The sequence below is a fragment of the Sphingomonas sp. UYP23 genome, from assembly GCF_054059235.1.
The window spans coordinates 3,451,213-3,674,872 of record NZ_JBSSBX010000001.1; the positions used below are offsets into that span (position 1 = coordinate 3,451,213).

Annotated in this window: 212 protein-coding genes, 3 tRNA genes and 5 pseudogenes (2 of these 220 running past the window's edge); 117 read left to right on the top strand and 103 right to left on the bottom strand. The window is 66.1% G+C overall.

Features of this window, described 5'->3' with window-relative positions:
• The 7 genes from cysN to ACVWYO_RS17045 all read right to left on the bottom strand — a co-directional run.
• Nucleotides 1–1,355, bottom strand: partial view of a sulfate adenylyltransferase subunit CysN gene (gene cysN / locus ACVWYO_RS17015; protein ID WP_457355029.1) — the 5' portion only. Its footprint begins 529 nt before the window's first position; only the first 1,355 of its 1,884 coding nucleotides appear in the window; the start codon lies at nt 1,353–1,355; its stop codon lies off the left edge, out of view.
• A 173-nt stretch (nt 1,356–1,528) separates the two neighbouring features.
• Entirely contained in the window at nt 1,529–2,428 is a 900-nt protein-coding gene (gene cysD, locus ACVWYO_RS17020; protein WP_457352778.1) for a sulfate adenylyltransferase subunit CysD, read from the bottom strand.
• A gap of 68 nt (nt 2,429–2,496) precedes the next feature.
• Nucleotides 2,497–2,715, bottom strand: a complete 219-nt coding sequence (locus tag ACVWYO_RS17025; RefSeq protein ID WP_457352780.1) for a hypothetical protein — start codon at nt 2,713–2,715, stop codon at nt 2,497–2,499.
• 124 nt (nt 2,716–2,839) lie between these two features.
• Complete coding sequence (locus ACVWYO_RS17030; protein ID WP_457352781.1) at nt 2,840–3,856, bottom strand: arginine N-succinyltransferase; 1,017 nt, start codon at nt 3,854–3,856, stop codon at nt 2,840–2,842.
• Complete coding sequence (locus ACVWYO_RS17035; RefSeq protein WP_457352783.1) at nt 3,853–5,061, bottom strand: hydrolase; 1,209 nt, start codon at nt 5,059–5,061, stop codon at nt 3,853–3,855. The genes ACVWYO_RS17030 and ACVWYO_RS17035 overlap by 4 nt, the downstream gene beginning before the upstream one ends.
• A 49-nt stretch (nt 5,062–5,110) precedes the next feature.
• Complete coding sequence (locus ACVWYO_RS17040) at nt 5,111–5,590, bottom strand: RNA pyrophosphohydrolase (protein WP_457352785.1); 480 nt, start codon at nt 5,588–5,590, stop codon at nt 5,111–5,113.
• Nucleotides 5,591–5,753: 163 nt separating this feature from the next.
• Nucleotides 5,754–6,698, bottom strand: a complete 945-nt coding sequence (locus ACVWYO_RS17045) for an alpha/beta hydrolase (protein WP_457352787.1) — start codon at nt 6,696–6,698, stop codon at nt 5,754–5,756.
• Between the two features lie 47 nt (nt 6,699–6,745).
• Between ACVWYO_RS17045 and ACVWYO_RS17050 the strand changes: the two genes are divergently transcribed.
• The 3 genes from ACVWYO_RS17050 (at nt 6,746) to ACVWYO_RS17060 (ending at nt 10,426) form a co-directional block, all read left to right on the top strand.
• Nucleotides 6,746–7,693, top strand: coding sequence for a histone deacetylase family protein (locus ACVWYO_RS17050; protein WP_457352789.1), 948 nt, complete (start codon nt 6,746–6,748; stop codon nt 7,691–7,693).
• A 64-nt stretch (nt 7,694–7,757) separates the two neighbouring features.
• Entirely contained in the window at nt 7,758–9,131 is a 1,374-nt protein-coding gene (locus tag ACVWYO_RS17055; protein ID WP_457352791.1) for a cryptochrome/photolyase family protein, read from the top strand.
• Nucleotides 9,132–9,175: 44 nt separating this feature from the next.
• Entirely contained in the window at nt 9,176–10,426 is a 1,251-nt protein-coding gene (locus ACVWYO_RS17060) for a class I SAM-dependent methyltransferase (RefSeq protein WP_457352793.1), read from the top strand.
• A gap of 3 nt (nt 10,427–10,429) precedes the next feature.
• Here the strand turns inward: ACVWYO_RS17060 and ACVWYO_RS17065 are convergent, their stop codons facing one another.
• Both ACVWYO_RS17065 and purF read right to left on the bottom strand, forming a co-directional pair.
• Nucleotides 10,430–11,140, bottom strand: a complete 711-nt coding sequence (locus tag ACVWYO_RS17065) for an SDR family NAD(P)-dependent oxidoreductase (RefSeq protein ID WP_457352795.1) — start codon at nt 11,138–11,140, stop codon at nt 10,430–10,432.
• A 131-nt stretch (nt 11,141–11,271) separates the two neighbouring features.
• Nucleotides 11,272–12,741, bottom strand: a complete 1,470-nt coding sequence (gene purF, locus ACVWYO_RS17070) for an amidophosphoribosyltransferase (RefSeq protein WP_457352797.1) — start codon at nt 12,739–12,741, stop codon at nt 11,272–11,274.
• A gap of 167 nt (nt 12,742–12,908) precedes the next feature.
• Between purF and ACVWYO_RS17075 the strand changes: the two are divergent.
• From ACVWYO_RS17075 to ACVWYO_RS17095, 5 genes and pseudogenes are all read left to right on the top strand, one after another.
• Nucleotides 12,909–13,115, top strand: a pseudogene (locus tag ACVWYO_RS17075) (DUF7218 family protein); the annotation flags it as partial.
• 225 nt (nt 13,116–13,340) lie between these two features.
• Nucleotides 13,341–13,703, top strand: coding sequence for a phosphoribosyl-AMP cyclohydrolase (gene hisI / locus ACVWYO_RS17080; RefSeq protein WP_457352799.1), 363 nt, complete (start codon nt 13,341–13,343; stop codon nt 13,701–13,703).
• A gap of 47 nt (nt 13,704–13,750) precedes the next feature.
• Nucleotides 13,751–14,263, top strand: a complete 513-nt coding sequence (locus tag ACVWYO_RS17085; RefSeq protein WP_457352801.1) for a hypothetical protein — start codon at nt 13,751–13,753, stop codon at nt 14,261–14,263.
• A 37-nt stretch (nt 14,264–14,300) separates the two neighbouring features.
• Nucleotides 14,301–14,720: a MerR family transcriptional regulator gene (locus ACVWYO_RS17090; RefSeq protein WP_457352803.1), complete on the top strand. Its 420-nt coding sequence runs from the start codon at nt 14,301–14,303 to the stop codon at nt 14,718–14,720.
• Entirely contained in the window at nt 14,720–16,522 is a 1,803-nt protein-coding gene (locus ACVWYO_RS17095) for an acyl-CoA dehydrogenase C-terminal domain-containing protein (protein ID WP_457352805.1), read from the top strand. The genes ACVWYO_RS17090 and ACVWYO_RS17095 overlap by 1 nt, the downstream gene beginning before the upstream one ends.
• Before the next feature lie 101 nt (nt 16,523–16,623).
• On the opposite strand, the gene ACVWYO_RS17100 is transcribed toward ACVWYO_RS17095, so the two are convergent.
• The 3 genes from ACVWYO_RS17100 to ACVWYO_RS17110 all read right to left on the bottom strand — a co-directional run bounded on the left by ACVWYO_RS17100 (nt 16,624) and on the right by ACVWYO_RS17110 (nt 20,335).
• Nucleotides 16,624–17,982 (bottom strand): cell wall hydrolase, encoded by a 1,359-nt coding sequence (locus tag ACVWYO_RS17100; RefSeq protein WP_457352807.1) that lies wholly within the window; start codon nt 17,980–17,982, stop codon nt 16,624–16,626.
• A 152-nt stretch (nt 17,983–18,134) separates the two neighbouring features.
• Nucleotides 18,135–19,055: a cysteine synthase A gene (cysK, locus tag ACVWYO_RS17105; RefSeq protein WP_457352809.1), complete on the bottom strand. Its 921-nt coding sequence runs from the start codon at nt 19,053–19,055 to the stop codon at nt 18,135–18,137.
• Nucleotides 19,052–20,335: an MFS transporter gene (locus tag ACVWYO_RS17110; protein WP_457352811.1), complete on the bottom strand. Its 1,284-nt coding sequence runs from the start codon at nt 20,333–20,335 to the stop codon at nt 19,052–19,054. Before ACVWYO_RS17110 ends, cysK begins: the two co-directional genes overlap by 4 nt.
• 298 nt (nt 20,336–20,633) lie before the next feature.
• Between ACVWYO_RS17110 and pdhA the strand changes: the two genes are divergently transcribed.
• Entirely contained in the window at nt 20,634–21,680 is a 1,047-nt protein-coding gene (gene pdhA / locus ACVWYO_RS17115) for a pyruvate dehydrogenase (acetyl-transferring) E1 component subunit alpha (RefSeq protein ID WP_140849679.1), read from the top strand.
• The gene (locus ACVWYO_RS17120) at nt 21,680–23,095 is read left to right on the top strand and encodes a pyruvate dehydrogenase complex E1 component subunit beta (RefSeq protein ID WP_457352814.1); all 1,416 of its coding nucleotides are present in this window, start codon (nt 21,680–21,682) and stop codon (nt 23,093–23,095) included. The genes pdhA and ACVWYO_RS17120 overlap by 1 nt, the downstream gene beginning before the upstream one ends.
• Nucleotides 23,096–23,140: 45 nt before the next feature.
• Here ACVWYO_RS17120 and ACVWYO_RS17125 read toward each other — a convergent pair whose 3' ends face one another.
• The 3 genes from ACVWYO_RS17125 to ACVWYO_RS17135 are packed head-to-tail and all read right to left on the bottom strand — an operon-like array spanning nt 23,141 to nt 26,309.
• Nucleotides 23,141–23,809, bottom strand: coding sequence for a TadE/TadG family type IV pilus assembly protein (locus ACVWYO_RS17125; protein ID WP_457352816.1), 669 nt, complete (start codon nt 23,807–23,809; stop codon nt 23,141–23,143).
• On the bottom strand, nt 23,806–24,366 hold the full coding sequence (locus ACVWYO_RS17130) for a TadE/TadG family type IV pilus assembly protein (RefSeq protein ID WP_457352818.1): 561 nt from the start codon (nt 24,364–24,366) through the stop codon (nt 23,806–23,808). The genes ACVWYO_RS17125 and ACVWYO_RS17130 overlap by 4 nt, the downstream gene beginning before the upstream one ends.
• Before the next feature lie 53 nt (nt 24,367–24,419).
• The gene (locus ACVWYO_RS17135; protein WP_457352820.1) at nt 24,420–26,309 is read right to left on the bottom strand and encodes a TadE/TadG family type IV pilus assembly protein; all 1,890 of its coding nucleotides are present in this window, start codon (nt 26,307–26,309) and stop codon (nt 24,420–24,422) included.
• A gap of 90 nt (nt 26,310–26,399) precedes the next feature.
• Here ACVWYO_RS17135 and ACVWYO_RS17140 point away from each other — a divergent pair, with 90 nt between their 5' ends.
• Nucleotides 26,400–27,074, top strand: a complete 675-nt coding sequence (locus tag ACVWYO_RS17140) for a squalene/phytoene synthase family protein (protein ID WP_457352822.1) — start codon at nt 26,400–26,402, stop codon at nt 27,072–27,074.
• Between the two features lie 56 nt (nt 27,075–27,130).
• Nucleotides 27,131–27,613, top strand: a complete 483-nt coding sequence (locus ACVWYO_RS17145) for an EF-hand domain-containing protein (RefSeq protein WP_457352824.1) — start codon at nt 27,131–27,133, stop codon at nt 27,611–27,613.
• Between the two features lie 9 nt (nt 27,614–27,622).
• On the opposite strand, the gene trmFO is transcribed toward ACVWYO_RS17145, so the two are convergent.
• Nucleotides 27,623–28,936, bottom strand: a complete 1,314-nt coding sequence (gene trmFO, locus ACVWYO_RS17150) for a methylenetetrahydrofolate--tRNA-(uracil(54)-C(5))-methyltransferase (FADH(2)-oxidizing) TrmFO (RefSeq protein ID WP_457352826.1) — start codon at nt 28,934–28,936, stop codon at nt 27,623–27,625.
• 224 nt (nt 28,937–29,160) lie between these two features.
• Between trmFO and ACVWYO_RS17155 the strand changes: the two genes are divergently transcribed.
• The 3 genes from ACVWYO_RS17155 to ACVWYO_RS17165 all read left to right on the top strand — a co-directional run bounded on the left by ACVWYO_RS17155 (nt 29,161) and on the right by ACVWYO_RS17165 (nt 31,778).
• A complete protein-coding gene (locus ACVWYO_RS17155) occupies nt 29,161–30,867 on the top strand; it encodes a hypothetical protein (protein ID WP_457352828.1) in 1,707 nt (568 codons plus the stop codon).
• A gap of 42 nt (nt 30,868–30,909) precedes the next feature.
• The gene (locus ACVWYO_RS17160; RefSeq protein WP_457352830.1) at nt 30,910–31,341 is read left to right on the top strand and encodes a DUF488 domain-containing protein; all 432 of its coding nucleotides are present in this window, start codon (nt 30,910–30,912) and stop codon (nt 31,339–31,341) included.
• A gap of 98 nt (nt 31,342–31,439) precedes the next feature.
• On the top strand, nt 31,440–31,778 hold the full coding sequence (locus tag ACVWYO_RS17165; RefSeq protein ID WP_457352832.1) for a PilZ domain-containing protein: 339 nt from the start codon (nt 31,440–31,442) through the stop codon (nt 31,776–31,778).
• 6 nt (nt 31,779–31,784) lie between these two features.
• On the opposite strand, the gene ACVWYO_RS17170 is transcribed toward ACVWYO_RS17165, so the two are convergent.
• The 5 genes from ACVWYO_RS17170 to yaaA form a co-directional block, all read right to left on the bottom strand.
• A complete protein-coding gene (locus ACVWYO_RS17170; protein ID WP_457352834.1) occupies nt 31,785–32,141 on the bottom strand; it encodes a DUF952 domain-containing protein in 357 nt (118 codons plus the stop codon).
• On the bottom strand, nt 32,138–34,909 hold the full coding sequence (gene gyrA / locus ACVWYO_RS17175) for a DNA gyrase subunit A (protein ID WP_457352836.1): 2,772 nt from the start codon (nt 34,907–34,909) through the stop codon (nt 32,138–32,140). Before gyrA ends, ACVWYO_RS17170 begins: the two co-directional genes overlap by 4 nt.
• Before the next feature lie 110 nt (nt 34,910–35,019).
• Nucleotides 35,020–35,337 (bottom strand): hypothetical protein, encoded by a 318-nt coding sequence (locus ACVWYO_RS17180; protein WP_457352838.1) that lies wholly within the window; start codon nt 35,335–35,337, stop codon nt 35,020–35,022.
• Between the two features lie 110 nt (nt 35,338–35,447).
• Nucleotides 35,448–36,146, bottom strand: a complete 699-nt coding sequence (locus tag ACVWYO_RS17185; RefSeq protein WP_457352840.1) for an SDR family NAD(P)-dependent oxidoreductase — start codon at nt 36,144–36,146, stop codon at nt 35,448–35,450.
• Nucleotides 36,143–36,895: a peroxide stress protein YaaA gene (yaaA, locus tag ACVWYO_RS17190; protein WP_457352841.1), complete on the bottom strand. Its 753-nt coding sequence runs from the start codon at nt 36,893–36,895 to the stop codon at nt 36,143–36,145. Before yaaA ends, ACVWYO_RS17185 begins: the two co-directional genes overlap by 4 nt.
• Nucleotides 36,896–37,078: 183 nt before the next feature.
• On the opposite strand from yaaA, the gene ACVWYO_RS17195 reads away from it, so the two are divergent.
• A complete protein-coding gene (locus ACVWYO_RS17195; protein WP_457352842.1) occupies nt 37,079–38,368 on the top strand; it encodes a tetratricopeptide repeat protein in 1,290 nt (429 codons plus the stop codon).
• Nucleotides 38,369–38,481: 113 nt separating this feature from the next.
• On the opposite strand, the gene ACVWYO_RS17200 is transcribed toward ACVWYO_RS17195, so the two are convergent.
• The 5 genes from ACVWYO_RS17200 to ACVWYO_RS17220 all read right to left on the bottom strand — a co-directional run bounded on the left by ACVWYO_RS17200 (nt 38,482) and on the right by ACVWYO_RS17220 (nt 44,248).
• The gene (locus ACVWYO_RS17200) at nt 38,482–40,959 is read right to left on the bottom strand and encodes a TonB-dependent receptor plug domain-containing protein (RefSeq protein ID WP_457352844.1); all 2,478 of its coding nucleotides are present in this window, start codon (nt 40,957–40,959) and stop codon (nt 38,482–38,484) included.
• 201 nt (nt 40,960–41,160) lie between these two features.
• The gene (locus ACVWYO_RS17205) at nt 41,161–41,391 is read right to left on the bottom strand and encodes a hypothetical protein (RefSeq protein ID WP_457352846.1); all 231 of its coding nucleotides are present in this window, start codon (nt 41,389–41,391) and stop codon (nt 41,161–41,163) included.
• Between the two features lie 28 nt (nt 41,392–41,419).
• Nucleotides 41,420–42,196, bottom strand: a complete 777-nt coding sequence (locus tag ACVWYO_RS17210) for a gamma-glutamyl-gamma-aminobutyrate hydrolase family protein (RefSeq protein ID WP_457352848.1) — start codon at nt 42,194–42,196, stop codon at nt 41,420–41,422.
• On the bottom strand, nt 42,193–43,167 hold the full coding sequence (gene epsC / locus ACVWYO_RS17215; protein ID WP_457352849.1) for a serine O-acetyltransferase EpsC: 975 nt from the start codon (nt 43,165–43,167) through the stop codon (nt 42,193–42,195). The genes ACVWYO_RS17210 and epsC (ACVWYO_RS17215) overlap by 4 nt, the downstream gene beginning before the upstream one ends.
• Before the next feature lie 172 nt (nt 43,168–43,339).
• The gene (locus ACVWYO_RS17220; protein WP_457352851.1) at nt 43,340–44,248 is read right to left on the bottom strand and encodes a LysR family transcriptional regulator; all 909 of its coding nucleotides are present in this window, start codon (nt 44,246–44,248) and stop codon (nt 43,340–43,342) included.
• Nucleotides 44,249–44,351: 103 nt separating this feature from the next.
• On the opposite strand from ACVWYO_RS17220, the gene ACVWYO_RS17225 reads away from it, so the two are divergent.
• Nucleotides 44,352–45,557, top strand: a complete 1,206-nt coding sequence (locus tag ACVWYO_RS17225; protein ID WP_457352853.1) for an MFS transporter — start codon at nt 44,352–44,354, stop codon at nt 45,555–45,557.
• 43 nt (nt 45,558–45,600) lie between these two features.
• On the top strand, nt 45,601–46,518 hold the full coding sequence (locus ACVWYO_RS17230; protein WP_457352855.1) for a hypothetical protein: 918 nt from the start codon (nt 45,601–45,603) through the stop codon (nt 46,516–46,518).
• A 39-nt stretch (nt 46,519–46,557) separates the two neighbouring features.
• Here ACVWYO_RS17230 and ACVWYO_RS17235 read toward each other — a convergent pair whose 3' ends face one another.
• On the bottom strand, nt 46,558–47,643 hold the full coding sequence (locus ACVWYO_RS17235) for an alkene reductase (RefSeq protein ID WP_457352856.1): 1,086 nt from the start codon (nt 47,641–47,643) through the stop codon (nt 46,558–46,560).
• 30 nt (nt 47,644–47,673) lie between these two features.
• Nucleotides 47,674–48,318, bottom strand: a complete 645-nt coding sequence (locus tag ACVWYO_RS17240; protein ID WP_457352857.1) for a DsbA family oxidoreductase — start codon at nt 48,316–48,318, stop codon at nt 47,674–47,676.
• A gap of 141 nt (nt 48,319–48,459) precedes the next feature.
• Between ACVWYO_RS17240 and ACVWYO_RS17245 the strand changes: the two genes are divergently transcribed.
• Both ACVWYO_RS17245 and ACVWYO_RS17250 read left to right on the top strand, forming a co-directional pair.
• Nucleotides 48,460–48,885 (top strand): organic hydroperoxide resistance protein, encoded by a 426-nt coding sequence (locus tag ACVWYO_RS17245; protein ID WP_457352859.1) that lies wholly within the window; start codon nt 48,460–48,462, stop codon nt 48,883–48,885.
• 17 nt (nt 48,886–48,902) lie between these two features.
• Nucleotides 48,903–49,358 (top strand): MarR family winged helix-turn-helix transcriptional regulator, encoded by a 456-nt coding sequence (locus ACVWYO_RS17250; protein ID WP_457352861.1) that lies wholly within the window; start codon nt 48,903–48,905, stop codon nt 49,356–49,358.
• A gap of 4 nt (nt 49,359–49,362) precedes the next feature.
• On the opposite strand, the gene ACVWYO_RS17255 is transcribed toward ACVWYO_RS17250, so the two are convergent.
• Complete coding sequence (locus ACVWYO_RS17255; protein WP_457352863.1) at nt 49,363–51,405, bottom strand: putative bifunctional diguanylate cyclase/phosphodiesterase; 2,043 nt, start codon at nt 51,403–51,405, stop codon at nt 49,363–49,365.
• A 188-nt stretch (nt 51,406–51,593) separates the two neighbouring features.
• Between ACVWYO_RS17255 and ACVWYO_RS17260 the strand changes: the two genes are divergently transcribed.
• Together ACVWYO_RS17260 and ACVWYO_RS17265 are read left to right on the top strand one after the other, a co-directional pair.
• Entirely contained in the window at nt 51,594–52,265 is a 672-nt protein-coding gene (locus tag ACVWYO_RS17260; protein WP_457352865.1) for an NADPH-dependent F420 reductase, read from the top strand.
• Nucleotides 52,266–52,271: 6 nt separating this feature from the next.
• Nucleotides 52,272–52,907 carry an SOS response-associated peptidase family protein gene (locus ACVWYO_RS17265; protein WP_457352867.1) on the top strand — a complete coding sequence of 212 codons (636 nt, stop codon included), beginning with the start codon at nt 52,272–52,274 and terminating at the stop codon, nt 52,905–52,907.
• Nucleotides 52,908–53,054: 147 nt separating this feature from the next.
• Here the strand turns inward: ACVWYO_RS17265 and ACVWYO_RS17270 are convergent, their stop codons facing one another.
• From ACVWYO_RS17270 to ACVWYO_RS17280, 3 genes are all read right to left on the bottom strand, one after another.
• Nucleotides 53,055–56,225: an efflux RND transporter permease subunit gene (locus ACVWYO_RS17270; protein ID WP_457352869.1), complete on the bottom strand. Its 3,171-nt coding sequence runs from the start codon at nt 56,223–56,225 to the stop codon at nt 53,055–53,057.
• The gene (locus ACVWYO_RS17275) at nt 56,222–57,280 is read right to left on the bottom strand and encodes a TolC family protein (RefSeq protein ID WP_457352871.1); all 1,059 of its coding nucleotides are present in this window, start codon (nt 57,278–57,280) and stop codon (nt 56,222–56,224) included. The genes ACVWYO_RS17270 and ACVWYO_RS17275 overlap by 4 nt, the downstream gene beginning before the upstream one ends.
• A gap of 265 nt (nt 57,281–57,545) precedes the next feature.
• Nucleotides 57,546–57,719 carry a hypothetical protein gene (locus ACVWYO_RS17280; RefSeq protein WP_457352873.1) on the bottom strand — a complete coding sequence of 58 codons (174 nt, stop codon included), beginning with the start codon at nt 57,717–57,719 and terminating at the stop codon, nt 57,546–57,548.
• Here ACVWYO_RS17280 and ACVWYO_RS17285 point away from each other — a divergent pair.
• A complete protein-coding gene (locus ACVWYO_RS17285; RefSeq protein WP_457352875.1) occupies nt 57,718–58,374 on the top strand; it encodes a Dps family protein in 657 nt (218 codons plus the stop codon). The two genes, ACVWYO_RS17280 and ACVWYO_RS17285, sit on opposite strands and share 2 nt — an antisense overlap.
• 47 nt (nt 58,375–58,421) lie before the next feature.
• Here ACVWYO_RS17285 and ACVWYO_RS17290 read toward each other — a convergent pair whose 3' ends face one another.
• Together ACVWYO_RS17290 and ACVWYO_RS17295 are read right to left on the bottom strand one after the other, a co-directional pair.
• Nucleotides 58,422–59,702, bottom strand: a complete 1,281-nt coding sequence (locus tag ACVWYO_RS17290; protein WP_457352876.1) for a DEAD/DEAH box helicase — start codon at nt 59,700–59,702, stop codon at nt 58,422–58,424.
• A gap of 150 nt (nt 59,703–59,852) precedes the next feature.
• Nucleotides 59,853–59,999, bottom strand: a complete 147-nt coding sequence (locus tag ACVWYO_RS17295; RefSeq protein ID WP_457352878.1) for a hypothetical protein — start codon at nt 59,997–59,999, stop codon at nt 59,853–59,855.
• 343 nt (nt 60,000–60,342) lie between these two features.
• On the opposite strand from ACVWYO_RS17295, the gene ACVWYO_RS17300 reads away from it, so the two are divergent.
• The 4 genes from ACVWYO_RS17300 to ACVWYO_RS17315 are packed head-to-tail and all read left to right on the top strand — an operon-like array spanning nt 60,343 to nt 64,571.
• Complete coding sequence (locus ACVWYO_RS17300) at nt 60,343–61,407, top strand: DUF47 family protein (protein ID WP_457352880.1); 1,065 nt, start codon at nt 60,343–60,345, stop codon at nt 61,405–61,407.
• Nucleotides 61,408–61,415: 8 nt separating this feature from the next.
• Nucleotides 61,416–62,429: an anion permease gene (locus tag ACVWYO_RS17305; RefSeq protein WP_457352882.1), complete on the top strand. Its 1,014-nt coding sequence runs from the start codon at nt 61,416–61,418 to the stop codon at nt 62,427–62,429.
• A gap of 52 nt (nt 62,430–62,481) precedes the next feature.
• Nucleotides 62,482–64,053, top strand: coding sequence for a cryptochrome/photolyase family protein (locus tag ACVWYO_RS17310; protein ID WP_457352884.1), 1,572 nt, complete (start codon nt 62,482–62,484; stop codon nt 64,051–64,053).
• Between the two features lie 14 nt (nt 64,054–64,067).
• The gene (locus tag ACVWYO_RS17315) at nt 64,068–64,571 is read left to right on the top strand and encodes a YdcF family protein (protein ID WP_457352886.1); all 504 of its coding nucleotides are present in this window, start codon (nt 64,068–64,070) and stop codon (nt 64,569–64,571) included.
• A gap of 308 nt (nt 64,572–64,879) precedes the next feature.
• On the opposite strand, the gene ACVWYO_RS17320 is transcribed toward ACVWYO_RS17315, so the two are convergent.
• The gene (locus tag ACVWYO_RS17320; protein ID WP_457352888.1) at nt 64,880–65,818 is read right to left on the bottom strand and encodes an MBL fold metallo-hydrolase; all 939 of its coding nucleotides are present in this window, start codon (nt 65,816–65,818) and stop codon (nt 64,880–64,882) included.
• A gap of 102 nt (nt 65,819–65,920) precedes the next feature.
• On the opposite strand from ACVWYO_RS17320, the gene ACVWYO_RS17325 reads away from it, so the two are divergent.
• The gene (locus tag ACVWYO_RS17325) at nt 65,921–66,829 is read left to right on the top strand and encodes a LysR substrate-binding domain-containing protein (RefSeq protein WP_457352890.1); all 909 of its coding nucleotides are present in this window, start codon (nt 65,921–65,923) and stop codon (nt 66,827–66,829) included.
• A gap of 100 nt (nt 66,830–66,929) precedes the next feature.
• On the opposite strand, the gene ACVWYO_RS17330 is transcribed toward ACVWYO_RS17325, so the two are convergent.
• Together ACVWYO_RS17330 and ACVWYO_RS17335 are read right to left on the bottom strand one after the other, a co-directional pair.
• The gene (locus tag ACVWYO_RS17330) at nt 66,930–67,577 is read right to left on the bottom strand and encodes a glutathione S-transferase family protein (RefSeq protein WP_457352892.1); all 648 of its coding nucleotides are present in this window, start codon (nt 67,575–67,577) and stop codon (nt 66,930–66,932) included.
• A gap of 110 nt (nt 67,578–67,687) precedes the next feature.
• Nucleotides 67,688–68,671, bottom strand: a complete 984-nt coding sequence (locus ACVWYO_RS17335; RefSeq protein ID WP_457352894.1) for a glutathione S-transferase family protein — start codon at nt 68,669–68,671, stop codon at nt 67,688–67,690.
• A gap of 522 nt (nt 68,672–69,193) precedes the next feature.
• On the opposite strand from ACVWYO_RS17335, the gene ACVWYO_RS17340 reads away from it, so the two are divergent.
• The 5 genes from ACVWYO_RS17340 (at nt 69,194) to ACVWYO_RS17360 (ending at nt 71,946) form a co-directional block, all read left to right on the top strand.
• Complete coding sequence (locus tag ACVWYO_RS17340) at nt 69,194–69,463, top strand: TetR/AcrR family transcriptional regulator (protein WP_457355030.1); 270 nt, start codon at nt 69,194–69,196, stop codon at nt 69,461–69,463.
• A gap of 62 nt (nt 69,464–69,525) precedes the next feature.
• Complete coding sequence (locus tag ACVWYO_RS17345) at nt 69,526–70,458, top strand: IS5 family transposase (protein ID WP_457352692.1); 933 nt, start codon at nt 69,526–69,528, stop codon at nt 70,456–70,458.
• Nucleotides 70,459–71,108: 650 nt separating this feature from the next.
• Entirely contained in the window at nt 71,109–71,297 is a 189-nt protein-coding gene (locus ACVWYO_RS17350; protein WP_457352896.1) for a type II toxin-antitoxin system HicA family toxin, read from the top strand.
• A gap of 29 nt (nt 71,298–71,326) precedes the next feature.
• Nucleotides 71,327–71,713: a type II toxin-antitoxin system HicB family antitoxin gene (locus ACVWYO_RS17355; RefSeq protein ID WP_457352898.1), complete on the top strand. Its 387-nt coding sequence runs from the start codon at nt 71,327–71,329 to the stop codon at nt 71,711–71,713.
• Nucleotides 71,710–71,946 (top strand): peptidase S24, encoded by a 237-nt coding sequence (locus tag ACVWYO_RS17360; protein ID WP_457352900.1) that lies wholly within the window; start codon nt 71,710–71,712, stop codon nt 71,944–71,946. The genes ACVWYO_RS17355 and ACVWYO_RS17360 overlap by 4 nt, the downstream gene beginning before the upstream one ends.
• A gap of 78 nt (nt 71,947–72,024) precedes the next feature.
• On the opposite strand, the gene ACVWYO_RS17365 is transcribed toward ACVWYO_RS17360, so the two are convergent.
• The gene (locus ACVWYO_RS17365; protein WP_457352902.1) at nt 72,025–72,297 is read right to left on the bottom strand and encodes an HU family DNA-binding protein; all 273 of its coding nucleotides are present in this window, start codon (nt 72,295–72,297) and stop codon (nt 72,025–72,027) included.
• A gap of 50 nt (nt 72,298–72,347) precedes the next feature.
• Here ACVWYO_RS17365 and ACVWYO_RS17370 point away from each other — a divergent pair, with 50 nt between their 5' ends.
• A complete protein-coding gene (locus tag ACVWYO_RS17370) occupies nt 72,348–73,280 on the top strand; it encodes an IS5 family transposase (RefSeq protein WP_457352904.1) in 933 nt (310 codons plus the stop codon).
• A 477-nt stretch (nt 73,281–73,757) separates the two neighbouring features.
• Here the strand turns inward: ACVWYO_RS17370 and ACVWYO_RS17375 are convergent.
• Nucleotides 73,758–73,848 (bottom strand) — tRNA-Ser (locus ACVWYO_RS17375).
• A gap of 111 nt (nt 73,849–73,959) precedes the next feature.
• On the opposite strand from ACVWYO_RS17375, the pseudogene ACVWYO_RS17380 reads away from it, so the two are divergent.
• Nucleotides 73,960–74,853 (top strand): annotated as a pseudogene (locus ACVWYO_RS17380) (peptidylprolyl isomerase).
• Nucleotides 74,854–75,017: 164 nt separating this feature from the next.
• On the opposite strand, the gene ACVWYO_RS17385 reads toward ACVWYO_RS17380, so the two are convergent.
• Nucleotides 75,018–77,342, bottom strand: a complete 2,325-nt coding sequence (locus ACVWYO_RS17385) for an ATP-dependent helicase (protein WP_457352906.1) — start codon at nt 77,340–77,342, stop codon at nt 75,018–75,020.
• Between the two features lie 45 nt (nt 77,343–77,387).
• On the bottom strand, nt 77,388–78,653 hold the full coding sequence (locus tag ACVWYO_RS17390; protein WP_457352908.1) for a glycosyltransferase: 1,266 nt from the start codon (nt 78,651–78,653) through the stop codon (nt 77,388–77,390).
• 468 nt (nt 78,654–79,121) lie between these two features.
• On the opposite strand from ACVWYO_RS17390, the gene ACVWYO_RS17395 reads away from it, so the two are divergent.
• Complete coding sequence (locus ACVWYO_RS17395; RefSeq protein WP_457352910.1) at nt 79,122–80,777, top strand: inorganic phosphate transporter; 1,656 nt, start codon at nt 79,122–79,124, stop codon at nt 80,775–80,777.
• 57 nt (nt 80,778–80,834) lie between these two features.
• Here the strand turns inward: ACVWYO_RS17395 and rsmD are convergent.
• Nucleotides 80,835–81,384: pseudogene (rsmD, locus tag ACVWYO_RS17400) on the bottom strand (16S rRNA (guanine(966)-N(2))-methyltransferase RsmD).
• 1 nt (nt 81,385) lies between these two features.
• On the bottom strand, nt 81,386–82,651 hold the full coding sequence (locus tag ACVWYO_RS17405) for a pseudouridine synthase (RefSeq protein ID WP_457352912.1): 1,266 nt from the start codon (nt 82,649–82,651) through the stop codon (nt 81,386–81,388).
• Between the two features lie 149 nt (nt 82,652–82,800).
• On the opposite strand from ACVWYO_RS17405, the gene ACVWYO_RS17410 reads away from it, so the two are divergent.
• Nucleotides 82,801–83,232: a response regulator gene (locus ACVWYO_RS17410; RefSeq protein ID WP_457352914.1), complete on the top strand. Its 432-nt coding sequence runs from the start codon at nt 82,801–82,803 to the stop codon at nt 83,230–83,232.
• Between the two features lie 138 nt (nt 83,233–83,370).
• Nucleotides 83,371–84,687 (top strand): AmpG family muropeptide MFS transporter, encoded by a 1,317-nt coding sequence (locus ACVWYO_RS17415; protein WP_457352916.1) that lies wholly within the window; start codon nt 83,371–83,373, stop codon nt 84,685–84,687.
• A gap of 6 nt (nt 84,688–84,693) precedes the next feature.
• Here ACVWYO_RS17415 and ACVWYO_RS17420 read toward each other — a convergent pair whose 3' ends face one another.
• The 10 genes from ACVWYO_RS17420 to ACVWYO_RS17465 all read right to left on the bottom strand — a co-directional run bounded on the left by ACVWYO_RS17420 (nt 84,694) and on the right by ACVWYO_RS17465 (nt 94,506).
• A complete protein-coding gene (locus tag ACVWYO_RS17420) occupies nt 84,694–85,155 on the bottom strand; it encodes a DUF6628 family protein (RefSeq protein ID WP_457352918.1) in 462 nt (153 codons plus the stop codon).
• An 80-nt stretch (nt 85,156–85,235) separates the two neighbouring features.
• On the bottom strand, nt 85,236–86,570 hold the full coding sequence (locus tag ACVWYO_RS17425) for a bifunctional folylpolyglutamate synthase/dihydrofolate synthase (protein WP_457352920.1): 1,335 nt from the start codon (nt 86,568–86,570) through the stop codon (nt 85,236–85,238).
• 143 nt (nt 86,571–86,713) lie between these two features.
• A complete protein-coding gene (accD, locus tag ACVWYO_RS17430) occupies nt 86,714–87,574 on the bottom strand; it encodes an acetyl-CoA carboxylase, carboxyltransferase subunit beta (protein WP_457352922.1) in 861 nt (286 codons plus the stop codon).
• Complete coding sequence (gene trpA / locus ACVWYO_RS17435; RefSeq protein ID WP_457352924.1) at nt 87,571–88,365, bottom strand: tryptophan synthase subunit alpha; 795 nt, start codon at nt 88,363–88,365, stop codon at nt 87,571–87,573. Before trpA ends, accD begins: the two co-directional genes overlap by 4 nt.
• Nucleotides 88,366–88,486: 121 nt before the next feature.
• Nucleotides 88,487–89,716, bottom strand: a complete 1,230-nt coding sequence (gene trpB / locus ACVWYO_RS17440) for a tryptophan synthase subunit beta (protein ID WP_457352926.1) — start codon at nt 89,714–89,716, stop codon at nt 88,487–88,489.
• An 85-nt stretch (nt 89,717–89,801) separates the two neighbouring features.
• On the bottom strand, nt 89,802–90,440 hold the full coding sequence (locus tag ACVWYO_RS17445; protein WP_457352928.1) for a phosphoribosylanthranilate isomerase: 639 nt from the start codon (nt 90,438–90,440) through the stop codon (nt 89,802–89,804).
• Nucleotides 90,441–90,463: 23 nt separating this feature from the next.
• Nucleotides 90,464–91,138: an orotidine-5'-phosphate decarboxylase gene (gene pyrF / locus ACVWYO_RS17450; protein WP_457352930.1), complete on the bottom strand. Its 675-nt coding sequence runs from the start codon at nt 91,136–91,138 to the stop codon at nt 90,464–90,466.
• Nucleotides 91,135–91,461: a hypothetical protein gene (locus ACVWYO_RS17455; RefSeq protein ID WP_457352932.1), complete on the bottom strand. Its 327-nt coding sequence runs from the start codon at nt 91,459–91,461 to the stop codon at nt 91,135–91,137. The genes pyrF and ACVWYO_RS17455 overlap by 4 nt, the downstream gene beginning before the upstream one ends.
• Nucleotides 91,462–91,516: 55 nt before the next feature.
• Nucleotides 91,517–93,814 carry a patatin-like protein gene (locus ACVWYO_RS17460; RefSeq protein WP_457352934.1) on the bottom strand — a complete coding sequence of 766 codons (2,298 nt, stop codon included), beginning with the start codon at nt 93,812–93,814 and terminating at the stop codon, nt 91,517–91,519.
• The gene (locus tag ACVWYO_RS17465; RefSeq protein WP_457352936.1) at nt 93,814–94,506 is read right to left on the bottom strand and encodes an endonuclease/exonuclease/phosphatase family protein; all 693 of its coding nucleotides are present in this window, start codon (nt 94,504–94,506) and stop codon (nt 93,814–93,816) included. Before ACVWYO_RS17465 ends, ACVWYO_RS17460 begins: the two co-directional genes overlap by 1 nt.
• A gap of 292 nt (nt 94,507–94,798) precedes the next feature.
• On the opposite strand from ACVWYO_RS17465, the gene ACVWYO_RS17470 reads away from it, so the two are divergent.
• The 7 genes from ACVWYO_RS17470 (at nt 94,799) to ACVWYO_RS17500 (ending at nt 99,296) form a co-directional block, all read left to right on the top strand.
• Nucleotides 94,799–95,173, top strand: coding sequence for a MucR family transcriptional regulator (locus ACVWYO_RS17470; RefSeq protein ID WP_457352938.1), 375 nt, complete (start codon nt 94,799–94,801; stop codon nt 95,171–95,173).
• Nucleotides 95,174–95,227: 54 nt separating this feature from the next.
• Nucleotides 95,228–95,425 (top strand): hypothetical protein, encoded by a 198-nt coding sequence (locus ACVWYO_RS17475; protein ID WP_457352940.1) that lies wholly within the window; start codon nt 95,228–95,230, stop codon nt 95,423–95,425.
• A 33-nt stretch (nt 95,426–95,458) separates the two neighbouring features.
• Nucleotides 95,459–95,974 carry a cyclic pyranopterin monophosphate synthase MoaC gene (gene moaC, locus ACVWYO_RS17480; protein ID WP_457352942.1) on the top strand — a complete coding sequence of 172 codons (516 nt, stop codon included), beginning with the start codon at nt 95,459–95,461 and terminating at the stop codon, nt 95,972–95,974.
• Nucleotides 95,971–97,155: a molybdopterin molybdotransferase MoeA gene (locus ACVWYO_RS17485; protein WP_457352944.1), complete on the top strand. Its 1,185-nt coding sequence runs from the start codon at nt 95,971–95,973 to the stop codon at nt 97,153–97,155. Before moaC ends, ACVWYO_RS17485 begins: the two co-directional genes overlap by 4 nt.
• A 70-nt stretch (nt 97,156–97,225) precedes the next feature.
• Nucleotides 97,226–97,984: a molybdate ABC transporter substrate-binding protein gene (gene modA, locus ACVWYO_RS17490; protein ID WP_457352946.1), complete on the top strand. Its 759-nt coding sequence runs from the start codon at nt 97,226–97,228 to the stop codon at nt 97,982–97,984.
• 12 nt (nt 97,985–97,996) lie between these two features.
• The gene (gene modB, locus ACVWYO_RS17495) at nt 97,997–98,677 is read left to right on the top strand and encodes a molybdate ABC transporter permease subunit (protein ID WP_457352948.1); all 681 of its coding nucleotides are present in this window, start codon (nt 97,997–97,999) and stop codon (nt 98,675–98,677) included.
• The gene (locus ACVWYO_RS17500; protein WP_457352950.1) at nt 98,667–99,296 is read left to right on the top strand and encodes an ATP-binding cassette domain-containing protein; all 630 of its coding nucleotides are present in this window, start codon (nt 98,667–98,669) and stop codon (nt 99,294–99,296) included. Before modB ends, ACVWYO_RS17500 begins: the two co-directional genes overlap by 11 nt.
• A gap of 116 nt (nt 99,297–99,412) precedes the next feature.
• Here the strand turns inward: ACVWYO_RS17500 and ACVWYO_RS17505 are convergent, their stop codons facing one another.
• From ACVWYO_RS17505 to ACVWYO_RS17520, 4 genes are all read right to left on the bottom strand, one after another.
• Nucleotides 99,413–100,339 carry a molybdopterin dinucleotide binding domain-containing protein gene (locus ACVWYO_RS17505; RefSeq protein WP_457352952.1) on the bottom strand — a complete coding sequence of 309 codons (927 nt, stop codon included), beginning with the start codon at nt 100,337–100,339 and terminating at the stop codon, nt 99,413–99,415.
• Between the two features lie 423 nt (nt 100,340–100,762).
• Nucleotides 100,763–101,956, bottom strand: a complete 1,194-nt coding sequence (locus tag ACVWYO_RS17510; RefSeq protein ID WP_457348794.1) for an IS91 family transposase — start codon at nt 101,954–101,956, stop codon at nt 100,763–100,765.
• 7 nt (nt 101,957–101,963) lie between these two features.
• A complete protein-coding gene (locus tag ACVWYO_RS17515) occupies nt 101,964–102,869 on the bottom strand; it encodes a tyrosine-type recombinase/integrase (protein WP_457348793.1) in 906 nt (301 codons plus the stop codon).
• 61 nt (nt 102,870–102,930) lie between these two features.
• Nucleotides 102,931–104,229 (bottom strand): molybdopterin-dependent oxidoreductase, encoded by a 1,299-nt coding sequence (locus tag ACVWYO_RS17520; protein WP_457352954.1) that lies wholly within the window; start codon nt 104,227–104,229, stop codon nt 102,931–102,933.
• A 166-nt stretch (nt 104,230–104,395) separates the two neighbouring features.
• Between ACVWYO_RS17520 and fdhD the strand changes: the two genes are divergently transcribed.
• From fdhD to ACVWYO_RS17535, 3 genes are read left to right on the top strand one after another with little or no spacing between them, the layout of a single operon-like run.
• On the top strand, nt 104,396–105,193 hold the full coding sequence (gene fdhD, locus ACVWYO_RS17525) for a formate dehydrogenase accessory sulfurtransferase FdhD (RefSeq protein ID WP_457352956.1): 798 nt from the start codon (nt 104,396–104,398) through the stop codon (nt 105,191–105,193).
• Nucleotides 105,190–105,732 carry a molybdenum cofactor guanylyltransferase gene (locus ACVWYO_RS17530; protein WP_457352958.1) on the top strand — a complete coding sequence of 181 codons (543 nt, stop codon included), beginning with the start codon at nt 105,190–105,192 and terminating at the stop codon, nt 105,730–105,732. The genes fdhD and ACVWYO_RS17530 overlap by 4 nt, the downstream gene beginning before the upstream one ends.
• Nucleotides 105,729–106,925 (top strand): molybdopterin molybdotransferase MoeA, encoded by a 1,197-nt coding sequence (locus tag ACVWYO_RS17535; RefSeq protein ID WP_457352960.1) that lies wholly within the window; start codon nt 105,729–105,731, stop codon nt 106,923–106,925. The genes ACVWYO_RS17530 and ACVWYO_RS17535 overlap by 4 nt, the downstream gene beginning before the upstream one ends.
• 5 nt (nt 106,926–106,930) lie before the next feature.
• On the opposite strand, the pseudogene ACVWYO_RS17540 reads toward ACVWYO_RS17535, so the two are convergent.
• Nucleotides 106,931–109,322: pseudogene (locus tag ACVWYO_RS17540) on the bottom strand (TonB-dependent receptor).
• Between the two features lie 193 nt (nt 109,323–109,515).
• On the opposite strand from ACVWYO_RS17540, the gene moaD reads away from it, so the two are divergent.
• The 5 genes from moaD (at nt 109,516) to ACVWYO_RS17565 (ending at nt 114,214) form a co-directional block, all read left to right on the top strand.
• Complete coding sequence (gene moaD, locus ACVWYO_RS17545; protein ID WP_457352962.1) at nt 109,516–109,770, top strand: molybdopterin converting factor subunit 1; 255 nt, start codon at nt 109,516–109,518, stop codon at nt 109,768–109,770.
• Nucleotides 109,767–110,228: a molybdenum cofactor biosynthesis protein MoaE gene (locus ACVWYO_RS17550; RefSeq protein WP_457352964.1), complete on the top strand. Its 462-nt coding sequence runs from the start codon at nt 109,767–109,769 to the stop codon at nt 110,226–110,228. Before moaD ends, ACVWYO_RS17550 begins: the two co-directional genes overlap by 4 nt.
• Before the next feature lie 151 nt (nt 110,229–110,379).
• The gene (locus tag ACVWYO_RS17555; RefSeq protein WP_457352966.1) at nt 110,380–110,904 is read left to right on the top strand and encodes a 2Fe-2S iron-sulfur cluster-binding protein; all 525 of its coding nucleotides are present in this window, start codon (nt 110,380–110,382) and stop codon (nt 110,902–110,904) included.
• Complete coding sequence (locus ACVWYO_RS17560) at nt 110,901–111,887, top strand: FAD binding domain-containing protein (protein WP_457352967.1); 987 nt, start codon at nt 110,901–110,903, stop codon at nt 111,885–111,887. The genes ACVWYO_RS17555 and ACVWYO_RS17560 overlap by 4 nt, the downstream gene beginning before the upstream one ends.
• A complete protein-coding gene (locus tag ACVWYO_RS17565; protein ID WP_457352969.1) occupies nt 111,884–114,214 on the top strand; it encodes a xanthine dehydrogenase family protein molybdopterin-binding subunit in 2,331 nt (776 codons plus the stop codon). The genes ACVWYO_RS17560 and ACVWYO_RS17565 overlap by 4 nt, the downstream gene beginning before the upstream one ends.
• Before the next feature lie 47 nt (nt 114,215–114,261).
• Here ACVWYO_RS17565 and ACVWYO_RS17570 read toward each other — a convergent pair whose 3' ends face one another.
• The 9 genes from ACVWYO_RS17570 to ACVWYO_RS17610 form a co-directional block, all read right to left on the bottom strand.
• Nucleotides 114,262–115,185, bottom strand: a complete 924-nt coding sequence (locus ACVWYO_RS17570; RefSeq protein ID WP_457352972.1) for an XdhC family protein — start codon at nt 115,183–115,185, stop codon at nt 114,262–114,264.
• Between the two features lie 6 nt (nt 115,186–115,191).
• A complete protein-coding gene (moaA, locus tag ACVWYO_RS17575; RefSeq protein WP_457352974.1) occupies nt 115,192–116,235 on the bottom strand; it encodes a GTP 3',8-cyclase MoaA in 1,044 nt (347 codons plus the stop codon).
• Nucleotides 116,236–116,324: 89 nt separating this feature from the next.
• On the bottom strand, nt 116,325–118,529 hold the full coding sequence (gene paoC, locus ACVWYO_RS17580; protein WP_457352976.1) for an aldehyde oxidoreductase molybdenum-binding subunit PaoC: 2,205 nt from the start codon (nt 118,527–118,529) through the stop codon (nt 116,325–116,327).
• A gap of 5 nt (nt 118,530–118,534) precedes the next feature.
• Nucleotides 118,535–119,485, bottom strand: a complete 951-nt coding sequence (locus ACVWYO_RS17585; protein WP_457352978.1) for an FAD binding domain-containing protein — start codon at nt 119,483–119,485, stop codon at nt 118,535–118,537.
• Complete coding sequence (paoA, locus tag ACVWYO_RS17590; protein WP_457352980.1) at nt 119,482–120,117, bottom strand: aldehyde dehydrogenase iron-sulfur subunit PaoA; 636 nt, start codon at nt 120,115–120,117, stop codon at nt 119,482–119,484. The genes ACVWYO_RS17585 and paoA overlap by 4 nt, the downstream gene beginning before the upstream one ends.
• Before the next feature lie 165 nt (nt 120,118–120,282).
• Nucleotides 120,283–123,462 carry a helicase-related protein gene (locus ACVWYO_RS17595; protein ID WP_457352982.1) on the bottom strand — a complete coding sequence of 1,060 codons (3,180 nt, stop codon included), beginning with the start codon at nt 123,460–123,462 and terminating at the stop codon, nt 120,283–120,285.
• Between the two features lie 165 nt (nt 123,463–123,627).
• Nucleotides 123,628–123,954 (bottom strand): hypothetical protein, encoded by a 327-nt coding sequence (locus ACVWYO_RS17600; protein ID WP_457352984.1) that lies wholly within the window; start codon nt 123,952–123,954, stop codon nt 123,628–123,630.
• Between the two features lie 136 nt (nt 123,955–124,090).
• Nucleotides 124,091–125,287, bottom strand: coding sequence for a multidrug effflux MFS transporter (locus ACVWYO_RS17605; RefSeq protein ID WP_457355031.1), 1,197 nt, complete (start codon nt 125,285–125,287; stop codon nt 124,091–124,093).
• 101 nt (nt 125,288–125,388) lie between these two features.
• Nucleotides 125,389–125,856: an Lrp/AsnC family transcriptional regulator gene (locus ACVWYO_RS17610; protein ID WP_457352986.1), complete on the bottom strand. Its 468-nt coding sequence runs from the start codon at nt 125,854–125,856 to the stop codon at nt 125,389–125,391.
• A gap of 223 nt (nt 125,857–126,079) precedes the next feature.
• Here ACVWYO_RS17610 and ACVWYO_RS17615 point away from each other — a divergent pair, with 223 nt between their 5' ends.
• The 3 genes from ACVWYO_RS17615 to ACVWYO_RS17625 all read left to right on the top strand — a co-directional run bounded on the left by ACVWYO_RS17615 (nt 126,080) and on the right by ACVWYO_RS17625 (nt 129,034).
• Nucleotides 126,080–127,906, top strand: coding sequence for a histidine kinase dimerization/phospho-acceptor domain-containing protein (locus ACVWYO_RS17615; protein WP_457355033.1), 1,827 nt, complete (start codon nt 126,080–126,082; stop codon nt 127,904–127,906).
• Between the two features lie 62 nt (nt 127,907–127,968).
• Nucleotides 127,969–128,946 carry a polysaccharide deacetylase family protein gene (locus tag ACVWYO_RS17620; RefSeq protein WP_457352988.1) on the top strand — a complete coding sequence of 326 codons (978 nt, stop codon included), beginning with the start codon at nt 127,969–127,971 and terminating at the stop codon, nt 128,944–128,946.
• An 11-nt stretch (nt 128,947–128,957) separates the two neighbouring features.
• Nucleotides 128,958–129,034, top strand: a tRNA-Ile gene (locus tag ACVWYO_RS17625).
• Between the two features lie 290 nt (nt 129,035–129,324).
• Here the strand turns inward: ACVWYO_RS17625 and ACVWYO_RS17630 are convergent.
• The gene (locus ACVWYO_RS17630; RefSeq protein WP_140849550.1) at nt 129,325–129,600 is read right to left on the bottom strand and encodes an HU family DNA-binding protein; all 276 of its coding nucleotides are present in this window, start codon (nt 129,598–129,600) and stop codon (nt 129,325–129,327) included.
• Between the two features lie 661 nt (nt 129,601–130,261).
• On the opposite strand from ACVWYO_RS17630, the gene ACVWYO_RS17635 reads away from it, so the two are divergent.
• The 3 genes from ACVWYO_RS17635 (at nt 130,262) to ACVWYO_RS17645 (ending at nt 131,520) form a co-directional block, all read left to right on the top strand.
• On the top strand, nt 130,262–130,771 hold the full coding sequence (locus tag ACVWYO_RS17635) for an acyltransferase (RefSeq protein WP_457352991.1): 510 nt from the start codon (nt 130,262–130,264) through the stop codon (nt 130,769–130,771).
• Nucleotides 130,772–130,884: 113 nt separating this feature from the next.
• Nucleotides 130,885–131,268 (top strand): SMU1112c/YaeR family gloxylase I-like metalloprotein, encoded by a 384-nt coding sequence (gene gloA2, locus ACVWYO_RS17640; RefSeq protein WP_457352993.1) that lies wholly within the window; start codon nt 130,885–130,887, stop codon nt 131,266–131,268.
• An 87-nt stretch (nt 131,269–131,355) separates the two neighbouring features.
• A complete protein-coding gene (locus ACVWYO_RS17645; protein WP_170208004.1) occupies nt 131,356–131,520 on the top strand; it encodes a hypothetical protein in 165 nt (54 codons plus the stop codon).
• A 16-nt stretch (nt 131,521–131,536) separates the two neighbouring features.
• On the opposite strand, the gene ACVWYO_RS17650 is transcribed toward ACVWYO_RS17645, so the two are convergent.
• On the bottom strand, nt 131,537–132,826 hold the full coding sequence (locus tag ACVWYO_RS17650) for an MFS transporter (protein WP_457352995.1): 1,290 nt from the start codon (nt 132,824–132,826) through the stop codon (nt 131,537–131,539).
• A 136-nt stretch (nt 132,827–132,962) separates the two neighbouring features.
• On the opposite strand from ACVWYO_RS17650, the gene pgsA reads away from it, so the two are divergent.
• Nucleotides 132,963–133,529 (top strand): CDP-diacylglycerol--glycerol-3-phosphate 3-phosphatidyltransferase, encoded by a 567-nt coding sequence (gene pgsA, locus ACVWYO_RS17655; protein ID WP_457352997.1) that lies wholly within the window; start codon nt 132,963–132,965, stop codon nt 133,527–133,529.
• Nucleotides 133,530–133,575: 46 nt separating this feature from the next.
• On the opposite strand, the gene ACVWYO_RS17660 is transcribed toward pgsA, so the two are convergent.
• Both ACVWYO_RS17660 and ACVWYO_RS17665 read right to left on the bottom strand, forming a co-directional pair.
• Nucleotides 133,576–134,241, bottom strand: coding sequence for a fasciclin domain-containing protein (locus ACVWYO_RS17660; protein ID WP_457352999.1), 666 nt, complete (start codon nt 134,239–134,241; stop codon nt 133,576–133,578).
• Nucleotides 134,242–134,319: 78 nt separating this feature from the next.
• Nucleotides 134,320–135,219: a hydrogen peroxide-inducible genes activator gene (locus ACVWYO_RS17665; RefSeq protein ID WP_457353001.1), complete on the bottom strand. Its 900-nt coding sequence runs from the start codon at nt 135,217–135,219 to the stop codon at nt 134,320–134,322.
• Between the two features lie 144 nt (nt 135,220–135,363).
• On the opposite strand from ACVWYO_RS17665, the gene ACVWYO_RS17670 reads away from it, so the two are divergent.
• Together ACVWYO_RS17670 and ACVWYO_RS17675 are read left to right on the top strand one after the other, a co-directional pair.
• Entirely contained in the window at nt 135,364–135,906 is a 543-nt protein-coding gene (locus tag ACVWYO_RS17670; RefSeq protein WP_457353003.1) for a peroxiredoxin, read from the top strand.
• A 134-nt stretch (nt 135,907–136,040) separates the two neighbouring features.
• Complete coding sequence (locus ACVWYO_RS17675) at nt 136,041–136,562, top strand: carboxymuconolactone decarboxylase family protein (protein WP_457353005.1); 522 nt, start codon at nt 136,041–136,043, stop codon at nt 136,560–136,562.
• 3 nt (nt 136,563–136,565) lie between these two features.
• Here ACVWYO_RS17675 and ACVWYO_RS17680 read toward each other — a convergent pair whose 3' ends face one another.
• Nucleotides 136,566–137,348 (bottom strand): sulfite exporter TauE/SafE family protein, encoded by a 783-nt coding sequence (locus tag ACVWYO_RS17680; RefSeq protein WP_457353007.1) that lies wholly within the window; start codon nt 137,346–137,348, stop codon nt 136,566–136,568.
• A 133-nt stretch (nt 137,349–137,481) separates the two neighbouring features.
• On the opposite strand from ACVWYO_RS17680, the gene epsC (ACVWYO_RS17685) reads away from it, so the two are divergent.
• Nucleotides 137,482–138,162: a serine O-acetyltransferase EpsC gene (epsC, locus tag ACVWYO_RS17685; protein ID WP_457353009.1), complete on the top strand. Its 681-nt coding sequence runs from the start codon at nt 137,482–137,484 to the stop codon at nt 138,160–138,162.
• On the top strand, nt 138,162–138,503 hold the full coding sequence (locus ACVWYO_RS17690) for a DUF2794 domain-containing protein (RefSeq protein WP_457353011.1): 342 nt from the start codon (nt 138,162–138,164) through the stop codon (nt 138,501–138,503). Before epsC (ACVWYO_RS17685) ends, ACVWYO_RS17690 begins: the two co-directional genes overlap by 1 nt.
• 57 nt (nt 138,504–138,560) lie before the next feature.
• On the opposite strand, the gene ACVWYO_RS17695 is transcribed toward ACVWYO_RS17690, so the two are convergent.
• The 9 genes and pseudogenes from ACVWYO_RS17695 to ACVWYO_RS17735 form a co-directional block, all read right to left on the bottom strand.
• Nucleotides 138,561–139,460 (bottom strand): SDR family NAD(P)-dependent oxidoreductase, encoded by a 900-nt coding sequence (locus ACVWYO_RS17695; protein WP_457353013.1) that lies wholly within the window; start codon nt 139,458–139,460, stop codon nt 138,561–138,563.
• 167 nt (nt 139,461–139,627) lie between these two features.
• Nucleotides 139,628–139,990 (bottom strand): hypothetical protein, encoded by a 363-nt coding sequence (locus tag ACVWYO_RS17700; RefSeq protein WP_457353015.1) that lies wholly within the window; start codon nt 139,988–139,990, stop codon nt 139,628–139,630.
• A gap of 82 nt (nt 139,991–140,072) precedes the next feature.
• Nucleotides 140,073–140,765: a phosphate regulon transcriptional regulator PhoB gene (gene phoB / locus ACVWYO_RS17705; RefSeq protein ID WP_010187105.1), complete on the bottom strand. Its 693-nt coding sequence runs from the start codon at nt 140,763–140,765 to the stop codon at nt 140,073–140,075.
• Between the two features lie 5 nt (nt 140,766–140,770).
• A complete protein-coding gene (gene phoU / locus ACVWYO_RS17710) occupies nt 140,771–141,469 on the bottom strand; it encodes a phosphate signaling complex protein PhoU (protein ID WP_457353018.1) in 699 nt (232 codons plus the stop codon).
• Between the two features lie 6 nt (nt 141,470–141,475).
• The gene (pstB, locus tag ACVWYO_RS17715; RefSeq protein WP_457353020.1) at nt 141,476–142,246 is read right to left on the bottom strand and encodes a phosphate ABC transporter ATP-binding protein PstB; all 771 of its coding nucleotides are present in this window, start codon (nt 142,244–142,246) and stop codon (nt 141,476–141,478) included.
• Nucleotides 142,243–143,457 (bottom strand): phosphate ABC transporter permease PstA, encoded by a 1,215-nt coding sequence (pstA, locus tag ACVWYO_RS17720; protein ID WP_457355035.1) that lies wholly within the window; start codon nt 143,455–143,457, stop codon nt 142,243–142,245. Before pstA ends, pstB begins: the two co-directional genes overlap by 4 nt.
• A 91-nt stretch (nt 143,458–143,548) precedes the next feature.
• Nucleotides 143,549–144,925 carry a phosphate ABC transporter permease subunit PstC gene (gene pstC, locus ACVWYO_RS17725; protein ID WP_457353022.1) on the bottom strand — a complete coding sequence of 459 codons (1,377 nt, stop codon included), beginning with the start codon at nt 144,923–144,925 and terminating at the stop codon, nt 143,549–143,551.
• A gap of 42 nt (nt 144,926–144,967) precedes the next feature.
• A pseudogene (locus tag ACVWYO_RS17730) lies at nt 144,968–146,033 on the bottom strand (substrate-binding domain-containing protein).
• 74 nt (nt 146,034–146,107) lie between these two features.
• Entirely contained in the window at nt 146,108–147,343 is a 1,236-nt protein-coding gene (locus tag ACVWYO_RS17735) for an ATP-binding protein (RefSeq protein WP_457353024.1), read from the bottom strand.
• A gap of 79 nt (nt 147,344–147,422) precedes the next feature.
• On the opposite strand from ACVWYO_RS17735, the gene ACVWYO_RS17740 reads away from it, so the two are divergent.
• Genes ACVWYO_RS17740 through ACVWYO_RS17755 form a run of 4 tightly spaced genes read left to right on the top strand, consistent with a single transcriptional unit; the run spans nt 147,423 to nt 150,025 of the window.
• Nucleotides 147,423–147,815 carry a hypothetical protein gene (locus ACVWYO_RS17740; RefSeq protein WP_140849509.1) on the top strand — a complete coding sequence of 131 codons (393 nt, stop codon included), beginning with the start codon at nt 147,423–147,425 and terminating at the stop codon, nt 147,813–147,815.
• Between the two features lie 4 nt (nt 147,816–147,819).
• Nucleotides 147,820–148,107 carry an HPr-rel-A system PqqD family peptide chaperone gene (locus ACVWYO_RS17745; protein WP_457353027.1) on the top strand — a complete coding sequence of 96 codons (288 nt, stop codon included), beginning with the start codon at nt 147,820–147,822 and terminating at the stop codon, nt 148,105–148,107.
• Nucleotides 148,104–148,964 (top strand): HprK-related kinase A, encoded by an 861-nt coding sequence (locus ACVWYO_RS17750; RefSeq protein ID WP_457353029.1) that lies wholly within the window; start codon nt 148,104–148,106, stop codon nt 148,962–148,964. The genes ACVWYO_RS17745 and ACVWYO_RS17750 overlap by 4 nt, the downstream gene beginning before the upstream one ends.
• The gene (locus ACVWYO_RS17755) at nt 148,964–150,025 is read left to right on the top strand and encodes a nucleotidyltransferase domain-containing protein (protein WP_457355037.1); all 1,062 of its coding nucleotides are present in this window, start codon (nt 148,964–148,966) and stop codon (nt 150,023–150,025) included. Before ACVWYO_RS17750 ends, ACVWYO_RS17755 begins: the two co-directional genes overlap by 1 nt.
• Here ACVWYO_RS17755 and ACVWYO_RS17760 read toward each other — a convergent pair.
• Complete coding sequence (locus ACVWYO_RS17760) at nt 150,017–150,703, bottom strand: HAD hydrolase-like protein (protein WP_457353031.1); 687 nt, start codon at nt 150,701–150,703, stop codon at nt 150,017–150,019. The genes ACVWYO_RS17755 and ACVWYO_RS17760 overlap by 9 nt on opposite strands.
• A gap of 61 nt (nt 150,704–150,764) precedes the next feature.
• Between ACVWYO_RS17760 and glmU the strand changes: the two genes are divergently transcribed.
• The 7 genes from glmU to ACVWYO_RS17795 all read left to right on the top strand — a co-directional run bounded on the left by glmU (nt 150,765) and on the right by ACVWYO_RS17795 (nt 159,455).
• Complete coding sequence (gene glmU / locus ACVWYO_RS17765) at nt 150,765–152,126, top strand: bifunctional UDP-N-acetylglucosamine diphosphorylase/glucosamine-1-phosphate N-acetyltransferase GlmU (protein ID WP_457353033.1); 1,362 nt, start codon at nt 150,765–150,767, stop codon at nt 152,124–152,126.
• 30 nt (nt 152,127–152,156) lie between these two features.
• On the top strand, nt 152,157–152,522 hold the full coding sequence (locus ACVWYO_RS17770) for a CopG family transcriptional regulator (RefSeq protein ID WP_457353035.1): 366 nt from the start codon (nt 152,157–152,159) through the stop codon (nt 152,520–152,522).
• Nucleotides 152,519–152,899 carry a PIN domain-containing protein gene (locus ACVWYO_RS17775; RefSeq protein WP_457353037.1) on the top strand — a complete coding sequence of 127 codons (381 nt, stop codon included), beginning with the start codon at nt 152,519–152,521 and terminating at the stop codon, nt 152,897–152,899. The genes ACVWYO_RS17770 and ACVWYO_RS17775 overlap by 4 nt, the downstream gene beginning before the upstream one ends.
• Nucleotides 152,900–152,914: 15 nt before the next feature.
• Complete coding sequence (glmS, locus tag ACVWYO_RS17780) at nt 152,915–154,738, top strand: glutamine--fructose-6-phosphate transaminase (isomerizing) (protein WP_457353039.1); 1,824 nt, start codon at nt 152,915–152,917, stop codon at nt 154,736–154,738.
• On the top strand, nt 154,735–155,625 hold the full coding sequence (locus tag ACVWYO_RS17785) for an ROK family protein (protein WP_457353041.1): 891 nt from the start codon (nt 154,735–154,737) through the stop codon (nt 155,623–155,625). The genes glmS and ACVWYO_RS17785 overlap by 4 nt, the downstream gene beginning before the upstream one ends.
• 90 nt (nt 155,626–155,715) lie before the next feature.
• On the top strand, nt 155,716–157,605 hold the full coding sequence (locus ACVWYO_RS17790) for a putative bifunctional diguanylate cyclase/phosphodiesterase (protein WP_457353043.1): 1,890 nt from the start codon (nt 155,716–155,718) through the stop codon (nt 157,603–157,605).
• Complete coding sequence (locus ACVWYO_RS17795) at nt 157,605–159,455, top strand: ATP-binding protein (RefSeq protein WP_457353046.1); 1,851 nt, start codon at nt 157,605–157,607, stop codon at nt 159,453–159,455. The genes ACVWYO_RS17790 and ACVWYO_RS17795 overlap by 1 nt, the downstream gene beginning before the upstream one ends.
• A gap of 10 nt (nt 159,456–159,465) precedes the next feature.
• On the opposite strand, the gene ACVWYO_RS17800 is transcribed toward ACVWYO_RS17795, so the two are convergent.
• On the bottom strand, nt 159,466–159,906 hold the full coding sequence (locus tag ACVWYO_RS17800; protein ID WP_457353048.1) for a copper chaperone PCu(A)C: 441 nt from the start codon (nt 159,904–159,906) through the stop codon (nt 159,466–159,468).
• A gap of 164 nt (nt 159,907–160,070) precedes the next feature.
• On the opposite strand from ACVWYO_RS17800, the gene dnaK reads away from it, so the two are divergent.
• Together dnaK and dnaJ are read left to right on the top strand one after the other, a co-directional pair.
• A complete protein-coding gene (gene dnaK / locus ACVWYO_RS17805; protein ID WP_457353050.1) occupies nt 160,071–161,969 on the top strand; it encodes a molecular chaperone DnaK in 1,899 nt (632 codons plus the stop codon).
• 139 nt (nt 161,970–162,108) lie between these two features.
• Nucleotides 162,109–163,230, top strand: a complete 1,122-nt coding sequence (gene dnaJ, locus ACVWYO_RS17810; RefSeq protein ID WP_457353052.1) for a molecular chaperone DnaJ — start codon at nt 162,109–162,111, stop codon at nt 163,228–163,230.
• Between the two features lie 86 nt (nt 163,231–163,316).
• On the opposite strand, the gene ACVWYO_RS17815 is transcribed toward dnaJ, so the two are convergent.
• The gene (locus ACVWYO_RS17815) at nt 163,317–164,540 is read right to left on the bottom strand and encodes a cytochrome P450 (RefSeq protein WP_457353054.1); all 1,224 of its coding nucleotides are present in this window, start codon (nt 164,538–164,540) and stop codon (nt 163,317–163,319) included.
• Between the two features lie 391 nt (nt 164,541–164,931).
• Nucleotides 164,932–166,248 carry an adenylosuccinate lyase gene (gene purB, locus ACVWYO_RS17820; RefSeq protein WP_457353056.1) on the bottom strand — a complete coding sequence of 439 codons (1,317 nt, stop codon included), beginning with the start codon at nt 166,246–166,248 and terminating at the stop codon, nt 164,932–164,934.
• Nucleotides 166,249–166,520: 272 nt separating this feature from the next.
• Here purB and ACVWYO_RS17825 point away from each other — a divergent pair, with 272 nt between their 5' ends.
• On the top strand, nt 166,521–166,886 hold the full coding sequence (locus ACVWYO_RS17825; RefSeq protein WP_457353058.1) for an EF-hand domain-containing protein: 366 nt from the start codon (nt 166,521–166,523) through the stop codon (nt 166,884–166,886).
• A 28-nt stretch (nt 166,887–166,914) separates the two neighbouring features.
• On the opposite strand, the gene radC is transcribed toward ACVWYO_RS17825, so the two are convergent.
• A complete protein-coding gene (gene radC / locus ACVWYO_RS17830; protein ID WP_457353060.1) occupies nt 166,915–167,598 on the bottom strand; it encodes a RadC family protein in 684 nt (227 codons plus the stop codon).
• Between the two features lie 189 nt (nt 167,599–167,787).
• Here radC and ACVWYO_RS17835 point away from each other — a divergent pair, with 189 nt between their 5' ends.
• The 6 genes from ACVWYO_RS17835 to ACVWYO_RS17860 all read left to right on the top strand — a co-directional run bounded on the left by ACVWYO_RS17835 (nt 167,788) and on the right by ACVWYO_RS17860 (nt 170,641).
• Nucleotides 167,788–168,072 (top strand): AtpZ/AtpI family protein, encoded by a 285-nt coding sequence (locus ACVWYO_RS17835; protein WP_457353062.1) that lies wholly within the window; start codon nt 167,788–167,790, stop codon nt 168,070–168,072.
• A complete protein-coding gene (locus ACVWYO_RS17840) occupies nt 168,069–168,851 on the top strand; it encodes a F0F1 ATP synthase subunit A (protein WP_457353064.1) in 783 nt (260 codons plus the stop codon). The genes ACVWYO_RS17835 and ACVWYO_RS17840 overlap by 4 nt, the downstream gene beginning before the upstream one ends.
• 59 nt (nt 168,852–168,910) lie before the next feature.
• Nucleotides 168,911–169,126: a F0F1 ATP synthase subunit C gene (locus tag ACVWYO_RS17845; RefSeq protein ID WP_133191986.1), complete on the top strand. Its 216-nt coding sequence runs from the start codon at nt 168,911–168,913 to the stop codon at nt 169,124–169,126.
• Nucleotides 169,127–169,139: 13 nt separating this feature from the next.
• On the top strand, nt 169,140–169,634 hold the full coding sequence (locus tag ACVWYO_RS17850; RefSeq protein ID WP_457353066.1) for a F0F1 ATP synthase subunit B family protein: 495 nt from the start codon (nt 169,140–169,142) through the stop codon (nt 169,632–169,634).
• A complete protein-coding gene (locus ACVWYO_RS17855) occupies nt 169,627–170,181 on the top strand; it encodes a F0F1 ATP synthase subunit B family protein (protein ID WP_457353068.1) in 555 nt (184 codons plus the stop codon). The genes ACVWYO_RS17850 and ACVWYO_RS17855 overlap by 8 nt, the downstream gene beginning before the upstream one ends.
• A gap of 133 nt (nt 170,182–170,314) precedes the next feature.
• A complete protein-coding gene (locus tag ACVWYO_RS17860; RefSeq protein WP_457353070.1) occupies nt 170,315–170,641 on the top strand; it encodes a hypothetical protein in 327 nt (108 codons plus the stop codon).
• A gap of 48 nt (nt 170,642–170,689) precedes the next feature.
• Here ACVWYO_RS17860 and ACVWYO_RS17865 read toward each other — a convergent pair whose 3' ends face one another.
• Nucleotides 170,690–171,019, bottom strand: coding sequence for a hypothetical protein (locus ACVWYO_RS17865; RefSeq protein WP_457353071.1), 330 nt, complete (start codon nt 171,017–171,019; stop codon nt 170,690–170,692).
• A gap of 92 nt (nt 171,020–171,111) precedes the next feature.
• Here ACVWYO_RS17865 and uvrC point away from each other — a divergent pair, with 92 nt between their 5' ends.
• Nucleotides 171,112–173,037 carry an excinuclease ABC subunit UvrC gene (gene uvrC, locus ACVWYO_RS17870; RefSeq protein ID WP_457353073.1) on the top strand — a complete coding sequence of 642 codons (1,926 nt, stop codon included), beginning with the start codon at nt 171,112–171,114 and terminating at the stop codon, nt 173,035–173,037.
• 50 nt (nt 173,038–173,087) lie between these two features.
• On the opposite strand, the gene ACVWYO_RS17875 is transcribed toward uvrC, so the two are convergent.
• Entirely contained in the window at nt 173,088–173,279 is a 192-nt protein-coding gene (locus ACVWYO_RS17875) for a hypothetical protein (RefSeq protein ID WP_457353075.1), read from the bottom strand.
• A gap of 279 nt (nt 173,280–173,558) precedes the next feature.
• Here ACVWYO_RS17875 and ACVWYO_RS17880 point away from each other — a divergent pair, with 279 nt between their 5' ends.
• The 3 genes from ACVWYO_RS17880 to ACVWYO_RS17890 all read left to right on the top strand — a co-directional run bounded on the left by ACVWYO_RS17880 (nt 173,559) and on the right by ACVWYO_RS17890 (nt 175,880).
• Nucleotides 173,559–173,765, top strand: coding sequence for a hypothetical protein (locus ACVWYO_RS17880; protein WP_457353077.1), 207 nt, complete (start codon nt 173,559–173,561; stop codon nt 173,763–173,765).
• A gap of 70 nt (nt 173,766–173,835) precedes the next feature.
• Nucleotides 173,836–174,720: a bestrophin family protein gene (locus tag ACVWYO_RS17885; protein ID WP_457353079.1), complete on the top strand. Its 885-nt coding sequence runs from the start codon at nt 173,836–173,838 to the stop codon at nt 174,718–174,720.
• 80 nt (nt 174,721–174,800) lie between these two features.
• Entirely contained in the window at nt 174,801–175,880 is a 1,080-nt protein-coding gene (locus ACVWYO_RS17890) for an IS630 family transposase (protein ID WP_457353081.1), read from the top strand.
• On the opposite strand, the gene ACVWYO_RS17895 is transcribed toward ACVWYO_RS17890, so the two are convergent.
• Nucleotides 175,877–176,875, bottom strand: a complete 999-nt coding sequence (locus tag ACVWYO_RS17895; protein WP_457353083.1) for a 2-hydroxyacid dehydrogenase — start codon at nt 176,873–176,875, stop codon at nt 175,877–175,879. The two genes, ACVWYO_RS17890 and ACVWYO_RS17895, sit on opposite strands and share 4 nt — an antisense overlap.
• Nucleotides 176,876–176,971: 96 nt before the next feature.
• Here ACVWYO_RS17895 and ACVWYO_RS17900 point away from each other — a divergent pair, with 96 nt between their 5' ends.
• On the top strand, nt 176,972–177,475 hold the full coding sequence (locus tag ACVWYO_RS17900) for an SH3 domain-containing protein (RefSeq protein ID WP_457353085.1): 504 nt from the start codon (nt 176,972–176,974) through the stop codon (nt 177,473–177,475).
• Nucleotides 177,472–177,936: a GNAT family N-acetyltransferase gene (locus tag ACVWYO_RS17905; protein ID WP_457353087.1), complete on the top strand. Its 465-nt coding sequence runs from the start codon at nt 177,472–177,474 to the stop codon at nt 177,934–177,936. The genes ACVWYO_RS17900 and ACVWYO_RS17905 overlap by 4 nt, the downstream gene beginning before the upstream one ends.
• 68 nt (nt 177,937–178,004) lie before the next feature.
• On the opposite strand, the gene ACVWYO_RS17910 is transcribed toward ACVWYO_RS17905, so the two are convergent.
• Genes ACVWYO_RS17910 through ACVWYO_RS17920 form a run of 3 tightly spaced genes read right to left on the bottom strand, consistent with a single transcriptional unit; the run spans nt 178,005 to nt 180,269 of the window.
• Nucleotides 178,005–178,397, bottom strand: coding sequence for an alpha/beta hydrolase fold domain-containing protein (locus ACVWYO_RS17910; protein ID WP_457353089.1), 393 nt, complete (start codon nt 178,395–178,397; stop codon nt 178,005–178,007).
• A complete protein-coding gene (locus ACVWYO_RS17915; RefSeq protein ID WP_457353091.1) occupies nt 178,292–179,032 on the bottom strand; it encodes an alpha/beta hydrolase in 741 nt (246 codons plus the stop codon). The genes ACVWYO_RS17910 and ACVWYO_RS17915 overlap by 106 nt, the downstream gene beginning before the upstream one ends.
• A gap of 49 nt (nt 179,033–179,081) precedes the next feature.
• Nucleotides 179,082–180,269, bottom strand: coding sequence for an acetyl-CoA C-acyltransferase (locus tag ACVWYO_RS17920; protein ID WP_457353093.1), 1,188 nt, complete (start codon nt 180,267–180,269; stop codon nt 179,082–179,084).
• Between the two features lie 116 nt (nt 180,270–180,385).
• Between ACVWYO_RS17920 and ACVWYO_RS17925 the strand changes: the two genes are divergently transcribed.
• From ACVWYO_RS17925 to ACVWYO_RS17935, 3 genes are read left to right on the top strand one after another with little or no spacing between them, the layout of a single operon-like run.
• A complete protein-coding gene (locus ACVWYO_RS17925) occupies nt 180,386–181,141 on the top strand; it encodes a prepilin peptidase (protein ID WP_457353095.1) in 756 nt (251 codons plus the stop codon).
• Nucleotides 181,138–181,599, top strand: coding sequence for a hypothetical protein (locus ACVWYO_RS17930; protein ID WP_457353097.1), 462 nt, complete (start codon nt 181,138–181,140; stop codon nt 181,597–181,599). The genes ACVWYO_RS17925 and ACVWYO_RS17930 overlap by 4 nt, the downstream gene beginning before the upstream one ends.
• A gap of 11 nt (nt 181,600–181,610) precedes the next feature.
• On the top strand, nt 181,611–183,023 hold the full coding sequence (locus ACVWYO_RS17935) for a coniferyl aldehyde dehydrogenase (RefSeq protein WP_457353099.1): 1,413 nt from the start codon (nt 181,611–181,613) through the stop codon (nt 183,021–183,023).
• 3 nt (nt 183,024–183,026) lie between these two features.
• Here the strand turns inward: ACVWYO_RS17935 and ACVWYO_RS17940 are convergent, their stop codons facing one another.
• The 4 genes from ACVWYO_RS17940 to hppD form a co-directional block, all read right to left on the bottom strand.
• Nucleotides 183,027–183,623, bottom strand: a complete 597-nt coding sequence (locus ACVWYO_RS17940) for a DUF1989 domain-containing protein (protein WP_457353101.1) — start codon at nt 183,621–183,623, stop codon at nt 183,027–183,029.
• The gene (gene gntA, locus ACVWYO_RS17945) at nt 183,620–184,327 is read right to left on the bottom strand and encodes a guanitoxin biosynthesis heme-dependent pre-guanitoxin N-hydroxylase GntA (RefSeq protein ID WP_457353103.1); all 708 of its coding nucleotides are present in this window, start codon (nt 184,325–184,327) and stop codon (nt 183,620–183,622) included. Before gntA ends, ACVWYO_RS17940 begins: the two co-directional genes overlap by 4 nt.
• A gap of 51 nt (nt 184,328–184,378) precedes the next feature.
• Nucleotides 184,379–185,674: a homogentisate 1,2-dioxygenase gene (gene hmgA, locus ACVWYO_RS17950; protein ID WP_457353105.1), complete on the bottom strand. Its 1,296-nt coding sequence runs from the start codon at nt 185,672–185,674 to the stop codon at nt 184,379–184,381.
• A gap of 141 nt (nt 185,675–185,815) precedes the next feature.
• A complete protein-coding gene (gene hppD, locus ACVWYO_RS17955) occupies nt 185,816–186,892 on the bottom strand; it encodes a 4-hydroxyphenylpyruvate dioxygenase (protein WP_457353107.1) in 1,077 nt (358 codons plus the stop codon).
• A gap of 76 nt (nt 186,893–186,968) precedes the next feature.
• On the opposite strand from hppD, the gene ACVWYO_RS17960 reads away from it, so the two are divergent.
• The 13 genes from ACVWYO_RS17960 (at nt 186,969) to ACVWYO_RS18020 (ending at nt 208,482) form a co-directional block, all read left to right on the top strand.
• The gene (locus tag ACVWYO_RS17960) at nt 186,969–187,421 is read left to right on the top strand and encodes a MarR family winged helix-turn-helix transcriptional regulator (protein ID WP_457353108.1); all 453 of its coding nucleotides are present in this window, start codon (nt 186,969–186,971) and stop codon (nt 187,419–187,421) included.
• 72 nt (nt 187,422–187,493) lie between these two features.
• A complete protein-coding gene (locus ACVWYO_RS17965; protein ID WP_457353109.1) occupies nt 187,494–189,560 on the top strand; it encodes a malate synthase G in 2,067 nt (688 codons plus the stop codon).
• Between the two features lie 136 nt (nt 189,561–189,696).
• Nucleotides 189,697–191,697 carry an autotransporter assembly complex protein TamA gene (locus ACVWYO_RS17970; protein ID WP_457355039.1) on the top strand — a complete coding sequence of 667 codons (2,001 nt, stop codon included), beginning with the start codon at nt 189,697–189,699 and terminating at the stop codon, nt 191,695–191,697.
• Nucleotides 191,697–195,941, top strand: coding sequence for a translocation/assembly module TamB domain-containing protein (locus ACVWYO_RS17975; RefSeq protein WP_457353111.1), 4,245 nt, complete (start codon nt 191,697–191,699; stop codon nt 195,939–195,941). Before ACVWYO_RS17970 ends, ACVWYO_RS17975 begins: the two co-directional genes overlap by 1 nt.
• Nucleotides 195,942–196,018: 77 nt before the next feature.
• A complete protein-coding gene (locus ACVWYO_RS17980; protein ID WP_457355041.1) occupies nt 196,019–197,500 on the top strand; it encodes a flavin-containing monooxygenase in 1,482 nt (493 codons plus the stop codon).
• A gap of 85 nt (nt 197,501–197,585) precedes the next feature.
• Nucleotides 197,586–198,224, top strand: coding sequence for a CerR family C-terminal domain-containing protein (locus tag ACVWYO_RS17985; RefSeq protein ID WP_457353113.1), 639 nt, complete (start codon nt 197,586–197,588; stop codon nt 198,222–198,224).
• Complete coding sequence (locus tag ACVWYO_RS17990; RefSeq protein ID WP_457353115.1) at nt 198,221–199,417, top strand: HlyD family secretion protein; 1,197 nt, start codon at nt 198,221–198,223, stop codon at nt 199,415–199,417. The genes ACVWYO_RS17985 and ACVWYO_RS17990 overlap by 4 nt, the downstream gene beginning before the upstream one ends.
• A gap of 1 nt (nt 199,418) precedes the next feature.
• Entirely contained in the window at nt 199,419–201,023 is a 1,605-nt protein-coding gene (locus tag ACVWYO_RS17995) for a DHA2 family efflux MFS transporter permease subunit (protein ID WP_140849430.1), read from the top strand.
• Complete coding sequence (locus ACVWYO_RS18000; protein ID WP_457353117.1) at nt 201,020–202,495, top strand: efflux transporter outer membrane subunit; 1,476 nt, start codon at nt 201,020–201,022, stop codon at nt 202,493–202,495. Before ACVWYO_RS17995 ends, ACVWYO_RS18000 begins: the two co-directional genes overlap by 4 nt.
• A 36-nt stretch (nt 202,496–202,531) precedes the next feature.
• Nucleotides 202,532–203,701: an acetylornithine deacetylase gene (argE, locus tag ACVWYO_RS18005; RefSeq protein ID WP_457353119.1), complete on the top strand. Its 1,170-nt coding sequence runs from the start codon at nt 202,532–202,534 to the stop codon at nt 203,699–203,701.
• Nucleotides 203,702–204,294: 593 nt separating this feature from the next.
• Nucleotides 204,295–205,509, top strand: a complete 1,215-nt coding sequence (locus ACVWYO_RS18010) for an EAL domain-containing protein (protein WP_457353121.1) — start codon at nt 204,295–204,297, stop codon at nt 205,507–205,509.
• A gap of 207 nt (nt 205,510–205,716) precedes the next feature.
• Complete coding sequence (locus ACVWYO_RS18015; protein WP_457353123.1) at nt 205,717–208,032, top strand: ATP-binding protein; 2,316 nt, start codon at nt 205,717–205,719, stop codon at nt 208,030–208,032.
• A gap of 60 nt (nt 208,033–208,092) precedes the next feature.
• Complete coding sequence (locus tag ACVWYO_RS18020; RefSeq protein ID WP_457353125.1) at nt 208,093–208,482, top strand: response regulator; 390 nt, start codon at nt 208,093–208,095, stop codon at nt 208,480–208,482.
• Here ACVWYO_RS18020 and ACVWYO_RS18025 read toward each other — a convergent pair.
• On the bottom strand, nt 208,420–209,328 hold the full coding sequence (locus ACVWYO_RS18025; protein ID WP_457353127.1) for a class I SAM-dependent methyltransferase: 909 nt from the start codon (nt 209,326–209,328) through the stop codon (nt 208,420–208,422). The genes ACVWYO_RS18020 and ACVWYO_RS18025 overlap by 63 nt on opposite strands.
• A 44-nt stretch (nt 209,329–209,372) precedes the next feature.
• Between ACVWYO_RS18025 and ACVWYO_RS18030 the strand changes: the two genes are divergently transcribed.
• The 7 genes from ACVWYO_RS18030 to ACVWYO_RS18060 all read left to right on the top strand — a co-directional run bounded on the left by ACVWYO_RS18030 (nt 209,373) and on the right by ACVWYO_RS18060 (nt 214,623).
• The gene (locus ACVWYO_RS18030) at nt 209,373–210,107 is read left to right on the top strand and encodes a ComF family protein (protein WP_457353129.1); all 735 of its coding nucleotides are present in this window, start codon (nt 209,373–209,375) and stop codon (nt 210,105–210,107) included.
• Nucleotides 210,108–210,142: 35 nt separating this feature from the next.
• On the top strand, nt 210,143–210,400 hold the full coding sequence (gene grxC / locus ACVWYO_RS18035) for a glutaredoxin 3 (RefSeq protein WP_457353131.1): 258 nt from the start codon (nt 210,143–210,145) through the stop codon (nt 210,398–210,400).
• On the top strand, nt 210,397–211,218 hold the full coding sequence (locus ACVWYO_RS18040) for a carbon-nitrogen hydrolase family protein (RefSeq protein WP_457353133.1): 822 nt from the start codon (nt 210,397–210,399) through the stop codon (nt 211,216–211,218). The genes grxC and ACVWYO_RS18040 overlap by 4 nt, the downstream gene beginning before the upstream one ends.
• Complete coding sequence (locus ACVWYO_RS18045; protein ID WP_457353135.1) at nt 211,215–211,679, top strand: DUF1178 family protein; 465 nt, start codon at nt 211,215–211,217, stop codon at nt 211,677–211,679. The genes ACVWYO_RS18040 and ACVWYO_RS18045 overlap by 4 nt, the downstream gene beginning before the upstream one ends.
• Before the next feature lie 117 nt (nt 211,680–211,796).
• Nucleotides 211,797–211,873: transfer RNA gene (locus ACVWYO_RS18050), tRNA-Arg, on the top strand.
• A 520-nt stretch (nt 211,874–212,393) separates the two neighbouring features.
• Nucleotides 212,394–213,782 carry a hypothetical protein gene (locus ACVWYO_RS18055; protein WP_457353137.1) on the top strand — a complete coding sequence of 463 codons (1,389 nt, stop codon included), beginning with the start codon at nt 212,394–212,396 and terminating at the stop codon, nt 213,780–213,782.
• A gap of 655 nt (nt 213,783–214,437) precedes the next feature.
• Nucleotides 214,438–214,623, top strand: a complete 186-nt coding sequence (locus tag ACVWYO_RS18060) for a hypothetical protein (protein ID WP_010186188.1) — start codon at nt 214,438–214,440, stop codon at nt 214,621–214,623.
• Between the two features lie 90 nt (nt 214,624–214,713).
• Here ACVWYO_RS18060 and ACVWYO_RS18065 read toward each other — a convergent pair whose 3' ends face one another.
• The 3 genes from ACVWYO_RS18065 to ACVWYO_RS18075 all read right to left on the bottom strand — a co-directional run bounded on the left by ACVWYO_RS18065 (nt 214,714) and on the right by ACVWYO_RS18075 (nt 217,938).
• The gene (locus ACVWYO_RS18065; RefSeq protein ID WP_457355043.1) at nt 214,714–214,995 is read right to left on the bottom strand and encodes an SWIB/MDM2 domain-containing protein; all 282 of its coding nucleotides are present in this window, start codon (nt 214,993–214,995) and stop codon (nt 214,714–214,716) included.
• Between the two features lie 41 nt (nt 214,996–215,036).
• Complete coding sequence (locus tag ACVWYO_RS18070) at nt 215,037–215,240, bottom strand: DUF2945 domain-containing protein (protein WP_457353139.1); 204 nt, start codon at nt 215,238–215,240, stop codon at nt 215,037–215,039.
• 106 nt (nt 215,241–215,346) lie between these two features.
• Nucleotides 215,347–217,938, bottom strand: coding sequence for a TonB-dependent receptor (locus ACVWYO_RS18075; protein WP_457353141.1), 2,592 nt, complete (start codon nt 217,936–217,938; stop codon nt 215,347–215,349).
• A 249-nt stretch (nt 217,939–218,187) separates the two neighbouring features.
• On the opposite strand from ACVWYO_RS18075, the gene folE reads away from it, so the two are divergent.
• The 3 genes from folE to ACVWYO_RS18090 are packed head-to-tail and all read left to right on the top strand — an operon-like array spanning nt 218,188 to nt 219,895.
• Entirely contained in the window at nt 218,188–218,793 is a 606-nt protein-coding gene (gene folE, locus ACVWYO_RS18080; RefSeq protein WP_457355045.1) for a GTP cyclohydrolase I FolE, read from the top strand.
• Complete coding sequence (locus tag ACVWYO_RS18085; protein WP_457353143.1) at nt 218,790–219,542, top strand: SDR family oxidoreductase; 753 nt, start codon at nt 218,790–218,792, stop codon at nt 219,540–219,542. Before folE ends, ACVWYO_RS18085 begins: the two co-directional genes overlap by 4 nt.
• Nucleotides 219,539–219,895 (top strand): dihydroneopterin aldolase, encoded by a 357-nt coding sequence (locus tag ACVWYO_RS18090; RefSeq protein ID WP_457353145.1) that lies wholly within the window; start codon nt 219,539–219,541, stop codon nt 219,893–219,895. The genes ACVWYO_RS18085 and ACVWYO_RS18090 overlap by 4 nt, the downstream gene beginning before the upstream one ends.
• Nucleotides 219,896–219,925: 30 nt before the next feature.
• Here ACVWYO_RS18090 and leuA read toward each other — a convergent pair whose 3' ends face one another.
• On the bottom strand, nt 219,926–221,584 hold the full coding sequence (gene leuA, locus ACVWYO_RS18095; RefSeq protein ID WP_457353147.1) for a 2-isopropylmalate synthase: 1,659 nt from the start codon (nt 221,582–221,584) through the stop codon (nt 219,926–219,928).
• A gap of 281 nt (nt 221,585–221,865) precedes the next feature.
• Between leuA and ACVWYO_RS18100 the strand changes: the two genes are divergently transcribed.
• A complete protein-coding gene (locus ACVWYO_RS18100) occupies nt 221,866–222,258 on the top strand; it encodes a BLUF domain-containing protein (RefSeq protein WP_457353149.1) in 393 nt (130 codons plus the stop codon).
• 44 nt (nt 222,259–222,302) lie between these two features.
• Here ACVWYO_RS18100 and ACVWYO_RS18105 read toward each other — a convergent pair whose 3' ends face one another.
• Together ACVWYO_RS18105 and ilvC are read right to left on the bottom strand one after the other, a co-directional pair.
• Entirely contained in the window at nt 222,303–222,932 is a 630-nt protein-coding gene (locus tag ACVWYO_RS18105; RefSeq protein ID WP_457353151.1) for a YceI family protein, read from the bottom strand.
• A 128-nt stretch (nt 222,933–223,060) separates the two neighbouring features.
• On the bottom strand, nt 223,061–223,660 hold the 3' portion of the coding sequence (ilvC, locus tag ACVWYO_RS18110; RefSeq protein WP_140849396.1) for a ketol-acid reductoisomerase. It continues 420 nt past the right edge of the window; the window shows 600 of its 1,020 coding nt (coding positions 421–1,020); the start codon falls outside the window, past its right edge; it ends in the stop codon at nt 223,061–223,063.

A 223,660-nucleotide genomic window follows, 5' to 3' on the forward strand; every position in this document is an offset into this window, starting at 1 on the left:
TGCCCCTTCTGCTGGGCATGCGCGGCGTTGGTGATGTCGACCGCCTGCCAATGGACGTTCTGCGCGCGGCGCAGCGCGAAATCGAGCATCCCGGCGGCGACGGTCGCGTTGGTCGCGCGGTCGATCAGGATGAAACCGCCGAGATCGGCGCCATCGGAAAAGGGTTCGAACACGATGTCGCGGTCGGTATAGACCTCGGCGACGCCAATATCGTTGAGCCCGAGCGTCTTGACCGAGAGCTCGGCGAGCGTGTTGACGTCGATCGCGTGGCGCGGTTCCTGGACGGTCGCGCCAACGGTCTGCGTGCCGAGCTTGAGCCAATAGCGCCGCCCGGGCAGCAGCGGGGTTTCGGACATCCAGACGAGCGTCGCGCGGAACTGATCGGCGACCTGCGGCGGCGCATCGGCGAGCGCGATCACGTCGCCGCGCGAGCAATCGACCTCGTCGGCGAGCGTGAGCGTGACCGACTGGCCGGCAACCGCTTCGGGCAGGTCACCGTCCATCGTCACGATCCGGGCGACGGTCGTGGTGCGGCCCGAGGGCAGGATGCGCACCGCATCGCCCGGGCGGACGCTGCCGCTCGCGATCAGGCCGGAGAAGCCGCGGAAATCGAGGTCGGGGCGGTTGACCCATTGCACCGGCAGCCGGAACGGGCGCGCCTGCGCGGCGTCGGCCTCGACGTCGATCGTTTCGAGATGCTCGATCAGCGTCGGGCCGTCGTACCACGGCATCGCCGCGGACGGGCTGGCGACATTGTCGCCGGCAAAGCCCGAGATCGGGATCGCGGTGAAGCGCTCGATCCCGATCGCGCTGGCGAAGGCGCGATAGTCGGCGACGATCGTGTCGAACACCGACTGGTCGTAATCGACCAGGTCCATCTTGTTCACCGCGAGTACGACGTGGCGCAGCCGCAGCAACTGAACGAGGAAGCTGTGGCGGCGGGTCTGCGGCAGCACGCCCTTGCGCGCGTCGATCAGGATCACCGCGGCGTCGGCGGTCGAGGCGCCGGTCACCATGTTGCGCGTGTATTGCTCGTGGCCGGGCGTGTCGGCGACGATGAACTTGCGCTTTTCGGTCGCGAAGAAGCGGTACGCGACGTCGATCGTGATGCCCTGCTCGCGTTCGGCGGCGAGGCCGTCAACGAGCAAGGCGAAGTCGATGTTCTGCCCTTGCGTGCCGACGCGCTTGCTGTCGTCCTCGAGCGCGGCGAGCTGATCGGCGAAAATCGCGCGCGAATCGTAGAGCAGGCGGCCGATCAGCGTGGACTTGCCGTCGTCGACCGAGCCGCAGGTGATGAAGCGCAGCAGCGACTTGTGCTGATGCTGCAGGAGGTAGGCGTCGATGTCCGATGCGATGAGCGCGTCGGGGGCATATGAGTCTCCCCTCCCTGGAAGGGAGGGGTTGGGGGTGGGTTGGCCTAGGGAGAGGGCTGACGCCGCCACGGGCCGACCCACCCCCGGCCCCTCCCTTTCAGGGAGGGGAGGAGAATTAGGGAGGGGAGGAATACCTGCGTTCCCAAGCGTGCCCATCAGAAATACCCCTCGGCTTTTTTCTTCTCCATGCTGGCGCTCTGATCGTGATCGATCGCGCGGCCCTGGCGTTCGGAGGTGGTGGTGAGCAGCATTTCCTGGATCACCTCAGGCAGCGTCGTCGCGTCGCTCTCGACCGCGCCGGTCAGCGGATAGCAGCCGAGCGTGCGGAAGCGGATCGAGCGATCGACTGGGACTTCGCCGGGTTCGAGCCGGAAGCGGTCGTCATCGACCATCAGCAGCATACCGTCGCGCTCGACCGTCGGGCGCGGCGCGGCGAGATAGAGCGGGACGATCTCGATCCCTTCGGCGAGGATATATTGCCAGATGTCGAGCTCGGTCCAGTTCGACAGCGGGAAGACGCGGATGCTCTCACCCTTCGCCTTCTTCGCATTGTAGAGGTGCCACAGTTCGGGCCGCTGCGCCTTGGGGTCCCAGCGCTGGCTCGCCGAGCGGAAGCTGAAGATGCGCTCCTTGGCGCGGCTCTTTTCCTCGTCGCGGCGTGCGCCGCCAAAAGCGACATCATAGCCGCCCTGCGTCAGCGCCTGCTTGAGGCCCTCGGTCTTCCACATGTCGGTGTGGCGGCTGCCATGGTCGAACGGGTTGATGCCCTGCGCCACCGCGTCAGGGTTCTTGTGGACGATCAACTCCATCCCCGCCGTGGCCGCGGCGCGCTCGCGCAGGTCGTACATCGCGCGGAATTTCCATGTCGTGTCGACATGCAGCAGCGGGAAGGGCGGCTTGCCGGGGAAGAAGGCCTTGCGCGCCAGATGGAGCATCACCGCCGAATCCTTGCCGACCGAATAGAGCATCACCGGGCGCTCGGCCTCGGCGACGACTTCGCGCAGGATGTGGATGCTTTCGGCTTCAAGCCGTTGGAGGTGGGTCAGGGTCGTCATGCTGCATTGCAGATAGTGGAGAAACGCAGCCGCGCGATCAACTTATCCTGTTGGCGTCTAAAGCGCGCTCACGACGCGGCATTGCGCTCGACCGAGTCGAGGATCCGCGCGCCCGCCATGAACACCGCGATCGGGCAGACCGCAAAGAGCAGCCAGCCGCCGATGCCGGGATATTGCGAAAGATAATGCACCCCGCGTTCGACCGCGCCGAGCGCGAGTGCGTAGATCACCGCAAAGGCTTCGAACTTGGTCTTGATGACGAACAGGCTGGAAAGTTTGGTCCACATGCAACAACCCAAAGCAAGGGTCAGGCCAAGCGCGGTTTGGCTGGGGTCTGCGGTGCCCGATATGGTTACCTGTCAGTTAACCCGACGGTTGCCGGATCCCTTGGCCCCGTTTCGCCCCGTGGCGTCAGGCCCGCGCGACATGGCTGACGATCGCATCCTCCCCGACGCGCAGAGCATCGGCGGTCACCCGGTCGAGCACCACGCCGCCCTCGCAGCCGCGCACCCCGCCATAAGCGCAGCGGAAATCGGCGAGTCGGCCGTGTGCGATCAGCGCTGGCTCGCCGCCATCGTCGTCGAGCGCGACGATCCGCGAGGATTGCGCGTCGCGCACGGTGCGGACCTGGTCGGTCTTGGCGATCATCGTCGGCCCACCGTCAAAAATGTCGACATAGTTCTCGTACGCGAAGCCTTCATTCTCGAGCATCCGCATCGCCGCGCGGCCCGACGGGTGGGGCAGGCCGATCACAGCGCGCGCACTCTCGGGGAGCATCGCGATGTAGACCGGGTGCTTGGGGAACAGGTCGGCGATGAATTGGTGGCCGCGCACCGCGTTGAACTGGTCGGCGTCCTGGAAATTCATCCCGAAGAAGCGCCCCGCCAGACCGTCCCAGAAGGGCGATCCGCCGGCCTCGTCGATGATCCCGCGCAATTCCGCCAGCACGCGATCGGCGAAGCGCGCGCGATGTGCCGCGATGAACAGGTAGCGGCTGCGTGCGAGCAACATGCCGAGTCCGCCGGCGCGCTCGCCCGGATGGAGGAACAGCCCGCCGACTTCGCTGCAGCCCTCGAGATCGGTGGTCAGCCCGAGCATGTCGGCGCGGAAGGTGCGGCCGAGCTCCTTGCTGTGCTGCGTCAGCGTGCCGAGGCGGTAGCTGTAGAAGGGGTAGCTCTGCCCGACATGCGTGAAGATCTGGCAGGTGCCGCGCACCTCGCCCGTCTCGACGTTTTCGAGCACGAGCACGAACAGATCGTCGGCCTTGCCGTCCTCTGTGCGGCCAAAGGCGGCGGCGCTGCGGTCGAGCTTGGCCTTCAACGCCGTGCGATCGGGCGGGAGATTGGTGAAGCCGCCGCCGGTGAGCTTGGCCATCTCGTAGAGCGGCTGGAGATCGCTGTCGCGCGCGGCGCGGATCACGTGAGTCAAAGGGAGCCCTTTTCGGCAAGGCGCAGGATTGTCAGCGCCGACAGCGCGGCGCGTTCGGGGAGCGAATCGACGATGAGGAATTCGTCGGTCGAATGGATCGCGCCGCCGCGCGCCCCCATCGTGTCGACGACGGGGACGCCGCACGCGGCGATGGTGTTGCCGTCGCACACCCCGCCCGTCGCGCGCCACGCGATGTCGAGGCCGAGCGCGGCGCCGCATTCCTTGACGAGTGCGAAGAGCTTGGCGGCGCCGGGATCGATCGGCTTGGGCGGGCGGTTGAAGCTGCCATGCACCGCGATCGTCACGTCGTGCGCGGCGGCGACGTCGGCCACCAGCGTGTCGATGGCCGCCTGCGCGCGCGCGATTTCGGTATGGTCGGCGGGGCGGAAATTGATCCGCAGCACGGCGTGATCGGGGACGACGTTGTTCGGCCCGCCGCCCTCGATCCGCGCCGGATTCACGGCTAGCGCGGGCGAGCGAACCGCGAATAGGCGCACCGCGAGGTCCGACGCTGCAACGATCGCGTTGCGGCCGTCGTCCGGGTTGCGCCCGGCGTGCGCGCTCTTGCCGGTGACGACGATCGAGAAATTGCCCGTGCCACCGCGCCCGCCCGCGAGCGTGCCGTCGGGCAGAGCGGGCTCGTAGGTCAGCGCGGCAAGCTTGCCGCGCGCGGCGCGGGCAATCAGCGCCGATGAGGAGAAGGAGCCGGTTTCCTCGTCGGAGTTGATGACGACTTCATAGCCGATCCGCGCTGCGAGCGGGCTCGCCTCGACGGCCTTCAACGCCGCGAGCATAACCGCGAGCCCGGCCTTCATGTCGGCGACGCCCGGGCCGTTGAGCGTGCCATCGTCGCGGGCGGTCAGCGTCTGGAAGGCGTGATCGATCGGATAGACCGTATCCATGTGCCCGGTCAGCAGGAGCTGCACCGATGCTTCGGGGCGGACGACGAGATGCAGATGCTTGCCGTGGTTGAGCGTGGTGACGGTTCCGTCGGCCGCGACGCTTTCAGCAGTGTCGCCCGAGACGAGCGCAAGCTCCCCCGGCAGCGCGCCGAACGCCGCCGCGAGCTGTTCCGCGACCACCGCCAGCCCCGCGAGGTTACGCGTGCCGCTGTTGATCGCCGACCAGGCCTCGACCTGTGCCAGCATCGGCTGCGTCGCGACATAGGCGACGGCCGCGCGGTCAATGTCTGTCATCCCCACCATAGGCTCGGTCTAGCCGGTCTGCGCGGTACGCTCCACCCCTGGCACCGCGTCAGGACAGATGCGGCGCAAAGGCGGCGAGGACGTCCTCGTACAGCGTCTTCTTGAAGGGGACGATGACGTCGGGGAGCGTCTCGGGGCGGATCCATTGCCAGGATTTGAATTCGGGATGCTCGGTCGCGATGTCGATATCGGCGTCGCTGCCGAGGAAACGGTAGAGGAACCAGCGCTGCCGCTGCCCGCGCCACTTGCCCTTCCACACGCGGCCGACGAGCTCTTCGGGTAGATCGTAAAACAATTCGTGCGGCGCAGCGGCGATCAGTTCGACATGCTCGGGCGCGATGCCGGTTTCCTCGCCGAGTTCGCGCAAAGCGGTGGTCTCGGGGTCCTCACCATCGTCGATCCCGCCTTGCGGCATCTGCCATGCTTCGACCTCGGCATCGATCCGCTGGCCGACGAAGACGAGGCCGTCGGCATTGAGCAGCATGATCCCGGCGCAGGGCCGATAGGGCAGGGTGGTGGGGTCGGTCATTGAGGACTCTTTCTTCTAAATCCTCCCGCGCGAAGCGTGGGAGGGGGCCCCGGAGCATTCAGCGGAGGGTGGGGGGCGGCGCTTCGCGAGCGTGTCGCTTGTCGCGGCTTCCTCCACCACCAGCCTGACGGAGGCTGGTGGCCCCCCCGGTTTCGGGCGAGGATTAAGCGGCTTCCGCGATGAGTGCTTTTGCCGCGGCAAGCGCACCCGCGACATCGGCCGCCGAAGACGGGATCGCCTTGCGGAGCGTGATGAAGCCGTGGATGTTGCCGACGGCCTCGCGGAAGATTACCGGAACGCCCGCTGCGGCGAGTGCCCCTGCATACGCGCGGCCCTGGTCGCGGATCGGGTCGAGGCTTGCCGTCACCACCACCGCGGGTGGCATCCCGGCGAGGTCGCCCTTGAGCGGCGAGGTGCGGATATGCTCGGCCTCGGCCTGATACGCGGCGTTGAACCATTCCATACTGTCGCGCGTGAGCAGATAGCCATCCGCGAATTGGGAATAAGACGGATATTCGCGGCTCGTGTCGGTCGCGGGATAGAAGGGCAGGTGCGCGATTACCGGCACCGCGGCCGGTGCATCGCGCAGCGCCATCGCCGTGACGATCGCGAGATTGCCTCCGGCGCTGTCTCCACAGACGACGAGGCCGGTGACCGTCCGGCCGAGCGCGGCCGGGCTCGCCGCCGCCCAGCGTGCCGCAGCCTCGCAATCGTCGGGTGCAGCGGGCCAGGGGCTCTCGGGCGCGAGGCGATAATCGACCGCGAGCACCGGCAGGTCGAGCGTACGCGACACCTCGGCGCAAAAGCTCGCATGCGTGTCGAGATCGCCGATCACGAAGCCGCCGCCGTGGAAGAATACGACCAGCGGCCCAGCCGCGCGCGTCGCGGCGGTGTCGAACAGCCGCGCGGGAATGTCGCCGGCGGGTCCGGCGATTTTCAGGTCGGTGATCGTCGCCAACTCGCCGACCGGCGGATCGGCGATGTCCTTCATCGCGGCATAGGTTGCGCGTGCGGCCGGCGCCTCGAGCTGGTGCATCTTGGGGCCAGGGATATTGTTGAGGAAAGCGAGGAAGCCCGCGACATCGGGGCGCACATACGGATCGGTCACGCTGCTCTCCATCTGGTCTATGCCGTGTTTGCTCCTACCTAGGGAGGATGATCGCGGTCGTCCATCACCCAGCCTATGTCGCGAACGGCCAGTCGGCCAACCCGAGCCAGCTCAGCAAGAATGCCGCGATCCGTGATCTCCTGCGCACGCATGGGAGCGCGATCGACTGGCACGAACCCGAGCCGATGCCGCTGCACTGGCTCGAGGCGACGCATGATCCCGACTATGTCGCCGAAGTGCTCGAAGCGCGCGTGCCGCGCGAGAAGGAGCGGCGGATCGGCTTTGCGGTGACGCCGAGCGTCGCGGCGCGCGCGCAGGTCGTGCCGGCGGGGACGTGGCTCGCGGCCCGGCTCGCGCTCGTCCGTGGGTTTGCCGCCAATAGCGCGGGTGGGAGCCATCATGCGCTCGCCGAGACCGGGGCGGGCTATTGCGTGTTCAACGATCTCGCGATCGCGGCGGTTCGGCTGGTCGAAGAGCGTGATGTCGCGCGCGTGCTGATCGTCGATTGCGACGTGCATCAGGGTGACGGCACGGCGGCGCTCACCGCCGGTCGGCCGGGGATCGCGACCTATTCGATCCATGCCGAGAAGAACTTCCCGGCGCGGAAAGCCCGTTCGAGCCTCGACGTGCCGCTCGCCGACGGGATCGGCGATGCCGCCTATCTGGAAACGCTCGCGGCGACGCTTGTGCCGCTGATCGACGATTATCGGCCCGAGCTGATCCTCTACCAGGCAGGGATCGACCCGTTGGCGGGCGACCGGCTCGGCAGGCTGGCCCTGACGCCCGAGGGCCTCGTCGCGCGCGACCGCTTCATTGCGGAAGCCGCCGCGACGCGCGGGATCGCGCTCGCGAGCACGGTGGGGGGCGGCTATGGCGATGACGTCCGCGCGCTCGCGGCGACGCATGTCGAGGTGATCCTGACATTGGGGCGGGCATATCACGCGGCGCGTGCGCATCTGCCCGCTCCGGGAACGATGGCGGCCGGTTCAAGTTGAGCATGACGGAAGCGGGCCAGGGTGCCTAAAGGGGCACCGCTCCCGTTCGTTTGTGAGGCCGTGCTTGACCGATCCCGTTCTTCTCTGGCTGCGCCGCGACCTGCGGCTGGCCGACCAGCCCGCCTTGCTCGCCGCGATCGAGGATGGGGCGGTGATCCCGGTCTACATTCTCGATGACGACACGCCGAAACACTATGCGATGGGCGGCGCGTCGCGCTGGTGGCTGCATCACAGCCTCGAAAGCCTCGATGCCGCTTTGCGCGCGAAGGGATCGCGGCTGATCCTGCGGCGCGGGGTGTGCGATGTCGAATTGGCCAAGCTCGCCGCGGAAACCGGTACGAAACGCGTCCATGCGATCCGGCATTTCGAGCCGTGGTGGCGCAATGCCGAGCGCGCGGTGGCCAAGCGGCTCGACCTGGAGTGTCACGACAGCAACTATCTCGCGCCGCCCGGTTCGGTGACGACGGGCTCGGGCGGGCAGTACAAGATCTTCACGCCGTTCTGGCGCGCGCTCAAGGCGACGCTGCCGCCGCCCGAACCGAGCCGCGTGCCCGCGCATATCCCCGCGCCGGCGCACTGGCCGAAGAGCGATTCGCTGGCCGACTGGGATCTGCTGCCGACCAAGCCCGACTGGTCGACCGGGTTCGGCAAGGAATGGACGCCCGGCGAGAAGGGCGCGCACACACGCCTGAAGGCATTCGCGGATCATGCCGACCGCTATGACGAGACGCGCAACCTGCCATCGGTCGAGGGCAGCTCGCGCCTCTCGCCGCACCTCCATTTCGGCGAAGTGTCGGCCGCGCAAGTGTGGCACGCGGTCGCCGATGCGGGAGGCTCGGTCGATGTCTTCCTCAGCGAGATCGGGTGGCGCGATTATGCGCAGACCGTCATCCAGCAATATCCCGATTACGGCACCAAGAACGGTCGCGACGCACTCGATACGCTCGCCTGGCGGACGGGCAAGGCCGCGGATGCGGATCTCAAGGCGTGGCAGCAGGGTCGCACCGGCTATCCGATCGTCGATGCCGGGATGCGCCAGCTGTGGACGACGGGCTGGATGCACAATCGCGTGCGGATGATCACCGCGAGCTTCCTCATCAAGCATCTGCTGATTGACTGGCGCAAGGGTGAGCGCTGGTTCTGGGATTGTCTGGTCGATGCCGATTACGGGTCGAACGCGGTCAATTGGCAATGGACTGCGGGCACCGGGATCGATTCGAACATGTTCGTGCGGATCATGGCGCCGCTCGTCCAGTCGCCCAAGTTCGACGCGGGTGCCTATATCCGCGAGTGGGTGCCCGAACTTGCCGGCGTCAGGGGCGATGCCGTCCACGATCCCGAGGACGCCGGCTGTCGCCCGCGTGGCTACCCCGCAAAAATCATCGGGCATCGCGCGGCGCGCGAGCGTGCGCTTGAGGCGGCACGCCAGACGCGCTGAAAATCCCGTTGCGGTGCGCGGGCATGGATGCGAGGGGGCGCGCAATGCTTGGGGCCTTCTCGAAATTGTTTCACCGCCTGCTGGACCGGATCGACGCAGGTCTGGTCACGGGATCGCTTGCCGCGCACTTGCCCGACGGGCGCGACCGGCTGCTCGGCGGACGCGCGCCGGGTCCGGCGGCGGTGGTCGACCTGCGCAGTTGGCGCGCGCTGCTGCGGCTGGCGACGGGCGGATCGGCGGGCTGGTATGTCGCCTGGTCCAAGGGCGAATGGGCGAGCCCCGATCCGACCGTGCTGTTCGAGCTGTTCATGCGCAACCGCGTGACGCTCGGCGGCACCGCGCGCTCGGGCGGGGTGATTCGCACGCTGCGGCGCGTGGTGAACAGCCGGCGGCGCAACTCGCGCGTCGGGGCACGGCGCAACATCGAGTTTCACTACGATCTCGGCAACGATTTCTACCGCGTCTGGCTCGACCCGAGTCTGACCTATTCGAGCGCCTTGTTCGCCGAGCCCGTCGCAGCGGCAGAAAGCCTCGAGGCGGCGCAGGCGACCAAGATCGACGCGATCCTCGACCGGTTGGCGGTGGCGCCCGGGGACCGCGTGCTCGAGATCGGCTGCGGCTGGGGCGCGTTTGCCGAGGCGGCGGCGCGGCGCGGGCTCAGCGTCGATGCGATCACGCTGTCGGCCGAGCAGGAGCTCGCGGTGCAGCAGCGGATCGCGGCGGCCGGCTTAAGCGACGTCACGGTCTCGCGGACCGATTATCGCGACGTCACCGGCGAATATGACGCGGTCGCCTCGATCGAAATGGTCGAGGCGGTCGGACAGGAATATTGGCCGGCCTATCTCGCTGCGATCGCGCGCGCGCTCAAGCCTGGCGGCCGCGCGGCGCTGCAGTACATCACGATCGATGACGCGATCTTCCCGGCCTATGCCGAGAATGTCGATTTCATCCAGCGCTACATCTTTCCCGGCGGGATGTTGCTGTCGGAGAGCCGCTTTCGTGCGCTGGCGGAGGCGGAGGGGCTCGCGTGGCGGGACAACCACACCTTCGGGCTGCACTATGCCGAGACGCTGCGGCGCTGGCGCGAGATGTTCGATGCGGCGGTGGCGGAAGGACGCTTACCGGCCAAATTCGACCGGTCTTTCATCGACTTGTGGCGCTATTATCTGATGTATTGCGAAGGTGGCTTCCGCGGCGGCGGGATCGACGTCGCGCATGTCTCGCTGGTTAAAAGTCCCCCTCCCGCAAGCGGGAGGGGAGTTTTGACGGATCCCTGCGGGAAGCAAGAGGGATGATCTTTATTCGACGCGCTCGAAATGCCCGGTCGCGAAATCTTCGGTCAGCAGGGCGACGATCCGGTCCGCCACGACCGAGGGATCCTTGACCGACTTGGGATCCTCGCCCGGATAGGCCTTGTGGCGCATCGCGGTGCGCGTGGCGCCGGGGTCGATGATCGCGGTGCGGACCTTGCTGATCAACTCCATTTCGTCGCCATAGGCGGCAAGCAGCGTCTCGAACGCCGCCTTCGACGCGCCGTACATCCCCCAATAGGCACGCGGTTTGCGCCCGACGCTCGAGGTCAGGCCGATCACCCGGCCGTGCGCCGACTTGCGCAGCATCGGGTCGAACGCTGCGATCAAGGCGGCCTGCGCGCTGACGTTGAGCGTGAGGACCTGCGCCATTTCCTTCGGGTCGATCGCGGGGACGGCAGACAGCTGCCCGAGCATCCCGGCGTTGAGCACCATGATGTCGAGCGCCGGCCAGCGTTCGCCGATCGCGGTGCCGAGTCGCGCGATGCTGTCGGTTTCGGTCAGATTGAGCGGCGCGATCGTCGCCGACCCGCCCGCGTCGAAGATCGCGTTCTCGACCGTTTCGAGTCCCGCGGCGGTGCGTGCGGTGATCACGACATGCGCGCCCGCCGCGCCGAGCGCGAGCGCGGTCGCGGCGCCGATCCCGCGGCTTGCGCCGGTGACGAGGGCGATTTGATTAGCGAGGGGCTTGTTGGTCATACGGGGCTCTCTCCCTTTAAGCCCCTCCCCTTCAGGGGAGGGGTTGGGGGTGGGGCCGAGCCTCGCAGAGAGCTAGCGCCCGTTCCTTCCCTCACCCCAACCCCTCCCCTAAAGGGGAGGGGCTATGTTTGTTAGATAACGCGTTCCGCCAGCAGCGCGAACTGGTCGACCGAGGACACGTCGTCCTGGTCGGTCAGGCTGGTCGGATAATCGCCAGTGAAGCAGGCATCGCAATGGCTCGGCCGGATCGCATTGCGCTGCGGCTCGCCGAGCGCCTTGTACAGGCCGTCGATCGAGATGAAGGCGAGGCTGTCGGCCTTGATATATTCCGCCATCTGTTCGAGATTCTTGGTTGCGGCGAGCAGCTTGGCGCGTTCGGGCGTGTCGACGCCGTAGAAGCACGAATGCCGCGTCGGTGGGCTGGCGATGCGCATATGCACTTCGGCGGCGCCGGCTTCGCGCATCATCTCGACGATCTTGAGGCTGGTCGTCCCGCGCACGATCGAATCGTCGATGAGGACGATCTTCTTGCCCGCGATCAGCGCACGATTGGCGTTGTGCTTGAGCTTGACGCCGAGGTGGCGGACCTTGTCGCTCGGCTGGATGAAGGTGCGCCCGACATAATGCGAGCGGATGATGCCGAGCTCGAACGGAATGCCCGACTCCTGCGCATAGCCAAGTGCCGCCGGCGTACCCGAATCGGGGACCGGGATGACGAGATCGGCATCGACCGGGCTCTCGATCGCCAGCTGCGCGCCGATCGCTTTGCGCACGGTGTAGACGCTGCGGTCTTCCGAAATCGAATCGGGGCGCGAGAAATAGACATATTCGAAGATGCACGGCCGCGCCGCGACCTGCGGGAAGGGGCGGTGCGAGGTGATCTCGGTGCCCTTGACCATCACCAGTTCGCCCGGATCGATCGAGCGGACGAAGGTCGCGCCGACCACGTCGAGGGCCACGGTTTCCGAGGCGAAGATGATCGACCCGCCGTCGGGGCCATCGATCTTGCCCATTACCAGCGGGCGGATGCCAAGCGGATCGCGGCAGGCGATCATGCCCTCGGGGGTCATCACGATCAGCGAATAGGCCCCTTCGACGCGCTTCAGCGCATCGATGAACTTGTCGACGGTGGTGCGGTAGTTCGAGGTCGCGACGAGATGGATGATCGTCTCGGTGTCGCTGGTCGACTGGAAGATCGACCCGCGCCGCACCAGATCGCGCCGCAGCCGCATCGCGTTGGAAATATTGCCATTATGCGCGATCGCGAAACCGCCCGAGGCGAGATCGGCATACAGCGGCTGCACGTTGCGCAAAGCCGTCTCGCCCGTGGTCGAATAGCGGACGTGGCCGCAGGCGACCGATCCGCGCAGCGGGACCATGATGTCCTCGCGGTCGAAATTGCCCGCGACATGGCCCATCGCGCGATGGGTGTGGAATTCCACCCCGTCGAAGCTGGTGATACCGGCCGCCTCCTGGCCACGGTGCTGCAGCGCGTGCAGCCCCAGCGCCACCAGCCGCGCCGCGTCGGTCGCGCCGGAAATGCCGAAAATGCCGCACTCTTCGTGCAGCGTGTCGTCTTCATGTGGATTCGTGGTCAGCATATCGCCCTTCGGGGGTAGCGCTCGCGGGGCATATAGGGACCGCTCGGCGGTTTGTCGCGCTTTTGTCACAACAGGCGGAGCGTTTGGTCGCATCGCCCGTTTTCGGCGGATTGCAGGAGATGGCGATGGCAAAGGATCATGGGCCGAGCGTCTAGGACGACGCGCTCTACGAAGACCTGCGGCGCCACGGCGCGTCGAAGAGCAAGGCGGCGCGAATCGCCAACGCCAGGGCGGCGGGAACGATCGACCATCGATCGAGCGAGCTCGACGATCGCACGAAGGACGATCTGATGAAGGAGGTGCGCGCGATCGGGGTCGCCGGGCGGTCGAAGATGACCAAGGCCAAATTGGCGCAGGCGATCCGCAAGGGTTGAGCGAAACCCAGGCGCGCCGCCGCCCACCGTCACCCCATTCCCGTCGCCCCAGCGAAAGCTGGGTCTCTTGGTCAGGCGCGCGCCCGCCTTCACGAGGCCACAGCTTTCGCCGGGGTGACGGTGCGGGGGTAGGGTGTTGAAGGGGCGGGAGTGGTGGTGATGGCGGGCCGGGGCGACCGTGAAGGGCGGGGTGACGGGCGGCAGCGGGGCCGCTAAGCAAGCCGCATGCCCGATCCCCGCGAAACCGGCCTAGCGCTGGACCCGAAATACGACGCCTCTGGCCTGATCACAGCCGTCGCGACCGACCGCACGACAGGCGAAGTGCTGATGCTCGCCCACATGAATGCCGAAGCGCTGCGCCTGACGGTCGAGACCAGAGAAGCGCATTTCTGGTCGCGCAGCCGTGGCGCACTGTGGAAAAAGGGCGAGACGTCGGGGCATGTGCTCCACGTCGCCGACATGCGGATCGATTGCGATCAGGATGCGGTGTGGCTGCTCGTCGATCCCGCCGGACCCGCCTGCCATACCGGCGCGCGCAGCTGCTTCTACCGGCGTATCGCGGGCGATCGGTTGGTCCCCGCGGAATGACGCCGCGCTCTGGCATGCGCGGTCGCGCCGTGCGGGGGCGGGCGAGGGTGGCATGTGCGCTGTTCGCCCTGGTCGCGCTGGCGGCATGCGGTAGCGGAACGTCCGATCCGGCCGCCTCGCCGACGCCGCAGGGCCTCGAAGCCGCAGCGATCCAGGCTGGCGTGATTCCCGATCCGGCGAGCACAGATCTGACGGGCGTGTACGCCACCGAGAATGATCGCCTGTGCATCGTGCCCAGCGCCAATGCTTATCGGATCGGCGTGTTCGTCGACTATGACGAGACGCAGAATTGCGGTGGTTCGGGCGAGGTTTCGCGCAGCGGGGATACGCTCCACGTTACGCTCGGCGCGGGCGGCGATGCGGCGGGGTGCAGCTTCGATGCGCGCTTCGAGGGCGACCGCATCGTTTTTCCGGCGCGCGTGCCTGACGCCTGTCAGAAAGTCTGCCGCGGGCGCGCGTCGATCGCGGCGCTCGACGTCACGCGGCTGAGCGAGTCGGTGGCCGAAGCCGCGACGCTGCGCGATGCGCGCGGTCGGCTGCTCTGTGGCAGCGGCGGATAGGCTTGACGTTCACGTAAGCGGCAACTATTTGTGCGGCATGTCTACCGGTCCCGCCTATGCCCTGATCGAGCGTCATCCCGACCGCGATCATTTCTCGATTTCCGATCTCTCAGCCGAGTTCGACGTCACGGCGCGGGCGTTGCGCTTTTACGAGGATGAGGGGCTGATTGCCCCCGAGCGACGCGGCACCGCGCGGATCTATTCGCAGCGCGATCGTGCGCGGCTCGCCTGGATCCTGCGCGGTAAGCGCGTCGGTTTCTCGTTGTCCGAGATCCGCGAGATGATCGACCTCTACGACATCGGCGACGGACGCCGCGCACAGCGTGCCGTCACGATCGAGCGCTGCCGCAGCCGTGTTGCCCTGCTCGATGCGCAGAAGCGCGACATCGACGCCGCCATCGCCGAATTGACCGAGTTCATCGAGCTCGTCGAACACACCAATCCGAAGGAAGCCTGATGCCCCAATATACGCCCCCCGTTCGCGACGTTCGCTTCGTGCTCGAGCATGTCGTCGGCCTCGAAAACTATGCCAACCATGCCGGCTTCCAGAACGCGACGCCCGACGTGGTCGATGCCGTGCTCGACGAAGGCGGCAAGTTCGTCGCCGAAGTGCTGTTCCCGCTCAATGCTTCGGGCGACCAGGAAGGCTGCACGCGTCACGACGACGGTTCGGTCACCACGCCGAAGGGCTTCAAGGAAGCCTATGACGCCTTCGTCGAATCGGGCTGGGGTACGCTGAGCGCACCCGAGGAATTCGGTGGCCAGGCGATGCCGCATGTCGTCTCGACCGCGTTCCAGGAATTCATGATCTCCTCGAACATGGCGTTCGCGATGTATCCCGGCCTGTCGCACGGCGCGATCGCCGCGCTGCTGGCGAAGGGCTCGGACGAGCAGAAGGCCAAGTACGTCCCCAACATGGTCAGCGGCAAATGGGGCGGCACGATGAACCTGACCGAGCCGCAGTGCGGCACCGATCTGGGGCTCATCCGCACCCGCGCCGAGCCGCAGGCCGATGGCTCCTATGCGATCACCGGCACCAAGATCTTCATCTCGTCGGGCGAGCATGACCTGACCGAGAACATCATCCATCTCGTGCTGGCCAAGACCCCGGGCGCGCCGGAAAGCTCGAAGGGCATTTCGCTGTTCGTCGTGCCGAAATTCCTCGTCAACGACGATGGCAGCCTCGGCGATCGCAACCCCGTCACGTGCGGCTCGATCGAGCACAAGATGGGCATCCACGCCAATTCGACCTGCGTGATGAACTATGACGGCGCGATCGGCTGGCTGGTCGGCGAGGAGATGAAGGGCCTCGCGGCCATGTTCATCATGATGAACGCAGCGCGCTTGGGCGTCGGCCTTCAGGGCTTGGGTGTCGCCGAAGTTGCCTATCAGAACGCGGTCCAGTACGCGCACGACCGCCGCCAGGGCCGCGCGCTGACCGGTCCCAAGGAGCCCAACGAGAAGGCCGACACGCTGTTCGTCCATCCCGACGTCCGCCGCATGCTGATGGAAGCCAAGGCGCTGACCGAAGGCCTTCGGGCATTGTGCTTGTGGGGCGCGCTGCAGGTCGATCTCGAACATGCCGGCGCGACCGAGGAAGAGCGCCAGCTCGCCTCGGACCTGATCGGCCTGCTCACGCCCGTCATCAAGGGCTACGGCACCGACAAGGGCTATGACGTCGCGACCAACGCGCAGCAGGTCTATGGCGGCCACGGCTACATCGCCGAATGGGGCATGGAGCAGTATGTCCGCGATGCCCGCATCGCGATGATCTACGAGGGCACCAACGGCGTCCAGGCGATGGATCTGGTCGGGCGCAAGCTCGCACAGAACGGCGGCCGCGCGGTCCAGGCATTCTTCAAGGTCGTCGCCGACGACGTCGCGGCGGGCAAGGCCGATCCGGCGACCGCTGATTTCGCCAGCCGCCTCGAAAAGGCCAATGGCGAGCTGCAGGCGGCGACGATGTGGTTCATGCAGAACGGCATGCAGAACCCCGACAATGTCGGCGCCGGCGCGCACAGCTACATGCACATCATGGGCATCGTTGGTTTGGGCGTGATGTGGCTGCGGATGGCGACGGCTGCGACCAAGCTCAAGGCAGCGGGCGAGGGCGACCAGGCGTTCCTCGACGCCAAGCTAATGACGGCGCGGTATTTCGCCGAGCGAATCATGCCCGAGGCGGGCGCGCTGCGTCGCAAGATCGAGGCTGGCGCCGAAGCGCTGATGGCGATCCCGCCGGAAATGTTCGTAGCGGCGTGATCGGCCATCGCCGCGGGTCCGGGGAAAACGGATCCGCGGCGTGGCGGCCGACGTCCCGGCGGCGGCCCCGGCCGCGGCGTCGGCGGTTTCGATAGCGCGGTTCAGCGCGGTTCGAACACTGTCGTGGGTTTGGGTGGTGGCGGGACCCGGCCGGTCGCCGCCGCCGCAGATTCGCCCGCCGGATCGGCTTTGCGGCGAACACCCGCCAGGCCTTCGGGCGCGGGGGGCGTCGAAAGCCCCGTCGTCGCGGCCGCATCGCGGGCGTCGAAAATCACCTCGTCGTCGCCGATCGGCTTTGGCGTCGCGAGGTACGTCTGTGCCTTCATACATTGCGTCGGGCTGGGGCGGCGGAACTCGCGACAGTTCCAGAGCGACTTGTCATATCCATGCTGCCGATCGCGGAGATAGCTGAACGACAGTGAAGCAATTTGCGCGGGCTTGAGCGGCAGCGTGGCGGAGACCTTTGCCGGATCGCTCCAGCCCATCACCTTGCAATACGCCCGATCACCGCAGGTGCGCTGTGCCATGACGGCGTAACCGTCGGGCGAGAGCGCATCGTCGAGCGCGATCAAGAAGCTGTTGCCATCACCGGCGAGCGGTGGCGGCAGCGCCGTCTTGGACGCAATCGGATCGAACATGGCGCCCGCGACCTGCCCGACGGCCAATTCGACGCCATCGCGATGCGCATCGGAATAGGCCGCGAGTTGCGCGATCGCGGGCTCGTCGCTCGAAACGTGCCGGTTGAACGCGGCGGGCGTGCCCCACCAGCCGCTCCAGCGGAAGAACAGATGTGTCCCGACGGCGGCGATCTTGTCGAGGCTCGACTGCCAATAGGGCACGACCCAATTGGTGTGGTAATGCGTCGCATAGCCGACCAACGGGAAGACCGCGCCGTTGAGAGCGGCTGTCGCGGTTGCACGCGCGCGCGCCCATTGGGCGTCGAGCCAGTGATTGCGCACCAGCGCGCCATCGCAGGTAAAGGTGAACTGGCAGCCGGTTGACCGTTCGGCCCCTTGGAACACCACGCCGCAGATCGTCTTGGGAAAGGCGGGGTGCCGGACGCGGTTGATGACGACCTGGGCCACTGCACGCTGGCCGGTCGAATCGTCGCCGGCTTCGTACAGCACCGCCGCTGCCATGCAGTCGATCGCGCGCTGGCGTTGAAGCGCGTCGCCATCGAGCGTGAAGGGGCGGGCGGGCGGGTTGGGGCCGTCGACAAAGGGGACGCCAGCATTGAACGTCCGGGCGTCATCGGGATCCACATCCTGGAAGGCGAGCGGATCAACGGCCGGCACCTCGGCAGCGGGGACGATCCGCGGCGGGCTGCTGCGCGCGACATGGTGACGCACCAGCGGCGGAGCAAAGCGGATCAGCATGGCCGGTACGGCGACCGCGAGCAGCGCGATCAGCACGATGATACCGCGAAGCGTCGCACTGGGCGGACGGCGGTCGTTGGTCATCGGCGAGGGAGGCGCGAGAAAGCGGGCACGAAAGTCTCCTGTCGGGAACGGCGGGCGCGTCTACCGCATTCGGCCCGGAAAGCGAAATGCAGTCCGGGCCGAGTCGATATCGTCATGTCGCAACGCAGTCGCCGGCTGGCGAGCGGTCGGGCTCAGCTTTCGGGCAGGAAGTCCGGCACCGAAAGATAGCGCTCGCCCGTGTCGTAGTTGAAGCCGAGCACGCGCACGCCCTCGGGCAGATCGGGCAGCTTCTGCAGGATCGCGGCGAGCGTCGCGCCCGAGCTGATCCCGACGAGCATCCCTTCCTCGGCCGCCGAGCGACGTGCCATGTCCTTGGCGACGCTGGCATCGACCTTGATCGCGCCGTCGATCGCCTGGGTGTGGAGGTTGGCGGGAACGAACCCCGCGCCGATCCCCTGGATCGGGTGCGGGCCGGGCGACCCGCCGGAGATGACCGGCGAGGCGGCGGGTTCGACTGCATAGACCTTGAGGTTCGGCCAATCCTGCTTGAGCCGCTCGGCCACGCCGGTGATGTGCCCGCCGGTGCCGACGCCGGTGATGATGACGTCGATCGGCGAATCGCGGAAGTCGTTGAGGATCTCGAGCGCTGTCGTGTGGACATGGACGTCGATGTTGGCGGGGTTCTCGAACTGCTGCGGCATCCACGCGTTCGGCGTCTGCTCGACCAATTCGAGCGCGCGCTCGATCGCACCCTTCATGCCCTTCTCGCGTGGTGTCAGGTCGAACGTCGCGCCATAGGCCAGCATCAGGCGGCGACGCTCGAGCGACATGCTCTCGGGCATGACGAGCACGAGCTTATAGCCCTTGACCGCGGCGACCATCGCCAGGCCGACGCCAGTATTGCCCGAGGTTGGCTCGATGATCGTGCCGCCGGGCTGAAGATGGCCGTCGCGCTCGGCCGCCTCGATCATCGCGAGCGCGATGCGGTCCTTGATCGATCCGCCGGGGTTCGAGCGTTCGGACTTGATCCAGACTTCGGCGCCGGGGAACAGCTTCTGGACGCGGACGTGCGGCGTGTTGCCGATCGTTTCGAGGATCGTGTTGGCTTTCATGGCGTGGCCTCCAGTTCGAGATCGTGCGAATCTTGTACGCTTTTGGGCGGGTCGAAGGTTTTCGCGTTGCGAATGCTGGGAAAGAGATAGGTCCACAGGAGCGTAACGACAATCGCCCCGCCGCCGCCGACCAGCACCGCGCCGACCGGGCCGAGCGCCGCCGCAAGGAAGCCCGACTCGGCTTCGCCGAGCTCGTTGGACGCAGAGATGGTCAGCTGTGAGACCGCGCCGACGCGCCCGCGCTTGTCGTCGGGCGTGTGGAGGGTGACGAGCGACTGACGGATATAGACCGAGAACATGTCAGCTGCGCCTGCGACCGCGAGCGCGCCAAGGCTCAGCGCCATGATTTGCGACAGGCCGAACACCACCGTTGCGACGCCGTAGACCAACACCGCGCCGAGCATCTTGGGCCCGACATTGGTCTTGATCGGGCGGAACGAGAAGAACAGCGCGACGACTGACGCGCCGACCGCGGGGGCGGCGGCGAGCAGGCTCAGTCCCTGCGGACCGACCTTCAAAATATCGTGCGCGTAGATCGGCAGCAACGCGCTCGTTCCCGCCAGGAACACGGCGAACAGATCGAGCGTGATCGCGCCAAGTACCAGCTTGTTTTGGCCGACATAGGCCAGTCCGTCGCCGATCAGGCGGAGCGGGTTGCCCTTGTTGGCGGCGATCGAGCGCGGCACCGGGGGAATCGTCAGCATCGCCGCGAGCGCGACCGCGAAAAGCACGGTTGCCAGCGCATAGGCGCCCCACGGCGCCGCGGCATAGGCGAAGCCGCCGAGCGCCGGCCCGATGATCGTGCCCACCTGCCACGAGATCGAACTCAGCGCGATCGCGGTCGGCAGCACTTCGCGCGGCACGAGATTGGGCGCGAGCGCGCCGAACGCCGGGCCAGCGAAGGCGCGGCCGAGCCCAAGCAGCACCGCGACCGAAAACAGCACCGGCAGCGTCATTCCACCCGAATAGGTGACGAGTGCGAGGATGAGCGCGCAGAGTACTTGTAATGCGAGGGTGCAGCGCGTGATCAGCCGCCGGTCGAATCGGTCGGCGACCCAGCCGGTGATCGGCGTCGTGACGAACAGCGGCACGAACTGGAGCAGACCGATCAGCCCGAGCTGCGCGGCGGCGCCGGCGGGCGACATGGTGGTGCGGGCGATCGTGTAGGTTTGCCAGCCGATCACGATGATCATCGCATTTTGCGCGATCGTCATCGCGAACCGCGCCGCCCAATAGGAACGGAATTGCGCGATACGGAGCGGGTGGGGGGCGGCGGTCATCGCGGTCAGCCTTAAGCGGTGCGCGGCGGGCGGGGCAATCGAGGATGTGCTTCGCCCGTCGAAACTTGCGCTGTCCCACCATCATCCCCCGCGTGATCCGGGATCGAGGCGGGCCGCTTGCTCTGGATCCGTTGCTCAGGGCGGCCGTTCCCGGGGATGCCGGATCCTCTCCGGCACGACCGGGTGCGAACACGAAACGTCACCCCGGTGCATCGTTTTGACAGCAGCGATTGATATCGGCGCAACATCGCGCCTATAGGCTCGCGTCCCTCTCCCTAGGTCATGAGGTCTTCCAGACGTGGCAAAAGCCCCCGCTGCCGTAAAGGCACTACCCCCGGTGCCCAACCGCGAGCGCCCCGACGAGCCCAAAGCGTACGAGGCATCGAAGGCGGAACTGCTCGAATTCTACAAACAGATGCTGCTGATCCGCCGCTTCGAGGAAAAGGCTGGCCAGCTCTATGGCCTCGGCCTGATCGGCGGCTTCTGCCACCTCTATATCGGCCAGGAAGCCGTTGCGGTCGGCCTGCAGTCGGGCCTTGATGGTGACAAGGACTCGGTCATTACCGGGTATCGCGATCACGGCCACATGCTCGCCTACGGCATCGATCCCAAGGTGATCATGGCCGAGCTGACCGGGCGTGGCGCCGGCATCAGCCGCGGCAAGGGCGGCTCGATGCACATGTTCTCGACCGAGAAGAAGTTCTACGGCGGGCACGGCATCGTCGGCGCGCAGGTGTCGCTCGGCACGGGCCTCGCGTTCGCGCACAAATATAACGAGGATGGCGGCGTCGCCATGGCCTATTTCGGCGACGGTGCGTCGAACCAGGGCCAGGTGTACGAAAGCTTCAACATGGCCGAGCTGTGGAAGCTGCCGATCATCTATGTGATCGAGAACAATGAGTACGCGATGGGCACGAGCGTCAATCGCTCGTCGGCCGAGGACCAGCTGTTCCGCCGCGGCGAATCGTTCCGCATCCCGGGCATCCAGGTCGACGGCATGGACGTGCTGGCGTGCCGCGGTGCCGCCGAGGAAGCGCTCGCCTGGGTCCGCGCCGGCAAGGGGCCGATCATCCTCGAGATGAAGACCTATCGCTATCGCGGCCATTCGATGTCCGATCCGGCTAAGTATCGCTCGCGCGACGAAGTCCAAGCGGTGCGCGACAAGTCGGATCCGATCGATCACGTCAAGAAGCTGCTCGACGCGCAGGGCGTGACCGAGGCCGAGCTCAAGACGGTCGACCAGGAGATCCGCAAGATCGTCAACGAAGCCGCCGACTTTGCCGAGCAGGCGCCCGAACCCGAGGCGGCCGAACTCTACACCGACATTCTGGTGGAAAAATACTGATGTCCGTCGAAATCAAGATGCCCGCGCTTTCCCCGACGATGGAGGAGGGCACGCTCGCCAAATGGCTCGTCAAGGAAGGCGATGTCGTCAAGTCCGGCGACATCATGGCCGAGATCGAGACCGACAAGGCGACGATGGAATTCGAAGCCGTCGACGAAGGGACGATCAGCAAGATCCTCGTCGCCGAGGGCACCGATAACGTGAAGGTCGGCACCGTCATCGCGACGCTGACGATGGAGGGTGAAGAGCCCGCCGCGACCGGCGAAGGCAAGTCCGAAGCCGCAGCGCCCGCGCCTGATCAGCCCGCCGAGCAGAAGGCCGAAGCGACGCCCGAGCCGGAGTCCAAGAAGGTCGACACCGGCACGCACCAGCTCGAGAAGGCCGCCGAGCACAAGGCCGAGGTCAGCGATCCCGCGATCCCCGAGGGGACCGAGATGGTCAAGCTCACGCTGCGCGAGGCTTTGCGCGACGCGATGGCCGAGGAAATGCGCGCCGATAAGCGTATCTTCGTGATGGGCGAGGAAGTCGCGCAGTATCAGGGCGCGTACAAGGTGACTCAGGGGCTGCTCGAGGAATTCGGCGACAAGCGCGTGATCGACACGCCGATCACCGAATATGGCTTTGCCGGCATCGGCACGGGCGCGGCGATGGGCGGGCTCCGTCCGATCGTCGAGTTCATGACCTTCAACTTCGCGATGCAGGCGATCGATCACATCGTGAACTCGGCCGCCAAGACCAACTACATGTCGGGCGGCCAGATGCGCTGCCCGATCGTGTTCCGCGGGCCGAACGCGGCGGCGAGCCGGGTCGGTGCGCAGCATTCGCAGAACTATGCGCCGTGGTACGCCTCGGTTCCTGGCCTGATCGTGATCGCACCGTATGACGCCGCCGATGCCAAGGGTCTGCTGAAAGCAGCGATCCGCACCGAGGATCCCGTCGTGTTCCTCGAGAACGAGCTGCTCTACGGCCGCACCTTCGACGTGCCCAAGCTCGACGATCACGTCCTGCCGATCGGCAAGGCGCGGATCATGCGCGAGGGCAAGGACGTGACCATCGTCAGCTATTCGATCGGCGTCGGGCTCGCGCTTGAGGCTGCCGAGAAGCTTGCCGCGGAAGGCATCGACGCCGAAGTGCTCGACCTGCGCACGCTGCGCCCGCTCGATACCGAGTCGGTGCTCAAGAGCCTGAAAAAGACCAACCGCCTCGTCGTGGCGGAAGAAGGCTGGCCGACCTGCTCGATCGCGTCGGAAATCCAGGCGCTGTGCATGGAGCAGGGCTTCGACGACCTCGACGCACCGGTGCTGCGCGTCACCAACGAGGACGTGCCGATGCCCTATGCGGCGAACCTCGAGAAGCTGATGCTGGTCAACGCCGACAAGATCATCGCTGCCGTGAAGCAGGTGACGTACCGCTGAGACAAACGGGGCCTCTTCCTGGTGGGAGAGGCCCCTTTTGTAAGGTCAGCAGCTCGACGGCGTCACCCCGGTAACCGGATAGACCCCGCTGTTGCCGCCGGTAAGATCGCGCGCATCGCGTACCAGCATCGACGCATATTCGACGATATACGTGCTCGGCGACAGCGACGTCTTCACGAGCGGCGTGTAGAGATAATAGACCTCGACAAACATGGTCGCGTTGTTGTCGGGCGTTATGACTTGCCGACCCGTCGGGCCGAGTCCGGTCAGACCGGTCTTGGTGCTGGTCGTGTAGATCGGCACGTAACTGGTTTGCGCGCCGTAGCATCGCTGCCACCCGATCTTGTAGGTCCCCGCCGTGTTCGGGTTGGCGGTCGGCTCAAGATCGCTGAGGATGACGCGCCCGTTGGTCTGCAGCTTCAATTCGCCCGCTTGCAGGTTCGCGCCAATGAAGACGTCGTTGATGTCGGATTCGCTGATCGTCTTGGCCGAGAGCTGACTGCCCGTTCCCATCCGGGCGGCATCGTCGGCGAGCTGCAGCGCCAATTGGCTGACCCGCATCTTGGTGGTGATGTAGTTCGTCATCTCGGCGCCGGTCAGGCTGAGCAGGATGAATACCGGCAGCAGCAACGCGAATTCGGTCAGCGCAAGACCGCTGCGATTCTGTTCGAGCCGCTCCGCCCGGTCCAGCACGAAAGTGGCGAAACGGGTCATGGGCAGTTTCTCACGGTCGCGGTGGCATAGCTCGCCTGGTCCGAATACGGTTGGTTCTGCAGGATCGTGGTTGCCACCAGGGTGGTGGTGCTGGACGTCCCGAGGAACCGCCACAACGGGAACATGCGCGGATACGTGACCGACACCGTGTAGAGCGTGCGGTCCTTCGCACCGCCTTGGCCGGCATCGCCGCCGTCCGCGTCCCATATCGAATTGTTGTTGGCGTCGACATACGGTTCGCCCGCATCGCAGGTGCCGTTCTTGTTGGTGTCGGTAAACGACTCGGCCTTCGCGGCGGCCGCCAGACTGAAGGTGCGATAGAAGCGCCGCTTGAAAACGATCTGCGGATTCCTGGTCAGCGCGGAGACCTGCGCCGTGACGCGGGCGTCGAGCGCGGCGGAGACCTGCGCGTCGGTTCCCGTTTCCAGACTCGCGTCGCGCGCGACCTTCTGCACGATGCCCTGCAGGATCGCGCGCGTGTACAGCGTATGGGCAATATCGAACCCGCCGATAATCAGCAGGCACATGACCGGCGCAACAATGGCGAACTCGATCAATGCCGCACCACGGGTGTCGCGATACAGGCGAGACGCGCGTAGAGCCCGCGGCGTCATTTGGTAAGCCTCAGCGCGGAAATCTTGTTCGCGATCGCGGCGAACTGCGTCTGCAACGCCGCCGAGTCGGCCGCCTTGAAGTAATAAGACGGCGACGTCGCGCAGTTCTGCAGGCGCGTCTCGGTATCGGTGTTGGTGCCGTTGCCGAACGAGATGACCCACAGCGTGATGTTCTTGTTCTTCACCGCGGTGCACAAGGCGGCCAAGCGCAGGTTGATCTGGTCGATCAACGCTTGCCGATTGCTGCCGCAGTCCGTCGCCGCGCCGACATCAGTGGTCTGCTTCTGGTCGTAGAAGGGGACGCCATAGGCATTGTAGTCGCACGGACTCGACGTGGAATCGCCGTCGGTCATGAAGATCATGTGGCGCTGGATATCGGCGCCGCCGCTATAGCTCCCGTTCGGCAGCGTGACGGCGTTCTCCGACGCGAAGATCCCGGTCGGCGACATGAAGCGGGCACCCCACAACATGCCGATGTCGTGATAGGTGTTGCCCTGCGCGACCAAGCTGTCGACATATTGATCAAACGTCGCGGCGTCGCTCCAGCTTTGAAGTTTTTTTGCAGCCGTCGGGCAGTAATCGTCGCTAGAATTGTAGTAATCGGTCGTCGAATCGCTCTCCGTATTGGTCGCCTGGCTGTAATAGTTCACGATGTTGCGGAGGTAGATCGCGTCGGGCAGCGAGGGGCCCCACAGCGAATTGCTGTTTCCAGCGGATGGGACGAGATCGATGTTGAGATCGTAGGCGTTGCTGGGAATGGGGGTGTAGTTGGTGGTCGCGACCGTCGGGCGTTCCTGGATGCAGCCGCCCCATGCGACCGAGCGGTTGCCGCCGCCCGCGGCGATCGGCAGGTTGAGACTCGTGTTCCACGAGGTCCCGTTTTTCAGGCCGCTGACGTTCTGGGATATCTTGCCGTAATGCCAGGTCGTGACCAGCGATCGGGACGATTGGGTGCAATAATAGCTCGTATTCCCGAACCGGTTCGTCGAGCTCGTCTTGTCGACCTTGTATTGCGTCGTCGCGGTATCGGAATGGGCGACAGTGCAGGTGCCGTTCTGGGTGCTGTTCGACTGGCTGTACGCGCTCCATGCGCTCCATGATGAACTCACGAACTTGCGCGATTGATAGCTCCAGGTGTCGGCGAGATAGGCCGGTGGCAGCGAGTAGCCGACATTGACGTTGCTGGCATAGGGCATGAACCCGAAGCGGATCTGCACTTGGTTCCCCGTACCCCCGGTCGCGTTGGTGGTCGCGCAGGTGGCGTTGGTCTTGAGCCGGGCGACGATCTCGTAGAAACATTTGACCGCCGTCTTGAGACCGTCGATCTTCGATCCCGCTGCCGGGACGCCGTTGTTGTTGGTGCAGGTGGTGGAGGACGCGGTGCAATTCATCGAGCCCGTTACGTCGAGCACGAACATCACATCGGTGTTGGGAAGGCGCATTTCCGAATCGCACGACACCGCGAGCGTCTGCGTCGTGACGCCGAGCACACGCATCAGCGTCATCGGGACCGTTGCGGTGGCGGTGCCGATTACCGTCCCGCCGCTTTCCGCAAACGACCGTGTCGTCGCGGTGCTGCCATAGCCATTCGACGGGAAGTTCCCATCGTAGAATTTCTCAGCGACCGCATTGTCGTCGGTGCCCCAAATCCCGCCGCCCATCTGCTTGCGGCCGGCCAGCGCGCCGGCGTCGCACGCGTGTTGCATGCGGGTCTTGATGATATACATGCGGCTGATGTCGATCGCGCCGCCGACCATGCCCGCCATCGGAATCAGGGCGGCCGCCATGATCGCGAGCGCGTTGCCGGCGACGTCGCGACGCAGACGCGAGAGAAATCCGAGCAAACGCCCGATTTCCGTCGTGCGCGCGCTGCTTGCCTTCGCCATCCACCCGTCTCGCATTGCTCGTTTCCGACCTCACACGTCGCGCATGCCGCGACATCCGGTAATGTCCATTAAAGCTGCTAGGTTAATAACATGGTTACGTATCAAACCGGCCCCGAACGGGCGCTGGCGTTAAGCTACGCACCCGAACCCGCGCGGGCTTCGCTTGCCGCGCTGTTCGCGCTCGACGATACGCTCGGCCAGATCCTGCGCACGACGCGCGAGCCGTTGGTCGGGCAGATGCGGTTGACGTGGTGGCATACCGCGCTGACCGCGCTCGACAGCGCACCGCCGCCCGCGCAGCCGGTGTTGCAGGCGCTCGCGGACGACGTGGTGCGAAACGGTGTCAGCGGGGCGCAGCTCGCCGCGATGATCGATGGCTGGGAGGCGTTGCTCGAGGCCGAGGCGATCGACACGGCCGCGCTGCAGCTGCATGCCGCCGCGCGCGGTCGCGGCCTGTTCGTCGCGGCGCAGGCGCTGCTGCGTGGTTCGCCACGCGATCCGGTCGAAGCTGCGGGGGAGGGATGGGCGCTGGCCGATCTCGCGCGAAACGTGCGCGACCCCGAGAGCGCGCGCCGCGTGGCCACCGCCGCGTCCAGCGCGATCGCGGCGGCGACGGCGGTGCGCTGGAGCCGTGCCGGACGCGCGCTTGGTGCGCTGGCGCAGCTTGCGCGGATGGATCTGGCGGTGCCGCTCGATGCCGCCGTTCCGCATGGCGCGCCGCGGCGGGTTGCGCGGCTCGCGCTGCACCGCATCACCGGACGATAGACTTTCGCCAGAGACCAGAATGGGTTATCCTGCCGTGACAGTCGTGGGGGGACGATATGTGGCGCTATCTGATGGGTGGGCTGGCGACGTTGGCGCTGGTTGCGGCAGGAATCCTGGTGTTCAATCGCAACGCGCGCTCGGTCGCCGCCTTGCCGCTGGCGCCGCCCGCATCGGCGCAGGCAGGGTTTGCGGCGGCGCTCCCGGACAGCGTTCCCGAGGCGAGCGACAAGACGCGCGAGCAGAAGCGCTTCGACCGCTACGACAAGGATCGCGACGGCACGGTAACGCGCGAGGAATATCTCGCGGCCCGGCGCAAGGCGTTCGCCAAGCTCGACGTCAACCATGACGGCACGCTGTCGTTCGACGAATGGGCGGTGAAGGCCGAGGGCAAGTTCTCAGGTGCCGATGCCGACAAATCGGGTGTGATGACGCCGGTCGAATTTGCCAAGACCGCGGTCAAGCGCAAGCCGCCTCGCGTGCGGCGCGATTGTCCGCCGGCGGCCAAGGACGAGGCGCCGGCGAACGGTGAGGACAGTTGACCGCCGGCGTTAGGCGGCCATCCAGGCGGTCAGCGCGTCGCGCGCGCGGTCGGTGTACATCTTCTTGCGATCGGCCTTCTTGGTGCGGCCTGCGATCGGCGGGAACAGGCCGAAATTGACGTTCATCGGCTGATACGTCTCGGCGACGGCTGCGCCGGTGATATGGTGCAGCAACGCGCCGAGCGCGGTCTCGACCGGGGGCGGGGGCATCGCCGCACCGCCAAGCTCGGCGGCGGCGAATCGTCCGGCGAGCAGCCCGATCGCCGCGCTCTCGACATAGCCTTCGCAGCCGGTGATCTGCCCGGCGAAGCGGATGTTCGGCCGCGCCTTCAGCCGCAACGTCGGGTCGAGCAGTTCGGGCGATCGGATGAAGGTGTTGCGGTGCAGCCCGCCGAGGCGCGCGAATTCGGCATTCTGCAAACCCGGGATCGTGCGAAATAGCCGGACCTGCTCGCTATGCTTCAATTTGGTCTGGAAGCCGACGATGTTCCACAGCGTGGCCGAGGCATTGTCCTGGCGCAGCTGGACCACGGCATAGGGCCAGCGGCCGGTGCGCGGATCATCGAGCCCGACGGGCTTCATCGGTCCGTAGCGCAGCGTATCGACACCGCGCGACGCGGCGACCTCGATCGGCATGCAGCCCTCGAAATAGGGGACGTGCTCCCATTCCTTGAACTCGGTCTTCTCGCCGTCGATCAACCCGGTGTGGAAGGCGAGATATTCGTCCTTCGTCATCGGGCAGTTGATGTAATCCTTCGTATCGCCCTTGTCCCACCGCGACGCCATCCAGGCGGTCTCCATGTCGATGCTGTCGAAATGGACGATCGGCGCGATCGCATCGAAAAAGGCGAGCGCATCCTTGCCGGTCGCAGTGCCGATCGTCTCGGCGAGCGCGGGCGCGGTGAGCGGACCGGTCGCGACGATCGTCATGCCGGTCTCGGGCAGGGCATCGACGCGTTCGCGCACCACCGTGATGTTGGGGTGCGCCATCAGCGCGGCGGTGACGCCCTCCGAGAAACGATCGCGATCGACCGCCAGCGCGGAGCCCGCGGGAACCTTGTGGACGTCGGCCTCGCGCAGGATCAGCGAGCCGAGCGTGCGCATTTCCTGGTGGATCAGCCCGACCGCGTTGCTCGTCGCATCGTCCGAGCGGAAGCTGTTCGAGCAGACCAGTTCGGCCAGGCCGTCGGTCTGGTGCGCCGGGGTCATCTCGCCCGATCCACGCATTTCGGAGAGTTTCACCTTGAAGCCAGCCTCGGCGAGCTGCCAGGCGGCTTCGGAGCCCGCTAGGCCTCCGCCGATAATGTGTACGTCGTGTGTCATGCGCTGGCTGATAGCGGCTGCGGCGCGGGGTGGCAAAGGCCGTGCAGTCGGAGCGAGCGCTGGCCCCCCGCCGCCGCGGATGCGTTCACGACATGACATAAAGTTCACACATGAATTTAGTGGCTTAGTGCGCGCGCCCTCTACCGCCCGCGTCGGCCGCGCGATATGGTTGCGCTTGACGAACATTCCTCGCGGTCGAAAGCCGCCACCTACGGAGTCGTGTCATGGCGATCGGTCGGTATCTTGCCGCAGGGGCGATATGGTGGAGTGTCGCGACACCTGGCGCGGCGCAGCAGCCGCCGGTCCAGGCCAAGACCGGGCCCGACATTGTCGTCCAAGGTGCGGTCGATGCACCGAGCGCATGGCGGCGCGCCGAGTCGGCGCATGTCATCGTCACGAGCAAGGGGAGCGAGGCGGAGCTCAAGCGCGTCACCAACACGCTCGAGCGGCTCTACGCCCTGATGGCGCGGCTCTATCACCGCACCGATGCCGCCGACGACACTGTCAAGCTGCAAGTGACGCTCGTCGACACGGCCGATTTCTTTCAGGCGATGAAGCTGCGCAACCTGCGCTCCGAAGAAGGCCCCTATGCGGCGACGTTCGCGGGCGAGCGCTATTACGATCCGCGTGAGGACGGTCCCGTCCTCGCCGTCGCGCGGACCGACCAGGTGATCAAGCTCTCCACCGCGCTCGCCGAGGATCGCGATGTCGAGGACGCTTCAGGTTCGATCGATTCCGAAGGAAGCATGGGCACCGGTATGTCGGTAACCGCCAAACGCCCGCCGATCGCGCGGAAGTGGGAAGCGGTGCTCTATTCGGCGTTCGCGCAACATTTCCTGCTCACCTACATGCCCGCCGCCTATCCGCGCTGGTATCTCGACGGCGTCGGCGCGTTATACTCGACGTTCGATGTCAGGCGCGACGGTAAGGTCGATTACGCGCGCGATCCGCTCGATTATCGACAGGTGTTCTACGCGTATGGCCCGCTTCGGGTGCGGCCGATCCTGACCGGCGCGTATCTCGAGGGGGAGGCGGGCAAGGCGCATTGGACCCCGTATCATGCTTGGCTGCTGACGCATTTCTTCCTGTTCTCGCAGCTCAAGCCCGAGCGCAGCCAGCAATTCGCGCGCTACATGGCCGCGATTGGGCGCGGCGTGCCGCTGGCCGAAGCGGCCAAGGTATTCGGCGACCTCAACCGGCTCCAGCATGATCTCGATGCCTATCAGGAACGCGGCACCGAATACGCGCGCGCCGACGCGGTGCCGCCGCCGGGCGGCGACCCGACGATCAACGTCGTATCGCGCAGCAGCGCGGCGGTGATCGAGGCGCGGCTCGAGCTCGGCACGCGCCTCGCCGCTGGGACGAGCGACGGCGCCTGGGTGGCGCAGCTCCACGATACCGTGGCGCAGCTGCCCTATAGTGCCGAAGCGCTGCTGACCGAGGCCGAGGTCGAATGCCGTGCCGGGCAGAACGACGCCTGTCTCGACTCGGCCGAGCGTGTGCTCGCCAAGACGCCCGACAATATCCGTGCGCTGGCGTGGAAGGGCATCGCGCTGACGCATCAGGCGCTGGCGGGGCCGGCGAGCGATCGCGCGCGCGGGCTCAAGGCGGCGCGCGTGCCGATCGTCCGCGCACTGCGGATCGACAATGACACGCCGCTTCCGCTGCTCGCCTTCTTCAACAGCTATGCCGAGGCGGGCGATCCGGTTCCGGACCAGGCGGTGCTCGGGCTGGTCAAGGTGACGCAAGCCGTGCCCGCCGCGCCGGGGCCGCGGGTCGCGCTCGCGCGCGAATTGCTGCGGCAGGGCCATGCCGACCTCGCGCGGCAGGTGCTGATGCCGGTGCTGTATGGGGGGTACGACTCGCCCGAAAAGACGGTAGCGCAGACGCTGCTGGCGACCGCCGGATCGGCGCAGCACGCCGCGCGTTGATCGCGCGCGGGCTCGTCCCGACATAGGGGGCGAGGAGCTGCCATGAAAATCTATACGATCGGCTATGAAGCGACGACGATGGGGGCGTTCATCGACGCGCTGACCAAAGCGAGCGTTGCCCGCGTGATCGACGTCCGTGCGCTGCCGTTGTCGCGCCGGCCGGGGTTTTCGAAGACGTCGCTTGCCGCATCGCTGGCCGAGGCGGGGATCGACTATGTCCATCTGAAAGCCCTCGGCACGCCCAAGCGCGGGCGCGACGCGGCGAAGAAGGGCGATGTCGCGACGCTCGAGGCGGTCTATGCCGAACAGCTCGTCCTGCCCGAAGCGCAGGCGCAAACCGCCCGGATGCTGGAGCTCGCGGCGGAGAAGCCGAGCGCCTTGCTCTGCTTCGAACGCGACCCGGCGCATTGCCATCGTACGCTGCTGCTCGAGGCCGAAGCCGCCGATGCCGAAGTGATCGACCTGTTCGCTTGATCGCCGCAACGCTTTGTTAGCGAACAATATGAGGAACGATCCTAACCCGGAACTGTTATTTACACAGTGCCGATCGTCGGACACTTAGGATTGTGGGCGTGGGTACTAGCAAGGAACTGCAGACGGTTCGACGCGAACAACGCTATTCGACCCGGTTCGCCGGCACGGTGATCGTCGACCGCCGACCGCATCCGGTCGAGATTGCGGATATCTCTTGCGTCGGCGCCTGTGTACGCGGCGTCGACCTGCCCAAGCGCGGCGAGGAGATCGTGCTGCTGGCGGAGGAGCTCGAGGTGGTCGGGACGGTGGTGTGGAGCGACGGGACGTCGTGCGGCATCAACTTCCACAAGCCGATCGCACCGCTCGCGGTCGTCCAGAACAATCCCTATTTGCCCAATCGCAACACGTTCACAAAAGCCGTCGCGATGCGCGGCTGAGTCTGCTCAGCCGGCGACCGGGAGTTTGACCGTACCGTCGGCATCGCGCTCGAGCGGGCCGTAGGCAATCACCGTCTCGAGCAGCAGCGGACCGCCGTACAGATGTGGGAACAGCTGCCCGCCGCGGGACTCTTCCCATTTCAGCCCTGCGCCGAACGACCCGAGATCGACCGCGGCGACATGCAGGTCGCTCTGCCCGGCGAAATGCTTGTCGACCGTCTCGGTCAGCTGCTCGGCGGTCGAGAGGTGGATATAGCCGTCGGCCACATCGACCGGCGCGCCGGCGAAGGCTTCCTCCGTCTCCAGCGTCGCCATCTGCTCGGCGGTCAGCACCTTGTACGCGGTCAGCGGCAGGTCGCTCATTCGCCATTCTCCGGGCCAGCGGCGAGATCGTCGCTGGTATCGGCGGTGTCGTCGGGCGCGATCTCGACCGCGGTCAAGTCGCGGACGTCGGCCTCGGCATCGCCCTCGGACTCTTCGATCCGCGCGGCCGAGACGATATGCTCGTTCTTGCCGACATCGAACAGCTTCACGCCCGCCGAGTTGCGGCCGATCACGCGCATCGAGCCGAGCGTGGTGCGGATCACCTTCGCCTGATCGGTAACGAGCATCAACTGGTGGCCCTTGGTCGCAGCGAAGCTCGCGACGACAGGTCCATTGCGCGGGATGTTGTCGATATTGGTGATGCCCTGGCCACCGCGGCCGGTGCGGCGATAGTCATAGGCCGAGGACAGCTTGCCATAGCCGTTTTCGCAGACCGTCAGCACGAACTGCTCGCGCTCCATCAACTCCTGATAGCGCGCGACCTCCATCGTCGGCTCGCCGTCGCGCTCGCCCTTCCACGGGGCGAAACGGAGATAATCCTCGCGCTCGTCGGGCGTTGCGCCGACGCGGTGGAGGATCGACAGCGAGATCACCTTGTCTTCGCCCTTGAGCGCCATGCCGCGTACGCCGGTCGAGTTGCGGCTCTGGAATTCGCGCACTTCGTGTGCGGCAAAGCGGATCGCCTTGCCCGCGCGCGTCGCGAGCAGGACGTCGTCTTCCTCGCTGAGCAGCGCCACGCCGATCAGGCGATCGTCTTCGTCGATGCCTTCGAACTTCATCGCGATCTTGCCCGCGGTCGGGATGTTGGCGAAGGCGTCCATCGAGTTGCGGCGCACGCTGCCGTTCGCGGTCGCGAACATCACGTGGAGCTTGGCCCACTCGGCCTCGTCCTCCGGCAGCGCGAGCACGGTCGAGATGACCTCGCCCTCGGCCAGCGGGAGCAGATTGATCATCGGCCGGCCGCGTGTCGCGGCACCACCCTCGGGCAGCTTCCAGACCTTCATGCGGTAGACCTTGCCGAGCGTCGAGAAGAACAGCACCGGCGTGTGGGTCGACGTCACGAACAGGTTGGTGATCGCGTCCTCGTCCTTGGTCGCCATGCCGGCGCGGCCCTTGCCGCCGCGCGCCTGCGCCCGGAACGTGTCGAGCGTGGTGCGCTTGATATAGCCCTGCATCGTCACGGTGACGACCATGTCCTCGCGCTCGATCAGATCCTCGTCGTCGATGCCGTCGGCGGCAGCGGCGATCTCGGTCTTGCGCGGCGTGGCGAATTCGGCGCGGACCGCGACCAGCTCTTCGCGCATCACGGCGTACAGCTTGGCGCGGTTGGCGAGGATATCGAGCAGTTCGGCGATCGAATCGGCAAGGCCCTGAAGCTCGTTGCCGATCTCGTCACGGCCGAGCGCGGTCAGACGATGCAGTCGCAGGTCGAGGATCGCGCGGACCTGCAGCTCGGACAGGCGATAGGTCGCGCCGGTGACCTCGGTATCGACCGCTTCGACCAGCCGGATGTAGGGCGCGATGTCGGCGATCGGCCAGTCGCGCGACAACAAGGCTTCGCGCGCCGCGGCCGGGCTCGACGAACCGCGGATGATCTTGACGACCTCGTCGAGGTTGCTGACCGCGATGACGAGGCCGAGCAACAGATGCGCGCGCTCGCGCGCCTTGGCGAGCTCGAACTTCGAGCGGCGCGTGATGACTTCCTCGCGGAAGCCGACGAACGCTTCGAGGATGTCGCGCAGGTTGAGCAATTCGGGCCGGCCGCCGCGGATCGCGAGCATGTTGGCCGGGAAGCTCGACTGCGCCGGGGTGTGCCGCCACAACTGGTTGAGCACGACGTCGGGGGTCGCATCGCGCTTGAGGTCGATGACGATGCGCACGCCCATGCGGCTCGATTCGTCGCGGATATCGCTGACGCCTTCGATGCGCTTGTCCTTGGCGGCTTCGGCGATCTTCTCGACCAGGCCGTTCTTGCCGGTCTGGTACGGGATCTCGGTCAGCACGATCGAACGACGGTCGCCGCGGCCTTCCTCGACGACGTAGCGCGAGCGGATAATTACCGAGCCGCGGCCGGTCTCATAGGCCGAGCGCGCGCCCGAACGGCCGAGGATGATCGCGCCGGTCGGGAAATCGGGACCGGGGACGATCTCGAGCAGTTCCTCGGTGGTGAGCGGCTCGCGCGCGCCGGTCTTGGCGTCGAGCATCGCGAGCGTCGCGTCGATCACTTCGCCGAGATTGTGCGGCGGGATGTTGGTCGCCATGCCGACCGCGATGCCGCCCGCGCCATTGACGAGCAAATTGGGGAAGCGCGCCGGGAGCACCGAAGGTTCGCGCTCCGAGCCGTCATAGTTCGGCGTGAAATCGACGGTGTCCTTGTCGATATCCTCGAGCAGCGAATTCGTCACCTTGGCGAGACGCGCCTCGGTGTAGCGCATCGCCGCGGCCTTGTCGGGATCCATCGAGCCGAAATTGCCCTGGCCGTCGATCAGCGTGACGCGCATCGACCAGTCCTGCGCCATGCGGACCAAGGCGTCGTAGATCGAGCTGTCGCCGTGCGGGTGATATTTACCCATCGCATCACCGACGATGCGCGCGCATTTGCGATACGGGCGGTTGTAGACGAAGCCGCTTTCGCTCGCCGACCACAGGATGCGGCGGTGGACGGGCTTCAGGCCGTCACGAACGTCGGGCAGCGCGCGCGCGACGATCACGCTCATCGCATAGTCGAGATAGCTCGACTTCATTTCGTCGACGATCGAGATCGGCGCAATATCGGAAGGGTCGGCGAGCACGGTCTCGTCGGTCAATTTTCGGTGCCTTCGGCTGTGTTACGGGATTGCGACAACCCTAGCCCAGCGCGGCGACGAATGCCACCCCCGCGCATGTCCCGGAGCGGGCGCAGGGGCGGGGAAGAGCGTTACTTGCAGGCGGTCTTGGTCGCGTTGCCAGGAAGCGAGCAATTGTAGGTGACGGTCTTGCCGTTGGCGAGCTTGGCCTGGACCATGCGGCCGCCGGTGGTGGTCGTCTTGGTGGTGCGCGAGCGGGCGACGGTGGTGGCCTTGACCGTCGTGGCGGGCGGGGTGGTCTTGGTGGTCGTCACCATCGTCTTGGTCGTCGGCGCAGCGGCTGGCTTGGCGACAGTGGTCTTGGTGGTCGTCTTGGTCGCGACGGGCGTCTGCGCGAGTGCGGCGGTGCCCGACAGCAGGACGATGGCGGTGAATGCGTGTCTGATCATGACGGTCCCCTCAAAAAACCTTCGAGCTTGCTGCGCGATGGAAGAAGGATGCGGCCGATCCGCGACCATATCAATCCCTTGAGGGTGACAAGTTCGTCATGCTGTTGCGCTCAGAAGGGCACTTCCTTGCCTTCGAAATCGAACAGTTTGCCGGTATCGGGGGCCTTCAATTCCTCGATCACGTCGAGCAGTTGCAACGCGGCGCGCTCGGTATCGAACAGCCGACCGGGCTGGACATTGCCCTGGAATGGCTTGGACAGCGCGGTATCAACCGTACCGGGATGCAACGCGACGACGATCGCGCGGTCGTTGCGGCGCTTTTCCTCGATCGCGATGGTGCGCACGAACATGTTGAGCGCGGCCTTCGATGCGCGATAGCCGTGCCAGCCGCCCATCTTGTTGTCCGAAATGCTGCCGACGCGGGCCGACAAAGCGGCAAAGACGTTCCGCCCGGTCTTGGGCGTGATCGGCAGGAAATGCTTGGCGACGAGCGCCGGGCCGATCGCGTTGATCGCATGGACGCGCGCCAGCCAGGCTGGGTCAAGCTCGCGCAACGCCTTTTCGGGGCCGTGTGCATCGGCATGCAGGATGCCGGTCGCGACGATCACCAGCGTTGGGGCAGGGCCCTTGGCGACGTACGCTGCCGCGGCGGCGATGCTCGCCTCGTCGGTCAGGTCGAGATGCTGCGCGCCGATGCGTGACCGCGCGAAACCGTGGACGACGTCATAGGCGCCTTCCTCGATCAGCGCCGCCTCGAATGCCGCGCCGATCCCGCCCGACGCGCCGATGATGACCGCCGCGCCGCTCATGACCGCGCGAACCGCCAGCGATCCGGCGTGCTCTCGCCCGCGTCGAAGCGATAGCCATCGGTGTCGAAGCCCTTCATGTCGTCGATCTTGGTGATGCGATGCTCGCACAGCCAGCGCGCGACCAGCCCGCGCGCCTTCTTGGCGTGGAAGCTGACGAAGCGCGGGCCATCAGGGCCGGGCTCGCGGAAATCGACGTCGATCACGCGCACCCCGTCGAGCTTGCCGAGCACCGCGCCGAAATATTCCTGGCTGGCGAGGTTGAGCACGACGCCCGATCCCTCATCGGCGACTTCCTCGCGGACTGCAGCGGCGATGCGGTCGCCCCACCATTCGTAGAGGCTACGCCGGCGTGGCGCCCAGCGCGTGCCCATCTCGAGACGATACGGCTTCATCGCGTCGAGCGGGCGGAGCAGGCCGTACAGCCCCGACAGCATCCGCACATGATCCTGAGCGAACGCGATCGCCGGCTCGTCGAGCGTCTGCGCCTCGAGCCCCGTGTAGACGTCACCGGCAAAAGCGAACAGCGCCGGACGCTCGGGCGCATCGGCGAAACCGGCGAAGCGGTCGGCGTTGAGCTTTGCAAGCTTGGGCGAGATATGCATCAGCTCGGACAGCCGCTTCTGAGAGAGGTTCGCCGCCGCTTTGGCGAGCGTTTCGGCCTCTGCCGCAAAGCGCGGCGTCGTCGGCGTCAGGGCGGGAAGCGGACTCTCGTAATCGAGCGTCTTGGCGGGAGAGAGCAAGGCGATCATCGCGACCGCCGTTAGGCTCCCGCTACGAATGCGTCAAAGAGTCTCGCATTAGGGATATATCGGGTTCAAGCGGGGTTCAGTCGCGGTGACGCTATTGCCGTCGCTTGACGGTATGATGCGTGGCGTTAGAGCGGCGGCAGCAATCCGCCGCGCGGGGCCGCGCGACAATAGGAGAGTTCGACAATGAAGATGGTCTCGAAAATCGCTTTGGCCGCCACGCTCGTCGTCGGCATGAACGGTGCAGCGCTCGTCGCCCCCGCCTTCGCCGCCAAGAAGGAAAAGGCTGCCGAGGCAGCTGCGCCAAGCCTGTCGAAGGAAGCCCGCGCCGCCGCCGTCGACGCGCAGACCGCGCTCGGCGCCACGCCGAAGGATCTGGTCAAGGCCGCGGCTGCGCTCGACGCGCTCGATGCCGCCGCTAAGAGCGATTACGAAAAGTATCTCGCCTCGGGCCTGCGCCTCTCGCTCGTCAACGCGCAGACCGCCGGCCAACCCGAGACGCAGCGCGTCGCCGCGCTGACCCCGCCGCTCGACGCGATCATCGCCAATCCGGCGACGCCGAAGACCGAACTCGGCATCCGGTACGAAGAGCGCGCCGGCTTCGCCTATGCGACCAAGGATTATAAGCGCGCCGTCGAATATTACACCAAGGCGCGCGACCTTGGCTTCACCAATGAAGATCTGCAGCTCAACATTGCCCGCTCGAAGGTTGAGGCCGGCGACGTCGCCGGCGGCGCCAACGATCTCGAAGCCGCGGTCAAGGCCGAGAAGGCCGCGGGTAAAAAGGCCCCCGAAGCCTGGTACAAATACGCTTTCACGCGCCTGACCAAGGCAGGCCTGACCGATCAGGCCGACGCTTGGACCGCGGCGTGGCTGACCGAATACGGCACCGCCCCGAACTGGCGCGGCGCGATCTACACCTTCGGCTTCCAGGGCCCGGCGGCGGTCAAGTACAGCAAGAACCGGATCGATCTGTTCCGCCTGCTGTGGGCGACCAAGAGCCAGGCCGGCCAGCGCGAATATATCGACTATGCCGATGCCGCGCTGACGATCGGGCTTCCGAACGAAGCCAAGACCGTGATAGACGAAGGTCTCGCATCGGGCGTGATCCCCAAGGGCAACGTGACTGCAACCGAGCTGCAGACGCGTGCCAAGACCGGGATCGCGGGCAGCTCCTCGCTCGCCATCAAGGAAAAGAACGCGATGGGTGCGCCGAAGGGCGATCTCGCGCAGCAGGCGGGCGATGCCTATTTCGGCACGCGCAACTACGCCAAGGCGATCGAGATGTATCGTCTGTGCGAGACCAAGGGCGCGCCTGACGCCGACCGCAACAACCTCCACCTCGGCATGGCGCTCGCGCTGTCGGGGGATCGCGCTGGCGCCAAGACGACGCTCGCCAAGGTCGCGGCCGAGCCCAACAAGGCGATCGCCCGGCTGTGGACGGTGTTCGTCGATGCGCCGCCTACGGCTGCATGAGGACGTCCAAGACGTGAAGTGAAAAGGGCGGCCCGCGGGCCGCCCTTTTTGTTTGCGCCGTGAGTGGCGCCCGGCCCAACCGGGGAGCGGATCGCCGCTCCCCGGCCAGCGGGTTACCAGGTCAGGCCGATGCGCCCGTAGACATAGCGGCCGTTGAAGCCGAACGGCGAATAATACGGGAAGCCGACCAGCCCGGTGCTGTTGAGCGCCGTTCCGACCGACGACGTCACCTTCACATAGTCCGGATAGGTGTCGAACAGATTGTTCGCGCCGACCGCGAAGTTGAGGTTGCGGATCACCTGATAGCGCGCCTCGAGATCGAAGATCGTGTGGCGGCCGGTATGGATGTCGTTCGCCGCGAGGCCGTTGCCGCTGCTCGGTTGTGTGACGTCGCCATAGTAAGACGCACGTGCGGTCAGCCCGAGTTTCGCCAGCGACCAGTCGATCGTGCCGACGACCTTCTCGCGCGGGGTGCCCTGTTCGATCGAGACGATCCGCTGGCGCGTGAACAGCGCCTGGGTCGAGCTGGTCGAGACGCCGTTCACGAGCGCGGTGATCGTCGTGTTGCCCGGGAAGCTGGTCACCTTGATGTCGTTGAAGTTGGTGGCGGCGGTCAGGTCGAACGTGCCTGCGGACGACGTCGCCTTACGATAATGCGCGACGATATCGATGCCCTTGGTGGTCGAACGGATGCCGTTGAGCAGGAAGCGCCCGGCCGAGACGTTGTACGGCGCGAGCAGCGCTGCGACGACGGTACCGCTGAGATTTTCCGACAGCGCGATCTGGTCGCGCAGCTTGATCTGATAGGCATCGACCGACAGATCGAACCCACCGCCGCGCAGCACGACACCCGCCGACAGGTTGCGCGACTTCTCCGCCTGAAGCTGTTTGCCGCCAAGCGCGAGGCCAACCGGGCTGGTCGAGGGGAACAGGCCCGTCTCGACGATCGCGCCGCCGGTGTTGAGCACCGACGAGGTCGAGGTGAAGAATTGCTGCTGCAGCGACGGCGCGCGGAAGCCGGTCGAGGCCGCGCCACGCAGCGCGATCCACGGTGCGAAATCATAGCGCGCGCTGAGCTTTCCGGTCGCGGTCTCGCCAAAGTCCGAATAGCTCTCGCCGCGCACCGCCGCGCCGATTGTCAGCTGCTCGATCGGTTTGGCCTCGAGATCGAGATAGCCCGAGACATTGTCGCGATGCTTGCTGATGACGTTCGACGGCTGGAAGCCGGGAAAGCCCTGCGCGCCGCCGCCGAGCGTCGAGCTCGAGCCGGGTGCGCGGTTGTACGACGCCGGCTCACCTGCGCCGATGCGGAAGCCCTCGCGCCGATATTCGAGGCCCCAGGCGATGTTGATCGTGCCCTGGCCGAGCGGCTGCTCGCGCGACACGTCGATCCCGCCGACGAGCTGATCGTAGGTCAGCTTGCCGTCGTAGAAACTCGTCTTCGACGCGGCGCCGTAGGTCGCGTTGCCCGAGTTGCGCGTCTCGAAATTGAGCTGGTTGCGCCCGTACGACACGTTGAAATCGACCTTCCAGCCCGACAGTTCCCCGCGGATGCCGCCGGTTGCGGTGAGATCGTTCGATTCGACTGCGATCAGCGGGGTGAAGCCGTCGGGATAGAGGCTGGCGAGCGCGGCGGCGCTGGCATTGTTGTCGGTGCCGCCATTGATGCGCGGCGTGGCCGCGCTCGTGCTGTCGCGATGCTGGTATCCGCCGAAGCCGTAGAGCGTCCAGCCGCTGCTGCCGAGCGGCTTCGCGGCGTTGACGAAGCCGGTATATTGCTCGACCGCGGGATCGCCGAAGCGCGAGCGCACGCGGATCGGCGTCTTGCGCGGATCGAAATCGCCGCGGCTGGTCGCGCCGCGGTTGAGATATTCGGCCGAGACGGTGAGGAAGCCGTCCGAGCCGAGCCCGATGCCCTGCCAGCCCGAGGCCGTCACGGTCTTGCCGTCATGCTCGCTGCGATTGCCGCGCGCGGTGGTGACGTCGGTGATCGTCTGGCCATAGGTGACCGTCGCGCCGCCACCGGTGCGGGCTTCGCGCAGCCGCAGGTTGACGACGCCGGCGATCGCGTCCGAGCCATATTGCGCCGCCGCGCCATCGCGCAGCACCTCGATCCGGTCGAGCGCGACCGAGGGAATCGTGTTGAGATCGACCGCTGCCGAGCCGCGCCCGACCGACCCGTTGGTGTTGAGCAGTGCCGAGGTATGCGCGCGCACGCCGTTGATCAGCACGAGCGTCTGATCGGGCGACAGGCCGCGCAGCGTGGCGGGGCGGATCGAATCGGTGCCATCGACCGCGGCCGAGCGCGGGAAATCGATCGACGGGACGACCGCGGCGAGCGAGGCCGCGAGCTCGGTCGTGCCCTGGCGCTGGAGCGTGGTCGCGCTGAGCACGTCGATCGGCGAGACGCTGCCGAGCCGGGTGCGTCCGCTGGTGCGCGTGCCGGTCACGACGATGTCGGTCGGCTCGCTTGCGGCGGGTGTCGTGTCGGTGGGGGCGGGCGGCGGTGCTGCCTGCGCGTGCGCCGATGCCGCCGTGGCGATGGCGAGCGTGGAGGCGGCGACGGCGAAAAGCGGCCGGAAGTTGGTCATGGTCGAGTCCCTTTGGTCAGTGCGAAAGCTGCACAGCGTTATGACGCTTTTGTGACTGCCCTCTGGCAGATCTTGTGTGCGTGTGGCGTAAAGAAATGCGTCGTCGCAGTTTAAAAAAAGTGGCCCGACACCGAAGTGGCGGGCCAAGGTGCGCGCGGGAGCTTACCCTGCGTGTCGGTTGTCCACGGCGGGGTGGAATCTTCAGGGCGCGTTGCCGGTGGTATCCGCGGCGTCGAGCGGTGCCGATCCGTTGCTGGCGCGCGAATCGTTGCCGAAGCCCTCGACCGTGCCGCTATTGGCGTCGAGCGCGGTGGCGTTCAGGTCGGTTTCGGTGACGATCGCGGTGTTCGCGGCATCGTCCTGCTTCGCGCAGGCGGAGACCGCCAGAAGCGCTGTGGCGAGCATGGGAACCAGCAGGAGAGTCTTGCGCATCATTACCCTTTCTTGGGGGGGAAGGCGTTCATCGCGCAGCCGCCGCACTGCGCAGCGACGTACCGATCAGGGAAAAGAAGGCGCGGCTCGCGTGCGATCGCTCGAAGTCCCATTCGGGATGCCATTGCACCCCGAGCACGTCGCCGCCGCATGGTCGGGCCCGCACCGCCTCGATCAGGCCATCGTCGGCGGTTGCCTCGACGCACAGCCCGGCGCCGAGCCGATCGATGCCCTGTTCGTGGACCGAATTGACCGACATCCGCCGCCGCCCGATCGATTTCGCGAGCAGACCGCCGGCGCTGAGCTCGACATCGTGGCAATGCCCGAACATCTCCTTGTAACAGCCATCCCACGAGCCACGATGATGTTCTCCCCGGCATGCCGCGCTCGACAGCGTTCCGCCGAACAGCACGTTGATCTCTTGCAGCCCGCGGCAGATGCCGAACACCGGCTTGCCCGCCTCGATCATCGCCTCGGCCAGCGCAAGCGCGACCGCATCGCGGTCGGGGTCGCTCGACTGATCGGGGGGGAGCGGCGCGCCGCCATAGCGTTCGGGCGACACGTTCGAGCGGGAGCCGGTCAGCAACAGCCCGTCGAGCAGCGGCGTCAGCGTGGCGATCGTCGCATCGTCGCGCACCGCGGGGACGAGGATCACCGCAGCCTCGGAAAAGCGCGACAGCGGCGCGATGAAGCGTGTCGCGACGGTCTGAACCGGCCGACCAAGCGCCTCGTTACAGCATAACAGCCCGATGACGGGGCGTGGGGCAGGGCGGGCGAGGCCGCTCTGGGGGCGTGGCACGGTCACTGTGCCGCCGCCCGCTGGAGCACATCACGCAGGTCGAGCCCCGCGGCATGATCGAGCCGCACCGCCTCGGGCTGGACGAGCACGCGGTCCTCGGCCACGTCGGACAGCAGCCAGACATTGCCGCCGATCGTCGAGCGCGCGCCGATCGTGACGCGGCCGAGGATCGTCGTCCCGGCATAGATGACGACATCGTCGCCGATGATCGGGTGGCGGGCGTGACGCTGGCGCACATCGTCGTGCGTCAGCCCGACCGGGCTGCGCGCGCCGAGCGTGACATGCTGGTAGAGCCGCACGCGCGCGCCGACGATCGCGGTCTCGCCGATCACCACGCCAGTGCCGTGATCGATGAAGAAGCTTTCGCCGATCGTGGCGCCGGGATGGATGTCGATCCCGGTGCGCTCGTTGGCGATCTCCGACAGGACGCGCGCGACGATTGGCGCGCCGAGATTGTGGAGTTCATGCGCGATGCGGTGGTGGAGGATGGCGATCGCGCCAGGATAGCAGACGAGGATCTCGTCGACGCTGCGCGCCGCGGGGTCGCCAAGGAATGCGGCCTCGACGTCGCTGTCGACCCGGCGGCGGATGTCACCGAGCGTCGCTGCGAACAGCCGCGTGATCGTCGCGGCATGGTCGGGCTCGAACGCGCCGGCTTCGTGCTGCCAATAGCCGATTTCGGCGCCGATCTCGCGTTCGAGCGTGCTCAGCGCGGCGAGCAGCTTGGCGACGACGAAGCCGTCTTCCGCCTCGGCAGTCCCGCGGAACTGGCCGAGCCGGCGCGGATAAAGCGCTGCCGACAACAAAGCGACGACCTGTTCGAGCGCGGCGCGCGACGGGAAGCTCGCCGTATCGCGCGCTTCGTCCTGCCGCCCGCGCCAGGCGTCACGCGCGGCGCGCAGATCGGCGACCGCCGCGGCGACCGGCGACGGCGCCTCGGTTTGCACCGAATATGAAAATGCGGACCGGATCGTCATCATTGCCTCCGCGACCGAGCATATCCTATCAATTGGATGGGGTATGAAAGAATTGCTTCGATCGCGGCAAGCAGACCTTTGGCGGGCGGCCATCGCCGCGCTGGTGCGAGCGCGCGCCGCGTCTCGCCCCGTGGCGCAGACGCCGCCGATCACCCATCGGGCCTTGCACCCGTCACGCGATCGTGAGTCCGACCGTCAGCGCCTCGAGCAGCGCATCCACCTTGGGACTGAGCTGGCGGCTGCGTGGCCAGACGAGGTGCAACGGCAGCCCGACCGTCGTCAGTTCGGGCAGGATCTCGACCAGCTGGCCGCTGGCGAGCTCGTCCTTGATCAGCCAGGTCGCCAGCTGCGCAACGCCGAAGCCCGCCTTGACTGCACCGACCTGCGCCTCGGCGCTGCCGAGCACGATTCGCCCGTCCATCGTGCGCTGCTCGATGGCGCCCGCGCCATCGGCGAAGCGCCACGCGATCGTGCTGCCGTCGGCGCGCCCATAGAGAATGCTGTCGAGCCGGGCGAGCGCCTCGGCCGAATCGGGGGCGCCGCGCCGCGCGAGATACTCGGGCGCCGCGCAGAAAATGACGCGTTCGCGCCCGAGATAGCGATGCCCGAGGGTGTCCGGCCACGCCTCCGACCCGCCGATCCGGATCGCGACGTCGACGCCTTCCTCGACGATGTCGACGACGCGATCGGTGAAAGTGACGACCGGGCGCACACCGGGATGCTGCTCGGCAAAGGCAAGCAAGACCGGCATCACCTGCATCCGTCCGAATGCCACCGGCACATCGAGCTTGAGCCGCCCGACGATTTCGGAGCGTTGCGCGGCGAGCACCGCCTCGGCGTCGGCGAGGTCACCGAGCACGCGCGCGCACGTCTCATAGAAGGCGGCGCCGGCATCGGTCAGCGCGAGCCGCCGCGTCGTGCGGTCGAACAGGCGGCTGCCGAGCCGCGCCTCGAGCCGCGCGACGCTCTTGCTGACCGCCGAGTTTGTCAGGTTCAGGCGGGCGCCGGCGGCGGTGAAACTGCCGGCATCGGCCGCGCAGACAAAGGCTTCGATGCCCTTGAGGCGTTCGGACGGGATCACATGCTGCTCCATTCTGGAATTTCTGTCGCACCATACCCGAAAAAATGCCGTGAGACCGGAAATTTCGTCGTGAGTTAGAGGCGGCTGAACAGGAGCCCCGTCTATGTCGTCCGTCCATCCCCTTCATGCCGCGCCGCCGGCCTCCGGAACCGCGGGGCGCGGGCTCGCGGTCCTGTTGCTGGCGATTTCCGCCTTCGTGATCGTCACGACCGAGTTCATCATCGTCGGACTGTTGCCGAGCCTATCGCGGGACCTCGGCATCTCAATCTCGACCGCGGGTCAGCTCGTCACGCTGTTTGCCTTTACGGTGATGCTCGCGGGGCCGTTCCTGACGGCGCTGCTGTCGCATTTCGAGCGCAAGCGGCTGTTCGTCACGATCCTGGTGATCTTCGCGGGCGCCAGTGCGCTGGCAGCGGCGGCGCCTGATATCTGGGTGCTGGGCCTCGCTCGCTTCTTGCCGGCGCTAGCGTTGCCGGTGTTCTGGGGTACGGCGAGCGAGACCGCGGGCGAGCTCGCCGGTCCCGAAAAAGCCGGCAAGGCGGTCGCCAACGTCTATCTGGGGATTTCGGGTGCGATGGTGCTCGGCATCCCGATCGGCACGCTGGCCTCGACCGCCTTCGGCTGGCGCGGGACATTCTGGGGGCTGGCCGGGCTGTCGCTGGTGATGGCGGTGCTGCTGTTCGTGGTGATGCCGACGCTCGCACGCCCCGCGCGCGTCAAGCTCGCCGAGCAGGCGCGGATCCTCAAGGATCCGTATTTCCTCGGCAACGTCGTGCTGTCGGTGATCGTCTTCACCGCGATGTTCACGGCGTACACCTATCTCGCCGACACGCTCGAGCAGGTCGCCAAGATCCCGGTCGGGCAGGTCGGCTGGTGGCTGATGGGCTTCGGCATCGTCGGGCTCGGCGGCAACTGGCTCGGCGGGCAGTTCGTCGGGCGTGGGCCGCTGATGGTGACCGCGGTCACTGCGCTGGTGCTCGCGCTCGGCATGGCGGCGACGACGCTGGTGGCGGGCACGCACGTCTGGCTCGCGGTGGCGATCGCGGTGTGGGGGATCGCTAATACCGCGCTCTATCCGATCTGCCAGGTGCGCGTGATGCAGTCGGCGAGCCATGCGCAGGCGCTTGCGGGCACGCTCAACGTATCGATGGCGAATGCCGGGATCGGGCTTGGCGCGATCATCGGCGGCTCGGTCATCCAGCATTTCGGGCTCGGCACGGTCGGCTATGTCGCCGCCGCCATCGCCGTCCTCGCCGCGATCGTCGCGGCGTTGGTCGGTCGGCTCAAATCGACGGGCGCTGCCGCCTAGGCATATCGCGTCCTCGCGCGTTTGCCCCTCATAGGAGTCCACGATGAGCAAAGTTTCGATCACCACCGATTACGCCGCGCGCGATGCCAGCATCGCGATCAACAGCTACACAACCGTGCTGCGCCGCCCGCGTGTGCCGCACGACGTGTTCGCGACCTATTGGCGCGACGTCCACTGCCCGCTCTGCTCTCGCATCCCCGGGCTGGCCTGGTACGTCCAGAACCATTTCGACCGCGAACAGGACGCGCATCTCTGGCCCGTGATCGAGGGGATTGCGGCCTTTCCCGATTACGAACTCGACGGCGGGGTGGAGATCGGATTCGCCTCGGCGGAAGACCAGAGTGTTTTCAACGAAGCAAGTTCGATCCTTTTCGCCGACGAGCAGAACATGTTCGCCGCGACGGTTGCCTATGCGCTGCCCGGCGGATCACGCACCTTGGTCGATCGTTCGCCCGACCCGGTCCCGAATGGCAATGACGGGGTGGATCGCATCCATGTCCATTTCGGGACGGCGGGGACCGATGCGCAGGCGTTCGGTGCTTTCATGACCGGCTTTGCAGAGGCGCTTGCGGCGGAACCAGCGGTGCTCAAGCTGCGGCTGCACCTGCCGGACGCCTATGACCATGCCGAGCCGGCACCGCCCGCGCCCAATGTCGACCATCGCGTCCCCCCCGAACGATCGCTGATCGCCGTGCTCGAGATCGCCTTCGAGACGCCGATGACGCGGCGCGCGTTCTTCGAAACCGAAGCGTTCCGCGCGACGATCGACGGTCAGAAGGCGCAGATCGCCTATGCCTCGGCGTTCGCGGTGAGCGGGGTCTATACCTATGTCCGCGACAAGACGCTGACCATCGCGGGCCTGCGCGGCAGTCGCGCGGCGCAGCTGATCGAGTGGCTCGGCGCGAACAACCAAGTCGCGGACGACGTCTGCGACCTGATCCGCACCGGCTCGCTCGCCTGAACGCAAACGGGGCCGGCGCTGTGCCGGCCCCGCCATCGGTCAGGCGTTCTGCTCGGCGAGCGTCGGATAGTCGGTGTACCCCTTCGCCGCGCCGCCGTAGAGCGTGTCCTGATCGATCGTGTTGAGCGGCGCATGCTGCCTGAAGCGCGCGACCAGATCGGGGTTGGCGATGTACGGCTGCCCGAACGCGACCAGATCGGCAGCGCCCGACTCGATCGCCGTTGTCGCGAGCTCGAGCGTGTAGCCGTTGTTCGCCATATAGGCGTTGGCGAAGCGGCGACGCAGCGACGCATAATCGAACGGCGCGAAATCACGATCGCCGCCGGTCGCACCCTCGATCACATGCAGATAGACCAAGTCTAGGGCGCTCAGCGCATCGACGATATAGTCGAACAGCGGCTGCGGATTGCTGTCCGAGACGCCGCTCGCGGGCGAGACCGGCGAGATGCGGATGCCGGTGCGGTCGGCGCCGACTTCGGCGACGACCGCCTTGGTCACTTCCAGCATCAGCCGGGCGCGGTTCTCGATGCTGCCGCCGTATGCGTCGGTACGGTGGTTCGCGCCGTCCTTGGCGAACTGGTCGAGCAGATAGCCATTGGCGCCGTGCACCTCGACGCCGTCAAAGCCAGCGCGGATCGCATTGGCGGCGGCGCGGCGGAAATCCTCGACGACGCCCGGGATCTCATCAAGTTTTAGCGCGCGCGGCGTCGAGGTGTCGACAAAGGCGTTGCCGACGAAGGTCTTCGCCTTCGCGCGGATCGCCGACGGCGCAACGGGGGCACCGCCGTTGGGCTGAAGGTCGACATGCGAGATGCGCCCGACATGCCACAGCTGCAGGAAGATCTTGCCGCCAGCCACGTGGACGCGGTCGGTTACCACGCGCCAGCCGTCGACCTGCGCATCGGTGTAGATGCCGGGGGTGTCCTGATAGCCCTGGCCCTGTTGCGAGACCTGCGTCGCCTCGGCGATGAGCAGGCCGGCGGTGGCGCGCTGTGCATAATAGTCGGCGGCGAACGGACCGGGGACGAAGCCCGCGCCGGCGCGGTTGCGGGTGAGCGGGGCCATCACGATGCGGTTGGCAAGCGGGATCGCGCCGAGCGTGTAGCTGTCGAACAGGGTAGCCATAGGGAAGTCTCTTTCGGTCGGTGAGGGGGATCAGGCGGCGGCGATTTCGCGCAGCGCCCGCTCGAACAGTTCGGGCGGCTGGCCGCCCGAGATCAGGTGGCGATCATTGCTGACGATCGCGGGAACGGCGGTGATGCCGCGCGACTGCCAGAGTTGCTCGGCGGCGCGGACCTCGCGCGCGTAGGTATCACTTGCCAGGATCGCGGCAGCGCGCACGGGATCGAGCCCGACCTTCTCGGCGACCGCGCCCAAGACGTCATGGTTCGACGGGTCCTGCTGATCGGTGAAATAGGCCTCGAACAAGGCGCGCTTGAGCGGGGCCTGCTTGCCCTCGAGCTCGGCCCAATGGAGCAAGCGGTGCGCGTCGAACTTGTTGTAGATCCGGCTGTCGCTGCCCATCGCCATGGTGAAGCCGAGATCGGCAGCGCGTTCGCGGATCGTCGCACGGTTGGCGGCGGATTGCTCAGGCGTCGCGCCATATTTTTCGGCGATATGCTCGCCGATATTCTGCCCGTCCTTGCCCATTTGCGGGTTGAGCTCGAACGGCTGAAAGGTGATGTCGGCAGTGACCACGTCGCTGGTCCGCGCGAGCGCTTCCTCGAGCCCGCGCAGCCCGATGATGCACCACGGGCAGGACACGTCGGAAACGAAATCGATCTTCATCGGCTTGGGCATGAGGCATCACCTGCAGCTATTGGGTCGAAAAGCGATGTGGGGTTTTGCGACCGAAAATACAGGGGTCGGGACCTACTTGTGTTCAATTAAATTGTGCACAATATGAGAGCTCGCTTCGATCCTCATTTCAGGAGTCCCATAATGACCACGCTCTACAGCACCAAGGTAACCGCGGTCGGCGGCCGCAGCGGAACGATCCGCAGCGACGACGGCCTGCTCGACCTGCAGCTCGCCATGCCGACCGCGCTCGGTGGCAAGGGCGGCGCGACCAATCCCGAGCAGCTGTTTGCTGCGGGCTATGCCGCGTGTTTCGAGAATGCGGTGATCCATGTCGGCCGCGGCAAGCCGCAAAAGGTCAAGGATGACGACATTCTGGTCGTCGCCGAAGTCGGCCTGTCGCCCAACGCCGCCGGCGGATTCGTCCTTTCGGTCGCACTCGACGTGACGATCGCCGGGCTCGACCAGACTGCTGCCGAGGCGCTCGTCGCTGAGGCGCATGCGGTGTGCCCCTATTCGAACGCGGTAAAGGGCAATATCGACGTCAAGATCACCGTCGCGACGACGTGAGCGGGGAAGGGGAGGCAATGCGCGACGACATCGATTTCCTGCGGCTCGATCTGCAGGTCTGTTTCCCGCTCTACGCCGCCTCGAACCTGTTCGGCCGGCTCTATCGCCCGGTGCTCGCCAAGCTCGGGCTCACCTATCCACAATATCTGGTGATGCTCGTCTTGTGGGAGCAAGCGCCGCAAAGCGTCGGCGCGCTGGGCGAGCGGCTGCATCTCGACAGCGGCACGCTGACGCCGTTGCTCAAGCGGATGGAGGTGGCCGGACTGGTCACGCGCCAGCGCGACGCGACCGACGAACGCCGTGTGCTGGTCGGCGTGACGGCGCAAGGCGCCGCGCTGAAGGACGCCGCGCGCGCTGTTCCGGAGACACTGGCGAGCGGGCTCGGCCTGTCGGCGGCCGAGCTGAACGATTTGCGGGCGACGGTGCAGCATCTGGTCGGCGTCCTCGCGACCGCCGAGGCGCAGGTCGCCTAGCGCGTCACCCGGCGGCCCGCAGGACCTCGTCATTGCCGGGGAGCCGCAACCGCGCTTCGGCGTCGGCGATGAAGGCGAGGCACTCGGTCATCGGCATCGGCCGGGCAAGGTGATACCCCTGCATCATCTGGCAGCCGAAGGTCCGCAACATCCGCAGATCCTCGATGCTTTCGACGCCCTCGGCGGTCACGTCGATGCGCAGCGACTGCCCGAGATTGAGCACCGCCTTGACCAGCACCTGATCGCCGGCGGAATCGGACAGCCCCGAGACGAAGCAGCGATCGATCTTGAGGCTGTCGACCTTGAGGGTGCGCAGCAGGGAGAGCGACGAATAGCCGATCCCGAAATCGTCGATCGCGATGCGGATGCCGGCCTGCGACAAAGCGAGCAGCTTGCGCGCGCAATCGGCGGTGTCGAGCGCGGTCTCCTCGGTGATCTCGATCTCGAGCGCGGCGGCCGGGAGATCACGCTCGGCGAGTGCGGCGAGGACCATCTGATCGACCGGCAGCTGCGACATTTCACGCGGCGACACGTTCATCGCAACGGTGACGCGGCCGAGCCCGCGTACGCTGAGCGCAGTGATCATCCCGCAGACGCGGTCGAGAATAAGGTCCATCAGCGGCCGCGCGAAACCCGCCTTGGCGGCGGTCGCCATCAGGTCGGCGGGCATGATCCAGCCGAGCGTCGGATGCTGCCAGCGGACGAGCGCCTCGAGCCCGAAGATCCGCGTTCCGCCATCGCCGAAGATCGGTTGAAACCAGACCGACACCTCGGCCGTGCCGAGGGCCGCGGGCAGATCGCGCTCGATATCGCGTCGCAGGTCGAGCGAATCGCGCAGATCGTCGTCGAAGACCGTACACCGGTTCCGCCCCGCCGACTTGGCGGCGTAGAGCGCCAGGTCGGCACATGCCAGCATTTCGGGCATGTCGCTGGCGTGCGACACATGCACCCCCACGCTCATTCCGACGCGCGCGACGGTCCCGAAGGTCGGGTAGGGCGCGGCGACGGCGGCGATCAGCCGATCGGCGAGGTCGACCGTCGAACTGCCGTCCGAGCCCGCCGCGAGCAGCACCGCGAACTCGTCGCCACCCCAGCGGCCCATCAGCACGTCGTCGGGCAATTCGCGGCGGAGGCGCTGCGCCACCTCGACCAGCACTTCGTCGCCGATCGTATGGCCGAACACGTCGTTGATCGCCTTGAACCCATCGAGATCGAGCAGCATCAGGCAGGTCGGCGCGCGCGTGTCGTGCGTGCAGGCCGCAGCGGCGCGCAGGAAGCCGGCGCGGTTGAGCAAGCCGGTCAGATGGTCATGATCGGCATGATACCGCATTTCCTCGGCGGTACTCTGGGCGCTGGCATGGGCCGTTTCGAGCGAGGTGTTGAGCACCGTCATGCAATGCCCGAGCGCGCTGGCGTGGCGGAAGGCGGCCTCGGCCCGGCGCGCGGTAAGGATCAATGCCGCCAGATAGAGCGCCATCGTCGCGGCGAGCATGAAGCGATCGAACCCGCCGACCGCGACCAGGGCGACCGCGGTCGAGACGATCGGCGGGGTGATGAACGCGATCGGCACGCGCGCATAGGCGCCGCCATGCGATACCGCGCCGGCAGTGATGCCGCAGCCGACCGCGAGGAAGAACAGCGCTTCGGGTGCGGTGTACAAGCCGCAGAGCAGCGGGAGCATCGCCCATACGCACCCGGATGCCAGTGTGATCCGCCACAGATCGCGCAGCTGCCGCTCGACTGCGGCGGGCTCGACCGGAGACGTTGCCGCGCTGCGGTGGCCGCGCGTCTGCCACTGCAGCAGGGCCCGGGCGGCATTCACGCTCACCGATGCGAGCAGCCACACCAGCGCCACACGCGTGGTACCGGCGTGCCAGGCCACGGCCGCGCAGATGAGGGTGAGCAAGGTGTTGATCGGCAGCGCGATCGTCACGCTGCGCTGCGCCGCGAGCAACTGATCGGCGCGGACGCACCACTCGGACGACGCCTGTTCGTGCGACGCGCGCGGCACGACGAGAGTTTCGTCCGGTGAATTGATTTCGGCCATAGCGCGCTCTTGTACAGCATCCGTAACGATCGGGTAAAAAATCACGGCGGACGCGAGGATGTTTCGGACCTGACATGAAAAAAGGGCGGTGCGCGCCGGCACCTGCCCCATTTGCCGCACGCGGCGGAAAGCGATTGGGCTGTATCGCGCGCGCTGGCGCCCTACATTTGCCGTGAAGGAGTATCGTCATGCGTATCGGAATTATCGGGTCGGGACATATCGGCGGCACGTTGACGCGGCGGCTTCGCACGCTCGGGCATGACGTGCTGGTCGCCAATTCGCGCGGACCCGCGTCGCTTGCCGATCTTGCAACGGAGACGGGCGCAAGAGCGGTTGCGATCGAAGCGGCGACGCAGGATCGCGACCTCGTCATCGTCGCGATCCCGCTGCGCAGCATCCCCGATCTCGACCCAGCGATCTTCGATGGCGTGCCGGTGCTGGTCGATACGAGCAACTATTACCCGCAGCAGCGCGACGGACTGATCGTCGAAATCGAGGCGGGTGAGCCCGAAAGCGCCTGGGTCGCGCGGCAGTTGCGGCATCCTGTCGTCAAGACGTTCAACTCGATCCACGCCGAGCATCTCTTCGGCAGCGGCAGCGCCGCGGGAACGCCGGATCGGATCGCGCTGCCCGTCTCGGGCGACGATGCGGCGGCGAAGGCGACGGTGATCGCGCTGATCGACGAACTCGGCTTCGATGCGGTCGACACCGGCGCGATCGCGCAATCGTGGCGCCAGCAGCCCGGCACCCCGGCCTATGGTGCGGACCTGCCCAAGGATGGATTGCGCAAGGCGCTCGATCAGGCCTCACCCGACCGCAGCGCCGAGTGGCGCTCGAAGCCGGACAGCCCGGCAAGCTGACCGCCGATGTGCAACCGCGCGCGCCTGAGCTACGAGCCCGAAACGCTCCGTACCGATCTCGCGACGGTGTTCGAGGCCGAGCGGCCGCTCGACAATCGCTTTAATCCGCGCGAGCTGATGCCGCGCGGCCGGGCCTATGTCGTGCGCGAGGTAGAGGGGCGGCGCGGCCTCGATATCATGGCATGGGATGTGCTCGGCGGCGCTGCGGCCTGGCCGATGACCAATGTCCGCAACCTTGGCCTATCGCAATGGCGGGCGCTTGCCGCCCGGCCCGACAACCGCTGCCTCGTCCCGCTCAGCGAATTTTGCGAATGGACGCCCGAGGCGCACGATCTCGGCGACGGCAAGAAGCCGCTCAAGGGCGAGATGTGGTTCCAGGTGACCGACCAGCCGCTGTTCTGCGTCGCGGGGTTCTGGCAACCTACTGCCAAGGGAAACGGCTTCACGATGGTCACGTGCGATCCTAATCCGCTGGTGGCGCCGATCCATCCCAAGGCGATGGTCACAATCCTCGCACCCGAGGATCACGAGCGCTGGCTGCGTGGAAGCTATGACGACGTGGTCGCGCTGCAGCGGCCGTATCCGGCGGAGCAGATGACGGTCCGCGGTCCGGTGTTCCCGACGCGGCGGGACGAGATGTAGCCGGGGCGGGGGAGGGGGGGCGGGGTTAAACCCTCCAGCGTCACCCCGGCCTTGTGCCGGGGTCCACCGTGCCGCCTAGGCTGAGCCGGCAGTATGCGGATCGCGGTGGACCCCGGCACGAGGCCGGGGTGACGGCGGGGGGTGGGATCAGTCGGCTGCCACCTCGTCCTTCCGCTTCGCCGTGCCATCATCGCGCACCAGCCAGCGATACAGGCTCGGCAGCAAGACCAGCGTCAGCAGCGTCGAGGTGACGATCCCGCCGATCACGACCGTCGCCAGCGGCCGTTGCACCTCTGCGCCAGCCCCGCTCGCGATCGCCATCGGGACGAAGCCGATCGACGCTACTAGCGCGGTCGACAGCACCGGCCGCAACCGGTCGTGCGCACCCTGGCGGACCGCGTCGTCGACCGGCAGCGCATCGCCGTCGCGCAGGCTGTTGATATGGTCGATCAGCACCAGCCCGTTGAGCATCGCGATCCCTGAAAGTGCGATGAACCCGATCGCCGCGGTGATCGAGAAGGGCATCCCGCGCAGCCACAAGGCCAGCACGCCGCCCGTCACCGCAAACGGGATGCCGGTATAGACGATCGCCGCCTCCTTGACGCTCCCAAGGGCTGCATAGACCAGCAGGAAGATCAGGATCAGCGCCGCCGGCACGACGATCGCGAGCCGCTTCTGCGCCGCCTCGAGCTGGTGGAACTGGCCGCCGAATTCGATGCGATAGCCCGGCGGCAGCTTGACCTGCTGGTTGACCTCGTCACGCGCCTTCTTGACGTAACCGGCGAGATCGCTGGTGTTGAGATTGACCATCAACGCCGCGCGACGCTTGCCGCCATCGTGGAGGATCGGTTCGACCGCCCGGATCGTGCGCAGGTGCGCGACGCGCGACAGTGGTACCATGCCATAGTCGCCGACGCGCAGGGGGAGGGCGAGGATCGAAGCGGGGTCGGCGCGCAGGTCTTCCTTCATCCGCACGACGATCATGTGGCGCGCTTCCTCGTGCGGGATGAAGCCCTCCTCGGTGCCCGCGATCGCATCGGTGATCGCCTTGTTGACCTCGGCGGTCCCCAGCCCGAGCCGGTTGAGCGCGGCATGGTCGAGTTCGACGACGATGCTCTTGGGGCGCCCGGCGGTCTCGAACTCGACGCCGGCGGTGCCCGGCTGCTTCTCGAGGATCGCCTTGGCCTGCTTGGCGGCTCTTTCGAGAACGTCGTAATCCTCGCCGAACACCTTGACCGAGACGTCGGCGCGGACACCCTCGAGCATCTCGTTGAAGCGCATCTCGATCGGCTGCGCGAATTCGAAGGTCTGGCCTTTATAGACCTTCCGCCCGACCTTCTCGATCCCCGTGACCAGCTCCTCCTTGGTCTTGGGCTTGCCCTCGCCGGTGGGCCAATCCTTCAGCGGCGCGTAGAAGATGTAGAGATCGTTCTCGTTCGGCGGCATCGGATCGGTCGCGACCTCGCTGGTGCCGATCCGCGAGAAGGTGTGCGTCACCTGCGGGAACTGGCGCTTGATCTGGCGCTCGGTCTCCTTCTCGATCGCCAAACTGCGGTCGAGCGACATGCCGACCGGGCGATACACCATCGCCGTGATCGCGCCCTCGTCGAGCTGCGGGGTGAATTGCGAACCGAGCGTGCGGAAGACAAGGAACGTCCCCGCCAGCATGATCAATGCGCCGAGCACCAGCAGCTTGGGATGCGCGAGCGCGCGCTCGAGCACGGGGACGTAGCCGCGCTCGGCATAGCCGATCAGCCCCTTCTTGCGGCCATCGCCGACGTCGCCAGCCGGCGCGCGCAGCAGCCAGGCGGCGAGCGCGGGGACGATCGTGAAGGTCCAGATCAGCCCGGCGAAGATCGCGAGCATTACCGCCTGCGCCATCGGCTGGAACAGCTTGCCCTCGACCCCGCCAAGGCTGAGCACGGGCACATAGACGAGCGCGATGATCACGATCCCGAACAAGGTCGGCCGCGCGACCATTCGAGCGGCATCGGCGACGGTCTGGCGGCGTTCCTCGGGCGTAAGATCCTCGCCCTTGTCCCGCCGGCGCTCGGCGAGCAGCCGCAGGCTGTTCTCGACCACGACGATCGCCCCGTCGACGATCAGCCCGAAGTCGAGCGCGCCCAGACTCATGAGGTTCCCGGAAACGCCGATCGCGGTCATGCCCGATACGGTCACGAGGAAGGCGAGCGGGATCACCAGCGCGACGATCAGCGCGGCGCGCCAATTGCCCATCACGACGAGCAGCACGAGCGCGACGAGCAGCGCGCCTTCGCCGAGATTGTGCTCGACTGTCGAGATCGCGCGGTCGACCAGATCGGCCCGGCTATATTGCCGGTCGAGCACCATGCCCTTGGGCAGCGCCGCCTGGATATCCGGCAACGCATCCTGCACGCGCAGTGCGACTTCACGGCTGTTCTGGCCGACGAGCATCATCACGGTGCCGAGCACGGTCTCGCGCCCGTTCTGCGTCGCGGCACCCTGGCGCGGGGCCGAGCCGACGACGACGTTCGCCAGATCGCGCACCTGCAGCGGCAGCACGCCGGCGGCGAACTTGACCGGGATCGAGCCGATCTCGGTAGCATTGGTGACGCGCGCCTTGGTCAGCACCGTGAAGCGCTCGGCCCCTCGCGTGATGATCCCGCCGCCGGCATTCTCGACATTCTTGCCGACCGCATCGGCCAGCTCGCCCGCCGTCACGCCATGCATGGTGAGGCGCGCGGGGTCGGGCTGGACGACGAACTGCTGCTCCATCCCGCCGTTCGAATTGACGTCGGCGACGCCCGTCACCGCGCGCAGCATCGGGCGGACGGTATATTCCTGCGCCTCGTACAGCTCCATCAGCTGGCGCTGCGCGTCATAGCCGGGCGGCGGCTTCTTCCATTCGAGCGTGTAATAATAGATTTCGCCCAGCCCCGTCGTGATCGGCGCGAGCTGCGGCGAGGCGCCCGGCGGAAGCTGATCGCGCACCGCCTGGATCCGCTCGGAAACGAGCTGGCGTGCGCGCAACTGGTCGGTGCCGTCCTTGTAGAGCAACGTGACCTGACTCAGCCCGGTCTTGGTCAGCGAGCGCGTCTCCTGGAGGCCCGGCTGGCCCGCCATCGCGCGCTCGATCGGCAGCGTCGCGAGCCGCTCGATCTCCTCGGGCGCGAGCGAGGGGACCATCGTGTTGATCTGGACCTGGACGCCGGTGATATCCGGGATCGCGTCGATCTTGAGCGCCGAATACGCCCCCATACCGAGCATGGCGACGATGGCGGTGACGATCGCCACCGCCAAACGGTGACGCGTCACGAGCGCGAGCAACCAGCCGATCATCGCGCGAGCGCGGTCCCGCCGTTGAGCGCGCGGAGCTGGAGCAACGCCTCGAGCGCCTCGCGCCGCGTATCGAGCACGGCATTGGTCGCCTCGATATAGGATTGCTGCATCTGCATATAGACCTGCAGCGGAATCGCGCCGAGGCGATAGTTGCGATCGGCATCGGCGGCAGCGTCGGCGAAGCCCTGCGGCGTGCTGCCCGACCATTGGCCGAGCGCGTTGCGCTTCGCCTCATATTGCGCCGCCTGGTCGAACACGTCGCGTTCGATCCGGCGCTCGGCGTTGATGAGCGTCGCATTGGCCTGCGCCTGGCGGCCCTGCTCGGCGGCGACGTCGCCTGCCTGGCGATTCCACACCGGCAGCGTGGTCGACAGGCGCAGTCCGTAATTGGTCTCGCGAATGTCCGAGCGGGCGCGGTCATAATAGGGGCCGACGCCGACGATCGGGATGCGGGATTTGCGCGCCAGATCGACGCGCAGGCCCTGCTGCTCGAACTGCGCGCGCAGCGACTTCAGCTCGAAATTGTTCGCAGTGGCACTCGCCGCAAGCGATGCGCCCGAGGGGAGATCGGGCAACCGCATGTCAGGGCGGATGATCCGGATCCGCGACATAAACGGAGCGCCGCGCAACTGGTTGAGCTCGTACAGCGCCGAATTCGCCTCGGCGTCGGCCATCGCCGCGGTGCGCTCGGCGGTGATCGCTCCGGCCTGGAGCGACGCCGCTTCAAGCCGTGGGGCAGGGCCGGCGGGATCGCGTGCGACGAGGACGCGCGAAAGGTCCCGCATCCGCGCTGCGACGGTCCGTGCGGTGGCGGCCTTTTCGTCAGCGGCGAACAATCCGTAGCCGAGCGATCGCGCGCGTGCCGCCAGCGTCGCGTCGAATTGCTGCAGGCCGATCTTGGCGAGATCGATCTGCCGCTCGGCGATCGCGCGGCGCAGCGCGATGCGGCCGCCGAACTCGATCGGCTGGACGATCGATACGGCATAGGTCTGCCCATCGCCGAGCAGCGCGCCGGTGGTGCGGTCGTTGGCGTTGCGCTGGCCGAATTCGACCACGGCCTCGGGATCGGGCCCAGCGCCCGGCGGCGGCGCGTTCGACGCCGGCGGTCTCGATCTGGCGCTGATAGAAGTGCCGCTCGGGATTGTTCGCGATCACGTCCTGTGCGAGCCGGTCGAGCGACATCCCCGTCGCCTCCTGCGCCGCCGCGATCGTGGGCATTGCGGCGAGCACCACCGCCAGGGCAAGATTCCGCATCAGAGTTCCTTCAGACCGAGCGGCACCCGTTAGCGGCGCGAGCGCTGGCGTCGACTAAACACGAGTTCAGACAGAAGGGTCCGCATCGGGCGAACGCCGCTTCGTTTCGCCGATGGGGCGCTCGTCCCGCGCCTCGGCAACACTGAAAGCGAATTTAGACAACCGTTCGATCCGATGTCCGTTGAGCGTGCCGAGCGAGACGCGATGGCGTCTCCAGTGTTCGATCGAAAGGACTCCCATGCGTTTCATCCTGCTCGCCACGGCGGCGCTCGTCAGTGCGTCGCCCGCTCTTGCCCAGACCCAGCCGCAGACCGGCCCATTCCCGCTCAACAGCGTGACCGACCGCGTCCATTCGGGGCCGCAGGGCGAGGGGCTGCGCGCCTCGACCCAGGCGCTGCAGCAGACGCTGACCGAATTGCAGCAGTTGCAGCTCGAAACCAAGCGGGCGCACTGGAACGTGTCGGGCAGCTTGTTCTACCCGCTGCACGAATTGCTGCAGGAGCATTACGAGGGCGTCGCCAAATATGCCGACGAGGTCGCCGAGCGGCTGCAGGGGATCGGCGTCTCGTCCGACGGACGCGCCAACACGATCATCCGCACGAGCCGCATTCCCGAATTTCCAGGCGGCTTCGTCGATGATGCGCAGGTGATTCAGTGGTTCGCGCACTATTATCGCGTGACCAGCGACGAGATCGCGCAGGGGATCAAGGCGACCAATGACAGCGATCCCACCACCTCTAACCTGCTGCAGGAAGTGCAGCATGCGATCGACAAATATCAGTGGCAGATGCGCGCAATGATCCAGGCGACGCCGACGGATCCGAACAACGGTGCCGACCTCAACGGCGGCCGCCCGCTCGCACCCGCCGGGCGCCCGAGCGCACCGCTCCAATAAGCGGCCAGGGGCGGCGGCGCGTCTGGCGCTGCCGCCCCAAGCGCGGCTCAGGCTGCTTTAGCCGCCATCCGCGCGGCGGCCTTTTCTTCCTCGGTCCAGACCTTGCGCTCGCGCTCCTTCGGCGCCTTGACCTGCTTGACCGGGCCACCGCCGAGCACGGGCGCGCGCTTGGTCGAGTGGCGGGCGATTTCGCAATGCCATTGGTGATCGTCCTGGACGGTCAGCGTCTGGCCAATCTCGCGCTCGACATCGTGCAGCCAGGCGCGCTGCTCGGCATCGCACAGCGTGATCGCGTGGCCGCTGCGCCCGGCGCGGCCGGTGCGGCCGATGCGGTGGACATAGCTTTCGGGCAGGCTCGGCAGATCGTAATTGAAGACGTGCGTCACCGTGTCGACGTCGATCCCACGCGCGGCGATGTCGGTCGCCACCAAAACTTGGACCGTGCCCGCCCGGAACGCGTCGAGCGCGCGCTCGCGCTGGCCTTGCGACTTGTTGCCGTGAAGCGCCTCGGCGGTGATCCCACCCTCGGTGATGAAGGCGCAGACCTCGTTGGCGATGTTCTTCTGCAGCGTGAAGACGACCGCCTGGCCCATGTCGGGCGTGCGCAGCAGCTCGAGCAGCGCAGCCTTCTTGTTGGCGGCATCGAGGAACATCACCGATTGCGCAATCCGCTCGACCGTGGTCGAGGGCGGGGCGATCTCGACCTTGGCAGGATCGCGCAGCAGGCTATCGGCGAGCGCCGTGATCGACGCCGGCATCGTCGCCGAGAACAGCAGCGTGTGGCGCTCGACCGGCAGCGTCGCGACGATCTGCGCGATCGGCTTGGCGAAGCCCATGTCGAGCATCTGGTCGGCCTCGTCGAGGACCAGCGCCTCGAGCGCGGACAGATCGCATTCGCCCTGCTCGATCAGATCGAGCAAACGCCCCGGCGTCGCGACGACGATGTCGACGCCCGCCTCGAGCGCCTTGATCTGGTGGAACGCGCTGACGCCGCCGAAGATCGTCGTGACGCGCGGCGACAGATCGCCGCCGAAATTCTCGAACCCGGCGGCGATCTGCGACACCAGTTCGCGCGTCGGTGCAAGGACGAGCACGCGCGCGCCGCGCGCCGGGGCAGGGCGGGGAGCCTCGGCCAGGCGATGCAGCAGCGGCAGCGCGAAGGCGGCGGTCTTGCCGCTGCCGGTCTGCGCCATGCCGAGCATGTCGCGGCCCTGCAGCAACAGCGGAATCGCGCCGGCCTGGATCGGAGTCGGCTTCGCATAGCCAAGGTCGGCCAGGCTGCGCAGCAGGAACGGCGCCAGAGCGAGATCGGCGAAAGTCATGGTCATGGGCACGCGGCGCCTCCGGCGCTGAGCAAAGCTGCGCCTGATCGGGCTTAGCGGGGGTGGGAGCGCGCGCTGGTAGGTGCGATGCTGCACTGCGTCAATCTGCAAACACGGCGCTAGCGCCGGGGACTCGCCGACGCCGACCCGCGCGGGTTATTTTGCGGCCAGCGCTCCGATCGCCTTGCCGGCAATCACGTGCCCCGCAACGCTGATCGAATAGCGCCACAGCTCGTCGTCGGGATCGGTCATCGCGATGCGCACCATCTTGGCCAATGGCCCGTCGCCGATCTGCTCACGCACGGAGCGCTCGATCTCGTCGGGCCATTCCGCGCGAGACCGAAACAATATGGCAGGTTCAGAAGGCGATAGGGAACGCGCCGTCATGGGATTCGCATCGTTCGCTGCTCTGCTCCTACACCGCTTCCGACGAACGGCTTGTCCTGACATCGCCGGAGCGGGCGCCCGACGCAAGCCTCCGATCGCATCGCGGCGCGGCAGGGATCGAGGCACCAAGTCCGAACAGGGGGATTGGCGGCGTCGTGCCGCTCCGATACGGGAGGACGCTACAGGGAGCCATATCATCCGCCAGATCGCAGCACTGCCCTATCGCACCGAGGGGACCAGAATCGATGCACCCGTCCGCGTGCTGTTGGTCACGTCGCGGGAAAGCAAGCGATGGGTCATTCCCAAGGGAAATCCGATGGCGGGCATGGCCTCCCACACCGCGGCCGCGGTCGAGGCCGAGGAGGAAGCCGGCGTCAGCGGGCTCGTCTGCCCGACGCCGCTCGGGTCGTATCGCTATCGCAAGCGCAAGGGCAACGGCGCCTCGCTGATGTTCGACGTCGATGTGTTTCCGCTGGCGGTGACTCATGAGCTCAGCGCGTGGAAGGAACAGTCGCAGCGCGAGCGCCGCTGGTTCTCGCTCCCCGATGCGGCAAAGGCCGTCGATGAGAGTGACCTGCGCGATCTCATCCGGTCGTTTGGTCCTGCCGAATTCAAAACCGCCGCACAGCGCAAGGGTGTGCTGGCGGCCGTCGCCAAAACTACGAAAGTCAGTCCGATGTTCGCTTGGTTCCAGCGCCTCCTGCCCCGCACCGGCAATTTCTTCGAACTCTTCGAAGCCCATGCCGTGGCGATCGGCGCCGCCGCCGACGCGGTCGCGCGGCTGCTGCAGAACGGCACCGGCGCCGCCGCCGACCATATCCGCGAGGTGATCGAGCGCGAGCACGATGCCGACGACATCAACCGCGAGATGCTGCTGACGGTGCGGCGCACCTTCCTGACGCCGTTCGATCGCGGCGCGATCACCAGCCTGATCGGCGCGATGGATGATTCGATCGACGAGATGCAGGCCGCTGTCCAGGCGATCGACCTGTACGAGGTGCGCAGCTTTACCCCGGAAATGCAGGACATGGCCGCGATCATCGTCGATGCCGCGCGGCTCACCGCCGAGGCGATGCCGTTGCTGCGCGATGTCGGGCGCAACGGCGCGCGGCTCCACGAGCTGACCGAACGGATGGTACGGATGGAAAGCCAGGCCGACGAAATCCACACCAACGGCGTCAAACGCGCCTTCAAGGAGCTTGGCGCGAGCGATACGCTCGGCTTCATCGTCCAGCGCGAGGTCTACAAGCATCTCGAACGGATCATCGACGCGTTCGAAGATGTCGCGAACGAAATCGATGGCATCGTCATCGATCACGCCTGACCAGAGCGATGTACACCTTAGCCTTGCCCTTGCTGATCGGCCTGATCGCCGTCGCGCTCGCGTTCGATTTCCTCAACGGGTTGCACGATGCGGCGAATTCGATCGCGACGGTCGTCTCGACGCGGTTGCTCAAACCCGTCCACGCCGTGCTGTTCGCCGGCTTCTTCAACTTCGCCGCCTATTTTCTGACGATCACCTTTCCAAGCCTGCACGCGGTCGCCTCGACGATCGGGAAGGGGCTGATCGCGCAGGAACTGGTGACACCCGCGGTGGTGTTCGGCGCGTTGGTAGGCGCGATGTTCTGGAACGTCGTGACCTGGCTCAAGGGCATTCCCTCCTCGTCGAGCCACGCGTTGGTCGGCGGCATGATCGGATCGGGGGTCGCGCATGCCGGCATCACCGGCGTGCAGTGGAGCGGGCTCAACAAGACGCTGATCGCCATCGTGCTGTCGCCGGTGCTCGGCATGATCCTGTCGATGCTGATCATGCTCATCTCGAGCTGGCTGTTCCGCCGCGCGACGCATCGCACCGCGGAACGCTCGTTCCGCGCGCTGCACCTGATCTCGTCGGGCACCTATTCGCTCAGCCACGGCCTCAACGATGCCCAGAAGACGATGGGGATCATCACCGTTCTGCTGTTCTCGACCGGCTATCTGCATGGCGAATTCGAAGTGCCGCATTGGGTCGCGATCAGCTGCTACATCGCGATGGGGCTGGGCACGCTGACGGGCGGGTGGAAGATCATCGAGACGATGGGATCGCGGATCACCAAGCTGTCGCAGCATCAGGGTTTCAGCGCCTCGCTCGGCGGGTCGATCATGGTGTTCGCAGCGTCGCTGCTCGGCATTCCGGTCTCGACGACGCACACGATCACCGGTTGCATCATCGGTGCAGGCGTCGCACGGCGTGCGTCGGCGGTACGGTGGGGCGTTGCGCAGAACGTGCTGGTCGCGTGGATCATCACGATCCCGGCCTCGGCGCTGGTCGGCGCGGCCTTCTACCTGCTGACGACGCTGTTCTGAGCATCGATCCCGGCGTGATGCATCCCGGCGCGATGCCGGGCGTTGGAGTGCGATGACGATCCTCGTTCCGATCCTGGGCGATCAGCTCTCGCACGATCTCGCATCGCTGCAGGGCGTCACGCCCGATGACGCCGTGGTCCTGCTTATGGAGGTGGCGGACGAGACGACCTATGTCCGCCACCACAAGCGCAAGATCGCGCTGATCCTCTCGGCGATGCGCCACTTCGCCGACGAACTGCGTACCGCTGGCTGGAGCGTGGATTACGTTGCGCTCGACGATCCCGCCAACACCGGCAGCTTCACCGGCGAAGTCGCGCGCGCGATCGAACGGCACCGCCCCAGTGCAATCCGGATCGTCGAACCAGGCGAGTGGCGCGTCCGCCGGATGATCGATGGCTGGGCCGAGCGTTTCGGTCTCCCGGTCGAAATGCTGATCGACGACCGTTTCGTCTGCGGGATCCTCGAGTTCCAGACCTGGGCGCAGGCGCGCAGCGACCTCGTGATGGAATATTTCTATCGCGAGATGCGCCGCAAGACCGGCCTGTTGATGATGTCGGATGGCAAACCCGAAGGTGGCCAGTGGAATTTCGACAAGGACAATCGCGTGCCGCCCAAGCGCGGGCTCAATTACCCCGAGCCGCTGCATTTCGTGCCCGATGCGACGACCGAGGCGGTGATGGCGCTGGTCGCCGATCGCTTCGCCGGCCATTTCGGTCGGCTGGAGAAGTTTGCCTTGCCGGTAACGGCGGTGCAGGCCCGAAGCGCGCTCGCGCATTTCGTCGCGACGGCCTTGCCCGATTTCGGCACCTATCAGGACGCAATGATGACCGGGCAGGACTGGCTTTACCATAGCTGGCTCAGCCCCGCGCTCAATCTCGGGCTTCTCACCCCGATGGAAGTCGCACAGGCGGCTGCCGACGCCTATGCTGCCGGCAGCGTGCCGCTCAACGCGGCGGAGGGGTTCATTCGCCAGGTGATCGGCTGGCGCGAATATGTCCGCGGCTATTATTGGCTCGAGATGCCCGACGTCGCCAGCGCCAACGCGCTCGAGGCGACGCGGCCGCTGCCGGAATTCTACTGGACCGGCGACACCCCCATGCTGTGCCTGGCCGAAGCCGTCCGCAATACGCGCGACAATGCCTATGCGCATCATATCCAGCGGCTGATGGTACTGGGCAATTTCGCGATGCTCGCCGGGGTGCGGCCGCAGGAGGTCGCCGACTGGTTCCTCGTCGTCTATGCCGATGCCTATGAATGGGTCGAACTGCCGAACGTGATCGGCATGAGCCAGCACGCCGATGGCGGGCGGCTTGCCACCAAGCCCTATGCCGGGGGCGGGGCCTATATCGACCGCATGTCGGACCATTGCGGGAAATGCCGCTACGACGTGAAGAAGAAGGTTGGGCCGGACGCATGCCCGTTCAATGCGCTGTATTGGGATTTCCTGGCGCGTCACGAAGCGCGCTTCGGCCGCAATCGCCGCATGGCCAACATGTATGCGACGTGGAACCGGATGAAGCCCGAAGTGCGCGACACCTATCGCGCGAGCGCGGGTGCATTCCTTGCGACGCTCGAGCCCGCGGCGGACGGATGGGCGCGCCGAGACGGATCGGAGGATCGGTGACTCGCCAGACGCCTGTGACGAACCGTCGCACCCTCGTCGTGGTATTTGGCGCGGCGGTGCGGCCTGACGGGAGCGCGAGCCCGGCCTTGGCGCGCCGTGTCGGATATGCCGCCGCAGACGCCCAGGCCGATCCGCGCGTCGATCTGTTCCTGTCGGGCGGGGTCGGGACCTATCCACCGTCCGAGGCGGCGGTGATGGCGCAGCTGCTAAAGGGGGCGATCGCGCCCGATCGGCTGATCCTCGATGAAGTCAGCGCGGATACGCTGCAGACGGTCCGGGCGGGTGCGACGTATGCGCGGCGTCACGGTTATGCTGCGATCCGGACCTGCACCGATGCGTATCACCAGCCGCGCGTGAGAATGCTGTTCGGCGTGATGGGGTTTGCCAGCCGCCCCGTCCGCATGGTCGCGCGCGGTCCAAAGCCGCTCCAGGCGAAAATGTGGGCGCGCGAGATGGCCGCGATCCCGTACGACATGGTGGCGGGCGTGCATGCGCTGTGGCGGCACCGTCGGGGGTGAGGCGTAAGGACCGCAGGGGAGATGCGCAGGCCAAATTTCGACCGCGCTTCCCCTGCGCGCTCGTCTGCTCACATACGCGGGGCCCCGATCCTGCGATACGCCTCACCTCCGAGACACTGGCTCGCAAAGATCGGGGTGGGGCAACGAAAGTCCGGTCTGAAATCCTAGCTGCCCTGCACCATCCCCGGAGGCCCTCGCGCGGAAACGCCCCGCAGGGGATCGTACCCGTCACCCATCGTCCGCATCCTCGCATCGCGCCGGCTATGACGGTGCCAGTTCGGCACTCGTCATTCTTGCGGTGTGGGACCTCAGGGCTGGGAGGACCATGGTTGAGGCACCCAGGAATACCCCGTTGCGTTGCGGACGACATGGCCCAGTCCCGGAAACGAGATATGCGCGCCCCCCACGAGAACGCCGCTTTTGGCAGTCTCCGCCAGAATACCAGCGCGCGTGGCCGCGGCAGCCTGCGGATCGACATCATACTGGATCGTTACCGAGGGTTTCTGAAATTGTACCTCTGCCGAATGAATGACGTCACCCCACAGCAGCAGACGCTCGCCCTTGCTTTCGATGACATAGCCGCTTTGTCCTGGCGTATGCCCGCGCAACGGAATGGCACGGACGCCGGGAAACAGGCGTGTTGGCGCTTCGAAGGTCTTTAATCGACCTGCGACGACATAGGGACCGACGGTCTTTTGCGACTGTTCGAATGTAGCGCGTTGGGCCACTGGCGCGCGTTGTTCTGCAGCCTTGCTTAGCCACAGCGCGGGATCGGCCGCATCGACATAGACAGTCGCGGCCGGGAAGACCCGTCGACCCCCGATCGAAAGGCCGCCGGAATGGTCGCCGTGAATATGGGTCATCAGGATTGTGTCGATATCCTCGGGCGCATAGCCGGCGCTGCGCAGATTGGCGACGAGCTGCCCGGCGACGCCCGCACCAAACACCTCGCCGGCCCCGGTGTCGATCAGGATGCGATGCGCACCAGTGTCGATCAGATAGCAGTTGATCGACAGGCGTGCCGGGAGCGCCTGGTGCTGCATTCGATAGCGATCCCGGACCAAATCCGGGTCGCTCATGATGGCAGGCAAGTCTCTCTCCACCGATCCGTCCGACAGGACTGTCACTTTGAAATCGCCCAGCTGCATCCGATAGTAGCCCGGTGCCTGCGGCCACGGCGTCTGCGCTACCGAAGCCGCCGGGATCGCGGAGAGCAAAGCTGCCGCCAAGGTCTTGCTGATATCCATCGTTCGTCTCCTCTTGCGCCACCAGATAGCTGCGACCGACCGCCACGATTAGCCGGCATTTGGGGTATTCAGCGGACCTTACCCGGTCTAATGGAGCGCCCGATGTCTGCCGATGATACGCTAGCCTTCCTTGCGGTTGCCCAGTTCGGGGGTTTCACCGCCGCTGCAGCGCGGTTGCGTCAGCCGAAAACGAACCTGGTGCGGCGGGTCCGTTCGCTCGAGACTGCGCTCGGCGCACGGCTGTTCGATCGGACGACCCGGTCGCTGTCGCTGACCGAAGCGGGCTATGAATATCGTCGGCATCTGGGAGACTGGGGGCAGCTCCTGGCGGCCGCCGAACAGGCGGTCAAAGACCTGCAAGGCGAGGCTGCGGGCTGGATCAGGATGAGCCTGCCGCATTCGCTGGCGGTGGGTGTCGTCGCACCCCTTCTGGTCGAGTTTGCTGCGCTTCATCCGCAAATCCGCTTCGATCTGCGGATCGATCATCGCGCGGCGGATCTGATCGGCGATGATGTCGATATCGCATTGCGGCTAGGCCCGCTTCCCGACAGCGCTCTGGTCGCTCGGCGACTGACCCGATTTCCGAACCGGATCTACGCAGCGCCCGCATATCTTGATCGTCATGGAGTGCCGGTGCAACCGACCGATTTGCTGGATCACGCGACACTCGCCAATCGCCTGGCTCAGCGCCAGGATGATCATGCCTGGGGGCTGAGCAACGGTGGCCCAATGCGCGACTACGCCATCGCGCCAGTGATGATCGCCGACGACCCCTCCGCGCTGCTCGGTGCGCTCGAAGCCGGGGTTGGATTGATGTTGGTGACGGACCAGCTGGTGGCGTCGCTCGTGCCGAATGGGCGGGTCGTTCCCGTCTTGGAGCGCTGGACGGGCCGTATGCCGGAATTGCATGCGGTGTTTCCAACCGGTCGTGGGCGTTTCCTCAAAATACGATTGTTCGTCGACTTCCTCGCGGCGCGTTTCGCAACGCCCGGCGGAACCGCCGCGGAGTAGCTTCGCCCCGCCGGCGGCAAGGTCGCTTGGCTCTGTGCGACAGGTTGCTGAAATGCCACGCAATCCGGGGAGGGTAGTGGGCGCGCAGATCCGGCCCAAATCACCCATCAAAGGCTGAAGCGCTTCTCACGAATGCCGGACGGGCCCGGACTTGCGAATACCAGCGAGAAAGGGCGGGAAGTCGCTCCCAGGGTAACGCATCGGCGACCGACGATACGATCGTCACCGCGGCAATATCAGCGATCGAAAAGGCATCGCCAGCCATATGCGCGCTTGCCGAAGCGAACCGCTCGGCATTCTCGATGGCAGCCATCGAGCGCTCGGACAGCACCGTTGCGGCGACGGGGTGACCTTGCAGCCTGAGTAAAAATGCTGCGTGACTTGGCGCGATGGCATCGGTCACGAAGTAGACAAAGCGCTCCAGCACACGCGCCTGTGCCCGCGCATCAGCTGCGTGCAGCAGCTTTTCCGGCGCTTTTGACGCGGCATAGAGCACGATGGCGTTGGATTGGGTCAAAACGAAAGGATCGTTCCGCTGGGCCATATCGATGAGTGTCGGCACTTTGCCGGTCGGATTGAGGTCCAGGTAACCCGCTTCGCCGTCGCCGGGCGTCCGTGGATCGTAAGGGCGCACGATGTACGGCATGTCAGCCTCTTCCAACGCCATCGCCGCCCGAATGCAATTGCCCGTCTTCATCCCGTAGAGAACGAACGGTGCTGCATTTTCCAAGTTTTCCAGACTGGTCACAGGGTAGATCCTTGATAAGAGACGAGGTCTGCTGGGTGCGGACGGTAAGCTCTCCGCCGCCGTCGCTGACACCCTGCAAATTGCGACAGGGCGATGGGTATGGCCGAAGCCTAATCTCGGGTGTTGGGTGACGCGACCGGGTCCAACCACGCAAGATGCGGTCCGGCGGGGACGATTCCGGTCGGGTTGAGCGCCTGCATCGAGTAATAGCCCCGCTTGATGTGATCGATACGCACCGTCTCGCGCACACCCGCTATGGCCAGGAACCGCGCCAAATAGGCGCTCAGGGCAGTATAGTCTGCAAGTCGGCGCAGATTGCACTTGAACAGTCCGTAATAGGCCGCATCGAAGCGCACCAAGGTCACGAACAATCGCACGTCTGTCTCCGTCAAGGCGTCTCCGAACAGGAAGGGCCCTTGACGGCTTAGTCGGTCTTCGAGCTCATCGAGCTCCAAGAAGACACCGGCGAACGCTTCTTCATAGGCAATTTGAGTTGTGGCGAAGCCTGCTCCGTAGACGCCGTGGTTGAGCCGCGAATAGAGGTGGTCGTTGAGTGCGTCGATGTCTGCGCGAAGCGCCTCCGGGTAGAGGTCAAGCCCGCCACCCGCTAATGTGCCGAAACCGGAGTTGATCATCCGCATGATGTCGGCGGATTCATTGTTGACGATCGTCTTGCGCTGCTTGTCCCAAAGCACTGGCACCGTCGCCCGCCCGGTGAAATGGGGATCAACGGTCGTGTAGAGCTCATGCAGGTAGGTGGCACCATTGAGCACATCGCGGTCGGACCCAGGGTAGTCGCCAAATCGCCAACCCTCATCGGTGAGGATCGGTTCGACGACGCTCATCGAAATTACCGATTCGAGCTGCTTGAGTTTCCGGGCAATCACCGCGCGCGACGCCCATGGACAGATCAGCGCCACGTACAGATGATAGCGACCGGCTTCGGCCTTGAAGCCATCACTTCCCGTCGGACCTGCAGCGCCGTCGGGCGTAATCCAGTTGCGGAAACTGGAAACTTGACGAACGTAGCCGCCTTTGGCGTCGGTGGCCTGCACAGGTTGCCATTTCGCCATCCATCTGCCGTCAACAAGCATCGTTCATTCCTTCAAGAAACGATTTCCCGAAACGCAGCTTCATCGGACCCATGGCGAAGCCGAAGGGTCGCCACGGGTACGCGCGTCGGTCCAACACGATCGTTGGCGCGCCGCCGTGATGTTCCAATTTTGGTATCCGCAGAAGACGAGTTCGGGCCATATGACATATGCCATCTTGGAATGAGCGAGGTTGGATTTACGGATCGGGACCGCGCCCATCGACAGGCCGTAGGTGCCGGTGCCCAGCTCGACTCGTGCCGTCCGCGACGTTGTAGGCATCCCCATGACTTGGATCCCATCGAAGACTGAAAGGGGCGGCAGGGTTGACCCAAACGCGCCGACCGACGCGCCGGCTATTATGTTCGTAAGGGGGGGCAGGTGGGCGTCTGACCGAGATGGGTGGAGCGGGCGTACGAGCGAAACCAGGTTGGTCATCGTCGCTCGCTGCGGTGCCATGCCAAATTGTCTCAGCCGACGCACACGCATATATAGCATATGTTATAGATCATGGGCGTTGGTAATATGGGCCGTCCCCGGCAATTTGAAATTGACGATGCGCTCGAGAAGGCAACCGCCCTCTTTTGGCGGAATGGCTATGAGGGGACGTCGCTTAGCGATCTGACGAAGGCGATCGGGATTTCTCCGCCGAGCTTCTATTTCGCTTTCGGCAGCAAGGAAGCCTTGTTCAGAACGGTCATTGAACGGCAATTGCCCGAACTCCAGAAGCTTGCCGAGACAGCTTTCCGGAAGGCGACCCCGCGCGCCGTCGCGAAGCATTTCCTGCACGGATAGGCTTTGTTGCAAAACTGATGGCGGGGATTCACGCAGGGAATCGAGCGGTATAGATAGGCGTAATGCCCAAACCTGCCGCACCTGTGTATCGTACGACGAACTGGCCTGAGTATAATGCGGCGCTGAAGCGGCGTGGGTCGCTGGAAATATGGTTTGATCCGGAGATGCACTGGCTTTCGAAGCCGTGTGGTCGCCCTGGTCGCCCGATGCGGTTTTCAGACAGCGCGATAGAGCTGTGCCTGACGCTGAAGACGCTGTTCAACCTGCCTTTGCGGCAAGTGACGGGGTTGGTTTCGAGCCTGATCAAAATGGCGGGGCTGGATTGGTCGGTGCCGGATTATACGACGCTGTGCCGACGGCAGAAGACGTTGAAGGTCAACCTCGGCGGGCGGATCAGCTCGGGCGGACTGCACCTGCTGGTCGACAGCACCGGGATCAAAATGACGGGAGAAGGCGAGTGGAAGACGCGCAAACACGGACCGTCCTACCGTCGCCAGTGGCGCAAGGTGCATCTCGGGATTGATGCTGGGACGCTGGATATCCGGGCCATTGAGGTCACGACGAATGCCATTGGTGACGCACCGACGCTGCCCGTTCTCCTGGCGCAAATTCCCGGAGACGAGCGGATACTCAGCGTCGGCGGAGATGGCGCTTATGATACCAGGGACTGCCATGCCGCTATTGCCGGGCGCGGTGCCGATGCGGTCATCCCGGTCCGCCGCAACGGGCAACCATGGGCAGAAGGCGGTCCCGGCGTCGATGCACGCAATGGAGCGCTACGCGCGACAAACCGGCTTGGTCGCGCAATCTGGAAAAAGTGGAGCGGCTATCATCGCCGCAGTCTGGTCGAGACCAAAATGCACTGCTTCAAACTCCTGGGCCAGCGCGTTGTCGCCCGCACCTTCGATCGTCAGATTACCGAGCTCAAAGTCCGTGCTGCAATTCTCAATCGGTTCTCCGAAATAGGAACGCCGGTGACCGTCCGCATCCAATAACATCTTCAAGTAAAACGTCGGTCATGCTCTCGCGTAATTATGCAACAAAGCCGATCTGCATGGGGAGATGTGGCTACGTCGAGCCATAGACGGATTGAAATCCTCCGCCCAGGACGACACCGATCATCACTGGGCGGACCTGATCACGAAGATGCGGGCGATCGCGCATTCGCCGAGGCAGTGAGCCTTAGCGCTTCGGCCGCCCGATAACATAGATCGGGTGCAGCATGCGCCCATAGCTGTCCTGCGTTGATGGCCGCCGCGCGACCGCCACTCTAACTGGCTTCACATCGCGCGACCCGCACTTGCAGGTGAATACGTCGACCCGAACCGGAATTTTCGTGCTGATCGACCGCACCGAGAAGAACGCGTTAGCATCCCCCGGCCGATAGACCGCGCGACACGCCCGCACACCCGGCAGCTGATGCCGAAGTCCAGCCCGAACGAGGGATAGTCGCTGATCTGCTTTGGTACCTCCGTGCCCATGGCTGCGGTGAAGCACAGGCGAGCGTGATTCGGTTAGAACATTATGAGAACATATAAGCTGAACGCTTGCCCCTAACGTCCATCAATTGTGTAGTTTTTGTGTAATATCTTGTTGCAACTTGGTTGGCGTGTGTGTATAAAATACATACAGGGAGCGAGTGGCGATGCGCAGCAAGGATATCATCAAGGCGATCGAAACGGACGGTTGGTTCGAGGTTCGTCAGGTTGGTAGCCACAAGCACTTTCGCCACCCGACAAAGCCCGGCACCGTTACCGTTCCGCACCCAAAGAGCGAGATGGCGATAGGCACCATCAAGAGCATCGAAAAGCAATCTGGGGTGAGACTTCGATAGAAGCCACTTTTCCCGCCAGGAGACCCGCTATGTCCACCGTACACTATCCAGCGATTATCGAGCGCGCAGGCAAAGCCTACAGTGTGTTCTTTCCCGACCTTCCGGGCTGCACGTCGGCAGGCGACACCCTACAGGCCGCCGCGCTCGGCGCCGAAGAGGCACTAAGCGGCTTCCTCGCCGTATCTCTCGAACACGGCGACGAAATCCCAGTACCCTCGGATTTAGACGCGGTCGAGCACGACCGGGAGGTAAACGAGGTCGCGTGTATCTTGGTGCGCGGCGAGCGTCCTGGTCGGTCAGTACGCGTGCAGGTATCGATCGAGGAAGGCCTTTTGGCTCGCATCGATCGCGTCGCGTCCAACCGGTCAAGGTTTCTTGCCGATGCCGCGCGCGTGGCGCTTGCTGCGAACCCATGAAGCCGGGGCCGATCGGCACACCCGGCGAGGTGCTCGAGCGGTTAGCCAAAGACCACGGGCAAAGCTTGGCAGCGCTGTCGCGGATGCTCCGCCGCCGCGACGGCTATTTGGTTACCTTCGTGCGCGAGGGGTACCCGATCGTGTTGGCAAAGTCCGACCGGGAACTCCTCGGCGCGATTTTCCGCGTGCCAGAGTGGTGGTTCGGAGAAGACCCGCCAGAAGAGCGCCCATAGCAGAGCCGAGTGGGTCGAGCTTCCCAGGCGTGACGCCAGCGCGAGCGGGCACGACCGGAGCCGTGTTCACAACCGTAGTCAGGTGCGGTCGGCGCCATTTATCAACTCGCACAGATCTTTTCCCGCCTTGAAGAAGGGAACGCGCCGGGCATTTACTTGGACGGGCGTGCCATTGCGAGGATCGCGCCCAATGCGAGCATCACGCACACGGGTGGTGAAGACCCCGAAGCCCCGTATCTCGACACGTCCGCCTTCTGCCAAATGTGCCGTAAGAGCATTGAAGAACTCGTCAACGATCTTCTCGACATCGCTTGGTGGCAGATCGGGCCACTCCGCAGGGCTTTGTTGCAAAACTGATGGCGGGGATTCACGCAGGGAATCGAGCGGTATAGATAGGCGTAATGCCCAAACCTGCCGCACCTGTGTATCGTACGACGAACTGGCCTGAGTATAATGCGGCGCTGAAGCGGCGTGGGTCGCTGGAAATATGGTTTGATCCGGAGATGCACTGGCTTTCGAAGCCGTGTGGTCGCCCTGGTCGCCCGATGCGGTTTTCAGACAGCGCGATAGAGCTGTGCCTGACGCTGAAGACGCTGTTCAACCTGCCTTTGCGGCAAGTGACGGGGTTGGTTTCGAGCCTGATCAAAATGGCGGGGCTGGATTGGTCGGTGCCGGATTATACGACACTGTGCCGACGGCAGAAGACGTTGAAGGTCAACCTCGGCGGGCGGATCAGCTCGGGCGGACTGCACCTGCTGGTCGACAGCACCGGGATCAAAATGACGGGAGAAGGCGAGTGGAAGACGCGCAAACACGGACCGTCCTACCGTCGCCAGTGGCGCAAGGTGCATCTCGGGATTGATGCTGGGACGCTGGATATCCGGGCCATTGAGGTCACGACGAATGCCATTGGTGACGCACCGACGCTGCCCGTTCTCCTGGCGCAAATTCCCGGAGACGAGCGGATACTCAGCGTCGGCGGAGATGGCGCTTATGATACCAGGGACTGCCATGCCGCTATTGCCGGGCGCGGTGCCGATGCGGTCATCCCGGTCCGCCGCAACGGGCAACCATGGGCAGAAGGCGGTCCCGGCGTCGATGCACGCAATGGAGCGCTACGCGCGACAAAGCCGCTTGGTCGCGCAATCTGGAAAAAGTGGAGCGGCTATCATCGCCGCAGTCTGGTCGAGACCAAAATGCACTGCTTCAAACTCCTGGGCCAGCGCGTTGTCGCCCGCACCTTCGATCGTCAGATTACCGAGCTCAAAGTCCGTGCTGCAATTCTCAATCGGTTCTCCGAAATAGGAACGCCGGTGACCGTCCGCATCCAATAACATCTTCAAGTAAAATGTCGGTCATGCTCTCGCGTAATTATGCAACAAAGCCCTTCCTCATCGCAGAAGCCGGCGTGAGTTTTTAACTTAGGGGGTTGGTAGGGTCCGTCGGCCGAACCGTACGACGCCAATAGCAGCCGGAGAAAATCGCACCGTTCTCGCGCAAACGCGCCCGAGAATCATTCTCCGGGGTATGAAACGGGACCCGAACACGGCGAAACCGCGCCGTTTTCGGCCCGGTTCGCGACGGATATTAGATTACCATGACTGGCTGGCGGAGCAAATCATATTCGAAATCGTCAATATGGTTTGTCATAACCTGCTGAATTCTCGACGAAATCCTATGAGAACGGTACGAACAGAGAACGATCAAGCAAATTTGCGTGAAAATCGCCGAAAGCGTACTCGGAGAGTTTGAATTCTGTCGATTCGGACTCAGTAGAATTTCCAAATAACTCTGCAAAAACAGAGACTTGGTGGCGGAGCGGGAGGGATTCGAACCCTCGATACGCTTTTGACGTATACTCACTTTCCAGGCGAGCGCCTTCGACCACTCGGCCACCGCTCCGCATGTCCTGGACAGGAGCGTCGCCCTAGAGCGTCGTCGTCCGCTGCGCAAGCACTCTGCTGCGTCCGCGAGGGGATTGCCGATCCCGGCGCGAGCGGGCAGTCTTGCGCGATGCCGATGCTCCTCCCGTTCCTCGCCCTGCTCGCCGCCGCACAGGCCGCGCCTGCGCCTGCTCCCAAGCCGACCGCGGCGCAATTGGCGGCCGCTGCGCCAGCGTCTGCCTGGGGCGCGATCGACCCGCAGGATCTGTTGCTGATCGAGTTTGCCGATGGGCATCGCAGCGTGATCTGGCTCGCGCCCGCGTTCGCGCCGGTCCATGTCGCCAACATCCGCACGATCGCCCGCAGCGGCTAGCGGAACGATGCCACCGTCTACCGCGTGCAGGACAATTACGTCACGCAATGGGGGGACGCGACCGAGAAGAAGCCGCCTGCGGCGGGGATCGATCGCCGACCTCCGGCCGAGTATGAATGGGCGTGGGACGCGCACGGCGTGGCCGTCGCCAATCCGTATCGCGATGCCTATGCCAGCCGGACCGGATTCACGCCGAGCGGCTGGGCAGTGGCGGGGGATGGCACGCGGCAATGGCTGCCACATTGCTATGGCATGGTTGGCGTGGCGCGCGATCTTGCGCCCGATACGGGGACGGGGGGCGATCTCTATACCGTGATCGGCCATGCCCCGCGGCATCTCGATCGCAATATCGCGCTGGTCGGGCGCGTGATTGACGGGATGGGCGCGCTGTCGGCCTTGCCGCGCGGGACGGGCGGGGGGCTTGGCCTGTATGAAGATCCCAAGCAACGCGTACCGATCCGGCGGATCGCGATCGTCGCTGACCTGCCGGCGGCTGAGCGGCCAGCGTTCCAATTCTTACGCCCAGAGGCGCCTGTCTTCGCCGCGACGCTCGAAGCGCGCGCCAATCGGGGCGGGCCGTTCTTTACGGTGCCAGCCGGCGCGACGGACCTGTGCAACGTGATGGTGCCGGTGCGGGCGGTACCGCGCTAGGCGCTCTCGACAAACGTGTCGTACCAGCCCGGTGCAAGCCGCCGGTCACGCGCAGTTCGATGGTGGGGCCGGCACCATGGAGCGTCATCGCTCCGCTACATGCCGACGTCTCGCGCCCGGTCCGGCGGCCCCCGCCGTTGCCGGGGCGACGGTTGCCCTCCGGTCTACGCCTCCACCGTCACGAAGGTGTCCATCACCCGCTTCCGCCCCGCGCTTTCGAAGTCGATCTCGAGCTTGTTGCCCTCGATCTCGGCGATCGCGCCATAGCCGAACTTCTGGTGGAAGACGCGCATCCCGACCGTGACATCGGCGCGACCCTTGTTGCCGAGGCTCACCGCAGAAGCGCGCGATTCCTGGACGCGGGAGGGCTCGCGCGTGAAAGTGCGGCTCGTGTAGCCGCCGCCGGGCTTCGCGACGTCGACCCCTGCCGCACGCTGCCAGCCGGGACCGCGGCCGGTGCCGCGGGCGACGTCGGCAAAGGGGTCGGCGCGTTCGGACCAGTTGGCGCGCCACAGGCTCTCGCCGCCCGCCATGCTCGACTCGGCCTCGATATGCTCGGGCGGGAGCTCGCCGACGAAGCGGCTCGGGATGCTGCTCGTCCACTGGCCGTAGATGCGGCGGTTGGCGGCGTGGAGAATGATCGCGCGCCGCCGTGCGCGCGTGATCGCGACATAGGCGAGGCGGCGTTCCTCCTCGAGGCTCTTGGTGCCGCCCTCGTCGAGCGAGCGCTGCGAGGGGAACAGGCCTTCCTCCCAGCCGACCAGGAACACCGTATCGTATTCCAGGCCCTTGGCGGCGTGGATCGTCATGATCGTGACCTTGGGCTCCTCGGCCGCCGCCTCATTGTCCATCACCAGCGAAACGTGTTCGAGGAACGCGCCGAGCGTCTCATACTCCTCCATCGCGCGGACGAGTTCGGTGAGGTTTTCGAGCCTGCCGGCCGCCTCGACCGATTTCTCTGCCTGGAGCGCGGCGGTATAGCCGCTCTCGTCGAGGATGATCCGCGCAAGCTCGCCATGCGGCAGTTCGGTGACCTGCGCGCGCCACCGCGCCATGTCGATGACAAGATTGCCGAGCGATTTGCGCGCCGCGCCGCTCAGCTCGTCGGTGTCGAGCAGGCGCGCGGCGGCGGTGACGAGCGGTGCGTTCTGCGCACGCGCGAGCTGGTGGATCTTGGCGACCGCCTTGTCGCCGAGGCCGCGCTTGGGGACGTTGACGATGCGATCGAAGGCGAGATCGTCGGCCGGCTGCCCGACGACGCGCAGATAGGCGAGCGCGTCGCGGATCTCGGCGCGTTCGTAGAAGCGGAAACCGCCGACGATGCGATAATTGATGCCGGTCGCGATGAAGCGGTCCTCGAACTCGCGCGTCTGGTGCTGCGCGCGCACGAGGATGGCGATCTCGTCGAGCGACTTGCCCGCGCGCTGGCAGGAGTCGATTTCCTCGCCGACGCGGCGTGCTTCTTCTGGGCCGTCCCACACACCGAGCACCTTGACCTTCTCGCCTGCGTCGAGCTCGGTCCAGAGCTGCTTCCCGAGACGGCCGCTATTGTTCGCGATCACGCCCGAGGCGGCGCCGAGGATGTGCGGGGTGCTGCGATAGTTCTGCTCGAGCCGGATGATCTTTGCGCCCGGGAAATCCTTCTCGAACTTGAGGATGTTCTCGACCTGCGCGCCGCGCCACGAATAGATCGATTGGTCGTCATCGCCGACACAGGCGATGTTCTTGCGCTCCTGCGCGAGCAGGCGGAGCCAGAGATACTGGACGCTGTTGGTGTCCTGATACTCGTCGACCATGATATATTTGAAGCGGCGCTGGTAATCGGCGAGCACGTCGCGGTCGCGCTGCAGGATGACGAGCATGTGGAGCAGCAGATCGCCGAAATCGCAGGCGTTGAGCGCGACCAGGCGTGCCTGATAGGCCGCGTAGAGTTCCTGCCCGCGGCCGTTGGCGTAGAGTTCGCTCTCGCCGGCGTCGATCTGGGCGGGGACGAGGCCCTTGTTCTTCCAGCCGTCGATCAGGCCGGCGAGCGAGCGGGCCGGCCAGCGCTTCTCGTCGAGATCGGCGGCCTGGATGAGTTGCTTCAACAGACGAAGCTGGTCGTCGGTGTCGAGGATCGTGAAATTGCTCTGCAGCCCGACGAGCTCGGCGTGGCGGCGCAGCATCTTCGCGCCGATCGCGTGGAAGGTACCGAGCCACGGCATCCCCTCGACCACGTCGCCGACGAGCATGCCGACGCGGTGCCGCATCTCGCGCGCGGCCTTGTTGGTGAAGGTGACGCTGAGGATCTCGCTCGGCCAGGCCTTCCGCGTGTTGAGCAGATGCGCGAGCCGCGCGGTGAGCGCGGCGGTCTTGCCGGTTCCGGCGCCCGCCAGGACGAGCACCGGCCCCTCGGTGGTGAGCACGGCATCGCGCTGCGGTTCGTTGAGGCCGCGCAGATAGGGCGGATCGTTGGGCGCGGGCGCGTCCTGGGGAACGGGAAGACTCATCGGTGAACAGGTAGGGAACGGCGGGCGTGCGGGCAAGCGTTTCGCTTATGGGGCGGCGCGCGCGCGTCCTGCGATCGCGTCGGATGCAGACGCCTGGCGCGCGGTAGCGAGCGCCCCTATCACATCGAGATAGGTGCCCGCGGCATGCTCGACCGTGAACGCAGCGGCAGCCGCCCGCCGTGCAGCGACAATGGCGGCGTCGTTGTCGAGCGCGATCGTCGTCATCGCGCGTGCGAGCGCGGCGCAATCGCCGTTGGGCACGATCGTCCCGAGCGCGCCGTGACCGAGCAGATCGGGCATGGCGACGCAGCAATCGGTCGCGACGATCGGCAGGCCGGCGGCGAGCGCCTCCAACACGACCGCGGGTACGCCCTCATAGATCGAGGACAGCACGAACACGTCGGCCTGTGCCAGCCACACGTCGAGCGGGTCGGTATGGCCGGGCAGCCGCGCCGCGTGCGCAATGCCGAGCGTGGCGGCGCGCTGCTCGAGCATCGCGCGTTCGACCCCGTCGCCGAGGATCGTCAGCGTGTCGTCCTCCGCCGCTGCCTGTGCGAACGCCTCTAGCAGCAACGCGAAGTTTTTCTGCGGAGCGAGCCGACCGACCGCAAGATACTGCCGACCGGGGCGATCGCGCACCACAGCGTCGCGCGCGGTGGCGAGGCGAACGAGATCGCCGCGGGACAGTGCCGGATCGGGTATGACGCTGATACGATCGAGCGTCACCCCGGTCCGGTGTGCGATTTCGGCGCGCATGGCGGGCGCCATCGCGACGAAATGGTCGATATAGTGGCCCTGGATGCGCAGCCAGATCGTGTAGAAAAAGCCGAGGAGCGCGGGCATGTCGGGGCGCACGAGGCAGTTGCTGATCTTCGCGACGATCGGCGGGCATGCCCGACCCAGCACCAGCCGCAGCACGACTGCAAGCGCGGTATAGGTGTTGCCCGCGCAGAACACCGCATCGGGCCGTTCGGCGGCGATCACCTTCGGCAAGCCGCGCGCGAGCGCAACGAAGCCGGCGAAGCGACCGCGCGCGGGGCGAACGCCGATCTGCCGTGCCGCGTCCACCGCTCGCGGTGGCGTGACGCCGGCATCGGCCAGCACGACCTGCGCATCGACGCCGTGCCCGCGCCATGCGCCATGCAGCCGCGCCGCGACGCGCTCGACGCCGCCCGGCGCGAAACTGTAGACATAGGTCAGGATCCGCAGCGGGCGGGGTGCGGGCGAATGCTGGATCGGCGCAAGCGAGACGGGGATCAGCGGCGGCTCGACACCGTCGATTTGCCGCGCAGCGATGAAAGCCGTCCCCACCCGTATCTCTCCTGCGCGCCCCCCGGTCACGGCCGGTGTGTCTTAGAGGGACGGGCCGTCGCACGCAATTCGCATCTCGTGGCGGGCGCGATCGCTGCGGCCGTGCCGAAACGGTCGATTGATGCGGTCCCATGCCGCGAGCAGCGACCTGATCTTGCGGCGTTTTATAGTCGGCGGGCTCGGGGCCGAGCCGATACCGGAGCCGCGCATGGCCGATGCTGCGGCCGTCCCGCGCGTGCTTTCCGCGCCGGTCACGTGCTGCCTTCGGTGGCGGCAACAGATTCGGCGGTGTCGGCGTATATGCAGCCCGCGGCCCGCATCCCCAACGACGGCTCCTGCCGCGACGTATCGCTTGAAGTGAAACGCTATCTTTGACAGGGGGCCGCGCGACGGCGAGACGCCGACGGCACATGATGCGACCGAAATGTCATCATACCGTAACAGAACCCAGCGAAGGCCCTAAACGGCATGGCTACCACCTTACTCGCGTCCCCCGACTCGGCGACGGACGCATCGCATGGGCCACGGCTCGACCATAAACTGCATCCCGCGGGCCCCTGGGTCTTTTTCGCGGTGCTGCTCGCTGGGTTGGTCTATGCAGGCTACAGCATCGTCTCCGACACCGCGAACGTCGGGGAGGGGCTCGCGCTCGGCACCTTCGCCTTTCTTGCGCTTGCGCTGCTGATCGCGCTCGGGTTCGAATTCGTCAACGGCTTCCACGACACCGCCAATGCGGTCGCCACCGTGATCTACACGCACTCGCTGCCTGCGCCGGTCGCGGTGGTGTGGTCGGGCTGCTGCAACCTGCTCGGCGTCCTGCTGTCGAGCGGGGCGGTCGCCTATACGATCGTCACGCTGCTGCCGGTCGACCTGATCCTGCACGTCGGCAGCAATGCCGGCTTCGCGATGATCTTCGCATTGCTCTTCGCCGCGGTGCTGTGGAACCTCGGCACCTGGTATGTCGGCCTGCCCAATTCGTCGAGCCATGCGCTGATCGGCTCGGTGCTCGGCGTTGGCTTTGCCAACCAGCTGATCGCTTCTGGCACCGGTGGCACGTCTGGGGTCGACTGGTCGCAGGCATTGAACGTGTTCAAGGGGCTGTTCTTCAGCCCGCTAATGGGTTTTTTCGGTGCGCTTGCGCTGTTGTGGGTGATGAAGCGGGTGATCCGCAACCCGAAGCTCTATTCCGAGCCCGAGGGCCAGACGCCGCCGCCGCCGGGGATCCGCGCGCTGCTGATCGGCACCTGCACCGCGGTCAGCTTCTTCCACGGCAGCAATGACGGGCAGAAGGGCATGGGTCTCATCATGCTGATCCTCATCGGCTGCGCGCCGACCGCCTATGCGCTCAACCGCACGATGCCCGAGCGCGACATGCCGGCCTTCGTCCAGACCGCCAATCAGGCGGCCGGCGCGTTTCGCGCCCATGCCAGCGGTTCGACCGGCGGCTCGGTCGAGGCGGCGCGCACCACGCTGACCACGGCGCTGCGGGCGCGCGACGTCGCCTCGCCGCAGGTGTTCGGCGCGATCGACACGCTGTCGCGCGACGTCAGCCAGCGGATCCAGGGCTATGGCACGCTGCAGAAGGTGCCCGCCGCGGCGACTCCGAACCTGCGCAACGACATGTATCTCGCGCTCGACACCATCAAGCTTGCGGTCAAGGACAAGGACAAGGCGGCCAAGACCTTCGCGCCGGCCGAGCTCAAGGCGATCAACAGCTATGCGACCAACCTCGAGCATGGCACGCGCTACATCCCATATTGGGTCAAGATCATCGTCGCGATCGCGCTTGGGCTCGGCACGATGATCGGCTGGAAGCGGATCGTCGTCACGGTGGGCGAGCGGATCGGCAAGACGCATCTGACCTATGGCATGGGTGCTGCCGCCGAGATCGTCGCGGCGGCGACGATCGCGGGGGCCGACTTGATCGCAGTGCCGGTGTCGACGACGCATATCCTGACGAGCGGCGTGGCGGGTGCTTCGGTCGCCAATGGCGCGGGTCTGCAGATCGCGACGCTGCGCAACATGGCGCTGGCCTGGGTGCTGACGCTGCCCGCGGCGATGGCGCTGTCGGGCGGGCTGTACTGGCTGATGCTGACGCTGTTCGGGCTGTCGCACCAAGTTTGAAAGATGCGTCGGCGTGGGGTTATTGGTGCTCCCCTCCCTTCCAGGGAGGGGAGGAAGTCAGCCCCGCCGCAGCAGCGTGATCCGCGCCTTGCCGTGGACGCGCGACACGTCCTCGACGAACCCGGCCACCTCGACCAGCTCGGGCTTCGCGGTCTCGATGCTGATCCACGTCGCCTCGCCGATCCACCCCAGCCGGTTGAGCTTGTCGAGCGCGACCGCGCCGGCACCGCTGTCATAGGGCGGGTCCATCAGGATCAGGTCGAGCGGCTTGGCGGCATGGCCAAGCGCCAGCACCGATTGCGCCCGGACGTCGGCGCCGATTTCCTTGGCGCCGCCCAATTTGGTCAGGTTCGTGCGCAAGGCGTCGAGCGCAGGCTTGTCCTGCTCGACGAAGATGCAAGACGCGGCGCCGCGCGACAACGCCTCGATCCCGAGCGCGCCTGACCCTGCAAAGAAATCGGCGACCGCCAGTTCCTCGAAGCTCCCGACGCGGCTGGCGAGCATCGAGAACAACGCACTCGCGCACGCGGTCGGCAGTCGGGCGAGTCGCTTCGCCCTTGGGCGCGACCAGCGGGCGGCCGCGCCATTTTCCGGCAATGATACGCATCTTACTTCCTGGTCCGGCTCTTGTGGATCTTCACGCGCGCCGGCTTCGACGGCGCTGCGCGCGCCTTGCCGGCGGTGCGGGGCGTCGATTTGGCCGGTGCGCGCTCCACGGTTTCCGAAGGCGTTGCGGTGCGCGCCGGCTTGGCGCGGACGTTGCGGCCGAGTTCCGGGCTGAACACCTTGGGGCGCTGGCCCGGCGCGATCGCGCGCGGTGCGACGGGCTCGGTGCCGGCCTTGGGCTTGGCGTCGTAGAAGCGCTTCACCTTGGTCGCCTTGGTCAGCACGACCGGATCGCGACCGGGTTGCGCCTGGCGGGTCGGTTCGGCGAAGGCCGCCTTGTCGGCGCGGTTGGCCGAGGTCTTGGTGATGCGCCGCGCCGGCTGCGGCTTGGGGATCGGAGCCTTTGGCGCGGACGGAATCTGCTGCGGCCCGCGCTGCTCGCGGCGGGGCTTCTCGACCAGCTTGGGGGCTTCGCCGCCGCCCTTGCGAGTTGGGTCCTTGCGGAAGCTGACGACGTCGTGCTGCTTGACCTCGCCAATCTCGCCAACCGCGAGATCGCCCAGCAGGAACGGGCCGTAGCGCGTGCGGATGAGGCGCGAGACCTTGAGCCCGAGATATTCGAGCACGCGGCGCACTTCGCGATTCTTGCCCTCGGTCAGGATCATCTCGATCCAGACGTTGGCGCCGGTGCGGCGCTCGAGATTGGCGTTGATCGCGCCGTAGCGAATGCCCTCGATCTCGACGCCGTGGATCAGCTCCTCGAGCTGCTCCTGCGTGATCGGGCCGTACGCGCGAGCGCGGTACGCACGCTCGACGCCGGTGGCGGGGAGCTCGAGCTGGCGCTTCAGCTCGCCGTCGGTGGTCATGAGGAGCAAGCCCTCGGTGTTGAGATCGAGCCGGCCGACCGGCACGAGCCGCGGCAGATCGTCGGGCAACTGATCGTAGATCGTCTTGCGCCCGGCGGGATCGCGCTCGGTGACGAGCAGGCCTGGCGGCTTGTGATAGAGGAACAGGCGCGCGGCGGCGGGCGCGGCGACGGGTTCACCATCGACCGTCACGCCATTCAAAGAGGGCAGGATCGTCGCGGGCGTATCGAGCACAACGCCGTCGAGCGCGACTCGGCCCTCGGCAATCATGCGTTCGACTTCACGGCGGGACGCGACGCCGGCGCGGGCGAGCAGCTTGGCGATCCTCTGGTCGTCTTTGGGTCGCGCAGAGGGTCGCGGGGGCTCGTTCGAGCGGTCTTTTGGGGTAGGGGGCTTGGACACCGGGCCCTGATACCCAATTTACGCTACATTGTGCGCACAAAATAATCTGTGCCCAATCTCGTAGCCGCGCGTTAAGGCGCGGGTGCGTAACGAGGGCGGTGCGCGCGCCGCTATTCCGGCAGGCACAGAAAAGACGGGTATTTCCTGCGATGCTTTTCGCGAAGAAGAAGCGGCGGATTTCCAACCTCTTGCTCGTCGAGGACGAGCCGCTGGTCGCGTTCGACACCGAACATTTCCTGCGCGACGCGGAATATGCGGTGGTCGCGACGGTCGATCGCGTCGTCGATGCGCTCAGCGTGATCGGTGGCGATCGCGAGATCGATTTGGTGCTTGTCGACATCAGCCTGGCCGACGGCAGCGGAATCGACGTGGCGCGGGCGGCGCATGGCGTCGGCGTTCCGGTGCTGTTCGTTACCGGTTCGTGCCCCGAGGGCGGGCGCGAGGTGGCGGCGGGGTGTCTTGCCAAACCCTATGCGCAGCGCGACCTGCTCGCCGCGATCGCGGCGATCGAGGCCGTGCTCGAGGGCAAGACGCCGAAGCGGCTGCCGGCCGGGTTCAGCCTGTTCGCGACGGCGACCTAATCCGTCGGTTGGTTGCTGGACGAGCGTTGCGAGTCGCACCGCGGCGGTCTCGGCCTGCGCCGGGGCGACGAATGGGAGGTTCCTCTTCCGAAATTTGCCGCTAGGCTCGCGTTCGAACGACCAAAGGGCGAGTGACGAATGAATGCGGTGACCGGGCGCGACCCGAATTGGTGGGACGGTGTCCGCCCGTATCTTGAAAAGGCACCGCTCGCCGCGCTGGCATTGGGGATTTCGTCAGGCTTCCCGTTCGCGATGATCGGCGCGACGCTGACGACGCGGCTCGCGCAGAGCGGCATCACCAAATCGACCGTCACCGCGTTCAGCCTCGCGTTCCTCGTCTACAACCTCAAATGGATCTGGGCGTGGGTGGTCGATGGCGTGCATCTGCCGCTCATCGGGCGGCTCGGGCAACGCGTTTCGTGGCTGATCGTCGCCGGGCTGCTGGTGATGGCTGCGGTTGCCAACCTTGCCTTGGTCGATCCGACGGCCGACATCTATGCCACCGCCATCGCGGCGATCCTGGTCGGGGCTGCGGGCGCGACCTTCGACATCGTGATCGACGCGTATCGCATCGAGATCCTCGAGCCACGGCAATTGGGCGTTGGCTCGGGCATGTCGCAATATGGCTGGCGGCTTGGCTCGGCGGGCGCCGGTGCGCTCGCTCTGGTCGTCGCGGCGCGCTTCGGCTGGTCCAACGCCTATCTGCTGTGCGGCCTGTTCGCGCTTCCGGCGATGCTGGCGGGCCTGTTCTACGGTGAGCCGGAGCGGCACCGCGAGCCCGATGCGCGCGGCGGGATCGCCAATCTCGGTGCGTCGATCATCGGGCCGTTTGTGCAGTTCTTCCAGCGCCAGGGTGCGCTGCTCGTCTTGCTGTTCATCCTGATCCACAAGATCGGCGATACGCTTGCCAACCTCACGTTCCGGCTGCTGTTCGACTCACTCAAATTCACCAATGACGAGATCGCCTTTTACGACGTGTGGGTCGGCTTCCTTGCCTATCTCGTCGGCATCTTCATCGGCGGCCTGCTCTACACGCGGCTGGGGATGAAGCGCTCGGTGCTGATCTCGCTCGTCCTGATGATGGTGTCGAACCTCAGCTTTGCCGGGCTGGCGATGGCAGGGCATTCGAACCTCGGCATGGCGGGCGCGATCGGCTTCGAGAATTTCTCGAGCGGGATCGGCGGCGTGACCGTCGTCGCCTATTTCTCTGCGCTCACAAATTCGCGATTCACCGCGGCGCAATATGCGCTAATCTCGGCCGCGACGAGTATCGTCGGGCGCGCAGTGACAGGCACGACCGCAGGCAGCCTGATCGACGCGATGGGCTATGTAAACTTCTACCTGCTGACAACGGTGGCAGCCCTTCCGGGCGTGCTGCTGTTCTGGTGGATGAGCCGTGCCGGGCTGATCGACGCCTCGGTCGGCGAGACCGAGGCTACGCAGCCGGTCGCATAAGCCGCCTCACGCCGTAACCGGTCGCCCGGCATCGGCGAACGCCTGCGCGAGCGCGGTGACGCTGGCGAGCACACCGTCGGGCTGGCGCACGCCGATCAAGTCGCCGAGCAGCAGCCGCGCCGAGTCGGGGGCGGTCTCGGCGCGCGTGACGATCGTCAGCATCGTGGCCTCCGCGCCGGTCATTCGCATGCAGCAGCACGGCGCGATCGCGATCGGGCAGGTGGCAGTGTGCGCGAGATCGGCCATCATCGCGCGCAGCAGCAGCAGGGGGCGTCGGAAGCCACCGCCAAACGCCTGGAGCAAGGCGTGCGCCGTATGCGCATCGTTGAGCCCGTGCGCGCCGAGCCGGCGGAAGGCGAACAGCAGCAGGCGCGCATTGGGATCTTCCGGCATCGCATTCGGCAGGCTGCTCGCAAGCGCCGAGGGACGGTGTGCGGGGGCGGGCGAAGGGGCGGGCGTGTGATTCATGAGGGATGCTCCGTTGCTGTCGGCATCCTCTGGTATTCGCTATTGCAAGTCAATTGCAATAAATCGCATTTGTTGTCGCGTTAGTCGGGCGTCTCGTGATTGCCCGAGAGCGCTTCGCCCGCGAGGTAGAGCGAGCCGAGAATGAGCACGATCGGCGGCTCGGCCGGGTCCGCAATCGTCGCGATGTCACGCAACGCACCCGCGATGTCGCCGCTGGTATGCGCGGCGATACCGAGATCGTGTGCGACCGCGGCGAGCGCTGCTGGCGCGTGATGCTCGTGATTCGGGACGGGCACCGCATGGAGCGTCGTCGCCAGCCGCGCGAACGGGGTGAGGAGTCCGACCGGATCCTTGTTCGCGAGCATGCCGAGCACGAGGTGCACTTCGCTGCGCCCGACGCCGGGATGCGCGATCGTGTCGAGCGCTGCGGCGATCGCCTGTGCTGCGGCGGGGTTGTGACCGCCGTCGAGCCAGAGCTGGCTGCCCGCGGGAAGCTGATCGAGCAAGGGGCCGGGGTGGAGGCGCTGCATCCGCGCGGGCCAGTGCGTCGTCTCGGCGGCGACGCGATAGGCGTCTGCGGGGATCGTCAGCGCGGATTGGTGGCGCAGCAGCGCGACGGCGAGCGCAAGGTTCTCGGGCTGGTGCGGGCCGGCCATGCGCGGGAGCGGGGTCTCGATCGTACCGCTGGCGTCGGCATAGAGCAGGCGATCGGTTTCGACCGTGAAGCGCCAGTGGTCACCGGCGGGCGCTGGCGCGGTGCCGGCCATGCGAGCGACCGCCGCGACGCGTGCGGCGATCGGCTCGGGATAGCGCATCGTCAGCAGCGGAACGCCGGGCTTGGCGATCCCGGCCTTTTCGCCCGCAATCTCCCCGAGCGTGTCGCCGAGAAAGCTCTGATGATCGATCCCGAGTTGCGCGATGCCGGTGACGAGCGGGGCCGGCACCACGTTGGTCGCATCCAGCCGGCCACCGAGCCCGACCTCGATGATGCACACATCGGCGGGCGTGCGGCTGAACGCGAGGAAGGCGGCGGCGGTGGTGACTTCGAAGAAGCTCGCCGCCAGGTCGCCCGAGTGATCGAGCACTTCGGCGAGCAAGGTCGCGAGGGCGTCGTCGGTGATGAGGTTGCCGGCGAGGCGAATCCGCTCGTTGAAACGGACCAGATGCGGGCTGGTGTAGACGTGCGCGGTGAGCCCCGACGCTTCGATCGCCGAACGCAGGAACGCGCAGGTCGAGCCCTTGCCGTTGGTGCCCGCGACATGGATCACCGGGGGCAGGCGGTGGTGCGGATTGCCGAGTCGGTCGAGCAGCGCCGTGATGCGCTCGAGCCCGAGGATGTCGGCGCCGGGGGAGAGCGACCAGAGCCGATCGAGCTGGGTTTGCACGGCGGGGTTGCTCGAGGTCGCGGTGTCCATGATCTTTTTCCCTCTCCCCGTTTGCGGGGAGAGGACCGGGGAGCGGGGCAGTACAAGCACTACCGTCCGACCACTGCCCCTCTTCCCGCGCTTCGGATTCGCCTCGCTTGCCCTATCCCCGCACGCGGGGAGAGGGAGATATGCTATGCCGCTTCGCGTTGGCCGCCGAGATAATCGATCAGGCTCGCCAGCGTCGCGCGCATGTCGCGGCGGTGCTTGACCATGTCGATCATGCCATGTTCGAGCAGATATTCCGCGCGCTGGAAGCCGTCGGGCAGCTTCTCGCGGATCGTCTGCTCGATCACGCGCTGGCCGGCGAAACCGATCAACGCGCCCGGCTCGGCGATCTGGACGTCGCCGAGCATCGCATAGCTCGCCGTCACCCCGCCCGTCGTCGGATCGGTCAGCACGACGATATAGGGCAGCCCGGCATCGTGCAGCATCGCGATCGCCACGGTCGCCCGCGGCATCTGCATCAGGCTGAGAATGCCTTCCTGCATTCGCGCGCCGCCGGCGGCGGTGAAGATGATGTAGGGGCAATTCTCCTGGATCGCGGTCTCGACGCCGCGGATGAACGCCTCGCCGACCGCGAGCCCCATCGATCCGCCCATGAAGGCGAAGTCCTGCACGCCGATCACCGCCTTGCGGCCTTCGATCGTCCCACGCGCCGTAATCAGCGCGTCGCCCTCCGACGTTGCGACGCGCGCGGCCTTGATGCGATCGACATAGCGCTTGGTGTCGCGGAACTTGAGCGGATCGTCGGGCACCTTGGGGAGCGGCACGATCGTGTAGCTGCCCTGGTCGAACACATAGGCGAAGCGCAGCAGCGGTCCGATGCGATCGTGATGGTCGCAATGCGGGCAGACGTGGAGATTGTCCTCGAGCTCCTTGTGGAACGTCATCGTCCCGCAGCCCTTGCACTTGTGCCAGAGATTGTCGGGCGTCTCTTTCTTGACAGGGACGACATAGGCGAGCGCGTTGCGGACGCTGGTGAGCCAGCTCATGCGGGAATTCCTTCGCGGGCGGTGTGGATCGCCGCCGACAGGGATTGGATATAGGTGCGCACGGCGTCGGGTGCAGCCGCGCCGTGCTGCGCGACCAGCTCGACGATTGCCGAGCCGACCACGACGCCATCGGCGACCTTGGCGATCGCGGCGGCCTGGTCGGGGGTGCGCACGCCGAATCCGACCGCGACGGGGAGATCGGTATGCGCTTTCAGCCGCTGCACCGCGGCGTCGATCGAGGTTTGCGCGGCCTGTTGCAGGCCGGTGATGCCGGCGACCGAGACGTAATAGAGGAACCCGCTCGCGCCATCGAGCACCGTCGGCAGGCGCGCTGCGTCGGTGGTCGGCGTGGCGAGGCGGATCGGCGCGATGCCTTTCGCGCGCAGTGCCGGGCCGAGTTCGGGGTCTTCCTCGGGCGGGATATCGACGCAGATCACGCCATCGACGCCGGCGTCGTGCGCTGCGGCCGCAAACCAGTCGCCGCCGCGGATCGTCATTGGGTTGGCATAGCCCATCAGGACGAGCGGGGTTTCCGGATGGCGCGCGCGGAAGCTCTTGGCGATCGCGAGGATGTCGGCGGTGCGCGTGCCGGCCAGCAGGCTGCGGATGTTGGCGGCCTGGATCGCGGGGCCGTCGGCCATCGGATCGGTGAAGGGCATGCCGAGCTCGATCACGTCGGCGCCGCCCTCGACGAGCGCGTCGAGGATGGCAGCGGTCGGGCCGTCACCCGCGGTGACGAAGGCGACGAGCGCGGGGTGGCCCTTGGCGAAGGCGGCGGCGAGGCGGGTCATGCGGTCGCTCCCACCACAAGCGTGGCCCCGGCGGAGGCCGGGGCCGGCTGGGTGTTCGCGAGACGGACGATGCGCGTCATAGCGCAGCGGCCCCGGCCTTCGCCGGGGCGACGGGAAGTGCTCATATCGCCACTCCCAACGCTTCGGCGGCGGTGAAGATGTCCTTGTCGCCACGCCCGCACAGATTGGCGAGGATGATCTGGTCGCGGTCCATCTCCCGCGCGCGCTTGGCCACGGCGGCAATCGCGTGGGACGGTTCCAGCGCGGGAATGATGCCCTCGGTGCGGCACAGCAACTGGAACGCGTCGAGCGCCTCGGTGTCGGTGATCGAGGTGTATTCGACCCGCCCAATCGAATGCAGCCAGCTATGCTCCGGCCCGATGCCGGGATAATCGAGCCCGGCCGAGATCGAATGCGCTTCGGTGATCTGGCCGTCCTCGTCCTGCAGCAGATAGGTCTTGTTGCCGTGGAGGATGCCCGGTGCACCGCCCGCGAGCGATGCGGCATGCTCCTTGTCGAGCCCGCGCCCGGCGGCTTCGACGCCGAGCATCATCACGTCGCCATCGTCGAGGAAGGGGTGGAACAGCCCGATCGCATTCGACCCGCCGCCGATCGCCGCGACCAGCAGGTCGGGCAGGCGGTTGATCCGCGAGAGCATCTGCGCGCGCGCCTCGATGCCGATCACGCTCTGGAAATCGCGCACCATCTCCGGATAGGGGTGCGGGCCGGCGGCGGTGCCGATGATGTAGAAGGTGTCGTGGACGTTGGCGACCCAGTCGCGCATGCCCTCGTTCATCGCATCCTTGAGCGAATGCGATCCGCTCGTCACCGGGCGGACCTCAGCGCCGAGCAGCTTCATGCGGAACACGTTGGGCGCCTGCCGCTCGATATCCTTCGCGCCCATGTAGATCACGCACGGCAGCCCGAAGCGCGCGCACACCGTCGCGGTCGCGACGCCGTGCTGACCGGCGCCGGTCTCGGCGATGATCCGCGTCTTGCCCATCCGCATCGCGAGCAGGATCTGCCCGATGCAATTGTTGATCTTGTGCGCGCCGGTGTGGTTCAGTTCGTCGCGCTTGAACCAGACCTCTGCACCTTTGCCCTCGGGGGCGCCTTCGCGCAAAGCGTCGGTCAGACGTTCCGCGTAATAGAGGGGGCTTGGGCGGCCGACATAGTGTTCGAGCAGATCGTCAAACTGTGCTTTGAAAGCCGGATCGGCCTTGGCGGCGCGATAGGCGGTGTCGAGCTCGAGCACGAGCGGCATCAGCGTCTCGGCGACATAGCGGCCGCCGAAGTCACCGAAATGGCCGCGGTCGTCGGGCTGGGTGCGGAAGGAGTTGGGGGCGTTCATGCCGTGCCGTTTAGCATCTGGTGCGGGTGTGTCGAGCCGGGTCGATCGCGTGACCGTCGCGCCGTCCTTTTCGGGCGTCGCGCAATCAGAGGTCGCGCACGGCTTCCAGAAACGCACGGATCTTGGTTGCGTCCTTGATCCCCGGTGCGCTTTCGACCCCCGAGGACACATCGACCAGCGTCGCACCGGTCATCGCCACGGCCTCACGCAGATTGACCGGATCGAGCCCTCCCGAAAGCAACCAGGGCAGCGGATGGCGGAAGCCCTCAAGCAGGCTCCAGTCGAAACGCACGCCCATCCCGCCGGGCAACGCGGCGCCCGGCGGCGTCTTGGCATCATAGAGGATCCGGTCGGCAACGCCGCCATAGGTCGCTGTCTCGGCGAGATCAGCGCGCGTGCGCACCGCGACCGCGCTCCAGATCGGCAGGCCGGTGCGCGCCTTGATCGCGGCGCTGCGCGCCGGCGCGGTCTTGTGGAGCTGCAGCACGTCGAGGTGCCCGGCGGCGATCGCGCGATCGAGCAAGGCGTCATCGGGATCGACGAACACGCCGACGCGCTGGACATGCGCCGGCACGCGGGCGGCGAGTTGTGCCGCGCGATCGCGCGACAGCGTGCGCGGGGAGGGCGCGAAGAAGACGAAGCCGACATGGCTCGCCCCGCCATCGATCGCGGCGTCGAGCGTCTCGGGGGTGGAGAGACCGCAGATTTTCGCGCTTGTCGGCATGGCTGTTCCTTCGAAGCGCGTGCTCAGAGCGTCGCGGCGATCTCGCGCGCCGCGGTGTCGGGATCCTCGGCTTGCGTGATCGGGCGGCCGACCACCAGGATCGACGCGCCGCCGTCGATCGCGGCGCGGGGCGTGACGACGCGCTTCTGGTCGCCGATCACGCCATTGGCGGGGCGGACGCCGGGGACGACGAAGAAGCCCTTGGGCCAGAATTTATGCGCAGCGGCGACTTCCTCGCCCGAGCAGACCACGCCATCGACACCCGAGTCGCGCGCGAGTTCGGTCAGGCGCAGGACCTGCTCGTGCGGATCGCCCATGCAGCCGATCGATTTCAGGTCGGTCCCATCGAGGCTGGTCAGCGTCGTCACCGCAACCACCTTGGTACCTGCCGGCGCGGCAGCCTTGGCATCCTCGAGCATCGCGCGCCCGCCTGCGGCATGGACCGTCAGGATCGCCGGGGCGAGCTCGCGCAGCGCCATGATCGCCTTGGCGACGGTGTTGGGAATGTCGTGCAGCTTGAGGTCGAGGAAGATCGGCAGGCCAAGCTCGGCCATCTCGCGCACGCCGGGGCGGCCATTGGCCATGAAGAATTCGAGCCCGAGCTTGATCCCGCCGACATGGCGACGCACCCGGCCTGCCATCGCGTGAGCCTTGGCAAGATCGGGCGTGTCGAGCGCGACGTAGATGCGGTTGCTCATGCCGGATCGACCGCATGCGTGGCGATCACGACCGGATTGGGGCTGAGCGTCGAGACCGGCACAGGTGCGGCGGTGACGCGCAGATCGTGGAGCGCGCGCTCGGCGGCGGCGAGGCGATTTCGCAGCCGCCAGCGCAGCGTCGAATGCCACAGCAGGGTCGGCACCAATCCCGCGAGGAAGGTGAGCAGCAGCAAAAGTGGCAGATTCACCAGTGCCTCCATCCCGCCCCACAATTTGATCGGCACGCTGGTCCAGTTGCCGAGCGTGAAGACCGCCGCGATGAACGCGAGGAGACACCAGAAGAGGATTTTAAGGAAATGCATGGCGGCAGGGTAATGCCAATGCGGTGGGTTGCCAACCTGCCGTATCGTCCCCGCGTCAGCCGATCTCGCGGCGCAGCGTTTCGAACAGGCCGGGGACCGCGGTCAGCTTCTCGGCTTCCTCGTCGAGGATGGCGAGAAACGCTGCGCGCTTGATCGCGGCGGTGCGTCCGGCCTTCAGCGTCATGCCCGGTTCGAGCGCCGAGAGGACGATGTCGATCATCCGTTCGGCACCGTGCAGCCGGCCCCAGAGATAGTCGTTCTCGCGGTAGGCGCGGCTGAAGAAGGCGCCGAAACTGTTGAACTGGATACCCTTTAAAGTCGCCTCGGCGCCACCGCTGCGGATCCCCGTGGCATCGTCGGGGCAGATCCGATCAACCTTGATCGGGTCGAATTCGTCGAGCCCTTCACCCTGCAGCAGCGGCAGCGTGGCGACGTCGAAATAGGGGAAGCCGAGATAGGTCAGCAGGATCGGTCGCTTGATCTCGCGGCTGAGCCCGGCAAACGCCCCCGCCAGGCGCTCTTCGGTGCGGATATCGAGGGCCTTCAGATCCATCGCTGCGCCGAGCGTATCGAGCAGCGGCCCGGCGTCGCCGCTGAGCGCCTGAACGGCATCGCGCAGCGCCCCGTAGCGATCGGTCCGCTTGCATTCGAGATATGCGGCGAGGCTTTCGTAGATCGCCTCACGGATCGGGGCGAGCTCGGCCTCGGGCTGGTCGCCCTCGAGATCGGTGATGCGGCGCGCTAGCAGGCGCAAGCGGCGCAGGCGGAAGCCCAGGTCGAAGGTGCGCAGGAAGCCGATCGTCGCGCGGCTCGCACCGCCGGCGAAGCTCGATTGCATGTCGTCAAACCCGCGCGCGCTGACCGCCTCGGCGATATGCCCGCGGATGCGGCGCCAGCGCTGCCCGCCGGGCTCGCCGCCGGCATGGTGGAGCAGATCGGTGATCCCCTCGACCACGCCGTTTATCTTGAGATGACCGTAGGCGGCATAGCCATAGCCCGCGCTCTTGGCTGCCGCCGCCTGCGCGCGACGGCGCCAGGTCGCAAGCCGCGCTGCGGTCGGCGAATCGAGGAACAGGGTGTAGCCGAACAGGCCCTCGACCTGCTTTTCGACCTCGGGCCGGATCCCGGCGACGATCGCGCGCATCCGCTCGATCTGGCGCGAGCGCAGCGCGATTTCCTCGAGATTGTCGCGAATCGGTTGTGCCCGCGGCAATTCGGTGACTGCGCCGAGGATCGTCTGAAAGAAACCGGGGACTTCGCTGCGCGTCGCGCCGAACACCAGGGCACCACGCGGATTGGGGTCGATATAGACGAAGCGCCGATCGATCTGGCGGCGCGCCGGGCGCTCGCGCAGCGCTTCGATCGCGGGGCGGAAGGGCGCGTTGTTGAGCACCGAACCGTCGATCAGCACCGCACTCTCGGCTGCGTTGGCGGCGAACTGGCGCGGCAGGATGCGTTTGAGGAAGGCGGCGCGGCCGGGCCAGCTCGACTTGCGGGTTTCGAGCACGCGGTCGAGCTCGCCGACCATGAAGGGCGGGAAGGCTCCTGGGAAACTCGACGTCGCGCGTCCGGCAAAAGCGAGTTCGGCCGGATCGGCGAGCGTCTCGCCGGCGATGCCGTGATCGCTGAACGGTACGATCACGCGGTGTTCGGTTTCCATCACTTCGGGCGGCGAATTGAGCGTCAGCCGCTCGGGATGGCCCCGAAAGTCGGTGACGGTGACGAACAGGTCGAGCGGCTGGCCAGCGGGCAGCAAGCGCGGTGCGCGCGGCGATGCCGCCATCGCGGCGAGCGCATCGAGGATCAGCCCGGTGAACCGCTCACCGCCAAAGGGCGGTTCGAACCAGCGCGAGCGGATGAAGTGCGACAGCTTGGCGCGGACCTCCTCGCGTTCGCCGGGCTCGACGGTATGCTCGATATCATCGCCGTCGCGCCGTCCCGCCATCCAGGCGAGTGGCAGGGCCCAGACCTTGGTGAAGCGATGCGTCGGCGCTTGCTTGGGATCGACCAGCGCCTCGATATCGGCCGAATCGAGCCAGAGTTGGGTCAGGGGTTCGAGGCTCTGCCCAGTGCTGATCGCTTGCCCCAGGAAAATCCCGTTGATCCCGCCCGCGCTCGCGCCGGCGATGATATCGACCAGCACGCGCAAGCGGAGGCCCGTCTCTGCTTCGATTTCCGCGAACAAGGCGAAATAGACCGCCTCGCTGCCGGTCGCGGCGGCGGGGTCGCCGGCGTGGAACGCGCGACTGGCACGGGCGAGGCGCCAGATCTCCTTGGTGATGCCGTGCATGTACACCGCAAGGCTGATCCCGCCGTAGCAGACGAGCGCGAGGCGCAGTTCCTTCTCGCGCATCACTCGGGCTCCAGCACCGCCCAGATCGGCAGATGATCCGAGGCGCGCCGGGCGGTGGCGCTCGCATGGACACCATAGTCGACCACGCGGAAGCCGCGCGTCATGATCCGGTCGAGACGCCCGACCGGTCGGCGCGCGTGGAAGCTCGGGCCGGTCGGGACGCTTGGATAATCGCGCCCGAAATCGTGCAGGCATCCGCCCGCCGGCGTCCATTCGTTGAGGTCGCCCATCAGTACCGTCGGCAGGCGGGCGGGACATGCATCGATATGCGCGAGGATCGCGCGCGCCTGTTTGCGGCGCCACAGACCCGAGAGATCGAGATGCATCCCTAGTACGCGGATCGGCGTGCCCCCCGCGACGACATCGGCGCGGATCGCACCGCGCGGCTCGAGCGCGGGGATATGCAGCGTCGCGCAGCTTTGCACTGCGCTGCCCTTGCGGAGCAGCAGCGCGTTGCCGTGGAACCCCATACTCGCTCGGTCATGGCCGATTGCGACGGGCGCCCAGGGACTGTGCTCGTCCATCAGATGCTGCGGGATGACCCGCGCCTTGGTACCGAAACGGCGATCGGCTTCCTGCAGTGCGATCACGTCGCCATCGATCTCGCGCAGAACGTCGAGGATGCGGCGCGGGTCGCGCTGGCGATCCAGCCCGATGCCCTTGTGAATATTATAGCTGACGACCTTGATCATACGACGACCGTCCGGGCTGCGGGATCGAACGAACGCGGCGGGGAGTGAAGGTGGTCGATCATGGTCCATCTAAAGCCGTTGCCGCATAACGATATCCGCGCGACCTATAGCGCGAAGTGGCGACGGAGCCAGTTGTTCCACGGTCCACCGTGATAGCCGCCACACACGCTATTTGCGCAACCCGCGCAACCTTTTGGCTTTTCTGGGACTATATCCCTTTATATTCGCCTGCTCGTTTCAAGCCACGGCCCGGAAAGAGCGTATATAAGGAAAGATGTTTGTGGATTTGAAGATGTTACGGCTCGTTGGGGACATCGTTATCGCGCAGGTCAGCGCCAATCGTGTCGGCACCGGGGAAGTGCCAGAGTTGATCAAGTCGGTTTACGCATCGATGACGCAGCTTGGCGAAGCGCCGGTCGCAGTGGCGGAAGCACCCACGCCGGCGGTCTCTGTACGTGCGAGCGTTCGCCCCGATTCGATCGCATGCCTGGAATGCGGTGCACGCTTCAAGGCGCTCAAGCGCCATCTGTCGGGGCATGGGCTGACGCCGGAAACCTATCGCGCGAAATGGGCGCTGCCCGATTCCTATCCCATGACCGCCGCCGACTATAGCGTCGTACGATCGGGTATGGCCAAGGCGAGCGGTCTGGGCCGCGTGCAGCGCTAGACGGGGAATCCGAGAGGCCTTGCCGCCGTAGTCCGGCGGCGGCAAAGCAGTGCGATGCGCACCACTTCCTCTACCGCTAGCGTGCGGCTCTATCATCTCGACGAGAGCGATCCCGTCGCGCAGACATTGTTCTACGGCCCCCTGGCCGAGGCGATCCTCGTCGCGCGGCAGCAGCCTGAGGATGTCCAGGCGGGGCTGTGGTTCGCGACCGATAATGACGTCGTACCGTTCCTCGACATTGATGAGGGCTGAGCGGTGACGTCGACGCCACCAGTGGGACACACCATGCCCGACTCCGACACCCCAATCGCCGGCACGGCCGACGGGCTGACCCATGTCGACGCTGCCGGCCGCGCGCACATGGTCGACGTCAGCGAAAAGGCCGATACCGCGCGCGTCGCCACCGCCGAGGGGCGGCTGCTGTGCACCGCCGAGACGCTCGACATCGTCGAGCGCGGCGCAGCGCCCAAGGGCGCGGTGGTGCAGACCGCCGAGCTTGCCGGCGTGATGGGCGCCAAGCAGACCAGCACGCTGATCCCGATGTGCCATCCCTTGCTGCTGACCAGCATCAAGGTGCGGATCGCGGCGGATGCGACATTACCGGGCTTCCGCGTCGAAGCGAGCGTCAAGACCAGGGGGCAGACCGGGGTCGAGATGGAAGCGTTGACCGCGGTCAGCGTCGCGTGCCTGACTTTGTTCGACATGCTCAAAGCCGTCGATCGAACGATGCGAATCGAGGGACTCCAGGTGACGGCGAAGTCGGGTGGCCGCTCGGACGTCTGGCAGGCGGACGCGGCGTGATCTCGTTCGACGCAGCGCTGGCGATCGTCGTCACCGAGGCGCAGCCGCTCGCGGCGGAGACGGTCGCGCTCGACGCGGCGCGGGGGCGGGTTTTGGCCGACCCGTGCATCGCACAGGTCGATGCGCCGCGGAGCGACATCTCGGTGATGGATGGCTATGCGCTGCGTGACGCCGACCTCGCGCTGGCGGCCCCGTTTCGCGTGATCGGTGCGGCCTATCCCGGTACGCCGTTCGACGGCACGGTTCAGGTGGGCGAGTGCGTGCGGATCTTCACCGGGGCGCCGCTTCCCGCGGGTGCGGATCGCGTTATCGTGCAGGAAGACGTCGCGCGCGAGGGCGATGCGATGCGCGTCGTGGGTGCGCTGTCGGGCAAACGCTATATCCGTCCGCATGGTTCGGACTTCCGCATCGGCGAAGTCCTGCTCGAGGCAGGCACCGTGCTTGGCCCGCGTGCGCTGGTGGCCGCGGCGGGGGCCGATGTCGCGACGCTGCCGGTGTGGCGGCGCCCGCGCCTCAGCGTGATCAGCACGGGTGACGAGCTTGCCGAGCCGGGACATGCGCGGGCGCGCGCCGGCAGCATCCCGGAAAGCGCATCGTACGGCGCGGCTGCGCTCGGCGAAGGGTGGGGCGCGCAGATCATCGGGCGCTACCGCCTGCGCGACGACATTGCCGAGCTGACGGCGGGCGCGACCAGGGCGCTCGACGAAGCCGATGTGGTCGTCGTCACCGGCGGCGCGTCGGTTGGCGAGAAGGATTATGCCAAGCAGATCTTCGTGTCGCTCGGGACCGAGATCCTGTTCTCGCGGATCGCGATCATGCCGGGCAAGCCGGTCTGGTTCGGACGGCGTGGTGCGCAGTTCGTGCTCGGGCTGCCGGGCAATCCGAGTTCTGCGATGGTTACCGCGCGGCTGTTCCTGACGACGCTGCTCGCGGGGCTGAGCGGGCGGGCGCCGTCGGCAGCGCTGCGCTGGCGCAGCGAGCGGCTGACCGCGCCGCTCGAAGCGGTGAGCGCGCGCGAGACCTTCGTGCGCGCGCGCTTCGACGGCGACGGGGTGGCGCCGCTCGGCAACCAGGATTCGGGGCTGCAGCGCGCACTGGCCGAGGCCGATGTGCTGATCCGGCGGCTCCCCCTTGCCGCAGCGGCACCCGCTGGCAGCATGGTCTCGGTGATCGACTTCTAGGCAGTGCCGGTCCGGGTTGCTCTCGCGCACGGAGCGCGCCATGCACGTTTTCGGCCGTAGGAGTTTGACGATGCGCCCCCTCTTTCGAGCGATCACCGTGTCCGTCGCGCTGCTTGCCGCGACTCCGGCGTTCGCGCGCGGGCCGCTCGTGCTGGCGGCGGCGAGTCTGCAGGAATCAATGAACGCCGCCGCCGATGCCTGGGCCGCGCGGCATCATGAGCGGCCGGTCATCGCGTTCGGCGGCTCCTCGGCGCTCGCGCGGCAAATCGAGGCGGGTGCGCCCGCCGATCTGTTTGTCTCGGCCGACGAGGATTGGATGAATGCGCTGGCGAAGAAGGGCGCGATCGTGCCCGCGAGCCGCGTGAGCTTCCTCGGCAACCGACTGGTGCTCGTTGCGCCGGCCGCGGGGGCAAAACCGGTAACGATCAAGCGGGGGTTCGCGCTTGCCCAATGGCTCGGCAGCGGGCGGCTCGCGATGGCGGATGGGGCGGTGCCGGCGGGAAAATACGGGCAGCAGGCGTTGACCGCTTTGGGCATCTGGAGTGCCGTTGCGCCGAAGGTTGCGCGCGGCGACAGCGTGCGATCGGCGCTCGCTTTGGTCGAGCGCGGCGCGGCGCCTTACGGCATCGTCTATGCGACCGACGCTTATGTCTCGAAGCGCGTCAGGATCGTCGGCGTCTTCCCTGCGGCGAGCCATCCACCGATCACCTATCCGGTCGCCTTGCTCAAGGCCGCGCCGTCGTCGGCAGCGGGCGAGCAATTCCGGCGCTTCCTGGTGTCGGCGGCGGGCAAGGCGATCTTCCGGCATTACGGTTTCGTGGCGCGCTGAGCGGCTTGATCGATGACGCCTGACCTGTGGACCATCGTCTGGCTGTCGCTCAGGATCAGTCTCGTCGCGGTACTGGTGACGCTGCCGATCGCGTTCGTGCTGGCGATGTTGCTGGCGCGCGTGCGGTTTCCGGGCAAGTTCCTGCTCGACGGGCTGGTCCATCTGCCGCTGGTATTGCCGCCGGTGGTCACGGGCTGGTTGCTGCTGTTGGCTTTCGCGCCCAACGGCCCGCTCGGCGCGCCGCTCGCGGCGATCGGCGTATCGCTGCTGTTCCGCTGGACCGGGGCGGCGGTGGCGGCGGGGATCATGGCGCTGCCGCTGATGGTCCGCGCGATCCGGCTGTCCATCGAAGCGGTCGATCCGCGGCTCGAGGGCGCGGCGCGAACGCTCGGCGCGTCGCGGCTGCGGGTGTGGCGGACGATCACGATCCCGCTCGCGCTGCCGGGGATCGCGGCGGGGGCGGTGCTCGGCTTCGCGCGCTCGCTCGGCGAGTTCGGCGCGACGATTACCTTCGTCTCGAACATCCCGGGCGAGACGCAGACGCTGCCGATCGCGATCTATTCGGCGTTGCAGGTGCCGGGGTCGGACCCGACGGTTGCGCGACTGGCACTGATCTCCGTGCTGCTGTCGCTTGCCGCGCTGCTGCTGTCGGAATGGCTCAGCCGCCGCGGGGGCGTCGACCATGTCTTTTGACGTCGATGTGCGGCATCGCTTTCGGTCCGGCACGATCGCGGCGCTGGCGTTCCAGAGCGGCGCCGGGCTCACGGCTCTGTTCGGCCCGTCGGGGGCTGGCAAGTCGAGCGCGCTCGCCATGATCGCGGGGTTGCTCACGCCCGATGCCGGGCACGTCCGCGTCGCCGGCAGTACGCTGTTCGATGCGGCCATCAACATCCCGGCAGAGCAGCGGCGCTGCGGCTACATTTTCCAGGATGCGCGCCTCTTCCCGCATTACCGCGTGCGCGCGAATTTGCTGTATGGCGCGGGCCGGGCGGCGGGGGCGGGGATGACGCTCGACGAGGTCAGCGCGCTCCTCGGCATCGCGCACCTGCTCGATCGCTGGCCGCGCACGCTCTCGGGCGGCGAGGCGCAGCGTGTCGCAATCGGGCGGGCGCTGCTGTCGGGGCCGGCGTTCCTGCTGATGGACGAACCGCTCGCCTCGCTCGACCGCGCGCGGCGTGGCGAGATCATGGACCTGATCGAACGCGTGCGTGACGAGGTGGGTCTGCCGATCTTGTACGTCAGCCACGACCGCGGCGAGGTCGATCGGCTGGCCACGACGGTCGTTGAGATGGGTGCTGACGGGCAGGTGTAAGCGAATGCCAGCTGTCACCCCCGCTTGTGCCGGGGGGCACCGTGCTGCCGCGTGCTTCGGCCGCAGTAGCAGCGTCGCGGTGGGCCCCGGGACAAGCCCGGGGTGACCGGGGCGGCTCAGCCCACAACGATCTTCACGGGCACGGATTTCGCCGCGGGGACGAAGCTTTCCTCGGCATAATGCTCGACCGGCATCAACACGTTGCATTCGGGATAATACGCGCCGAGGCAGCCACGCGGGATGTCGTACGGGGTTACGATCAGCCCGTCGCGGCGGCGCGCGATGCCGTCGCCGGCATCGCTCTCGAGCGCGACGATCTGACCTTCCGAAAGGCCGGCGGCCGCCATGTCGGTCGCGTGAATGAAGAGCACATCGCGCGTGCCCTTCACGCCGCGGAAGCGATCGTGATAGCCGTAGATCGTCGTGTTGAACTGGTCGTTCGAGCGCAGCGTCATCAGCCTAAAACGACCCTCGGCATCGTCGAAGCCGGTCGCGCACAGCCCGCTCGGCGCGAGAAACTCGGCCTTGCCGCTTTCGGTGAGCCAGATCCGCTCGGCCGCCTTGTTGCCTTTCCAATAGCCGCCCGGCCTGAACAGCTTGTTGTTGAAGTCGGGAAAGACCTTTGGATAGGTTTCTTCGATCGCATCGCGGATCAATGCATAGTCGCCGACCCATGCATCCCAATCGACGCTGGGATTGGGCGGCAGGATCTGCTTGGCGAGCGCGCCGACGATCGCGGGTTCGGACAACAGATGCTCGCTCGCCGGATGCGCCTTGCCGCGCGAGGCATGGATGCAGCTCGTCGAATCCTCGACGGTGACGACCTGCGGACCGCTCGCCTGCACGTCGGTCTCGATCCGGCCGAGACAGGGCAGGAGATAGGTCACCTTGCCGGGGAAGAGATGGTTGCGGTTGAGCTTGGTTGCGATCTTGACCGACAGATCGAGCTTGGTCCAGGCGGCTTCCATCGGCGCCGTCTCGGGCACAGCGCGCAGGAAGTTGCCGCCGAGCGCGACGAACGCCTTGACCGACCCGTCGATCACACCGCGGCATGCCTCGACGGTATTCAGCCCCTTCTCGCGTGGCGCGGCGAAACCGTATTGCTTCTCGAGTTGCTCGACGGGGACGAGCTCGGTCTTTTCGGTGATGCCGACGGTGCGCTGACCCTGTGAAGGAAATCGGATGCCGTGAGGCGTACGATATCCTCCAAAGCAGGAAGCCGCGGGCCACGTGTACTGGCTATGGGGATTTCGAGTTTGGCCCGGCTGTGCGGCGCGTGTGACGGCTGTCGAGGCGCGTATCGGCGGCCGAGATCATGGTCCCGAGGGGCAGTGTCCGGGGTGCATCTTGCCCATGATCGCAGGTTGAAGGTGCCGCTGATGCAGTCGGTGATGTTGCCAGCACGAGCGGCAGCATCGCCGGAACCGCAAGACCTGCGTGGCGGGATGAAGCTGAGCCATGCGGGGTCATGGCGTGGTCGTCCCGGTCGATGCGGTGCTCTGCGGCGGTGCGCGCGGCTGCCGCCAGCGTTCGAAGGTCTCTATGACGACCATGTGCCCGCCGCAGCATGGACATGGCGGTCGAACGTCTTCCGGCCCGGTCGGCGCATCGGTGATGGCCGGCGGTGCAACGCCAAGTAGCTCACGGATCCGCTCGAGCTGCCCCTTGCGGGTGGCACCGGCGAGCAGGCCGTAGTGACGGATGCGGTGGAAGCCTTTTGGCAGGACATGGAGCAGGAAGCGGCGGATGAACTCATCGGCCGCGAGCGTCATGGTCTGCTGGCGGTCGGCTCCGTCTCGGCGGTAATCCTTGTAGCGGAACGTCACGCCGGTCTCGTCGAAGCGCAGCAGCCGGCCGTTCGAGATCGCCACCCGGTGGGTGTAGCGCGACAGATAGGCGAGCACCGCCTCTGGTCCCGCGAACGGTGCTTTGGCGTAGACGACCCAGTTCTTCTTCCGGACCGGCGACAGGTGGCGCAGGAACGCACGCCGGTCGGCGAGATGGCCCATGCTTCCGAAGAAGCCGAGCCGCCCGGTGTCGCGCAGCGCCATCAGTCGGGTGAGGAACAGGCGGCGGAACAGCTTGCCGAGCACGCGCACCGGCAAGAGGAACGCCGGGCGCGACGACACCCAGCGGCTGCCGTCGGGCGACAGCCCGCCGCCCGGCACAATCATGTGGATGTGCGGGTGATGGGTCATCGCCGATCCCCACGTATGAAGGACAGCGGTGATGCCGATGCGTGCGCCAAGATGCTTGGGGTCGGCGGCGATGGTGGTCATCGTCTCGGACGCCGCCTGGAACAGCAGGCCGTATAGCGCGGCCTTGTTCTGGAGGGCGATATCGGCGACCTCGGCCGGCAGCGTGAACACGACATGGAAGTAACCGACCGGGAGCAGGTCGGCCTCACGCTCGGCCAGCCAGGCGCGCGCGGCGGCACCCTGGCACCGCGGGCAGTGTCGGTTGCGGCAGCTGTTATAGGCCACCCGCCAATGCCCGCAGTCGGTGCAGGCTTCGACGTGACCGCCCATGACGGCGGTACGGCAATGTTCGATCGCCGACATGACCTTCAGCTGGTGCAGGCTCAGGTGCCCCGCATGCGCCGTTCGATATGCGGGACCAGCGCCGCGAAAGATGTTGGCGACCTCGAGGGAGGTCCGCACGAGGGCGTCAACCGGGCGGCGTCTTGCCCTCCATGAGCGCCATCAGCCGGTCGAGCGGGCTGGTCACGGCGCGGATCGTGCGCGTTGCGACCTTGGTGTAGAGCGCGGTCGTCTCGAGCTTGCTGTGCCCGAGCAGCACCTGGATCACGCGGATATCGACGTCCTGTTCGAGCAGGTGAGTGGCGAAGCTGTGCCGCAGCGTGTGCGGGCTGACGCGCTTTCGAATCCCCGCCGCCTCGGCCGCCTCGCAGACCGCGCGGTGCAGTTGCCGGGTCGAGATCGGGTCGGTGTAGCTGCGCCCTGGAAAGAGCCAGCCGTGCGGCAGAAGGACACTGCGCCGCTTGCCTTCGCGCCACCACAGCCGCAGCAGCTCGAGCAGCTGCGGCGACAGCATGGCGTTACGATCCTTGCGGCCCTTGCCCTCCTCGATCCGGATCAGCATCCGCTTGCTGTCGATATCGTCGGCCTTGAGGTGCGCGACCTCCGACACGCGCAGGCCAGCGCCATAGGCCACGCCCAGCGCCGCCCGGTACTTGATGCCCGGTGCCGCCTCGAGCAGCCGTCCCACCTCATCGACGCTCAGCACGTCGGGCAGCTTCCTGGGACGACGCGCCAGCACCAGCCGCCGCGACAGGTCGGGTCGCTCGAGCGTCACGTCGAACAGGAAGCGCAGTGCCGATACCGAGCCGTTGATCGTGGACTCTCCGACACCCTGCTCGCGTTGGTGAAGCTGGAAGCGGCGCACATCCTCGGCGGTCGCGGTATCGGGCGAGCGCCCGAGGAAAGCCGCGAAGGCGCGGACGTGGCGGATATAATCATGCTGGGTCCGCGACCGCATCGCGCGCATCGCCATGTCGTCGAGCATCCGCTGACGCAGCGGGGTGACGGGTCGTTCGATCGGTACAATCGCCATGATCAAGTTCCTTTGGTTGAAGGAACTCCATCGTCTGCCGCCGCTGCCGCCGGGCCAAACCTCACCGCAAAGGCGCTACCTCACCACCAACACCAATGCCGCGCAGCGGCTTCGTGCTTTGCACGTTCGAATGGCCGCGGACGGGCGTCGGGCCCGCGCCGGGCTTGCCGATATTGCCGCGCATCAGCAGCAGGTTCACGACCATCCTGACGTTCTCGACGCCCTTGACGTGTTGCGTCAGTCCCATGCCGTAAATCGCGAGCACCGCTTTGGCCTTGGCGTAGAACCGCGCCGACTCCTCGAGCTCGGCCTTGGGCAGACCCGATTCGTGGACGATCGCGTCCCAGTCGGCGGCCCGCACCGACGCGACGAACGCGTCGAAGCCGTGCGTATGCTCGGCGATGAAGGCGGTATCGAGCACCGGCGGCTTGCCCGCGGCGAGTGCGGCATCGTGCCATTCGACGAGGAACTTCGCGATCCCCATCATCGCGGCGAGATCGCCGCCGGCCTTTACCTGGTGATACTGTGTCGAGATATTGGTCTCGCCGAGCGTCGCCATCTCGATCGGGTTCTGCGGATCGGTGAAGCGCTCGAGCCCGCGTTCCTTCAGGGGATTGAAGGTGACGATCTCGACCCCGCGCTTGCGGCAGCTGCGCAGATCATGGAGCATCCGCGGTGCGTTCGACCCGACATTCTGCCCGAAGAACAGGATCATGTCGCACGTCTCGAAATCCTCGAGCCGAGTCGTGCCGACGGGAACGCCGATCGCCGCCTTGAGCCCCACCGAAGTCGATTCGTGGCACATGTTGGAGCTGTCGGGGAGGTTCTGGTTGCCGTACATCCGCGCCATCAGGCCGTACATGTAAGACGCCTCGAGGCTGGTGCGGCCCGACGAGTAGAAGACCACCGACCTGGGATCCATCGGCTTGAGCGTCGCGCCGATCTCGCCGAACGCCTCGTCCCAGCTGCACGCGACATATTTGTCGGTCGCGGCGTCGTAGCGCAGCGGATGCGTCAGCCGGCCGTTCTGTTCGAGGTCGTAATCCTTCCAGACGCGCAATTCGGTCAGCGTGTGCTGCTGGAAGAAATCGGGGGTGGTGCGATAGCTGGTCAGCTCCCAGGCGGTTGCCTTGGCGCCCTCCTCGCAGAATTCGACGGGGTGGAGATGCTTGGGCTTCGGCCAGGCGCAGCTGACGCATTGGAAGCCGTCGGGCTTGTTCTGGCGGACGAGTTCGCGCAGCGCCTCGGGACCGACGCGTTCGCGCGGGAGAATTTCGGCGAGCGAGCGGACCGATCCCCAGCCTCCGGCAGGCCCCTCGAACGGCTCGATTTCAGGGGCGTCCGACTTTTGCTTGACCATGATCGTTCCCGCATGTGCCCCGCGCAGAGAAGCGGGCCTTGCTGCTGAACGATACCCCAACCAATTGGTTCACCCAGAAAACGGGGATGCGTGCAATCCGGCGCGACGCCCTTGCCGTGCGAGATTGCGCATTTGGCGATAGGAATGGATCGGCTAGGGCAGGGCGATGACGGTTGCATCCCACCACCACGCCTTCTTGCAGATCCGCGCCGATGGCACGCACAGCGCGATCACCCGGGCGGTCGCGGTCGAGCGGCCGATCGCGCTCGAATTCAGCGGGATCGGCTATGCCGTGATGATGGCGACGCCGACCGACCTGGCGGATTTCGCGACGGGCTTCGCCTTGAGCGAGCGGTTGATCCCGGGTGTCGATGCGGTGCTCGGGATCGACGTGCATTCGCGCGCCGATGGCGATGTCGTGCGCGTTGCGCTGACGCCCGAGTTCGGGCCGGGTCTGCTCGAGCGGGTGCGGCACCGCGTGTCCGAATCGTCGTGCGGGATGTGCGGGATCGAGAATCTCGAACAGGCGCTACGCCCGTTGCCGCGCGTGCGCGCGGAGAGCCGCGCCGAAAGCGTCGCCTGGTTCCGCGCGTTGAATGGCCTGCGCGCACTCCAGCCGCTCAATCGCGCGACCGGCGCGGTGCATGCCGCGGCCTTATGCTCGGCAGAGGGCGACGTCCTCCTCGTCCGCGAGGATGTCGGGCGGCACAATGCGTTCGACAAACTGATCGGCGCGATGGCGCGTGCGGGGCGCGGCTGGGATGGCGGGTTTGCGTTCCTGTCGTCGCGCTGCTCGTACGAGCTCGTTGAAAAGGCGGCGCTGGCGAATTGCCCGCTGCTCGTGACGATCTCGGCGGCGACCGACCTCGCGTTGCGGCGCGCGGCGTCCTGCGGCCTGCGCGTGGTGATGCTTGCGCGCAGCGATGCGGTGCTTGCTGCGCACGGCGAAACCGACGCCGTATGACGGTGCTTGGTGCGATCCTCGCCGGCGGTCAGGCGACGCGCTTTGGCAGCGACAAGGCGCTGGCGCTGCTCGACGGGCAAACGCTGATCGCGCATGCGGCGACGGCATTGCGGGCGGCGACCGGCGCGGTGATCGTCTGCGGGCGTACGGCGGGGCCAGAGGGGATCGTTGCGGTTCCCGATTGGCCCGCGCCGAACCTCGGACCGCTCGGCGGTTTGTGCGCCGCGCTCCGTCAGGCCGAAGCAGATGGGCACGACGCGGTGCTGTCGATCGGGTGCGATACGCCGTATCTGCCGACCGTGCTCGTCGAACGACTGATGGCGGGCGGCGGAGCCCGGTTTCTGCGGCAAGCGCCGATCATCGGCTATTGGCCCGTCGCGCTCGCCGAGAGCCTGTCGCGGCATCTGTCGCAGGGCGCGGACCGCGCCGTCTATCGCTGGGCGGCGCGTGTCGGCGCGGTCGCGATGGATGCGGGGGGCGACCTGCCCAATATCAATCACGTCGCCGATCTCGCGCGCCTGGCGGATGAGGCCGAATGAGCGGCGCACCACGCCCCGAACGGCCGAGTTTCGATGCGGCGCTTGCGATCATCCGCGAGCGGTCGGCAGCACTCGGGGGCGAGACGGTCGGCCTGCTCGAAGCGCTGGACCGCGTGACAGCAGCGGAGGTGACCGCCGCGAGCGATTACCCGCGCTTCGATGCCGCGGCGATGGACGGCTTCGCGTTCGCTGCGGCCGACACGGTGGACGCAACGCCGAGGCAGCCATCGCGACTGCCGGTCGCGGCATCGGTGCGGGCGGGTATCCATCCTACCGCGCATGCGCCGCGCACGACGTGCCGGATCAGTACCGGCGCTCCGGTCCCGGCTGGGTGCGATTATGTCCTGCCGCACGAGGAAGCACGGATTGAGCACGGCAGTCTGATCCTGGACCACGCGCTAGCCTCGGGGCGGAACGTCCGGCGTTGTGGCGAGGATGCGGCGGCCGGCGCGCGCGTGCTGTCGCCGGGGACATGGGTCACGCCCGAGATCATCGGGGCACTCGCCTGCTATGGGGTTGCGACGGTCGAGGTCGCGCGGAGGCCTTCGATCACGCTGTTGCCGACCGGCGACGAACTGCTGGCGCAGCCCGGCGCGGACACGCCTGCCGCGATTTTCGATGCTAACAGCGTGATGCTCACGGCGTTGCTGCGCGCGCAGGGGATTGAGCCGCTGCGCGCCGCGCCGGTCAGCGACGATTCCGCTCAGCTCGAGCGCGCGATCGCGGCGGCGTCGGACAGTGCCATCGTCGTGACGACGGGCGGCGCGTCGGGCGGGGACCATGACCATCTCGGCCAAGCGCTGGAGCGGCTCGGCGCGCATGTGCATTTCCACGGAGTGCGGATGCGACCGGGCAAGCCCTTGGTGTTTGCGACCTTGCCAAATGGCGCGCTGTTCTTCGGATTGCCGGGCAATCCCGTCGCGGCGTTGCTCGGCGCGCGGTTTTTCGTCGGCGCGGCGCTTCGCGCGATGAGCGGTCTTCCGCCCGAAAACGGGGAAACGCTCGAGATCGACACCGATTGGCGACCGGACACGACACTGTTCCTCAAGGCATCGCGCGATGCTGCTGGAGCGATCCGGATCCTCGCCGATCAGCGATCGCACACGCTGCGCCCGCTGATCGAGGCGAATTGCTGGGTGGTCGCCGACACGACGCCTGACGGGGAGCGCCGCCGGGGCTATCCGTTGACCTGAGCCGGTTATTGGTGCGCGCGCAGCGTCACGCCGATCACGCGCGGGTCGCTTGGCGTGCCGAGGATGAGGCCCGAGTTGCCGGCCTGGATCGTCAGGTTCTGGATGTAGTTGGCGTTGAATATGTTGCGCACGAACACCGCAACTTCGAGACCGGCGCGGGTACGCAATCCCAGGCTCGCATTGGTGACAGTGTAGCCGTCGATCAGCGTGTATTTCGACAGGCTCGGATCGCCATAATAACTGGTCCGCCAGCTTGAATCGGCATGGAGGATGACCGCGAGCGTGCCCACCGGCAGCGTATAGTCGGCGCCGATCGTCTCCGACCATTTCGGCAGCCCTGCAATCGGGCGACCGGTGAGGTTGCAAGCGGTCGTCGCCGCCGTCTGGACTTCGAGCGGGCAGGGGCCGGCAGGATAGTTCGAATATTCGCCGCGCGCATAAGCGAGATTGCCGCGCAGCTGGAAGCGGGGCGTTACGCTGGCGGTGACGTCGGCCTCTATACCCTGAACCGTGACCTTCGGGATGTTCGAGAGATAGCCGCGCAAGGCGACGGTTTGCGAACTGTCGACGATCGTCGCCTGGAAATCCCGCACGTCGGTGTAGAAGCCCGCGAGGTTGAAGATCAGCCGCCGGTCGAACACCGCCGCCTTCAGCCCGCCCTCGTAAGTGGTGTTGAGCTCGGGCCGGATCACCGCGGTGGTCAGCACCGGCTGGTTGGCGGTGTTGAGCGGAAGGCCCGACAGGTTGATCCCGCCCGACTTGAAACCGCGCGCATAGCTTGCGTACGCCAGGATCTGGTCGGTCACCTGCCATGCGAGGTTCGCGCGGCCCGAGAGATTGCTTTCCTTGTCCTGCCCCGAGTAGCTCTGCCCGCCCGCGCAGCACGCCGAGCTGTGCCGCGAGCAGCGCTGCGTTGGTCACGCTCGGCCCCCCGAAGGTGTAGGCGCTGTAGCTGCCGTCCTTGACCTCGTAGGTGTAGCGCAAGCCTCCGGTCAGCGTGAGGCGCGGGAACAGCGTGTAGTTGAGCTCGGCAAAGGCGGCGTAGCTGTCTTCCTTCAGCCGCGTGGCTCCATCGGTGCCATAGCCGTCGAGCAGGTTCGCCGGCACCGCGACCGCCGCCGCGCCGGTCCCGGTGGTGGTGCCGATCAGATAGCGCGCCGCGGCCGGGCCGTAGATGCTGATCGGCTCGCCCGTGATCTTCTGGTCGAAGAAATAAAGGCCGGCGACATAGCCGAGGCGATGCTCGCCGTTCGAGGCGATGCGCAGTTCCTGGCTGAACTGGTCCTGGCGCGAGGGGATGTGCTGGGTGATCTGGACCGGGATGCCGGTGTAATCCCGGTCGTTCGCGGCGTCCCAGTTCCAGAAGCGCCACGCGCTGACCGAGGTGAGCGTCCCGATCCGTCCAAGGTTCCAGTCGGCGATCGCGGAGACGCCGCCCTCATTGGTGTTGACGCCGAGTTGCGCGTCAATGTCGGTCTTGCGGTCGTACGGATTGGTGCTGGGCGGCGCATAGCCGAATTGCGCGGCGAGTCCGGTCGGCCCGGTATATTGCCGCGTCGCGGCGCGCAGGCTCTGACCGGCGCGTAGATAGACCTGAGTGCAGCATTCGCTTGCGAAATTGGTGAAGTCGGCGGTGAGGCGGAGCTGGAAATCGGTCGTCGGCTTGAACAGCAATTGCCCGCGCACCGCCTGGTTGCCGATGCCGTTTTCCTTGGCGCCGGTGCGGACATTGTCGATCACGCCGTCGCGTCGCGTCGTCAGGCCAGAGAGGCGGAACGCGAGCGTGTCGCCGATCAGCGGGCCCGACGCCGAGGCCTTGGCCTGGACGAAATTGTAGCTGCCGACCGACAGCTCCTCGCTCGCCTCCCGGGTGAAGGTCGGCGCCTTGCTGGTGACGCTGATCGCGCCGGCGGTCGTGTTCTTGCCGAACAGCGTGCCTTGCGGACCGCGCAGCACCTCGATCTGCGCGATGTCGGAAAAGTCGAACGCGGCGGTGGCGGGGCGGGCGTGATAGACCTGATCGACATAGAAGCCGACGCCGGGTTCGAGCCCGTCATTTGCCTGACTCACCGCGACGACGCTGCTGCCGAGCCCGCGGATCGTGAAGGCGGTGTTGCGCGAATTGGCCGAGCTGTAATTGAGCGAGGGGACCAGCAGGCTCAACTGGCTGGTGTTGACGGTGTACGACCGCTCGATCAGCGCGCCGCCCACCACCGAGACTGCGAGCGGGACCTTTTCAGGATCCTCTGCGCGACGCCGTGCAGTGACAGTGATTTCCGGCGTGCCATCTGCGTCGCCGTTCGCCACGGGTGCGCCATCTGTCGCCCACGCCGCGGTTGGCATGATCCAGCATGGCGCCGCCACCGAGAGGGTCGCGGCCAAGATCGACAGTCGCATGCGATACGTCCCAACACGCAACCGTTCCCGCGATTGCGACTCGCTGTATACCGTCGAATATAGCGGGCGAAACCCCGTATCGCTGCGACGTCCGGCATTCTGTCGAAGGCAGTGGCATGACGCTGGCTTCGGGCTTAGGTGAACGCCTTAGGCACGCGCCGTGCCAATGATGCGGCGCTGGTGGTGGACTGGCATGAAACTCGATCTGTTATATTTTTCCTGGGTGCGCGAAGCGGTTGGCCATGACGCCGAAGTCGTCGACGTGCCGGGCAATGTCGCGACCGTCGAGGATCTGCTCGCCTGGCTCGCGACCCGCGGAGAGGGCTATGGCGTGTTCGCCGAAACCGATCGGCTGCGCTGCGCGATCGATCAGACCTTCGCCCCGCTCGCTACCCCCATCGCGGGCGCGCGCGAAGTCGCGATCTTTCCGCCGGTGACGGGCGGATGAGCATCCTGATCGGCGTCCAGCAGGCGGATTTCGTCCCTGCGACCGAACTCGACCGGCTCGAGTCGCTTGGCGGCGGCGCGGTGGCGAGTTTCACTGGCATCGTCCGTGCCGATGCGAGCGACACCGTCGCGCTTGAACTCGAAACCTATCCCGCGATGGCCGAGCAGGCGCTGCGCGCGATTGCGCAGACCGCGACCGAACGCTGGCCGCTGCTCGGCGTTACGATGATCCATCGGTACGGGCGGCTGCCGGTCGGCGCGCGGATCGTGCTGGTCGGCACCGCATCGCGGCACCGCGGCGCAGCGATGGAGGCGTGCGCCTTCCTGATCGACTGGGCGAAAACCGCCGCGCCATTCTGGAAAAAGGAATGGCACGGCGATGGTGCGGCGCATTGGGTCGAGCCACGCGCCGCCGACGATGCGGCCGCTGCCGCCTGGGCAGCACGCGACCCGAAATAAGCCCGGATCTGTCGCGCGATGCGCAAGATCGCGTGACGGACAGGGCGCTTCTGCCGTAAAGCTGCGATGAAGAGGACTCGCCGCGATGCGTTACGTCGCGGCGGGATCCAGACGGAACGACCGCGGTCCGGATCAAGAGGCGAGGTGCTGCATGCAATTCACGATCAACGACCGGCCTGTCGAGGTCGATGTCGACCTCCGGACATCCCTGCTCGATCTCCTCCGCGAAAGTCTTGGCCTGATGGGCAGCAAGAAGGGCTGCAACCAAGGGGCATGCGGCGCCTGCACCGTGATCGTCGACGGCGAGCGGATCAATTCCTGCCTGGCGCTCGCGGTGCAATATCAGGGCCGCTCGATCACCACGGTTGAGGGGCTGAGCGATGCCGAGGGGCTGCATCCGCTGCAGCGCGCGTTCATCGAGCACGATGGGTTCCAGTGCGGCTATTGCACGCCGGGCCAGCTCTGCTCGGCGGTGGCGATGGCCGACGAGATCGCGCGCGGCATTCCGAGCCATGTCACGGGCGATCTGACGGCCGAGCGCATCACGCTCGACCATGACGAACTGCGCGAGCGGATGAGCGGCAATCTCTGCCGCTGCGGCGCGTATAACGGCATCGTCGCGGCGATTGCGGAGACCTACGCATCCGCGCCGACGCGGCAGGAGGAAGTGGCATGACTCCGTTCAGCTATGCCCGTGCCGAGGACGTGCCCGGCGCGGTCGCGCTCGCGGGCGCTACGCCAGACACCAAATATCTCGGCGGTGGGACCAACCTGGTCGATCTGATGCGCGAGACGATCGAGCGTCCTGCGGCGCTGGTCGACGTGACCGGCCTGTCGCGCGAGATCAACGTCGATGCCAACGGCGGCGTGGTGATCGGGGCGGGGGTGACCAACACCGCGCTCGCGGCCGACCGCACGATCCGCGCGCACTATCCGATGCTGTCGCGCGCGATCCTGGCAGGGGCGAGCGCGCAGATCCGCAACGTCGCGACCGTCGGCGGCAATGTGCTCCAGCGGACGCGCTGCGGCTATTTCTATGACGATGCCGCGCGCTGCAACAAGCGCGTGCCCGGCGCCGGCTGCGACGCGATCGACGGGTTCAACCGCATCCATGCGATCCTGGGTGCGTCGCCGTCGTGTGTCGCGACGCATCCCTCCGACATGTGCGTTGCGCTCGCCGCGCTCGATGCGCAGGTGCTAGTGGCCGGGCCGGATGGCGAACGGACGATCGCGCTGGTCGATCTGCATCGCTTGCCGGGCGGCACGCCCGAGCGCGATACCGAACTCCAGCCGGGTGAGCTGATCGTGTCGGTCGCGCTGCCCGCCCTCCCATTTGCGGCACACTCGACCTACCGCAAGGTCCGCGACCGCGCGAGCTACGCCTTTGCGCTGATCTCGGTCGCTGCGGCGATCGAACTCGAAAACGGCGCGATCAAGGATGTCCGCATCGCGCTCGGCGGCGTCGCGCACAAGCCATGGCGCGCGTTCAAGGCCGAAGCCGCGTTGCGCGGTCAGGCACCGACCGAAGCGAACGTCCGCGCCGCGGCCGAACTGGAACTGGCCGACGCCGCGGCCTTGCGCGACAACGGCTTCAAGATCGAACTGGCCAAGCGCGCGATCGTCGCGACCCTCGCCGAACTGAGCGGAGACCAGGCATGAGCATCGTCGAAAACGCCAAACAGCTCGCGCAGGGCGCGATGCAGGCCGTGATGAAAAAGGCGGTCGAGCTCGCCCCCGACAGCTGGATCCCCGGCGGCGTTCCCGATCCGCTGATCCAGCACAAGCATGGCCTCGTCGGCACACAGGTTTCGCGGCTCGACGGAGCGTTGAAGGTCAAGGGCGCGGCCCGCTTCGCCGCCGAATTCCCACTCGAGAACATGGTCTATGCCGCGCTGATCTACAGCACGATCGCCAAGGGCCGGATCGCCACGCTCGATGTCGCCGCGGCCGAGGCGGCGCCGGGCGTGGTCCTCGTGATGACGCACAAGAATGCGCCACGGCTGAAGACGACGCCCGCCTTCATGACAGCACCGAAGGCCGTCGGCGGCGACGACCTGCCGGTGATGCAGGACGATCGCATCACCTGGAACGGCGAGCCGATCGCCGTCGTGCTTGCCGAAACGCAGGAGCACGCGGATCATGCCGCGTCGCTGATCGCGGTGACCTATGAGGCCGAAGTCGCCCTGACCGCGTTCGAGGAAGCCAAGCCCGATCGCAAGCCCGCGACGTTCATGGGCGCGCCGATGCTGGTCGAGATCGGCGATGCCGAGGCCGCGCTCGCCGCCGCGCCGCACAGCGTCGACCAGACCTATCGCACCCCGCGGCACAACCACAATCCGATCGAGCTCCACGCGCTGACCCTGTTCTGGCAGGGCGAAGAGCTCATCGTCCACGACGCGTCGCAATGCGTCGCGCACGTCGCCTGGACGCTCGCGCAGATCTTCGGGATCGACGAGGCGCAGGTCCACGTCACCTCGCCCTATGTCGGTGGCGGTTTCGGCAGCAAGACGCTGTGGCGGCACCATATTCTCGGCGCCGCGGCGGCGAAGCTCGCCGGGCGTCCGGTACGTCTCATGCTGTCGCGCGAGGGCGTGTACCGCATGGTCGGCGGGCGCACGCTGACCGAGCAGCGCGTCGCACTCGGCGCGCAGGCCGACGGGCGGTTCGATGCGCTGCTGCACACCGGCGTCGTGGCGATGACGCCGCACAACAACATGCCCGAGCCGTTCATCCTGCCATCGCGCTCGGCCTATGCCGCGGGCAGCATCCGGCTCAGCGTCGAGGCGGTCGAGCTCGACATGCTCTCCAACACCTTCATGCGCGCGCCGGGTGAATCGGTCGGCACGTTCGCGCTCGAGAGCGCGGTCGACGAGCTGGCGATCGCGCTGGGCATGGATCCGATCGCGCTGCGTAAGACCAACGAGCCCGAGAAGGACCCGACGTCGGGCATGCCTTTCTCGTCGCGCAACATCGTGGAGGCGTATCGCAGCGGCGCCGAGCGCTTCGGCTGGGACAAGCGCAACGCGACGCCGGGCAGCCGCCGCGAGGGCGAATGGCTGGTCGGCATGGGCTGCGCGACGGCAACCTATCCCTATTATCGCATGCCCGGCGGCGCCGCGCGCCTGACGCTGACCCGGGACGGCAGCGCGACGATCGAGATCGCCGCGCACGAGATGGGCATGGGCACCGCGACGACGCACACCATGGTGCTGGCCGAGCGGCTCGGGCTGCCGATGGACAAGGTCAGCTTCCTCTACGGCGATTCGAAGATGCCGGGAACGGTGATGGCCGGCGGATCGCAGCAAACCGCGTCGATCGGCGCGGCGGTGATTGCGGCGCAGAACGCGCTGTTTACCGAATTGCTCAAGCTGGCGGGCAACGATTCGCCGCTCGCCGGGCTCAAGCCGAGTGAGGTCGGCGGTTACGAGGGCGGGTTGTGCAAGCTCGACGATCCCAGCGCCTGCGAAAGCTATGTCTCGATCCTGTCGCGCGCGCAGCGCGACGCGATCAGCGTCGAGGCCGCAGGTTCGGCGCCGCTCGAGACGCAGCATTGGTCGATGCATTCGTACGGCGCGATGTTCGCCGAGGTGCGCGTCAATGCGGTGACCGGCGAAGTGCGCGTCAGCCGCTTCCTCGGCTCGTTCGATTGCGGCAAGATCCTGAATGCCAAGACGGCGACGAGCCAGTTCCGCGGCGGCATCATCATGGGGCTCGGCATGGCGCTGATGGAGGAGACGCAGTTCGACGAGCGGACCGGGCGCGTGATGAACCCGAGCCTCGCCGAATATCACGTGCCGGTCCATATGGATGTGCCCGAGATCGACGTGATCTGGACCGATATCCCCGATCCGCACGCTCCGATGGGCGCGCACGGTATCGGCGAGATCGGCATCACCGGCGTCGCCGCGGCAGTGGCGAACGCGGTGTTCAACGCGACCGGCAAGCGCGTGCGCGATCTGCCGATCACGCTCGACAAGCTGCTGTAAGGCGGATCCGACTGCTGTCCCGGCGCGGGCCGGGGACAGCATCGGCCTCAGCCGCGGTCGTGCAGCGCCTTGACCATGCCAGCGGCGACCGACAGCGCGATTTCGCTCGCACCGATCGCGTTGATGTCGATCCCGGCCGGTCCGTCGATCCGCGCCAGATCGTCCTGCCCGAAGCCCGCCGCGGCCAGCCGCTCGAGCCGCGCAGCATGGCTGCGGCGCGAGCCGAGCGCGGCGATGTAGCCCGTCTCGGACGAGAGCGCCGCGATCAGGGCGGGATCGTCGATCTTGGGATCGTGGCTGAGCGTGATCACCGCCGTCGACGGGCCCGGATTGTACGCCGCCACCGCTTCGTCGGGCCAGCGATCGTCCAGCGTCACGCCGGGGAAGCGCTCCTCGGTCAGGAAGCGCGTCCGCGGGTCGATCACCGTTGCGTTCACGCCGAGCGTCTCGGCGATCTGCGCCAGCGCCTGCGCGATCTGCACCGCGCCGATGATCAGCACCTGACGCGGCGCGGCGTAGGTGTTGGCGAAGACGCTGTCGCCCGCGACCGGGGCGAGGCTGCTGCGCCCGGTCGCCAGGTCGGTGTAGACCGTCACGCCGCGCCCGCACCCTTGGGCATGCTCGATCGCGTCGAACAGAGCGGGCGGGAAGCCGGCGTCGGAGACCGGCTGGACGAGCACCTCGATCGTGCCGCCGCACGGCAGACCGACCTCCCAGGCCGAGCCGTCGGCAACGCCATACTGGCGGCGCTCGGGCTTGCCGCTCGCGAGCACTTCGGCCGCGAGTGCGAGCACATCGCCCTCGACGCATCCGCCCGACACCGAGCCTTCGAGCCGGCCATCGGCATGGACGAGCATGTGGCTGCCGCGCGGGCGCGGCGCCGATCCCCAGGTCGAAATCACGGTAGCCAGCGCCAGCGGCGCGCCTTGCCAGGTCCGGAAAGCAGCGAGCGCGGTTTCGTTGTCAGCCATCGCGTTTCAGCCCCCGGTGACGCTCATATGCCGCCCGACCGCGGGCGCGGCGTTGCGGTCGACGATCTCGAAGGCGTGGCGCAGCGGCTTGGTGAGCAAGGCGGTGTCGATCGCGGCGTCGAGCGCCCCCGGGCCGCCCTCGCGCAGCACCTGCTTCAGGTCCATCTTGTCGTCATGGCCGAGGCACATATAGAGCCGGCCCGACGCGGTCAGCCGCACGCGGTTGCAGCCTTCGCAGAAATTGTTGGTGAGCGGGGTGATCAGCCCCAGCCGCGTCCCCGTCTCGCGAACACGGACATAGCGTGCCGGCCCGCCGGTGCGGTGATCGTCGCGGTCGAGCGTGAAACGCTCCTCGAGCCGCTGGCGGACGACGTCGAGTGGGAGATAACGGTCGGTGCGGTCCTCATCGACCACGCCGAGCGGCATCGTCTCGATCAGCGTGAGGTCGAAGCCATGCGTCCCGCACCAGCGGATCATCGGTTCGATCTCATCCTCGTTCGCACCCTTCAGCGCGACCATGTTGATCTTGATCGAAAGCCCGGCCGCCTTGCCCGCGACGATACCGTCGAGCACTTCGGCGAGATTGCCCGTCCGCGTGATGTGGCGGAAATTGTCGGGATCGAGGCTGTCGAGACTGACATTGACGCGCCGCACGCCCGCCGCGAACAATGCCTCGGCATGCTGTGAAAGCCGCGTCGCGTTGGTGGTGAGCGTCAGCTCGTCGAGCGCGCCGGTTTCGATATGCCGGCCGATGTACCGCGCCAGATCGTCGACACCGCGCCGCACGAGCGGCTCGCCGCCGGTGAGGCGGATCTTGCGCACGCCGCGCGCGATGAAGGCATCGGCGACCGCGCCCATCTCCTCGATCGTGAGGACCTCCTTGCGCGGCAGGAAGGTCATCGCCTCGCTCATGCAATAGCGGCAGCGCAGATCGCAGCGATCCGTCACCGACAGACGCAGATAGGTGATCCGGCGGCCGAAACTGTCGGTCAGCGGGCGGGGCGGGGCAGTGTCGGGACGAAGGTTCGACATCGGGAAACGGCAACTCATGAAAGACGGCGAACGGAAACGAACGACGGCGGACTACACCATTTAGGATGCCGGCGGCACGAATGCCATGCCGCCGGCGGCCCCGTGTCTCACGCCACCGGGGGCAGGTGGGCGAGGTGCTTGTCGAGCGTGACAGGGTATTCGCGCACCCGGACGCCCGACGCGTTGTAGATCGCATTGGCGATCGCCGCGCCGACGCCGCACAGGCCGAGTTCCCCGACCCCCTTGGCCTTCATCGGCGACGACGTCGGATCGACCTCGTCGAGGAAGATCACCTCCTGGTGCGGGATGTCGGCATGAACCGGCACTTCGTAGCCCGCGAGATCGTGATTGACGAAGAAGCCGAAGCGCGTGTCGACCGCGAGATCCTCCATCAGTGCCGCACCGGCGCCCATCGTCATCGCGCCGATCACCTGGCTGCGTGCCGATTTCGGGTTGAGGATGCGACCGGCCGCACACACCGCGAGCATTCGGCGGATACGCACCTCGCCGGTCAGGCTGTGCACCGCTGCCTCGACGAAATGGCCGGCGAAGGTCGATTGCTGATACGTCTTCCCCAGGTTGCCATATTCGATGGCGTCCTCGGCAACGAGCCCGGCATCGCCCGCCGCTTCGGTCAGCGCGACGCTGCGGTTGCCCGAGCGCACCTTGCCTCCCGCGAAGGTCACATCGGCCGAGTTGAAGCCCAGTTTCTGCGCGATCGCCTCGCGCAGTTTGACGCACGCGGCATAGACGCCTGCGGTCGAGTTGTTGGCGCCCCATTGCCCGCCCGATCCGGCAGAGACCGGGTGATCGGAATCGCCGAGCTGGACGACGACCTTGTCCATATCGACCCCCATCATCTCTGCCGCGGTCTGCGCGATGATCGTATAGGTTCCGGTGCCGATATCGGTCATGTCGGTCGAGACGGTGACGATCCCCTTCTTGTCGAGCGCGACCCGTGCGGCCGACTTCATCGCCATGCTGTTGCGGAAGCCAGCGGCGACGCCCATCCCGACCAGCCATTGGCCATCCCGGCGCTGTCCGGGCTTGGCGCTGCGCTGCTTCCAGCCGAAGCGCTCGGCGCCCTGTTCGAGGCACTGGACGAGCTGGCGCTGCGAAAAGCGCCGCGCGGGCTTTTCGGGATCGACCTGCGTGTCGTTGGCGACGCGGAAGGCAACCGGATCCATGCCGAGCTTCTCGGCCATTTCGTCCATCGCGATTTCGAGCGCCATCAGCCCGGGCGCTTCGCCCGGCGCGCGCATCGCATTGCCCTCGGGCAGATCGAGCACCGCGAGCCGCATCGAGGTCAGGCGATTGGCGCCGGCATACAGCAAGCGCGTCTGGCTGACCGCTGTTTCGGGACCACCGCCGGGCAGATCGCCCGAGCCGCTCTCGTGCGCGATTGCGGTGATCTTGCCGTCGCGGCCCGCGCCGATGCGGATCCGCTGGATCGTTGCGGGGCGGTGCGTCGTATTGTTGAACATCATCGGACGCGTCAGCGTGACCTTGACGGGACGGCCCGCGGCCTTCGCGCCGAGCGCCGCCAGGATCACGTCGGCACGGATGAATAGCTTGCCGCCGAAACCACCGCCGACATAGGGCGAGACCAGCCGGACATTGTCCTTGGGAATGCCAAGCGTCTTGGCGACGTCGCCTTTGCTCCACGCGATCATCTGGTTCGAGGTGTACAGCGTGACCTTGTCGCCATCCCACTGCGCGGTGGTGGCGTGCGGCTCCATCATCGCATGGCTGTGATCGGGGGTGGTATAGGTCGCGTCGAGCTTGACCAGCGCAGTGCCGAATGCCGCGTCGAAATCGCCGATCTTGGTGACGGGCGGCTTGCCCTTTTCGCTGTGGAGCGGCGCGCCTCTCAGTTCCTTCGCGAGATCGAACCGGCCGGCGGTGCGCGCATAGTCGATCACGATCAGTGCCGCTGCGGCGCGGGCCTGCTCGAACGTCTCGGCGACGACGAGCGCGACCGCCTGGTGGTAATGGTCGATCTCGGGCCCGCCGAGCAGCTTGGCGGTGTTGAAATTGCCCTTGCCAAGCGGCCCTGCGCTTTCGGCAGTAACGATCGTCAGCACACCGGGTGCGGCCTTGGCGGCCGCCATGTCGATCCGGCTGATCCGCCCCTTGGCGACCGCCGCGCCGACGACATAGCCGTACGCCGGATTGGCAACGACATCGTGGCGCTCATAGGCGTAGGGCGCGGTGCCGGTGGTCTTGTACTTGCCGTCGATGCGATCGACCGGCTTGCCGACATGCTTGAGCTGATCGATCGGGTTCTGGCCGGCGGGTGTATCAAACTTCATGGCGTTCAGCCCTTCGCTTCGATCAGGGCCGCGGCGAGCGTGCGCTCGACCAGCGTGACCTTGAAGGCATTGTCGTGCGTCGGCTTGGCGCCGGCGAGCAGCTTGGGCGTAACCGCCGCGGCGCCTTGCGGCAGCGCCGCTTCGGCCGCCTCGACGCGCCACGGCTTGGGCGCGATCCCGCCGACCGCGACGCGGCCCGAGCCGTCGCGCTGGACGATCGCGGCGACCGAGACGAGCGCGAACGTGTAGGACGCGCGGTCGCGCACCTTGTGATAGATGTGCGTCCCGCCGATCGGCTTGGGCAGCGTGACCGCGGTGATCAGCTCGCCGGGTACCAGCGCCGTCTCGATATGCGGCGTGCTGCCGGGCAGCTTGTAAAAATCGGCGATCGGGATCGCGCGGGCCACGCCGTCAGGGCGGACCGTCTCTACGCTCGCATCGAGCAACCGCATCGCGACCGCCATGTCGCCGGGATAGGTCGCGATGCACGCGTCGCTCGTGCCGATGATGCCGAGCTGGCGGCTGAACCCGCCGATCGCGGCGCAGCCAGAGCCGGGCTTGCGCTTGTTGCACGCCTGGTTGGTGTCATAGAAATACGGGCAGCGCGTGCGCTGGAGCAGATTGCCCGCGGTGGTCGCTTTGTTGCGCAACTGGCCGCTCGCGCCTGCGACGATCGCGCGGCTGAGCACGCCGTAATCGCGCCGTACGCGCGCATCCGACGCAAGATCCGAATTGCTGACGAACGCGCCGACCCGCAGTCCGCCGTCCTTGGTCTCCTCGATCCGATCGAGCTTGAGGTCCTGCACGTCGATCAGATGCGCCGGGGTTTCGATCTGCAGCTTCATCAGGTCGAGCAAATTGGTGCCGCCCGCGATGAACTTGGCGTTCGGTGTGCGTGCGACCGCGGCGGCCGCCTCGGCGGGCGAGGTCGCGCGCGCATAACTGAACGGCTTCATGCGTTGGTCTCCGCAACTTCGGTCATCGCGTCGAGAATGTTCGAATAGGCGCCGCAGCGGCAGATATTGCCGCTCATCCGCTCGCGCATCTCGGCATTGGTGGCGCGTGGCGCGTCGGTGAGGCTGGCGGTGACATGGCTCGGCATGCCGGCCTTGATCTCGGCGAGCACCGCGACCGCCGAGCAGATCTGCCCTGGCGTGCAATAACCGCACTGATAGCCGTCATGCTTGACGAATGCGGCCTGCATCGGATGCAGATGCTCGGGGGTGCCAAGGCCTTCGATCGTCGTGATCTTGTCGCCTTGGTGCATCACCGCAAGGCTGAGGCAGGAATTGATACGCTTTCCGTCGACGATGACGGTGCAGGCCCCGCATTGGCCGTGGTCGCAGCCCTTTTTTGTGCCGGTCAGATGGAGATGCTCGCGCAGCGTGTCGAGCAGCGTCGTCCGCGTATCAACCTCTAGCGTCTGCTTCTTGCCGTTGACGGTGAGGGTCACGGGCATCGTCATGGGCCGCTCCTGTTGTGCCGGCGCTGGAGCCGCCGCTGCCGGGATCGCTGCAAGCCCTGCCGTCATCGCCCCGCCCACCAGAACGCCGCGTCGCGACACCGCTGTCTCGCTCTTGATATCCACCGAACGTCCTCTGTTTGAAATGGCCCTCCGGCCATTGCCCCGCCGGCGCCGAATTGACGCGCCAACCTATAATCCGTCGCAACCGAACGCTCAACCGCGCGCTTTGGTTCATGCCGTCTGAAGGAATTGGCAGCGAGGCCGCTGAAGGGTGGGGCAAGTGCGGCGTCAGACGTCGGTGGCCAACCCTTCGAGCAGCGTTTCGATGACGCTCAGCCGTTCGACCGCGTCGTCATGTGCGGCCCGTAGCAACAGCCGATCGCCCTTCGCCTCGAGCCCTGCCGTATCGCCCGCAAAATCGGGGCGGGGGGTCAGCGCGATCGCCGCTGGTCCGGCGTCGATCCGCGCGATCCGCGCGCCGAGCGCGAGTACCCGCAGCCGCGCGACCGCGACCAGCGCGTGCGCCTGTGGCGGCAGGCTGCCGAAACGATCCTCGAGCTCGGCCTCGAACGCGTCGAGCGCGGACCTGTCATTCAGCCGCGACAATCTACCGTAGAGCGCGACGCGGACATCGTCCTCGGGGATCCAGTCGGCCGGGAGATTGCCGGCGATCCCGAGATGCAGCTCGGGCGTCCAGCGTTCGACACGCTCGCCGCGCGCGGTGCGCAACGCGGATTCGAGCAGATACTGGTACAGGTCAACGCCGATGAGCTTCATGTGCCCGGCTTGTGCATCGCCGAGCAGGTCGCCCGCGCCACGCATGTCGAGATCACGCGCGCTGATGGCAAAGCCCGCGCCGAGCGTATCGAGCGCTTCGAGCGTGCGCAGTCGCTTGAGCGTCGCCTCGGCGACCTTGGTGTCGGGATCGGTGAGCAGCAGGATCTGCCCCCGCCGCCCGCCACGTCCGACGCGACCACGCAGCTGGTGGAGCTGCGACAGGCCGAAGCGATCGGCGCGCCACACGATCATCGTATTGGCGCGCGGCACGTCGAGCCCCGCCTCGACGATGTTGGTCGCGAGCAGAACGTCGCCATCGCCATTGGCGAAGCTGACCATCGCGGTGTCGATCTCGGCGGCGGGCATCTTGCCGTGCGCCTGGCGAATCGTGAGGTCGGGGACGAGTGTGGCCAGCCGCGCCGCCATCGGCGCGATGTCCTCGATCCGCGAGACGACGACGAAGCTTTGCCCGCCACGCTCGCGCTCGCGCAGCAGCGCGGTGCGGACCGTCACCGGATCGAAGCTGCCGACGCTGGTGCGGATCGGCTGGCGCCGCGCGGGTGGGGTGGCGATCACCGAGACCTGCTGCAACCCCACCAACGCGCCCTGCAAGGTTCGCGGGATCGGGGTCGCGGTGAGCGTCAGGACATGACCGTCGGGGTTGAGCCCGCGCAATTTCACCTTGTCCGCGGCGCCGAAGCGCTGCTCTTCGTCGATCACGACGAGCGCGAGATCGCGATAGGCGACGCCCTTCGCCGCCACCGCGCCGGTGCCGATCACGATCGCGATTGATCCGTCGGCGAGGCCGGCCTTGACCGCCTTCTTTTCGGCCGGGCTCGACAGCCGCGACAGCCCGGCCACCGCGAGGCCGGTCGCCGCAAAGCGCTTGGCGAACAGCTCGATATGTTGGCGCACCAGCACCGTCGTCGGTGCGGCGATCACGACCTGCTTGCCCGAAAGCGCGGCGAGCGCGGCGGCGCGGAGGGCAACCTCGGTCTTGCCATAGCCGACATCGCCGACGACGAGCCGATCCATCGGCTTACCCGCCGCCAGATCGCCGCGCGTCGCAGCGATCGCGCGCGCCTGATCGGGGGTTTCGGTAAAGGCGAATTCGGCGGCGAAGCGTTCATACGCGTCGACTTCGGGCTCGAGCACGACCGCGGTCCTGCGGTCGCGTTCGGCGGCGAGCGCGGTGAGCCCGCGGGCGCTCTCGGCGACCGCGGCGTCGATCGCACCGCGGCGCTTCTGCCAACTCGACCCGTCGAGTTTGTCGAGCGCGACCGCGTCCTGATCGGCGCCGTAGCGCCAGATGCGATCGGCATCCTCGACCGGCACCAGCCGCCGGCCGGCATTGGCATATTCAAGCACGATCGCGTCGCCGCCATCGGCATCGACACCCAACGGTTCGACCCCGGCGACGAGGCCGATCCCGAAATCCTCATGGACGACGACATCGCCGATGCGGATGTCGCCCATGTCGCCGAGCAGGGTCGCCGCGGCATCGCTGGTGGCGTGCGTCGCCTGGACACGGCTGCCGAGCAAATCCGCGGCGGCGATCACGGTCAGCCCCGGCGCCTGCCAGCCGTGTTCGATCGGCATGTCGAGCATCACCGCACTGCCCGGATCGAGCGCCGCGACCTCGGCCCAGTGGCTGACCCTGGTAAAGGCGATCCCCTGTGCCTTGGCGAGGCGGGGCGCGAGGAAGCGGACGTCGCGCGCCGCACCGACCAGCACGAGCCGATCGCCCTGCGCGAGCGCGGCCTTGGCGAAGCGCGCGAACGCCCGCCCAGGCGCCTTGCGCTCGACGAACCGCGGGACGGGCTGTTCGTCGGCGCTCGCGACGTCGATCGTCGTACGGTTCTTCAGCGCTTTGCTCTGGCGCTTGCGATCGACGATCGGCAGCGTCTCGATCCCGCGCGCTTTGGCCGCAGCAACGGCCAGACCGACATAGCGGTCGCGGCGCGTATCGCCTTCGGGATCGACCGCGATGACCGCGTCGGGCGCATGGTCGAACACCGATACCCAGTCGGCGCGGAGCGGCGGCTCGGATACGCGGCCGATCTGGATCGTGTCGATCGCTTCGGTGCCGAGCTGCGAGATCGGATCGTAAAGCCGGATCGCGGCGATCGCCGCATCGACGATCTCGATCCGCACCGGCGCCACCGCGTCGGCCGGGAACAGGTCGACGACCTGCCCGCGCAGCGCCATCTCGCCGGGTTCGTCGACCCGGTCATCGGCGGTATAGCCAATTTCGCCAAGCATTTCGGCGAGCACCGCCATGTCGACCGGGTCGCCGACGGCGAGCGTCGGCGGCGCGTCGTCGAAGGCGATGGGCCGCGGGTAGGCGGCCGCGGCAGCCTCGGCGGTGGTGATGAAGGCGACTCGCTGGTGCTCGGTCAGCGCGACGCGCAGCCGTCGGAGCGCGGCGATGCGGCGCCCGACATTGGTCGGCGAGGCGGGTGCGGTGTCGCCCGGCAGGGCGTCGCTCGACGGGCTGTGCACCACCAGCTTGTCGGGCGCGGCACAGGCGAGCGCCGTGGCGACGGCTTCGGCACGCTGTTCATCGGTGGCGATGTAGAGGATATCGTGCGTGGCGGCGGCTTCGGCGAGCTTGGTCGCGACAACCCCGATCGTCGCGTCGCGCGGCGTCGTGCGGCTGCCGGCGGGCGGTGCTGCGTCAGCGAGCAGCACGGCGGTGTCCCGGTCCGGATGTCTTGGTGCAGACCGCTCGCTCGTCTTCGCTCATGATCGGCACGTCATCGCAGCAGTCTCTCCCGGCGTCAGGTGCGTCCTAACGGGCGGAAACGCGATTTTGGTCCCGCGAAAAGCACGGCTTTTTTCGGTAACTAACTTCGATCAGGACGAACGTTCGGCCGCGTGGGCGCCAGTGTCGGTCGCCTCGTCCTGATCAGGCCCGGGCGCGAGCTTTTCCTCGCCGGCGAAAAGCCGGTCGAGCCGCCGGCGCGTCGTGCGATCGAATTCCGCCTTCGACACGGTGGAGGGGCGCGAAAGCTCGAGCTCGTCGGCGATCGCGGCCTTGATCCGCGTCACCGCATCCTCTTGCAGCACGCCCGCCTTGACCAGCTCGGCCGAGAGCTGGAGCAGGCCGACCGCGGTGGCATGCGCGCGCAGTCCGACAAAACTGATAAGGTCATGGACTTCCTTGCCGGCTCTCGAGTCCATCGTGCTGCTCCTATGGTGGGGTCGTGCCTGAGCGGCCGCCCGTTTGCAGGGCCATCCTCTGCTCTTTTCGGGCGACCGCAAGCGCAACCGGCTCGGCCCGACGCATCGTTGCGCCAACCGATCCCTGCCGCCGGTCTCAGCGCGCGTGGTGTGCGTGGAACAGCCGGCCGCCCTCGACCCAATAGACGATCGCCAGCACGACCAGCCCGATCGCGAGATACCCGATCGCAAGCGGATAGGTCGTGCCGTTATACGATTGTCCGATCAGCGACCCGACCACGACCGCGCCGACGCTGGTGATGAACCCCTGGATGGACGACGCCGTCCCGGCGATATGCCCGACCGGCTCCATCGCCATCGCGCCAAAATTGGATCCGCACAGGCCAATGCAGGTCATGCTCAGCGCCTGGAAAACCATATAGGTCGCGAGCGACTCGGCCCCCGCGGCGATTACCGCGATGTGCAGCACCGAAAGCGCGATGAGCACCAGCAACGCGGTCTGCGAGATAAGCCGCGTGCCGAGCCGCTCGACCAGCCGGCTGTTGGCGAAGGCCGCGCAGCCCATCGAGAACGCGCAGATGGCAAACAGGATCGTGAAGCGCTCGCCGGCGTGGAATTCCTCGACGAAGATCTGCTGCGACGAGGAGACGAACGCGATGATCGCGCCGAACGTCATCGACGCGGCGACGGCGTACCCCGCCGAATAGCGGTTGGTCAGCGTCAGCCGATAGGCCTGGCCGAGCGCCGCCAGCGACAGCGGCGACCGCCGTGAAACCGACAGCGATTCTCCGAGCCGGAAGAAGGTCCAGCTCAGCACGAACGCGGCGAAGGCGGCGAGCGCATAGAAGATGAAACGCCATGGCCCGAAGGCGAGCAATACCTGTCCGAGACTTGGCGCGAGGATGGGCACGAGGAAAAAGATCATCTGCGCGACCGAGAGGGTCCGTGCCATCTGCCGTCCCGAAAAGCGATCGCGCACGATCGCCACCGCGAGCACGCGCGTCGACGCCGACATCAGTCCCTGCAGGAAGCGCGCGCCGAGCAGCGCGGTGAAGGTCTGCGATCCGCCCGCGAAGATGCTCGCTGCAACGAACCCGACGAGCGAGATCAGCAGGATCGGCCGCCGTCCGTAGCGATCGGCGAGCGGGCCGTACACGAGCTGTCCCGAACCAAAGCCGAGCATGTAGATCGTGATGATCCACTGCCGCTGGTTCGCGGTGGAGATCGCCAGACGGTGGCCGATGTCGGCGAGCGCGGGCAGCATCAGATCGACACCCAGCGCGTTGACCGCCATCAGCGCCGCGACGAAGGCGACGAATTCGCGTTGCGACATGGTCCGGGCGGTCGATGTATCAAGCATCGCTGCCGCCTAGGCCGAACCGGCCCGCAAGGCCATCCGTTGATTTACCGCCGGCAGGTGCGGCACCCCCGTGCTTACGCCGCGCGGATCGGGATCCCCGGCAGCGCCTTGGCGGTACGGATCGTCAGCGATGTCTTGACGCTCGCGACATTGGGCGCGGGCGTCAGATGCGTCATCAGGATTTCCTGAAAGCTTTTGAGGTCGCTCGCGACGATCTTGAGGATGAAGTCGATCTCGCCATTGAGCATATGGCATTCGCGCACTTCGGGGATCGTCGCGACATGGTCCTCGAATGCGGCGAGGTCATGCTCGGCCTGGCTGCGCAACGACACCATCGCGAACACGGTGATCGGAAAGCCGAGCGTTGCCGCGTCGATTTCGGCGTGATAGCCCCGGATCGCGCCGGCTTCCTCGAGCGCGCGGACCCGCCGCAGGCAGGGCGGGGCGGTCAGCCCGACGCGTTCGGCCAGCTCGACGTTGGTCATCCGTCCGTCGTCCTGGAGCAGCTCCAGAATCCGCCGGTCGATCGAATCAAAGCTCATTACGTGCGGCTCCCCTACGACGCGTCTTTCGCGTCGCATGCTCTGTCCCCAGCATAAGATAATTGCCGGCGAACGCAATTGTCCCACAATGCGACGTCTCGAAATCTTGGGCTTCCACCGAGTCGCGTGCCCAGTTAAGAAAATCTTACGGCGCGATGGGCGACCAAGGGGACGACGCGACGTGCGCTTCGACGATAGCCTGGACACGGTGCTTTCGGCAGACATGTCGACCGCGTTCGGCGCGCAGTCGGCGTGGCGGCAGTTGGTCGATCTGATCGGGCGCGGACGGGCTGCGGCGAACGCACCGGCGATCGCGCGGCTTGCGCAGATCCGCCGCGACGTTCCGCCGCCGATCCGCGCCGCGAGCGCCCGTGCGCTCGCCTTTGCGACGCCGCCAGCCGCGCTCGTCGCGTTCTTCGCCCAGGACGAACTTGCCATCGCCGCGCCGGTGTTGCGCAGCGCGCAGCTGTCGATCGACGAGTGGGTTGCGATCCTGCCCGCGCTGTCTCCCGCGGCGCGTTCGGTGTTGCGCCACCGGCGTGATCTGGCGGACGGGGTGAAGCGCGCGCTCGAGAGCTTTGGCAGCGTCGATTTCGTGCTGGGCGCGCCAGAGCCCGTCGCACCCGAACTCTCCGTGCCCGAGCCCTTCGTGGACGAGGTCACGGTGCCCGAGATCGCGGGTGTTGCAGAAGCGCACGCTGTCCCGCTCGCCGAGCCCGAGCCGTTCGTCATTCCCGAGACGATCGCGCCCGTCTCACCCTTCCTGTCGATCGCGTCGGTCGCGGCGTCGATGCCGCTCGTCGCCGAGGCGCGGCGTCGCGCCGAACAGGCGGCGGATAGCGCGATCGCCACACCGGCAGCCGCCAAGCCCCCATCCGCCAAATCGCAGTCGGGCACTTTCCCGATCGCCGAGCTCGTTGCGCGGATCGACGCCTATCAGCGCCAGCGCGCCGAAGCGCCGACGCCGCCGCCCGCCATCCAGCCCGAGCTGTTCGTCATCGAGCCGCGCCACGCCGAGACTTTCCGTTTCGAAACCGACGCCGGCGGCGTTGTCCGCTGGGTCGAGGGCGCCGCGCGTGCGCCGCTGATCGGGCTGACGCTCGATCATGGTGCGCTCGGGTCGCCGGTCGATGGCGGTGCCGCGGGTGCTTTCCGGCGTCGCGCCGAGTTCATCAATGCGCGGCTGGTGGTCGATGGGACGTCGGACGCGGCGGGTCAGTGGCGGATCACCGGGATGCCGGTGTTCGACCGCGCGACCGGCCGCTTCACCGGCTATCGCGGCAGCGCGCGGCGTCCGCGGGCCGACGAGACCGCGGCACCGGCGCGCGAAACGCGCAGTCCCGCCGCCGATGCGCTGCGCCAGCTCGCGCACGAACTCCGCACGCCGACCAACGCGATCGCGGGCTTCGCCGAAATGATCGAGTCGCAGATGCTCGGCCCGGTCCCCGCGCCGTATCGCGAGCAAGCAGGTGTGATCCGCAGCCAGACCAGCAGCCTGCTCACCGCGATCGACGATATCGACATGGCTGCGCGGATCGAGACGCATGCGCTCGACCTGCGCGCGGGCGACGTGCCGCTTGTGCCGCTGCTCGCCAGGATTGCCGAGGATCTTGCGCCGCTCGCGGCGCTGCGCGGTGTTGTGCTCGATCTGGCGGTGGCCGACCCCGCACTCACGATCCGCGGCGACGACCGCGCGGTCGAGCGGCTGATCGCGCGCTTGCTCGCGACGCTGGTGGCCGCAGGCGGCGCGCGCGAGCGGATCGGTGTTGCTGCCCGGCGCGACGAGGGCGCGGTCGTGATCGGATTCGACCGGCCCCAGGCACTCGCCGCCTATGCCGAGGAAACGCTGCTGACGATCGATGCCGAATCCGAAGTCGAGCGCGCCGACCAGACCGGCGGTGCGCCGTTGCTCGGCACTGGTTTTGCGCTGCGCCTCGCGCGCAATCTCGCCGTCGAGCTGCGCGGGAGCCTGACGATCGGTGACCAGAGCTTGACTTTGCGACTGCCCGTCGCCTTTCCTGCGGATATGGAGCAGGCGTCCAGCAACTGACCGTGGCTGAACCTACGCCACCCACAGCGCATCGCCCTCGTGCGCCAGAGCCGCGCGACCTGGTGGTGTGGCCGGACGCGTTCGGCACGCGCTTCGTCGTGCTTGTCGATACCGAGGAAGAATTCGACTGGCACGCTCCGCTCGCGCGCGACACGCACGGCGTATCGGCGATATCCGCGCTCCCCGCGGCGCATCGGCGCTTTGCCGAGCACGGCGTGCCGTTGACCTATATGGTCGACTATCCGATCGCGACCGATCCGCGCGCGATCGCGACATTGGCCGCGGTGCTCGAAGACGGTGTGTCGGCGGTCGGCACGCAGTTGCATCCGTGGGTCAATCCGCCGTTCGACGAAGCGCTTAACCCGGCCAACAGCTATGCCGGCAATCTCCCCGAAGCGCTCGAGGCAGCGAAGATCGACGCGCTGACCGACGCGATCGCACGCGGGATCGGCACGCGGCCGATCGCGTATCGCGCCGGGCGCTACGGGATCGGGCCGAACACGCTGCGGCTGCTCGCCGAGCGCGGATACCGGATCGATAGTTCGATGCGGTCGCGGTATGCCTATACCGGCGATAGCGGTCCGGATTTCGCCGAGATCGGCAATGCCGCGTTCCGCACCGGCCCCGGCGGCGGAATGCTCGAACTGCCGCTGACGACGATCCATACCGGCTGGCTGCGCCGTGGCGGAACGCGGCTGTATCGCACGCTGGGGGCGGTGCCCAAGGGGCGTGCGCTGTTCGCGCGCGCCGGCCTCTTGTCGCGCGTCGCGCTGACGCCCGAGGACATGCCGCTGCGGGACGCGCTCGAGGCGATCGCGGTGGCGATCGGGGAGGGGCTGCGTCTGCTCAATTTCGCCTTTCATTCCCCTTCGCTGGCAACTGGCCATACTCCGTATGTCCGCGATGCCGCCGATCTCGCGCGGTTCTACGCCTGGTGGGATGCGGTGTTCGCGGATCTGGCGCGGCGCGGCGTGCAACCCGCATCGCTCGACGCAGTGATTGTCGCTGCGGGCTTGCCAGCTTCGGGGGCAGGGCGCTAACGAGCGGGCGGGGGCCTGTAGCTCAACTGGTTAGAGCTGGCCGCTCATAACGGCTAGGTTGCGGGTTCAAGTCCTGCCGGGCCCACCATCCACGACACGGCCGTGGTATCCAAAACGGATCCCTCGGCCCGACGCCACGGGTATGGCCTACAGCAGTGCGCGACTGCTCGGGTTTCAGGCTCAGGTGCCTTGCGAGAAGATCGCCCTCCGCGCTGCAAGGCTCCACCTGGTCGCACAGAATCTTAGTGTTGCGGGCCCCAATAATGTCCGCAGGCGCGTTACCGCGTTATGGCATCGCGCGCGCCAGCCTTGCGGCGGCCACCACCCGATGAGGGGGGCCGTCGCAAGGGGGCGTGGTTGTCGCCGTAGGGGTGGCGATCAGCCGTTCACGCGGTCCTTGAGCGCTTTTGCCGGCGTGAACCCGATCTTCTTCGATGCGGCGATCTGGATCGTCTCGCCCGTGGAGGGATTGCGGCCCTCGCGCGCGGCGCTGTCCTTGATCTTGAATTTGCCAAAGCCGTTCAGCGAAATTTCCTCGCCGGCAACGGCAGCATCCGCGATTGCCGCGAACACGGCATCGACCAGGCTCTTCGCGTCAGCCTTGCTCAGGTCGTTGGATGCGGCGATCTTCTCTACGAGGTCGGAATTGTTCATGGTTCGACACCTTCATGCTAAAATGGAAGGCGCCGCCTACTGATAATCCGTCACGCTGACTAGCGCCTCTGCGGGCCAGCCGGAGGCGTATCCGCTTCCGGCGACCAGTTGCACGAAAGCCGCACGTCGGATGACGAGACAGGCTGTGTCCGCAACGCGCTCTCGGAAGGTTAATGTCTGCTGAGTTTGCGAAAAGCCTCTACCGAGGTCGTATCGATAGCAAAATTAAGTATAACCGGCCTTAAAAACGGGGAGCAGGTAGCACGGGACCCCAAATACATTTTGACAACGCGATCGACGGCGTGCTCAACGGGAGCGCCAGCTGATTCAGCGGGCTTGTTCACAGCGTTGCTCGTTACTTTAGACTACATCCCCAATAGAGGCATTCACGCCAAGCGTTGCGATGCGACCCATCAGGTCTCGGCACCGGCTACACCCACAACAGTATGACGGTCATAGCGTCTGTCGCCGAGGATATGACGAACCAACAGCACCGTATCTCGTTTGCAAACCCATCTTGTTCATCGTCACCGATCACCGCGCGCGGCGATGCGGCGGCGGACGGTCGACGGGTTTGTGACATTGGCCTGGGGCCGGGCGTTGCCCTCACCGATGGCGCGTGCGCGGTCACGATCGCCGAGCCGTGTCGGATTCGGCGGTGATGGCCAGTATCGCGCGGCGTGGGCTGACCATCCTCCTGCTTCGCCTGCAAGGGACGTCGTTGATCCGGCCTGGCCTGCGGCGTCTGATGCTCAACCTTGCGGGGGCGGACATCCATCCGACCGCCATCGTCGAGCGCGGATGTCATCTGGGCAGCAAGCTCCGCATGGGCCCCGGCACGATCCTCAATGCCTACGCCTTCGTCGATGGAAGCGAGTGGCTCGTCCTCGAAGAAGGCGCGCGGGTGGCCGTTCGCGCCACGATCATCACCAAGACGCACGCCGTCGGCAGCGACCCCAACCGTCGGTCGGATCATTCGCGCAACACTGTTCTGCAGGTCGTTATCGGTCAGGGATCGTGGGTCGGCGCCGGATGCACCATCCTGCCGGGCTGCGACATCGCGCCCGGCTGCGTCATCGCGGCGGGAACCGTCGTGAGCCGTCCGACCGAACCCAACGGCCTGTACGTGGGTGGCGGCGGAATGCGGCGGGTCAAGGCGCTCCCGGCGTGACGCGACGGGAAGCATAGCGGCCGGAACGTGCTGTCGAGCGCATCATCGTCCGCGCGCTGCGCCTCGACGCTCCGTGCTTGGCGCCCACCACCGCCCGGCGTAGAGCCGTGCGCATGCTCGATGCGCTCCACCACGTCGCCCTGATCTGCACCGATTACGATCGGTCGCGCCGCTTCTATGTCGAACTCCTCGGGCTAGAGCTGATCCATGAAGTGTATCGTGCCGAGCGGCAGTCGTGGAAGGCCGATCTGCGGATCGGTACAGCGCAGCTCGAGCTCTTCTCGTTCCCGGCGCCGGCTGCGCGGCCATCCTATCCCGAGGCGAGCGGTCTGCGGCACCTTGCGTTCAGCGTCGGCGATCTCGATCCGGTGGTCGCGCGGCTCGAGGCTGCCGGTGTCGCCGTCGAGCCGATCCGGATCGATCCCTATACCGATCAGCGGTTTACCTTCTTCAGCGATCCCGACGGGCTGCCGCTCGAACTCTACGAGGCACGCTAGGCTAGGCTGGCGCGGCGTCCCGCATTTAGACAGTGCTAACCATAAGATTCGTGCGTCGGAATCGTAAACGGCGCGTTAACTACCGTCATGCACGATACGAGTCTCGTCGCGCCCAGCGCACGCCATCCCTTCCGTCAGGCCTTTGTCGAATCGCGGATCGCGCGCGCGCGGACGCGGGATGATAGCGACGTGCGGCTGTTCGCGCTGAGCTTCGCCGCCTTCTTCATCTGCTTCTACACCTTCATCTTCTGAAGGTTTGCCGGGCGACTTAGTCGCAGGCGAGATGGAGCTTGTAGGCCAACCAGGCCGAGATCGGGCACATCGCCGCCACGACCAACAGCGTGTTTTCGGGTGAAACGCCGGCGATCGCCAATCCCTGGACACCGATCGCGCCAAGCGTCATCGCGCCAGCATTGACGACGTTGTTCGCCGCCACCGTCCGCGCGGTCTGGTCCTTTGCCACGGTCGTGGTGAGGAAGGCGTAGAGCGGCACGACGAACATCCCGCCGGTCACCGCGATCCCGATCAACGAGGCGATGACGAGCGCGGCACGCGGCGTCTCGACGAAGGTCATCACGTCGTACAGCGTCCCCGGAGGCGCCGCACGCCACGAGCGGCACAGGAACGAGAAAGCGACGATGAAGGCGCCCATCGCCAGGACTGAGGCCGGCCCGTATTTCGCGGAGGTATGCCCCTTGAGCAGGGCATTGATCAGGACCGAGCCGACCGCGACACCGATCGAGAACAAGGCAATCATCAGCGTCAGCACATGCTTGTCGGCGGTCAGCACGTTCTTGGCGAGCGGATTGAAAACGATGATCAGCACCGCGCCCATCGTCCAGAAGAAGCTGATCGCGCAGATCGCCAGGAAAAGCCGCCGGATGTGCATCGTGCCGGAGATAAGGCGCCACGACGAGGTGAAGGGATTGTAGCTGACCACCAGTTCCTTGCCCTCACGCAACGCGGGCGGAACCTGGAGCGAGACGACCCAGCCGATGACGGCGACGATCAATACGACGATCGCGGCATGCTGGACCGCCATGAAGCCGCCGAGCACGGTGCCGATCAGAATTGCGATATAGGTCGCCGATTCGACCAGGCCGGTGCCGCCGAGCACTTCGTCTTCGTGAAGATGCTGGGGAAGAATCGCATATTTGATCGGGCCGAAGAATGCCGAATGGACGCCGAGGAACAGCACCGCCGCGAGCATCAGGATCAGGCCGGGGACGGTGTAGCCGCCCCACGCAATCATCAGGCCGGCGGCGCCGACGATCATGATGCCGATCTCCGCCAGCTTGACGATCCGGATGATCTTGGCCTTGTCGTGCGTGTCCGCCAATTGTCCGGCCAGCGCCGAAAGCAGGAAGAAGGGCAGGATCCCGATCGCGGTCGCGAACGCGGTAAAATTCTGTTCGAGCTTGGGGTCTGCGAAAATCTTGTAGATCGCGAATTGTACCATCACGGTCTTGAAGAGATTGTCGTTGAACGCGCCCAGAAATTGGGTGACGAACAAAGGCAGAAATCGGCGCTCTTTCAGCAAGCCGAGCGCGTTGAGCATGGTGTGTTCACGGCCTCGATGTGGCAGAATAAGGGCCGCCCATAGACTAGGCGGTATGGCGCCAGCAACCTGCTTCTGGGTTTTGAGGCGTTCGGATGGGGTTTCAAGGCGGCGATCCGACGGGTAGAGCAAGGCGGTGCTGACCTTGCCCAACCTGCTCACCCTGTCGCGGATCGTCGCGGTGCCCTTGCTCGCCTGGTTCCTGTGGTGGCCGGGCTGGGCCGATGGGTACGCCGCCGGGTTCGGATTATATTGCCTGATGGCGATCACCGATTATTTCGACGGCTATCTCGCGCGCGCGCAGGGCACGGTGTCGAAGCTCGGCGTGTTCCTCGATCCGATCGCCGACAAGATCATGGTGGCCGCCGTCATCCTGCTGCTCGTTGGCACGCGCGACGGGAACCCAGCGATGATCCAGGGGCTGCACCAAATCGCCGCGCTGATCATCCTTCTGCGCGAGATCGCCGTGTCGGGGCTGCGCGAATTCCTCGCCCAGCTGCAGGTTTCAGTGCCGGTGTCGAAGCTTGCGAAATGGAAGACGACGATCCAGCTGGTCGCGCTCGGCGCGCTGATCCTTGGCGGGGCAGTCCCGGAATATGCGTTTGTCGCGCAGGTCGGCCTGGTCGCGCTATGGCTCGCCGCCGTTCTGACGGTGATGACCGGTTGGGATTATCTGCGCGCCGGTCTGAAATATATGGATTGAGCGAGCGGCGCGCGGCATCGTCGGATCGACGCCGCGCGCCATCATTTTAGCTGAGCTTGGGCAATACGACGCCGTTGACGACGTGGACGACGCCGTTCGACTGCTTGACGTCCGCCGTCTCGATATAGCTCTTGTTACCATTGACGTCGGTCAGCTGCACCGCGCTGCCGACCGTCTCGACGATTAGCGGATCGCCTTCGACCGTGACCAAGGAGGCCTTGCCGCCGCCGGCCGTCACCTTCGCCTGCAGATCGGCCAGCGTCAGCGTGCCGGGGATGACGTGATAGGTCAGCACCTTGGCGAGCGTCGCCTTGTTCTCAGGCTTCATCAGCGTGGCGACCGTGCCGGGCGCGAGACGCGTGAAGGCGTCGTTGGTCGGCGCGAACACCGTAAACGGGCCGGGGCCCGACAGCGTCGTCGCGAGACCGGCCGCCTTCACCGCGGTTACCAGCGTGCTGAGGTTCGGCGCGGCCGACGCGTTGACGGTGATCGGCTTGGTCGCGTCCATCACGGCGCCGCCGACGGTCGGATTGGCACCCGCTGCGGGAGCGGCGGTTGCCGGGGCGGTCTGGCCGGCTGCGGGCATGCCCGCGGTCGGCGCGGTCTGCGTGCCGGCGGTTGCGGGGGCAGAGGTGGTCTGTGCGGTTGCTGCAGCGCCGACGATCAGTGCTCCGGCCATCGCCGAAAGATAGAGGTTGGTCTTGAAGGTCATCCCGGTTCTCCACTCGATTGGGACGCGCGCTCGATGAACGGCGTGTCATAAATACGGTTCAGAGCCGAAATGGTTTCGTCATATGGCTTCGGCGAGTGCGGTGGCGAGCAGCTGGAAGTCCTTTTCGCGCGGGGATCCGCGCCGCCAGACGAGCGCGATCTTGCGCGACGGATTGGCTGCGTCGAGCGGGCGCGCGACCAGGCTGGTGTGATCGAGAATGCCGGCGTTGAGCGCCATCTCGGGCAGCATCGTCAGCCCCAGGCCATTGTCGATCATCTGCACGATGGTGTGAAGCGAGGTGCCAAGCATCGTCGCCTCGGCGCGCAGTTCCGGCCGCGCGCACGCCGACAGCGCATGATCCTTGAGGCAATGCCCGTCCTCGAGCAGCAGCAGCCGGGTCTCGTCGATTTCGGACGGCGGCATTGCGCGATCGATATTGCCCATTTCGCCCGGCTGCCCCGCGACGAACAGGCGATCGTCGAACAGCGCCTGCGAGGCGACCTCGCCACAGGCGAAGGGGAGGGCGAGCAGCACGCAATCGGCGCGGCCATGATGGAGTCCTTCGCACGCAGCGCCGCTTGGCTCCTCGCGCAGGAAAAGCTTGAGGTCGGGATAATCGCGCCGCAACCGCGGCAGGATGCGGGGCAGCATGAACGGTGCGATCGTCGGGATGACGCTCATCCGCATCTCGCCCGACAGCGGCCGCCCGGCGGCGCGCGCCATGTCGCCCAGTTCCTCCGCCTCGCGCAGGACGCGCCGCGCCTTGTCGGCGATCCGGTCGCCGAGCGGGGTGAAGCGCACCACGCGGCGCGTGCGCTCGACCAACGTGACCCCGATCAGCGTCTCGAGTTCGCGAATGCCCGCCGAAAGCGTTGATTGCGTGACGAAACAGGCCTCGGCCGCGCGGCCGAAATGCCCGTGGTCCTGCAGCGCGGCAAGATATTGCAATTGCTTCAAGGTCGGCAGGTAGGTTGCCATTCATCGCTCCAGTCGATCAGTCGGCGACAAATAACCCATTGGATCGATAAGAACAGTCCCTATATGGAGGCTGCAACGAGACGGTGCCCAGCGCCGCGCAGGAGGATGTCCGACGAGGCCCCAATTTTTCAGGAGGCCCAAGACATGTTGACCATCGGCGACAAGCTCCCCGACTTTACCGTTCCCGTCCAGCAGGGCGTCTCGGCGCTCCCCGCCGGTGAGACGCTCAGCCAGGACGCCTTTCCCGGCAAGTGGAAGGTGCTGTTCTACTGGCCGAAGGACTTCACCTTCGTCTGCCCGACCGAGATCGTCGGCTATGCCGGCCTCAAGGGCGATTTCGAGGACCGTGACGCCGTGCTGATCGGCGCGTCGACCGACACTGCACACGTCCACCTCGCTTGGCGCAAGTCGGATCCCGATCTCGCCGCAGCCGACTTCCCGTGGTTGGCCGATAACGGTGGCGTGCTCGCATCGCAGCTCGGTATTCTCGACAAGGACGAGCATGTCGCGTTTCGTGCGACCTTCATCATCGATCCGGACAACATCATCCAGGCAGTCCAGGTCAACGGCCTCAACGTCGGCCGGAACCCTGCCGAGACGCTGCGCGTGCTCGACGCGCTGCAGACCGACGAACTCTGCCCGTGCAACTGGAACAAGGGCGACGACGTCCTCCAGGTCGCAGCGTAACTAGACGGCATTCCCCTCCCGCTTGCGGGAGGGGTTAGGGGAGGGGCGTGCCGCGATACGGACGCCCCTTTTCTATGTCAGGCCCTCCCCCAGCCCCTCCCGCAAGCGGGAGGGGAGCAAGAAAGTAGACCCTCATGTCGCTCAAGGATTTCGCCGGGACGCTCCCGGATTTCGCCAAGGACATCCGCCTCAACGTCGGCTCGCTGCTCAATGAAGCGCATCTGCCCGACCAGCAGAAGTATGGCCTGTTCCTGTGCTGCGCGCACGCCACTGGCTACAACCCGCTGGTCGATGCGGCCGAAGCAGAGGTCGCCTCGAAGCTCTCGCCCGAGGCCGTCACCGCGGCGCGCGCCGCCGCTGCGGTGATGGCGATGAACAACGTCTATTATCGCTTCACGCATTTGGCCGGGAATGCCGAGTATCAGACGATGCCCGCCAAGCTGCGGATGAACGTGATCGGCCAGCCGGGGATCGAGAAGGTCGATTTCGAACTGTTCAGCCTCGCCGTCTCGGCGATCAACGGCTGCGGCATGTGCATCGACAGCCATGAGCAGATCCTCAAAAAGGCCGGCGCGAAGGCCGAGGCGATCCAGACCGCGGTGCGGATCGGCGCGGTGATGAAGGCCGTCGCCACGGTGCATTCGGCGATCAACTGACGCTCAGGTGGCGAGCGCCGACCATACCGAGTAGGCGCTCGTCACCGTCAGCAGCCCGCCGACCATCGCCATCAGCTTGCGCGCTGGCACGCGCTTGGCGACGACCGCGCCGATTGGCGCCGCGAGCAGCCCGCCGATCAGGATGCCGAGCGTCTGCAGCGTGAAGGCCTTGAGCCCGAGCGTCGCGATGAAGGTCGCCGAGATCGTCGCGGTGAGGAAGAATTCCGAGGTGTTGACCGTACCGATCGTCGTGCGCGGCGCAGCACCCTGGACGAGCAGGTTCGAGGTCACGACCGGCCCCCAGCCGCCGCCGCCCGCAGCATCGAGGAAACCGCCGACCAGGCCCAGCGGCTCGATGATCTTGGGCTGCTTGGGCGTCACCGGTCCACGATAGGCGCGGTAGAGCAGATACAACCCCATCAGCGAGAGATAGGCCATCACGAACGGCCGCGCGACCGCGCCGTCGATGTTGCTCAGCACATAGGCGCCGAGCGCGCCGCCGATCATCCCGGGGATCACCAACCGCCGGAACAGCCGCCAGTCGACGTTGCGATGCGCGATGTGGCTGATTCCAGACGCCGCGGTGGTGAAGGTTTCGACCGCGTGGACGCTCGCCGAGGCAAGGGCCGGCGGCATCCCGAGCAGCACGACGAGCAGTGTATTATTGATAACCCCGAACGCCATGCCGAGCGCACCATCGACCACTTGCGCGGCAAAGCCGATCAGGATGAACGGCAGCATCGCCGCAAAAATCGCGGGAAAATCTATGGTCGCAAGGTCTGGCATCGTCAGCAGATCGCGCCTTTTTCCAAATCCCACAAGAAAGATGGGGTTTTGTTCGATAAAGTTAGCGACCGGACGCGCCTTTAATTCGACCGATCGAACGACTAGATACCGCGCAGATGAAGGGGAAACCGTAATGATGGGACGATTGATCGCCTATCTCGATTCGATCAAGGCTCGCGATCCCGCCCCGCGTTCGCGGCTCGAGATCCTGACCTATCCGGGCGTCTGGGCGCTTGGCTATCATCGCATCGCGCATCGCCTGTTCAAGGCGCGGTGGTTCTTCCTTGCGCGCGCGATGAACCATTTCTCGCGCTTCATGACCGCGATCGACATTCATCCGGGTGCGACCATCGGGCGCAACTTCTTCATCGACCACGGCTTCGTCGTGATCGGCGAGACCGCCGATATCGGCGACAACGTCACCATCTATCAGTGCGTCACGCTCGGCGGAACGAGCCCAGACAATGGCGTGGCCGGCAAGCGTCACCCGACCTTGTGCGACAATGTCATCATCGGTTCGGGCGCGCAGGTGCTCGGGCCGATCACGCTCAACAAGGGCTCGCGCGTCGGTGCCAATGCGGTCGTGACCCGCGACGTCGTCGAGGGCGCGGTGATGGTCGGAATCCCCGCGCGCGCGACGATGGTCGAGGGCGGACAGAAGCCCGTCGAGTTTCTGGCATACGGCACGCCGTGCCGCGACATGTTCGACCCCGCGACGCAGAAGGTCGAACTGCTGCGCTGTGAACTCGAGACGATGCGCAAGCGGCTCGACGCCTTGCTGGTGGAAAATCACGACGTGCGCGATCGGGCTTGATGGGGACGATCACCCCCTTTCCGGGGCCGCGCGGCGTGCCGCTGCAGATCGGCTTCGAACGCCTCGAACTCAACCGGATCCTCGATCTTTACGGGCGCATGGTCGCCGCCGGGCTGTGGCGCGATTATGCGATCGACCTCGGGTATGACGCCGCAGTCTTCGCGGCGTTCCGCCGGGCGGCCGAGCGCCCCGAATTCAGGATCGAGAAGCGTCCCGCCTTGCGCCACAAGCAAGGGATGTGGGCGCTTATCGGCGAGCATGGCATGGTGCTCAAGCGCGGGCCTGAGCTGGGGCCGGTGCTCGCTCCCGTCGAGCGGCGACTGATGAAAATCGTCGACTGATCGATCGCGGGTCAGGTAAATGTCGCCCCGGCCACGGTGGCCGAGGCGACATTATGGTCAGCCGCCCTGCAGCTTCTTGAGGATGCTCATCGACTGCTCGGCACCGTTCTGCGGGGTCATCTCACCCGCTCGGTCGGTGATCTCGGCCCAATGCGCCGCGATGCCCTCGGGCGAGAGATCGTCGCCGCTGAGCAGCTTGCCCTGCGTCAGCGTCACATAGGCCGCCTGGAACACGCCCGCGCCCGCGCCGATGATCATGTTGGTCGGCGACTCTTCCGAGACGAGGTAGAGCGCAGCGGGGGCGACCTTCTCGGGCGCGAAGGCGGCGAACGCCTCGGCCGGGAACAGGTCCTCGGTCATCCGCGTGCCGGCGGTCGGCGCGATCGTGTTGACCTTGATGTTGTTCTTGGCACCCTCGATCGCGAGCGTCTTGGTGAGCCCGGCAAGGCCGAGCTTGGCCGCGCCGTAATTCGCCTGGCCGAAATTGCCGTAGAGGCCGGTCGACGACGCGGTCATCAGGATGCGGCCATAATTCTGCGCGCGCATCGTGTCCCACACCGCCTTGGTGACGTTGGCCGAGCCGTTGAGGTGGACGTCGATCACGAACTTGAAATCGGCCGGCTCCATCTTGGCGAAGCTCTTGTCGCGCAGCACGCCGGCGTTGTTGATGAGGATGTGAACGCCGCCCCAGGTCTCCTTGGCCTTGGCGACCATTTCGACCATCTGCTCATATTCGGTGACGCTGCCGCCGTTCGAGATCGCCTCGCCGCCGGCTGCCTTGATTTCCTCGACGACCATCAGCGCCGCGTCGGAATGCCCGGTGCCATCGCGCGAGCCGCCGAGATCGTTGACCACGACCTTCGCGCCGCGCTTGGCGAGTTCGAGCGCATAGGCGCGACCGAGACCGCCGCCGGCGCCGGTGACGATGGCGACCTTATCATCGAAACGGATGGACATGGATGGACTCCTCTAGGTGGTTTGAGGCGCGTCCTAGGCATTTGCGCGCCACGTGCAAGCCGCGATCGGCATACTGCAGATACGAAAAAGCCGGCGTGCAGAGCTTCTGCACGCCGGCCGTAACGGCAAGTCTGGCAGGCTGCGGCCGGAAAAATTCCGGCGCTGCCTTAGCGCTTGTGCATGCGCTTGCCGTGAACGCGCGCACCAGCGGCGTTCGAACGCTCGGTGCAACCATCCTTCACCGTCCGCGAGCACGGCGGGTAGTCGCCGGTCGCTGCCATCGGTGCCGACGGCGTCGCCATCGCAGCATTCGCGGCGGGGGTTGTCGTCGGCTGCGCCATTGCCGGATCAGCAGCGGGGGCAGCGGGCTGTGCCATGGCGGGGTCTGCGGCGGGAGCGGGCTGGGCGGGCATGGTCTGCGCCGGGGCCGGCTGGCTCATCGCGTCGGGGGTAGCCGGGGCGGGCGTGGTTTGCGCCAAAGCGGGCATGGCGACGGCAGCGGCGAGCGCCGCGAACATCATGATCTTCATAAACAGTCTCCTGCGAACGGGCAGCTTGGTGTGCTGCTCGTCGGGTCAAACGCACATTGTGCCGCATGGGTCCCAATAATCTTTACGCTCCCGAATCGAGTGCGTAGCCCGCCGAGCGCACGGTGCGGATGATATCGGGGCGGTCGCCGCGGTTGATTGCCTTGCGTAGGCGCCGGATGTGGACGTCGACGGTGCGGCTCTCGATATCGCTGTCATGGCCCCACACCGCATCGAGCAGCCGCTCGCGCGAGAAGACCCAGCCGGGATGCTCGAGGAAATGCTTGAGCAGGCGGAACTCGGTCGGCCCGAGCGGGATGACCTCGCCCGAGCGGCGGACCTTGTGGCCGACCGTATCCATCTCGATGTCCGAATAGGTCAACTGCTCGCCCGCCAGCGCCGGGCGCACGCGGCGCAGCACCGCGCCGACACGCGCGACGAGTTCGCGTGGAGAGAAAGGCTTGGTGACGTAATCGTCGGCGCCCGTTTCGAGCCCGCGGACGCGATCCTCTTCCTCGCCGCGCGCGGTCAGCATGATGATCGGCACGTTGGCGGTCTCGGGCATGCGGCGCAGGCGGCGGCACACTTCGATCCCCGACAGCCCCTCGACCATCCAGTCGAGCAGCACGATGTCGGGCGTGTTCTCCTTGGCGAGCAGCAGCGCTTCCTCGCCGTCGGGCGTCTGCGCGATCTCGAAATCCTCGCGTTTGAAATGCCAGATCAGCAGCTCGGCGAGCGCCGCATCGTCTTCCACCAGCAGCATTTTGGCGCGGGCCATATCGTTTACTCCGTCAGGCTGGGAAGGGCGCCACGGTCGCGTTCGACCATGTGCGTACCGGTTGCGGCGTAGTAGATCATCTCGGCGATGTTCGTTGCGTGGTCACCGACGCGTTCGAGATTCTTGGCGATGAACAGGAGTTGCGTGACCTGGCCGATCGTCCGCGGGTTCTCCATCATGTGGGTGACGAGCACGCGGAACAGGCTGTTGTAGAAATCGTCGACTTCGCGGTCGCGCCGGCACACTTCGACCGCGGCATCGGGATCGCGCGCCGCGAATGCGTCGAGCGCATCGTGGACCATCCGCACTGCGAGCGCCGACATCGCGGGCAGCACCGAGAGCGGTTCGATCTCGCCATGGCTGTCGATCGAGGGGACGCGCTTGGCGATGTTCTTGGCATAATCGCCGATCCGCTCGATCACCCCGGCGATCTTGAGCGCGGCGACGACTTCGCGCAGATCGTCGGCAAGCGGCGCGCGCAGCGCGATGATGCGCACCGCGAGCTGTTCGACCTCGAGCTCGAGCGCGTCCAGTTTCTTGTCGCCCGCAATGATGAGCTGCGCGCCTTCTAGATCGTGGCGGCGCAGCGCTTCCATCGCGCCGGCGATGGCGTGCTCGGCCATTCCGCCCATCTGCGCGATGAGGCCACGGAGCTGGCCGATATCGGCATCGAAGGCCTTAACCGTATGATCGTTCAATGGCATGTCCTCTCAACCGTACCGGCCGGTGATGTAATCCTTGGTACGTTCCTGCCGAGGATTGGTGAAGATGTCCGACGTCGCACCATATTCGACCACGCTGCCGAGGTGGAAGAAGGCGGTCCGCTGCGAGACGCGCGCGGCTTGCTGCATGTTGTGCGTGACGATCACGATCGCGTAGCGGCCCTTCAATTCGTGGATCAACTCCTCGATCTTGGCGGTCGCGATCGGATCGAGCGCCGAGCACGGCTCGTCCATCAGGATCACCTCGGGATCGACCGCGATCGCGCGTGCGATGCACAGCCGCTGCTGCTGACCGCCCGACAGCGCGGTGCCGCTGTCGGTCAGGCGATCCTTAACTTCGTCCCATAACCCGGCGCGGCGCAGCGACTGTTCGACGATCGCGCTGAGCTGGCTCTTGTTCCCGGCAAGGCCATGGATGCGCGGTCCGTAGGCGACGTTCTCGAAGATCGACTTGGGGAACGGGTTTGGCTTCTGGAACACCATGCCGACGCGGGCGCGGAGCTGCACCACGTCCATCTCGGGGGCGTAGATATCCTCGCCGTCGAGGGTGATGTCGCCCTCGACCTTGGCCGAGGCGATGGTGTCGTTCATCCGGTTGAGCGTGCGCAGGAAGGTCGACTTGCCGCAGCCGGACGGGCCGATCAGCGAGGTGACATGATCCGATCCGAAATCGAGCGACACGTCGTCGATCGCCTTCTTCGCGCCGTACCAGACGGTGACGTGCTGCGCGGAAATCTTGGGATGATTGGTCAGGGTCACCAGCGGGTCTCGAATTTGTTGCGGAGGTAGATCGCGAAGCCGTTCATCGCGAGCAGGAAGACCAGCAGGACGATGATCGCCGCACTGGTCTTTTCGACGAAGCCGCGATCGATCTGATCGGACCACAGGAAGATCTGCACCGGCAGCACGGTCGCCGGATCGGTCAGCCGCGCGGGCGGCGAGGCGATGAAGGCGCGCATGCCGATCATCAGCAGCGGCGCGGTCTCGCCGAGCGCGCGCGCCATGCCGATGATCGTGCCGGTCAGGATGCCGGGGAGGGCGAGCGGCAGGACGTGGTGGAAGACGACCTGAATCGGGCTTGCCCCGACGCCGAGCGCCGCATCGCGGATCGAGGGTGGGACGCCCTTGATCGCGTTGCGGCCGGAGATCACGATGACCGGCATCGTCATCAGCGCGAGCGTCAGGCCGCCGACGATCGACGCCGAGCGCGGCAGGCCGAACGTGCCGAGGAACACCGCGAGCCCGAGCAGGCCGAAGATGATCGACGGCACCGCGGCGAGATTGTTGATCGAGACCTCGATCAGATCGGTCCAGCGGTTCCGCGGCGCATATTCCTCGAGATAGAGCGCCGATAGCACGCCGACCGGGAAGGCGATCAGCAGCGTCACGAGCATGGTGAACAGCGACCCCTTGAACGCGCCCCAGATGCCCGCGCGCGTCGGATCGTTGGAATCCGACGACGTCAGGAACGGCAGGTTGAAGCCCGTGGAGATCGCCTGGCGGGCCTGCAGCTTTGCGACGATTGCCTCGGAGGCGGGATCGCCCGGGCGCTTGGCGGCGACATCGATCGTGTCAGCGGCGGGCACCCAGATCGTCGTACGCGCGCTGAGCAACGCCGGGTCGCGCTTCAACGCTTCGCGGACGCGCAGCCAGCCGCCGTCGGACACCCAGCGATCGCCGTCGGGGCCGAACGCGGCTCGGGCCGAGCTGTCGGTCAGGCCTTCGATATTGGCGGTCGACAGTGCCAGATCGGCGCCGGGCCCGCGCAGTTCGGCAGGCGTCAGCAGCAGGCCCGAATGCGCGAAGTCGACCGGGAGAGCGATCCGCGTCTGCAGGAACCCGCTCGCGCCGTTATACACCATCGTCACGAGCAACACGGCGAGGAACCCCGCCGAGAGCACGACCGCTGCCAACCCGAGCAGCCGGAAGCGCCGCTCGGCGGCATAGCGCTTGCGGATGCGGCGCTGCATCGATTGCGTGCGCCAGTCGGTCGGTGCGCGCTCGGCGGGGCCAGTCGCGGTGGTCGCGACGCCGGGGACGAGCCCGCTGAGGGGGGGAGCGTCACTCATAAGCTTCGCGATACCGTTTCACGACCGTCAGCGCGACGATGTTGAGGAGCAGGGTGATGACGAACAGCGTGAGCCCGAGCGCGAAGGCGGCAAGCGTCTTGGGGCTGTCGAACTCGGCCTCGCCGGTGAGCAGATCGACGATCTGCTTGGTGACGGTCGTCGCGCTGGCGAACGGGTTGAGCGTGAGCGTGGCAACGCCGCTCGCGGCCATCACGACGATCATCGTCTCGCCGATCGCGCGGCTGACCGCGAGCAGGACGCCGCCGACGACGCCGGGCAGTGCGGCCGGGAGCAGCACGCGCCGGATCGTCTCGGACGAGGTCGCGCCCATCGCGAGGCTGCCGTCGCGCATCGCGCCCGGCACGGCGGCGAGCGAATCATCCGCCATCGAGGACACGAACGGGATAATCATCACCCCCATCACCAGCCCTGCGGCAAGCGCGCTTTCCGAACTCGCCCAGGTAATGCCGAGCGACACCGCGACATCGCGCACCGCCGGCGCCACCGTCAGCGCGGCGAAATAGCCGTAAACCACGGTCGGCACGCCCGCGAGCACCTCGAGAATGGGCTTCATCCAGCGCCGTGCGCGCGGCGTCGCATATTGCGTGAGGTATACCGCGCTCATCAGCCCGAACGGGATCGCGACGAGCATCGCGATCACCGCGCCGATGAAGAAGGTGCCCCAGAACAACGGCACCGCGCCGAGCGTCTTGCCCGGGTCGGCGGGATCGATGACCTGCGGGCTCCAATGCGTGCCGAACAGGAAATCGGTGATTGGCACGACGCTGAAGAAGCGCCACGATTCGAACAGCAGCGACGCAACGATCCCCATCGTCGTCACGATCGCGATCAGCGAGGCGGCGAGCAGGCACGCCATCACGACGCGTTCGATCTTGCTGCGCGCGCGGAAATCGGGGCGGACGCGGGTATAGGCGAACCCGCCGGTCGCGAAGGCGAGCAGCAAGGCGACCGCCGAGCCGATCCAGTCGTTGCGATTCTGCGCGGCGGCATAAGCCGGCGCGAGTTTCTGCGACAACGGGTTGAACGCGCCGAAGCTGTTGCCCGAAGCAAGGCTGCGCGCTTCGGACAGGATCGCCGCACGGTCGAACCCCGGCGGCGGCAATTGCGCGGCGACGGGATCGTGCAGAACGCGGTCGGTCACCAGCGCGGGCGAGGTCGACGCCCAGACGCACAGAAACAGTGCGGCGGGCAGCACCGTCCACAAGGCGACATAGCCGCCGAAATGCGACGGCAGCGAGCTGAACCGCGCGGTGCTGCCGCGGCGGAAGCCGACGGCGCGCATCCGCGCCGTCAGCCAGCCGATCAGGCCGAGCCCCGCGATGACGAGGGATAGAGTAAGGATCGACAAAGCGGGTGTTTCGACTTCGTGTTCGAGGTGTGGAAAAGGCGGTCAGAGCAGCTTGGACGGATCCAGCGTTGCTTCGGCCTTGATGATCTCAGCGCTGCGCTTGCGCACGTCGTCGGGCGCGGCGATCAGCCCCTTGGCGACGAGCGGTCCCTTGGGATCCCACGACTGGGCGTAGACCGCGAGGAATTCGCGCAGGCCCTTGATCGCGGTGAGGTGCGCCTTCTTGACGTAGAGGTAGAGCGGTCGCGAACCCGGATAGGCGCCGCGCGCGATCGTCTCATAGGTCGGCTCGACGCCGTTGATCGGTACGCCGTTGAGCTTGTCCTTGTTTTGCTCGAGATACGAATAGCCGAAGATGCCGATCGCATTGGGGTTTCGACTGGAGCTTCTGGACGATCAGATTATCGTTCTCGCCGGCATCGACATAGGCGCCATCCTCGCGGATCGCGGTGCAGCTCTTGGCATAACCGGCGGCGTCCTTTTCCTTCTTGTCGGCGAGCGCCGGGTTGATCGCGTCGCAGCCCTTGGCGAGGATCAGTTCGGCCAGCGCATCGCGCGTGCCGCTGGTCGAGGGCGGGCCATAGACCTGGATCGGGATTGCGGGCAGCGCCGGGTTGACGTCCTTCCACGTCTTGGCGGTGTTGGGCTGGCCCATCGGGCTGGCGGCGAGCGCCTTGTAGAGATCGACCGCGGTCAGCTGCAGCTTAGGGCCGCTCTTCGATTCGGCGAAAGCGACACCGTCGAGCCCGACCTGGACCTCCAGGATCGCATCGACGCCATTGTCCTTGCACAGCCGATACTCGCTCGCCTTCATCCGACGCGAGGCGTCCTCGATGTCGGGATGTGCCGCGCCGACACCGGCGCAGAACAGCTTCATCCCGCCGCCGGTGCCGGTCGATTCGATCGCGGGCGATTTCATGCCCGGCGTCTTGTTGATGAGCTGCTCGGCGACGATCGTGGTGAAGGGGAACACCGTCGACGACCCGACGACGGTGATGTGGTCGCGCGACCCCGCACCCCCGCCATTCGCCTGATCCTGGCAAGCAGTCAGTGCCAACGCTACCGCACTGCAGGCGGCAAGAGCGATGATCGCGCGTTTCCGGTTCATGGAATCTCCCCTCGGACCGGATGGTCCGTAGAGTCGCGATAGCAGTGCGACAGGCAGCCTGTGTGACACTGTGGTTACAGTTTGATGACAGTGCCCGTCTGACCGTGCGCAGGAAGCAGAATTGTCACGGTCGTGCCCTTGCCCACGATGCTCGCGACATCGAAGCGGCCGCGGTGGCGTTCGATGATATGTTTGACGATCGCGAGGCCGAGCCCGGTCCCGCCAGCCGCACGGCTGCGGCCGGGATCGACGCGGTAGAAGCGCTCGGTCAATCGCGGGAGATGTTCGGGCGCGATGCCTTCGCCCTCGTCGGTCACGCTGATCCGCACCATGCCGGCCGGATCGCGCCACAGCTTGACCGTCACCGGCGTGCCGGCGCGGCCATATTTCATCGCGTTGCCGATGAGATTGTGGAGCACCTGGCTCAATTGCGCGCGGTCGCCCGCGACGGGTGGCACGCTCAGGTCGAGATCGGCGACGATGTCGGTACTGCGCTTGTCCTGCGCGTCGAGCAGTTCGGAGCGCACTTCGCCGATCAGCGCGCCGACATCGACCGCGCGATCCGGCAGGCGATATTTTTCCGCCTCGATCCGGCTGAGCGAGATGAGATCCTCGACCAGCCGTTGCATCCGTCGCGCCTCGTCGAACATGATCTTGAGGAAGCGCCCGCGGACCTGCGCATCCTCGCCCGCTTTGTCGTCGCCGAGCGTCTCGATATAGCCGAGGATCGAGGCGAGCGGGGTGCGCAGCTCGTGGCTGGCATTGGCGACGAAATCGACGCGCATCCGCTCGGCGGCGTAATTGCCGGTGCGATCGACGAGCTGGACGATGCGCTGCCCGCGCGCCGCCGGGCTGACATGCATCTCCCAATGCTGGTCGAGTGTACCGAGCCCGACCAGGTTGATCGGCCCTTGCGACGTCTCTCCGGCGGGCCCGGCAAGCCGCTCGGCAGCGCCGGGATGGCGGATCGCGACGCGGACATCCTCGCCAACGATATGCTTGCCGAGCAGCCCGAGCGCGACCGCATTGGCCTGCGTGACGCGACCTTCGGCGACGATCAGCACGGGTTCGACGATCGCCTCGATCACATCCTGCGTTTCGGGCGACACCAGCACGGCGGGCGCGGGGACGGGGCGGGGCGTCTCGATCGGCCCGTCGCCGGTTCCCGTCGCAACGAGCGCCGCCGCGATTCCGCCGACAAGAGTGACCAATGCGGGCTGCAGATCGCCGGCGAGCAGAAACACCGCGATCGCCGCGACCACGATGAGGCCGATCGCCGTGATCGTACGAGAACCGAAACCTTGGAGCATTTGGCTGCTTTAGCCCAAAGATGCTTAAGCTCGATAGCCTTGCTTGCCAGCGATTTGCGAATGTGAAATGGCTGTCACCATGACCGACGTTCCGCCCGAAAGCCCGAATGCAACGCGTCGCCGCGCGCTCATGCTAGGCGCGGCCGGTGCCGCCGCGGTCGTTTCGATCCGTCCGGCGCTCGCCGCGACCACCGCGTCGATCTCGACCTGCGAGATCCCGGTGCCCGATCCCGGGCGGGCTGGGAGCTATATCGCCGCCGACGGGACCACCGTCCCCGCGCGGACCCCGGGCGCGTTTGCCCCGCCCGGGCGACCGTTCAAGGGCGAAGAGGTCAAGACTGCGCTCGCCGGCGGGCAGCTGCCGGGGACGAATTACCAGCAGAGCCGCGCCTACACCAATTACATCCGGCGGCTGCAATCGGGGACGAGCGGCTTCACCTGCTTCGCGTCGTTGCAGATGCCGCGCGGCTGAGGCCGTGGATCCGGCGGACGAGACCGTCCTCTACCGCATGGCGCGGGCCGAAAGCCTGAGCATCGTCCATCTCGACAGTTTCGCCGCGGTCTATCACCGCGCCTCGGGTATCACGCACCTGATTACCGCGCCTGCGCCCGAGATTCTCGCGACGCTCGGCGAGGCGGGGATGACGCGCGTCGCGCTGCTCGAGCGGCTCGCGCGCGACTATGCGCTGGGCGATGCCGATGCCGATGTCCTGCGCGAGCGGCTCGACGAACTCGTCGCGACCGGCCTGGTGTCGCGGGCATGAAGCATGTCTTCAATGTCGCGATCGGGCCGGTCGGGTTCCGCATCGGCTCGGACTGGCGCGCGCCGATCGCGCAGCTCGAGACGCTCTATCGCGCGTATCCGCGGCCTGCCGATGACGTTCCCGATTTTACCGTGCGGTTGTTTGCCGCGCGACCGTGGCGGCGCGTCCTGCGTCCGTCGGTGATGATCGGCGGCGATTTCGTGCTGCCCGAGGCGGCGCCGCTGCCGCTCGCCCAAGGACTGCTCGCCGCCGAGATGGGGATGAACCTGCAGATGGCGCTCGGGCAGCGCCGCTATCTGCTGCTCCACGCCTCGGTCGTCGAGCGCGATGGTCAGGCGCTCGTGATGACGGGCGTGTCGGGCGCAGGCAAATCGACGCTCGCCGCGTTGCTGTCGCTGCGCGGATGGCGGCTGATGGGCGATGAATTTGCATTGCTCGATCCCGAAACGGGACATCTCCATGCCTTTCCGCGGCTCGTCAGCCTCAAGAATGCGAGCATCGCGACCGTTGCGGCGGAGGCGACCGCGGATCGCTTCGGCCCCCTGCTAGAGGGAACCCCAAAGGGCACGATCCGGCATTTCGTCCCCGATGCGCAGGCGATCGCAACGATGACGCAGCCGGCGCGCCCGGCGCTGATCCTGTTCCCGAGCTTCGGCTTCGAACCCGCCGCACGCGATGTGGCGCCGAGCGAGGTGTTCGTGCGGCTGACCCAGGCCTCGACCAATTATGTCGCGCTCGGCGAGCGAGGCTTCGACGCATTGACGCGCCTCGTGACCTCGGTCCCGGCGCGCGCGATCGACTATCCCGATACCGCCAGCGCGATCGCGCAAGTGGAGGCGGCGTGGGCCGCGCGATGATGCGCCGCGCGCCCGACGGCTGGCTGCTGGCGCGCGCGCTCCGCCTGCCGGAAAGCACGCTGGGGTTGGACGCCGACGGCTGGACTGCCTTGCTCGCGATCGCGCGCGCCGAACAGATGCTTGGCACGCTGGCGTGGCGGCTTGGCGAGGTGCCAGTCCCGGCCGCGGTTGGACGGATCCTCGGCGATGCGGCGCGATCCGCGGAGCAGGGCCGCGTCGTCGCCTTGTGGGAAGCCGAAGCCGCCCGCCGCGCGCTGGCGCCGCTCGGCGAGCGTGTCGTCTTGCTCAAGGGCACTGCCTTCGTCGCGGCCGATTTGCAGGCAGGGCAGGGGCGGTCGATCGGCGATCTCGACATCCTCGTGCCGCGTGCCTCGCTCGATGCGGTCGAGACTGCGTTGCTCGAAGCCGGGTGGGAGTGGGTGAAGCCCGACCCCTATGACGACGCATATTACCGGCAGTGGATGCACGAACTCCCGCCGCTGATCCACCGCGACCGCGACCGGATGATCGACGTCCACCATACGATCTTGCCGCTGACCGCGCGGGTGACGCCCGATGCGGCGGCGCTGCTCGCCGATGCGGTCGAGGTCGCGCCGGGGCTTTGGGCGCTGTCGCCTGAGGACATGATCGTCCATGCGGCCGCGCATCTGTTTGCAGATGGCGATCTGGCGGGCGGGATGCGCAACCTGTGGGATATCGACCAGCTTTGTCGCCAGCTCGCGGCAACGCAGGCCGACTTCTATGTGAGTCTTTACGGGCGCGCCGCGGAGGCGGGCCTGTCTTCTCAGGTCCAGCGCGCGCTACGCCTTTGCTGGCAGCTCTATGATACGCCGGCTGTCGGATACACCGCGCCGATCAGGATCGACCTGAACAAGCGCTGGTCCGACCGACTTTACCTTCGTCGGGTCACTGCGCGCGACGGATGGGGCCGGGCGACGCGCCCGTTCACGCGGATGGCGTTCTACATCCGCTCGCACTGGCTGCGGATGCCGCCCGCGATGCTCGCGCGCCACCTGTGGACCAAGTGGCGCAAGGGCGGCGCCGGGCCGGCCTCAGGCTGACAGACGATCGAGCGCCGGCAGCAGTTCGTCGAATGAATCGATCACCGCATCGGCGCCCAGCTCCTCGGCAGGCGCGACCGGGAAGCCGAAGCTGACCGCGATGCCGGGGATTCCGGCGTTTTTCGCCGCCATGATGTCATAGACCGTATCGCCGACGAACGCGGCGCGAGTCGATCCGATTTGGCCGCCGCAGCGCCGGATCATCTCGTCGATCGGTGCGCGATTCGGCTTTGACAGGCCAGGGCCCATCGTGTCGCCGCCGATGAGGCAGGCGAAGCGTTCGGTCAGTCCAAGATCGGCGATGAGCGTGCGCGCGAAACCTTCGAACTTGTTGGTGACGACCGCGCTCTTGATACCGCGCGCGTCGAGCTGGTCGAGCGCTTCGATCACCCCGGGAAAGAGCCGCGTATGGACCGAGATATGCGCGCCGTAATAGGCCAGCATCCGCTTGTAGAGCGGCTGGAACTCTTCGGGGGTGCAGCCGCCAGTCGCCTCGAGCCCTTGCGCCAGCATATGCTTGGCGCCGCCGCCGAGCATCGTCTTGACCTGCGCCACGCTGAGCAGCGGTCGCCCGGCCGAGGCGAGCGTGTCGTTGACCGCGGCGGCGAGGTCGCCGCTGCTGTCGACCAGGGTGCCGTCGAGGTCGAACCCCACGATCTTGAATGAATTCGTCGTCATGCGCTCCCGCCTGGCAGGGTTGCTATGGAATTGGCAAGTCCGGCGTGGCAGGGCTGGCGCCATGGACAGCCTTTCTTGCCCCCCCATCGCCGCCATCATCCTTGCTGCCGGCAAGGGCACCCGGATGAAATCGGACCTGCACAAGGTGCTCCACCCGATCGCCGGGCGGCCGATGCTGCTGCACCTGGCGGCAAGCGTCGCGGCGCTCGATCCAGCGCGGACCGTCGTCGTGACGGGCGCCGGGCGCGAGCAGGTCGAGGCGGCGGTTTCGCCACTCGGGATCGCGACCGCGCTGCAGGCCGACCAGCTCGGGACCGGGCATGCGGTGGCGCAGGCGGAAGCGGCGCTCGGCGGGTTCGCGGGCGATGTGTTGATCCTTTATGGCGATGTGCCGCTCGTCTCCTCGCACACGATGCAGGCGATGCTCGACCGGCTGAACGCGGAAGACGCGCCGGTGGCGGTCGTGCTCGGTTTCCGCCCCGCCGATGCCGCGGCGTATGGCCGAATCATCGCCGAGAACGGCGTGATCGCCAAGATGGTCGAGTATAAGGACGCGACCCCCGCCGAGCGCGCCGTCGACCTGTGCAATTCGGGGCTGATGGCGGTGCGCAGCGCCGATCTGTTCGCTCTGCTCGCGCGCGTCGGCAACGACAATGCGGCGGGCGAATATTACCTTCCCGACATTGTCATGCTCGCCGCCGCCGACGGCCGCCGCTCGGCGGTGATCGAGACGGGCGCGGCCGAAGTTGCCGGCGTCAACAGCCGCGGCGAGCTGGCCGCGGTCGAGGCATCGTGGCAGGCACAGCGTCGCACGCGGGCGATGGCCGATGGCGTCACGCTGATCGCCCCCGAGACCGTGTGGTTCGCGCACGACACGCAGATCGGGCGCGATGTCGTGATCGAGCCCAACGTCTTCTTCGGCCCCGGTGTCACCGTCGGCGACGGCGCGGTGCTCCATGCCTTCAGCCATATCGAGGGCGCGACAATCGGTGCCAAGGCCGAAGTCGGCCCGTTCGCCCGCCTGCGTCCCGGTGCGGTGATGGGCGAGAAGTCGAAGATCGGCAATTTCGTCGAGATGAAGAAGGCCGTGCTCGGCGCGGGCGCCAAGGCGAGCCATCTGACCTATCTCGGCGATGCCGAGGTCGGCGCGGGCGCCAACATCGGCGCCGGGACGATCACCTGCAACTACGATGGCTTCTTCAAGGCCAAGACGATCATCGGCGAAGGCGCCTTCATCGGATCGAACTCGGCGCTGGTCGCCCCGGTGACGATCGGCGCGGGCGCGATCGTCGGTGCGGGGTCAGTGATCACCGCCGATGTCGAAGCCGATGCGCTCGCGCTCGGTCGCGGCAAGCAGGAGGGAAGGGCGGGTTGGGCCAAGCGCTTCCGCGACGCAATGACGGCGAAAAAGGCCAAGGCTTGACGTGATATACCTGCGTGATATCATTTTCGGATGGCGCGGATTCTTGCCGATCTTGCCGATGATGACATCCGGTGGCTCGATGCGCGCGCTGCTGAACAAGGGAAGTCGCGTGCGTCGGTGTTGCGAGAGGCGGTCTCCGCCTACCGCGCCGAGGCGCCCAAGGATTGGCTCGAGGCGGGCTTCGGTGCCTGGAAGGATCGCGTCGATATCGGCGATTCGGTCGAGTGGCAGCGCCGCGAACGCGCATCCTCGACCCGTCCGTGGGACGATGATTATGAGGACACGAAAGCGGAATTCCCCGATCTGTTCGATGCGGAGGACGATCGGCAGCGGCAGATATATCTCGACATGCTCGCGGGTAAATATCCCGAGCCCCAATATCCTCAAAACCGGTGAGCAGCTACACCTTCGACTCGAACATCATCATTGATGCGCTCGCCGGGTTCGAACCCGCGCTCATCGAGATCCGGCGCGCCGCGAGCGATGGATCGCGCGCCTGGATCAGCCGAATGGTGTGGATTGAAGTCTTGTCGAAGGGAGCGGGAAACCGCCTGAAAAATGCTGAATTGTTCATGGCGGGTTTCGGGATCGATGATATCGACCAAGCGATCGCGACACGCGCGGCGGCGTTGCGGCGCGAACGGCCGCGTTTTAAATCCTCTGACGCGATCATCCTCGCGTCAGCGCAAGTTCACGGTCGCGTGCTAGTGACCCGCAACACCCAGGATTTTCCGGCGAATATGCCGGGGGTCCGTGTACCCTATTACCTCTAATTCGGACGACATTCCATGTGTGGCATCGTTGGCATCCTGAGCACCGAGAACGTCGCGGACCGTCTGCTCGACGGTTTGAAGCGGCTCGAATATCGCGGCTATGATTCGGCCGGCATCGCCACCGATTTCGACGGCGCGATCGAGCGGCGCCGCGCGTCGGGCAAGCTGATCAACCTCGCCAACGAACTCGCCGCGCATCCGCTGCCCGGCAAGACCGGGATCGCGCATACCCGCTGGGCGACGCATGGCGGCCCGACCACCAACAACGCGCATCCGCATGCGACGGGCGAAGTCGCGGTCGTCCACAACGGCATCATCGAGAATTTCAAACCACTGCGCGATGAGCTGATCGCGCGCGGGCGGACCTTCACCAGCGAGACCGACACCGAGGTCGTCGCGCATCTGATCAGCGAAAAGGTCGAGGCCGGCCTGTCGCCAGAGGACGCGGTCCGCGATGTGCTTCCCCGCCTCCACGGCGCGTTCGCGCTCGCCATCCTGTTCCGCCAGCATCCCGACCTGCTGATTGGTGCGCGGCTCGGCTCGCCGCTCGTCGTCGGCTATGGCGAGGGCGAGATGTATCTCGGCTCCGACGCGCTCGCGCTCGCGCCGCTGACGCAACGCATCGCCTATCTCGACGAAGGCGACTGGGTCGTCCTCACCCGCGAGGGCGCGCAGGTCTATGACCGCGCCAACACGCCCGTCGAGCGCGCGATCACGATCTCGGGCGTCACCGGCGACCTCGTGTCGAAGGGCAACCACAAGCATTACATGCTCAAGGAAATCTACGAGCAGCCGATCGTCGTCGCCCAGACGCTGCGCTCGTACCTCCAGCGGATGGAAGAGCGCGTCACGCTGCCGATCCCCGAGTTCGACCTCTCGACGATCAAGCGCGTCACGATCGTCGCGTGCGGGACCAGCTTCTACGCGGGCATGGTCGCCAAATACTGGTTCGAGCAGTTCGCCCGCGTGCCGGTCGATCTCGATGTGGCTAGCGAATTCCGCTACCGCGCGCCGGTGATGGAGGAGGGCGGTCTGGCACTGTTCATCAGCCAGTCGGGCGAGACCGCCGATACGCTCGCCGCGCTCCGCCATGCCCGCGCCGAGGGGCAGATCATTGCGGTCGTCGTCAACGTGCCGACCAGCTCAATGGCGCGCGAAGCCGATCTGCTCCTCCCGACGCATGCCGGCCCCGAAATCGGCGTCGCCTCGACCAAGGCCTTCACCTGCCAGCTCGCCGTGCTCGCCGCCCTTGCCGCCAATCTCGCGCGCGCCAAGGGCAAATTGAGCGCCGCCGAGGAGAAAATGATCGTCAAGCATCTGGCGGAAGCCCCCGCCGCGCTCAACGGCGCGCTCGCCTATGACGAAGCGATCGAGGCGATGGCGCATCACATCGCCGGCGCCCGCGACGTGCTCTATCTCGGCCGCGGGACCGACTATCCGCTGGCACTCGAGGGCGCACTGAAGCTCAAGGAAATCAGCTACATCCATGCCGAAGGCTATGCCGCGGGCGAGATGAAGCACGGGCCGATCGCGTTGATCGACGAGAATGTCCCCGTCATCGTCATCGCGCCGTCGGGGCCGCTGTTCGACAAGACCGTCAGCAATATGCAGGAAGTCCAGGCGCGCGGCGGGAAGGTCGTGCTGATCTCGGACTATGACGGCATCCAGGCGGCAGGCGATGGCTGCATGGCGACCATCACCATGCCCAAGGTCCATCCGCTGATCGCGCCGCTCGTCTATGCGGTGCCGGTGCAGCTGCTGGCGTACCATGTCGCGGTGATCAAGGGCACCGATGTCGACCAGCCGCGCAACCTCGCCAAGTCGGTGACGGTCGAATGAGCGCACCGACGATCGCCGGTGTCGAGCTTGGCGGGACCAAGGTGATCTGCGTCCTCGCGAGCGGGCCGAACGACGTGCGCGAGCGCGTCCAAATCCCGACCACCACGCCTGAAGAGACGCTCGGCGCGGTCGAGAACGTCTTGCGGCGCTGGTCGGGCTACGATGCGCTCGGCATCGCCAGCTTCGGCCCGGTGTCGCTCGACCGCAGTGCCGCCACGTACGGCTATATCACCGCCACCACCAAGCCAGGCTGGTCCGACACCGATGTCGGACTGCGGCTGGCGAAGGTTGCGCGCGTCCCGCTCGGCTTCGACAGCGACGTCAACGGTGCTGCGCTCGGCGAAGGCCGCTGGGGCGCGGCGTATGATGTCGAGGACCATGCCTATATCACTGTCGGAACCGGCGTCGGCGTAGGGCTGGTGCTGCAGGGCACCCCGGTCGCTGGGATGACGCATGCCGAGCTCGGCCACGTCCGTCCGGTACGGATGGCGGGCGACTCGTGGGGCGGAAGCTGCGCCTTTCATGGCGACTGCGTCGAAGGCCTGGTGTCCGGGACCGCGATCCGGGCACGCACCGGGTCGGCCGCCCAGGACTTGGCCGCGACTGATCCGGCCTGGCAGACCGTCGCCCATACCCTCGCGCAGCTTTGCCACACGGTGGTGCTGACGGGCATCCCGCGGCGGATCGTGATGGGCGGTGGCGTGATGGTCGGCGTACCGCAATTGCTTCCGGAGATCCGCACGCGGTTGGTGGCGAGCCTCGGCGGCTATGTCGCCGCGCCTGGGCTGTTGCTGATCGACCGCTTCGTCGTACCCGCCGCGCTGGGCGACATGGCAGGGCCGCTCGGCGCGGTGCAACTGGGGGCGCTCGCACTCGACCGCGGCTGAGTTTCGGATCGTCGTTTACGACGCATTAACCGCCTTGGCATACGAGTCCGCAACGGGCTTAAGTGCCAAATATCTTTCGGGCGGGTGGCTATGCAAATTCTGATCGTCGACGACGAACCGGCCATGCACGACAGCTATCGGCGCAGCTTCGCGCCGGCAGCAGTCGATACCGGTGCGCTCGAGGCGATGGCGGCCGAGCTTTTCGGCGACGACTCGGCCGATGCGGCATCCGACGAGACGATCGATTTCGCACTGACGCATGCGATGCAGGGGCTCGATGGCGTCGCGGCGGTCGAGGCCGCGCTGGCGTCCGACGCGCCTTATGCTGTCGCCTTCATCGACGTTCGGATGCCGCCCGGCATCGACGGCAAGGAGACCGCGACGCGGATCCGCAAGCTCGATCCCAACATCAATCTCGTCATCGTCACCGGCTATTCCGACTTCTCGCCGATCGAGATCGCCAAGGTCGCCGGCCCCGCCGACAAGATCTTCTACATCGCCAAGCCGTTCGAAGTCGCCGAAGTCACGCAGATGGCGACCGCGCTTGCGCATCGCTGGCGCGGCGACCGCGAACTCGCCGAGGCGCGCGAGACGCTCGCTGCGCAGGTCGTCCAGCTCCAGGAACAGGGCCATGAGCTCGCCGCGAACGAAAGCCGCGCGATCCACATGGCGAACCACGATTCGCTGACCGAGGCACCCAACCGGCTCGCCTTCCGCCGCGCACTGACCGATCGCGCGCAGCATCCTGGCCAGTTCGCGGTGGCGATGGTCGATCTCGATCGCTTCAAGCTGGTCAACGACACGCTCGGCCATCTCGCCGGCGACGAACTGATCCGCACGATCTGCGACATCCTCCAGACCTCGGTTCCCGCGGGCGGTCTCGTCGCGCGGCTTGGCGGCGACGAATTCGGGCTGCTGTTCGACACGCTCGGTGCCGAAGCCGCCGAAATGGAATGCCAGCGGATCCTGAAAGCCTGCACGGGCACCTTCAAGGTGCTCGGCAATTCGGTCCAGGGCGGCGCGTCGTTCGGCCTGATCGTCACCGAGCCCGGCGAAACGCGCGACCCGACCGATCTGATGCGCCGCGCCGATCTCGCGCTCAACGACGCCAAGCGCGAGGGCCGCGGCGTCGTGCGCCTGTTCGATGAGGGCATGGACGAGAATATCCGCCTGCGCCGCGCGATCGAGGGTGGCCTCGCGCAAGCGATCGCCAAGGGCGAGCTGAGCCTGGTCTATCAGCCGATCGTCGCGCGCGAGCAACTCGAGATCGTCGGCTTCGAGGCGCTGCTCCGCTGGAACACCAATGACCATGGGCCGATCAGCCCGGCGGTGTTCATCCCGATCGCCGAGGAAACCAACCTCATCCACGAGCTCGGCGACTGGGTGCTCGGCGAATCGCTCAAGGTGCTGGCCGAATGGCCGGGCCAGTATGTCTCGGTCAATTTCTCACCGCGCCAGTTCCGCCGTCACAATTTCGTCGCGCGGCTCGTCGAGACCGTCCAGCGCGCCGGGATCGACCCGCGCCGCGTCCAGATCGAGATTACCGAGACCGCGATCTTCGACGATGCCGATCGCGCCGCCGACACGCTCTACAAATTGCGCCAGATGGGCTTCCGCATCGCGCTCGACGATTTCGGCACGGGCTATTCGAGCCTCTACAACATCCGCAAGTTCGCGCTCGATTGCCTCAAGATCGACCGCAGCTTCATCGACGGCATGGGGCGTGAACGCGAATCGGCGGCGATCGTCCATTCGATCATTCATCTTGGCCATGCGCTCGGGCTCGGCGTGATCGCCGAAGGCGTCGAGACCGAGGCGCAATTGCAGGCGCTGCGCGTTGCCGGCTGCAGTCACATGCAGGGGTATTTCTTCTCGCGGCCAGTGACGCAGGAGGTCGCGTGCGAGATCGCGCAGGCGCGCTATATGCTCGATCCCGCGGCAGCCGACGCCGTCGAACCGGGTAACGGGACGCACGGCTGATGCGCCGGCCCTCGCGCACCGCGCGCGGCCGGATCGTGGCGCTGCGCGAGCCGAGCTCGCTCGGCGCCAAGCTCGTTCTCGTCCTCATGGGGATCGGCCTGGTCGGCTCGATTGCGCTGACGGCATTGCTTGCGGCGCTGATCGTGCCGAGTTTCAACCAGCTCGAGGACAAATCGGTCGCCGCGCATGTCGAGCGGACGCGCGCCGCGCTCGGGGATTTTGCCGCCAAGGTCGAGGGCGCCGTGCGCGACTATGGCGATTGGACCGCCAGCTACGAGTATATGATGCATCCGACCCTCGAGTTCGAGAAGGAGAGCTTCTCGACGCTCGCGATGGTCAATCTCAACGTCGACGGCATGGCCTATGTCGGCAAGGACGGCCGGATCGTGATCGCGCGCTGGCGTAATCCACCGGGGCGTAGCGAGTTCGTCGCGGCGCTTGGCAAGACCGATTTCAGCCACGTGCTGGGGCGGCAAAGTTCGGGCCATTATTATCTGCGGCTCGGCAACGAGCTCGTCGCGGTCGGTGTCGCCGAGGTGCGCCGCAGCGACGGCACGGGTGATCCGCGCGGTTATGTGCTGATCGCGCGGCGGATCACGTCGAAGACGCTGTCCGACGTGCTCCAGCTTCCCGCGGCGATCGATTTCACCAACCGTCCCGATACCGATGCGATCGTCTCGGCGCGGTCGACGATGCGGATCGCCGTGCCGATCCGTGGCGCCGACGGCCATGCCGTCGCCAGTGCGGCGTTCAGCGTCGCGCGCGATCTCTCGCTGCTCGGCCAGCGCATGCTGCTGCTTGCCGTTGCCGGCTCGACGTTGTTGCTGCTGGTCGTCCTTGCGATGCTGCGGCGGATGATCGCGATGCTCGTGCTGCGTCCGCTCGCGCGCGTCGAAAGCCATATGCAGATGGTGCGAACCTCGGGCTCGCTGGGCCTGTTGCCCGACGAGCCGCGGCAGGATGAAATCGGATCTTTGCGCAACAGTTTCAATGCGATGCTAGAACAATTGAAGGATTTGCGCGAGCAGCTCGAAGTGCAGAGCTTTGCGCTCGGCAAAAGCGAGAGCGCAGTCGCGGTGATGCACAATGTCCGCAACGCGCTCAATCCGATCAGCACGATCCTGAGCAAGGGAATAGCGCAGGCGCCGCCGGTCGATCGCACGGTCCTCGACCGCGCGATCGCCGAACTGGGCAAAGACGATCTGCCCGCGGCGCGGCAGGCCAAGCTGCTCGCCTTCGTCATGGCGGCAGTCGAGGCCGAAGCGCAGGATCGTGCCGACCGCCAGCGCGAATTGCAGATCGGCCGCGAGGCGATGAGCCATGTGCTCGAGATCATCGGCGACCAGCAAAGCGCCGCGCACGAGCGGCCCGAGGTGGCACCGTGCGACGTGACCGAGATCCTCGCCAAAAACGCGACGATCGCGCGCTATTCGGGCAGCGTGTCGATCGCGTTCAGCTTCCCGGCGCACCCGTGCCATGTGATGGCCAGCCGCATCATCTTGAGCCAGGTGATCGGCAATCTTTTCTCCAACGCGGCCGATGCGATTGCCGCGACGGGCACGGCGAGCGGATCGATCACCGTCTCGATCACCGAGACCGAGGGCCGCGCAGTGATCGCGATCCGCGACGATGGCGAGGGCTTTGCCGCCGAGAACGCGCCGACGCTGTTCCAGCGCGGCTTTTCGACGCGCAAGCACAAATCGGGCGGCCTGGGGCTGCACTGGTGCGCCAATTCGATGGCGGCGATGCACGGGTCACTGCGGCTCGAAAGCGAAGGCGTGGGGAAGGGGGCCTATGCACTCCTCACGCTCGCACTCGCGCCCAAGGCCGAGCAGACGCTGGCGGCCTAGCCCGCTTCTCTTACGGCGCGGGCGCGGGCGCTCCCGCGGCGATCGTCGGCGCGTCGAAGGCGATCCGCTGATTGTTGGCGAAGGTGAAGGTCAGCGTGACGGCGCGACCCGGCTTGATCCCCGGGTTCATGTCGAACAGCATAAGATGCTTGCCACCCGGCGCGAACACCACGGTCGAGCCGGAGCGGATCGGCACGTCGCCCAGCGGTTTCATCGCCGCCATCCCGCCCGACTGCATCGATTCGTGAAGCTCGTTCTTGACCGAGACCTCGCTGCTCACCGCGATCAGCGCAGTGTCGGCGGTGCCGCCATGGATCGTGAAATAGGCGACCGCGGGCCGGCTCGGCACCGCGGCGAGCCGGATATAGGCCTTGTCGACCGAAAGCTTGGGCGGGCCATCGCCGCACGCGCCCAGCGCAAGCGCCGCAACCAGAACCCAAGACCTGCGCATACGAAACTCACCTGCTTCGGGAACAACTTGTGACGCTGTACGTGCGGAGCAATCTTGCGACAAGCGAAAGCCCCCCTATATCGCCGGAGTGAAGTGTCGCGTTGCTTATCCTAAGGGCGCGGCTGAATGGCAATTTTTTGACAGACGGGGGCCCCAGAGGACCAATGGCAAAAGTAATCGGAATCGATCTCGGCACGACCAACAGCTGCGTCTCGGTGATGGAGGGTGGCAAGCCCAAGGTTATCGAGAATGCGGAGGGCGCGCGCACCACGCCGTCGATCGTCGCCTTCGCCAAGGATGGCGAGCGGCTCGTCGGCCAGCCGGCCAAGCGCCAGGCCGTGACAAATCCTGAGAACACGATCTTCGCGGTGAAGCGTCTGATCGGCCGTCGTTTCGACGACCCGATCACCAAGAAGGACACCGAGCTGGTCCCGTACAACATCGTGCGCGGCAACAATGGCGACGCCTGGGTCGGCGCCGGCGGCAAGGAATATTCGCCGTCGCAGATTTCGGCGTTCACGCTGCAGAAGATGAAGGAAACCGCCGAAGCCTATCTCGGCGAGACGGTCACGCAGGCGGTCATCACCGTTCCGGCGTACTTCAACGACGCGCAGCGCCAGGCGACCAAGGACGCCGGGCAGATCGCCGGCCTCGAAGTGCTCCGCATCATCAACGAGCCGACCGCAGCGGCTCTGGCGTACGGCCTCGACAAGGACACCAACAAGACGATCGCGGTCTATGACCTCGGCGGCGGCACCTTCGACATCTCGATTCTCGAGATCGGCGACGGCGTGTTCGAAGTGAAGGCGACCAACGGCGACACCTTCCTCGGCGGCGAAGACTTCGACAACAAGCTGCTCAACTTCCTGTCGGAAGACTTCAAGAAGGCCGAGGGCATCGACCTCACCAAGGACAAGCTGGCGCTCCAGCGTCTGAAGGAAGCGGCCGAGAAGGCGAAGATCGAGCTGTCGTCGGCAGCCACGACCGAGGTCAACCTGCCGTTCATCACGGCGGACGCAACGGGGCCGAAGCATCTCGTCAAGGCGATCAGTCGTTCCGATCTCGAGCGTCTGGTCGAGGATCTCATCCAGCGCACGCTCGAGCCGTGCAAGAAGGCGATGAAGGACGCCGGCGTCCAGGCGAGTGAGATCAGCGAAGTCGTCTTGGTCGGCGGCATGACGCGCATGCCCAAGGTTCGTCAGGTCGTGAAGGACTTCTTCGGCAAGGAGCCGCATTCGGGCGTCAACCCGGATGAGGTCGTGGCGATGGGTGCGGCGATCCAGGCCGGCGTGCTGCAGGGCGACGTCAAGGACGTGCTGCTGCTCGACGTGACCCCGCTTTCGCTCGGCATCGAGACGCTGGGTGGCGTGTTCACCCGGATGATCGACCGCAACACGACGATCCCGACCAAGAAGTCGCAGACCTATTCGACCGCGGACGACAACCAGCAGGCTGTCACCATCCGCGTGTTCCAGGGCGAGCGCGAAATGGCGGCGGACAACAAGATGCTCGGCCAGTTCGATCTGGTCGGTATCCCGTCGGCGCCGCGCGGCGTGCCGCAGATCGAGGTCACCTTCGACATCGACGCCAACGGCCTGGTCAACGTGTCGGCCAAGGACAAGGGCACCGGCAAGGAGCAGCAGATCCGCATCCAGGCTTCGGGTGGCCTGTCGGATCGCGACATCGAGCAGATGGTGCGCGATGCTGAACAGTTCGCCGAGGACGACAAGGCGCGCCGTGCAGCGGCCGAGGCGAAGAACAACGCCGAATCGCTGATCCACACGACCGAGCGTCAGCTTGCCGACAATGCCGACAAGGTCGACGCCACGCTCAAGGGCGAGATCGAAGCGGCGATCGCCGAGACCAAGACGGCTGTCGAAGGTGGCGATCCCGAAGCGATGAAGACCAAGTCGGAGGCGCTCGCGCAGGTCGCGATGAAGCTCGGCCAGGCCATCTACGAGAAGCAGGCGCAGGCCGATGCCTCGCCGGCCGCCGAAGCCGAAGCGCCCAAGGAAGACGTGGTCGACGCGGAATTCTCCGAAGTCGACGACCACAAGGCGTAACTGAAAGTCTCCCTCTCCCCGCTGGCGGGGAGAGGGTCGGGGAGAGGGGCCGTGCCGTGCTGAAAAGCGCATCGCGGCCTCCTCATCATTCCCCTCTCCCAAACCTCTCCCGCTTCGGGATGGGGCCTAGAGGCGCAAGATGAGCACCGACATCGATTTCTACGAACTGCTGGAATGCGAGCGCACCGCCGACGATGGCACGCTCAAATCCTCGTATCGCCGCCTCGCGATGCGCTACCACCCCGACAAGAACCCTGGCTGCAGCGACTCTGAAGAGCGCTTCAAGGCGATCAGTGAGGCCTATGATTGCCTCAAGGATCCGCAGAAGCGTGCGGCCTATGATCGCTTCGGCCATGCTGCGTTCAAGCAGCAGGGTGGTGGTGGCGGCGGTGGCGGCGCGCAGGATTTCAGCGGCTTCTCCGATATCTTCGAGAACATCTTCGGGGAATTCATGGGCGGCCAGCGCGGTGGCGCGAGCGGCCCGCGGCGTGGCGCGGACTTGCGCTACGACATGGAGATCACGCTCGAGGAAGCGTTCAACGGCAAGGCGACCGACATCACGATCGACGTGTCGAGCGCGTGCGATGTCTGCAACGGCACCGGTGCGACCAAGGGCACGTCGGCCAAGAGTTGCCAGATGTGCCACGGCCACGGCAAGGTCCGCGCGCAGCAGGGCTTCTTCGTGGTCGAGCGAACCTGCCCGACCTGCCACGGCGCCGGCCAGACGATCGCCGACCCGTGCGGTAATTGCCGCGGCGAGGGGCGTGTCGAAAAGACCAAGACGCGCACCGTCAACATTCCGCCCGGCGTCGACGAGGGCACGCGCGTTCGCTTGACCGGCGAAGGCGAGGCGGGCCTGCGCGGTGCGCCTGCGGGCGATCTGTACATCTTCCTCCACGTTGCACGGCATCCGCTGTTCGAGCGCGAGGGCACGACGCTGTTCGCGCGCACGCCGATCAGCTTCACGACCGCGGCGCTCGGTGGCGAGATTCACATCGCCGGGCCCGACGGCGTCGATCACCAGATCAAGATCCTGGCCGGCACGCAAAGCGGCCGTGAACTGCGCCAGCGTGGCGCCGGGATGCCGGTGCTGCAGGGCCGTGGTCGTGGCGATCTGGTCATCCAGATCGAGGTCGAGACGCCGACGCACCTCACGTCGCGCCAGCGCGAACTGCTCGAGGAATTCCGCGCGACCGAAACGGGCAAGGAATGCCCGCAGACCAGCGGCTTCTTCAAGAAGATGAAGAGCGCCTGGGGCTGAGCCACCACGTCGCCCCGGCCTTCGCCGTGGCGACGCGTGGCCGCCCGCCCGACTCGGGCGACTGGCGCCGTCCCCGCGATGAGGGCCTAAGCGACGCGCCGCGCGACGACGTGCAGCCCCGTCGTCGAATGCGTCGATACCTTCAGGCTGACCTCGGGTGCCGGGTCCGTCGGCGTGAAGCTCAAGCCGCGGACCAGCCCGGAGACGATCGTCGTGATCTCCGCCGTCGCGAATCCCGCAGCGATGCACAGCCGCGGGCCGGCGCCGAACGGCAGATAGGCGCCGCGGTTGTGCGCTTGCCCGGTTTGAAAGCGACCGGGGTCGAAAATGTCGGGACGGTCCCACAGCTGACGATGACGGTGCATCGCGTAGACCGCGATGATCACCGCTTGTCCCCGGCGAATGCGATGCCCCAGGAGCTCGGTATCGCGCGTCGCGGCGCGGACGAGCAGCGGGCCTGGCGGGTAGAGCCGCAACGCCTCCTGCACCACAGCGCGGGCGACCGGCCTGGTCGTTTCATCCTGCGCGGCTGTGGCCTCGGCCCGGACCGCCGCTTGCCATTCGGGATGCAGCGCGAGCAGGTACAGCGCCCATGCCGCGCCGAGTGCGCTCGTTTCGAACCCTGCGATCATGAAGCCGAAGATGTTGTCGGCCAGCGGCCCGCTATGGCGAAGCAAGGCGGCAAGCTGATGGTCCTCCGTCGCGCCGCGCGCCGCAATGTCGCGCGCGATGCGGCGCAGCCGCACCTCGGCGCTGCTGCGTCCGGTCCGCCGCACCCGATCCAGCCAGACGGCGGGGATTGGGGCGACTTCGAGCAGGCCGAAGCGGGCAACGTCGCGCATCACCTCCGGGATATCGGCCGCGATGGCATCGGTATCGAAGCTCCGGACACCCGACAGCAACGTCTCCAGCACGATCCTCGCGACGATCTTGCCCACCATCGGTTGAAGATCGACGTTTTCGCCGCACGGCCATCGCTGGGCGGCACTGCGGACGGCGGCGGCCATGATGGGGGTAGCGGCGTCGATCGCCTTTGGTCGGAAGGCCGGCGCGGCGGCACGGCGCTGCGCGGCCCAGGATTCGCCTTTGGCCGCGGCGAGGCCCGTGCCCCAGGCTCGGCGCATCAACGTCTGTAACGGGCGGTTGCGACCGAACGTCTCGCCCATGTCGAGCAGGACCTGGCGGACGGCATCGGGCTCGGCGATCACGATCGGGGAGCGCGGGCCGGGCAAGGCATAGGACCAGTCGTCGAAAATGCTGGCCGGGATGACTTGGGCTGGGTCGGAGATGGCGTAGCGGAGCATCGCCATGACGGACGGCGCTCCGGACGGGGATGCGAAGATCGGCACAGGGGGCGGCGCGGCGATGCAGGATTCCATAACGTCCTCACGGCTTGGGATGACGCCGGGATACGCAACTGGGCAACGCTGTACGCTAGACCCCCCACAGCCCTGGCCGCCCCGTCAGAAGAAGGGGCGGGTGGGCCGATGGGTCAGAGGATGAGAACCTCGACCACCAGCGCGACGCCTGCAACGGCAAAGAGGCCGCCGGCAAGGCTTTGAAGGATGCGCATGGTAGGTGTCTCCGATACCGGGCTTGTCCCGGCGAGGAGGCATGTGGAGATTGTTGCTCATGCGCGCAATTTTATTACGCGCATTCGCAGGTGCAGCATTTGCACGTTGAAGCGTGCAGTTTCGTCGATCAGCTGTTGCCGAACACGCGCGCGAAGATCGTGTCGACGTGCTTCAGGTGATAGCCGAGGTCGAACTTGTCCTCGATCTCCGCGACCGACAGCGCCGCGGTGACTTCGGGGTCGGCCTTGAGCAGCTCCATCAGCGACAGTGCGCCGTCCGAATCCCACACCTTCATCGCGTTGCGCTGGACGAGGCGATACGAATCCTCGCGGCTGACGCCGGCCTGGGTCAGCGCGAGCAACACACGCTGCGAATGGACGAGGCCGCCCATCTTGTTGAGGTTCTTCTCCATCCGCGCTGGATAGACGACGAGCTTGTCCATCACGCCGGTCAGCCGCTGCAGCGCGAAGTCGAGCGTGATCGTCGCGTCGGGGCCGATATAGCGCTCGACCGACGAGTGCGAGATGTCGCGCTCGTGCCACAGCGCCACGTTTTCGAGCGCCGGGGTGACATAGCCACGTACCATACGCGCCAAGCCGGTGAGGTTCTCGGTCAGCACCGGGTTGCGCTTGTGCGGCATCGCCGACGAGCCCTTCTGGCCGGGCGAGAAAAACTCCTCGGCTTCGAGCACTTCGGTCCGCTGCAGATGGCGCACCTCGGTCGCGAGCCGCTCGATCGACGAGGCGATCACGCCGAGCGTCGCGAAGAACATCGCGTGGCGGTCGCGCGGGATGACCTGGGTCGAGACAGGCTCGACGGTGAGGCCGAGCTTCTCGGCGACGTGGCGCTCGACGACGGGATCGATATTGGCGAAGGTGCCGACCGCGCCCGAGATCGCGCAGGTCGCGACATCCTCGCGCGCCGCCGCCAGCCGCGCGCGGTTGCGGGCGAATTCGGCATGCGCCTGCGCCATCTTGAGCCCGAAGGTGACGGGCTCGGCATGGATGCCGTGGCTGCGGCCGATCGTCGGCGTCATCTTGTGCTCGCGCGCGCGGCGTTCGAGCACGACGAGCAGCGCGTCGATATCGGCGATCAGCAAGTCGCTCGCCTGCGCCAGCTGGACGGCGAGCGCGGTGTCGAGCACGTCCGAGCTCGTCATGCCCTGGTGCATGAAGCGCGCCTGGTCGCCGACATTGTCCGCAACCCAGGTAAGGAAGGCGATCACGTCATGCTTGGTCACCGCCTCGATCGCGTCGATCGCGGCGACGTCGATCACCGGGTTGGTGTTCCACCACGCCCACAGCGCGGCGGCGGCTTCCTTCGGCACGACGCCGAGCTCGGCGAGCGCGTCGGTCGCGTGCGCTTCGATCTCGAACCAGATGCGAAAGCGATTCTCCGGGGTCCAGATCGCGGTCATGTCGGGGCGGGAATAGCGGGGGACCATGGGAATTCCTCGATGAGCTTGAGATCGGGCGGGCACGGAATCGCCGCGATCGACGATGAGGCGCGCGTTAGCAGGGACCAGCCGCCCCTTCAAACGGACAGGCGTGGAGCGTCGCGCAGTTCGGTGCGTTGGGGAAACGACGCGATCGATTCGCACAGGAGAAACCGATGGTGAAATTTGCACTGGTCGCGAGCGCGATCGCGCTCGCCAGCCCCGCCTAGGCGCAGGACGCCCCACCCGCCACCGCGCCCGCGCCGCAATCCGCGCCGACCATGGTCGATCAAGCCGGGCCGGCTGTGGCCCCGCAGAACAATGCGGCGCGCGACGCCGCTATCCCGGCCTCGATCGTCGCGCCCGAGGCCGAGGCTGCCGCCAAGCCCGCAGTTGCAGGCACGCCAGCGGCCGACATCATCAACCGCGAGTTCGGCAGCTACGACAAGGATGGCAACGGCGTTCTGAATGCGGCCGAATTCGACGCCTGGATGGTCGCTCTCAAGACCGCGAGTGACCCGAAAACGGATGCGGCCGCGCCGGCAATGAAGACCTACCTCGCCGAAGCCTTTACGCAAGCCGATGCCGACAAAAGCAAGACGGTCTCCAAGGCCGAATTGACGGCATTTCTCTCGCAACAGGGCTGAACCCCGCCACGGTGTCGGCGCGAAGAGGTTAGAGCAGCCCCATCGCCCGCAAGCTCGAATGCCCGTTGGCGCCGATGATGATGTGATCGTGCAGCGCGATATTGAGTCGCCGGCCGGCCTCGGCGACCTTGCGCGTGATGTCGATGTCGGCGCGGCTCGGGCTCGGGTCGCCGCTCGGATGGTTGTGGACCAGGATGATGGCCGCCGAGCCGAGATCGATCGCGCGCCGGATCACCTCGCGGACATAGACCGCGGCTTCGTCGATCGACCCGTCGCTCATCACCTCGTCGCGGATCAGCATGTTGCGCGTATTGAGATGGAGCACGCGGACCCGCTCGGTGCCGCGGTGCGCCATGTCGGCGTGGAGATAGTCGATCAGCGCCTGCCAGCTCGCCAGCACCGGCTCCGCCTTTGCCTCGACTCTGAGCAGGCGTAGCGCTGCCGCCTGGACGATCTTGATCGCCGCCGCGGTGGTTTCGCCCATCCCCGGGACTCGCATCAGCGCTTCGGCATCTGCGCTGAACACCGCCCCGAGTCCGCCGAACTCCGCGAGAAGCGCCTTTGCCAACGCCTTGGTGTCGCGGCGCGGGATCGCCAGCATCAGCAGATATTCGACGAGTTCGTAATCGAGCAGCCCGTCGCCGCCTTGCTCGAGAAGCCGCTGACGCAACCGCGCGCGATGTCCGGCATGATCGGGGAGGGGCGCGCTCATCAGGTAAGGGATAATCCCGGCATAGCCCCCGCGCAACGTCACAGCACGGCCGCTTTGGCCACAAGAGTTGACACTCTCAAGTCAGCTTCCTAAACGGCCGGTGAAGCGGGGGCTTGCTTCCAATTCCCCGCCGTTCATCGTCGCGGTGCTCAATGCACGGCGGCGTTTTCTTATCAGGATACACGCCGCTTGGCTGAGAATCGCCCCAACGACGATCTGGATGCCCGCATTGCTTCGGCAAAGGCGGTTGGCCAGTCGCGTGGGAATGGTTCGATCCCGCAGGCGAAGGGCTATGGCCAGGGATCGAAGGTCCTTGCGCTTCTGCTCGGCGCTTTGTTCGGTGGCGGGATCATGGGCTGGGCGCTTGATCAGTGGCTCGGCACGTCGCCTTGGGCGCTGTTGATCGTGCTTACGCTTGCGATCATCGGGGCGTTCCTCAACATCATGAAGATTTCGAAGGAGCGCGCAGAGTGAGCGCCGGCAAAATCGATCCGATGGAACAGTTCATGGTGGAGCCCGTCCTGGGCCGCCATTTGAACCTGTTCGGTTATGACGTGTCTTTCACCAACTCGGCGCTGTTCATGGTCGTCGTGTTTGTGCTGCTCGCGCTCTTCATCTCGGGCGGCCTCAAGCGCCAGCTCGTCCCCGGCCGCTGGCAGGTTGCCGCCGAAGATGCGGTGAGCTTCATCGACAACATGGTTTCGGTAAATATCGGCGCCGGCGGCAAGAAGTTTGCGCCGTACATCTTCTCGCTCTTCTACTTCATCCTGTTCGCAAATCTCATCGGTGTGATGCCGCTGGCGATCCTCCCGGGGCTCCACACCTTCGCGGTGACGAGCCACATCACGGTGACCGCGATCCTCGCCTTCCTGTCGTTCGCGATCGTCCTTGCGGTCGGCTTCTGGAAGCATGGTCTCAAATTCTTCACGCTGTTCGTGCCGCACGGCGCGCCAGCGTGGCTGATGCCGGTGATCATCCCGGTCGAGTTCGTCTCGTTCATGGTGCGCCCTTTCTCGCTGGCGCTGCGACTGTTCGTCGCGATGACCGCGGGGCACATCCTGCTCGAAGTGTTCGGCAGCTTCGTCGTCCAGGGCTTCACCGCCGGCGGCGGTCTTGGCTCGGTGGTCGGCGTGCTCAGCTTCATCATGATCATCGGCGTCAGTGCGCTCGAGTTGCTGGTTTGCGCGATCCAGGCCTATGTGTTTGCCCTGCTAACGTCGCTGTACCTGCACGACGCAGTGCATCTGCACTAGAATTTCCATAACCCAATCTACGTATTCCTAGGGAGCTTATCATGACTGATCTTGGTGCAATGTACATCGGTGCCGGCCTGGCAGCGATCGGTGTCGGTCTCGCCGCACTCGGCGTGGGCAATGTGTTCGGCTCGTTCCTCGAAGGCGCACTGCGTAACCCCGGCGCAGCAGACGGCCAGCAGGGCCGCCTGTTCATCGGCTTCGCGGCATCGGAGCTGCTCGGCCTGATCGCGTTCGTCGTCGCGATCCTCATCCTCTTCGTCGTCAAGAACTAAGGACGAAACCCCAATGCCGCAGCTATCCCAAATCGGCGAGATCTACGCGTCGCAGCTGTTCTGGCTCGCGATCGTCTTCGCGCTGATCTATTTCGGGATCGGCAAGGCGATGGTCCCCAAGATCGAGGCGACGATCGAAGATCGTAACGGCCGGATCGCGGGCGACCTCGCCGCGGCGGAGGCGGCGCGGGCGACCGCGCTGGCGTCCGAGCGCGATTATCAGGCCGGGCTCGAAGCAGCCCGGTCGCAGGCGATGATCGCGGTCGGCGAAGCCAAGGCGCAGGCAACCGCCAGCACCGAGGCGAAACTCAAGACGAGCGACGAAGGTCTGGCCGCGCAATTGCACGCCGCCACCGGGCGGATCGAATCCTCCAAGACCGCGGCGCTCGCCGAAATCGAGACCGCGACCACCGACGCGGTCGAGCAGATCGTCGCCAAGCTTTCGGGCGTGGCGGTCGATCGTGCGACGATCGAAACACGCGTAAAGGCGGAATTGGCGCATGGCTGAGTCCTCGACAGTCAACACCGTGGCACAGACCGGCGTCGCTGAGCTGCACCACGAACCGTCGGTCTTCGGGATTACCGCTCCGAGCTTCGTCGCTTTGTCGATGCTCGTCGTGATCGGCCTGATGATCTGGAAGAAGGTGCCCAAGATGATCGCGGGCGCGCTTGATTCGCGGATCGCGACGATCCGCACGCAGCTCGACGAAGCGTCGCAGCTGCGCGCCGAGGCTGAAGCGCAGCTCACCGAAGCCAAGGCACGCAATGCGGCGAGCGCCGGCGATGCCGCCGCGATCGTCGCGCATGCGCAGGCCGAGGCCGCGGCCATGCTGGTCAAGGCCGAAGCCGACCTTGCCGACTTGGTTGCGCGTCGTCAGACGATGGCCGAGGACAAGATCGCCGCCGCGGAACGCGGTGCGATCGCCGAAGTCCGGGCGCTTGCGGCCGATGCCGCGACCCGTGCGGCGGCCACGATCCTGGCTGAGCGTCACGGCGTCGATGCCGACAAGGCGCTGGTCGATCGCACGATCGCTGGGCTCGGACGGCTCAACTAAAGCGGTTACTCGAGACACGCGGAACGATTTCGCGTGGGTCGCTTGATCCAATCCATTTCGTTTCGCCACTGGCCGGGGTAGACCTTGGTCAGCGGCGATTCGCGCCGCTTTCGCTTTCGAAAGAGGCTCTCCCATGAAGTCTGTCCTTCTGCCCGTGCTCGTCGCGCTGACCGTGGCGCCGCTCGCTGCCCAGACCGCGCCTGCGCCCGCCGCAACCGCGACCCCGGCGGCCACGACCGCCTCCACCGCCAAATTCTCGCTCGACACACCGATCGAGACGATCGCTGCGGATCCCAAGGGCAAGGCGGTGCTCGACACCGACCTTCAGAACATCACCGCGCACCCGATGTATGATCAGTTCAAGTCGATGTCGCTCGCGCAGGTGCAGCCGATGTCGCAGGGTGCGTTGACCGACGCTGCGCTCGCGAAGGTCAAGGCCGACCTCGAAGCGATCAAGTAATCCTTGCACGGCGGCGCGGTGCTCCTGCCCTGCGCCGTCGTCGCTCCGTCAAATGATCCGGCCATTCTGTCGCAGCAAAGCCGGCAGGTCGGCCCAAGTGGGCGCCGCGTCGCTCTCATAGCCATACACCGCACCTGTCCCGATGCTGCGCGACGGGCGCATCGCGTCGAGATGTGCACCAGCGGCGAGATAGGCGCGCATCGCCGCACGATCCTGCCAAAGCGACATTGTGTGGTGCGTGCCGTCGATCGTCCGCGCCTCGACCGACAGATTACCCGCTGCGCGCTGGGCCTGCTGCATCGAACGGATCGCATGCCACCAGAAGCGCGGCACCTGAAACAGGTTCTTGGGCTTCAGGCCGGTGATCGAGACATACATCGCGGGTCTTCTCCGTCGCGGTCGGGCGCGTGCTATGCGCGTGGATGCGCATAACCGTGGCATCCGCCGCGCGGACTCCCTAGATCAATCGCATGTCCTCGCCCAATGCGCCTGATCGTTTCAACGAAGAGAAATCCACCTTTGCCGTCCGCGGTGGCGGCGACACGCCCGATCTCGCGGCAGGGGTCGCTGCGATCCGCAACGTGCTGGCCACGCTGCCGATCCGTCCCGGCGTCTACCGCATGCAGGACGCGCGCGGCGACGTGCTGTATGTCGGCAAGGCGAAGGCGCTGAAGAATCGCGTGACCAATTACACGCAGGTCGATCGCCTTTCGAAGCGGCTCCAACGGATGGTCGCGCAGACGCGCTCGATGACGATCGTCACGACCAACAACGAGGCCGAGGCGCTGCTGCTCGAGGCGCAGCTGATCAAGCGCTATCGCCCGCCGTACAACGTGCTGCTGCGCGACGACAAAAGCTTCCCCTTCATCCTGCTGCGCGCCGATCATGAATTTCCGCGGATCCAGAAGCATCGCGGTGCGCGGCGCGCGAAGGGCAACTATTACGGGCCGTTCGCCAGCGCAGGATCGGTCAACAATACGCTCAACGCGCTGCAGAAGCTGTTCCTGCTGCGCTCGTGCACCGACAGCTTCTTCCGCAACCGCGACCGGCCCTGCCTGCTCTACCAGATCAAGCGCTGCTCGGCGCCGTGCGTCGGACGGATCGACGAGGCGGGCTATGCCGAGCTGGTCGGCGACGCCAAGGCGTTCCTCGGCGGCAAATCGACGCAGGTGCAGACCAAGCTTGGCGGGCAGATGGAAGCAGCAGCGCAGGCGATGGACTTCGAGCTCGCCGCGATCCTGCGCGACCGGTTGCGCGCGCTGACCTTCATCCAGGGTAGCCAGGCGATCAACGCCGAAGGGCTGGGCGATGCCGACATCTTCGCCATGGCCAACAAGAATGGCGTGATCGGCATCCAGGCGTTTTTCATCCGTGGCGGACAGAATTGGGGGCACCGCAGCTTCTTCCCGGCGCATACCGCCGATGTTCCGGAGGACGAGATCCTCACCGGCTTCCTCGCGCAATTTTACGAGGAGGTGCCGCCGCCCAAGACGATCTTCCTCGATCGCGATCTCGAGGAGGGCGAATTGCTCGGCGAGGCGCTCGGGGCAGGGGTGGGCTTCAAGGTCTCGCTGTCGATGCCACAGCGCGGCACGCGGCGGCGGCTGCTCGACCAGGCGAAGCGCAATGCCGAGGAAGCGCTCGATCGCCGTCTCGCCGAGAGCACGACGCAGGCCAAGTTGCTGCGCGAGGTCGCCGAACTGTTCGACCTGGCCGAACCACCAGACCGCATCGAGGTCTACGACAACAGCCATATCCAGGGGACCAACGCGGTCGGCGCGATGGTCGTCGCGGGACCCGAGGGCTTCCGCAAGGGGCAGTATCGCAAGTTCAACATCAAGAACCCCGACACGATCCCCGGCGACGATTTCGGCATGATGCGCGAGGTGTTCCAGCGCCGCTTCGCGCGCGCGCAGACCGAAGACCCCGATCGCGATGCGGGCGACTGGCCCGATCTCGTGCTGATCGACGGCGGGCGTGGCCAGCTCAACGCCGCCAAGGCGGTGCTCGAGGAAATGGGAATCGAGGATGTGTGTCTGGTCGGCGTCGCGAAAGGGCCGATGCATGGCCGCGACGGGCGCGAGGTGTTCCACTTGCTCGACGGGCGCGAATTCCAGCTGCCGGTCAACGCGCCAGTGCTGTTCTACCTTCAGCGCCTGCGCGACGAGGTTCACCGCTTCGTGATCGGCGCGCATCGCGACAAGCGCTCGAAGGCGATCGGTGCGTCACCGCTCGACGATGTTCCGGGGATTGGTCCCGCGCGCAAGAAAGCGTTGCTGATGCATTTCGGGACCGCGCGCGCGGTGCGGGGCGCGAGTCTGGCGGATCTGCAGAAGGCGCCAGGGGTAAGTGCTGCGGTGGCGCAGCAGCTCTACGACTTCTTCCACGCACGCTGAAGGCGGCGGCGCGATCAGACCGACCGCCCCGCTGCTTCGTGCGTTAGCGATCAGGCTTCGGCAGTGGGAGCGAGCGAAAGGTCGTCGTTCGCCGAGGTCTCGGAGGGGGCAGGATGGCTGACGAGGCGGATGAAACCGACGACAAGCAGCATGGCAGGAACGATGTTGAAATACGCCGGGGCACTAATGATGTGCAACGCCGATACCAAGACAAGCGCGGCGACCACGGCAAACGACCCCATTCGGTCCATCATTACTCTCCCTCTTTTTTAATTGTCATCAAGCTGCAACGTCGTGGGTTGGGCGTCAATCGGAAACTTCAAGGCGCGAGAGCGGGATTTTTTCGCAGCGGTGCCGGCGCGCTATCCCTTTGTCTTTGCTTGCCCTGAATTTCATGGTGCGTTGCAGCAATAAAACGTCATCGTTCGCTCACACGCGAGATGTGGCCAATTCCCAGCTTGGCGGCGTTGGAAAGAAGGAGTTTCGTTATGCAGACGTCGCAATCCCCGAAGCGTTCGAAGATGACCCCCACGGCCCGCGCTTCGCTGTCGTTGTTGGGTTTCGGCCTTGCGTTGCTGGCGTTCCTGATCGCGATCGATCGCCCGCAATGGTTCGTGCTGCGCCCGGCATCGGGCACTGCAGCCGCGTTGGCCAAGGCATCGGTCAAACCGGTCGATACGCATGAGACGGCGCGTGTCGGCGCGGCCGCGACGGACCTGACGCCGTAACCGTGCGGATTTGCCGAAGGCACGATTCGGCCCTATCGCCCAACCGCGCCCTTGAGAGCCCCGAGATACGATGATCGTCACCAACACCCCCGGCTATCGCCACATCCTCCGCGAGATCTGGCGGCCTGCTGCCTTGCTGTTCGTCTGGGATGTGATCGTGACGGTCACCTATTACGTCGTGCCGTTCACAGCGCCATCGCTTCCGCTCACGCTGTTCGGCACGGCGCTTGCGCTGTTCCTCGGCTTCCGCAGCAACTCGGCGTATCAGCGCTGGTGGGAAGGGCGCGTGCTGTGGGGGCAGATGATCAACGCCAGCCGCAGCCTTGCGCGGCAGGCGCGCAATTATCTGCCCGACGAAGCGAAGGACCTGAAGCGGACGATCGTCCTGCGGCAGATCGCTTATGTCAACGCGCTGCGCTGCCAGTTGCGGCGCCAGGCGTCGGACGGTGAAGTGCTGCGCTTCCTGTCGCGCGGCGAGGCCGATTTCGCGCTTGGTCGGGTCAATGTCGCCAACGGGATCGTCGATGGCACCGGTCGCCGGATCAACGGTGCGCGCGCCGAGGGCTGGATCGACACGATCCAGCAAGCGTCGATGGAAAGCATCCTGGTGGATATCGCCAATGCGCAGGGCGGGATGGAGCGGCTCAAGAACATGCCGTTGCCAAGCCAGTATCGCTTCTTCCCGACGATCTTCACGCATCTGCTGTGCATCTTGCTGCCGATCGGGCTGGTCGATACGCTCGGCTTTGCGACCCCGCTCGGATCCAGCATCGCCGGGCTGATGTTTCTCGTGGTGCTCGCGATCGGCGACGATCTGGTCGATCCGTTTGCCAATACCGTGCACGACGTTCCGTTGTCGGCGATGTGCCGGACGATCGAGATCGACCTGCTTCAGGCGATCGGCGACCAGGCGCCCGAGCCGCTGCGGCCAGACGCGCAAGGGGTGCTGTGGTAGGCGGCGGCTAGTGGTTATCGCCTGACAGTTGAGTCCGATTAGGGATTCCCGTCGCCGTTTTGCCGTGCGAGTCATCGGGGATGCGAAGTGGTATAATCATCGACCTTGCGTCGGCGGACCGAGAGCGTCTCGAGCGGATCTGCAAGGATCGTAACGCGCCCCAAAAGCACGTCTGGCGCGCCAAGATCGTGCTTTTGAGCGCCGAGGGGATCGGCACCAGCGAGATCATGCGGCGGACGGCCACATCGAAGACATGCGTGTGGCGCTGGCAGGAGCGGTTCATGCAGGAAGGGGTGGAGGGGCTGCTGCGCGACAAGACCCGTCCGTCGCGCATCCCTCCCCTAACCGCGGAGGTTGTCGCATGGGTAGCGAGCCGGACGCATGAGGCGCCGCCGGGTGAGACGACCCATTGGACAGCCTCGCTGATGGCCCGCGAAGCCGACATCAGCGCCAGTTCGGTTCACCGGATCTGGCGCGCCCACGGCCTCCAGCCTCACCGCGTTCGGCAGTTCAAGCTGTCCAATGATCCCGAGTTTATCGACAAGCTTCGCGATGTCGTGGGCCTTTATGTCGCGCCGCCCGCCCACGCGATCGTCCTGTCGTTCGACGAGAAGAGCCAGATCCAGGCCCTCGACCGATCCCAGCCCGGCCTGCCGCTGAAAAAGGGGCGGGCCGGCACCATGACCCATGATTACAAGCGCAACGGCACCACTACGCTCTTTGCCGCGCTCAACATCCTCGACGGGACCGTGATCGGCCGCAACATGCAACGGCACCGCCACCAGGAATTCATCCGCTTTCTCAATCTGATCGAAGCGCGCGTGCCCGCCGGCAAGGCGATCCATGTGATCCTCGACAATTACGCCGCTCACAAGCACCCCAAGGTTCGCGAGTGGCTCGACCGCCACCCGCGCTTCACCTTCCACTTTACGCCTACGTCCTGTTCCTGGCTCAATGCCGTCGAGGGCTTCTTCGCCAGGCTGACCAACCGTCGACTCAAACGCGGCGTGTTTCATTCGCTCGTCGACCTTCAGGCCGCCATCAACCGCTTCCTGGTCGAGCACAACGAAAGCTCAAAGCCCTTCGTCTGGACCGCCGACCCCGATAAAATCATCGCCGCCGTCAGACGCGGGCGCCAAGTGTTAGATTCGGACCACTAGGCCCAGCCCTCGAGCACCTGATCGGGCGGCCGATGCCCATCGGCCCACATGCGGATATTGGCGATGACCTTCTCGCCTGTCGCCATCCGCCCCTCATAGGTCGCGGATCCCATATGCGGCGTCATCACGACGTTGGGGAGCGCCAGCAAGCGGGGATCGATCTGCGGCTCATGCTTCCACACGTCGAGCCCAGCACCCGCCAGCCGGTGGCCTTCGAGCGCGTCGATGAGCGCATCCTCATCGACGATGCCGCCGCGCGCGGCATTGATAAGATAGACGTGCGGGCGCAGCAGCGCGATCCGGCTCGCATCGAGCAGCCCTTCGCTATCGGCGTTGCGGGGCGTGTGGATCGTCAGGATATCGATCGCGCCGAGCATCTCGTCGAGATTGGGATGCCATTGCGCCTGCAACTCGGCCTCGACCACCTTCGGCAGGCGATGGCGATTATGATAATGGATCGACAGGCCGAACGCGCGTGCGCGCCGCGCGACGGCTTGGCCGATCCGCCCCATGCCGAGGATGCCGAGCGCCTTGCCGCCGATCCGGTGACCGAGCATCCCACCGGGCGACCAGCCCTGCCAAGCGCCCGAGCGCACCAGTTTCTCGCCTTCGGCAAGCCGCCGCGGAACCGAGACGATCAGCGCCATCGTCATGTCGGCGGTGTCCTCGGTCAGCACGCCGGGGGTGTTGGTGACGATGATGCCGCGCGCGCGCGCCGCCTTGAGCGCGATATGGTTCACGCCCGCGCCGAAATTGGCGATCAGCTTGAGCCGCGGACCGGCGCCGTCAATCAGCTCGGCATCGATCTCGTCGGTAACGGTGGGGACGAGCACGTCGCACTCCGCCATCGCGGCGGCGAGCTGATCGCGCGCCATGCCGACCGGCCCGCGATGGAGCTGCGTGTCGAACAACTGCGTCATGCGCTCCATCACCGCGTCGGGCAATTCGCGCGTCACGGCAACTTTCGGGTTCGGCACGCGTCTCGTTTCGGGCATGGACATGGCTTGGCGGAGCGCTTTGGCCTCGTCAACGGTGTTGAAGCGAGCGCGCGAACCACGATAAACGAGCGCGATCACAGACGGGGAAGTAGCATGCGTATTGGGGCCAGAGTTTTGCTGGCGGCAACGGCGATCGCGCTCGGCGGCAACGCGTTGGCGCCGGCGCTGGCGGGGCTCGTCCAGAAGAAGCCGCCCTATTTTGCCTCGATCTCGGCAGGCAAGGCGCGGATGCGGACCGGCCCGGCCCGCACCTATCCATCGAGTTGGTTGTATCAGCGCGCCGATTTGCCGGTGAAGGTGCTCGACGTTTACGATCATGGCGCGTGGTACAAGGTCGAGGATCCGGGCGGTACGCAGGGCTGGATGATGGGTACGTTGGTGAGCGAGAAGCGCACCGCCGTCGTACTCGGGACGGTCGCCGATCTGCGCGATTCGCCGCGCGATGGCGGGCGGATCCTGTGGCGGGCGGCGCCCGGCGTGGTCGGACGGTTGAGCCAATGTTCGCGCGGTTGGTGCCACTTCGACGTGCGCGGGCGCGGCGGCTTCGTCGAGGCGAACCATCTTTGGGGCGTCGAGCCGACCGAAGAACTGCCGTGAACGACTGGCGGATCGTCCGGGACGATCTGTCGCATCCCGCCGTCCGCGGCTTGCTCGATCTGCATGTGCGCAGCGCGCACGAGAATTCGCCGCCGGGCAGCGTGTTCGCGCTCGATCTTTCGGGCCTGTGCGAACCGGCAGTGACGCTGTGGACGGCATGGGAGGGTGAGACCCTGCTGGGCATGGGGGCGCTCAAGCAGCTCGATCCGGTACACGGCGAAGTGAAATCGATGCGAACCGCACCCGCGCAGCTGCGGCGCGGGGTGGCGGCGGCGCTGCTCGCGCATCTGGTCGGCCAGGCACGCGCGCGCGGGTATCGTCGGCTGAGCCTGGAAACCGGTACGAACGCACCGTTTGCCGCCGCGCACGCGCTGTATCGGCGCGCGGGGTTCGTCGACTGTGCGCCCTTCGCGGGGTATCACGATACCGTGTTCGCGCGATATTTCACGAAGGACCTGTAGGCCGCTGGGTGGCGCGATGGCGGATCGGCGTTAGCGCGCGGGCGCTGTACACGGTCGATCGGAAGGTTTTATCCCCATCGCGCGTCTACAAAGCGCGCAACCTCTGCCTGGAGTTCGCGATCTTCGGGTGTTCCCCCGCCAAACCCGCCGTGCGGCATCGCCTCGAAAACGTGCAGCTCCGCTGCCACGTCGGCGCGGCGCAACGCGCGATGCAGCCGCACCGTGTTGGACAGGAACAGGTCGCGCGTGCCGGTCTGCAGAAACGTCTCGGGAAGCCCGGCGAGATCGCCGAATAGCGGAGAGACAAGAGGGTCGGTGAGGTCCGCCGCGTCGGCGTACAGCCGGTTGGACGCCATCAACGAGCCCGGCAGGACGACATCGACCCATTGATTGACCGCGAAGCTGTCGCCCGATTCGCTGAGGTCCGCCTGCGGCGACAGCAGCACCAATCCTGCCGGCATCGGCAGCCCCGCTTCTCGCGCGCGCAGCAAATCGCTACGGCCAGATTGCCGCCCGCCGACCGCCCGCCAACCACGATCCGGTCCGCGGCGTGACGATCGAGGACATGGCGATACGCCGCCACGCAATCGTCGAGCGCCGCCGGGAATGGGTGTGCAGGCGGCGTCCGATAATCGACGCCGTAACAGCGCACGTTGAGTTGATCCGCCTGCATCCGTGCCCCCGCGCGACACGCGCTGCCGCCGCCAAAGACGAGCGCGCCACCGTGCAGGTCGATATAGGCGCGTGCGGGATCGGACGGCGTGACGGGCGTCGCGACATGGATCGTCGCCTCGCCGATCGTGATCGTCGCCTCGCCGATCGTGATCGTCGCCTCGCCGATCGTGATCGTCTCTGCGGTTGATCGCAACGTGCCGGCGAGCGCTTCGACCGCAGTCGCATAGCTCGCATCGGCGGCGGTCTTCAGGTCGGTCCAGGCGGCATGGTCGGCCGGGTCCGGCAGGACGTGCAGGGCGTTGAGCGGAACGCCGTCGGCCCGGACCGCCCGCCGCAAGACCGCACGCGCCTCCGCCGAGATCGACGCCGGGACCGGAACCGTCCGCGCCGGGACGGCGACGCCCTGTATATGGTCGTCCATTCTGTTTTGATCCTGGTCTGAAACGCGCGTCGAGCGGGGCGGCCCTGGCTTACCCCATCATCTCGACCGCGACCGCTGTCGCCTCGCCACCGCCGATGCACAGCGAAGCCATGCCGCGCTTTTGGCCGTTACGCTCGAGCGCGGAGAGCAAAGTCGCGAGGATCCGCGCGCCACTCGCGCCGATCGGGTGGCCGAGCGCGCACGCCCCGCCATGCACGTTGAGCGTGTCGTGCGACAGGCCGAGATCGCGCATCGCGATCATCGCGACGACCGCAAAGGCCTCGTTGACTTCGAACAGATCGACATCGTCGACCGACCAACCCGCCTTGGCGAGCGCCTTGCGCATCGCGAACACCGGCGCGGTGGTGAACAGTTCGGGGGCATGCGCGTGCGCCGCCTGCGCCACGATCCGCGCGATCGGGGTGAGGCCGAGCCTCTCGGCGACCGACGCGCGCGTCATCACCAAGGCTGCGGCGCCGTCCGAGATCGACGAGGCGTTCGCCGCGGTGATTGTGCCGTGCTTGGAGAAAGCGGGCTTGAGCGTCGGGATCTTGGCGACGTCGCCCTTGGCGGGCTGCTCGTCGAGGCTGACCGTGGTCGAGCCCTTGCGACCCGCCACTTCGACCGCGACGATCTCGCGGTCGAATGCGCCCGATTGCTGCGCCCGCTGCGCGCGGTGGAGCGACTCGATCGCGTAATCGTCCATCTGCTGGCGCGTGAACTGATAGACCGCGGCGGTATCCTCGGCGAAATTGCCCATCAGCTTGCCCGGCTGATACGCGTCCTCGAGCCCGTCAAGATACATGTGGTCCTTGAGCACGTCGTGCCCGATCCGCGCGCCACTGCGATGCCGCAGCGACAGATACGGCGCGTTCGTCATGCTCTCCATGCCGCCGGCGACGATCAGATCGGCCGAGCCCGCGGCAAGTGCGTCGGCGGCAAGCATCGTCGCCATCATGCCCGATCCGCACATCTTGTTGACCGTGGTCGCCTCGATATGATCGGGCAGCCCGGCCTTGAGCGCCGCCTGGCGCGCTGGCGCCTGGCCGAGCCCGGCGGGCAGGACGCAGCCCATGTAGATCCGCTCGATCGCTTCCCCCGAAACGCCGGCGCGGGCGACCGCACCGCCGACCGCAGCAGCGCCTAGCTCCGTTGCGGTTGCACCGGTAAGCGCGCCCTGGAACGACCCCATCGGCGTGCGGGCATAGGAAACGATGACGACGGGATCAGCGGACATTGGCGATCTTTCGCAAAGAAGACGGATGCGCTGGATCTAGGGCGGGGGCGGCCGATTTACAAACGGGGGGTGCTCCGGGTCTTCTCGGTGCGGCGGAAATAGCGGTAAGGGGACGCATGGTAGAGATGCTCGTTTGGCCGACCGTGATCGGCCTGCTCGGTGCGGTGATCGGGAGTTTCCTCGCAACGCTCGTGATCCGCTGGCCGGAGGGGCGATCGGTTATGCGTGGGCGCTCGCACTGCGACGGCTGCGATGTCCCGCTCGGCGTGCGCGATCTGGTGCCGGTGTTGAGCGCCGCGCTGGCGCGCGGGCGCTGTCGCAGCTGCGGAGCGGCGCTCGACCCGCGGCATTGGCAGATCGAGCTCGGGTGCGTCGTGATCGGCGTGCTTGCGGGGTGGGCTGTGCCGGGGCCGGTCGGGCTGGCGGGCGCCGTGTTCGGCTGGCTGCTGGTGACACTCGCCGCGCTCGACATCGCCGAATTGTGGTTGCCCGATGCGCTGACCGCGACGCTGGCCGGGGCGGGGCTGGCCACGGGCTTGCTCGGGGTCGAACCGTCGCTCGGCGACCGGATGATCGGCGGCGTCGGTGGCTTTGCCGTGCTGTGGGCGATCGGGGCGGCGTACAGGCGCCTGCGGCATCGCGAGGGGCTCGGCGGCGGCGATCCGAAACTGCTCGGCGCGATCGGGCTGTGGCTCGGCTGGCGGTTGCTTCCGGCGGTGGTCTTCCTTGCCGCGCTGACCGGGCTGGCAATCGTCCTGGCCGGGCTGCTGCGCGGTCGCGGCGCGGGCCTGGGAGATCGCGTGCCGTTCGGAGCGCTGCTGGCGATCGCGGCTTACCCGGCCTGGCTGTTCCTGCTAGGCTCATTGCCATGAAAGCGCTCCTCTTGTTCGCGCCAGTGTTGCTTGCCGCTGCCCCGCAGGCGACCCCGGTCGCGCCCGCGCCGCGGCTGGTTTCGGTCGATGGCCTGCCGCTCGGTGCGATCCCCAAGCAGCAGCTGCCGGCACATGGGTGTGCCGCCTATCTCTGGACGGCGAGCGGGACGCGCGCGCTGATCGCGATGGCCGGCGCGGATCCGGCGCGTCTGCGCGTCTCGCTCCAGGGCAAGATCACCGATCTCGATCGCACCGCGCAGGTCGGCGCGAGCGGCTTCGGTTTTCCCGAAAAGGCCGAATATGGCAGCGGTAGCCTTGTCGCCAAACTAACGATGAAGGTCGAGACGCGCGAGTCGATCAGCGCGGGCGCAGTCGTGCCCGAGGGTCTGCTCGAGATCGACCAGGCAGGGCAGGATTCTGTGATAGTGCCGGTGGCGGGTCTGATCGGCTGCGTTTGAGGGGAAATACGATGACGATGCTCGACGTTCTGAGCCGGCAGCGCGCTGCCTTCATGGCCGAGCTGCCCGTCAGCGTCGCGGTCCGCAAGGATCGCCTCAACCGCGCCGCGGCGATGATCGCCGACAATGCCGATGCCTTTTGCGACGCGCTGAGCGAGGATTTCGGGCATCGCAGCCGGGAGCAATCGATGCTGACCGACATCGCATCGTCGATCGCACCGATCCGGCACGCGCTCAAATCGGTCGATCGCTGGACGCGGCGCGATCAGCGGCCGGTCCAATTCCCGCTCGGGCTGTTGGGCGCGCGCGCCTGGGTCGAATATCAGCCCAAGGGCGTGGTCGGCGTGATCGCACCGTGGAATTTTCCGGTGAATCTCGTGATGGGGCCGATCGCGGGTATCTTCGCGGCCGGCAACCGCGCGATGGTCAAGACCAGCGAATTTACGCCGCGCACTGCGGCGCTGTTCGAAGCTGTCTGTGGCACCTATTTCGCGCCGGACGAGCTCGCTTTCTTCAGCGGCGGGGCAGAGGTGGGCAAGGCGTTTTCCGAGTTGCCGTTCGATCACCTGATCTTCACCGGCGCGACGGGCATCGGGCGGCATATCCTGCATGCTGCCGCCGACAATCTCACGCCCGTTACGCTCGAGCTCGGCGGCAAGTCGCCGGTAATCGTCGGAAAGGACGCCGACATTACCAAGACCACCGAGCGCGTCGCGATCGGCAAGATGCTCAACGCTGGCCAGATCTGCCTCGCGCCCGATTACATGCTCGTGCCCGAAGCGCAGGAGCAAGCCGTCGTCGACGGGCTCAAGGCGGCGGTGTCGGCGATGTACCCGACATTGCTCGCCAATCCCGATTACACCGCGATCATCAACGACCGGCACCATCAGCGCCTGCAGGAATGGGTCGCCGACGCACGCGCCAAGGGCGCGACGGTCGAGACGGTCAATCCGGCAGGTGAGGATTTCGGAGGGTCGAACAGCCGCAAAATGCCGCTGCACATCGTCCGGAACGCGACCGACGACATGATCGTGATGCAGGAAGAACTCTTTGGGCCGATCCTCCCGGTGCGGCGCTATAGCGCGATCGACGCCGCCATCAGCGAGGTCAATCGTCGCGACCGGCCGCTCGGCCTCTATTATTTCGGGCCCGATGCCGCCGAACGGCGGCGCGTGCTCGACCGCACGATTTCGGGCGGCGTGACGCTGGACGATGTGGTGTTTCACGTCTCGATGGAGGAATTGCCGTTCGGCGGGATCGGCCCGTCGGGAATGGGCTCGTATCACGGCACCGACGGCTTCAAGACCTTTAGCCATGCCAAGGCGGTGTTCAAACAGGCCAAGCTCGACGTTGCCAAACTGGCGGGACTCAAGCCGCCCTACGGCAAGGCAACCTGGACGAGCATCAAGCGGCAGATGAAATAGGCTTTAGGCGGCAGCGTCGATCCGATAGTGGATTGGCTTGAAGCTGCCGCCATTGCTCGCCGGCGCCGAGCAGGCGGTGAGGCCGATCACCAAATTCATCGCTGCGCGGAACACGATATGGTCGCCCGCCTGGCTGATCGGCGGGAGGACCGATAGCTTGCCGGTCGTGGCATCGACCGGGACGTTCATGAAGCAGTTGAACGCGACCGGGATCCGGTCTGGTGTCACGCCATACGGTTCGAGCGCCGCCGCCAGATTGCCGAAGCAGCCGCGATGCGGCGGCAAGTCTGGATAGAAATGGTGGAAGGTGTCGTACGAACACGGCGTGAGCAGGAAATCGTGCCGTCCGACTGTGTCGGCAATGATGTCGAGCATCGGCTGCGACCGGTTGGAATAGAGCAGATGGCCCGTGGTAAGGAAGATCGTCTCGGCATAGTCGAGCGTCCGGCCAGAGGAGATCACCTCGCCCATATCCTCGGCGTTGAACGCGAGCAGATCGGCGACCTGGCGACCGCGCGGGTCGATCACGGTCAGGGTCTCGCCCTGCGCCAGACGGAACGCGGTACCGCTGCGCTCGGGGATTTCGATCGTCTCGCTCATTCGGGCGTGCCCGCATAAGTGAACGGGCATTTCCACTCGGTGCCCACGGCCCGTCCGCTATATTGGCGCGCCTCGCTCATTTCGCCGTGGCGCGCGAGCATCGGATTACGGCTTCCCGCGAGCGCTTCGTCGCGCACCAGGATTTTCTCGCGCATCCCCTCATAGCGGCCTTGGTCGCGGAGTGTGGTGAACTGGTCGTGCAGGTTGAACACCATCGTCGGCCGCGCGAAGCGGCGTGCGGGGCGGCTGGCATTGGGATGCAGGCCGACGATGAAGAACGCCTCGCCGCCGAAACTCAGCGAGAAATGCGGGCTCTCCGGGTCGGCGCTGACGCCTGCGTCATAGCCTTGCCCGCGCCAAACGTCCTTGTCCGAGATCGATTGCGCGCGCTGCCACAGTGCCGTTTCGAACGCGTCTTCGCTCAGGCCGTCGGGGCCGTCGAAGATCACCGCGAAGCTGCGGAACAGACCCGGATCGGCGCGATAATCCGCCGCAAAATGCAAGAGGCCGTCATGGATCCGCAGATCGTCCCACGCGCTGTCGATTCTATCACAGGCGAGCACCGACAGCGTGCCCTTGGCGAGCGCGGCCTTCGCCCCGACACAGGGAAAGTCCGCCGCCGCGACATGTGCGTCGAGCAGGGCTTGGAAATCCTCCTGCGCGCGGTGGCGCCAGGGGAAGAGCGGGGTGGGGGGCATCGGCATGTCCAACAAGACGACTCCCCCGTCGCAAGGTTCCCGAAAACCTAGTTGATCTTAGTCAAACAGACGAGGGATTTGTGCCTTGGGAAACCCCTCCCAGGCTTGGTCGTAATCGGCATCCAGCGCACTCGATTCCAACGCAAACTGGGTCGGCGTGAATACCCAGCGGCTCTCGATCATAAAGGCCATCGTACCGTCGAGCTTGTGCGGCTTGAGGTCCGCCGCGCTCGCACCCTGCCAGCTCGCCACGTCGGGGCCGTGCCCGCTCATCTGGTTGTGGAGCGACAAGGCTCCGGGGACGAAACCGTCGGCCTTGGCGTCATAGGCTCCGTAGAGCAGGCCCATGCACTCGCTCATCGTGTTGCGGTGGAACCAGGGCGGGCGGAAAGTGTCTTCCGCCACCAGCCAGCGCGGCGGGAAGATCACGAAATCGACGTTGGCCGTGCCGGGAACGTCGCTTGGGCTCGTCAGCACGGTGAAGATCGACGGGTCGGGATGATCGAAGCTGATGCTGCCGATCGTGTTGAAGCGCGTCAGGTCGTATTTGCACGGCGCGTAATTGCCGTGCCAGGCAACGACGTCGAGCGGCGAGCGGCCGAGATCGGTGGTCCACAGGCTGCCAAGGAATTTCTGGACGAGCTCATACTCGCCCTCGACATCCTCGAACCATGCGACCGGCGTCTCGAAGTCGCGCGGGTTGGCAAGGCCGTTGGCGCCGATCGGGCCGAGGTCGGGCAGGCGGAAGGGCTGGCCGTGGTTCTCGGCGACGTAGCCGCGCGCGGTGCCGTCGGGCAGCGTCACGCGGAAGCGCACGCCGCGCGGGATCAGCGCGACTTCGCCGGGCTTGACGTCGATCCGTCCGAATTCGGTCAGCAGCGTAAGCGCGCCGTGCTCGGGGAGGATCAGCAGTTCGCCATCGGCCGAGGCGAAGGCGCGGTTTTCCATGTCCCTGGTGGCGCGATAGATGTGCATCGCGACGCCGGTCTGCGTCGCGGGGCCATCGCCTGCGACGACCATCGTTGTCAGGCTGTCGAGCCAGTCGGCCTGGGCAAGCGTATCGAGCGGTTTCCAGCGCAGGCGATTGGGCGCAAGCGGTGCGGTGGCGACGCCCGGCGCGAACAGCGGTGCGCCGTCGTAGCGGGTGAAGGCTGGATGCGCGGCTGACGGGCGCAGGCGGTAGAGCCACGAGCGCTTGTTCTCGTGTCGCGGCGCCGTGAAGGCGGTGCCGCTGAGCTGTTCGGCGTAGAGGCCGAACGCCGGGCGCTGCGGTGCATTGCGGCCGATCGGGAGCGCACCGGGGACGACCTCGCTGGCGAAGTGGTTGCCGAAGCCGGTCATATAGTCTGGCATAGCGTTGCTCCTACTTCCCCTCTCCCACCGGGAGAGGGAGGGGCCCATCGCGGTGGCGATGGGAGGGTGAGGGCAGCGCCCGGTACGAGACTGCCCTCATCCGGCGCTTCGCGCCACCTTCTCCCACGCGGGGAGAAGGATTCAGGCCTCGACCGCGCCCGGCACCACGCCGCGGCGGATCTGGTCGAGCTCGATGCTCTCGAACAGCGCCTTGAAATTGCCTTCGCCGAAGCCGTCATTGCCCTTGCGCTGGATGATCTCGAAGAAGATCGGCCCGACCATATTCTCGGTGAAGATCTGCAGCAGCAGCCCGCCACCGGTCTCGGGCGCGCCGTCGATCAGGATGTCGCGCTTGCGCATTTCCTCGACGTCGTGGTCGTGCCCGGGCAGGCGCTTGTCGATCAGGTCGAAATAGGTCTGCGGCGTCGTCTGGAAGCGGATGCCGTTGGCGCGCAGCGTATCGACGGTCTTGAAGATATCGTCGGTCGCCAGCGCGAGATGCTGAATGCCTTCGCCCTTATAGTCCTTGATGAACTCCTCGATCTGCGAGTGTTCGTCCTGGCTTTCGTTCAGCGGGATGCGGATCTTGTCGTCGGGCGCGGTCATCGCCTTGGAGAAGAGACCGGTCGACTGACCCTCGATGTCGAAATAGCGGATCTGGCGGAAATTGAAGATCCGCTCGTAATAATCCGCCCAATACGCCATCCGCCCGCGCTGCAGATTGTGCGTGAGATGGTCGAGCGTATGCAGGCCGACGCTGTGATCGTCCACGCCAGCGCCCTCGACCGGGGTGAAGTCGGTCTCGTAGATGCGCGACTTCTCGTCGACCAGATACAGGTTCGCGCCGCCAATGCCTTCGATCGCGGGAAGGTCGAGCTCGTCCGGGCCGACTGCGCCCTTCACCGCGACGGCGCCGCGCTCGACGGCCATTTTGAGCGCGCCTTCGCCATCGGCAACACGGAACGCCATCGCATTCGCAGACGGGCCGTGCGTGTCGCGGAAGCCTGCGACCTGGCCAGCGTCATCCATGTTGAGCAGGAAGTTGATGTCGCCCTGCGCGTAGCGGCGGACGTTCTTCGACTTGTGATTGCCGACATGCGTGAAGCCCATCTTGACGAACAGGTCGGCCATCGCCTCGGGGTTGGGCGAGGTGAATTCGACGAATTCGAAGCCGTTCAGGCCCATCGGGTTTGCAGGCTTGGTGTCTGGCGCGGTCATCGGTCGGCTCCAACTGGTTTCAGATGAAACGATATAGCGGGCTTGCGCACAGCGGTCCATCCCGTATCGATTGTCCATGGCAACACTCAAACTCGACGACTTCCTGCCCTATCGCCTGTCGATCGCGTCGAACCGTGTCTCGGCCGCGATCGCCACCGCCTATCAGGCGCTGTTCGGGCTCAAGATTTCGGAGTGGCGGCTCGTCGCGGTAATCGCCGAAGGGCCGGGGATGACGCAGCAAGCGCTCGGGCTGGCGACGCGGATGGACAAAGTCACCGTCAGCCGCGCAGCCGCCGCCTTGGTCGAGCGTGGGCTGGTCGCGCGGCAGCCCAATCCGGGCGACCAGCGCTCGCACATGCTCGCGCTCACCGCGACCGGGCGGGCGCTGTACGACGATGTCGCGCCCAAGGCGCTCGAGCTCGAAGCGCGGGTTTTCGCCGGTTTTTCGCCCAAGGAGATCGCGACCTTCCGCGCGATGCTTGACCGGATCGAGGCATCTGCCGCACCGTTCGACCCGGAGCAGGGTTGATAGCAGGGCCTTCCCTGGCCTAAGCGAACTCGGCCCTCCCCAGGCGAACCGTGTTTTTCCAGGAGGACCTTCATGCCCGACATGCTCGACCGCGCCGGCCTTTCCGTCGCGGCGCCGCTCGCCACCTTTGTCGAGGAGCGCGTCCTCCCGGGCCTCGCCATTGCAGCTGGTGCGTGGTGGTCGGGGGTTGCAGCGATCTATGCGCGCTTCGCGCCGCAAAATGCTGCGCTGCTGCAGGTGCGCGACGATCTCCAGGCCAAGATCGATGCGCGCTATCAGGCGGGCGGCGCGGTTGACGAAGCGTATTTGCGCGAGATCGGCTATCTTGTTCCTGAGCCTGCATCCTTCAGGATCACGACGGAGAACGTCGATCCCGAGGTCGCGACGATGGCCGGGCCGCAACTCGTCGTGCCGATCCTCAACGCGCGCTTCCTGCTCAATGCCGCCAATGCCCGCTGGGGGAGCCTGTACGACGCCTTTTACGGCACCGATGCGCTGCCGGGTATGGCGGTGCAGGGCGGCTATGATCCGGTGCGCGGGCGCCAGGTCGTCGTCGCCGCCAAGGCGTTTCTTGACCAGGCGGTGCCGCTCGCGGACCGGCCCTGGGCCGAACTCGCCGACAAGGAGCCGGTGCTGCGCGATCCGGCGCAACTCGTCGGGCGCAAGGGTGCGTCGTGGCTGTTTGTTCACAACGGTCTGCACATCGAGGTGGTGGTCGACCGCGACCACCCGATCGGGCACGACGATCCGTCGGGAATCGCCGACGTCATCCTCGAATCGGCGCTGACGACGATCTGCGACCTGGAGGATTCGATCGCCGCGGTCGATGCGGACGACAAGGTCGCGGCCTATGCCAACTGGCTCGGGCTGATGACCGGGACGCTCCAGGAATCGTTCGACAAGGGCGGAAAGACGATCACGCGGCGGCTCAACGCCGATCGTGTCTATGACAATGGCCTGACGCTAGCGGGGCGCAGCCTGTTGTTCGTCCGAAACGTGGGGCATCTGATGACGACGCCCGCACTGCGGCTTGCCGATGGTAGCGATGCGCCCGAGGGAATTCTCGATGCGATTCTGACCAGCACGATCGCACTCTACGACCTGCGCGAGCTCGGCGCGTTCCGCAATAGCCGCGCCGGGTCGGTCTATATCGTCAAGCCGAAGATGCACGGGCCCGCCGAATGCGCCTTCACCAATGCGCTGTTCGACGCCGTCGAGGATCTGCTCGGGCTGGCTCGCAACACGATCAAGGTCGGCGTGATGGACGAAGAGCGCCGCACCTCGGCCAACCTTGCCGCCTGTATCGAAGCGGTGAAGGACCGCATTGTCTTTATCAACACCGGCTTCCTCGATCGCACGGGCGACGAGATGCACACCGCGATGCGCGCCGGGCCGATGGTCCCCAAGGGCGAGATGAAGACGAGCGACTGGATCAAGGCGTATGAGGACCGCAACGTCCGCATCGGCCTGGCCGCCGGGCTGTCCGGCAAGGCGCAGATCGGCAAGGGGATGTGGGCTGCGCCCGACCGGATGGGTGACATGATGGCGCAGAAGATCGCGCATCCGCAGGCAGGTGCGAACACCGCCTGGGTTCCCTCGCCAACCGCCGCGACGCTCCATGCGATGCACTATCACCAGATCGACGTGTTCGCGCGCCAGGCGGAGATTGCCAGGGAGATGATCCCGTCGCTCGACGCCTTGCTCACGGTGCCGGTTGCGACGGGGCGCAACTGGACGCCCGATGAAATCCGCGCCGAGCTCGACAATAATGCACAGGGCATTCTCGGCTATGTCGTGCGCTGGATCGACCAGGGGGTCGGCTGCTCGAAGGTGCCCGATATCCACGATATCGGGCTGATGGAGGATCGCGCGACCCTGCGCATCTCCTCGCAGCACATCGCCAACTGGCTTCTCCACGGCGTGACCACGCCCGACGAGGTCGATGCGGCGTTCGACCGGATGGCGGCAAAGGTCGACGTGCAGAATGCCGGAGACCCTCTGTATCGACCGATGTACGGGCATCCCGAAAGCCTCGCGCTGCAGGCGGCACGCGCGCTGGTTTTCGATGGCGGCGCACAGCCCAACGGCTATACCGAGCCGCTGCTGCACACCTATCGGCTGATGCTGAAGCAAAATTAGGGAAACCTACGCCGTTTCGTGCGTTGGGTGGCGTAAGTGGGGCCGTTCGCGCGAGATTTCCGCGAAGAAGCGGGGAATTTGGTCGTTGAGCGTATCGGGGTTTTCGAATGGGATATTGGCCGTTGCCGCTGCGGGAATGCAGCAGGCGCTGCCTCCAGTAGCGCCAGCGGCGCCCCCGGTGGTTTCGACGCAACAGGCGCCCGAGCCCGCAATCGTGCCCGACGCCGAGTTCGACAAAGCGCTGCCGCCCTTGTCGAACGACATCAACGCCCCGCTCGAGCCGCTTGTCCCCGTCGCGCAGGCGCCTGTCGAAACCGCGGCGCCCGAATTGGCGCAGCCTTTACCAGCGCTGCAGGGGTTCGATTCGACGCCGCTGGTCGACGTGACGGTCAAGGACAGCTCGTCTCCTGAGATCCGGTATGACACCGAAGTGCGCGGGCTCGATGCGCTCAAGGTGAAAGGGCAGTTCAATGGGCTCTCGGCGCTCCGTGGCGGAAAGGGCAAGGCTGCCAATGCGACCGTCGTCTCGGCGCGTGCGCGCGAGGATGAGGCGCTCGCGATCCGGCTGATGAAATCGCTCGGGTATTACGATGGCACCGCGGTCTCGACGATCGAGCCGATCCCAGGCGACGCGACCAAGCTGCGCGCAATCGTATCTGCGACGCCGGGAAAGCAGTACAAGCTCGGTACCATTGCCGTGAAGGCCGAACCGACCACCCCGCCGGGGCTGGTCGAGAGCCAGCTTCCACTCAAGGTCGGCGACGCGATCGAGGCCGACCGCGTGCAGGGTGCCGAAGCGAACGTCGCGCTGATCCTGCCGCAGCGCGGCTATCCCTTCGCCAAGGTCGGCCAGCGCGACATCCTGCTCGATGACGTGACGGGGCTGGGCGACTATACGCTCCCGGTCGATACCGGACCGCGTGCGTCGTTCGGCACCTTCACCACCGAGGGCAGGCTCGCTTTCGGGGCCGAGCATGTCAGCGTGCTGACGCGCTTCAAGCCGGGCCAGCTGTACGACAACCGCCTGACCGACGATCTGCGCGCCGCGCTCGTCGCAACGGGACTGTTTGCGACCGTATCGGTCGAGCCGGTCCGGACCGGCAATATCAACCCCGACGGGACCGAGCAGGTCAACCTGCTGGTCAAGCAGGAGCGCGGCAAGCAGCGCTCGCTTGCCATCAGTGGCGGCTACAGTACCGGGCAGGGCGTTCGCCTTGAAGGCTCGTTCACCAACCGCAATCTATTCCCGCCCGAAGGTGCGCTGATCGTCACGGCGGTCGGTGGTACGCAGGAGCAGGGCGCGAGCGCGACCTTCCGCCGTTCGAACGCCGGCAAGCGCGACAGGACCGTTACGCTTACCGCCGCGGCCGATCGCACCAATTACGACGCGTACAACGCTCTGACCGCGACGCTGTCGGGCAAGGTGTCGTATGATTCGACGCCCTTGTGGCAGAAGAAATTCAGCTACGCCTATGGCTTCGAATTGGTCGGCACCAACGAAAGCGTCTACGATTTCGGCCTGGGCGACCGCAAGCGCGGCACCTATTTCATCGTCGCGCTGCCGGGGCAGGTGCTGTTCGATCGCTCCGACAGCCTGCTCAACCCGACCAAGGGCTATCGCCTCAAGCTGAGCGTCAGCCCAGAAACCTCGGTACGTGGCTCGGTGCGGCCCTATGTCCGCACGCTGGTCGAGGCGAGCGGCTATTACCCGATCGGGAGTAGCATCGTCCTTGCCGGGCGCGTGCGCGCCGGCTCGATCGACGGCACCAGCCGCGACGATCTTGCGCCGTCGCGGCGCTATTATGGCGGTGGCGGCGGCTCGGTGCGCGGCTACGGCTATCAGCGGCTCGGGCCGCTCGACCCGCAGGGTAATCCGGTCGGCGGGCGCTCGCTCAACGAGTTCGCGCTCGAGGCGCGCTATCGCTTCGGCAATTACGGCATCGTGCCGTTTTTCGACGGTGGCAACGCCTATGAAGGCCCGATCCCGAAGGGCTCGGACCTGCGCTATGGCGCGGGCATCGGCGGACGCTTCTACACCAATTTCGGGCCACTGCGCGTCGACGTCGCCACCCCGCTCAACCCGCGTAAGGGCGACGGCAAGGTCGCACTCTACATTTCGATCGGACAAGCTTTCTGATGGCCGAGGAAGAGGTCGTCATCGTACGCCGTCCGCTGTGGCAGCGCATTCTCAAGTGGCTCGCGATCACGCTGGTCGGGCTGATCGTGCTCGTCGGCCTGTTCGTACTCGGGCTCGACACGGCGCCCGGGCGGCGCGTGATCGCAAACTATCTCGGCGGCTACTCGACCGCCTCGGGGCTCAACATCAAGGTCGGGCGGATCGACGGGTCGCTCTATGGCGCGATGGTGCTGACCGACGTCCGGGTCAGCGACCAGAAGGGGGTGTTCCTTGCCTCGCCGCGGATCGCGGTGGACTGGCGTCCGTTTGCGTATGCACAGAACCATATCGACGTACGTTCGGCGCAGGCGGCGTTGGTTACGATGACGCGCTCGCCGGCGTTCAAGCCGACGCCGACCGACCCCAATGCGCCGATCCTGCCCGATCTCGATATCGATATCGGCCGGCTGACGATCGATCGCATGATCCTCGCAAAGCCCGTCACGGGCCAAACGCATATTCTCAAGATCGACGGCGCCACGCACATCGCCGACAAGCGCGCGCAGGTGACCGCGACGGTCGCCGCGCTGACCGGCGCCGGGATTGCCGGCGGCGACCGGCTCGCACTCAAGCTCGATGCGGTGCCCGATAAGGACAAGCTCGACCTCGACGCACGCCTGACCGCACCCGCCAATGGCGTGGTCGCGCAAATGGGCGGCCTCAAGGCGCCGCTCGACTTCACCATCGCCGGCACGGGCGGCTGGAAGGCCTGGGTCGGCAAGGCAACGGGGACGCTTGGCGGCGCCTCGCTCGCCGATCTTTCGCTCGAGGCGCATAACGGCACCTTCAAGGTTCGTGGCACGACCAATCCCGGACTCTATCCCGGCGGTGCGCCCAAGGACAAAGCGACCCCAGTCAATCCGATCGCGCGGCTCACGGCGCCGGCTTTGCAGGTCGCGGTCGATGCGACGCTCGACCAGCGTAAGGTCAATCTGACGACCACATTGCGGTCGGACGCGCTGGCGCTCGATGCCAAGGGTCTGCTCGATTTCGCACAAAGCAGCTTCGGGCAGTTCGCGGTCAACGCCAAGCTGCTGACCCCCGGCGCGATCGCGCCCAACCTCAACGGGCGCGATGTCGCGGCGCGTGTGGTGCTAGACGGCAAGTTCGCCACGCCGACCGTCAATTACGTCATCACGGCCGGCGTGCTCGGCTTTGGCGAGACGCGCGTCGAGCAGCTCTATGCGTCGGGCTTGGCTCGTGTGAATGCCGATCATATCGTCGTGCCGGTCTCGGCGCGTGCTGCCCGCGTCACCGGGCTGAACGCAGCCGCGGGCGGTCTGCTCGACAACGTCGCGATCAATGGCGATTTCGCGATCGCCAACGGCAAGCTGCTGTCGGACAACCTCAAGATCCGTTCGCGCAAGATCGACGCGACCGCGGTGGTCGTCGCCGATCTTGCTACGGGCCTGTATCGCGGTGCGCTCAATGGACGCGTCAACGATTATAAGGTCGACGGTTTCGGTATCGTCTCGCTGCGCACCGACGCCAAGCTGGTCACGGTCGCCAGCGGCGGCTTCGGCATCACCGCGCATGTCGCCGCCAAGACCTCGCAAATCTTCAACGAGGGCGCGCGGAATTTCCTTGGCGGCAACGCCGCGGTCACTGCCGACGTCGGCTACGATCCCGACGGCATCATCACCTTCCGTAATCTCCGCCTCGCCGCGCCGCAGTTCCGCGTCACGCGGGGGCAGGGGCGGTACGATCCCAAAGGGCCGCTGCTCGTCGATGCCGATGCCTATTCGAATCAATATGGACCGCTGACCGCGCGCGTGACGGGGACCGCGACCAAGCCCGTCGTGCTGCTCCGCGCCGCGCGTCCGGGGGTTGGGGTTGGTCTGGTCAATCTCGAAGCGCAGGTGCGCGGCAACGGAACGTCCTATGCGGTGCTCGCCAAGGGCGGAACCAATTACGGGCCGTTCACCGCTGATGTGTTGGTCACACCGTCGCCGCGCCTGACTGCCGATATCCACAACGCGCGCTTCGCCGGCGTCGATTTCAAGGGCCGCGTCGAGCAACTCGCCGCAGGGCCGTTCGGGGGCCGGATCACCTTTGCCGGATCGGGCATCAGCGGCGCCGCCCTGCTCGCCGCGCAAGGCAAGGTCCAGCGTGTCGATGTCGCCGCACGGGCCAGCAACGCCAAGATCCCGGGAGCGGCCGACTTCACGATCGGGCGCGCGATCATCAATGCGCAGGCCGTGCTCTATCCCAGCGCACCGCAAATCGTCGCCGACGCGCAGGTCGCCGATCTGCGCTATGGCGCCGCCGTGCTTTCGGCAGCGCGGGCGAAGGTCAATTACGTCAATGGCAGCGGGACCGCGCAGCTTCTCGCGACGGGTTCGAACGGCGTGCCGTTCCGCGTCGCGGCGAATGCGCGGCTCAGCCCCAAACTGTGGCTGGTCGCAACGCAGGGGCAGGCCAACGGTATTTCCTTCAAGACGGGCAACCCCGCACGGATCGACATTGGCGGCGGCGTCTATCGCCTGCAACCGACGCGGATCGATTTCGGCGCGGGTGCAAACAGCGCAGGCGGCAGTGCGCGCGTCGCGGGCGAATACGGCAAGGGGCTGTCGGCCAAGCTACGGCTCGACTCGCTCGACGTGTCGGTGGCCAACGCGCTCGTCCCCGATCTCGGCCTTGGCGGCACCGCGACGGGGTCGCTCGATTACACGCAGCCGCAAGGTGCTTCCGTCCCCCAGATCGCCGGCCAATTCCGCGTCAAGAACTTCACGCGGTCGAGCCTCGCGAGCGTGTCGCAACCCGTCGATCTGATCGCGCAGGTCGGGTTGACCAATGCCGGCGGCGATGCCCGCGCGCTGATCCAGCGGGGCGGGACTACGGTCGGCCGTTTGGTCGCGACGCTGCAGCCTTTGGGTAGCGGCAGCAATTGGACCCAGCGCCTGCTCGCTGCACCGTTGTCGGGCGGGATCCGGTATAACGGTCCGTCGAGCGTTCTGTTCTCGCTCGCTGGTTTGGCCAAGCAGCAATTGTCGGGGCCGATCGCGGTTGCCGCCGATTTCGCCGGGCGCGTCGATGCGCCGCAGCTCAACGGCCTGATCCGCGCCGATGCGCTGACCTATGACAATGAGGCTTATGGCACGCGGCTGACTGAGATGAAGATCGCGGGACGCTTCACCAACGATCGCTTCGAGCTGACTCAGCTCTCGGCGCGCGCCGGCGACGGCACGGTTCAGGCGCAGGGCTCGGTCGGCTTCTCCTCGGCGGCGGGCTTCCCGATCGACATCAAGGCGACGCTCAACAATGCGCGGCTCGCCAGCAGCGACGCGCTCGGCGCGACCGCGACGGGCACCGTTTCGGTCAGCAACAGCAAGGCCAAGGGTGGCGTGATAACGGGCGACATCCGCATTCCAAATGCGCGCTACGAGATCATCCGCCAGGGGCAAGCCGAAGTCGCCGAACTGACGGGTGTCCGCCGCAAGAGCGATGTGGTGAAGGCCGCCACGCAACCCGTCGCGGAGGCTCCGGTCGGTCTGTTCAAGCTCGACATCCGCGTGCGCGCCGAAAACCAGCTGTTCGTGTCCGGCATGGGGCTCGAATCCGAGTGGGAGGCCGACATGCGTGTGGCCGGAACCTCGGCCGCGCCGCAGATCCTTGGGCGGTTGCAGATCGTTCGCGGGACCTACTCGTTCGCGGGCAAGCGCTTCGACGTGACCAAGGGCGACGTCCGCTTCGCCGGCGGGGCGCTGGTCGATCCGGAGATCAACATCAGCGCGACGACCACGACGAGCGACGTCACCGTGGTGATCAACATCACCGGCACCGGCCAGAAGCCGCAGATCGCCTTCACCTCGACCCCGGCTTTGCCGCAGGACGAAGTGCTCAGCCGCCTGCTCTTCGGCAGCTCGGTGACCAATCTGTCGGCCATCCAGGCGATCCAGCTCGCTTCCGCGCTCAACTCGTTGCGTGGGTCGGGCGGCGGGCTCAACCCGCTTGGCAAGCTGCGCAGCGTCGCCGGAATCGATCGCCTGCGTATCCTCGGCGCCGACTCCGCGACGGGGCAGAGCACGTCGCTTGCGGCGGGCAAGTACATCACGAAGAACATCTATGTCGAAGTGATCACCGACGCGCGCGGCTTCACGGCGACGCAGATCGAGGTATCGCTGACCAAGGCCCTCAGCGTGTTGTCACAGGCCGGGTCGTTCGGCGGGTCGAACGCGACGGTGCGCTACAAGCGGGACTTCTGACGGGACGGAGCCGCCTTCGGGCGGTTCCGCTTTCGCTTCGTGCGGAAATCGAATATCCGGTATCCCGGAGAATGGCGATGCACACAGAACATTTCGACGTCGTGGTGGTCGGGGCGGGGCTTTCCGGGATCGGCGCGGGCTATCACCTGCAGACGCTGTGTCCCGACCGCAGCTATGTGATCCTCGAGGGCAGGGCGGCACTTGGCGGGACATGGGATCTGTTCCGGTATCCCGGGATCCGCTCCGACTCGGACATGTACACGCTGGGCTATGCGTTCAAGCCCTGGACCGAGGCGAAGGCCATTGCCGACGGTCCCTCGATTTTGCAGTATGTCGGCGATACGGCGCGCGAACACGGCATCGACCGGCATATTCGCTTCAACCAGCATGTCGAGCGGGCGGAATGGTCGACGCCGGACGCGCGCTGGACGGTGACCAGCGACGGCCCCGACGGGCCAACGGCCCTCACCTGCAATTTCCTCTTCATGTGCAGCGGCTATTATAACTACGCGCGGGGTCACACGCCCGACTGGGCCGGGACCGATCAGTTCGCGGGGCGGATCGTCCATCCGCAATTCTGGCCCAGCGATCTCGATTATGCCGGCAAGGAGGTCGTCGTGATCGGCAGCGGCGCGACCGCGGTGACGCTCGTTCCCGCGATGGCGCAGACCGCGGCGCATGTGACGATGCTGCAGCGCTCGCCGACCTATGTCGTCTCGCGCCCGGCCGAGGATGCGACCGCGAACTGGTTGCGGCGAAAGCTGCCTGCAATGCTCGCCTATCGGCTTGTGCGCTGGCGCAACGTGCTGCTCGGGATGGCGTTCTTCAACCTCGCGCGCCAACGACCGGCGAAGACCAAGGCGCGGCTGGTCAACATGGTGCGCGACCATCTCGGCCCCGACTACGACGTCGCGACGCATTTCACGCCGAAATACAATCCGTGGGACCAGCGGCTGTGCCTTGTCCCCGATGCCGATCTGTTCGGGGCCCTCAAGGAGGGCAGGGCGTCGGTCATCACCGATACGATCGACCATTTCACGCAGGACGGGATCGTCCTCGCCTCGGGCGAGGAAGTGCCAGCCGACGTGGTCGTCACGGCGACCGGGCTCGAATTGCAATTGCTCAGCGATGTTGCGTTCAGCGTAGACGGCAAGCCGGTCGATCTGGCCGACACGTACAATTACAAGGGCATGATGTATTCGGGCGTGCCGAACATGGCATCGTCGTTCGGCTACACCAATGCGTCGTGGACTCTGAAGGCCGACCTGACCTGCGGCTATGTCTGCCGCCTGCTCAATACGATGACCAAGCGTGGTCTACGCCAGGCTACGCCGACGCTCGATGGCGGACCGCTCGAAGCGAAGCCGTTTCTCGATTTCACTTCGGGCTATTTCACCCGCGCCATGGCGAAATTCCCGAAACAAGGGGACAAGGCGCCGTGGCGGCTTTACCAGAATTACGCGCGCGACCTGCTGACACTGCGCTTCGGATCGGTTGACGATGCGATGGTTTTCTCAAATCCAGCGCCGGTCAAGCGTCGCATAAAAATCGCCGCCTGACCTGGAACCGCATTCGAACGCTTGAGTTTGAATGTAACGAAAGTTTGCCGTTGCGCTGTTCGTTCGAACGAACTAACCGCGCGCTGTGCTGCAGCAAAAGCTCCTTGAAATTGCGATCGCGGAATTCGCCAGCAAGGGGTTGGAAGGGGCCAGCACGCGCAGCATTGCGGCCAAGGCGGGGACGGCGATGTCCTCGATCACCTATCACTTCGGCGGCAAGGAAGGGCTGTACCTAGCTGCAGCGGACTATATCGCCTCGCAGATCGGTAGCGATATCGCGCCCGCCGTCCCGATTGATGGGGTCCCCGCGGGAACGACGCCCGACCAGGCGCGGGCCTTGCTGCACGACATGGTCCGGCGCTTTATCGACACGATGACCGGGCGCAGGAGCGCTATGTTCTCGCTGTTCATCATGCGCGAGCAGATGGAGCCGACCGAAGCTTTCGAGCGGATCTATGGCGGCCTGATGGGTGGAATGCTCTCCGCCCTGGTCGAACTGATCTGCATCGCGACCGGACGGCGGGACGCCACCGTTGCGCAGGTCGCCGCGATCACGCTGATGGGGCAGGTGATCGTCCTGCGTGCCTCGCGCGCGACCGTCCTCAAATTGCTGCAGCGATCCGACATCGATCCGGCAGCGATTGCGCTGCTGGCCGCGCGCATCGCCGCCAATACCGACGCCATTCTCGACCAACTGATTGCCGAACGACAGGAGCTTCCATGAGCGAAGACCAGAGCAACGCCGCCCAGCCCGACGACACCGAGGATCGTAAGCTCAAGGACGGGCACGGTGATGCCGATGGCAAGCGGGATGACGCGCGCAAGCATGGCGACGCGTCGAAGGATGATGACGATTCGGACGACAAGCCCAAAAAGCCGTCGATCTTCAGCAAGCCGCTGTTCTGGATCATCCTGGTCGTCGTCCTCGCGGCGCTCGTGATCGGCGGGACGCTCTATTATCTCGATGCGCGGCAGTACGAGTCGACCGACGATGCCTTTGTCGATGCACATATCGTGCGGATCTCGCCCAAGGTCGCCGGCACGCTCAAGGCGGTTGCCGACATCGATAACCGTCATGTCGAGGCGGGCCACGTGCTCGCGGTGATCGAGCCCTCGGGTCCCGAGGCGCAGGTTGCCGAGGCCGACGCCAACGTTAAGCAGGCGCAGGCGCAGTTCGAACAGGCGCGCGCGCAGGTGACCGCGGCGCAGGCGACTCGCGATCAGGCGGCCGCACAGGCTCGCGCTCCGCTCGCCACTGCGGCCAAGGCGCAACAGGATCTTGCCCGCTACGTCGCGCTAGTGCGGATCGACCCGAATGCCGTCGCGGCGCAGCAGCTTGATGCCGCACGCGCGACCGCGCGCTCGACCGCGGCCGATGCCGCCGCCGCGCGCCAACAGATCGACAGCGCAGCCGCCAATATCACGGTCGCTCGGCGCCAGGTGGCGGCCGCGCAGGCGGTCATCGAAGCGCGCCGCGCGACGGTGCGTCAGGCTAACGTCACGCTCGGCGACAACCGCCTGATCGCGCCGGTCGCTGGCCAGGTGGTCAACCGCCAGGTCAATGTCGGCTCCTATGTCGGACCGGGGACGCAGCTGATGGCGATCGTGCCCGATCACATCTGGGTCACCGCCAACTTCAAGGAAACGCAGCTGCAGTTGATGACGATCGGCAAGCCGGTCGAGATCAAGGTCGACGCCTACCCCGACGTCAAGTTTAAGGGCCATGTCGATTCGATCCAGCGCGGTGCCGGGCAGGCCTTCGCGCTGCTCCCGCCACAGAATGCCACCGGCAATTATGTGAAGGTGGTCCAGCGCGTTCCGGTGCGGATCGAGTTCGATCTCAAGAACGGCCCCGATCCGCGCAAATATCCGCTCGGCCCCGGCATGTCGGTCGTCCCGACGGTCAAGGTCCGCTGAGATGGCGAGCGCGGCCAAACGCGCGGATGGCTGGGATCCGACACGGTCGGCGGCGGGCAGCTACAGCCCGTGGCTGATCGTGGCGATCATCTCGATCCCGACCTTCATGGAGGTGCTCGACACCTCGATCGCCAACGTCGCGCTTGATCATATTGCCGGCGGCCTGTCGGTGTCGAACGACCAGGCGACGTGGGTCCTGACGAGCTATCTCGTCGCCAATGCGATCATCATCCCGATCAGCGGCTGGCTGTCCGACGTGATCGGGCGGAAACGCTATTTCATGATTTCGATCGGCCTGTTCACGCTGTCGTCGCTGATGTGCGGCCTCGCGCCCAATCTGTCGACGCTGGTGATCGCGCGCGTGCTCCAGGGGATTGGCGGTGGCGGCCTTGCGCCGGTCGAGCAATCGATGCTCGCCGATACTTTCCCGCCGCGGCTGCGCGGCATGGCGTTTGCGGCGTTCGCGATCGTGGTCGTGGTGGGGCCAGTGCTCGGGCCGTCGCTCGGCGGCTACATTACCGAAAACTCGAGCTGGCACTGGGTGTTTTTGATCAACGTGCCGATCGGAATCGTGTCGCTTTTTCTCGTCAATCTGTTCGTCGACGAGCCCAAGGCGATCAAGGACGACCGCGCCAAGCTCCTCAAGCGCGGGATCCGCGTCGATTATATCGGCATCATCCTGATCGCGCTCGGCCTCGGGTTCTTCGAGCTGACGCTCGATCGTGGCGAACGCGAAGACTGGTTCTCGAGCGGCCTGATCATCGCGACTGCGACGATCTCGGCGCTCTCGCTGATCGCGCTCGGCTTCTGGGAAACCAACCATCCCGAGCCCGTGCTCGACCTCAAGCTCCTCAAGAATCGCAACTTCTCGCTGACATTGCTGGTGATGGGCGTGACCGGCATGATCCTGTTCGGCACGACGCAGCTGATCCCGCAGATGCTGCAGCAGGTGCTCGGCTACACCTCGTTCCAGGCAGGGCTCGCTTTGACGTTCGGTGGCGTGGCGACTCTCGTCATGGTGCCGTTCGCGGGTCGCTTGTCGGGGGTGGTCGACGTCCGTCTGCTGCTGTTCCCGGCGTTGCTCGTCCAGGCATTTGCGCTGTGGAACATGACGCATCTCAACGCCGACATCACCTTCCTCGATGCCGGGGTGGCACGGCTCTACCAGGCGATGGGTTTGCCGTTCCTGTTCGTGCCGATCAGCGCGGTCGCCTATGTCGGGCTGCCGCAAAACAAGACCGCGCAGGCGTCGAGCATGCTCAACGTCGCGCGGAACCTTGGTGGCTCGATCGGCATTTCATCGGCGCAGACGCTGCTCGCCTCGGGGCTGCAACGGCACCAGTCGGAACTCGTCAACGGGCTCAGTCCGCTCAATCCCAATTACAATGAGTGGCTTGCCAAGGCTGGCAGCGCGTTTGGTGGGGTGGGGGATCCGACGACGACGCCGCTCGCGGTGCTGTATCAGACGGTGCAGCGCCAGGCAGCGATGCTCGCCTTCCTCGACGTGTTTCATTCCTTGATGATCGTGGTGCTGTGCGTCGCCCCGGTCGTCTTCTTTATGCGCTCCGGCAAGTCCGGTGGCTCCGGTGGAGGCATGGCCCATTGACCCGCTCTCTTCTCACGACCGCGCTGCTCGGCGCGACGCTGCTGGCTAGCTGTACGGTCGGCCCGAACTATCATGCGCCGGAAATGGCCGTGCCGCCGGCGTTTGCCGAAGCGCAGCGCGCCGATCCGGGGGCGACGATCGACCCGGCGCATTGGTGGACCGCGTTCGGTGACGCGACGCTGACGTCGCTCGTCGAGCGTGCGCTAAAGGACAGCCCGACAATCGCGATCGCCGGATCGCGCGTCCGCGAGGCGCGATTGCAGGAGATCGCTGCGCACGCGATCGGCAAGCCGACGGTCGATGCGACGGGCAATGTGACGCATGTCGAATTCAGCAAGAATTCCGGCTTGTCCTCACTCGCCAGCCTGTTTTCGGGTGGAGGCTCGGGCGGGTCAGGGAGTTCGGGCGGAATCGCGCTACCGGGCAGCGGGATCACTACATTTGCCGCGGGCTTCGACGCGAGCTGGGAGATCGACCTGTTCGGCGGCGGGCGCCGCAGCGTCGAGGGTGCGCTTGCGCGGACCGACGCGGCGGTCTGGTCGCAGCGCGATGCCGCGGTCACGCTTGGCGCGGAGGTCGCGCAGGCCTATTTCGCGCTTCGGCTCGACCAGGCGCAAATCGCAGTGGTCGAGGACGAGCTCGGCCGCGAGCGTCGGTCGTTGCAGATTGCGGGTAATATCGCGAAGGTCGGGCTGTCACCGCAGATCGACGTGACGCGGCAGCAGCAGCAGATCACCACGCTCGAGGCGCGGCTCGAGCCGCTGCGCGCCGATACACGGGTGCGGATGCACGCGATCGGCATCCTGCTTGGCACGCAGCCCGAGAGCCTCACCGCAGAACTGAGCGCGCCGCTGCCGCCGCTGCAGGCGGTGCCGATCGTGCCGGCGGGGCTGCCATCGGATCTGCTGCGGCGGCGCCCCGATATCCGGATGGCCGAGCGCAATCTCGCGGCATCGACTGCCGATATCGGCGTCGCGGTCGCTGATCTGTACCCCAAGTTCAAGCTCACCGGGATGGCCGAGTTGCTGTCGACGTCGCTCGCCTCGCTTATTTCGCGCGACAGCATTCAGGCGACCGGCGTGGCGGGGGTGACCTTCCCGCTGCTCGATTGGGGACGGCGGCGCGCAACAGTCGGCGTTCGCAAGGAAGACCGCGAGCAGGCGTATCTGCAATATCAGGCGACCGTGCTGGGTGCGTTGCGCGATGTCGAGGACCCGCTCGCCCGGCTCGACGCGGAGCGGCGGCGCAATGCGGCGCTGCGACGCGCGGTCGCCGATGCCGAGGCCACCAACCATGCCGTCTATGCGCAATATAGCGCAGGGTTCGTCGCGCAGAATTCGCTCATCGATGCGCAGGTGAGCGTGCTCAGCGCGCGCGAACAGCTCGTCGCAAGCGACGCGCAGCTCCGGCAGGACACCGCCGCCTTGTTCAAGGCGATTGGCGGTGGCTGGGAGCCGCCCAAGGCGGGGTGATTGGCAAGCGGCGGGGTGTGCGTCTAGGGTCGGGCGATGGACCTTGCCGCTGATCTGCCCACCGCCGCGCTGACGCATCTTGAAGCGCTGATCGGCTTCGACACGACATCGCGCGATTCGAATCTTAGGCTGATCGAATATGTCGAGGCGTTTCTCGGCAGCTTCGGGGTGGCGTCGCGGCGAGTCGCCAACGCCGACGGGTCGAAGGCCAATCTGTATGCGACGATCGGGCCGGCCGCGCCGGGTGGGGTGGTTTTGTCGGGCCATACCGATGTCGTGCCGGTCGATGGCCAGGCATGGGCGAGCGATCCGTTCGCGCTGACGCGGCGGCGCGCGCGGCTCTATGGTCGCGGCACGTGCGACATGAAGGGCTTTCTCGCACTGGCCTTGGCGGCGGTCCCGGCTTTTGCGCGCGGCGAGACCGCGCGGCCGCTGCATCTTGCGTTTTCCTATGACGAGGAAGTGGGCTGCCTCGGCGCGCCGTCGATGATTCGCGCCTTGGTGTCCGAACTCCCCGCGCCGATCGCGGTCATCGTCGGCGAGCCGACCGAGATGGAAGTGGTGAGCGGGCATAAGGGCATTTCGACGTGGCGGGTCACCGTGACGGGACATGAGGCGCATTCGAGCCTCACGCATCTGGGCGTCTCGGCCAATATGGTGGCGATCGGGCTGATGGCCCAGTTGCGCGCACTCGCCGAGTCGTTCGAGCAACATCCCGATCCCGCGTCGCTGTATCACCCGCCGCACGCGACGCTGACTGTCGGCCTGATGCATGGCGGCACCGCGGTGAACATTCTGGCGCGCGAATGTGGTTTCAGCTTCGATTTGCGAACCCCGCCGGGGCAGGACCCCGATGCGATCATGGCGCCGTTCCTCGCGGTCTGTGCGGCTGAGGATCGTGCGCTCAAGACGCGCTTTGCGGATGCCGGCGTTGCGATTGCGCGGCGTTCGGCGACGCCGTCGTTCGCGCCCGAGCCGGGGGGCGCCGCTGAGACGTTGGCGCGGCGCCTGGCGGGCGACAACGGACCGGCGCGCGTCGTGCCGTATGCGGCAGAGGCTGGGCAGTTTCAGGGGGCGGGGTTTTCGACGATCATCTGCGGGCCGGGCTCGATCGAGCAGGCGCATCAGGCCGATGAGTATCTGGAAATCGCTCAGTTCGAGCGTGGCGCGGCGTTCATGCGGCGGCTGATCGAGGCGATGCGCTAAGGCGCTGCGAAAAATTTCGCCAGTACGAAAGTGCGCGGAACAGCGCGAAATATTTGGGGCGTCGAAGTCAAGCGAGGTAGAGCGCGGGCGACCGCCTCGTCTGCTCAATCGCGCGCGCCGGGGCGGGTGTGCGCCACAGTTTGACCCGACACTCCCGATAACAGCCTCCAAACCGGAGCTATTTTCGTTCGTGCCGGGCCGGATCGAGGATTAGAAAGGGCGCATCGATTCGCCGTAGATCAATGCGAGGACAAAACGCAACATTACTTTTCTCCCATGTTACACCCAGTTGGGTGCCAAACATCCTTAATAGACTGTTAAGCATGAAGCAATCGCGCTTTTGGGGGCGGGGCGATGGCGACGCGCGCCTTAACTGTTCTTTCAATGCTGGCGGTTAGCGCAGTGCTATGGCGCGTATCCTGCAACCACAGTTCCCTCTCCGCCGCCCGGCGCGAGGTATGTCGGCAAGAGCTGCGGCCGATGGCGCCGCGAGCCTGCCGCCCCCGGCGCGGTCGCGTCGCGCCAGTACGCAACGCAGTTCGCAGCGGGGGAACGCGGACCTTGGCGGGAATGTGTGGCAGTTCGTGTGTCTGGTGCAGATCGGGAACTTCGCCGCCTTGCGTCGGCATCTCGGTCCGACGCGCGCCGAAGACCTGGCGCGCGAACTCGAAGCGCGGATTGCCGTCACCTTACCCGATGCATCGACTTTAGCGATTGGTCGGGCAACGATCGAGGTCGCGTTCATCGGCGACGGCTTTGCAGCGCTTGAGGCCGCGGTTGCCCGTGTGCGCGAGGCGACCGCGCGACCGTTCGACATCGACACCGAATTGCACGCATTCGAAATCCTGGTCGGGGCGGCGGGCGCGCCACACGGGACGACCGAAGATGTCCGCCTGGTCGAGGAAGCCGAGGGTGCGCTCGATGATACCCATGCCGAGCAGGATACCGTCTTGCGGGATCTGTCGGCCGGCACGGCCGCATTCGATCGGCTGACGCTCACGCGCGAATTGCCGCGCGCAATCGCCGGTGGCGAGATGTTCCTGCAATACCAGCCGAAAGTCCATGTTCGAAAGCAGGAAATCAACAGCGCCGAGGCGCTGGTCCGTTGGCAACATCCGACCCGCGGGTTGATCCTGCCAGGCGATTTCATCACCGTTGCCGAAGAGGCGCGCCAAATCTCGGCGCTGACCTTGTGGACGATCGACGAGGTGATCCGCGATCAGCGGACGCTGGCTGCGGACGGCCACGAACTTACGATCTTCATCAACATCTCCGGGCAATTGCTGGGCGACCGGAATTTCGTCGAGGCGGCCTGCGCAGCGGTCCGCGCCGGTGACGTCAAGATCGGGTTCGAGATCACCGAGACCGCGGTCATTCGCGACCCCGATTCCGCGATCGCCAATCTGCAGGTGCTGGCCGATCAGGGAATCGTGATCGCTATCGACGATTACGGCGCGGGGCTGTCGTCGCTCGCCTATCTCAAGCAGTTGCCCGCGCGCGAACTCAAGATCGACAAGATGTTCGTCCTGCAATTGACCAGCAGCAATCGTGATCCGTTGATCGTTCGATCGACGATCGATCTTGCGCATGCCCTCGACATGGAGGTCACGGCCGAGGGGGTTGAGACGCAGGCGGCGATGGCGCTGCTCTCTGTAATGGGCTGCGACATGATCCAGGGATATCTGATCAGCCGTCCGATCTCGATCGATGCGTTCCGGCGTTTCCTGCACGACTATCGCGCGCGTCCGGCAGAGGATCCGCGCAAGTCGATGTTCCAGCGGCCGGCGGCATTCTGGAAAAGTGCCTGAGGGCATTCCCAGATCCTGCGGTTAGCGTCGCTTTAATAGGTTTGGCTGCAAGAGGGGGTCATGTGGCGAGCGCTCCTTCGGACAATCACCTGTATAGCGATCGCATTTACGGCACCGCTCGCGTCGGCCGATGCCGCGTCGGGGCAAAGCCAACCGCCGTCGGCGGAGAACTATGAGGCGTTGATCGCCGACGCCAAAGCTAAAATGATGACGGATCCTCCCAAGGCGATCCTTCAGGCAAAGACCGCCGAACGGACGAGCGCGTCGATGGTCGGGCGCGACAAGATCATTGCGGTGGCAACAGCGCAATGGCTTCAGGGCGAGGCCTATGTCCGCCTGAACGATCTGGACAAGGCAGAGCCGCTCATCACCCACGCGATCAGTCTCGTGGCAACGGGTGGTCCGCCGACCAAGCTTTACGGCGATCTCTTGCTCTCACTCGGCGGCTTGAAGACAGCTAAGGCCGATGTCGCGGGTGCCCTGGCAGCATATCAACGCGCGCATGAGGTGTTTCGTGCGACGGGAGAGTTACGAAGCGAAGCAATCGCCATCGTCCTTATCGGCGTTCTCTATCAAGAGGCCGGCAATCAGGAGCAGGCCCTCAAATATTTCGCGAAATCGCTCGATGTCTATCAGGGAGATCCGCAGATCTCCGTCTCGGTCTACAACAATCGTGGCATTTCCTTGCAGGAGCTGCAGCGTATTCCTGAGGCGCAGATCGAGTTTCGTAAGGCACTCGCCATTGCGCGACAATTGGCAAGCCCGTCAATGCAAGCGCAGACGCTCCGCAACATCGCGCGCGGCCAATTGCTCGCGGGACAGCCGATCGAGGCCGACCGATCGGTAGCGCAGGGAATGGCGGTTTCGAACGGTGACGAAGCGGCGTCCGTGCGGAACCACTTCCTCGTCCTCTCGGCCTGGTCCGCCCGGCTGCGCGATCATCTGCCGCTCGCCGAACGGCTCATCACGCGCGCCTTTGCCAATGTCGATCCCGATGCGCCGACGCTCGACGTGCGCGAGGCGCATCAGACCGCGTATGACATCTTCAAGCAGGCCGGCAATCAAGCCCAGGCGCTCGTCCATCTCGAAGCGCTCAAAGCACTCGACGACAAGACCTCGGAGCTCGCAGCCTCGGCCAACACCGCGCTCGCCGCGGCGCGTTTCGATTTCGCGACGCAGGAGCTCAACATCGAAAAGCTCAAGCGCGCGGAACTGCAGCGCAACATCGAGGATGCCAAACTGCGCGCGCGGACGCAGCAGACGATTTTTGGTGGCGCCGCGATTGCCACGCTGATCATCATGGGACTGCTCGCCTTCGGCTTGGTGACGATCCGCCGCAGCCGCAACGAAGTCCGCGCCGCCAACGTCGATCTCGGCAAGACCAACGCCGCGCTCGCCAAGGCGCTCGCCGCCAAGACCGAGTTCCTTGCGACCACCAGTCACGAGATCCGCACTCCGCTCAACGGTATCCTCGGCATGACGCAGGTCATGCTCGCCGACCGCACGCTGACCGACACCCTGCGCGACCGGATCGGGGTGGTCCACGGTGCGGGCGTCACGATGCGCGCGCTGGTCGACGATATTCTCGACGTCGCGAAGATGGAGACCGGCAATCTCACGCTCGAAGACGTGCCGTACGACCTCAAGGCCACGCTGCGTGAAGTGTCGCGCCTGTGGGAAGAGCAAGCGCGCGCCAAGGGGCTGACCTTCGTGCTCGATCTCGATGAATGCCCCGATCATGTCGTTGGTGACGCAGCACGGGTGCGGCAGATTGCCTTCAACCTTCTGTCGAACGCCCTCAAATTCACTGCGGCCGGGGAGATCCGGCTGGCGGCATCGGCGCGCGGGTCGGCGCTTGCCATCGCGATCAGCGACAGCGGGATCGGGATCCCCGCCGACAAGCTCGGCATCATCTTCGAATCGTTCCGCCAGGTCGATGCCGGGACGACCCGGCAGTTCGGCGGCACTGGTCTCGGGCTTGCCATCTGCCAGAACCTGGCGGAAGCGATGGACGGTGCAGTCGTCGTGACGAGCACGGTCGGCCGCGGATCGACCTTCACCCTCGAACTGCCGCTGCGGCTCGCAGCTGCTCCGGAAGCGATCGCGAAGGATGTCGCGGCGCCAGCCACCGCGCTGCTCATCCTCGACCGCAACCCTATTTCCCGCAGCATGTTGCGTGCCGTCCTCGCAGCGCGTGCGGGCGAGATCGTGTTCGCATCGTCGCTCGAAGAAGCGGTGGCGCGGATTGAGGATGGCGGTATTGCGCGCGTGCTGATCGACGATAGTACGATCAAGGCCGAGCCCGATCTCGATGCGGCACTCGCCGCGCTCGGCGCATATCCCATTCGATCGACTTTGCTCTGGTCGGCGCCTGATGACGCCGATCGCGCCCGGTTTTCCGTCGCGGGGATCGATCAGCTCGTCGCCAAACCGATTGCGGGCGTTGCACTCGCCGCGGTGTTGTTCGACAGCGCGCCCGATGATAATCGCAGCCTATTAACCCGTGTCACGCAAGCGGCATGAAATAGAGATTCCCGTAATGTCGTATGTGACCTTCTCCTTCAAACGTCTGGCGATCGTGTGATGAATATTCTGTTCATCGAAGACGATCCGATGAATCGCCGCGTCGTGAAGGATATGCTCGACGTCGCCGGCGCGAGCATGACCGGAGCAGAGAGTGGTGAGGCCGGGCTCGCACTGATCGAGTTGCAGGATTTCGTGATCGTGCTGCTCGATTTGCGCATGCCGGGAATGGACGGCTTCGAGACGCTGCGGCGCATCCGCGCGCGCGGCGATGCCAAGGCTACTTTGCCGGTGATCGTGCTCACCGCCGATACCGCGGTCGATCTGCGCGAACGGTGCCTCGCCGAGGGTGCCGACGAAGTGCTGTTCAAGCCCGTCGCGATGGACTCACTCTTCGACGCGATCGGACGGATGCTCGCCAAGGGGCTTGGCGACGGGATGATCGGCTGAGCGCGCGCCGCCGGCCGGCCGTCCGAGCACACCCTCCATCGATGCGGTCGCGCTGCCGCGCCGCGCCGGTTTGGGTTGCGACGGGGCAGGGGACCATCCGGTGAGATAGACGATGTCGAACTGCTCTGCGGTCTTGCCGTCGGGATCGGCGCGCGCCGCGAACAGATCCGCCGCGCGCGCGAGCGTGTCGCGCCGCAACGGGGTACGGTCGCGCAGGATGTTGGTTCCGCCCATGCCGCGCAGATCGCGCAACAACCCGCCAATCCCGCGATAGCGCACGCTGAGCGGCTCGATATCGGCGACGGGGAGCGCAAATCCGGCGCGCATCAGCAGGTCGCCCGCCGAACGCACGTCGATCTGCGGATGGATCCGTGCCGCAGGACGGTCGCCTTCCCCCTCGCGCAGCACCGCGCGCAGCGTCGACAGCGTCCCCATGCCGCAAAACGCCGCAAGGAACAGTCCGTCGGGCCGCAGGGCTCGCCGCGCCAGCGTCAGCGCGCCCGGAAGATCGTTGACGCTGTCGAGCACGCCGGCCGAGACGACCAGATCAAATGCGTCCGCTGCAAAGGGCAGGCGATCCTCATCCGCCTGCACACCACCGACCTGCGCCGCGAACGCCGCGCCGGCGTCACAGCGTACGACCGTCGCGCCAGCTGGAGCCGGGAGCGCTCCGTCGAAGCAGCCGAGGTCGAGCATGTCGCTGAAGCGGTGGGTAACGCTCGCCAGCCGCTCGGCGATCCCGTCGAGCATCGCGGCACGCAGGAAGTCGAATTCGGCAAAGCCGGGGGCGGCGCGGTCACGACGCCGGCGGCGCGCTTCGCGGTCGAAGATGTCGGGAACGCTCATCGTCGCGCTTGTGCCGTCGGCGAGGGCAGGCGACAAGGGCCGGCGTGTCGCCCTGGCTCGTTCCCTTGCGCTTCGTCGCCGATTTCGCGCTGCCGCCGCGCTGCCCCGGATGCGGCGGCGTGACCGGTGCGGACCATCTCTTCTGCGCCGATTGCTGGGGCAAATTGCGCTTCCTTGCGCCGCCCTGGTGTGCCGGTTGCACCGTGCCGTTCGCGCATGACCGCGGGCCGGACGCGCGGTGCGCGCAATGCCTTGCCGACCCGCCCGACCATGCCGGGATCCATGCCGCGGTCGCCTATGGCGACGTTGCGCGCGGGGTCGCGCTGCGGCTCAAATATGGCGGCCGCACCGCGCTGGCCCAGACCGTCGGACGGCAGATGGCGCGGCTCCTGCCGCTCGACGCCGAGTTGCTGGTCCCGGTGCCACTGCACCGCTGGCGTTTGTGGTCGCGCGGCTTTAATCAGGCCGCGTTGATCGCTCAGGCCGTCACGCGCGCACGCGGCGTGCCGAACGACCCGCTGCTCTTGCGGCGCATCCGGGCGACGCCGCCGCTGCGCGGGATGGGCGCCAAGGCCCGCGCGCGCGCGGTTGCGGGTGTCTTTCGCGTCGTCGATCCGCGGGCCCGGTTGCAGGGCAAGGCGGTGGTGCTGGTCGATGACATCTACACCAGCGGCGCCACGACCGACGCCTGTGTCCGCGTGCTGCTGCGCGCCGGTGCGGCCAGCGTCTCGATCCTGTGCTGGGCGCGTGTGCTCGACGATGCGCTCGACGCTGGCTGATTGACAAGCGCGGTCTGCGTCCACATCTTTGATCGATGCCAAAAATCGAAATCTACACCAAAGCCTTTTGTCCGTATTGTGCGCGTGCGATGAAGTTGCTCGCGTCGAAGGGCGCCACACCCGAAGAGTTCGACATCACGATGGGCGGGCCGAAGCGCGCCGAGATGCTCGAGCGCGCCAATGGCGGCACGACCGTTCCGCAGATCTTCATCGGCGGAAAGCATGTCGGCGGGTCCGACGATCTTGCCGCGCTCGAGCGCGCGGGCAAGCTGGACGCGCTGTTGGCCGCATGAAGATCGCGCTGGCGCAGCTGACGAGCGGGATCGACCCCGCCGCCAATGCCAGGACGATCGTCGCGGCCATTGCGGAAGCGGCTGCGGCCGGGGCCGCGATGCTGTTCACGCCCGAAATGTCGGGTCTGGTCGACCGTGATCGCGGCCGTGCCGCCAAGGTGCTGTGCGGCGAGGATGAAGACGCGGTGCTGGCAGCGGTCCGCGCGGCTGCGGCAGAGCATCGGCTTTGGGTGCACCTCGGGTCGCTCGCGGTGCATGGCGAAGATGGGCGGCTCGCCAATCGGGGGTTCGTGATCGACGATACCGGCGCGATCCGCGCGCGCTACGACAAACTCCATCTGTTCGACGTCGACCTGCCAAGTGGCGAGAGCTGGCGCGAATCGGCGAGCTACGCACCGGGCGAGGGGGCCGTGGTGGTCGATACTCCCGCGGGCGCGCTCGGCCTGTCGATCTGCTATGATCTGCGCTTTGCCGATCTTTATCGGGCACTGAGCAATGCCGGCGCGACGGTCCTGGCGGTTCCCGCCGCCTTCACCCGCCCTACTGGCCTTGCCCATTGGCACGTCCTGCTGCGTGCGCGTGCGATCGAAGCCGGGGCCTATGTCGTTGCGGCGGCGCAGACCGGGCTCCATGCCGACGGACGTGCGACATACGGCCATTCGCTCGTGATCGATCCCTGGGGCGAGGTGATGCTCGACATGGGCGAGGCGGCGGGCATCGGTTACGCCGAGATCGACCTTGCGCGGGTCGCCGATGTGCGGGCGCGAATTCCGGTGCTGGCACACCGACGCCCAATCCCGGAGGTCGCGTCGGCGTGATCGTGTTCGATCTGCGCTGTTCGCAGGCCCACGTCTTCGAAGCATGGTTCGGATCGAGCAGCGCATTCGAGGATCAGCGCGAGCGTGGATTGCTCAGCTGTGCGATCTGCGGCGATCGCGCGGTCGGCAAGGCCGTGATGGCGCCCAATGTCGGCGCGAAAAGCAATAGCCGCAGCGAGGTGGTAGCGAGCCGGCCGGATATCCAGACGCCCGCCCCGACGCCGGGGGCGATCAAGGCGGCGCTCACCGCGCTCGCCACGGCTCAGGCGGAGATGCTCAAATCCTCGCAGTGGGTCGGCCGCGCCTTTGCCGATCAGGCGCGCGCGATGCATGTCGGCGAAACCGCCGCGGCACCGATTCACGGCGAGACGACGCTTGCCGAGGCACAGGCGCTGCTTGAAGACGGCGTCGCGATCGCCGCGTTGCCACTGCCCGTGGTGCCGCCCCGATCGGTCAATTGATCGGCTGATGGCTGGCCCGCATGGCACAAGGGTCGCTGGTTTCGCCAATTGGACGCAGCGACCCTGGGATGATCGAGATTGACCTGAGGGCGCCGCAAATCTACCCACATGCACGGAGCCCCCGTAGCTCAGGTGGATAGAGCGACGGTTTCCTAAACCGCAGGCCGGTGGTTCGAATCCACTCGGGGGCACCAACCAAACCCGCGTAAATCCAGGACCAGTCGGCGGATGTGCACCCCGCGGTGAGAGTGCATCGGCAAAGTCGCATCTGTCGATCGCCAAGCTGTTCCGATGTCAGAGCGTGGTTTGCCCCGTTTACGTGGCCGGCCAAATGTGTCGCGGATGGCTAGACCTGCGTCGTTTCGCCCAACACCTCGGGCGGACGCTCACTACGGAGAACCCAGAGTGCATCCGTATCAGAGCGTGGACGACACCAATGGCTCGACAACTCTGAGCTTCGACGACCTGGCTGCCTCGGTTCGTAGCCTGCAGATTCGCATGTGGTTCACAGCGTGGGCAAAGTCTGGCGTGCCAGTCCTGAAGCCCGATCAGTTCGATACTGTCGATGTCGGTTTGTGCTTGGAGGATCGACGTTCCGCCGTTCACACCCTGTGTGGTATTCGGGTATGCCTCCGGCCGCTGGTTTAGCGTCGATCGTGCGCTCACAGAATTTTGGTATCACCCGAATTATAGAATAATCGATTGGACACGAGCATGAAGCATCTGGTCGCAATAGTCTTTTCGATGCAGGCATGCGCCGCGGCGGCGCAAGTATCGGTTTCCGGTGTCCCCGCGACTGGGGCGTCAACGACGACCGCGGTGTTGCCAATCGCGCAATATGGCACGCCGCACCGGGCATCTGCCCCGCTGCTCCCGGCGACGCCCTCGCGCACGTCGGACACATTGGTGAAAAAGCAGACCTTCCCCAAGTCGTCGAGTGCGGCGGCCTCGCTCAATCTTCCGCACGGGGTTGCGCCAATAGCCCCCGTCGATGGCGATTGCTGGACGACTAAGAACGGCATGTCCTGCCGGATCGGAGACGTTACGATCGGTCCGTTCGCTGGTGCGGCGAATGCAAACACCTGGACGGGCACCGCCGCGTTTCCGATACTCTCGCCAAATCTCACCGCGGGTGCGTACCACATGTACCATTCGATGCTTATGGGCGGAATTGATCCTGCATCCCTCTATGCAGCGCAGCAGGCCGGATTGGCGGCGACGGACGCGCTGACGGTCGGCGTCAAATCAACGCGCAGTTCGATCCATCAGATCAATGGCATCGCGGCCTATGTCGACTCCTATCGACCAAGGCCGACGACCCCAGGCGGCGATGTGGCCGGATATTTTCAGGCGAATTGCCATGTATCGGGGTGCAACGTCTGGCCGATCAACACGCTGGCAGTAGATACTGCGGGACTGACATCACAAGTCCTGACCAACGAGTTCGATTTCAATGTCAATGCCGCCGACACAGTCGTCAACGGCGTAGCTGTAACGCTGACCTCCAAGGTCGCCATGAACCAGAGGGGGAATTCTTTCACATGCAGCTCTAGTGGTCCGTCCAAATGGGGCAGTTGTCTTATTTCAAGCGACGGCGGCGCAAGCTACATTGTCTATTCAGGCACCGCCAGCGCCTCCAATAACTCACAATCACAGTTGATTGCGCTCAAAAGCCGGACAAGCGCTGGTGTTGTTGGCGAGGCAACGATTGTCGCGGACGCCAATGGAACGCTCAACCTTGCCAGCGGAATCCAAAACGCGGGCATTTCGTTCCGGAACAAGGACAGCACCGAATATGCATCTGTGTCATCCAAGGGTATGGCGACCACGAACGATCTGATCGTCAAAAATCAACGCGGAACGTCACTTTTTCAGATCCATCCAAGTGCAAGCGATGTGAACGGCATCGTCATGCGATCCGGCGCATCAGGTGCGGCGCCGAGCATCGCGGCTCAGGGCGCGGATGCGAACATCGATCTTAACCTCGCGCCAAAGGGAACTGGCACCGTAAGGGTTGGCGATGTTTCGGGCGTATCGTGCGCGGCGGGGACCGTCAGCCTTGCCACGCTTGTGGTCACGAATGGCATCATTACCCATTGCTGATCGGCAACCCCTAGCTGCGACCCAGCGAGGATGCAGCGGTCCGGATCGTGGTGGAGGCAGTGGTGGTAGGGGTGGAGAACAACGAGCAAAGCACTTGCGGCCACTCTGCGGCGATCTCGCCACCGAAGAAGGCTCGGCGACCGTCCGCGAGGCGATCGTATTCTATCGCGGCCGTCCCAACCTGCTCGGGTAGTCCGTGCGCGGCCTCCCTCCTTGCGCCCAAGGTCACGCTGTCCGCTCCAATGGGGTATGGCCTGATGGGATTGGGGCCGACGCGCTGGCCACCGCCGACAACACAGGCATCGGGAATGGCCGTGAGATGACGCAAGCGAACTATCAGTCTGCAACCCGAGCTATGCGGTGTACGCGGCGTTATCGATGTCCTGGCTATGCCAATCCTGAAGCCGCGAGTTCGTGCGCCGATCGGAGATAAATCGGCTGTTCAATCGGCGGAAACGCGGCTATTTGCCTTGTCGCAACCGTGGAACCATCGGTTTCCTAAACCGCAGGCCGGTGGTTCGAATCCACTCGGGGGCACCATTGTCGTCCGACGGGGGTTGGAAGTGCTGCGATAGCAGAACGCCTGGCATACTCCCCGTGCTTGCCGCAACCCAATGAGACGGGCGGATCGCCGCCCGCGGAATCGTGAAATCCTATGACACCCAGCGAAACCTACCGCGCCAATGCCGCTGCGCAGCGTGAAGCCGCGCAAAAGACCACGCTCGCCAATCGCCGCGAGATGCATGAGCGGTCGGCTTATGCGTGGGAAGCCATGGCGGAAGCGAATGAGGCAACCGCAGCGCGGGCGGTGGTGAACGCTGCGGCAAAACTCGCCGGCTGAGCGCACCTGCAATTTCGGAATGTCACAACGCCTGACACCGACACGCCGCGCGGCGTGCCGGTGTCATGGTGTTGAAATACCCGTAACGGATCAGGCCTTCATATGGCCGGCAAGGTGCTTGTTCATTTCGAACATGGTGACCTTGTCCTTGCCGAAAATCTTCTTCAGCTTCTCGTCGGCGACGATCTCGCGCTTGTTCTCCGGGTTCTGGAGATCATGCTGCTTGATATACGCCCAGACCTTGCTGATCACTTCGCTGCGCGGCAGCTTGTCCGCACCGACGATTTGAGCAAGATCAGCCGAAGGGGTGATGGGCGCGAAGATGCCGCCGGTCTTGGGGGCGTCGCTCTTCGCGGTTGGGGTCTTGGCCATAAATAGTCCTTCCTGATGTGCCGTTAAAACCGACATCGGTTTCACGCCTTCGTTAGCGCTGCGCTCTTGTGCGCTGCCTTTCCGTCATTGTCACTCCTAACAATGAACTCGGGATTTTCGGGCGAAGCGGCGACCTTATGCCCCTTTATCGTGGTCGGCTTGGTCTGCTTTTTCTCGACCACGCCGTGCGCCGTACCGCCATGCGATTTCCAGGTGACATGGTCACCGGCCTTAGGGTCCTTCATCCTGCGCTCCTGTCGTTCGGGGAAGGAGCGCATGACGAAGCGGTTCGGTTGCATCGCTTTACCGCGGCCGGGGACCGCAAGGGCCTCCGGTCGCGGCAGCAAAGCGTCAGAATGCCTTGCGCAGCGTTACGCCGTAGGTCCGCGGTTCGTTGATATAGCCGCTGAAGCTGCCATTCTGCACCACCGTGGCGAAGGCGCCGATGAAGTAATTGTCGTTGCCCAGATTGCGGATCCAGCCCTGAATCTCGAACTGGTCGGGCAGGTTGAGCCCGATGCTGGCGTTGACCGTCTTGACCTCGGCGCTGGCGATCGATGCCGGCACGGTGTCGGTCAGCGGGGTCTTGCTCGAATAGACGAACTCGCCGCGGACATAGGCGCTGATCCGATCACTGATCGTCTGCGTATAGATCGCGTTCACGTTTGCCGACCATTTCGAAATCCCCGACGGCGTCGTGCCGCTCAGATCGCGGAATTGCGGCGGCAGCGTGCCCGCCGGCGATCCGGCCGGAACCTGGCAGCGCGCATCGAACGAAAAGCACGGCGCGCGGGTAAAGGAGTCGTATTTCGGGTCGAGATAGGTGCCCGACGCGTTGATCACCAGCGCGCGGAACGGCTTATACGATCCCTCGACTTCGACACCGCGCACCGACTGACTGCCGGCGTTGACCAACGCGAACCCCGTTCCCGTAAAGGCGTTCGACTGGAAGCCTTTGATCTTCTCGTCGAACACAGCGATGTTCAGATAGCCGCCGCGGAACCGGGCCTTTGCGCCGATTTCATAGACTTCGACATTCTCCGGATTGGCGGTGCGGCCGACGCCGTTGGTCGCCGGGCGGCTGTCCGACGACAGGTTGTAGGCGCCCGCCTTCCAACCGGTCGAGTAGCTGGCATAGACGTTGATATTGCTGTTGATGTCGAACTTCGCACGCGCGAGATAGGTGAACTTGTCGCCCTTCAGAATGCCATTCTCGGTCGCATTGGGGAAATTGACCGGCCCATGGTTGGGTGTGTCGGCATAGAAGAACTGCACCGCGTTCAGGCCAGCGAAGAGATTGGTCGGGATCCGCGCCGCCGCAGGCGCGCCCGGCGCAATGATCGCGAGCGGGAGGAAGCCGAGTTCGGGGACGTTGTTGAGATTGAGCTGCGAGAAGCGATCGGTCAGCACGACGTTCGACACTGCCGCCTTGCGATCGTGCAGATAGGCGCCGCCGACGGTCAACGTGAGGCGCTCGAACGGTTTGAAATCGGCTTGCCCGAACACCGAGAAGGACTGGTCGTTCAACGTGTAATTGTCGAAGATTCCGGTCCCTTGCGCGAAATAGGTCTGGCCCGGCACCACGCTGGTATTGCCGGCGGCGCGCTGGAGCGATTCGAGCGTGAGGATCGGCGGCACTGCGCCGGCGGCTGGCAAACCATTGGCGCCGCGCGTGATCGTCACCGCATCGGCAAAGGCGCGGGCATCGGCGCCGTAGAGGATGTTACGCCCGCTGCGGATCTTCTCGTCGGAATAGAAGGCGCCGAGCAGCCAGTTGAAGGGCCCCGCATTGTCCGACGCAAGGCGGAATTCCTGCGTCAGCGTTTTGATATTGTCCGACGTCGTCTGGTTCGAAATGTCCGCGCCGGTGAAATCGACGTCGAGCGTGGTATCGTTGGTCTGCGTGCGATAGGCGGTGATCGAGGTCAGCTTGGCAAAGCCGACGTTCCAATCGATCTGCCCCGAGATGCCCTTGCCGGTCAGTCGATTGTTGGGCGAGGTGTTGTACACAACCTGGCGGTTGAACGCGGTTGCCGGGTTGCCGATCACCGCGCCGACGCCACCGAACGCGCGCGGCGCGCCGATCAGCTGCGTGACGGGGCCGTTGAAAATCGTGACAGCACCGCAGCAGACTTCGTTGATATGGTTGAGATCGGCGATGATGCGGACCGAAAAGTCCGACGACGGCTCGAACAGCAGGTCACCGCGCAGCGAATAGCGATCGCGACCGTTGACCTGCACCTTGTTGACGAGGTTGGTGTAATAGCCGTCGCGCTGGTTGACGCTGCCGTAGAGCCGGAACGCCAGCGTTTTCGATATCGGCCCGGTGACCGAGGCGCGCGCTTCGATATTGCCGAAATTGCCGGTCGTCGCTTCGGCGCCGCCGCCCCAGCTGAATTGCGGCCGCTTTGTCACGATCGAGATCGCACCCGCCGACACGTTCTTGCCGAACAGCGTCGACTGCGGACCGCGCAGCACTTCGATCCGCTCCAGATCGGGCAGATCCGCGATGGCCGACGCCGAGCGCGAGCGATAGACGCCGTCGATGAACACACCGACCGAGCTCTCGACGCCGATATTGCCGGTACCGTTGCCGAAGCCGCGGATCTGAAAGCCGGTCTGGCCCGAGCTCTGCAGCTGGTAGACCTTGAGCGAGGGTACGCTCGCCTGGAGCGAGATGAGGTCGAGGATGCGGGCCTTCTTGATCGTATCGGCGCCGGTGACCGCGACCGAGACGGGAACGTCCTGCAGCGTCTGTTCGCGCTTGGTCGCGGTGACGATGATGTCTTCGCTATCGGAGCCGCGCGAATCGACCTGTCGCGCGGCGGGTGTCGGAGCGGGCGCGCCTTGTGCCTGGGTGGTCGGCGGCATATCTTGCGCGAGCGCTGGACACGCGTAGAGCGAAACCAACGCCGATGCAGCGAGCAGTTCGAATTTCTTCATGATGGCATCCCCTAGCTCCGCCGCCTCCAGTCTATGCCAGATGACGGTTTTCGAAGATCAGGTTCGTTAAATGATGCGGCATAGTCAATGGGCTAAATTACCTGGAGCGGGGGATAGCGCGGGATCATTCGAAGGCGGTAGCATTACACGTAAGGACTAATTCCATGTTGCAGTACGGCGAAGTTGGCCCGCCGTACGGTTGCCGCATGGGTGGATTGTGAAGGAAGCAGCGTGGACGGACGGAATGAGATGGAATTCGGCGTTGCGGAGATCGGGGCCGACGGCAAGATCGTGGTGCCCGACGTGGTTGCAGAGGCGGTCCGCACGCTGATCCATTGGGCGGGCGACGATCCGACGCGCGAGGGGCTGCGCGATACGCCGGCGCGAGTCGCGCGGGCGTGGAAGGAATATTGTGCGGGCTATACAGACGATCCGGCGAAGCATTTGTCGCGCGTGTTCGAGGAAGTCGGCGGCTATGACGAGATCGTCCTGCTCAAGGACATCCCGTTCCAGTCGCATTGCGAGCATCATATGGCGCCGATCATCGGTAAGGCGCACATCGCCTATCTGCCGGGGGATTACGTCGTCGGCATCTCCAAATTGGCACGCGTGCTGCATGCCTTTGCGCGGCGGCTGCAAGTCCAGGAACGGCTCACCGCCGAGGTTGCCGATTGCATCTGGACCAACCTCAAGCCGCTTGGTGTCGCGGTGGTGATCGAGGCGAGCCATGCCTGCATGACGGCGCGCGGCGTGCGCACGCAAGGCGTGACGATGGTGACGAGCCGGATGATGGGCGTATTCCGAGACGATGAGCGCAGCCGCAAGGAAGTGCTCGCGCTGATGGGGCGCCGATGAGCGCTGCGCGAACCGTTTTGGTGACCGGCGCCGCCCGCCGCCTCGGCGCGACGATCGCGTGCCAGTTGGCCGGGCAGGGGTGGCGGGTCGCGATCCACCACCACCATTCGGGCGACGATGCCGATGCGCTCGCGACCTCGCTTCCAGGCGCGACCGTCGTGTCGGGGGATCTTGCCGATCCAGCGGTGCCCGCGGCTTTGGTTGCGGCGGTGCGGGCGGGTTTCGGTGGACCGTTGGTGGCGCTCGTCAACAGCGCGTCGCTGTTCGATTATGATACGCCGCCCGAGATAACGGCTGCGTCTTTACGCACGCATGCTGCGGTCAATGTGGAGGCGCCGGTAATGCTGGCGAATGCGCTTGCGGCGCAGGACGATCTCGTCGCGGGGGCGGTGGTCAACATCCTCGACCAGAAGGTCGCCAATCTCAATCCCGACTTCTTTTCCTATAGCTGCGGCAAGATCGCGCTGACTGGCGCGACGACGATGCTCGACCAGGCGCTGCGTCCGCGGGTCCGCGTCAACGCGGTCTCGCCCGGCCTGTCGCTGCCGAGCGCCGACCAGAGCGAGGCCGAATTCGTCGCGGCGGCATCGAAGAACCTCCTGCAACGCCCGGTGGACCCGCTCGACATCGCGCGCGCGGTCGGGTTCCTGCTCGATGCCGATGGGGTGCACGGACAAAACCTGTTCGTCGATTGCGGCCAGCATTTCCTCAAGCGCGACCGCGACGTGATGTTCGAGGACCGCGCATGAGCGCGCGCTTCACGACGGTCCTCGAGGGACTCGAGCTGGTCATGGGGCTCGGCATCCATCCCGCCGAGCTCGCGGCGCCCCAGCGCGTGATCGTGTCGGTGCGGATGGAGGTGGTCTATCCCGCGCCGCCGGGCGAGGACCGGATCGATGCGGTGCTCGATTACGATTTCGTTCGAAGTGGGATCCAGGATCTGGTGGCGGGGCGGCACGTCCATTTGCAGGAGACGCTGTGCGAGGCGATCGCGGCCCTGTGCCTCGCCGACGCCCGCGTTGAACGCGTGACGGTGCGGACGTCGAAGCCGGACGTGTATCCGGACGCTGTGGTGGGTTGCGAAATTACCCGGGGTCGGTGAGGACCAAGCCTCCCCGTCCCCGGGGATGATCTACGCCCGGTTCGCCGCGCTCAGCACCGCGCGCACCGACGCGGTTGCGATGTCGGCGTCGATGCCGACGCCGAACACCGTGCGCCCATCGGCGGTGCGACATTCGACATAGGCCGCCGCTTGCGCATCGGCACCATGCCCGATCGCATGTTCGCTATAATCGACGACATCAAGCTGCGGTCCGGTGGTATCGCCCAGCGCGGCGATCACACCCGAAATCAGGCCGTTGCCGCGGCCCGAGATCGAGCGCTCCTCGCCATCGACGGCGACGTGCCCGACGAACACCCGATCCCCGACGCTGCCGCTCTCGGTATAATCGAGCAGGCGGAAGCGATCCTCGCCACGCGCGAGATAGGTCGCCTCGAACAGCCCCCAGATGTCGCTCGCATTCATCTCGCGGCTGGTCTCGTCGGCAAGGCGCTGGACGTGACGGCTGAAATCGGCCTGAAGCCGCTTGGGGAGCTTGAGGCCCTTGTCCTGCTCGATCACCCAGGCGACGCCGCCCTTGCCGCTTTGCGAGTTGACGCGGATTACCGCCTCGTACGAGCGGCCGAGGTCGGCCGGGTCGATTGGCAGATAAGGAACTTCCCACAAAGGGTCGTTCTTGGCGTCCTGCGCGGCGAAGCCCTTCTTGATCGCATCCTGGTGGCTGCCCGAGAAAGCGGTGAAGACCAGGTCGCCGGCATAGGGGGTGCGCGGATGAACAGGGAGCTGCGTGCAGTAATTGACGGTGTTGACGACCGCGTCGATGTCCGAGAAATCGAGCTTCGGATCAAGGCCTTGCGTGTACATGTTCAGCGCGACCGTCACCAGATCGCAATTGCCGGTGCGTTCGCCGTTGCCGAGCAGGCAGCCCTCGACGCGGTCGGCGCCCGCCATCAGGCCGAGCTCGGCGGCGGCGACCCCGGTGCCACGGTCGTTATGCGGATGCAGGCTTAGCGCCACCGTGTCGCGGTTCCGGATATTGCGGCTGAACCATTCGATCTGGTCGGCATAGACGTTGGGCGTCGCGCATTCGACGGTCGCGGGCAAATTGAGGATCAGCTGGTGGTCCGCCGTCGGACGCAGCACGTCCATCACCGCCTCGCAAACCTCCAGCGAGAAATCGAGCTCTGCGGTCGAGAAGGTCTCGGGGCTGTATTCGAAGAACCAGTCGGTGTCGGGCTGGGCGGCCGCCTGGTCGCGCAGGATCATCGCGCCGTCGATCGCGATCTGCTTCACTTCGGCGCGGCTCATGCCGAACACGATCTTGCGCCACGCGGGGCTGACCGCGTTGTAGAGATGGACGATCGCCTTGGGTGCGCCGCGCAGCGATGCGAAGCTCGTCTCGATCAGATCACGACGAGACTGGGTGAGAACCTGGATCATCGTGTCGTCGGGGATGCGGCCGTCGCGCACCAGCCCCGAGATAAAATCGAACTCGGTCGCGCCCGCGGCGGGGAAGCCGACCTCGATTTCCTTGATCCCAACCTTGACGATCAGGTCGAACATCCGCGTCTTCTTCTCGGCGTCCATCGGATCGATGAGCGCCTGGTTGCCGTCGCGCAGATCGGTCGACAGCCAGCGCGGCGCCTTGATGATCGTCTGCGACGGCCAGCGGCGATCGGGCAGGTCGATAGTGGGGAAGGGACGGTATTTGGTCGACGGGTCACGCAGCATGGTCGGTCTCGCTCGGCATCGCGGTTGTTTGGGGGCGCGGTTGTCTGGGCGCGCGGTTCGCTAGGGGCGGTGGGTCCTCAGGCGCGCCGCGCTGGCCTCTATCGGCGCGCGGCAGTGTACACGCCTAAGGGCGCGTAAGTCGAAGCGTGGCGAGGGCGGGGACGCAAATCACCGATATCGAATAGCGCGCGCGTCGCGTCCCTGTCCAGCCCGAACCGCCATAGGCGGTGCGCTTGAGCCAAATCAATTACGGATGTCCGAACGCGGGGTAAAACGCGAACATGCGACAATTGATCTATACGAGCGTCACGACCAATCCGAGCGGGCGTGCCCAGGACGATTGCGTGCCGATCCTGCGGCAAGCGGCGGTGCGCAACGGGCTCGATGGGATTACCGGCCTGCTCTATTCGCAGGATGCGGAATTTCTGCAGGCGCTCGAGGGCCCCGACGACAGCGTCGCCGATCTGCTCGCAAGCCTTGAGGCCGATCCGCGCCATCGCGACCTGCGCATCCTGATCGACCGGCAGACCGACGAGCGGGAATTCGGTGACTGGATGATGGTGCATCGCGAGCGGCGCGAGAGCGTCGACTCGTTCGACAAGCGCCTCCACGGCCTCTTGCTCGGCGTGTCGCCCGAGACGGCGGAGTATTTTCGCGCGCTGGTGCCGGCCTGACGGCGGGCGCCGATGGCGACGCGGGTCGCCATCGGCGGGGCACGTTATTGCAGCTCGAACGCCGCGTTGATGACGAGCACGGTTTCGTCCGACACGACGGGCACGTACTTCGTCACGCCGAAGTCGGCGCGATGGATCACCATCCGCCCGAGAAAGCCGATCGAGGCCTTCTTGCTCATCGGGTTGGTCGCCGCGCCGAACAGCTTCGCGCGGAAGCTGACGGGCTTGGTGACGCCGTGCAGCGTGAGCGTGCCATCGACCTGGACCGCGTCGGGGGCGATCTGCGCGACTTTGGTCGAGCGGAAGGTCGCGGTCGGGAATTTGGCGGCGTCGAACCAGTCGGCGCCCTTGAGCTCGCCCGTCAGGACGTCACTGGTCGTCTGCACGCTGGCGATCGGGATCGTCACGTCGAGCTTGGTCGCGGCGGGTTTGGCCGGATCGAGCTGGAGGCTGCCCGACGCGCCCGAAAAGGTGCCGGCATAGGGCGAGATGCCGAAATGGCTGACGCTGAAGGTAACCTGAGTGTGGTTCGGCTCGACCTTGTAGGTCCCGCCCTTGACCTCGGCGGCGGTGCCGGCGCCGTGCAGCATTTCGGGCGGGGTGGTCTGCGCGAGCGTGGGGGCGGCGATCAGCAGCGCTGCGGCAGTGGCGGCGTAGAGGTGGGTAAGACGCATGGGGACACTCCTGTTAAGACGTACCCAAGTGCGATGCCCGCTCCGCAGCGTCAAACCCCGTTTCGGCAACGAACCGTTTCGGGGCAAGGTAAAGCCCCTCCCCTGAAGGGGAGGGGCTTAAGGCAAGATCAGTTCTTGGTCTGGTCGACCAGCTTGTTCGCGCCGATCCACGGCATCATCGCGCGCAGTTCCTTGCCGACCTTCTCGATCGGGTGCGCCTCGGCCTGCTTGCGCGCGGCCTTGAGCTCGGGCTGGCCGGCGCGGTTGTCGAGCACGAAGTTCTTGACGAAGCGGCCCGACTGGATGTCGGCGAGCACGCGCTTCATCTCGGCCTTGGTCTCGTCGGTGATGATCCGTGGACCTGTGGTGATGTCGCCATATTCGGCGGTGTTCGAGATCGAATAGCGCATGTTGGCGATGCCGCCCTCATAGAGCAGGTCGACGATCAGCTTGGTCTCGTGCAGGCATTCGAAATAGGCCATTTCGGGCGCGTAGCCGGCCTCGACCAGCGTCTCGAACCCGGCCTGGATCAGGTGGGTCACGCCGCCGCAGAGGACCGCCTGTTCGCCGAACAGGTCGGTCTCGCATTCCTCGCGGAAGTTGGTCTCGATGATCCCCGAGCGACCACCACCGACGCCGCTTGCATAGGCAAGGCCGATGTCATGCGCGTTGCCGCTCTTGTCCTGGTGGATCGCGATGAGGCAGGGGACGCCGCCGCCGCGGACATA

What these genes read in the sequence shown, in the direction of transcription:
- ACVWYO_RS17340 (WP_457355030.1), top strand. Translation starts at nt 69,194, where the DNA reads ATGGGCCGTCCCCGGCAATTTGAAATTGACGATGCGCTCGAGAAGGCA.
- ACVWYO_RS17570 (WP_457352972.1), bottom strand. Translation starts at nt 115,185, where the DNA reads ATGGCTGACAACGAAACCGCGCTCGCTGCTTTCCGGACCTGGCAAGGC.
- ACVWYO_RS17155 (WP_457352828.1), top strand. Translation starts at nt 29,161, where the DNA reads ATGGCGATCGGTCGGTATCTTGCCGCAGGGGCGATATGGTGGAGTGTC.
- ACVWYO_RS17060 (WP_457352793.1), top strand. Translation starts at nt 9,176, where the DNA reads ATGCTTGGGGCCTTCTCGAAATTGTTTCACCGCCTGCTGGACCGGATC.
- phoB (WP_010187105.1), bottom strand. Translation starts at nt 140,765, where the DNA reads ATGGCCCGCGCCAAAATGCTGCTGGTGGAAGACGATGCGGCGCTCGCC.
- ACVWYO_RS17135 (WP_457352820.1), bottom strand. Translation starts at nt 26,309, where the DNA reads ATGGCGAAGGCAAGCAGCGCGCGCACGACGGAAATCGGGCGTTTGCTC.
- ACVWYO_RS17185 (WP_457352840.1), bottom strand. Translation starts at nt 36,146, where the DNA reads ATGAGCGGCGCGGCGGTCATCATCGGCGCGTCGGGCGGGATCGGCGCG.
- ACVWYO_RS17140 (WP_457352822.1), top strand. Translation starts at nt 26,400, where the DNA reads ATGGTTACGTATCAAACCGGCCCCGAACGGGCGCTGGCGTTAAGCTAC.
- ACVWYO_RS17465 (WP_457352936.1), bottom strand. Translation starts at nt 94,506, where the DNA reads ATGATCAAGGTCGTCAGCTATAATATTCACAAGGGCATCGGGCTGGAT.
- ACVWYO_RS17535 (WP_457352960.1), top strand. Translation starts at nt 105,729, where the DNA reads ATGAGCGGCGCACCACGCCCCGAACGGCCGAGTTTCGATGCGGCGCTT.
- ACVWYO_RS17750 (WP_457353029.1), top strand. Translation starts at nt 148,104, where the DNA reads ATGAAGCATGTCTTCAATGTCGCGATCGGGCCGGTCGGGTTCCGCATC.
- ACVWYO_RS18090 (WP_457353145.1), top strand. Translation starts at nt 219,539, where the DNA reads ATGAGCGCGCGCTTCACGACGGTCCTCGAGGGACTCGAGCTGGTCATG.
- ACVWYO_RS17250 (WP_457352861.1), top strand. Translation starts at nt 48,903, where the DNA reads ATGCGCGACGACATCGATTTCCTGCGGCTCGATCTGCAGGTCTGTTTC.
- moaD (WP_457352962.1), top strand. Translation starts at nt 109,516, where the DNA reads ATGAAACTCGATCTGTTATATTTTTCCTGGGTGCGCGAAGCGGTTGGC.
- ACVWYO_RS17635 (WP_457352991.1), top strand. Translation starts at nt 130,262, where the DNA reads ATGGCCAGTATCGCGCGGCGTGGGCTGACCATCCTCCTGCTTCGCCTG.
- ACVWYO_RS17415 (WP_457352916.1), top strand. Translation starts at nt 83,371, where the DNA reads ATGAATGCGGTGACCGGGCGCGACCCGAATTGGTGGGACGGTGTCCGC.
- ACVWYO_RS17800 (WP_457353048.1), bottom strand. Translation starts at nt 159,906, where the DNA reads ATGCGCAGGTCTTGGGTTCTGGTTGCGGCGCTTGCGCTGGGCGCGTGC.
- hmgA (WP_457353105.1), bottom strand. Translation starts at nt 185,674, where the DNA reads ATGCCAGACTATATGACCGGCTTCGGCAACCACTTCGCCAGCGAGGTC.
- purB (WP_457353056.1), bottom strand. Translation starts at nt 166,248, where the DNA reads ATGGTCCCCCGCTATTCCCGCCCCGACATGACCGCGATCTGGACCCCG.
- ACVWYO_RS17345 (WP_457352692.1), top strand. Translation starts at nt 69,526, where the DNA reads ATGCCCAAACCTGCCGCACCTGTGTATCGTACGACGAACTGGCCTGAG.
- ACVWYO_RS17230 (WP_457352855.1), top strand. Translation starts at nt 45,601, where the DNA reads ATGAGCAAAGTTTCGATCACCACCGATTACGCCGCGCGCGATGCCAGC.
- ACVWYO_RS17110 (WP_457352811.1), bottom strand. Translation starts at nt 20,335, where the DNA reads ATGACCGCCGCCCCCCACCCGCTCCGTATCGCGCAATTCCGTTCCTAT.
- ACVWYO_RS17310 (WP_457352884.1), top strand. Translation starts at nt 62,482, where the DNA reads ATGACGATCCTCGTTCCGATCCTGGGCGATCAGCTCTCGCACGATCTC.
- ACVWYO_RS17940 (WP_457353101.1), bottom strand. Translation starts at nt 183,623, where the DNA reads ATGAGCGAGACGATCGAAATCCCCGAGCGCAGCGGTACCGCGTTCCGT.
- ACVWYO_RS17610 (WP_457352986.1), bottom strand. Translation starts at nt 125,856, where the DNA reads ATGAGCTTTGATTCGATCGACCGGCGGATTCTGGAGCTGCTCCAGGAC.
- ACVWYO_RS17660 (WP_457352999.1), bottom strand. Translation starts at nt 134,241, where the DNA reads ATGACCTTCAAGACCAACCTCTATCTTTCGGCGATGGCCGGAGCACTG.
- ACVWYO_RS17605 (WP_457355031.1), bottom strand. Translation starts at nt 125,287, where the DNA reads ATGTCGCAACGCGAATTCGTCGCCTTCGTCGCGGCGCTGATGGCGGTC.
- ACVWYO_RS17815 (WP_457353054.1), bottom strand. Translation starts at nt 164,540, where the DNA reads ATGGCGATGCTCCGCTACGCCATCTCCGACCCAGCCCAAGTCATCCCG.
- moaC (WP_457352942.1), top strand. Translation starts at nt 95,459, where the DNA reads ATGCCCGACTCCGACACCCCAATCGCCGGCACGGCCGACGGGCTGACC.
- ACVWYO_RS17700 (WP_457353015.1), bottom strand. Translation starts at nt 139,990, where the DNA reads ATGAAGATCATGATGTTCGCGGCGCTCGCCGCTGCCGTCGCCATGCCC.
- cysD (WP_457352778.1), bottom strand. Translation starts at nt 2,428, where the DNA reads ATGACGACCCTGACCCACCTCCAACGGCTTGAAGCCGAAAGCATCCAC.
- ACVWYO_RS17305 (WP_457352882.1), top strand. Translation starts at nt 61,416, where the DNA reads ATGTACACCTTAGCCTTGCCCTTGCTGATCGGCCTGATCGCCGTCGCG.
- ACVWYO_RS17035 (WP_457352783.1), bottom strand. Translation starts at nt 5,061, where the DNA reads ATGGTGGGGATGACAGACATTGACCGCGCGGCCGTCGCCTATGTCGCG.
- ACVWYO_RS17355 (WP_457352898.1), top strand. Translation starts at nt 71,327, where the DNA reads ATGTCCACCGTACACTATCCAGCGATTATCGAGCGCGCAGGCAAAGCC.
- ACVWYO_RS17160 (WP_457352830.1), top strand. Translation starts at nt 30,910, where the DNA reads ATGAAAATCTATACGATCGGCTATGAAGCGACGACGATGGGGGCGTTC.
- ACVWYO_RS17325 (WP_457352890.1), top strand. Translation starts at nt 65,921, where the DNA reads ATGTCTGCCGATGATACGCTAGCCTTCCTTGCGGTTGCCCAGTTCGGG.
- ACVWYO_RS18055 (WP_457353137.1), top strand. Translation starts at nt 212,394, where the DNA reads ATGAAGCATCTGGTCGCAATAGTCTTTTCGATGCAGGCATGCGCCGCG.
- ACVWYO_RS17515 (WP_457348793.1), bottom strand. Translation starts at nt 102,869, where the DNA reads ATGGCGATTGTACCGATCGAACGACCCGTCACCCCGCTGCGTCAGCGG.
- ACVWYO_RS17170 (WP_457352834.1), bottom strand. Translation starts at nt 32,141, where the DNA reads ATGAGCGACCTGCCGCTGACCGCGTACAAGGTGCTGACCGCCGAGCAG.
- ACVWYO_RS17270 (WP_457352869.1), bottom strand. Translation starts at nt 56,225, where the DNA reads ATGATCGGCTGGTTGCTCGCGCTCGTGACGCGTCACCGTTTGGCGGTG.
- ACVWYO_RS17960 (WP_457353108.1), top strand. Translation starts at nt 186,969, where the DNA reads ATGGCAACACTCAAACTCGACGACTTCCTGCCCTATCGCCTGTCGATC.
- hisI (WP_457352799.1), top strand. Translation starts at nt 13,341, where the DNA reads ATGCCCGATCCCCGCGAAACCGGCCTAGCGCTGGACCCGAAATACGAC.
- ACVWYO_RS17195 (WP_457352842.1), top strand. Translation starts at nt 37,079, where the DNA reads ATGAAGATGGTCTCGAAAATCGCTTTGGCCGCCACGCTCGTCGTCGGC.
- ACVWYO_RS17530 (WP_457352958.1), top strand. Translation starts at nt 105,190, where the DNA reads ATGACGGTGCTTGGTGCGATCCTCGCCGGCGGTCAGGCGACGCGCTTT.
- ACVWYO_RS17665 (WP_457353001.1), bottom strand. Translation starts at nt 135,219, where the DNA reads ATGGCAACCTACCTGCCGACCTTGAAGCAATTGCAATATCTTGCCGCG.
- ACVWYO_RS18100 (WP_457353149.1), top strand. Translation starts at nt 221,866, where the DNA reads ATGCGACAATTGATCTATACGAGCGTCACGACCAATCCGAGCGGGCGT.
- ACVWYO_RS17865 (WP_457353071.1), bottom strand. Translation starts at nt 171,019, where the DNA reads ATGTATGTCTCGATCACCGGCCTGAAGCCCAAGAACCTGTTTCAGGTG.
- ACVWYO_RS17470 (WP_457352938.1), top strand. Translation starts at nt 94,799, where the DNA reads ATGTTACGGCTCGTTGGGGACATCGTTATCGCGCAGGTCAGCGCCAAT.
- ACVWYO_RS17895 (WP_457353083.1), bottom strand. Translation starts at nt 176,875, where the DNA reads ATGCCCGAAACGAGACGCGTGCCGAACCCGAAAGTTGCCGTGACGCGC.
- uvrC (WP_457353073.1), top strand. Translation starts at nt 171,112, where the DNA reads ATGTCCTCGCCCAATGCGCCTGATCGTTTCAACGAAGAGAAATCCACC.
- trpB (WP_457352926.1), bottom strand. Translation starts at nt 89,716, where the DNA reads ATGAACGCCCCCAACTCCTTCCGCACCCAGCCCGACGACCGCGGCCAT.
- phoU (WP_457353018.1), bottom strand. Translation starts at nt 141,469, where the DNA reads ATGCCATTGAACGATCATACGGTTAAGGCCTTCGATGCCGATATCGGC.
- epsC (WP_457353009.1), top strand. Translation starts at nt 137,482, where the DNA reads ATGATGGGACGATTGATCGCCTATCTCGATTCGATCAAGGCTCGCGAT.
- ACVWYO_RS17740 (WP_140849509.1), top strand. Translation starts at nt 147,423, where the DNA reads ATGACCGACGTTCCGCCCGAAAGCCCGAATGCAACGCGTCGCCGCGCG.
- ACVWYO_RS17475 (WP_457352940.1), top strand. Translation starts at nt 95,228, where the DNA reads ATGCGCACCACTTCCTCTACCGCTAGCGTGCGGCTCTATCATCTCGAC.
- ACVWYO_RS17845 (WP_133191986.1), top strand. Translation starts at nt 168,911, where the DNA reads ATGTACATCGGTGCCGGCCTGGCAGCGATCGGTGTCGGTCTCGCCGCA.
- ACVWYO_RS17120 (WP_457352814.1), top strand. Translation starts at nt 21,680, where the DNA reads ATGTCCGTCGAAATCAAGATGCCCGCGCTTTCCCCGACGATGGAGGAG.
- ACVWYO_RS17260 (WP_457352865.1), top strand. Translation starts at nt 51,594, where the DNA reads ATGCGTATCGGAATTATCGGGTCGGGACATATCGGCGGCACGTTGACG.
- ACVWYO_RS17145 (WP_457352824.1), top strand. Translation starts at nt 27,131, where the DNA reads ATGTGGCGCTATCTGATGGGTGGGCTGGCGACGTTGGCGCTGGTTGCG.
- trpA (WP_457352924.1), bottom strand. Translation starts at nt 88,365, where the DNA reads ATGACCCGCCTCGCCGCCGCCTTCGCCAAGGGCCACCCCGCGCTCGTC.
- ACVWYO_RS17180 (WP_457352838.1), bottom strand. Translation starts at nt 35,337, where the DNA reads ATGATCAGACACGCATTCACCGCCATCGTCCTGCTGTCGGGCACCGCC.
- yaaA (WP_457352841.1), bottom strand. Translation starts at nt 36,895, where the DNA reads ATGATCGCCTTGCTCTCTCCCGCCAAGACGCTCGATTACGAGAGTCCG.
- ACVWYO_RS17980 (WP_457355041.1), top strand. Translation starts at nt 196,019, where the DNA reads ATGCACACAGAACATTTCGACGTCGTGGTGGTCGGGGCGGGGCTTTCC.
- ACVWYO_RS17650 (WP_457352995.1), bottom strand. Translation starts at nt 132,826, where the DNA reads ATGCTCAACGCGCTCGGCTTGCTGAAAGAGCGCCGATTTCTGCCTTTG.
- ACVWYO_RS17225 (WP_457352853.1), top strand. Translation starts at nt 44,352, where the DNA reads ATGTCGTCCGTCCATCCCCTTCATGCCGCGCCGCCGGCCTCCGGAACC.
- ACVWYO_RS17560 (WP_457352967.1), top strand. Translation starts at nt 110,901, where the DNA reads ATGACTCCGTTCAGCTATGCCCGTGCCGAGGACGTGCCCGGCGCGGTC.
- ACVWYO_RS17065 (WP_457352795.1), bottom strand. Translation starts at nt 11,140, where the DNA reads ATGACCAACAAGCCCCTCGCTAATCAAATCGCCCTCGTCACCGGCGCA.
- ACVWYO_RS17965 (WP_457353109.1), top strand. Translation starts at nt 187,494, where the DNA reads ATGCCCGACATGCTCGACCGCGCCGGCCTTTCCGTCGCGGCGCCGCTC.
- ACVWYO_RS17885 (WP_457353079.1), top strand. Translation starts at nt 173,836, where the DNA reads ATGATCGTCACCAACACCCCCGGCTATCGCCACATCCTCCGCGAGATC.
- pstA (WP_457355035.1), bottom strand. Translation starts at nt 143,457, where the DNA reads ATGCAGCGCCGCATCCGCAAGCGCTATGCCGCCGAGCGGCGCTTCCGG.
- ACVWYO_RS18020 (WP_457353125.1), top strand. Translation starts at nt 208,093, where the DNA reads ATGAATATTCTGTTCATCGAAGACGATCCGATGAATCGCCGCGTCGTG.
- ACVWYO_RS17320 (WP_457352888.1), bottom strand. Translation starts at nt 65,818, where the DNA reads ATGGATATCAGCAAGACCTTGGCGGCAGCTTTGCTCTCCGCGATCCCG.
- ACVWYO_RS17205 (WP_457352846.1), bottom strand. Translation starts at nt 41,391, where the DNA reads ATGCGCAAGACTCTCCTGCTGGTTCCCATGCTCGCCACAGCGCTTCTG.
- ACVWYO_RS17245 (WP_457352859.1), top strand. Translation starts at nt 48,460, where the DNA reads ATGACCACGCTCTACAGCACCAAGGTAACCGCGGTCGGCGGCCGCAGC.
- ACVWYO_RS17040 (WP_457352785.1), bottom strand. Translation starts at nt 5,590, where the DNA reads ATGACCGACCCCACCACCCTGCCCTATCGGCCCTGCGCCGGGATCATG.
- ACVWYO_RS17385 (WP_457352906.1), bottom strand. Translation starts at nt 77,342, where the DNA reads ATGAGTCTTCCCGTTCCCCAGGACGCGCCCGCGCCCAACGATCCGCCC.
- ACVWYO_RS17875 (WP_457353075.1), bottom strand. Translation starts at nt 173,279, where the DNA reads ATGGGGTCGTTTGCCGTGGTCGCCGCGCTTGTCTTGGTATCGGCGTTG.
- ACVWYO_RS18025 (WP_457353127.1), bottom strand. Translation starts at nt 209,328, where the DNA reads ATGAGCGTTCCCGACATCTTCGACCGCGAAGCGCGCCGCCGGCGTCGT.
- ACVWYO_RS17860 (WP_457353070.1), top strand. Translation starts at nt 170,315, where the DNA reads ATGAAGTCTGTCCTTCTGCCCGTGCTCGTCGCGCTGACCGTGGCGCCG.
- hppD (WP_457353107.1), bottom strand. Translation starts at nt 186,892, where the DNA reads ATGACCGCGCCAGACACCAAGCCTGCAAACCCGATGGGCCTGAACGGC.
- ACVWYO_RS17585 (WP_457352978.1), bottom strand. Translation starts at nt 119,485, where the DNA reads ATGAAGCCGTTCAGTTATGCGCGCGCGACCTCGCCCGCCGAGGCGGCC.
- purF (WP_457352797.1), bottom strand. Translation starts at nt 12,741, where the DNA reads ATGCTGACCACGAATCCACATGAAGACGACACGCTGCACGAAGAGTGC.
- ACVWYO_RS17335 (WP_457352894.1), bottom strand. Translation starts at nt 68,671, where the DNA reads ATGCTTGTTGACGGCAGATGGATGGCGAAATGGCAACCTGTGCAGGCC.
- dnaK (WP_457353050.1), top strand. Translation starts at nt 160,071, where the DNA reads ATGGCAAAAGTAATCGGAATCGATCTCGGCACGACCAACAGCTGCGTC.
- ACVWYO_RS17395 (WP_457352910.1), top strand. Translation starts at nt 79,122, where the DNA reads ATGGCTACCACCTTACTCGCGTCCCCCGACTCGGCGACGGACGCATCG.
- ACVWYO_RS17050 (WP_457352789.1), top strand. Translation starts at nt 6,746, where the DNA reads ATGATCGCGGTCGTCCATCACCCAGCCTATGTCGCGAACGGCCAGTCG.
- ACVWYO_RS17350 (WP_457352896.1), top strand. Translation starts at nt 71,109, where the DNA reads ATGCGCAGCAAGGATATCATCAAGGCGATCGAAACGGACGGTTGGTTC.
- ACVWYO_RS17790 (WP_457353043.1), top strand. Translation starts at nt 155,716, where the DNA reads ATGCAAATTCTGATCGTCGACGACGAACCGGCCATGCACGACAGCTAT.
- gntA (WP_457353103.1), bottom strand. Translation starts at nt 184,327, where the DNA reads ATGCCGATGCCCCCCACCCCGCTCTTCCCCTGGCGCCACCGCGCGCAG.
- ACVWYO_RS17455 (WP_457352932.1), bottom strand. Translation starts at nt 91,461, where the DNA reads ATGCATTTCCTTAAAATCCTCTTCTGGTGTCTCCTCGCGTTCATCGCG.
- ACVWYO_RS17900 (WP_457353085.1), top strand. Translation starts at nt 176,972, where the DNA reads ATGCGTATTGGGGCCAGAGTTTTGCTGGCGGCAACGGCGATCGCGCTC.
- glmS (WP_457353039.1), top strand. Translation starts at nt 152,915, where the DNA reads ATGTGTGGCATCGTTGGCATCCTGAGCACCGAGAACGTCGCGGACCGT.
- ACVWYO_RS17880 (WP_457353077.1), top strand. Translation starts at nt 173,559, where the DNA reads ATGACCCCCACGGCCCGCGCTTCGCTGTCGTTGTTGGGTTTCGGCCTT.
- leuA (WP_457353147.1), bottom strand. Translation starts at nt 221,584, where the DNA reads ATGCTGCGTGACCCGTCGACCAAATACCGTCCCTTCCCCACTATCGAC.
- ACVWYO_RS17410 (WP_457352914.1), top strand. Translation starts at nt 82,801, where the DNA reads ATGCTTTTCGCGAAGAAGAAGCGGCGGATTTCCAACCTCTTGCTCGTC.
- ACVWYO_RS17995 (WP_140849430.1), top strand. Translation starts at nt 199,419, where the DNA reads ATGGCGAGCGCGGCCAAACGCGCGGATGGCTGGGATCCGACACGGTCG.
- ACVWYO_RS17670 (WP_457353003.1), top strand. Translation starts at nt 135,364, where the DNA reads ATGTTGACCATCGGCGACAAGCTCCCCGACTTTACCGTTCCCGTCCAG.
- gloA2 (WP_457352993.1), top strand. Translation starts at nt 130,885, where the DNA reads ATGCTCGATGCGCTCCACCACGTCGCCCTGATCTGCACCGATTACGAT.
- ACVWYO_RS17930 (WP_457353097.1), top strand. Translation starts at nt 181,138, where the DNA reads ATGAAAGCGCTCCTCTTGTTCGCGCCAGTGTTGCTTGCCGCTGCCCCG.
- argE (WP_457353119.1), top strand. Translation starts at nt 202,532, where the DNA reads ATGGACCTTGCCGCTGATCTGCCCACCGCCGCGCTGACGCATCTTGAA.
- ACVWYO_RS17420 (WP_457352918.1), bottom strand. Translation starts at nt 85,155, where the DNA reads ATGAATCACACGCCCGCCCCTTCGCCCGCCCCCGCACACCGTCCCTCG.
- ACVWYO_RS17125 (WP_457352816.1), bottom strand. Translation starts at nt 23,809, where the DNA reads ATGACCCGTTTCGCCACTTTCGTGCTGGACCGGGCGGAGCGGCTCGAA.
- ACVWYO_RS17935 (WP_457353099.1), top strand. Translation starts at nt 181,611, where the DNA reads ATGACGATGCTCGACGTTCTGAGCCGGCAGCGCGCTGCCTTCATGGCC.
- ACVWYO_RS17770 (WP_457353035.1), top strand. Translation starts at nt 152,157, where the DNA reads ATGGCGCGGATTCTTGCCGATCTTGCCGATGATGACATCCGGTGGCTC.
- ACVWYO_RS18075 (WP_457353141.1), bottom strand. Translation starts at nt 217,938, where the DNA reads ATGAAGAAATTCGAACTGCTCGCTGCATCGGCGTTGGTTTCGCTCTAC.
- ACVWYO_RS17990 (WP_457353115.1), top strand. Translation starts at nt 198,221, where the DNA reads ATGAGCGAAGACCAGAGCAACGCCGCCCAGCCCGACGACACCGAGGAT.
- ACVWYO_RS17785 (WP_457353041.1), top strand. Translation starts at nt 154,735, where the DNA reads ATGAGCGCACCGACGATCGCCGGTGTCGAGCTTGGCGGGACCAAGGTG.
- ACVWYO_RS17825 (WP_457353058.1), top strand. Translation starts at nt 166,521, where the DNA reads ATGGTCGATCAAGCCGGGCCGGCTGTGGCCCCGCAGAACAATGCGGCG.
- ACVWYO_RS18105 (WP_457353151.1), bottom strand. Translation starts at nt 222,932, where the DNA reads ATGCGTCTTACCCACCTCTACGCCGCCACTGCCGCAGCGCTGCTGATC.
- ACVWYO_RS17690 (WP_457353011.1), top strand. Translation starts at nt 138,162, where the DNA reads ATGGGGACGATCACCCCCTTTCCGGGGCCGCGCGGCGTGCCGCTGCAG.
- ACVWYO_RS17265 (WP_457352867.1), top strand. Translation starts at nt 52,272, where the DNA reads ATGTGCAACCGCGCGCGCCTGAGCTACGAGCCCGAAACGCTCCGTACC.
- paoC (WP_457352976.1), bottom strand. Translation starts at nt 118,529, where the DNA reads ATGAAGTTTGATACACCCGCCGGCCAGAACCCGATCGATCAGCTCAAG.
- dnaJ (WP_457353052.1), top strand. Translation starts at nt 162,109, where the DNA reads ATGAGCACCGACATCGATTTCTACGAACTGCTGGAATGCGAGCGCACC.
- ACVWYO_RS18085 (WP_457353143.1), top strand. Translation starts at nt 218,790, where the DNA reads ATGAGCGCTGCGCGAACCGTTTTGGTGACCGGCGCCGCCCGCCGCCTC.
- grxC (WP_457353131.1), top strand. Translation starts at nt 210,143, where the DNA reads ATGCCAAAAATCGAAATCTACACCAAAGCCTTTTGTCCGTATTGTGCG.
- ACVWYO_RS17630 (WP_140849550.1), bottom strand. Translation starts at nt 129,600, where the DNA reads ATGAACAATTCCGACCTCGTAGAGAAGATCGCCGCATCCAACGACCTG.
- ACVWYO_RS17970 (WP_457355039.1), top strand. Translation starts at nt 189,697, where the DNA reads ATGCAGCAGGCGCTGCCTCCAGTAGCGCCAGCGGCGCCCCCGGTGGTT.
- ACVWYO_RS18065 (WP_457355043.1), bottom strand. Translation starts at nt 214,995, where the DNA reads ATGGCCAAGACCCCAACCGCGAAGAGCGACGCCCCCAAGACCGGCGGC.
- ACVWYO_RS18040 (WP_457353133.1), top strand. Translation starts at nt 210,397, where the DNA reads ATGAAGATCGCGCTGGCGCAGCTGACGAGCGGGATCGACCCCGCCGCC.
- ACVWYO_RS17565 (WP_457352969.1), top strand. Translation starts at nt 111,884, where the DNA reads ATGAGCATCGTCGAAAACGCCAAACAGCTCGCGCAGGGCGCGATGCAG.
- ACVWYO_RS17550 (WP_457352964.1), top strand. Translation starts at nt 109,767, where the DNA reads ATGAGCATCCTGATCGGCGTCCAGCAGGCGGATTTCGTCCCTGCGACC.
- accD (WP_457352922.1), bottom strand. Translation starts at nt 87,574, where the DNA reads ATGAGCTGGCTCACCAGCGTCCGCAACGCGCTCGCCTATGTCGTCCCT.
- modB (WP_457352948.1), top strand. Translation starts at nt 97,997, where the DNA reads ATGACGCCTGACCTGTGGACCATCGTCTGGCTGTCGCTCAGGATCAGT.
- ACVWYO_RS17255 (WP_457352863.1), bottom strand. Translation starts at nt 51,405, where the DNA reads ATGGCCGAAATCAATTCACCGGACGAAACTCTCGTCGTGCCGCGCGCG.
- trmFO (WP_457352826.1), bottom strand. Translation starts at nt 28,936, where the DNA reads ATGACACACGACGTACACATTATCGGCGGAGGCCTAGCGGGCTCCGAA.
- cysK (WP_457352809.1), bottom strand. Translation starts at nt 19,055, where the DNA reads ATGAAAGCCAACACGATCCTCGAAACGATCGGCAACACGCCGCACGTC.
- ACVWYO_RS17695 (WP_457353013.1), bottom strand. Translation starts at nt 139,460, where the DNA reads ATGTCCATCCGTTTCGATGATAAGGTCGCCATCGTCACCGGCGCCGGC.
- folE (WP_457355045.1), top strand. Translation starts at nt 218,188, where the DNA reads ATGGAATTCGGCGTTGCGGAGATCGGGGCCGACGGCAAGATCGTGGTG.
- ACVWYO_RS17975 (WP_457353111.1), top strand. Translation starts at nt 191,697, where the DNA reads ATGGCCGAGGAAGAGGTCGTCATCGTACGCCGTCCGCTGTGGCAGCGC.
- ACVWYO_RS18060 (WP_010186188.1), top strand. Translation starts at nt 214,438, where the DNA reads ATGACACCCAGCGAAACCTACCGCGCCAATGCCGCTGCGCAGCGTGAA.
- epsC (WP_457352849.1), bottom strand. Translation starts at nt 43,167, where the DNA reads ATGACGATCCGGTCCGCATTTTCATATTCGGTGCAAACCGAGGCGCCG.
- ACVWYO_RS17675 (WP_457353005.1), top strand. Translation starts at nt 136,041, where the DNA reads ATGTCGCTCAAGGATTTCGCCGGGACGCTCCCGGATTTCGCCAAGGAC.
- ACVWYO_RS17600 (WP_457352984.1), bottom strand. Translation starts at nt 123,954, where the DNA reads ATGGACTCGAGAGCCGGCAAGGAAGTCCATGACCTTATCAGTTTTGTC.
- ACVWYO_RS17240 (WP_457352857.1), bottom strand. Translation starts at nt 48,318, where the DNA reads ATGCCCAAGCCGATGAAGATCGATTTCGTTTCCGACGTGTCCTGCCCG.
- ACVWYO_RS17855 (WP_457353068.1), top strand. Translation starts at nt 169,627, where the DNA reads ATGGCTGAGTCCTCGACAGTCAACACCGTGGCACAGACCGGCGTCGCT.
- ACVWYO_RS17760 (WP_457353031.1), bottom strand. Translation starts at nt 150,703, where the DNA reads ATGACGACGAATTCATTCAAGATCGTGGGGTTCGACCTCGACGGCACC.
- ACVWYO_RS17755 (WP_457355037.1), top strand. Translation starts at nt 148,964, where the DNA reads ATGCGCCGCGCGCCCGACGGCTGGCTGCTGGCGCGCGCGCTCCGCCTG.
- ACVWYO_RS17555 (WP_457352966.1), top strand. Translation starts at nt 110,380, where the DNA reads ATGCAATTCACGATCAACGACCGGCCTGTCGAGGTCGATGTCGACCTC.
- ACVWYO_RS17360 (WP_457352900.1), top strand. Translation starts at nt 71,710, where the DNA reads ATGAAGCCGGGGCCGATCGGCACACCCGGCGAGGTGCTCGAGCGGTTA.
- ACVWYO_RS17915 (WP_457353091.1), bottom strand. Translation starts at nt 179,032, where the DNA reads ATGGACGACCATATACAGGGCGTCGCCGTCCCGGCGCGGACGGTTCCG.
- ACVWYO_RS17425 (WP_457352920.1), bottom strand. Translation starts at nt 86,570, where the DNA reads ATGGACACCGCGACCTCGAGCAACCCCGCCGTGCAAACCCAGCTCGAT.
- ACVWYO_RS17200 (WP_457352844.1), bottom strand. Translation starts at nt 40,959, where the DNA reads ATGACCAACTTCCGGCCGCTTTTCGCCGTCGCCGCCTCCACGCTCGCC.
- ACVWYO_RS17615 (WP_457355033.1), top strand. Translation starts at nt 126,080, where the DNA reads ATGTCGACCGCGTTCGGCGCGCAGTCGGCGTGGCGGCAGTTGGTCGAT.
- ACVWYO_RS17520 (WP_457352954.1), bottom strand. Translation starts at nt 104,229, where the DNA reads ATGGTCAAGCAAAAGTCGGACGCCCCTGAAATCGAGCCGTTCGAGGGG.
- ACVWYO_RS17460 (WP_457352934.1), bottom strand. Translation starts at nt 93,814, where the DNA reads ATGCGCGAGAAGGAACTGCGCCTCGCGCTCGTCTGCTACGGCGGGATC.
- radC (WP_457353060.1), bottom strand. Translation starts at nt 167,598, where the DNA reads ATGAGCGCGCCCCTCCCCGATCATGCCGGACATCGCGCGCGGTTGCGT.
- ACVWYO_RS17920 (WP_457353093.1), bottom strand. Translation starts at nt 180,269, where the DNA reads ATGTCCGCTGATCCCGTCGTCATCGTTTCCTATGCCCGCACGCCGATG.
- ACVWYO_RS17735 (WP_457353024.1), bottom strand. Translation starts at nt 147,343, where the DNA reads ATGCTCCAAGGTTTCGGTTCTCGTACGATCACGGCGATCGGCCTCATC.
- ACVWYO_RS17500 (WP_457352950.1), top strand. Translation starts at nt 98,667, where the DNA reads ATGTCTTTTGACGTCGATGTGCGGCATCGCTTTCGGTCCGGCACGATC.
- ACVWYO_RS17925 (WP_457353095.1), top strand. Translation starts at nt 180,386, where the DNA reads ATGGTAGAGATGCTCGTTTGGCCGACCGTGATCGGCCTGCTCGGTGCG.
- ACVWYO_RS17370 (WP_457352904.1), top strand. Translation starts at nt 72,348, where the DNA reads ATGCCCAAACCTGCCGCACCTGTGTATCGTACGACGAACTGGCCTGAG.
- ACVWYO_RS17445 (WP_457352928.1), bottom strand. Translation starts at nt 90,440, where the DNA reads ATGCCGACAAGCGCGAAAATCTGCGGTCTCTCCACCCCCGAGACGCTC.
- ACVWYO_RS17645 (WP_170208004.1), top strand. Translation starts at nt 131,356, where the DNA reads ATGCACGATACGAGTCTCGTCGCGCCCAGCGCACGCCATCCCTTCCGT.
- ACVWYO_RS17890 (WP_457353081.1), top strand. Translation starts at nt 174,801, where the DNA reads ATGCGAAGTGGTATAATCATCGACCTTGCGTCGGCGGACCGAGAGCGT.
- ACVWYO_RS17025 (WP_457352780.1), bottom strand. Translation starts at nt 2,715, where the DNA reads ATGTGGACCAAACTTTCCAGCCTGTTCGTCATCAAGACCAAGTTCGAA.
- fdhD (WP_457352956.1), top strand. Translation starts at nt 104,396, where the DNA reads ATGACGGTTGCATCCCACCACCACGCCTTCTTGCAGATCCGCGCCGAT.
- ACVWYO_RS17910 (WP_457353089.1), bottom strand. Translation starts at nt 178,397, where the DNA reads ATGCCGGCAGGATTGGTGCTGCTGTCGCCGCAGGCGGACCTCAGCGAA.
- glmU (WP_457353033.1), top strand. Translation starts at nt 150,765, where the DNA reads ATGGACAGCCTTTCTTGCCCCCCCATCGCCGCCATCATCCTTGCTGCC.
- ACVWYO_RS17285 (WP_457352875.1), top strand. Translation starts at nt 57,718, where the DNA reads ATGCGTTTCATCCTGCTCGCCACGGCGGCGCTCGTCAGTGCGTCGCCC.
- ACVWYO_RS17680 (WP_457353007.1), bottom strand. Translation starts at nt 137,348, where the DNA reads ATGCCAGACCTTGCGACCATAGATTTTCCCGCGATTTTTGCGGCGATG.
- ACVWYO_RS17290 (WP_457352876.1), bottom strand. Translation starts at nt 59,702, where the DNA reads ATGACCATGACTTTCGCCGATCTCGCTCTGGCGCCGTTCCTGCTGCGC.
- pyrF (WP_457352930.1), bottom strand. Translation starts at nt 91,138, where the DNA reads ATGAGCAACCGCATCTACGTCGCGCTCGACACGCCCGATCTTGCCAAG.
- ACVWYO_RS17795 (WP_457353046.1), top strand. Translation starts at nt 157,605, where the DNA reads ATGCGCCGGCCCTCGCGCACCGCGCGCGGCCGGATCGTGGCGCTGCGC.
- ACVWYO_RS17095 (WP_457352805.1), top strand. Translation starts at nt 14,720, where the DNA reads ATGCCCCAATATACGCCCCCCGTTCGCGACGTTCGCTTCGTGCTCGAG.
- ACVWYO_RS17850 (WP_457353066.1), top strand. Translation starts at nt 169,140, where the DNA reads ATGCCGCAGCTATCCCAAATCGGCGAGATCTACGCGTCGCAGCTGTTC.
- ACVWYO_RS18070 (WP_457353139.1), bottom strand. Translation starts at nt 215,240, where the DNA reads ATGAAGGACCCTAAGGCCGGTGACCATGTCACCTGGAAATCGCATGGC.
- moaA (WP_457352974.1), bottom strand. Translation starts at nt 116,235, where the DNA reads ATGAGTTGCCGTTTCCCGATGTCGAACCTTCGTCCCGACACTGCCCCG.
- ACVWYO_RS18015 (WP_457353123.1), top strand. Translation starts at nt 205,717, where the DNA reads ATGACGGATCCTCCCAAGGCGATCCTTCAGGCAAAGACCGCCGAACGG.
- modA (WP_457352946.1), top strand. Translation starts at nt 97,226, where the DNA reads ATGCGCCCCCTCTTTCGAGCGATCACCGTGTCCGTCGCGCTGCTTGCC.
- ACVWYO_RS17090 (WP_457352803.1), top strand. Translation starts at nt 14,301, where the DNA reads ATGTCTACCGGTCCCGCCTATGCCCTGATCGAGCGTCATCCCGACCGC.
- ACVWYO_RS17280 (WP_457352873.1), bottom strand. Translation starts at nt 57,719, where the DNA reads ATGGGAGTCCTTTCGATCGAACACTGGAGACGCCATCGCGTCTCGCTC.
- ACVWYO_RS17100 (WP_457352807.1), bottom strand. Translation starts at nt 17,982, where the DNA reads ATGACCAACGACCGCCGTCCGCCCAGTGCGACGCTTCGCGGTATCATC.
- ACVWYO_RS17235 (WP_457352856.1), bottom strand. Translation starts at nt 47,643, where the DNA reads ATGGCTACCCTGTTCGACAGCTACACGCTCGGCGCGATCCCGCTTGCC.